We start from the raw sequence: 230,686 nt of genomic DNA, 5'->3' as shown, positions 1-230,686 counted from the left end.
GGCCAGGTCGTGATCTGCCCCGTGGCCAACCCCCCGGCCGTCTACGGCGGCAGGCTCAACATCTCCCCGCTGGACGGCGTGAACATCAACCGCGTCTTCCCCGGCGACAAGGACGGCGGCCCCACCGACCGGATGGCGGCCTGGCTGTTCGAGTACGTCATCGACGGCGCCGACGCCTACGTGGACCTGCACAGCGGCGGCATCGACCAGCATCTGCTCGACTTCGTCGGCTACCGCCTGACGGGCGACTCCGAGCTGGACGCGAAGAACAAGGGAATGGCCCACGCGGTCGGATACGAGCGCGTCATCTTCGGCACCAGCCCGGCCGGCGGCAACAGCCACGCCGCGGCGAACCGGCAGGGCATCCCCGCCATCCTCGTCGAGACCGGTGACCTCGGTGACCGGGACCCCGCCACCGTACGCAGGCTGCTCGACGGCCTGTACCGGCTGCTGCACCACCTCGATGTCATCGAGGCACCGCAGCACGTCGCCCCGGTGACCACACCCCCGCGCGAGTGGGCCTGGACGGGCGAGGTCGTCTCCCCGACCACCGGTCTGTGGTACCCGGACGCGATCACCGGTGACGAGGTGACCGAAGGACAGACCATCGGCCGCATCATCGACCCGGCCGACGGCACCGAGCACAAGATCGCCGCCACTGCCACAGGACAGATCATCTACGACATGAACGGGCTCACCGTTCGCCCCGGTACGGAACTCTCCGCCATCGCCGCCCCGAACGACTGACGGGCCGCCTACCCGCCCCCACCGATTTCCCTCCCCCCAACCCTCAATAAGCCGGTCCCACGCGCTACTTCCAGGAGATTTGTCATGAGTGATCCCATGATCGGCCGCAGAGCGCTCCTGCGTGGAGCAGGCGGCATTGCCGCCCTCGCGTCCCTCGCCGCCTGCGGTACCGGTACCAGTCGCAGCTCGTCCGCCGCCGGTGGCAAGGGTGGCGGCAAGACGGTGATCGTCCGCGACAGCGGCGGCGCCTTCGGCGCGGCCCTGCAGAAGGCGATCTACACGCCGTTCACGCAGGAGACCGGCATCCAGGTCAAGGTGCTGAACCTGGACGACGCCCCGCTGCTGGCCCAGATCAAGCAGGGCCGCCCGCAGTGCGACCTCATCAACAACTCGATGATGTCCCACGCCAAGTACGTGAAGCAGGACGCCCTGGAGGCGCTGGACCTGGACCGGGTCAAGAGCGTGAAGAGCGCGAAGATCCCCGAGAACCAGATCTCCGAGCACGCCGTCGGCAACAGCTTCTACGGTCAGTGCATCGGGTATCGCACGGATGCCTTCGGCGGGAAGAAGCCGGAGTCGTGGGCGGACTTCTGGGACACGAAGGCGTTCAAGGGCGGGCGTTCGATGGTCAGTCCGGACGGTGACCTGCCGGAGCTGGAGTTCGCGCTGCTGGCCGACGGCGTGCCGATGGATAAGCTGTACCCGCTCGATGTCGACCGTGCCTTCAAGGTGATGAGCCGGCTGCGGGGCGACATCAAGAAGTTCTGGGACAGCGGCCCGCTCCCGGGTGTGCTGCTGAGCCGCGAAGAAGTGACGATGTCCACCGTGTGGGACGGCCGGCTGGCCGATCTGCAGAAGCAGAACGTGCCGGTGGAGCGTCAACTGAACGGCATGCGCCGCCAGTTCCAGGGCTACGCGATTGCCAAGGGCGCCGCCAACGCGGACAACGCCTACCTGCTGATGGACTTCTCGCTGCGGGCCGAGAGCCAGGCCGCCCTGGCCAAGGCGTTCCCGTCGAACCCGTCCTCCCCGCTGGCCTACGAGAAGCTCAGCGAGGACGAGCGCAACGCCCTCGCGGGTGCGCCGAAGTACTACGACAAGGGCTTTGACGCCGACATCGAGTGGTGGCTGAAGAACGAAGCGGCCGTCACCCAGCGCTGGTTGGAGTGGGCTCGTGGCTGAACATGGTGTGGTTACTCCTACTGTCAAGACGGCCGACACCCCGTCGGCCACGACGACCGGCAAAGCACTGTCGGTGGTATCCCTGCGCAAGACCTACGGCGATGTGGTCGCCGTGGACGAGGCGTCCATGGAGATCGCGGCGGGGGAGTTCGTCACCTTCCTCGGCGCCTCGGGGTCGGGCAAGACCACGACCCTGATGATGATCGCCGGGTTCTGTGAACCGGACTCCGGCACCATCACCGTCGGGGATCGCGACGTCACGAAGCTCGCCCCGCAGAAACGCAACCTGGGTTTCGTCTTCCAGCAGTACCTGCTCTTCCCGCACATGACGGTCAGTGAGAACGTCGCCTTCCCGCTTACCCTGCGCGGGGTGGCGAAGGACGAGATCCGCCGTCGGGTGGGGGAGACGCTGGAGATCGCGGGCCTGTCCGGGTTCGGCGGGCGCAGGCCGCGTGAGCTGTCGGGTGGTCAGCAGCAGCGGGTCGCGTTGTGCCGGGCGCTGGTCTACCGCCCCCCGGTCATCCTCATGGACGAGCCGCTGGGCGCGCTGGACAAGAAGCTGCGTGACCAGCTGCAGGTGGAGATCAAGACCATCCAGCAGGAACTCGGCCTGACCGTCATCTATGTGACGCACGATCAGGAAGAAGCGCTGGTCATGTCGGACCGCATCGCGGTGATGCGCAACGGCCTGATCGAGCAGTTCGACACCCCACGGGAACTCTTCGAGCGGCCCAGGACCCCCTTTGTGGCGGACTTCCTGGGCGCGGCGAACTTCCTGCCCGGGCGTATCGAGCAGCACACCGACGAGCACACCCTGGTCCGCCTCGACGAGTCGGGCGGCCTGATCAAGGCGCGCCGCCACGAGCTGGCTTCCGGCGCCCAGGTGAAGGTCGCGGTGCAGCCGGGCCGGTTGCGGGCCTGTGCCCCGGACGACGGTTTCTGTACGGGCACGGTGGAGACCGCCACGTACGTGGGCACCCTGGTCCGGGCCGGCGTACGCATCGACGGCGGTGACGCACCGCTGCTGCGCCTGGAGGTACCGGCCGGCCGAGGCCCCGTCACCGGCGAACGGGTCGGCATCTCCGCCGACCCCGAGGACGTCAATCTCTTCCCCGTCGAACTGGGCGGGTGAGTCATGGCCGCCATCACCGCCACCGCTCCCGCGCGCCCGCGCAGGCTGCTGGCCTCGCGCCGCACAAGGGTCGGCATCCTGTACGCGCTGCCGGTCGTCGTCTATCTGCTGGTGCTGTTCGTCTACCCGATCCTCAGCACGCTGCTCCTCAGCGTGCAGGGCACCGACGGCGCACTCACCCTGCACTGGTACGTCGACGCACTCACCGGCGTGAACCTCTCGGTGCTGTTCACCACGCTGCGGATCTCCGCCGAGACCGCGCTGTTCAGCCTGGTCTTCGGCTTCGTCCTGGCCAACGCGATCTCCCGGCTCAAGCCCCTGTGGGCGGGCGTGGCCATGCTGATCGTGGTCGTCCCGCACTTCATCAGCGCCCTGGTGCGCACGTACGGCTGGATCATCATGCTCGGCGACAAGGGCCTGGTGAACGAGTCCCTGGCCGGCCTGTGGGTGCCGGGTGCGCCGTTCCAGCTGCTGTACAACGAGCTCGGTGTGGTCATCGGCACCACCTCGATGATGCTCCCGTACACCGTGCTGCTGCTGTACGGGGTGATGCGCGGGGTGGATCGACGGCTGCTGGCTGCCGCGTCCAGCATGGGCGCGGGACGCGTGACGATCTTCCGTCGCATCTACCTGCCGCTGGTCGCCCCCGGACTGGCCAGCGCCGGACTGCTCAGCTTCATCCTGTCGCTGGGCTACTACATCACTCCCGCCCTGATGGGCGGACCCAACCAGACGATGATCGCCACCCTGATCAACCAGCAGGTGATGAAGCAGAACCAGTGGAACGGGGCGGCCGCCCAGGGCGTGATCCTGCTGCTGATCACCTTCGCCGGACTGCTGCTGGTCAAGCTCGTGACCTCGCTCGGCGCCAGCCGCAGGAAGAGGAGCCTCTCATGATGGAGCTGCGCAGCACCCTGGCCGGGAAGATCATCCTGACCGCTGTCGCCACCGTGATCCTGCTGTTCCTGGCGCTGCCGATCGTGGTCATCCTGGTCACCTCCTTCAGCGACAATGCCTTCGCCGCCTTCCCGCCCGACACCTGGACGCTGAACTGGTACCAGGCGCTGTTCGCCGACGGCAGCAAATGGCCCGCCGCGCTCTCCCTGAGCGCCCTGATCGCCTGCCTGAGCACCGTCTTCTCGCTGATCATCGGGGTGACCGCGGCGACCGCGTTGGTCCGCAGCGAACTCCCGCTGCGCTCGGCGGTCTTCGCTCTGGTCCTCGGCCCGCTGGTCATCCCGCAGATCGTCACCGCACTGGGCCTGTTCCTGCTCTTCGAGCCGGCCGCGATGTTGGGCAGCCCGATCGCCATCGCACTCGGCCACACCGTGCTGGCCGCACCCATCGCGGTACTGATCCTGATCGCGACGCTGCGCGGCATCGACGAACGCCTGGAGGACGCCGCCGCCAGCATGGGAGCGGGCCGTCTCACGATCGCCCGGAAGATCACCTTCCCGCTGGCCGCCCCCGGAATGATCGCGGCGGCGATCTTCTCCTTCATCACCAGCTTCGACGAGTTCTACATCTCGCAGTTCCTCTCCTCCGTCGACACCGTCACCCTGCCGGTGCGGGTCTACAACTCCCTGACCTTCGACATCGACCCCAGCGTCACCGCGGTCAGCGCGCTCCTCACCGCCGGCGCGATCCTCGCCCTGGTGCTGGTGGCCATGGTGCGCTGGCTCGGTTCCGGACGGCAGGACTCCCTGCTGTCGGTCGAGAACACGGCAGGGATCGCCAACCCCGGAGGCGAGGCCGTATGACCACCGCCGCCCAGCGGCACCTGCTGCTGAACATGACCGCCAACGGATCGCTCGCAGCACCGGACAAGGAACTGTTCGTCGTACGCCACGGCGAGGGACCGTACGTCGACGACGCGGCCGGCAACCGCTATATCGACGGACTGTCCGGGCTGTACTGCTGCCAGATCGGTTACTCCTACGGCGAGGAGATCGCCGAGGCGGCCGAGAAGCAGCTGCGCGAACTGTGCTACAGCCCCCTGTGGTCGGAGTCCGCGCACCCCACGGCGCTCCAACTCGCCGAGCGGCTGGCCGCGTTGGCCCCCGACGGCATCGAGCACGTCTTCTTCAGCGGCGGCGGCGCCGAGGCCGTGGAGACCGCCTGGAAGATCGCCCGCAGGTATCACACCCTGCGCGGTGAGCCGGGCCGCATCAAGGCGATCGCCCGGCGCGGCGCCTACCACGGGCTGACGCTCGGGGCGCTGTCCTTCACGGACGACCCCGGCCTCACCGAGCCGTACGGGCCGCCCGCCGTGGAGACCCACTTCGTCGCCAACACCAACCGCGGCGCCCTCGAACAGCCGCTGGACGAGGCGGCGTTCACCGAGTACCTGCTCGCCGACGTCGAGGCCACGGTTCTCGCGGCGGGACCGGAGTCGGTCGGGATGCTCATCGCGGAACCGGTGCAGAACCGGGGCGGTTGCATCACCCCGCCCCAGGGCTACTGGCAGGGCCTGCGCCGACTGGCCGACCAGTACGGCTTCCTGCTGGTCGCCGACGAGGTGATCACCGCCTTCGGCCGGCTGGGGGAGTGGTTCGGCGGCGAGTGTTACGGCGCCCGCCCGGACATCGTCACCGTTGCCAAGGGCATCACCGCCGGCTACGCACCGATGGGCGCGACCCTGGTCGCGGGGACCGTCGCCGAGGTCATCAACCGCCCCGGCGAGGTCCTCAACCACGGCTACACCTTCAGCGGCCACCCGCTGAGCGCGGCCATTGCCCTGCGCACCCTGGACATCATGGAGCGCGACCGCGTCCTGGAGCACGTCCGCGGCCACCAGGGTCACCTGGCCCAACGCATGGCGTCCCTGGGCGAGTTGCCGATCGTCGGTGACGTACGCGGCGCCGGGTTCTTCTACGCCTGCGAACTCGTCGGAGACCTCGACGGCGGCGGTTTCAGCGACCGGGCCCGTACCGAGCTGATCGTCGACCTCGTCCCGCGCCGCCTGCGCGAGGCCGGCCTCCTGGCCCGCGTCTACAACCGCGCCGCCCCCCTGGTGCAGATCGCGCCCCCGCTGATCAGCGACCGCGCACTTCTGGACCGTATCGCCGACATCATCGCGGACACCCTCGCCGAGGCCTCCGCCCGCTTGTGACACCCACTTCTTGAGAGCTTCGAAAGGAACGACATGTACTCCATCGGTTCGCTGACCGTCGCCCCCGGCGAGCGCGCCCAGGGCCTCATCCCGGTCGGCACCAGCAGCTACGGCGTGGAACTCGGCATACCCCTGATCGTCATCAACGGCGCCCAGGACGGCCCGGTCCTCTGCGTGGATGCGGGCGTGCACGGCGACGAGTACGACGGCCAGGAAGCCATCCGGCGTGTCCTCGCCGAGCTCGACCCGGCCACCCTGCGCGGCACCGTCGTCGGCATCCCCTGCCTGAACACCCCGGCCTTCGAGGCGGCGGCCCGCACCAGCGGCCTGGACTACCTGAACCTCAACCGGATCTTCCCCGGCGACGCGGAGGGCTCGTACTCCCAGCGGCTGGCCGCCACCTTCGTCGAGAAGGTCGTCCCGGCCGTCGATGCCGTGGTCGACCTGCACACCGGCGGTGCCTACGGCGAGATCGCCCCGCTGGTCATCCTCCAGGGCGGATACGAGGACCTGGCCACCGACCTGGCGCTGGCGGCCGGGCACGAGCTGGTGTGGAAGGGCGGCAAGTGGGGCGGCACGGTCCGCCACCCCGTCCTCGCGGCGGGCAAGCCCGCCATCACCCTCGAGGTCGGCGGCGGCACCTACCGCGAGGCCAACGTCGAGGTGCACATGCACTCGATCCGCAACATCCTGCGCCAGCTCGGCATGATCGACGGCGCGGCGGAGCTGCGGGACACCTACACGACCGTCTCCGGCACCTTCGCCCGCTCCGCCTCCGGCGGCTTCTTCGTCGCTCGGGCCGAGCCTGGGGAGAACTGCAAGGAAGGCGACCTGATCGCCACCATCACCGACCACTACGGCAACACGCTGGAAGAGGTCACCGCCCCGCAGGACGGCATCGTGCTCTGGGTGCGGCGGATCCGCACGGTCCGTCCGGGCGACGAGGTCGTCATCTTCGGTGAGGTCCTCGGGGAGATCCAGCCATGAGCGGTGGCATGAGCGGTGATACGCAGTTGCTCCTCATCGACGGCAAGCCGGTGCCCGCCGACGACGGCCGCACCTTCACCGTCGTCGACCCGTCCGACGGGACGGCTCTCACCCAGGTGGCGCTGGCCGGCAAGGCGGACGTGGACCGGGCGGTAGCCGCGGCCAGGGCGGCCTTCGTGGCGCCCGAGTGGGCGCGGATGCGTGCCGCCGACCGGGGCCGGATCCTGTACCGGATCGCCGAGGCGATCCGGTATCAGGGGGAGCGGCTGGCGCGGCTGGAGAGCCAGGACGTCGGCAAGCCGCTGCGCCAGGCGAAGGCCGATGTCGAGGCCGCCGCCCGCTACTTCGAGTTCTACGCGGGCTTCGCCGACAAGCTCGGCGGTTCCACGATCCCGCTGGGCCCGGGGCTGCTTGACTACACCGTCCGCGAGCCGATCGGCGTCTCCGGGCAGATCATCCCGTTCAACTACCCGCTGCAGAACACCGCGAGGGGTTCCGCCCCCGCACTGGCCGCGGGCTGCACGGTGGTGCTCAAGCCCTCACCGGAGGCGCCGCTCACCCCGCTGGAGATCGGTCGCATCGCCCTCGAGTGCGGTCTCCCGGCGGGCGTACTGAACGTCGTCCCCGGCGACGGCGAGACGGGCGCGGCCCTGGCCGGCCACCCGGACATCAACCAGGTCACCTTCACCGGCTCGGTGCCCACCGGTATCAAGGTCGCCCAGGCGGCCGCCGCGAACGTGGTGCCTTCGGTCACGGAGCTGGGCGGCAAGTCGCCGGTCGTCGTCTTCGCGGACGCCGACTTCGACCTGGCGCTCGGCGCCATCGCGGCCTCGGTCTTCGGCAACGCAGGCCAGACCTGCTCGGCCGGTACGCGACTGCTGCTGCAGCGCGGTGCCGAGGAGTTCCTGGACAAGCTCGTCGAGTACGCGTCCTCCCTGCGCATCGGCCCGGGGCTCACCGACCCGGACATCGGCCCGCTGGTCGCGGCCCGGCAGCGCGACCGGGTGCTGGGCTATCTGGACCTGGCCCGCGAGGAGGGCGCCACGGCCCGGGCGGGCGGCGGTGCCCCCTCCGACAAGGCGCTCGCCGACGGCTACTACGTCGAGCCGACCGTCCTCACCGGCCTGACGAACCAGGCCCGTTGCGCCCAAGAGGAGATCTTCGGCCCCGTCATCACGGTCATCGAGTTCGACGACGCGGACGAGGCCCTGGACATCGCCAACGACAGCCCGTACGGCCTCTCCTCGTACGTCTGGACGCGCGACATCGACAAGGCGATGCGTCTCGCGGAGGGCATCCGGGCCGGCCAGGTCAACATCAACGCCACCGGCGTCGGCACCGGCGTCGAGCTCCCCTTCGGCGGCTACAAGCACAGCGGCTGGGGCCGGGAGAAGGGCCTGGAGGCGCTGGCGAGTTACACGCAGATCAAGAACGTCTGCATCGGATTCGGGAGCGGGTCATGAGGTACCGCACCCTCGGCGAACGCGGCCCGGCCGTCTCCGTCGTCGGTGTCGGCGGCAACAACTTCGGCTCCCGCCTCGACGAGCAGGGCACAACTGCCGTCGTACACGCGGCACTTGATGCCGGGATCACGCTCTTCGACACCGCCGACATGTACGGCGGATTCGGCGACCTGGGCGGGGCGCGCGGCGACGGCGAGCGGCTGCTGGGCGTCGCTCTCAAGGGTCACCGCGAGGACGTCATCCTGGCCACCAAATTCGGCATGGAGATGGACGAGGAGGCCGAACGGCACGGCCCGCGTGGCTCCCGCAGCTACGTCCGGTACGCCGTCGAGGCCTCGCTGCGCCGGCTCGAAACCGAGTGGATCGACCTGTACCAGTACCACGAACCGGACGGCGTCACGCCGCTGGACGAGACCGTCGAGGCCCTCGTGGAGCTGGTGGGCGAGGGCAAGATCCAGTACCTCGGCTGCTCCAACCTCCCAGCCGAGCAGCTCACCGACGCCTTCGTCTCCACCCAGGCCCGCTACCACCTGCTCGACCGCAGCGTGGAGCAGGACGTGATCCCCGCCTGCCTGCGCCACGGCATGGGTCTCCTGCCGTACTACCCGCTCGCGAACGGCCTGCTCAGCGGCAAGTATCGGCGCGGCGAGCAGCCCCCGCCCGGCAGCCGGCTGTCCTGGCGGCAGGGCTGGCTGACCGACGAGGCCCTCGACAAGGTCGAGGCGCTCACCGCGTACGGCGCCGAACGCGGCCTGACCCTCCTCCAGGTGGCCGTAGGTGCACTGGCCACCCTGCCCGCAGTCGGCTCCGTCATCTGCGGCGCCATGACCCCAGCACAGGTCACCGCCAACGCGGCGGCGGCCGACTGGATCCCCGACGCGGCCGACCTGGCCGCACTCGACGCGATCGTCACCCCCGGCGAGCAAGTCGTCTGACCTCCCCAACTCCCTTACTCCACCCGCGAATCGAGGCTGAACACCATGCGAGAGATCGTCACCTTCGACGCCTACGCCACCCTCATCAACTTCCAGCTCGGCCCCACGACCCTGAAGGTCCTCGAGGATCGGCTCGACCTGGACAACCTGGATGTCGACGAGTTCCTCGACGACTTCCGCGTCATGCGCTTCCAGGCCGTCCTCGAGGCCTACCGCCCGTACCACGAGGTCCTGCACTCCAGCCTGCGCAACGCCATGCGCCTGCACGGCCTGGAGTACCGCACCTCCGACGGCGACGCGCTCGTCGAGGCCGTGCCCACCTTCGGTCCCTTCCCGGAGGTCCCGGACGCGCTGCGTGCGCTGAAGAGCAAGTACGAGATCGCCATCATCTCCAACACCGACGACAACCTGATCGCGCGGAACGTGCAGAACATCGGCGTCGAGTTCGACTACGTCATCACCGCCCAGCAGGCCGGCGCGTACAAGCCGGACCGTCAGACCTTCGAGCACGCCTTCAAGACCATGGGCGTCGAGCCCTCCCAGGTCATCCACACCGCCCAGGGCTGGGAGTACGACCACATCCCGACCCGTGACCTCGGCCTGAAGCGCCGGGTGTGGATCAACCGCTACGGCCGACTGGGCAGCGCCGACTACCAGCCGTACGACGAGCTGCCCGACCTGTCGGGCCTGCCGGCGCTGCTCGGCTGCTGACCCACGGCGTAACGGCGACACAGGACCCAGAACACAGAGGACGCACGCCATGAAGCAGATCCCCTACTGGCTGGACACAGCCCCCGCCTTCCCCGACCGTTCCGGAAAGGACCTGCCCGACGAGGCGGACGTGGTGGTGATCGGCGGCGGCCTCACCGGGCTGTCCACCGCCTACCACACCGCACGCAAGGGCGCCCGGGTCGTCCTGGTCGAGAAGGACAAGGTGGGCTCGGGCGCCTCCGGGCGCAACGGCAGCATGTGCACCCAGGGCATCACCATCAGCCCCGGCGATGCGCGCAAGCGCTACGGCCAGGAGCGCGCACTCGAGCTTTACAACGCCTTCCGCGAGGCGGTCGACCTCGTCGAGGAGCTGACGCAGAAGGAGCAGATCGACTGCGACTTCAACCGCTCCGGGCGCCTCGGCCTGGTCTGCAAGCCCGGGCACTTCGAGGGCCTGCGCGCCAAGCAGCGCGACCTGGCCGACAACTTCGGCCACGAGACGGTCGTCCTGAGCAAGAGCGAACTGCGGGCCGAGCTAGGCTCGGACTACTACCACGGCGCCCTGCTCGACCCGCTCAGCGCGGGCCTGCACGTGGGCAAGTTCGTCGGCGGCCTCGCGGACGCCGCCGAGCGTGCCGGCGCCGAGATCCACGAGCGCAACGCCGCCACCGGCCTCACCCGCCTCCCTGACGGCGGCTTCCTGGTGGAGACCATGAACGGCACCATCCGTGCCAAGCAGGTCATGGCGGCGACGGACGCCTACACCGACAAGTCGATGCCGTGGTTCCGCAAGCGGCTGATCAACGTCGGCAGCTTCATCATCGTCACCGAGCCGCTGGGGGAGGCACGCGCCAAGGAGCTCATCCCGAACGGCCGCCTGATGGTCGCCCACAAGAATGTCGGCCACTACGTCCGCCTCACCCCGGACAACCGCCTCGCCTTCGGCGGCCGGGCCCGCTTCGCCCCCTCCAACCCGGCCTCCGACATCAAGAGCGGCGACATCCTCAAGCGGGAGATGACCGAGATCTTCCCGCAGCTGGCCGGGGTGCGGGTCGACTACGTGTGGGGCGGCATGGTCGGCATGTCCTGGGACCGCATCCCGCACGCGGGCGAGGTCAACGGCCTGTACTACTCCATGGGTTACTGCGGCCACGGCGTCCAGATGGCCACGTACATGGGCCGCGCGGTCGCCGAGATGATGGACGGCAAGCCGGAGGCCAACCCGCTGCGCGGCTTCGGCTTCCCGAAGGTGCCGGTCCCCTTCTACAACGGCACGCCCTGGTTCCTGCCGTTCGGCGGGGCCTATTACAAGGCGAAGGACAGGCTGCTCTGAGCCGACGCCGACGGTGGTGACACCACGGGGACATCTCCGCGATGTTGAGGGAAGTCCCCGTGGCGCCCGCCTGCCCGACGACTGACGAGGAACGTACGTACATGAGACTGCAGGGCGTCAACGCCGTGATCACCGGAGCATCGAGCGGGATCGGCCAGGCGGTCGCCTCCCACTTCCGCCGCGAGGGCGCCAACCTCTTGCTCACCGGACGGCGACCCGAGCTGCCCGAGACCCACCCGGACGATCTCTACCTCGCGGGAGACCTCAACGACGAGCCCTTCGTCTCCGAGCTCGCCGCTCGAGCGGCGGATCACCTGGGCAGAGTGGGAGTGGTCGTCCTCTGCCACGGACTCCAGCGGTCCAGCCCGCTCGAAGAGACAACGGCCGACGACGCACGCGACGTGCTCGACAGCAACCTCCTGAGCACGTTCCTGGTCATGAAGCACCTGATGCCGCTGGCGCCCGAGTCGGGTGCGTCGATGGTGTGCGTCAGCTCGCGCCTCGGCATGGTCGGAATGCCGAACCAGACCCTGTACTCCGCCGCGAAGGGAGGCCTCATCGCCCTCGCGCGCGGCGCAGCCATCGAATGGGCGCCCCGCAACATCCGCGTCAACGTGGTGGCCCCTGGCCTGACCATAACGCCGGTCATCGAGGCCTCGATCCAGCGACGCCCCGACCCCACCGCCTACCGACGCGAGAGAGAGGACTCCATCCCCCTCCGCCGGCTCGCCACCCCCGAAGAGATCGCCGACGCGGTTCTCTTCCTCGCCGGCCCGGAGTCGTCATACGTCACGGGGGCGGTGCTTCCGGTGGACGGGGGCTACACCGCGTTCTGACAGGCTGGCGATTATGAGGCCGTGTCGCCATCAACGGCCAGTTCTGCCCACCACGTCTCGATGGCTTCACTGAACTCCGCCGGTGCGTCGGATTGCCGCGAAGCAGGAAGTCCCAGTCCTCGGAGGCGAGATCGGACACGGCCAGCATCAGCACGTCGATGAACACCGCGGTGGCGCCATTGGACAGGTCCAGGTCGTGGCTACCGCCGGAGAAGATGTTGCTCACCGACCTATGATGCGATCCCGCCCTCCACCTGCTTGGAGAAGACGCATGACGGATGCGAGCACCGGCAAAGTGGTCGTGAACAGGGTGATGTCCCTCGATGGGTTCATCGCCGGTCCCGGCCACACGATGGACTGGGTCTTCGAGCACATGACGTCGGCGACGTTCCCGGAGGTCATGGCGGCCACGGGCGCCATGCTCATCGGCCGGAGCACGTACGAGGTCGGCAAGCGCATGTCCGACGAGAACCCCGACTACGACGGCGGGGCGCAGTTCGTCCTCACCCACCGCCCGCCCGACGAGCCGGACCCCAACGTCACCTTCCTCACCTGCGACATCGAGGAAGCCGTCGCCACGGCACGCCACGCCGCCGGCGACAAGAACCTGGAGATCCTCGGCGCCGACGTGGCCGCCCAGTGCCTGCAGCGCGGCCTCGTCGACGAGATCCTGGTGTACGTGCTGCCGGTGCTGCTCGGCGACGGCGTCCGCTTCGCTCCGCCGGGCCTCGACCGGATCGACCTGGAACCGTTCAGCAACGTCCAGTCGGGCGGGGTCACCATGCTGCGCTTCCACGTGCGCAAGTAGGCACGGTCGCAACTACTGGCCGGCTGTAGGGGCCGTCGAGGCGTCCGGTGCCACCCGCCTCAAGTACCGGATGCTGCCGGGGTCTTCCTCATGATCGGCGCGGGTAGTTGCACGGTGACGCGGAGCCCGCCGGCGGGGCGCGGGGTGAGGGTGAGTGTTCCGTCGTGGGCCTGGGTGATGGTTTTGACGATGGCCAGGCCCAGGCCGACGCCTGCGTGGTCGGTGTGTACGCGCTCCGTGCCGCGCTGGAACGGTTCGGTGAGTGTCGAGACTCGCTTCGGGGTGAGGTTCTCGCCGGTGTTCTCGACGGTGAGCAGCACAGTGGTGGGGTGGACAGTGGTGTTGACCCACACGGTGCCCTGTTCGGGCAGGTTGTGGACGATCGCGTTGTGTACGAGGTTCATGGTCAGCTGCAGCAGGAGCGCCGGCGATCCGATGGTGGGGGTGACGTCGCCGTACGTCTCGATGGTGACGCCGTGCTTCTCCGCCAGGGGGAGGAGCGTTTCGGTGGCTTCCTCCGCTATGAGGGACAGGTCGACCTGTTCTCGGGTGAAGGCGCGCTGGTTGGCGCGGCTGAGCAGGAGCAGTGCCTCGGTGAGGTCGATCGCTCGGGTGTTGACGGTGTGGAGGCGGTCGATGATTTCGCCCGTGTCCTGGTTCGGATCGGTACGGGCCACCTCGAGGAGGGTCTTCGAGATCGACAGCGGGGTGCGCAGCTCGTGAGAGGCGTTGGCCGCGAACCTCCGCTGTTCGGCGACGTGTGCTTCGAGCCGCGCGAGCATCATGTCGAAGGCGTCGGCGAGTTCGCGGAACTCGTCCTGGTGGCCCGGCAGCCGGATCCGGTGGGAGAGCGATCCGTCGGTGGCCCGGCGGGTGGCGTCCGTGATCCGGGTCAGGGGTGCGAGCATGCGGCCGGCGAGGATCCATCCCCCCAGGAGGCCGAAGACCAGGAGAAACGCCATTACTGCGACTGCCATGGGGGCGAAACCGCGCACGAATTCGGTGCCCGGAGTTGCTCTCCATGACCCCTCTGGGTTGGTTCGCAACCACCCCTTTCGCAGGAGAAACACTCCCATGGCAGCGATCAGCAGGAAGCCGGCGACCATGAGGAATCCGGCATAGCTGAGGGTGAGTTTGAGGCGGACGCTCAGCCCGGGCTGCCTATCCACGGTCCCCTCCCGGAGGTCCGGTGTCGATGCGGTAGCCGACCCCGGGCACGGTGGCGATGATCCAGGGTTCGCCGAGCCGCTTGCGCAGTGCCGAGACGGTGATGCGTACGGCGTTGGTGAACGGGTCGGCGTTCTCGTCCCACGCGCGTTCCAGGAGTTCCTCGGCGCTGACGACACCGCCTTCGGCGGCGACAAGGACTTCGAGTACGGCGAACTGCTTTCTGGTCAGCGCGACATAGCGGCCGTCCCGATACACCTCTCTGCGGAACGGATCCAGCCGCAGGCCCGCGATCTCCCGTACGGGAGGCCGGGTGTGCGCCCGCCTGCGGTCGAGTGCCCTGAGCCTGAGCACGAGTTCCTGCAGTTCGAACGGCTTCGTGAGGTAGTCGTCGGCGCCGAGTCCGAACCCGGAGGCCTTGTCGTCGAGACGGTCTGCCGCGGTGAGCATGAGGATCGGCATGCCGCTGCCGGAGGCGACGATGCGTTTGGCGATCTCGTCGCCCGAAGGGCCCGGGATATCGCGATCGAGGACGGCGATGTCGTAGTCGTTGATGCTCAGCAGTTCCAGAGCGGTGTCACCGTCACCGGCGATGTCGGCGGCGATCGCTTCCAGGCGCAGGCCATCGCGGACGGCTTCTGCCAAATAGGGTTCGTCCTCGACGATTAACACACGCATGCACTCGATGCTACGAGCCGCCACATATCGTCCGCGTATCAAAAACCGCATACGTGCCCGCAACGCCGCGCTGCCTTCACTGGCGGCATGACCCGAACTCCACCATCAGCACGAACCCCAACTCGCCGAATTCGCCGACTCCTTGTCGTCGACCTGATCGCGCTCATAGCAGTGATCATCGCGGTCCTCGGCTGCCAGGGGCAGGAGCCCGCGTCCACCTCGCCTTCCTCGTCACTCCCGGCGGCATCACCACCGAATCCGCGTCACGGTGAGCACGGAGGTGCGCTCGGAGAGGCTGACGGCGTCGTCCTCGACGACGTGACGGTCTTCGATGACGCGATTCCGGCCGTGGCCAAACTCGATCCCGATTTACGCAAGGCCCTCCATGAGGCCGCGACGGATGCCGCGGACGACGGAGTCGAGTTCTACGTCAATAGCGGCTGGCGTTCCCCGGAATACCAGAATCAGCTTCTTCGCGAGGCGATCTCCAAGTACGGATCCGAGGGCGAGGCCGCCCGATGGGTGGCCACCCCGGAGACGTCTCCTCATGTGTCCGGCGACGCCGTCGACATCGGGCGTTCCGATGCGACGGCATGGCTGTCCGAGCACGGCGCCGAGTACGGCCTGTGCCAGACCTACCGGAACGAACCCTGGCACTACGAACTGCGCACCGACGCGATCGACGGCGGTTGCCCGCCCATGTATGCCGACCCCACCGAGGACCCGAGGATGCAGCAGTGACCGGCAGCGAGCGACGACAGGCGATCGCGCAGGTGGACACGGCGGAGACAGGTCAGGCCAGCGCCCGCCGCCCTGATGTCGGCTCCGGTACGCGGCGTATGGGCGTCCGCCGGGAAGCAGGTGCCGTGAGCTGGCGCGCGAGCATCCGCCGGATGATCCGCATGTGCTCTCGGCCGGAGCCCTGGAAGCGCGGCCCCGTGCTCGCGGCGCTGGCGCTGCTACTCGGCCTGCTCATGCTGCTGTACCCGAAGATCCCGAACCGGATCGGAGGCCTCGGCAGCCTGGTGGAGACGTTCCTGCCATGGTTCGGCCTGGGCATCCCGATACTGCTGGCCGGGGCACTCTGGCGCCGCTCCGCCTCCGCAATGATCGCGCTGCTGCTGCCGGTCACGGTGTGGCTGAACCTCTTCGGCGGGCTGCTCGGCGACAAGTCCCAGCCGGGCAGCGATCTCACGGTGGCCAGCCACAACGTCGGCGCCGAAAATCCCGAACCGGCAGGCACCGCCCGCGAGTTGGCGGCCTCCGGCGCGGATGTGCTGGCCCTGGAGGAGATCACCGAGCAGGCCCGAGGCACGTACGAGAAGGAGCTGGCGAAGGCGTACCCGTACCACTCGGTGCTCGGCACGGTCGGACTGTGGAGCAAGCTGCCGCTGTCGGACACCCGGCCGGTCGACATCGAGCAGGACGCCGGGCCGCTGGGGGACACCAAGCCGGCCGAGGTCAAGCTGGCCTACAACCGGGCGCTGCGCACCACGGTGACCACCGACCACGGGCCGCTGGCCGTGTATGTGGCCCACCTGGGATCCGTACGCGTGACTCCCCGGACGGGCTTCTGGACGGACTCGCGGGACCGAAACGCGCAGGCGCTCGGCCAGGCCATCGCCGCCGAGCGGAACGAGCGGGTGGTGCTGCTCGGCGACCTGAACGGCACCGTGGACGACCGCGCGCTCGACGGCATCACCTCGCAGCTGCATTCGGTCCAGGAGGCGGCCGGTGACGGCTTCGGCTTCACCTGGCCGGCGTCCTTCCCGGTGGCGCGGATCGACCAGATCTTGGTCCGCGGCGTGGAGCCCGCGAGCTCGTGGGTACTGCCGGCCACCGGCAGCGACCACCGGCCGGTGGCGGCCGCAATCAGCTGGTGAACCTCGCGCAACCTCGCGATGGCAGCCCGCAACCGACCGCACCCGAGGGCCGCGGTTGCCGCGATGTTGCGCGAAGTCTTGACACGTTCTGTTCGACTGCGTAGATATGACACCGCAGTCATGACAGCGCAGTCATACGGCCGGTCAGCCGGACCGGCTGACCGGCACCGGGCCATGACTGGCTAGGATTTGAGCCGCCGAGCATCGGGAGACGCAATGACGCGAGTGGGAGGACGGGGCGGCAGCCCCGCCGCGCCGCGCAGCGTGGACGTGGCCCGGAGAGCGGGCGTCTCGCAGAAAACGGTGTCGCGGGTCTTCAACGGTGAGCGGTACGTGTCCGACGAGGTACGCCGGCGCGTGCTCGAAGCCGCCGAGGAACTCGGCTACCGGATGAACAACGCGGCCCGCGCACTGGCCTCGGGGCGCTCCCGCACCATCGGCGTGGTCACGCTGGGAACCGCCTTGTTCGGGCCCGCCTCGCTGCTCATCGGCGTCGAGCGGGCAGCCCGGGACGCGGGTTATGCGATCCGGGTGGTCAACACGCTGGAGGGCGAGCCGGGAGGCGTCGCCCAGGCCGTGGAGTCACTGCTCGAGCAGGGCGTGGACGGCATCGTCGTATCCGAACCGATCGACGAGGGGTTGGTTTCGCTCAGTGTCGAGGTGCCGGTGCTCGTCCTCGGTGCGCCCGCGGCGTTGGGCGGTTCGCGGACGGTGGCCGCGGGGGTCGGCGCCGAGTCGCTGGCCCGGGCGGCCACCGAACATCTGCTGGACCTGGGCCATGTGACGGTCCATCACCTGGCCGGTCCGCAGGGGTGGTTCGCCGCCCGGGACCGTCTCGAGGGCTGGCGGGCGGCGTTGTCGGCACGCGGCAGGGAACAGCCGCCCGTGATCGAGGGCGACTGGTCGGCCGAGTCCGGCTACACGGCGGGCCGCGAGTTCGCCTCCGCCGGAGACGTCACCGCGGTGTTCGCGGCCAACGACGACATGGCCATCGGTCTGATCCGCGCGCTGACGGAAGCCGGCCTGCGGGTGCCGGAGGACGTGAGCGTCGTCGGCTTCGACGACATCCCCATCGCTGCCTATGTCATCCCTCCGCTGACCACGATGCGCCAGCCCTTCGACGCCGTGGCGAACGACGGGATCCGGCTCCTGGTGCAGGCCATCGAGAAACCGGACGCGGAGCCGGCGCCGGCGCACGATCCGCCGGTCGAACTCGTCGTCCGCGCCTCGACCGCACCTCCGCCGACCCGCCCGCCGACCCGGAAGACCCCGGCACACGGGCGACGTACGACCTCAGACTCCGGCCCGAGCGACCCGGCACAGTTACCCGCGGCCGGGGACGGACCGCCCACCACCAGCTGATCCGCCCGCCCTCCCCAACCAACTGATACGCCCGCGCACCACCGACTGACCCCGCATACGTCGGCCCGGGCGGCACCCCGCCCACGGCCGGACGGCGAGGAGCCGCCCTCGCTGACCGCTCATCAAAAAGCCTCCACAACAGTGGACTTCCGCAGTACAGCACGACGCAGTACGGCACGTAGCGCGCACGCCAGCCGCATCAGCCCGCGCGACGCAGCCCCGACCATGGCGACCCCGATGCCCTGGTAGCGACGTACGGACGTACCGACGTACGCGCACACCCCACCACCCCCTTCCCACCCCATACGAAGCGCCCTCGCCAGGCGCTCCGTACCTCTGCCCATGCGCCTTGCCCTCTGCCCATTCGTCTGCCCTTCGGCGGGAGTTCACCATGCCCCGATCCATCGTTCCCACGTCCTCCATGAGCCGTCGGCGGTTCCTCGCCTCGACCGGTGCGGTGTCCCTCGGTGTCGCGCTCGCCGCGTGCAGCGGCGACGGCGACTCCGGCTCCTCCTCCGCCGAGCCCGTGAGCCAGGCCGAGATCGACAAGGCGATGAAGACGCCGACCGAGCTGACGTTCTGGACCTGGGTCCCGGAAATCCAGCAGGAGATCGCGCTCTTCGAGAAGAAGTACCCCGCGATCAAGGTCAAGGTCGTCAACGCCGGCCAGGGCGTGGCCCACTACACCAAGCTGCGTACCGCGCTGAAGGCCGGCAAGGGCGCACCGGACATGGTGCAGATCGAGTACCAGGCGATCCCCACCTTCACGATCACCAACAGCCTGCTGAACCTTGCCCCTTACGGCGCCACGGAACTCAAGGACCAGTTCGTCGACTGGACTTGGGGACAGGTCAGCGGACCCGGCGGAGAGGTCTGGGCGATACCCCAGGACACCGGACCCATGGGGATGCTCTACCGCAAGGACATCTTCGACAAGCACGGCATCCAAGTGCCCGAGACCTGGGAGGAATTCGCCGCCGCGGCTCGCAAGCTCCACAAGGCGGACCCGGACGTCTACCTGACCAACCTCGCGAGGAACGCACCCGCCGCCTGGCATGGCCTGTTGTGGCAGGCCGGCGGAAAGCCGTATGCGACCTCGGGCAAGAGCGATCTCTCCATCAGCGTCGACGACGCCGTCTCCAAGAAGCTCGGCGAGTACTGGGGCGGGCTCGCAAAGGAAGGCGTCATCAGCACCGACCCGGACTTCACCGACCCCTGGTACGCCGGGTTCAACAAGGGCAAGTACGCCACCTGGCTCACCGCGGCCTGGGGCCCGTCCTTCCTGTCCGGCTCGGCCAAGGTGACCTCGGGCAAGTGGCGGGCGGCGCCGCTGCCGCAGTGGGATGCCGCCAAGCCGGTCTCCGGCAACTGGGGCGGCTCCACGACCGCGGTCACCGCGGCCACCAAGAACAAGATCGCGGCGGCGCAGTTCGCGCAGTTCATCAACAGCGATCCGGTGAGCGCCAAGATGTTCGCCACCGAGCAGTTCTTCTTCCCGGCGACCAAGGCCGTGCTCGCGGACGCGAGTTTCACCGGGGCCGCGCCCGAGTTCTACGGCGGTCAGAAGGTCAACCAGATCTTCGCCGACATCAGCGAAACGGTCTCGCCCGAGTTCCAGTGGCCGCCGTTCTACGACCAGGCGGCGACCGACTGGACCGAGACCGTCGGCAAGTCCCTCGCGGATCAGTCGGACACCGTCGCCGCGCTGGGCACGTGGCAGTCCCGGCTCACCTCGTACGCCAAGAAGCAGGGCTTCACCGTCAAGGAGGCGTGAGGTGGCTGCCACGACCGCGGCCTACGCCAGGAAGTCGCGCCGAGCCGGACCGTCCCCGCGTCGCCGGTCCGTCTCGGCAGGCCCCCTGTTCGTAGCCCCGTTCCTGATCCTCTTCGTCCTGCTGTTCCTCGCCCCGCTCGGTTACGCCGCCTACCTGAGCCTCTTCCAGGAACAGCTCATCGGCGGCACGGTCTTCGTCGGTCTCGACAACTACGTCACCGCCCTCAAGGACCCTCAACTCCTGCACGGCGTCGGACGCGTGGCCCTGTTCTTCGTGATCCAGGTTCCGCTGATGCTGCTGCTGGCGCTGCTCTTCGCGCTCGCGCTGGACAGCGGCCTGCTGCGCCTGGCGCGCGTGATCCGGCTGGGCATCTTCGTGCCGTACGCGGTCCCGAGCGTCGTCGCCACCCTCATGTGGGGCTACCTCTACGGCCCGGACTTCGGCCCGTTCGCCCAGCTGAGCCGGAACCTGGACCTGCCCGCCCCGGCCTTCCTCAGCGAGGGCTGGATGCTGGGCAGCCTGGCGAACATCGTGACCTGGGAGTTCGTCGGCTACAACATGATCATCCTGTACGCGGCCCTGCGGACCATCCCGCACGACCTATACGAGGCTGCCGCCATGGACGGCGCCGGCGCCTGGCGCATCGCCTGGTCCATCAAGCTCCCCGCGCTACGGCCCGCGCTGCTCTTGACCCTGCTGTTCTCGGTGATCGGCAGCTTCCAGCTGTTCAACGAACCGAACCTGCTGATGAAGATCGCCCCCGACGTCATCAGCAGCTCCTACACCGCCAACCTCTACGCCTACTCCCTCGCCTTCACCGGCCAGCAGGTCAACTACGCGGCCACGGTGTCCTTCCTCCTCGGTCTGGTCATCGTCATCGCCTCCTACGCCGTGCTGCTCACCGCGAACCGAAGGAGGGACAAGTGACGACCACCATGCCGAAGGCGACGACCGCACCGGCCGGTCCAACAGCCCCCACCGCACCGAAGCGGCGCCAGTCCGCAGCCCCCCGCCGCAGCACCCCGCTGACGATCGCCATGCTGGCGGCCCTGGCGTACTTCCTCCTCCCGCTGTTCTGGCTCCTGGTCGCCTCGACCAAGAGCACCCAGGACCTGTTCGACAGCTTCGGCCTGTGGTTCTCCCGCGCCCCGCAACTGCTGGACAACATCAGCCACACCTTCACCCAGGACGACGGTGTCTTCGTCGACTGGCTGCTCAACACCGCCCTGTATGCCGTCGTCAGCGCGGTCGGCGCGGCGATGATCGCGGCCGCCGCCGGCTACGGCTTCGCCAAGTTCCGCTTCCGCGGCGACCGGGCCGCCTTCAACCTCGTACTCGGCGCGATCATGGTCCCGGCCACGGCACTGGCGATCCCGACCTATCTGCTGTTCGCCGAGGTCGGCCTGGTGAACACCCCTTGGGCGATCATCCTGCCCTCCCTCGTCAACCCTTTCGGTCTCTACCTCATGCGCGTCTACGCGGCCGACGCCATCCCGGACAGCCTGCTGGAGGCGGCGCGCATCGACGGGGCGGGGGAGGGGCGGATCTTCTTCCGGATCGCCCTCAGGCTGCTGGCCCCGGGCCTGGTGACCGTGCTGCTGTTCACGCTCGTGGCGACCTGGAACAACTACTTCCTGCCGCTGATCATGCTCAACGACCCGAATCTGTACCCGATCACGGTCGGTCTCTCCTCCTGGGCCGCCCAGGCGCAGAACGGCGGAGCCGGCGCCAGCAGCGACATGCTCCCGCTCGTCGTGACCGGCTCCCTGATCTCCATCGTGCCGCTCGTCATCGCCTTCCTCATGCTCCAGCGCTACTGGCAGAGCGGCCTGGCCACCGGCGGCGTCAAGCAGTAACTCCCCCTACTTTCCCGGAGGTTGCTACATGGCGGAACTGCCCGCCCGCGTCCTGTTCGGCGCCGCGTACTACCACGAGTACACGCCCGAGTACGACCCCGAACTGCGACCCGACGAACGGCTCAAGACCGACCTCGACCTGATGGCCGAGGCGAACTTCACCGTGATCCGGGTGGGCGAATCGGTCTGGTCGACCTGGGAGCCGGAGAACGGGCGCTTCGACCTCGACTGGCTCCAGCCGGTCCTCGACGGCGCCCACGAGCGCGGCATCTCCGTCATCATCGGCACGCCGACGTACGCGGTGCCGCCGTGGCTGGCCCGCCAATACCCGGAGATCACCGGCGAGTTCGCCACCGGGCAACGTCTCGGCTGGGGAGCCCGCCAGGAGGCGGACTTCACCCACCCCGCGTTCCGCTTCCACGCCGAGCGCATCATCCGCAAGATCGTCGCCCGGTACGCCGACCACCCGGCGGTCATCGGCTGGCAGGTCGACAACGAACCCGGCCTGCACCTCCTCCACAACCACGGCGTCTTCCAGCGCTTCGTCGACCACCTGCGCGCCAGGTACGGGGACGTCGAGACCCTCAACCGCGAGTGGGGTCTGGTGTATTGGTCCCACCGGCTGTCGACGTGGGCGGACCTGTGGACTCCGGACGGCAACGTCCAGCCTCAATACGACGTCGCGTGGCGGGAGTTCCAGGCACGGCAGGTCACCGAGTTCATCGGGTGGCAGGCCGACATCGTGCGCGAGTACGTCCGCTCCGGGCAGTTCGTCACCACCTGCATCTCGTACACACGCCAGGGAGTTGAGGACGAGGAGCTGTCCGCGCGGCTCGACATCGCCTCCGGCAACCCGTACTACGACATGCAGGACGGCCTGCTACTCCCGGATCCCACGCCCGATGACCACGAGCAGAAATGGAAAACCACCGGCGTCTGGTCGATGTACCAGACCGCGGACTGGATGTTCTCCTCCCGCCAGGAACCCTTCCTGGTCACCGAGACCAACGCCCAGTGCATCGGCACCCCGTGGGACAACCGCCCCGCCTACGACGGCCAGTGGCGGCAGGCCGCGTGGGCGCATGTGGCGCGCGGGGCGCGGATGATCGAGTACTGGCAGTGGCAGACACTGCGCTTCGGCGCCGAGACCTACTGGGGCGGCGTCCTGCCGCACAGCGGACAGCCCGGCCGCGCGTACGCCGAACTCGCCCGCCTGGGCGCCGAGTTCGAGGCGGCAGGCCCGCTCGTCGCCGGGCTCGAACCGGACGCCGACATCACGATGGTCTACTCGACGCCGAGCAAGTGGCTGATGCAGAAGCACCCGCCGCTCGCGACCGCCGACGGCGAGCCCGACCCCGCCGCGTACCACCGCATCTTCGACCCCTTCTACCGCGGCGCCTTCGAGGCCGGCCGCCAGGTGCGCATCGTGCACGCCCGGCAGCTGCACGACCCGCGCGGCGAACGGGCGAGCCTGGCGCCGGAGGAGGCCGCACGCCGTCACCCCGTGCTGGTCGTACCGGGGTTGTACATCGCCGCCGACGCCACCCTCGACTGGCTCGCGGCCTATGCCGACGCGGGCGGTCACCTGGTCCTCGGCCCACGCACCGGATACGCCGACCACGAGGCGCGGGCCCGGCACGAGGCGGCGCCCGGCCGCCTGACCGAGGCCGCGGGCGTCACGTACGACGAATTCAGCAACCTCGCGCGCGACCTCCCGGTCCGTCCGGCGCCCGGCAGCCCCCTGCGTCTGCCGCCGGAGGCGTCGGCGACCCGTTGGTCCGACGGCCTGACCGTCACCGACGCCGAGGTCCTGGCGGCGTACGACCACCCGCACTTCGGCCGCTGGCCCGCCATCACCACCCGCCGCCACGGCAGGGGACGTATCACCTACGTCGGTACGATCCCAGGCCGCGCCCTCGCCCGCGCGCTGGCGACCTGGCTGGCACCCTCCGCACGCCACGGCTGGCGGGACCTGCCGGAATCCGTCACCGCGACAACCGGTACGTCCTCCGACGGGCGCCGCGTCAACGTCGTCCACAACTGGAGCTGGGAGCCCGCCCGCGTCTCCGCCCCCGTGTCGCTGACCGACGTCCTGAACGGCACGTCCGTCCCAGCCGGCTCGGCGCTGGACCTCGGCGCCTGGGACGTACGAGTACTTGTTACGTCATCCAACTCCTGATCCTCCAACTCCCGATCCAACTCGACGGCACCACCATGATCATTTCCAATCCCCGAGGAGGGGCTGTGCAGAGAAGAAGACTTGGCAGAGCGACGGGAACGTTCGTCGCGGGTTCGGCGATGCTGGCGCTGACCATGAGCAGCGCGTACGCGTACAACCCGACGGGCGGGATCATCTACCAACTCGGCAATGAAGCCTGCCTGAAGGGCCGGGGCAACTGCGCGATCTACGTCAAGTCGGCGCAGTTGGAGAGCGGACGTCTCGTCGCGACGTTCGAGAAGGCCACCGTCGTAGAGGAGACGGGCAGCGCCGACGGCGAGACGATGCCGGTCTACAAGAGCGACGACTACGGAACGTCGTGGCAGCCACTGGCGGACGTCAAGGCTCCGGCGTACCTCTCCAAGGACCCCAAGTACGCGAAGTACAAGAGCAATTGGGCGAGCCCGTTCCTCTACACGCTTCCCCAGGACGTCGGCAAACTGAAGAAGGGCACGCTGCTCCTCGCGACCATCGTGACGGGCGACGACCACTACTACCTCGAGAACAAGGCCGCCGACCCGAACTGGGTGCCGTCCAACGACGGAGACCGCAGTGACATGGCGCTCGCCCTGTACTCCAGCACCGACGAAGGGGAGTCCTGGAAGGTCCTCAACGTCATCGCGACGGGGGGCTGGCAGGGCGGCAGCGCGGGCGCGATCGGCAAGAACGTCGCCAAGGCGAACGCGTACAAGCAGGTCGATCCCCTCTGGGAGCCGTACCTGATGGTCCACGGCGGCAAGCTCGTCTGCTACTACTCCGACGAGAACGACTACCTCGGCTACGACCCGGTCACCGGTGTGCCGAAGCTGGATCCGGACAACGACACCGCCCCGGACTCGCACGGCCAGATCCTCGTCCACAAGACCTGGAACGGCCGCAGCGCGGAGTGGAGCGAGCCCGTCCTCGATGTCGCGGGCCTGACGCAGGACATGGGCGGCGGCAAGACGCAGATCGGAGGCGGCCGGCCGGGCATGACGACGGTCGTCCCGACGACGGACGGCAAGTGGCTGCTCCCGTACGAGTATTGGGGCGGCGGAACCAACACCCGATACGTGATCGCCGACGACCCGCTGAAGTTCTACCGCGGCGCCACGGACAACCCCGTCACCTCCCTGCCGGTCGACACCGGTTCGCGTCGGCTCGCGGTGAACGGCAGCCCGGTCGTCATCAACCTCCCCGACGGGCGCCTGGTGTACAACGCGGCCGGCAGCGGCAACGTCTGGGTCAACGAGAGCGGACGCAGCGACGGCGTGTGGAAGGAGTACCAGACGAACGCGCCGGCCTCCTACAGCCGCACCCTGCAGTACGTCGAGGGCACCGGCCGTATCTCGATCCTCAACCACCAGGGCACCTCGACGATCCGGTACTCCGAGGTCGACCAAGGCCGTTCGGAGGGCGCCTACTACCAGCTGGTGAACCGGAAGACCGGGCAGGTCATAGGCACCGGTGGCAGGACCAACGACGCCAACATCGGCAACGGGGACGTTCCCGACGTACGCCTGGAGGACGCCGGCTCGGCGGCGAACAAGGACACGCAGTACTGGCATGTGGTTGCCGCGCCGCAGGGTGGCACGACGCTGCTGAACAAGTCGGGCGGCCGCATGGCGGGCATCTGGACCGGGAACGCGACGGTCGGCCAGAGGATCGGCCAGTGGGTCGACAACAGCCCGACAGGCGTCTGGAACCTCGTCAAGACCGACGACGGGTACTACAAGTTCCAGGCCGCCAAGAACACGAACGTCTACCTGACCGGCACATCCGCCGGCGCCCCGCTGACCCTGCAGAACGCGGTCGCGGACGGCTCGCAGGAGTGGCAGCTCGTCCAACAGGCCCCGGCCGCCGCGGACTTGACGAAGGACCGGCGCTCGAAGCGCCTGACGACGAGCACCGTCAGGGGGAACGCCACGGTGTCGCTGAACGCCGCCGCGTCGGATCCCGCGGGCACGGCCCTGCATGCGAACGAGACCGGCCGCGCGTATGCGTTCGCGGCGGACGGCAAGGTCACGGACCTCGGCGCGGTCTCCTTCGACGAGAGCCAGAAGGGCAGCGTGGCGCTTCCGGGGACTCTTGCCGCCGGTACGCAAGTCAAGATCGCCGTGGTGTTCGACGAGGGGCCGCTGATGTGGGACACGGCCAAGGTGCGGGGGAGTGCCTCCGGACGATGATCTGTCGGTGATCTGAAGGCCGTATGGATCAGCAGGGCTTTCACAGGGCTGAGGAGCGGGTTCGTCGCTCCTCAGCCCTGCGTGCTTGTTGTGACCTGCGGTTACCTGGTTCGGTACGCCCGCAGAAAGGTCCGTACTCCCTCGACGACGAGTGGCCGGACGCGGGGGTCCTCCGTGGCGTTCGCGGAACCGAGCCTGTCCAGCGCGACGCCGAAGGTCAGCGCGATGAACTGGTCGGCCGCCAGCCGGGGGTCGGGGACCTCGAGCAGTCCGGCCTCGGCGAGGGCGGCGAACCGCTCGGCGAGGGCCTCGTCGGGGGTGTCGGCCATGGAGTTGTAGCCCTGGTGCGGCAGGTTGCGGGATTCCGCCCGGACCAGTCGTTGCAGCGTCGCGTACTCCGTCGAGCCGAGCATGTCGGTCGCGATGCGCATCGAGAACGTGACCAGGGCGTCCTCGAGTTCGGTGTCCTCGGTGAGGTTGGTGACGGTGTCGTCCAGGGTGCGCCGGATCGTGGTGATCATTTGCTGGCCGACGGCGTCGACGACTGCTTGCAGCAGCGTCTGCTTGTCGCCGAAGTAGTCGTAGACCGTCCGCTTGGACACCTCGGCCCGGGCGGCGATCGCGTCGACGCTGGACCGGTCGAAGCCATCGGCGAGGAACAGTTCCCGGGCTGCCGTGAGGATGGCGGCCCGCTTCCGCGCGGACCCCTCACGCAGTGTCTTCGTGGTCGGCATGGGCTTATCCTAAGCGTTCTACACTGCACGGTGTAGTGTAGTACCGTCCATTGAGTACGAGGCCCACCGCGCCCCGCGTGAATAGCCGCTGTGTCCGCGCCGGGCCCGGCAAGGCGGCAGCGCTACGCGTACGGCCGGCCCCTTACTCGCCCGGCAATGACGGAAAGGACGTTCATGACCACGACCGCGACTCTGGCTCCCCCGGTCCGCATGGGGAAAGCCGCTGTCTGGGCTCTCGGCTTACTGGCAATCTCCACCGGTGCCCTGGAATCCGTGGTGGCGCCGACGCTCCCGCTCCTGCAACGCGAGCTGGATATCAGTCCATCCACAGGGGCGCTGCTCAACATCGTGCTCGCCATCACCGGTGTGCTCGTGACTCCGCTCGCAGGCAAGCTCGGCGACCGCTACGGCGGAAAACGAATCCTGATCAGGCTGATGGCGGTGGTCTCGGTCGGTGGCCTGGTGTCCGCGGTGGCGCCGAACCTGCCCGTGCTGCTGCTCGGCCAGGTACTGCAGGGGGCGATGATAGGCGCACTGCCCCTGTCGTTCATCGTGGTGCGCAAACACCTCCCCGCGGGAGAGTCCAAGGTGGCCATCGGGCTGGTCAGCGGGATGTTCGTGGGGGGCTCGATGGTGGGGCTTCTGGCGGCCGGGCCCGTGGCGGAAGCGCTCTCCCGACACTGGATGTTCGCGCTGCCGACGTTCGCGGTCATCGGGTTCACCCTGCTGGTGAACAGGCTGATGCCGTCTGATCCGCCGGGCCGTTCGGACGGTGCCGGGATCGACTGGCCGGGCATGCTGCTCTTGAGCGGGATACTGCTCACGCTCATGCTCGCGCTCGCGGTGGCGCCCGACGCCGGCTCGCAGCCTCTCGTGCTCGGCGCGCTCATCGTGCTTCTGGCCGCCTTGGTGACCGGATGGGTAGCCGTTGAGCGTCGTGCGGCCGCGCCGATGATCGATCTGCGCATGCTGGCACGGCCTGTGATCTGGAAGTCGTGTGTGCTGACGTTCGTGATCTGCCTCGGCACCGCGACGGGGGTCTTTCTCGTTCCGCAGCTGCTCGACGTGTCCGGCGACGGGTACGGTTTCGGGGCCAGCGCCACCGAGATCGGCTTCATCCTCCTGCCCGGCGCCGTGGTCGCGACGCTGGCCGGGCCGGCCGGTGGGTTCGGGGAGCAGCGCTTCGGCTCGCGTGCCGTGGTCGCTGCCGCGGTCGCCATCATGGCCACCGCCCTGTTCGCCCTGTCAGTCGCACACACCGAGGTCTGGCACATCGTCGTCGGCAAGGCGCTGATCGCGCTTGCGAACGGCCTGTGCGTTACGGCCATGGTGACCAGCATCGCGTCTTCCGTCGATGAGAGTGACACCGGCATCGCCACCAGCCTGATTCTGGTGACTCGCGTGTTGGGCTCCGCCATGGGCGGGATGCTCGGTGGCGTGCTCCTCACCTCGGGGACCCCTTCTGGGGCGGATGTCCCGGCCGAATCGGCCTTCGTCACGGGCTTCCTCATCGCCGGCGTCGTCGCGGTGCTGGCCCTGCCTGTCGTCCGCACCATGAGCAAAGGAGCCAAGGCATGACCCGCACCGATCAGTTGAGGGACATCCGTTCTACGCCCAGGCGCACGGTCCTGATATCCGGGGCCAGCGTCGCGGGACCCGCCCTCGCGTACTGGCTGAACCGCTACGGATTCGCCGTCACCGTGGTCGAGAAGGCGGGCACCCTTCGCGACGGCGGCTACCCCATCGACGTACGCGGCACCGCACTCGAGGTCGTCCGGAGGATGGGAATCCTCCCGCGACTGCAGGACGCGCACATCGACCTGCGCCGGCTGACCTTCCTCGACGGCGACGGCAGCGAGGTGGCCTCGGTCAACCCGCACACCGTCACCGGCGGTGTCACGGGACAGGACCTGGAGGTACGGCGCGGGGACCTGACCAGCGCTCTCTACACGGCGGTCCGCGACGACGTGGAGTTCCTGTTCAACGACTCCATCGACACCCTCGACCAGCAGTCCGGCCACGGGGTCGACGTCACCTTCCGCGGGGGCAGCAGCCGTACGTTCGACATGGTGATCGGAGCGGACGGACTGCACTCACGCACCCGGGAGTTGGTGTTCGGCCCCGAGGAACAGTTCCACCGCTACCTCGGCTACTGCTTCGCCGTATTCACCATGCGCAACACCTTCGGCCTCTCCCACGAGACCCTGATGTGGAACACCCCGGGCAGAGCCGCGGCCCTCTACGCCGTAGGGGACACCGACGAAGTACACGCCTTCCTCAACTTCGCCCACCCGCAACCGCCGTACGCCGCGTTCCGCAACCCAGAAGCCCAACGGGCCCTGGTCGCCACGGTCTTCGCTGACGCTGGATGGCAGGTCCCCGGCATGCTCGCCGCCCTGCGCGACGCGGACGACCTGTTCTTCGACGCGGTCAGCCAGATCCGCATGCCCCGCTGGTCCAGCGGCAGGGTCGCGCTCGTGGGCGACGCCGCGTACGCACCCTCGTTCCTCACCGGACAGGGCACCAGCCTCGCGCTCGTCGGCGCGTACATGCTCGCCGCTTCGCTGGCCGACCGTGACCACGCCGCAGGCTTCGCCGCCTACGAACACAGCACCCGCGAGTTCGTGACGATGAACCAGGGTTTGGTCGGCGAGGGTGGTGCCACACTCTTCCCCACCACCGCCCACGCCCTGGAACAGCGCAACGACATGCTGCGCAACCTCAGCACCATGCCTTCCGCGGAGGGCAGACCGGCCCACTCGGCGCTCACTCTGCCCGAGTTCATCCGGATTCCTCCGTGGACACCCCCGCCTTCAGGCGGGGCAGGAGACGGCGTCCTGCGGAGCAGGGCAGGGAAAGCCGATTCGCCTCCCGGGCGGATCGGCGTCCATCGCCAACTACCAGGCAGGAATCACAAGTTGATGTGATAGTTTGTGAGCCATGGCCACTCACGTGAAGCGGGCCTTCAAGTACCGCTTCTATCCGACCGATGCGCAGGCAGCCGAGCTGTCACGCACCTTCGGATGCGTGCGCAAGGTCTACAACATGGCCCTCGCCGCCCGTACCGAGGCGTGGGCGCGGCAGGAACGGGTCAACTACAACCAGACCTCGGCCCTGCTGACCGCGTGGAAGAAGACCGAGGAACTGGCCTACCTCAACGAGGTCTCCTCCGTGCCGCTGCAGCAGGCCTTGCGGCACCTGCAGGCCGCCTTCGCGAACTTCTTCGCCAAACGCGCCAAGTACCCGCGCTTCAAGGCGAAGAAGACCTCCCGGGCGAGCGCGGAGTACACCTCCTCCGCCTTCCGGTTCCGCGACGGCCAGCTGACACTGGCGAAGATGGCCGACCCGCTGGACATCGTCTGGTCCCGTTCCCTGCCCGAGGGGGCGACGCCGAGCACGGTGACGGTGAGCCGGGACAGCGCGGGACGCTGGTACGTTTCCCTGCTGTGCGAGGATCCGCGGGTCAAGCCGCTCGCGGCCACCGATACGGCGGTCGGCATCGACGTGGGCCTGGACCACCTGCTCACGCTGTCGACCGGGGAGAAGATCGCCAACCCGCGGCACGAGCGCCGCGACCGCGAGCGCCTGGCCAAGGCCCAGCGGGAGCTGTCCCGCAAGGCCAAGGGTGAGGGCGCCAACCGGCAAAAGGCCCGCCAGAAGGTCGCCAAGATCCACGCCCGGATCGCCGACCGCAGGCGGGATGTGCTGCACAAGCTGACCACTCGACTCGTGCGTGAAAACCAAACGCTCGTGATCGAGGATCTGACCGTACGCAACATGGTCAAGAACAGGAGCCTGGCCCGCGCCATCTCGGATGCCGCGTGGTCCCAGTTCCGCAGCATGCTGGAGTACAAGGCCGACTGGTACGGGCGGCAAGTGGTCGCGGTGGACCGCTTCTTTCCCTCCACCCGGCTGTGCTCGACCTGCGGCAGCCTCGCTGAGGCGATGCCGCTGCATGTCCGTACCTGGACGTGCGGCAGCTGCGGCACGACCCATGACCGGGACGTGAACGCCGCTGAGAACCTTCTGGCCGCCGGGCTGGCGGTGTCTGTCTGTGGAGCCGGTGTAAGACCTCAACGGAGAACTCCGGGCGGGCAGTCGGCGGTGAAGCAGAAAACCCCACGGCGCGAGCCGTAGGAATCCCCCTCGTCCACGAGAGGGAGGAAGTCAACGAGCCCACGTCCGTACCGACGATGAAGACGCGTTCGTGGCCGGGGTGCCGCAGCAGTTGGTGCAGGTCCTCGGCCACGTCTCGCTTGGTCCAGTGCCCTGCCGGGATGGCCGAGTCGCCGGAACCGCGCAGGTCCGGTGCGACGACCGTGAAGCCCCGCTCAGCGAGGAGCGGCATAACGGCCCGCCATTCGATCCAGGTGAACGGCCAGTTGTGCACGAGGACGACCACGGGACCGGCGCCGCCAATCACATGGCCCGAACCGGCGTGACCATGACCGAGTTTGCGGTCCTGCTCCTCTTGAGCGAGGCCCCCGACCGGCGCATGCGTATGTCCGCACTCGCTGCCGCGGCCGGTCTCACACCCTCCCGCATCACCCGCGTGGTCGATGGGCTGGCCCACCACGGCATGGTCCGCAAGGAACGTCACGACAACGATCGACGCGGCAACCACGCCGTCCTCACGGACACCGGTCTGCGCGCCATGCGCTCGGCCCAAGCCACCCACCTTGCCAGCGCACGGCGGCGCGTCCTCGACCACATCCCTGAGCACCTGGTGCCGGATCTAGCCCAGGCCCTTGCCGGGACCACCGAAGCCCTGTATCAGCCCTGAACTGCGGTGACATAAGCAAAGGCGAAGCGCGGGACTGCCTGGAGGATTGCGCGATCGCCAGTGCCGGCGATCGCGCGATCGGTTACAGGTGCGCAGCCAGGAACGGCCGGACCACGTCGGCCATCTCGTCGGGTACTTCCTCGGCGAGGTCGTGCCCGGCGTCGAAGACGTGGCCGGTGACGTCGTGGGCCATGAGTCGCATCTGGGACTCGTTGCGGTCGCCGATGAACGCCGAGCCGCCGAGCGCCAGCACCGGGATGTCGAGCTTCTTCTGCGCGGACTGCCGGTTCTGTTCGGCGTCTACGAGCATCGCCCGGTAGATCGCGAGCATGGCGCGGATACCGCCGGGCATGGAGTAGCAGCGCACGTATTCCTCGATCGCGTCGGGCGTGGCGCTGTCGGGACGGCTGCGCTCAAACTTGATCATGTAAGTGATCAGCTCACGCTCGTGCCCGGCGATCAGCATCTCGGGAACGTCCGGCTGGAAGTAGAAGCCCAGATGCCACAGATGCATGCCGCTGGAGACGTTCGCCGGGGTGAGGGCGGTGTGATCCTCGAAGCCGAAGCCGGGAAACAGGGCCTCGGCGAACACGAGGCCGCTGACGTTCTCGCGGTGGCGGGCGGCGAGCTGGTAGCCGATCACCGCTCCCCAGTCCTCGCCGATCACGGCATACGTCCCGTGCCCGAGATGGGTCATCAGTGCGGCGATGTCGTCGCTCATCGTCGCGGAGTCGTAGCCGTCCGCGGGGCGGGCGGAGTCGCCGAGACCGCGCAGGTCCGGCACGACGACGGTGTAATGGGGAGTCAGCTTCGGGGCGAGGTGGCGCCAGTGATAGCCGGTCTTGGGCACGCCGTGCAGCAGCACCACCGCGGGGCCGGACCCGGCCGTCCGGAAGTGCAGACTCGTTCCGTTGACGGGGGCGCGGCCGGTGCGGACGGGCGCTCCGTCATGGTCGTACATCATGTTCTTTCAGCCTTCCCTGTTCCATGTCCGTCGCGGTGCGGGTGTCATGCGGGTTCCGGCGCCTATTCTTGAGCGTTCGATACAGATTCTGGTCATGAAAAGGTCAGTCGAGGGCGGCCAGCGCGACCTCCACGAGGGGTTCGAGGGCCTTGAGGTCCGGCGTGATCTTCGAGGAGACCAGTAGGCCGTTGAGGAAGGTGACGAGGTAGGCGGCGAGCGTGTGCGGGTCGTGCCGCGCCGCGATCTCACCCCGCTCGCCCGCCACTCGCAGCACCTCGGCGAGGGCGTCCCGGCTGGCGTCCTGCATGTCCCGCACGATGCGCCGGACCGACGGGTCCTCCGGCAGGCGCTCGCAGGCGGCATTGACCGCCAGGCAGCCCCGGCCGCCCTGCTCGACGGCGATGCGCATCCGCTCGACCAGGAGCGTGCGGATCGCCGAGCGGGCATCAGCACCCTCCTTCAGGCTGCGCAGGGCAGCCGCCGCGAGGGTGGTGCGGTAGTGCTCCAGCGCGGCACGGTACAGGCCGTCCTTGTCGCCGAATGCCGCGTACAACGAGCCCTGCCCGATTCCCAGTTGGCGGGTCAGGTCTCGCACCGAGGTCGCCTCGTAGCCACGCGTCCAGAACAGCTCCATCGCGCGGCTCACCGCCGCCTCGGTGTCGAACTCCCGGGTCCTTGCCATGGCACCACCGTAGGGTATCTGGATCGTACGCTCAAGAAAGTGCTGCCCGGCGGGCGATACCCAGCGCCGCCGTGCGCACGGCTCACCTTCTCGCCCAGGGCGCCCGGGCGAACTGTTCGTGCAGCGGGAGCGGGGAGATCAGGCGGCAGAACGGGCCGTACACCTCCTTGCCGTGGGAGTCGGGGGCGCCGTACGAGGTGAGTTTGGCTGTCTCCAGGGGGGTGTGCGGGGCTTTGAGGTCGGTCCAGGGGCCGGGGACGAAGGCGGTGCGGCCGGCGCGGGGGCGTTTGGCGGTCTCGGTGAGGCCGGTTGCGGCGAGGGCGGACTGGGCGGCCTTGTGGCGGGCGGGGGACCAGGCGTTCCAGCGGCGGATGTTGCGGTCCGTGGGGTGGGCGAGGGTGAGGAGCTGGAGGTAGAGGGCGGCGGCGTCCTCGTCGAGGGCGAGGGTGGTGGCGACCTCGCTGACCAGGGCCGGGACGCTGAGGAGGGGGTTGGCTTCGTACGAGCCGGGCGGCACCGGGGTGGTGGCGGCGCGCTGGACCATGCGGGCCAGGCCGCCGTCCGGGGTGTAGAGCTGGGTCGCGTCGGGGGTGGAGGCTCGGAGGAAGACCTGGCCGTGGGGGAGGGTGACGACGAGGCTGCCGTTGTCGTACGCCGTCGGGAGCGTGTGGCCGCCCGGCTGGTAGGGCCTGCTGCGCAGGTGGAACGGGCCTTCGTACGGCTTGAAGTTCGGGTCCGTCGCCACGGACGCGGCGAGGTCTGGGCGGGGGGTCAGGGGGACCAGGTACGTCGGGGAGTCCAGGAGGGTGCGCAGGTCTTCGTACAGACCGGTGGCCCAGGCGACGGACGGGTCGCCCACGGGGCGTTCGGTGAGCGCCCAGGCCAGGGCCGTCGCCGGGACCACGTGCGGCAGGTCGCCGGAGCGGATCCAGGAGCCGGTCGTGCCGTCGGACTCGTCGTGGTGCAGGGCGAAGTGGCCTGAGACGCTGCCCTCGACCAGCGCGAACCCCTTGTCCTGGGCGGGGATCGCGGCGCCCGTCGCGAGGCGGTGGGCCCAGTCACCGGTGATGGCGAGGTCGGTCTCCAGGCCGTCGGCCAGGTCCTCGTCGACGTACGGGGTCTGCCCGACCAGGCCGTTCCAGGCATCCGCCATGCGCTCGGCGGCGGCGACCATGCCGTCCTCCGTCCACAGGCCGGGGAGCTCGGCGGGGTCGTCCGGCAGGCCTGCCGCGAGGACGGACAGGCGGCCGGAGGACCCGAGGCGGTAGCCGCCGTAGTCCCAGACCAGGCTCTTGCTCGCGTTGTACGGCGCCGACCGCAGCAGCTTCTCGTACTCCTTCCCAACACCGTAGGGCAGGCCGCCCAGCGCCAGGGCGGCGATGGCCCGCCGTACGCCCGTACGGCGGGAGAACGCCTCCAGCGCGGCGGGGGAGAGGGGCAAGGGGCCCTGGGCCGCGAGGAGTTCGAGCAGTTGGGCAAGACGGGCGGAGTCGTCGCGGGTGAGCGTGACGGTCCTGCACCCGGTGGCCTCGGAGGGTGCCGGGTCCGTGGCCCGCTGGACGAAGCGCTCCCCGGCGTCATCCCTGACACCCGGGTCGTCCGGCGGACCGGATGCGATCACCCATCCCTCCGCCCGGTGCGCTGCGAGCGCGGGCGCCGGTGCCTGCCCCGTGCGCCAACTGCTGCCATGCTCCGCGAAGGGCTGTTCGCGCCAGGTCTCCAACAGGGCCAGCAGACAGGCCCGTTCGGATTCGGCGGTCGTGGACATGAGCGCTCGCCATGCCACCGCGTCGATCCAGCCGAGCAGCACGGTCCAGTCGAGGGGCCGGGCCGGAGGCGCGAGACGGCGGGTCTCGTCGTCGATTTCGCCGCGCAGATGGCGGCCGTCGGCGGCCAGGGCGGTGAGCATGGCGGGCCGCGGCTGCGGCCTGGGTGCCTTGTAGTGCCCGGGTTCGTCCCGCAGCCCGCGCAGTGCGATGGTCAACTCCGTGTCCGGTACGGGGTCCTTCAGCGTGACCGCGGGTCCGGACCGCATGATGCTCACGCGCCGGGAGAGCTCCTCACGGCGGCGCCGCACGTCGGCGGCCAGGCGGACCGCCCGCAGCACGCCCTCACGGAGGTCAGAGTCCGTCAACTCCGGTATTAGCTCCGGCAGTACGTCGGTGAGGGCGGCCTGCGCGTCGAGGAGACTGCGTACGGTCTCGTCGTCGACCGCACGCAGCGCCGCCGAGGCCGCCGGGTCCCGGGGGACGAGGAAGTGCCAGTACGCGGGCGGGGGGAACGGCATGGGTCCGGCGGCGGCCGACGGCTTGTGCCACGGGTGCTTGGGGTCCGGGAAACTGCGGACCTCCCACAGCAGCGAACCGTCTTCGACTGCGACGCACCGGACGTTGATCTGCTCCGCCAGCACGCCGTCCTCGCCGCCCTCGGGCAGTCGCAGGATGCCCCACGGGTCCTGGCCCTGCCGGGAGACCCGGTAGGTCGCCTCGCGCCCGTCGATTCCCTCCAGGACGAAGCGGTCGGGTGCGTTGTTCCGGTACTTCGTACGGAACAGCACCCGGAAGCCGACCAGGGAACCGGCCTGTCCCAGCGGCGACTTGGGGGCGCCCGGCGGCATGGGGGCCAGGGAGAGGGTTTCCTTGAAGACCGCCGTGCCCGGGGGCAGGGTGCCCGTGCCGGGGAAGTCCGGCAGGGTGGTGTCCTCGGTGCGGGCGCCGGTGGCCGGGTCGAGGCGGGCCCAGCCGTCCCTGTACACGGCCGCGCTCCACACCCGCTTGCCGTCCGACATCTGCAGTTCGTGGCTGTCGATGCCCTCGCGGCCGCCGGGGCGCAGCACCCGCTCGCCGTCGTGCCGGCCGTCGCCGTCGGCGGTCTCGAACTGGAAACCGAGGGCACCGTCGATGGAGCCGCCGTACGGCACCATGCCGAGGACGTTCTCCGGCTCGAAGACCTCGTCGGGGGCCTCTGCCCAGAACGCGCGGTCACTGAAATAGCGTTGTGCGTCCGTCGTCCAGCCGACCAGGAACTTCCCGCCCACGTAGTGCACGGTGTGCAGGGTCGCGTCGTCCGGGATGCGGAAGGTGCAGGAGGCGCGGCGGCCGGCGTGGTCGACGGCGATGGCCCGGTCGTGGGAGTACAGCGTCAGCACGGGCCAGGTGCAGGTGACGGCCGTGATCTCGGCGAGGGGCAGCTCGGTGAGGGCGTCCTCCAGCGCGGGCCAGCTCAGCTCCTCCGGCAGCCCGGCCCGCAGGGCGCGCGTCAACGGGCCGGTCAGGTCGAGAGAGGCGAGGGCCTCCTCGATGCCGTCCAGCGCGGTGGCGGTGGGGCGGTCGAGGAGGGTGGCGAGCTCGTCGACCGCCTCGTGCGCAGCGCCGAGCCCGCCGCCGCGCAGCGCGTCGAGCAGGCTGTTGATCCGGGTCAGGACCTCGGCGGCGATGCCCTCGTTGCCCGGCAGCAGGGTGATCGCCGTACCGCCTCCACGTTGGCCCCAAAGCGGCCTGTGCAGGCTCTCGTGAACCGTGCCCTCCAAGCGGCGGCCGAACACCGGATGCGCGGCCACCGCCTTCAGATCGCGGCGCGAGTCGTCGCCCCAGAACCGCAGCAGGACCGTCTCGCCCGGGTCGTGCACCTCTATGCCCTCGGCCAGGCAGGCGTCCAGCAGATCCGCGTCGATATCGGTGTGACGGCGCCACTTGGTCTCGTGCAGCCGCACCGGCTCGCCCGCCGCGCGCAGGCGCGGGGCGAACAGCGCCAGCAGTTCGAACAGCTCGGGCGGCATGGGCTGACGGCAGATACCACCGTACGGAACCTGTTGGTACGCGTACTCCCGGGTGAACCGGCTCAGCCAGGCGGGCAGCCCGCCCTCCGGGGTGAGGCGCCCCGCCGCCACCGACTCGGCCGCTCCGCAGCGCAGCAGCAGACGCACCCAGGGGGCGCCGTCCGCCCGCGTCGGCGGGAACAGGTCCACCAACACCGCGTTCACCGCGTCACCCTGCGGATGCTCCGCCAGTACGACCGCCGCCGCGTCCAGCAGGGCACTAGGCACCGCCTTGCCGCGTGCCCCGCGCAGCGCCACGCCCAGCAGCCGGGTCTCCTCGCCCGTGCCCAGTCCCGCGGCTCGGGCGGAGGCACGGATCAGCTTGGCCAGGTCGGCGGGGAGGTCACCGGGGGAGGCCGCCCAAGCCTCCAGCAGCCGTACGAGCTCCTCGTGCGCCCGCTCCGGAGGCAGCGTTGCCGCCAGTCGGCGCTGCTGCGTCGTCAACTCCTTGGCGGGCAGCGCACCGGCCCGCGCAAACAGCAGCGCGTTCTCCCTGAGCCGATCCATGTCCACGGGCAGCGCATGGTCCTGCTCGGCCTTCCGCGCGAGGGCGTACGCACGGCTCGCCTGCTTGGGGAACGACAGGCTCATGCGGTGGGCGAGGGAGTCCCAGAACGGCGGCAGGTGCGCCGGGGGCAACCGCCGTGCCCGCCACGTCATGTCATCCAGAAACCGGCCCGGCTTCTCGTACGCCCGCATCAGGCCCGACTCGACCACCTCCATCAACTCGCGCGCGGCCGGCTCGGCGCCCGCGTCGTGGACGAGGACCCAGTCGACGTACGGCACAAGGGAGTTGGGCTTTGGAGGCAGCGTGACGGTCATACGGAAGATCCTGACACGCGCCACTGACAGTCGGGGGCGCCGCGACTTGGCACCGCCGCCGGACACCTCCGTACAGACGCCGTGGTCATTGCAGTGCCCGGCAGCCCAAGAGGCGGGCTGGGCCCAATGCCGTGACTCTCAACTTCAGCTGGACATACGGGCGTTCACCGATGCCCGTAGACTCATGGTGTGGCATTCATGAGCACCCCGCACTGCTGCTTCCTGTGATCGGAAGGCGTTGAGGGCGATGCCGGACGGCGTCGCCCTCCTTGGTGTGCCTGCTGTGTGAACCATGTTTCCGACGCTGCCAGTTACTTCCTGAGGCAGTGACGCTCTGAGCGCGCGTGCAGGCACGGTCTCTTCCCTACGCCCTTGCCAGGAGTGCCTCGTGCCCGTGTCGCTTCCCCCTGCCCTCGAACTGTCCCTCGACCTGCTGCGCTGCCCAACGTGCCGCACGCGCCGCCTCCACCCCGACCACGGCGCACTGCGCTGCCCGGTGGGCCACACCTTCGACATCGCCCGCCACGGCTACGCCGGCCTGCTGACGGGCACCCGCGCCATCAGTGGCGACGACGCGGCTATGGTCCGGGCCCGGGGCCGATTCTTGTCCACCGGCACCTACGCGCCCATCCGCCAAGTCGGGGCCCGCCTGGCGGCCGACGCCGTGGCTGAGCAGGCCACGGTTGTGGACGTGGGGTGCGGTACGGGCTACTACCTGGCCGGCGTACTCGACCAGTTGCCCGGCGCCCGTGGTCTGGGCCTGGACACATCGGTGCGGGCGCTGCGCTCGGCAGCCCGAGCCCATGAACGAGCCGCTGCAGTGGCCTGGGACGTCTTCCGTCCCTTCCCGCTGGCCGACGGGGTGGCCGATGTCGTGCTGGACGTGTTCGCCCCGCGCAACCCGGCCGAGTTCCACCGGGTGCTGCGCCCGACCGGCCGGTTGATCGTGATCCGTCCCACCGGGCGGCACTTGGCCGAGCTGCGCGGCCGGTTGCCTGCGATGGTCACGATCGACCCGGCCAAGGAACAGCGCCTGCACCGGACGCTGGCCCCTTTCTTCGAGGCCGCCGTCACCGAACAGGTGGAATACCCCGCGACCCTGACCAGGCTGGATGCCCTGGACCTGGTAGCGATGACGCCGAGTGCACACCACGTGAGCCGTGCAGACCTGAACGATGACGGCCTCCTGCCCGATCAGGTCACCGTCTCCGTGCTGGCCACCGCCTACCAGCCTCGGTGACCACGAGCGGGCGCATGCGCCTGCAGGCCGACGAGCAGTGAGCCTCCGCCAACTGCACCATTCCGGGCTGCTCTTGTCGGGCTCGCCCTGAGCGCCGATGCCAGTCAGCAGGTCCGTGGGGTGTCGCCGTTCTGATCGGCCGAGTGAAGCAGTTCGATGACACGTTCCTCGTACCGGACGCGGGCCGGGGAGAAGTCGTACGGCATCTTGCCGATGGCCTCCATCGCGCTCATCCTCGCCTCGCCTTCCTCCTCGTCGGCGTGCTCGTCCTCCTGGTCCAGGAGGACGTCGAGGGCCTCGTCCAGGCCGGATCCGTCGATGGTGGCTCCCAAGGCGGTCTCATGAGCACACCGCTGGGCAGCCAGGTCTTCGATGCGGGGGTCGTCGGGGGACATGGTGTCGTCCAAGGCCGCCTCGGCCTCGGCCAGGCGGTCTTCCTCGGCCCGCAGCTCGGGGTGGGTGGCCAGGACGATGAACCGGTTGGCCTGGATGGCGGCGCCCAGGGAGCCGAAGATACGCTCCGTGACCAGAAGGGTATCGAGATCGGCCGGGCGCAGGCCCCCGGGCGCCAGATCATGCAGGCGGCCACTGACCAGCGGTGAGAGCAGGCCCAGAGGGCTGCCCACCTCGCGGAGGCGGTGCACGGCGGCCCGCTGGGCTTCGATGGCGGCCGCCTTGGAGACAAGGGATTCCTCCAGCCGGGCCAGGGACTGCTCGATGCCGGTGGCGCCCTCAAAGCCGGCCCGGATGTCGTCCAGGGCGATACCCGCATCAGCCATCTTGCGGATCCACAGCAGGCGGATCATGTCGTCGTATCCGTAGCGGCGGCGGTCGTCGCTGCCGCGTTCCGGTTCGGCGAGGAGCCCGATGGCGTGGTAGTGGCGGATGGCGCGGGGTGTGGTCCCGGCGAACGCGGCGGCATCGCCGATTTTGACCCAGCGGGGAATCGCAGGAAGGGGCATGCGCGGCAACCTCTCAATGTCGTGCTCGCCTCAATGTCGTGCTAGCCGCCTACTGGACCACATGCCGCTACGGCACATGCAAACCCCGCTGCCGTAGGGCGCGCCCCGCGCTCCCGCACCATCAAGGGTCGTACGGATGGCGAGCGGGCCGGCCGTCGGCCTGGACGAGATGCCCCTCCCGCCGGCCGAGCGCATGCACAGGCACCAGGCCGGCTTGCCCCTGACCCGGATATCCGGACCGGGTCTCCGGAGGTTGCCGCTTCGTCTGGTCTGCGGCGCCGTCACTCCCGCGCTGTGCGCGGGAGCCAGCCGTTGACGCGGCGGTCGGTCCATTGGACGAGGCCGACGGCGGCGAGGGCCACCAGGACGACGGCGAGGAGTACGGCCAGGACGGTCTCGCTGTCGAAGCGGCCGCCTGCCTGGGTGAGGACGCGGCCGAGGCCGACGACGGCGATGAACATCTCGCCGTTGATCATTCCGGTGACCGCGCGGCCGATGCCGAGCCGGATGCCGGCCATGGCCAGCGGCAGGGCGGCGGGGACGACGACCTTGAGCAGGAGTTGCCGCTCGCTCGCCCCGTACAGGTGGGCCATCTCGGTGAGGTGCTCGGGGACCGCTCGTACGGCGGAGGCGGTGCTGATCACGATGATGAAGAGCGAGTACATGACCACGACGGCCACGATGGACGCCCTGCCCGGTCCGAACAGCGAGAAGAAGACCGGGGCGAACACCAGGGACGGAGCCGTCAGCAGTGCGTACATGTAGACGCCGAGGGCGGCGTCCACCGTGCGGTAACGACCCATCAGCACGCCGAGTGTCAGCCCCAGGACGAGGGAGATCGCGAACCCGAGGACGAGGTTGGTGAGGCTGGAGGCCAGGCTGCTGAGGATCAGCCCGTCCAGCGTCATCTCCCACAGCCGGGCGACGACGGCGCCGGCCGGCGGGAGGAAGGCGGCGTCGGCGGACCGCGCGACCACCTCCCAGACGATCGCCCCGGCCAGCAATCCGACCAGCGGCGGAGGCATCGCGACGCGCGCATTCCTTCGTACGCTCGTGTGGGCCGCGGGGGTTGTGGTGGTCATCCGGCCACCTCCTGGGTGGCCGCGGCGCGGGCGGCTGTGCGGTGGTCGGGGTGCATGGTGCGCAGGCTTTCCCAGAGCCGCGAGGTGATTGCGGTGAACTCGGGGGACTGCTCCAGGCCCCCGACGTCGGCAGAGCGGGGCCGTGGGATGTCGATGGGGACGATCTCGGCGATCCGGCCGGGGCGGGGGCTCATGAGGACCACCCGGTCCCCGAGAAGTACGGCCTCCTCCATGCTGTGGGTGATGAAGACGACCGTCAGCCGCCGGCGTTCCCAAATGGACAGCAACTCCTCCTGGAGGATGCGCCGGGTCTGCTCGTCGAGAGCGCCGAACGGCTCGTCCATCAGCAGGACGTTCGGCTCCACGGCCAGCGCTCGGGCCAGACCGACGCGCTGCTGCATGCCGCCGGACAGTTCGCCGGGCAGCCGCGATTCGAACCCGCCGAGTCCGACCAGCTCGATCAGCTCGCGGGCCTTCGCATGGCGGACCGCGCGGCTCTCTCCGCGGAGTTCGAGACCGAAGGCGACGTTGTCCAGCACCGTGGCCCAGGGCAGCAGTGCGAAGTTCTGGAAGACCATGGCCCGGTCGGGGCCTGGGCGGCGTACGGGTTCGCCGTCGACGACGATGTCGCCGTCGTCCCAGTCGATGAGTCCGGCGATCGCGCGCAGCAGGGTGGTCTTGCCGCATCCGCTCGGGCCCAGGACGGTGAGGAACTCGTTGTCCCCGACGGTGAGGTTGACGTCCTTGAGGGCGTGGACCTCGCTCCCCTCGCGCCCGGTGAAGGTCTTGGTGACGCCTCGGATCTCAATCACGTGTGCTCCTTGAGGAGTTCCTGGGGGCCGCCCACGGAGTGGCTTTGCGCTCGACCCAGCGGGCGGCGGTGATCAGCGCGAGGGCCTCGGCGAGAATGATGACGATGGTCGCGTACAACTTGGGCGCCTCGAACAGGGCGCGGTACTCGAGGATGAGGCCGCCGAACCCGACCGACACCATGAGCAGTTCGACGATGACCATGCCGGTGACGGCGCGGCCGAGTGCGAGCCGGACGCCGGTCATGATGGCGGGCAGGGCGCCGGGAATGAGGATGCGCCGCCAGATCTGAGCCTCTGACGCCCCGTAGGTACGGCTCATCTCGATGAGTGAGGCATCGATCTGCCGTATGCCGGCACGGGCGTTGACGATCACCATGACGATCGAGAAGAGAGTCACCAGGATCACCCGCGAGAGCAGCCCGAATCCCACCGACATCACGAGAAGTGGGATCACGGCGGCCATCGGCGTCACCAGCAGAATGCTGAGGTAGATGTCGGTGTAGCGCTCGACGGTGCGGAAGCGGCCCAGGAGCAGGCCGGCCGGTACGCCGAGTACGACGGCCGCGACGAAACCGAGGACCAGCGCCTGGTTGCTCAGCCAGAGCGCCTTCCACAACTCGGCCTCGCCGAGCAGTTGGACGGTCGCCACCGCCGTGTCGGAGAAGGGCGGGAGCAGGATGCCGCCCCAGTACCGCCCGTACACCTCCCAGGCGGTCGCGAACACGGCGAAGGTGAGCAGTTGGTAGAGGAGGGTGCCGTGAACTGCCTTCTGCAGCAGGCTGGTTGAGGGGCGGCGTGGCGTGGCGGAGACATCGGAAGCGGTCATGAGCCTTCTCCCCGTTTCTGCGCGACCGGTTCCTGCGCGGCCCGTTCCCTTGCGACAGGTTCCTTTGCGGCCGCCGCGCGGTCGATGAAGCTGAGGTCCGCCACGTCCGCGGCCGGCATGCGCTTGACGATTCCGGCATCCGAGAAGAAGTCGACCGTCCGCTGGACGCTCCGCGGAGTCAGCCCCGCGGCATCGAACAGCCCGGCCTCCACGTACCGCCGGCTGGTTTCCTTCGCCGTCGCGTCGTCGTAGGCGTCCGGCAGGTACTTCTTCAGCAGGGACACGAGATAGCCGGGGTCCGCGTTGATCTTCCGGTGCTCCGCCACGAGCGCGTCGATGAATGCCTGGCTGGGCTTGCGGTGTTCGCCGAGGTAGTCCTCGTTCGCGTACACGGTCTGCGGGTGCAGCCCGGGAAAGACCTCCTTGAAGTCCACCAGCCGGTGCAGTCCCTTGCCTCCGCCGGCCCGTTCCAGGGTGACGGCGTCGGTCACTTCGAGGGCGGTCGCGTCGATCTGGCCGGACAGCAGGGCCTGCGCGCGGGCGTCGGAGCCGCCGATGGTCAGGTATTCCGGTTCGGAACCGGCACGGCAGTCCTCGCTGACCCACTGCCGGACCATCGCCGTCGCGACGGAGCCCTCGCTGAAGATGCCGAAGGGGCGGCCGTCCAACTGGTCGCAGCTGTCGCGGTTCTGGGCGCCGTAGATCGCCCATTGGTTGCCGATGGCATCGGCGACGATCCGGATCGGCGCACCCTTGGACATCGCGATCAGCGCCGGGCTCGTCGCCTCCGCCGAGAACTGGTAGTCGCCGCGGACGAGGCCCTCGATGGCGAGTTCCGGCTCGGCGGCCTCCTCCACCTTGACGTCGAATCCCTGCTCACGGACTGCGTCGACGGCCGCGAGCAGGGGAACCGCGGCGATGTCCGGCTCGATCAGTGCCACGGTGAAGGAGTTGTCGCTGCCGCCACCGGAACATCCGGCCAGCAGCAGGGTGGCGGAAACGATGACGCCTAACGCCCTCAGGCGTTTCAGGCGGTACCGGGAAGCAGGCGTTTTCACTGAGCGACTCGACAAGGGGTCGCTCCTCTCTGCGAGATGCCGCCGAGGCCTTGTGTTGTCGCCGGGACGGCGTGCCATACTGGTTATGCAATCGATTGCGCTTACGTGTGCACAATCATGTGCGGGCCAGAACGAACCCGTCAACCCCGCGCCAAGAGAATCCGCCCGCCGACGACGAGAGAGGCAGCAACCGGTGACCGCATCAGAGGGCAAGGCATCCGGCCGCGCACGAGGCGCCAAACGCCGCCCGACCATGGCCGATGTGGCGCGCGAGGCGGGCGTGAACGCATCGACGGTGTCCCGCGCCATGGACGAGCGGCACCCCTTCTCACGTAGCGCCACGGCCGCCCGGATCAAGGAGGTCGCGCAGCGTATCGGGTACTCGCCCAATCCCGCGGCGGCCAGCCTGCGCCGACAGAGCACCCGCACGATCGGCGTGGTCGTCTCAAGGCTCTCGGACGGGGTGATGGCGATCCTGTACGAGGAGATCGCCGAAGCCTGCCGGGACCACGGGCTGCACGCCCTCGTCGCGATCACCCACGACGACCCGGCTGCCGAAGCCGTCCAGGGAAGGCTGCTCCTTGACCGGATGGTGGACGGGCTGGTGCTCGCCACGGCCCGGCTGGACGCGGAGAGCGATCTCGTACGCGAACTGGCGGCGCGGGACATCCCGTACGCCCTCGCACTGCGGACCGACGGCCGCGGCCCGGCCTCTGTCGGCGACGACAAGCTGGGCGGGTATCTGGCCGCCCGTCACCTGATCGACCTGGGGCACCGGCGGATCGCGCTGATCGCCGGCCCGCCTTACGCCTCCAACCCCGTCGGCAGGATGGAGGGTTACCGCACAGCCCTGCGGGAAGCGGGGATCGCGGTGGACGAACGCCTCGTCCGGCCCTCGGAGTTCTCCATGGAGAGCGGCGAACAGGTCGCTACCGAGCTGCTGTCCGCCATGCCCGCCGGTGAGCGCCCGACGGCCGTCATGACCGTCAACGACAACACCGCGGTCGGTGTGATGGCGGCCGCCAGACGGCTCGGGATCAGCATCCCCGGCGAGCTCTCGCTCGTCGGCTACAACGACACCCCGCTCGCCGCGCGCCTGCCGATTCCGTTGACCAGTGTCCGCGTACCGCTGCGCGAGATCGGACGCGGCGCGGTCGACATCCTGCTGCGGTCCATCGAGGGCAAGCCCACGGCGTCCGCTGTGTACGCGCCCACCCTCATCCCACGAGAGTCGTCGACCTCCGCCCGGTGAACGCCCGGCCGCCATCCACCACTTGGAGAGGAACAGCGTGCCCGAGATCCCCGAGACACTTGAGATACACGAGACTTTTGAGAAAGCCGAGACTCTTGAGAAATCCGAGACTCTCGAGAAAATCGACGCCTTCTGCCATGTGCTTCCCCGCGACTACGCCGAGCGCCTATTCGCGCTCGACGGCATCCCGGCCGTGGCCAACCTGCGGAAGCGCATCATGAACATCCCCGCGCTGGTCGACCTGGACGTGCGCTTCCGGCAGATGGACGAGTTCGCCGGCTATCGCCAGATCATCAATCTGGCGGCCCCGCCCGTGGAGGACTTCGGCAGCCCGGCCCTGTCCGCCGAGTACGCGCGCATCGGCAACGACGGCCTGGCCGCACTCGTCGCCGAACACCCCGACCGCTTCGTGGGCTTCTGTGCGGCCGTCGCCCTCAACGACGTCGACGCCGCCGTCGCGGAACTCGACCGCGCGGTCGGCGAGTTGGGGGCGATCGGCGTCCAGATTTACACCCACGTCAACGGCCACCCCCTGGACGAGCAGCGCTTCGAACCCTTCTGGGAACGCGCCGCCGAACTCGACCTCCTCGTCCAGGTCCACCCCTGCCGCAACTCCTCCTGGCCCGACTACCCCACCGAGGAACGCTCCCGGTACGAGATCTGGTGGACCTTCGGCTGGGAGTACGACCTGTCCGCCTTCATGGCCCGCATCGTCTTCGGCGGCGTACTCGAACGCCATCCCGGCCTCAAGCTCCTCATCCACCACGGCGGCAGCATGATCCCGCACTTCTCCGGCCGCGTCGGCCCCGGCTGGGACCAACTCGGCTCCCGCACCCCCGACCACCAGCGCGAGGACGTCACCGGCTATCCGCTCACCAAGCGCCCGCTGGACTACTTCAAGATGTTCTACGCCGACACCGCACTCTTCGGCGCCCCGCACGCCCTGCGTTGCGCCCTGGAGTTCTTCGGCCCGGACCGTGTGCTGTTCGGCTCCGACTCGCCGTACGACCCCGAGAAGGGCCCCGGGTACATCCGCTCGGGGATCGCCGACCTGGCGGCCATGGACCTCACCGAGGCGGAGCGCGCCGCCGTGTTTTCCGGCAACGTACGCAGACTGGCTGGCTCCAGGCTTCCTGCACCGGCCGCTGTCCGGTGAGCTGCCAGGTCAACTACGTGGCGCTTGCCGCAAGTTGGGCGGGTCGCTGACTGGAGGAGATCCGGCGCGAGAGCCCTCAGCCGCGTAGGCGGGCGTTGAGGCGGGCGGCCTGGCGTGTCAGGTGGGCGGTTTCGGCGAGGTTGGTTGCCTTGTGGGCCGCGTCGGCGTACAGGCGGGCCGCTGTGGTCAGGTCGCCGTCGCGTTCGTGGAGGTAGGCCGCTACCGCGGTGTGGCGGGGTAGGGAGGGGTCCAGGGTCGCGAGTGCGGCCAGGCCGGCGCGCGGGCCGTCGGCTTCGCCTACGGCGACCGCACGGTTGAGGCGTACGACCGGGTTGTCGGTCAGGCGGGCGAGCTCGTCGTACCACTCGACGATCTGGACCCAGTCGGTCTCCTCGGCGGTGGGCGCGTCCGCGTGGAGGGCGGCGATGGCGGCCTGGGCCTGGAACTCGCCCAGCCGGTCGCGGGCGAGGGCCGCCTGCAGGATCTCGACACCTTCGGCGATCAGCTTGGTGTCCCACTGGCCGCGGTCCTGTTCGGCGAGCGGTACGAGGCTGCCGTCGGGCGCGGTCCGGGCGGCGCGCCGGGCGTGGTGGATCAGCATGAGGGCGAGCAGCCCGGCTACCTCGGGGTGGTCGATCGCGGCGGCGAGCTGGCGGGTGAGCCGGATGGCCTCGGCGGCGAGGTCGACGTCGCCGGAGTAGCCCTCGTTGAAGACCAGGTAGAGGACGCGCAGCACGGTGGCGACGTCGCCGGGCTGGTCGAACCGTACGCCGGCCACGGTGCGCTTGGCCCGGCTGATGCGCTGCGCCATGGTCGCCTCGGGCACGAGGTAGGCCTGGGCGATCTGGCGGGTGGTGAGCCCGCCGACGGCGCGCAGCGTGAGCGCGACGGCGGATGAGGAGGTCAGGGAGGGGTGGGCGCAGAGGAAGTACAGCTGGAGGGTGTCGTCCGCGGCGGGTGCGGCGCCGGGCCCCGGTTCCTCGTCTACGACGTTCTCCCGCCGGCGGCGGGCGGTGTCCGCCCGCCTCGCGTCGAGGAACTTGCGCCAGGCCACGGTGACCAGCCAGCCCTTCGCATCCCGCGGAGGGTCGGTCGGCCACACGCGCACCGCCTCGAGAAGCGCGTCCTGTACGGCATCCTCGGCCGCCGCGAAGTCTGCTCCGCGGCGGACGAGGATGGCGAGCACACTCGGGGTGAGGCTCCTCAGCAGGGCCTCGTCCATCTCAGTGGTCACTCTCAGTGGCACTCCGTGATGGTGGGCGGCGCGGCCAGGAACGGGCGCAGCTCCAGCCACTCGTGGATCGGCTTCCCGCCCGCTCCGGGCGCGGCCGACAGTTCCCCGGCCAGCTCGACGGCGCGCTCGTAGCTGTCGACGTCGATCACCATCCAGCCGGCGATGAGGTCCTTGGTCTCGGCGAACGGTCCGTCGGTGACCGGCGGGCGCCCCTCACCGTCGTACCGGACCCACGTCCCCTCCGGGGCGAGTGCCTGACCGTCGACGAACTCGCCGCTCTTCTCCAGCCGCGCCGCGAAGTCGCCCATGTACTGGATGTGGGCCGAGATCTCCTCGGGCGTCCACTGCTCCATGGGCACGTCGTTGACTGCCGCCGGAGCGCCTTTGTAGTGCTTGAGCAGCAGGTACTTGGCCATGATGGTTCTCCTCAATGCTGTTACGACCCATTGTGGTCGCGTTCACAGCAGGGACGGAGCCGATCACGCGTTCTCGACATCGCCGTCCAAGTTTTTTCCGGCTCTTGTAGCGGAGCCTGGGGGAGAGCTCTGACCGGGGCGGCATCGCCCCGCGCGGAGTCACGAAGTGGCGATCACGACAGGGGTGCGTCCCTTGTCCTGCTCGGCAGCGTGAGCGAGGCCGAGGACGCGGTTCAGGAGACTTGGCCGCGCTGCGAGGCCACCACTCGCTTCCCCCACTCGGGCCGAGAACCGCTCCGGGATTGGCCCGTACCGGAACCCGGGCCAGGCCACGAGCCGGGACGTACGAGGAGTGTCGTGGCCGCCACTGCGGCCGTGACCAGGAACGCGGAGCGCAGTCCGTGGCTGTCCGCGAGGGCGCCGAGTGTGGCGGGGCCGGTGATGGTGCCCAGGCCCACGAAGACGATGGTCGCGGTGAAGCCGGTGGAGGGCCGCTCGGGGAAGATGTAGTAGCTCCAGACGGCGAGCAGCGCCGAACCGGCCATGAAGCACGGCCCGTACAGCACCGCGGAGGCGGCCACGGCGGGGAGCGATCCCGGGGCGAGGCCGAGCAGGGCGACGGCGACGGCGAGTCCGGTGAACAGCCAGACGTGCGTGCGGCGCAGACCGTAGCGGGTGATGACATGACCGGTCAGCGCGCCCGCCGTACCGGCCAGCCCCATCAGGGTCCAGAACAGCGGCGCGGTGGCCGAGCCGGAGCCGGTCTCGCCAGCGATCGCTTCGATGGCGTACGCCCAGTACACGGCGCCCACCAGCCCGTACGACACGGCCGTGAGGTAGAGGGGGATGGCGCGGCGGCGCAGGAACCAGCCTCGGCCAGGCCCGGATCCGGATCGGCCGCCCTGGCTCCGCTCGCGTGAGCCATAAGGCGCCGAGCGGTGCGAACCCCCGGGCAGCACCAGCGCGTTGTACACCGTGGCAGCCAGCGCCGCCACGGCGAAGACCAACCAGGCGTGTCGCCAGTGGGAGTGACGGAGGAACAAGGCGAACGGGCCCGCGACGACGACGCCGAAGGCGGTACCGGTGGCGATCACCGCCATGACGCGCTCGCGACGGCTGGGCGGGATCACGCGATCCACCACGTCGGAGTACGGGGCCCAGACCCAGCCGGAACTCATGCCCGCCAGCACCAAGCCCGTGGTCAAAGCGGCCGGATCGCGGGCAACCGTGACCAGACCCATGCCCACGGTCGCGCAGACCCCGCCCGTGATCACCATGGACCGCGGGCCGAACCGCGCGACCAGCGTGCCGACCAGAAGCAGGGCCACCACGAAGCCGACGTAGCTCGCGCTGCCGATCAGACCGACCGTCGCGACGGACAGGTTGAACTCCCGGCGGAACTCGGGGAGATAGAGGCCGTAGCCGTAGCGAGCGAAGCCGAATGTCACGCCGATGGCACTGAGTCCGGCGAGACCGACGTGCCACTCAGGGCGACGCATGATGCGTGTCATAGTCATGCTTCAAGCCTGTGACCTGGGACGACACTAAACCAGTGGCGGAAACGTCAGGAAGCACTAGATTTACGTCATGGGCAAGGAGACGCACGCCGTGAGCACTGGAAGGTCCGCCAAGAACTCAGGCAGGAGTGAGGTGCCCCAAGCGCCGATACGCGTCGTGGTCACGCTTCTGGAAGAGACCTCCCTGTTCGAACTCTCGGTGCCCTGCGCTGTGTTCGCCGAGGGCTACGAGCTGACGCTGTGCAGCACCACGCCGGGCGGCATCCAGCGGGCGCCCGGCGGGCTGCACCTGACCGCCGAGCGAGGCGTGGACGCGATGCGGGAGGCCGACCTCGTCGTCGTACCGGCATGCGTGATGGACAGCGCGTACGAGCCGCCCGAGGAACTGCTCGACGAGCTGCGCGCCGCCCACGCCCGGGGCGCGCGGGTGGCATCGCTGTGTTCCGGGGCGTTCGTGCTCGCCGCGGCCGGACTGCTGGACGGACGCGAGGCTGCCACGCACTGGATGTACGCGGACGAACTGCGCCGCCGCCACCCCCGCGTACGCGTCAACGAGCGAGCTCTGTACGTCGACGACGGCTCCATCCTCACCAGTGCGGGCACCGCGGCCGCCATCGATCTGTGCCTGCATATCGTGCGCCACGACTACGGCTCGGCGGCGGCGGCCGAGGTCGGCCGCCGTATGGTCGTCGCCCCGCACCGGGAGGGCGACCAGTCGCAGTACGCACCGGCTCGCGCGCCGCGCGTACAGCCATCGGAGCAGGGACTCGCCCCGGTCCTGGACTGGGCCCTGGACCGACTCCAACAGCCGCTGGCCATAGGGGAGTTGGCCGCACGCGCCGGGATGAGCACCCGTACCTTCGAGCGGTACTTCGCGCGTGAGGTCGGTACGACTCCGCTGCGCTGGCTCAACCAGCAGCGGCTGGCGCGCGCTCGGGAGCTGCTGGAGACCACCGACCTCCCGGTGGACACCGTCGCCCAACGCAGCGGCCTGGGCAGCGGCGACGGCCTCCGCCAGCACTTCCACCGCGCACTCGGCACCACTCCGGCCGCCTACCGCCGCACCTTCCGCATGCCACGCGGCTCGGCGACCTCCGCTGGGCCGACGTAGGTGTGCGTACGGGCGTACGCCGTGAGCTGGTTGGATCGCTCCGCGTGCCGCGGCCGGGACGGTCCGCGGACCTCGAGTCCGGCGAGGATGGCGATGAGGAACGGCCTCGGCGGATGCCCACAGAGGCCGAGCTGGCGGCGGGATGCCCTGCCCCTCGACGACGAGGTGGTGCTTGCTGCCCGGCCGTGCACGGTCGACTGGGCTGGGCCCGCTTTTGGGCCGCGCCGAGCAGCCCGTACATGGGAGGAGTCGATCACCGCCCGCGACCAGTCCAGCTTCCCCGCCGCCCGCAGCTTCTTCAGCAGCACCAGGTGCAGTTCGTCCCACACACCGGCCTCGTTCCATGCGGCCAGGCGCCGCCAGCACGTCATCCCCGACCCGAAGCCCAGCTCCTGCGGCAGGTACTCCCACTGGATACCGGTGTGCAGCACGAACAGGATTCCGCACAGCGCCTGCCGGTCCGGCACCCGCGGCCTGCCCTCGGCCAGCTTCGGCCCCGGCTCGGGCAGCAACGGCTCGATGAGCGACCACAGTTCATCCGACACGATCCACGGCCGCGCCTGACGTTTCCCCACGACCAGACCAACGATCACCCAGGTCGAAAGTCACATGATCAACAGCTTCTGTTAGGGCCTCTTAGAACTCCTAACAGAAGGGGTCTTCCTCCGATACGGGTGCCGTAGGGCCAGACGAACAGGAAGGAAGATCACTACTCTGCATAAGTGCTTTCCTACGACGAGTTGACTTCACCTGAGCGTGAGCTGTGGGACGCGTTCCCCGAGGGGCGGCGGGTGGACCTGCGTACGGGTACGCCGGAGGAGGACCGGGTCGCCGACGGCAGACGGTGGGGACCCGAGCGGACGGTGCGGGCGGCGGTGGTCGCCGCGTTGTTGCTGGGCGCGAACACTGGGCAACCGGGTGCGGTGGCGCGTCTGAGGCTCACCGGGGCACGGATCTCCGGACGCCTGGACCTGGCCGGCGCGCAGATCGCCCATGCCCTCTGGCTGGAGGCATGCTGGTTCGAGGAGGCAGTGAATCTCCTCGGCGCGTCGACCCAGACCCTCGTGTTCACGGACAGCCGGATACCCGGCATCGAGGCCGATTCGGCCCGCATCGAGGGCAACTTCTCCCTGCGGCACTCCGTGGTAGAGGGCGGCGCCCCCACACCCTTCAACCGCGTGAGCACCGCCCTGTCGCTCACCGACGCCCGGGTGAACGGCGGACTGCTCCTCAACGGGGCCGCGTTGGTCGCACCCGACGGGTGGGCCCTGTCGGCCGGTGGTCTGGCCATGGAAGGGGGCGTCTTCTGCCGAAACGGGTTCGTCGCATACGGGGAAGTCCGGCTGATGGGGGCGCAGTTACCGGGCACGCTGGTCATGCAGGGCGCCCGGCTGGAAGGACCCGGCCCACGCGGCGTGGCCCTCACCCTCGACAACGCCACGGCCTCGTCGCTCAAGTTCTCCGAGGGATTCACCGCGAACGGCACGGTACGGCTGCGCGGCACCCAGGTCATGGACAACGTGACCTTCGACGGAGCAGTCCTGAACGGCCCGCCCACCGACGACGGGAACGCCCCGGCCCTGATCGCCATGCACCTGCAAGCCGTCGACTTCGATCTCACCCTCGCCCGGCCCCCGTCCGGCACCCTCGACCTGCGGGGCGCCCAGGTGTCGTATCTCCACGAGAACGAGCACAGCTGGCCGGAGAGGGTGGAGCTCGACGGCTTCATTTACGGCTCCATCAAGACGGCGGACGCGAACGACGAGCGCTACGAGGCCGTGGGCGACCGGGAGTCCGTGGCCCGACGCGTGGCATGGATACGCAGCAGTCCGGGCTACAACCCACAACCGTACGAGCAGTTGGCGGCCTGGTACCGCAAGGCTGGGCACGACGATGATGCCCGCCGTGTCCTCCTCGCCAAGCAACGCCACCGGCGTCGCGCACTGTCCCCGGCAGCACGCGCATGGGGCCATCTCCTCGACGTGACCGGCGGCTACGGCTATCGGCCATGGCTGGCCGGCGTCTGGCTCCTGATACTGACCTTGTTGGGCGCCCTGGTCTTCGGTGCGCACTCTCCCACCCGCGTCAAACCGGGCGAAGGCGCCCCGTTCCAGCCCCTCGTCTACACACTCGACCTCTTGATCCCCATCGGTGGTCTGGGTCAGCGCACGGCCTGGTACTGGTCGAACGACAGCCTCCAGTGGCTGGCCTACCTGCTGATCGCCTTCGGCTGGGTGCTGACGACCGCCGTCATCGCGGGTGTCACCCGCACCCTGCAGAAAAACTAGCGGTCGACGCCGGGGCTCACGCTGCTGACCGGTCTAGCGAGTGGGAGGAGGGGACTGCGCGCCGGAAGTGCACGCTGCTTCCTGGGCAGCCATGACCTCATCGCCGTACTCGAAGGCCCATGCGCCGACAGCGCTGATGGGCGCCAGCAAGGTCCGGCCCAGAGCGGTGAGTTGGTACTCGACCCGTGATGCGTCGGAGTGTGCCTGCCGGACGACCAGTCCGTTGAACTGCAGCCGCCGCAGGGTCTCGGTGAGGACCTTGGAGCTGATACCCCCGATCCGCTCCCGTAGCTCGACCGGGCGCCTGGGGCCGTCGCGCAGCGCCCAGAGCACCACGGTGTTCCATGTGTTGGAGAACAGGTCGAAAGCGAGTCGGGCGCGGCAGTCGGCGAGGAAGGCGTCGGTCGTCACATACCAAATGGTGCCCGACAGCCCCCCTAGCGTCGGTGCGAACGGTCGAAGCAGGCACGGAGAGGGGACGCGTGATGAAAATCGGCGTACTGGGAACGGGCAATATGGCCGACGCGCTCGCCACCCACTGGGTGCGGGCCGGGCACGAGGTGATCATCGGGGGACGGGACGCCCACAAGGCGGAGCGGCTCGCGACACGCATCGGGGGCAGCGTGAAGCCCTCCAGTCTGCGCGCGGCGGCCGAGTCCGGTCAGGTGGTGTTGGCCGCGCTGCCCTTCGGGGCGGGAGCAGACGTGGCACGGGAACTGCACGCGGCCCTGGAGAGCAAGGTGCTGCTCGACTGCTCCAACCCGGTCGGGCCGGGCTTCCGGCTGCTGACGGAAGGAGGCCCTTCGGCCGCGCAGCGACTGGCCGCGGCGGCACCGGGAGCCCACGTGGTCAAGGCTTTCAACCTCTGCCACGAAGACGTGTGGCGCATGCGGCCGCCCGTCTTCGACGGGAGGCCTCTGGCCGTGCCGGTCTGCGGGGACGACGAGACCGCCCTCGCGCGCGTACGCGAGTTGGTGCATGACATGGGCTGTGAACCCGTGGCCGGCGGTGGTCTCGAACGTGCGGGACTCCTGGAAGCGACCGCCGCGCTGTTCATCGCGCTGTGGGTCGGCGAGCGGGCGGATGCCCAGGCAATCGCACCTCCGCTGGCATACGCGGCCGGACCGAGCCCTCAGGAAACGGAAGGCGGCACGGGGGCTTTCCGTCAGGGGTTCTAGTGCAGGGGTGGTTGGGGCATCTTGGTTGCCGCCGTGCTGGCAGTGCGGGCCCTGGTGTCGGCATGCGTCGAGGTAGACACGGGCAGACCCGGCTGTCGACGCACGCTGATCATCACAAAGGCGTTCCCCCTCGCGATCCCCGACACCAACGGCGGGCCCGGATCGACGCCGGCCCCGCCCAGCTTCCCGACTCGCAGGGGTGCCGTACCGGTCAGCGGGGCCAGAGTTGGAGCAGCCATTTCCGTCGTACGCCTCGACACGTACGAGGTCCTCAAAAGGCCCCCGCGCTGTACCGCACCAGCCGGTACGCCGAGATCCCCGTGTACGACGAGGACGCCCACACCAGTTACTGGTTCGAGAAGCCCCTGCCCCTGTCTTGCCTCCGCCGTGCCCCGCTGAGCCGTTGGGCCCTGGCGGCCACCACCGGCCCCTACCCCGCCAAGCGCGCCGCCTCCGCCTCCTTGGCCATCTGCACGGCCTGGAGGAGTGTGAGCCCGGGCGCCGCCTGGCGTAGTGCCTTGATCGCGTGTACGGAGTCGTACGAGCCCTTGATCTCGGCCCCGGCCAGCCGCTCCCGTACCCAACGGGCCCTCAGGTCTGCGTCGGAGGCTGCCGCGGCCTGTTCGATGAGGGTCGCTGCCCGTTCCAGGCCGGGCCGTTCCTCCGGCGAGGCCTCGTCGAGGGCCTGGCGCACGGTCGCGGCGATGACGTCGGCGTCGCGCAGGACGATGACGGGGTGGTCAGCTTGGCTGAGGCGTCCGAACATGGGCCCATCGTTGGCGCAAACGGCTTGCGGGTCAACGGAGTTGAGCAGTATCTGAGCAGGGAGACGCGGGCCCCGTAACAGGAACGTGCGGTTCCTGTGCTGAACTCTCCTGTCTGCTGTCGAAGTTGGGCACACGTGCCTGTGTCATGAGCGTTCCTGGGTGACAATGTTGCCGTGTCCACCTCAGCAGACCTGGAATTCGACGACGGTACGCCCGTGAGGTTCCTGCTCAGCGCCGCCCAGGGCGCCCCGGCGGCGGCCGAGCCGGACGGCGATCTTCCCGAAGGCATGGGGAAGGCCGTGCCCGTGGCCACGGGCGGCGGGGCCGTCGCGAGCTTCGCGGTCGGCACCCTGCGGCGGGCGCTCAGGCCGCTCGGCCCGCTGCTGCAGGAGGTCCACGACGCCGTCGTGGCCGCGCCGCAGCCGCCCTCCGAGATCAGCGTGACGTTCGGGGTCCAGGTCGGACAGGACCTCAAGTTCGGCATCGTCGGCGGCAACGGGCAGGCCCACCTCACCGTGACCGCAAGCTGGAATCCCACGGGCACCGGCAGTGGCGCGGCACCGGGCACGGAGTGACGCGTGGGCTGGTTCAGAGCGCTGGGGCCGGAGCCCGGTGGGCATGAAGACGCGGGCCCGTTCGTCGTGTCCATACGACGCACGCGGGACGGCAAGACGGCGGGAGGAGGGCTCGTACTGGCCGCCGACGCCATTGTGACCTGCGCTCATGTCGTCAACGATGCCCTGGGCAGGGCCCTGTTCGAGACCCGGACGCCCGGACCCGACGAGGTCTTCGTCGTACTCCGAGGCCCGCGGGGAACCGAACGCTTTCCCGCGCGTGTGGCGCACTGGATCGCGCCGCGTGCCAAGACCGGTGGCCCGGTGGGCGACGGCGAGGGTGAGTGGCACGGCGATCTCGCCGTGCTGCGGATCGACGCGCCGCCCGGCAGTACGTTCCCGCCGCCGCGCCGGATCGCGATGGCGGCCGAGCAGCGGGTGACCGTCTGGCACGGCAGCGGTCAGGGCGCCACCTTCGCCGATCTGACGGTCAAGTCCCTTGAGGGACCGGTCGGTTATCTCGACGGCGCGGCCACCGGAATGGCCGTCGGCCGCGGGTACAGCGGCGGACCGCTGTGGTGCCGGCAGCACAAGGCCGTCGTCGGGTTGATGACCGCGCACTTCATGCCGCCCCGCGACCCCGACACCGGAAAACTCCTGCCCTACAGTCCCCAGCACCTGGTCCGCCGCAGCTGGGGCATCCCCTGGCAGCGCGTCGAGGCTGAGTTGCGGCCCCTTGGCGTCCTCGACGCCGAGGAGCACGCGGCCGTCGACCCCGACGATCCGGCCTTCGTGCTGCTCACCGAGGCGATCGAGGACGCTTTGCCCTCAGCGGTCGGACGCGGCGACTGCGCCCGCAAGCTCGCCCGCGCCTGCGGTGTCGGACACGGCGGCGAGGTACTGCCGCCCACGGTCGAGGAGTTCGCGGCCTTCCTCCTCACCCACCCGCGCGCCCTGGCCGCCCTCGTCGAGATACTCCGCCGCGGCAACCCGGACGAGGCCGACCGCATGCTGGCCGCGGGCCGGCTCTCCCGCGCGCCCCGGCTGCTCTCCCCGCGGGAGTACACGCGGCTGCACCAGCAGCTGCGCGACATCGACCGGTCCGTACTGGGCCGGTTCGCCGAGGCGGTTCGCGCCGCCCTCCCGCTTGCCGCGGCCTTCCCCGGAGGCGAGACGCTCGACGCGCTGATCGACCACCTGGAGACGCTCCCCGGGGACGGCCGCTCGGACGACGGCGAACCCAGGGTCCCGGCGCTCCTGCGCGTCATGGAGTACGTGGCCGTGCTGTGCCCGCCACCGCAGAGCGCAGGCGTGAAGTTGTGGTCCGACAGCGTGGCCGTACGGCTCGGCATTCCCCGCTCGGCGCTCGCCGAGCGGCGCTCGGACGCCCAGGAGTGGGCGCGTGTGATGCGTACGCGCTCCGCGCGCGTGCGGGTCCTGGTGCAGGTCACCCGGGCGGAGCCGGGCCGCCACCGGCTGCGGATCTGGTGCGACGAGGGCGCCGGGCCACGGCAGGTGTCGACGGACACCTCAGTCTCGTACGCGGCATCCGAGGCGGCGCGCGAGCTCCTGCGCGTCCTGGAGACCCTCGACCCGGCGTCGCTGAACGAGCAACGGCCGCTCGTGGAGGTCCTCGTGGACCGCACCAGCCTGAACCTGCCCATCGACGAGTGGGAGGGCAGCGCCCCGGACGAGATCGTCCCCGGCGTGCTCGGGGTGGAGTTCCCGCTCGTCGTGCACTGCCCGGAACTCCTGCGCCGGCACGAGCGCTTCCTGCCCGACTGGCGCCGCCGGTGGAGCCGCCTCGACTCCGGGGCAACGCTGGTCTTCTCCGACGCGTCTTTGAGTACGAACGAGATCTATGCCGAACTCATGAGGAAGCTCGACGCGGTGCGCGTCTCCGTCGACGTGCCCGCGGGCCTCCGGGACGCCGTCGTACAGGTGTGTCTGGCGGTGGGTGTGCCGGTGGTGGTGTGGGACCGCGGACGGGACGCGGACTCGCACGTCGTGAAGCAGATGGCGGAGGTCGCCACCCGTGAACTGCCCGACGGGGTGCGCGCCTACCGGGCCAACACCATGCTGCACCCGCTGGAGTACCCCGGCCGCCCCGTCCTGGCCTGGGCCGACGCCGACCGTACCGTGCCCCGACTGCACCTGACCGAACCACAGGAGAGCGCATGACCCCCGCTCCTGAGGCCGACTGGCGCCTCTTCCGCGGTGACGGCACACCACGGGCCGTCACCCTCCCGTCGGCTCCGCCGTGGCGCCGCTTCACGCCCGCGCAGGCCGTCCGCCCCGAACTCCCGTACCTGATCGAGCCGCAGCACGCCGACGTCGTCAACGCCGCGCTGCATCTGCGCCGCCCGCTGCTCGTCACCGGACCGGCCGGCACCGGCAAATCGTCGCTCGCCAAGGCCGTCGCGCACGAGCTGAACCTGGGCGAGCTGCTGCGCTGGCCCGTCAACAGCCGCTCCACCGTGCGCGAGGCCCTCTACCAGTACGACGCGATCGGCCGGCTGCGCGAGACGACCCTCAGCCGGGACCGCGGCGAGCGCGAACCGTCCATCGGCACGTTCATCCGGCTGGGTCCGCTCGGCACGGCCCTGGTGCCGTCCGCCGTGCCGCGCGCCCTGCTCATCGACGAGATGGACAAGGGCGACGTCGACCTGCCCAACGACCTCCTCACCGTCTTCGAGGAAGGCGTCTTCGAGATCCCCGAACTCAGCCGGCTGCCCGAGGAGTTCGCCGACGTCGAGGTCCAGACCGCCGACCACCGCGGCACCGTCGGGGTGCACCAGGGGCGGATCCAGTGCGCGGAGTTCCCGGTCGTCGTCATCACCAGCAACGGCGAACGCGACTTCCCGCCCGCCTTTCTGCGCCGCTGCATCCGCCTCGACCTGCCCATTCCCGACGAGGAGCGGCTACGCGCCATCGTCGTCGCCCACCTCGGCGAGGAAGCGCTGCGCGAGGCCGACGACCTGCTCGAGGCGTTCCTGCGGCGCCGCGCCCCGGGCGAACTCGCCACCGACCAGCTGCTCAACGCGGTCTTTCTGCGCACCGGCGGGGTCGACCTCGACGCGGAAGGACTCCTCGACGCCGTGCTGCACCAGCTCACCGGTGCGATGTGAGCATGGCGCGCGGCGGTGAACGGCTCGCCGAGGCGTTACGGGTTCTGGGGGCGTGCGGCCAGGACCTGGACGCCGACCAGGTGCTCGACGTGCTCTGGCTCGCCCGCAGGCTGCCCGTCTCGGCGGCCGCACCGCTGCACCGGGGCCTGCGCACCGCACCGCCGCCGACGGCCCGGCCGCCCGAGCCCGAACCGGACGAACAGTCCCGGCAGGCGCCCGCACCGGAACCGGACGACCACGACTTGCCCGACCTCACCGCTCCGTCCCTCTACGCGGCGGCCCGCCAGGCACCCGCCCCCGAGGTACGGCTACGCCCGCCCGCCCAGGAGCCCCGCCCGGCGCTGCCCGTCCGCGTCCCCGAGGGCAAGGCGCTCGGCGACGAACTCGAACTCGGCCGCGCGCTACGGCCGTTGCGCCGCCGCCGGGCCAGCCGGCACCACCTGGAGATCGACGAGGAGCGCACGGCCGCGCAACTCGCCGAGAGCAGGCTGCCGGACGTCGTGCAGCGCCCCGTCCAGGAACGCTGGCTGCATCTGGTGCTGCTCGTCGACGACGGCCTGTCGATGCTGCTCTGGCACCGGCTCGGCGCCGAACTGCGCACGCTTCTCGAGCGCCTGGGCGCCTTCGCGACCACGCGCGTCCTCGGCCTCGACACCCGCACCGCGCACGAACCACGGCTGCACGCCCGCCCGTTCCAGCAGAACAGCACACACCTGCCGACCAGCACGGTCAACGACCCTTCGGGCCGCACCCTCGTCCTGGTCGTCAGCGACGGCATGGGCGCCGCCTGGCGGCACGGCACGATGCACGGCCTGCTGTCCGCGTGGGCCGCCCGCGGTCCCGTGGCGCTGCTGCACACCCTGCCACCGCAGATGTGGGAGGCGTCCGGTATCCACGCCGAGCGCTGGCAGGCCACGACCCGGCGCATCGGCGGCGCCAACACCTCCTGGGAGATCACCGACCGGGTGCTGCCGCCGGACCTCGCCGAGTTCGACGGCATCCCGGTACCGGTACTGGAACCCACCGCCGCCGCGCTGCGGGACTGGTCCCACCTGCTGGCCTCCCCGGGCACCACCGTGGAGCTGCCGCTGCTCGCCCTGCCCAGCCAGTACGCGGCCGTCACCTCCTCGCGCGACCTGCACAGCGCCCAGCACTTCCGGGACGCGGCCACCCCGGAGGCGTACCGGCTCGCGGCACATCTTGCGGCTGTGTCGCCGCTGTCCGTGCCGGTGATGCGCCTCGTGCAGTCCGCGGTGCCGTGGCCGGCGCGCACCTCGCATCTCGCGGAGGTGTTCCTCGGGGGCCTCATCAGGCCGTATCCGGCGCCCGTGCCGGGGCCGCTGCCCGCCAAGCACCTGGTCTTCGACTTCCCCGACGAGACCAAGTCGGTGCTCCTCGACGCGGTCCCGCAGTCCGAGCTCCTCAGGACGGGCCGCAGTATCGGGCGCCGCCTGGAAGAGCTCGCGGGCAACTCGCCCGACTTTCCCGCCTGGCTCGCCCACCCGGACGGTTCCGCCCAACTGCCGGGCTCACACCGCCCGTTCACCAACGTCGAACGGCGGCTGCTCACGCGTTTCGGGGTCTCCGTCGAAGGGACGCGCGGCCAGCCGCCGCTCGAGCGGGCCCGGACAGCCGTCGAGGCGGACGACTGGGCACCGCTCACCGACGACGATCCCAGGCGCCTGGGCCCGTACGACCTGCGCGGCCGGCGGCGCGGACGGCGGACGGTGGTGTACCGGGGCGTCGACCGGCGAGGTGTGGAGGCGGTGCTGCGGGTGCCGCGTCCCGATCTCCCCGCCGTCAACGCCCGGTTGATCACCGCGGAGGCCGAGGCGCTCACCCGGCTGAGCGGGCGGTACGCGCCCGCCCTGCTCCGTTCCCGGCTCAACAACGATCCGCCCTGGCTCGCGATGGCTCCGGTGGCCGACGAGGACGCTCCCGAAGCGCAGCCGCCACGCCTCGCGGACATCATCGGCAGGGCCTACCAGGACGGCGTCGCGCCCTTCGACAAGCTGGCCGGCCTGCTCGTCGCCTGGCATCTGGCGAGCGCGCTCAACCTCTGTCACCTCACAGGTCTCGTGCTCGGGGACTTCACCGCGGACAGCGTGTTCGTGCTGCGGCGCACGGTGGTTCTGGCCGACCTGTCGGACGCCGTGATCGACGGACGCTACCTCGGCACGGGGCCCGTCCCGACGGCTGAGGACAACGTGCGCTCCCTGGGCGAGCTCCTCCAGCTCATCAGCACCAAGCCCGGTTCGGTGATGCCGGGGCTCCCGGAGGGCATGCACCAGTGGCAGGGCGACACCTGGGAGCCGTTGCGGCTGCTCGTCCTGCGCTGCCTCGACCCGGATCCGGCTCGGCGCCCGTCGGCGGGCGAGGTCGCGGATGTCCTCGCCCGGTACATCGCCATGGCCCGCGCCTCGCGGGACGGCACCGAGCCCTTGGCCCCGGTCGAGAGCACGGGCGCCGCCACGCGAGCGCCGCTCGCCCTGCCGCCGGCCTCGGAACGAACCCGCCCGGGTGACCGCCCGCTGCGGCTGTCCCGGTTCGGCGCCGCCCGCCGGGAGGACGAGACCCGCCTGGCCCGGCTGCGCGTACCACTGCGCCAGAGCCGGCGCGTCACCCTCATCGGCGCCTATCACTACAGCGGACGCGCCACGACGACGATGGTCCTCGGCTCCCTGCTCGCCACCGTCCGCGGGGAACCCGTCCTCGCCCTGGACGGGGCAGCAGCCGAAGGCGCGCTGGACGCGTTCCTCACAGACCGCAACCCGGCCACCGTGCGCGACCTCGCGGCCCTGCCCCTCGACCTCCCGTACGACGACATCCGCGCCCGCACGACCCGCCTCCCGTCGGGCCTGGAGGTGGCCGCACACCGTCGGGGCCACCGCAGCCCCAACCCCGCCCACGGCCAGGAGTACGCGCGGGTGCTGACCCAGACCGCGCCGCACTACTCCGTCGTACTCACCGACTGGTCGCCGCTGGGTCTCAGCGGCGCGGCCGAGGTCGTCCTGAACCTCACGGACCGGCTGATCCTGTGCTGCGGCTCCGCCGACTGGTTCCTCGACGCCGCGGCGCACACGCTCGACGGCGTACGCGACACGGGGCACTGGCAACTCGCCGACAACGCGATCGTGGTGGTCGGCGAGATCGAGGGATCCGGGAGCCGGCCCCTGCCCCCGGACCTCGCACGCCACCTCGGCATCGACCCCGCCCGACTGGTCCGCGTGCCCTTCGATCTGTCGCTGCGCAGCCCGGGGTTCCGAGATCTCGGTCGACTGCGGGCGGCAACCACGCGGGCGTTCCTGGACTTGGCGGGCCTCGTCGTCGGGGACGGAACGCACTGATCCCCGGGTGGCTATGACGTCGTCAATCGGGTTCTGGCACAGATCTTGCGGCGCGGTCGCGGAAGATTACTGAAGCAGGATCAGCTTGCGGAGTAGTTCGAATCCGGCTTGTCCGTAGAGCCTTTTGATCCTTTTTGATGCGGTTCGCGGCGCCTTCCGTGTCGCCGGAACTCCGGGTGCTTCTGAGGTGAGCGGCCAGTTGCGTAGGGCGGCGTCGGCCATCTCCTGGAGTTCGTCGCGGGCGACGCCGCTCGCGGATATGAGTTTTGTGTCCGCACATCCGGCCAGGAAGGCGGTACCCGGCCGACCGGGTTCGCTCAGGCGGGCGAACCCGGCGGCCTCGATCGCCGGACGGCCGGTTCAGTCGAGCCAGCGGGCCTTGTCCCCGATACGGACATGGCCGGGTTTCTCGACCGCCGCGTACACGCCGAGGGCGTTGCCGAGCTCGCGGGCGACCCAGCGGAGCACGGCGCGGTCGTGCGGGACGGTCGGAGTCTCCTTGGTGATCATCACGCAGCGGTCGCAATGCTCGGTGAAGCGCAACCGCAGCGTGCCGATGGCCATCCGGCGGCCGATCCAATCGTGCTCGGGGTACCCGGTCGCGTGGTCGCCGGGCACGTCGTCGAGCACCAGGTTGGGCCGGAACCGGCTGGCGTCTATCGCACTGTCCGGCAGCGTCGAGCCGAGGCTGCGCAGTGCCGTCGTTGTCAGTACGTGGAGCGCGGTGTGAGGCCGGTGCGGCTGGTGCTCGACCAGCGTGACCTTGGCCTGTACAGCCGTACTGAGCCGGCTGGCAGCGTCAGGCGCATCGGAGCGGAACCGCCGGCCGTCCGGCAGGACCAGTTCGGCCACGCCCGGCCCGAGGGTGGCCGCCCGCAATCGCATGAGCGCCGGAACAGCACCGGCCCAGGTGACCTCTTCCCGCTCGTCGTGGATGGCGATGCCCCGGTCACCTTCGATTCCGAGCACACCGACCGTGGCGGCGGTCAGTCGCTCACCACCCACCGACTTCACCGGATACCGCCACAGTTGGTCGACCCGCATCCATCGCCCCCTTGTCAGGATGTCCTCGACAGCACGCCGACCTCGCAACCGAACCCGACCGCGAAGCGCCCGCCCGGTGTCGCCGTGAGTGCGTGCACGGGGAAAGGGAGCAGGTGGTCGGTACCGGCTGGGCGCCCTGCGGTGAGATCGCGGAACCGTACGGTGCGGTCGTCGCCGAAGGCCGCGACGAGCCGTCCGTCGGCCATCGCTGAGACCGCCAGTGTGTTGCCGGAGCCTGACTCGGCGGCCTGGGCGTCGTGGATCTGCTGCCCCGTGGACAGGTTCCACAGGCGTATCGTCCGGTCCCGGCCCCTGCTGATCGCGACGGGAGCTCCGTCCAGGGTGGCGGTGGCTACGGCGGTCACCCAGTCGGTGTGGCCGGTCAGGGGTTCGCCGAGCTGTCGGCCGGTGGCGAGGTCCCACAGTCGCACCGTCTTGTCCCAGCTGCCCGTCACTGCCACGGGCCGTCCGTCGAGAACCGCGGTGGCGACGGCGGTAATACGGCTGGAGTGGCCGGTGAGAGGCGCGCCCAGGGGCTGTCCGGTGGTGAGGCCCCAGACGCCCACGACGCGATCGCTGCCTGCGGTGAGGGCGACGGGCACGCCGTCCAGGGTCGCCGAGGCGATGGCTAGGACTCTGCCGTGGCCGCTGGGGATCGGACGGTGGACGGTTCGGCCGGTGGCGAGCTCCGTAATGTGCAGGGTGGCGTCGGGGGCGGCCGTGAGGACGACCGGGTGTCCGCCCACCACCGCCGTCGTCATGGTGGACACCTCTGCGCTCAGGGAGTCGGAGGCCTGCGAGCCGGTGGTCAGGTCCCAGGTGTGCACGGTGTGGTCGGCGCCCGCGGTGACGACCACGGGGACACCGTCGAGGACCGCTGTGGCGACCGCCAGGACGGGTTCGGTGTGTCCGGCACGCACTCGGCCCCCGTCCCTTTGGGCAGCGGTGAGGTCCCAGGTGCGCACCGTGTGGTCTTCCCCTGCGGTGACGGCTACGCGACGTCCGTCCACCACGGTGGTGGTGACGTCCCACACCTGGCCGGTGTGCCCGGTGAAGGGCTCACCCTCCTGTACGCCGGTGGCGAGATCCCAGACCCGTACGGTGCGGTCGCGGGATGTCGTGATCGCCAGGGTGCGCGTCCCGACCGGGGCGCTGTCGATGGCCCACACCCGATCGGTGTGACCGGTCAGCACACGGCCCGCGGGTGACGGGTCGAGCGTGACGGTGCCGTCCGGACCGGCGAAGAGGCAGACGGGCGTGTCCTCCAGCACCAGGCTCCGGGAAGCGGCCCTCACCCGGATTTCCCAGGGGGACTCCTCGGCGAGCAGGCCGTTCGTCCGGGCGGAGATCAGGCTCGACAGATCGACGAAGTCTCCCGTATCGCTATTGATCAACTCCTTGCCTGTGGCTGCTTCCAAGGGGATGCTGCGAATGCTCCGCGTACCGGCAGGGCCCATGGGGTCCATGGGGCTCGTCGGCAGGTCCCAGAAGCGCAGTGTGTGGTCCACGCCCACGGCGAGGGCGACTCTGCGCCCTTCCAGGGTCAGTGTCGGGGACGGGCCGTAGGGAACGAAATCGGGGGCGAGGTCGCCGACGAGTTCCGGTGGACCCTCGTAGTGGGTGTCGAGGACCACGACCCGGCCGTCGACGACCGTCAGGGTCGACACCGTGTCGGCGGCCTCCAGGTCTGACACCGCGTCGTCGTACTCGGCCTCCGGCACCAACTCCCGCAGGTCGGCTGCCAGAAGCACGTGTCGGTCCAGATCCCACACACGGCCCGCCTGGCCCTCCTCTTTGGTTACGGCGATGTCCCACTCTCCGAGTTGCAACGGTCCCTCGGCCGGCAGGCACTCGCCGACCTCGCGGCCGGTGGCCAGGTCCCACACCTGCGCGGGGTGGTCCGGCGGGCGCGTCACAACGACCTCGCGTCCGTCCAGCCTCCCTCTGTCCACCATCCAGGGGAACACCCCGAGCCGACTGCCGGTGGCCTGGTCCCACACACCCAGCGTCCGGTCCGCCGCGATGGCCAGCACCACCTGCCGGCCGTCCAGGACCAACCGCGTCAGCCCCAGGGCCAGTTCGCCCGCAGAACGCCCCGTCTCCGGATCCCACAGCCTCGCGGTCCCGTCAACGTGGCACGTGAGGATCAGAGGTTGCCCGTCGACCACCACCGTGGCCAGGGCCACCAACTCGGGCGACAACGACTCCATGGGGTCGGGAGGAGCTGCCGTCAGCGTATGCAGCCGTTCCCCCGTCGCCGGGTCCCAGACACACACCGTCGCGTCGCGGCTCGCCGAGACGACGACCGCGCGCCCGTCGACGACCGCCGTCGCCACTGCGACCACGGGGGCATCGTGACCGTTGAAGGAGCGGAGCAGCCGAGGGTCGGACGCGGAACCGCACGTCCAGTCCGCCCGCCAAGAGGCCGGCTCATGCGAGGAATTCACTTCCCGGGACACGTGATCAGATCGTTCCATCATGGCCCAAACCTATGGGGCCCCACTGACAGCGCCCCTCGGAGTGCGGCCCGCTCGGCATGATGTCGAAGGCACGCCCGCGTTGGCGTTCAGATCCTGCGCGGTCGCGTACTGCCTGGCGGTCACTCGCCTGCAGGCAGGGACGTGGGCTTGCGCAGCAGCCATTGTCCGAAGGTTCGCCGTGCGGGCCGTACTACGACGCGGCCGTGGGCCGTTGTGCCGACCAGCTCCACGCGCAGCGTGGTCGGCGTCTCGTGGTCTGGAGCCTGACGAACCTTGATCTTGCTGTGTACGAGGCTCAGGGCACCGGTATCGACCACGATGCCCGGCTTGGTGATCAGCGTCAGCTTCTTGCCGGCCGTGTTCATGTCGATCTGCAGGGTGTCCTGCGTGATCACTGCCTGAGTGAAGTCGAGAGTCACCGCACACCACGCAGTGGCCAGCTCCAGCCTCCGCGGCACAACCCAGCGCCCCACGCGTTTGATCGCACCGCTGTGGATCCCCTCGATCCGGAGTACGTCCTTGACCTCCGCTACGGCCGTGCCGGTCGAGGTGGACACGGTCGGCAGGTCAGCGGTCAGTGCGGTCAGCTCGGTGACGGTACGCGCCGACAGGGCAGCTTCCAGGCGCTCGTCCAACTCGTCCGCGGTCAGCAGGCCGTCCCCTGCCGCGATTCGCAGTACGTCCACCACCCGGTCCCGGTCCGCATGAGAGGCCCTCAGCTCGGGCGACGAATCGAGGCCGGAGTCTTTCCCGGTGGGCGAAATCTCTCCCGACATACTTCCGTCCTGGTCCTGTCGAACGTCCTGGTCCTGTGGAACGTCTCCGCGCGACGCAGGCAGCGGCGCGAGAAGAAGACTAACGCTATATCGCGACATGGGTCCCGGCTGGGTCCCATCACGCAGAGGCGATGGCCGGCGTCGAATCACGGCATGCGGCATCCATCATGCCGAGGCCGGTCTCGACGTACATGAGGGAGCGTCACATCTGGCGATATCAAGCGTCCCGGATGCGGGAGGCTGCCGGGGGAGCGGACCCTGAAAGGTCACCCCGGGGCCGCGCTGCGCCCGTGCCTCCTGGCCCGGCCCCCTGGCGTGCGCAGACCGCCTTCGGCTCCGCCGTAAGTCCACCAATCGAATCCGCCGTCGGGGTCCTCCAGAAAGGATTGGGTGCAGTGGCTGTCAGGGGCTCATGATTCGGGCATGGAGATTCCCGACCGACGGATCCAACTCTTCGCTGGTATGGGCAGTGGCGACCGGTTCAGCAGCCCTGCGACGGGGGACGAACGGCCCATGCTCATCGCGATGCTGGATGCCCAGCGCGCCACCCTGGAGCTCAAGTGCTCAGGTCTCGGGCCGGAGTTGGCGATGCGATCCGTGGCCCCGTCCTCGCTCTCGCTGCTCGGCCTGGTCCGGCATCTCGCTGACGTGGAGCGCCGCTGGTTCCGGGCCGTGCTTGCTGGGCACGACGTCGAGCTGCGCTTCTCCTCTACGGATGCTCCAGAGGGCGACTTCGACGGCGCGGCTCCTGCCCCTGAAGTCGTCGCCGCTTCCTGGGAGGCCTGGCAGGACGAGGTCGCATTCGCGCGCGCGTTCACCGCTGAGGCTCCTCACCTCGACATCCAGGGCCATGACACCTGGCGAGGAGCGGTTTCCCTCAGGTGGGTGCTCATCCACATGATCGAGGAGTACGCCCGCCACAACGGACACGCCGACCTGATCCGCGAGCGGATCGACAGAGCCGTCGGGGTGTGACCGAAGTTGTCACCGCCCGACCACGGCTGTCCGTACACATCCGTGAAGCTCACAACCCATCTGCTGCGAGCGGGAATTGAGGCTTCCCATGGGCTCGGTCGGGGACTCGTGCGACAACGCCCTCGCGGAGAATCTGTGGATGCTGATCAAGACGGGGTGCATCCGCGGCCGCGTTTTCGCTACCCGGGCGGCGTGACCATCACCGGCATTCAACTTGGCGAAGATCCCCTTGGGCTTCGGCACGGCCCTACCCAGGCTCTCATGGCGTGGTCGATCCCTAGATCGACACGTCACTGAATTAGCGCTCCCGAACGGTGTAGGTCAGGTGCGTCACCCTTGGGGAGGGCTCCGCGCGGACCGGCTCCAGCGCCAAGCGGCCCGCGTCCACGCCCTCAAACAGGCGGATCCCGGAGCCGAACAGCACGGGCGACAGCGCGATCGAGAACTCGTCGACCAGGCCCGCGTTCACGTACTCCAGGATCGTCGCGCCGCCGCCCGCGATGCGGACGTCGCGGTCGCCGGCGGCCTCGCGGGCCAGGTCGAGCGCGGTCTCGATGCCGTCGTTGACGAAGTGAAACGTGGTCCCGCCCGGCCGCTCCCAGGGGTCACGCTTCTCGTGCGTCACGACGAAGACCGGCGTGTGGAACGGCGCCTCCTCCGGCCACATCTGCTCGCCGGCGTCGAACATGCGCTTGCCCATCACGCTCGCGCCGGTGCGCTCGAACGTCTCCCGCACGATGTCGTTGTCGTGTCCCTCCTCGCCGCCCTCGCCCAGCTTCAGGTTCTCCCGGAAGAACCGCTGCGGGAAGATCCACTGCTGCAGTTCCATCCACTGCTGCCCCATCAAGTCCCCGAGGGACTCGGGTGCGATGAAACCGTCCAGCGACATCGACACGCTGAAGAACACCTTCCCGGCCATCAGCCCTTCGCCCCCTTCCGAACGATCTCGGTGACGTACGCAGCCAGGTTGCTCAGGGTCTGCCGGCCGCCCTCGATCGCGTGGTATTTCTCGACCGCCTCGTCGCGCAGTTGCTTGGTGGGGAACACCGTGCGCATCACGATCCGGGTCGCCGCATCGTAGGGCTCGAACGTCAGGACCGACTCGAAGGCGTTCGGGTCGTCGCGGGACTCACCGTGCAGCAGCGCGATCCGCTCCGGCGGGGCGATCCGCAGCCAGCGGATCCACTCGGAGTAGTCGGTCCCGTCCGGCCCGTGCAGCACGAAGTCCCACTCCCCGCCCTCGCGGAACTCGAAGGACCGCGTGGTGGTGGTGAACCCCTCCGGACCCCACCACCGCGACAGGTGCCGGACCTCGGTGAACGCCTCGAACACCAGCTCCCGTGGGGCGTCGATGACCCGGGAGATGACGATCTCGCGGTCGGCCGTCGCTGACTGCGTCGGCACTCCTCGTCCCGTCGCGCTCATCAGCTACTCCTCCTGGCTTGCCTGCTTGAGGTCCTGCACGTACGTGTCCAGCCGGTCGAAGCTCTCATTCCAGAACCGCTCGAAACCGCCGGTCCACTCGTGGACCGGCCGCAGCCCGTGGGCGTCCAGGCCGTAGAGGCGCTGCTTGCCCGCCCCGCGGACCCGCACCAACCCCACCTCCCGGAGCACCCGCAGGTGTTTGGACGCTCCCGGCTGGCTCATCCCCAGCTCCTGGGCCAGGTCGGTCACCGGCCGCTCACCCGCCCGCAGCAGTGCCAGGATGTCCCGGCGCTGCGGCTCGGCGATCGCGTTGAAGACGTCCGACGTCGTCGCTGCTCGTGCCATGGCAGCCATCGTATTCCTATATCGGCATACGTCAACGGTTGGAAATCGGGCGAGTCTCGTCGGATGACGATTGCAGGCCCCCCGGCCCCGCCCAGCTGTGGACGTGTGGTGAACCGCCCGTCAGGGCGCTTGTGCAGCCAGCCGCGGTCGGCGAGCTTGGTCATCTTCGCCCGCAGCGGCTCCAGCCTGCCGCGCACCGACGCGTCCAGCCCCAGCCGCTCGCCAACCGCCCTGACCTGCACCGGGCCGTCCGCCTCCCGCACGAACGGTCGCTGCTGCGGCGCTTCGGGGTCTCGGGCAGGCTCGCGGGCCAGAACGCCGTACGCAGTGAGTAACCGGTCGGACAACCGGCGAGCGCCATCGCCGTACGTACGGCGATGGCGCTCGCGTCCAGCACGTCGATCCTGGCCGGGGCCGGCGGCTGCCTCTTGAAGGACCGGCCGGGCACCGCGGGACCGTCGCTCTTCCGTGACGGACGTCAGACGGGTGTCAGGTGGCACAGCGGTCCGAGGCGGAGCCGACGAGGGGCGGCGGCCTCGGTGCCGGGTACGCCCTGGGCGCGGAGGGCGTCGATGTCGGGGCGATGCTGCCCGAAATCGCCGTGAACTTCGCGGAGTTGGCGCCCTTGGCCAGGTGCGCCGGCACGGACACGGTGCGGTAGGTGGTGGCCGAGCCGGTCGGCGGGAGGGCCACGACGTACGAGTCCTGGCCGCCCACCTGGATGGTGGCCTTGCGTGCCGCGGTGCCGCCCTTGGCGTAGGTGATGTCCATCAGCTTGGTCCCCGCCGCCGAGGCGGTGACGCCTGTGAACGTCGGGGTGGCGGCCATGCTGGCGTCCTCGTACGCCCACGAACGCCGTCAGTGCGCTCCGGCTGGGGGCGTTCCGACGCCGTCGGATGGCGCCGTGGTGCGGTGTGCTGTCATGGGTCAGGTCGCGGTCCACGGCGACGGCGAAGAAGGGCAGCTGCACGTCTCCCTCGACCGGGTCGCCGATGTCGAGGAAGACGGCCGAGGTGCTCGTCGGATGGGCACCGGTCGGCGATGCGAGGCCGCCGACCAGCAGGAATGCACGGCGCCATACGGTTCGGCCCGCTGGGCCGTTACTGGGGAGAGCCCTTTGAACTCGCTTTGTTCTCACGGAAGTTCACTGCATTCAAGGGGAAGAGGAACTTCCCAGGGGAGTACTGGGCGGCGGTCTCACGACGTTGGTGCTGTTGTCGGTGGGGGCGGCAAGTGATCTTCTCTATCACGGCCTTCGATCGGGGCGACATCACGCCATCGACTCCAGAATGCGGTCGAGTGTCCGGCGCCCCATTCTGCTCATCGTCGGATTGCTCTCGATGTAGTACCAGACAACACCCATCGCCTGTTCGAACGCCCATGCCTTGCCGCGCTCCCACTCGAGATCGTCACAGACCAGTGTTCGTCGGAGCACTTCCCGCGGGCCTGGCTGCAGCAGGTGCCAGGCACTGACCAGATCCAGGGCGGGGTCGGCCGGGCCGAAGCCGCCGGTGTCGAGTACGCCGCTGAGCCGGTCTCCCGCGACCAGTACATTGCCGGGAATCAAGTCACCATGGCTCATCACGTCGGCACCCGTGCGTGGCAACTCCCGAAAGTGGCTCCACACCTGGCGCAGTCGGGGCACGTCGAGCAGCCGCTTACTCTCCTCGAAGCACTTCGCCATCCAGTCGTCGTGGTGAGCGAGAACGCCGCCACGACCTTCGCCGCTGAAATGCCGCCCCCGCGTCTCGGCGTCCCGCAGGGCTGCGATGAAAGCCGCAAGGTCTTCGGCAAAGGCGTCCGACCCACTCGGGTCGGCATCAAAGGCGACCGTTCCCGGCAGCCATGTCTGGACCGACCACGGCATGGGGTAGCCCGCTCCAGGCTTTCCCAAGGCGACGGGTTCCGGGGCGGGGAACCGAGACACCTGTGCCAGCTCCGCGCTCGCTTGTGCTTCCTGTTCCAGAACCGCCAGCGCCTCGGCAGCATCGGCCAGACGCAGTGGGAAACGCGCAGAAAGGTCGTTCCCGATGCGGAAGATGGCGTGGACCGTCCCGGTCGACGACAGGAGTTGGATCGCCTTGCCGCTCCACTGAGGGAACTGTTCTTGGATCAAGGTCGCAACGATGTCGGTGGTCACGTCCACTTGGTCATCGTGCATGGTCAATCTCGCAGGCCCTTCCACTAGTCCAATTCGAAATGCCGGAAGCAGACCAGATCAACTGAGACGACAGCCAGTATTCATACGCCAGGGTCCACATCAACTGAGATTTGCGGCCACCCAGGTGTCTCAACCGTTCTGGTCGCTGATGGCGATGAGCCGACACCGGTGGGTGCCTGTCCGGAGGGCAGATTCTCGGCAGGCACCACGAAGCAACCTTCGTTCGCGGGGGGACTGCTCGATGGCTCTCGTGCCACCGCGGACAGCACCGTGTGTAGCCGGCCGTCCTCGCCGCCTTCGTCACCGGCCACGAATTCCCGCCTGGCGTCTGCGGAGATGATCAGCGGCCTCTCGATCCCGGCAGCCTGTACGAGAACGAGTGGTCCCCCTGGGTCACGTTCAAGATCCGAAACCGGTCCGTCGACAACGAGCCGCCCGAGCCCATCGCCACCCACGCGGCGCTCGGCGCGGCGACTTCGAGGGCGAGATCCCGCCATGTCCCAGTGGCCAGGCCGTCTCCTGCATGCCCATGCCACAAAAGGGAGGAGCAACCAGGGAAGAAACGACTTGGTTCTCCGGGCCCTTATGAGTGATCGATTTCTCTGTGCCGGCCGGCGGCGGTCGGGTGCCGGTTGCTATGTCTTCGGGGAATTTCCCTGCTCAGATGCTCACGACATGGTTACCGGTCAGGCGTAGCGGAGCGCCACCTCTCAGTCGCGTATTGGCCAGTACATGACTAACTAGGCTGACTTAGTGTCAGTTAGCGTCTTTCGCGCTGGATATCCCAGCAAATCAAGTTCAACAGGGGGGATTCTTCTCATGCATATGAGAGCCAAGGTCACAACGACGATCGCGGCAGGGATGCTGGCCGCCGCGGGCATGTCTGCGCCTGCTGCCGCGGCGACAACGCCCGCCGACCGGGAGGCCCGGGCAACGACGTCCGACGTGACCATCGCCAACACGTGGGTCTACACGTGGACCAGCGCGAACATCCGCAGCTGTGCGTCCACCCAGTGCAGCATCAACTACTCGGTCCCGGCCGACTACCGGCTCAGCGCCATTTGCTGGGCACCCGGCGAGCGGGTGAGCCAGCATGGCTACTCTCACAACAAGTGGGTCCTGCTCGGCTCGGGTACGAGCTGGATCTGGGGCGGCCTGCTGAAGGGGAGCGAGACGGGCAACGTACCCAACCGCTGCTGAACTTCGTTTGAGTGACGAGTGCTCGCGCCGCTCGGGAGCCGAACCAGCAGGCGCTGAATAGGCACTTGCCATCCCCGGAGTAACCGACTCGTCGCATCATGAAGGCCACCAGCTGCGTCCGCACCCGCCCGGGGCTCCGCTGGTGGCCATCTGCGTGCCACGCGCGAATTCTCAGCGTCTTGGGCACCGCGGGCAGTGACGCCCTCCCCGCCTTCCCCGCCCTCGTCATCGAGGACCACCAGCGCGCGCCTGCCCGCGGGCCGGTCACGGTACTGGCCGCCTCAGCCGGGCTCGCGCTCGCTGAGCGCCCAGACGGTCGCGCTTGAACGCGCGGCGGCGGTGCCGGCCTCTGCAGCCGGGACCTCCGAGAACGTCGGCATCTCCCGCCGCCGATCACGTCGCTGCTGGTGTACGGGCGGTCGTTACCTGCACCGGCGCACGACAGCGAGCAGACCCCGCCCAACTCCCGGATGGTTAATTCGGGGCCGTGTGTGGCGTCGGCCTTCAACACTGGAATCCCTGGCAGCCGCCCCGCGGACCATCGACGCGGACAGTGCAGCGGTCTTCGTGCAGGTCGTCGACTCATGCCTGGCAGACGCCCAGGACCAGCAGATGTGGAGAGACCTGATGGCGGCGATCCAGTACTTCTGGCGACATCCGCTCGCCGAGCAGGTACGCGAGGAAGGGCTGGCCCAGGAGAGGGCGGAGAGCGTTCTGCTCAATCTTCAGTGGCGCCGGATCGACGTACCGGATGCCGTCCGCGAGCGCGTTCTCTCCTCCACCGACATGGACGAACTCGGCACCTGGCTCGAACGCTCCTACCAGGTGAGCGACGCGTGGGAGCTGTTCGCCGAGGGTGCTTTGAGCCGTACGGCTTCTCGGCGAGGGGGCGAGTCAGCCCGCCCCCGTCCGCCACGGTTGCTCTGTCCGCCCCGTCAGTTGCGCGACCAGCCATACACAACCCGCAGACATCGTGTCACCGACCCACGGAACGCTCGGCAGCGACCAAGCCAAGTCACACCGCCGGGCTGGGCCCCATCCCCCGAGGGGCCCAGCCCAGCCGCGTTACCGGCCCTGCGCCCCGTACATCAGCCGCCGCAGCACCACCTCCACCGGCCCTCGACGCCCCGCCCGCTCGAGGGCGTACGCCCCCGCCACAGTGATCAGCCAGACGCCGACCGCGAAGAGCGCCATGGTCGCGCTGGTCAGGTGTTCGCCCAGCCCGAGGCCCCAGGCGGCCAGCACCGGGGCGAAGAGCAGCGAGTGCGCGAGGTAGCAGGACAGGGACCGCTTGCCGACCGCCGAGACCGCCACCGCGGCTGCTGACCCCCGTCGGGTCCTCCTGCTCGTCCACCAGTGCGCGAACAAGGCGACGGCGGCGACGTAGCCGAGTCCGGCGGCGTTGCCCGTGAGTTCCCGGAGCAGGAAGAGCGCTCCCGTTTCGCTCTGCGCGTCGTCCGGTACGTCGAGGGCCCCGACGTGGGCGAGCGCGGCGGGCAGTGCGCCGAGCCAGCCGACCGTGATGCCGATGACGGCTGTGCGGCGCAACAGGGTCCGATGGAGCCCGGGTTCCTCCAGGACGCGGCGGCGTGCCGCCCAGAAACCGAGCAGGAAGATGACGTAGCCACCGCCGACGAGCGTGAGCAGGCCGCCGGAGGTGACATACAGGCCGGTGGAGATGCGGGTGCCGGCCGCGTCGAGCCAGCTCTTCTCGTCCGCGGCGTACGCCACGTAGCCCGCATCCGCGTCGGCGGCGTTCCCGAGGGACCCCAACTCTCCCTGGAGCAGAGCCGATACGACCGGCTGCAGCGACACGAGGACCAGGTGGGCGGCACCGATCCAGATCCACCACTTCAGTGCGCGTTCGCTTCGACGCAGGAAGACGAGGCCGAGGACGAGGCTCAGCACTCCGTAGTAGCCGACGATGTCGCCCGCCATCAGCAGAGCGGAGTGTGTCAGGCCGATGACGATCAGCCAGAGACTGCGCCTGCGCAGGATCCGGACCGTGTCCCGCTCGGAGGTGCCTGCGGTCGTCTGCCGCAGATAGAGCTGCATCATCCCGTAGCCGAAGAGGAACGCGAAGAGCGGATAGATCCTCAGGTCCAGCACGGTGATCATGGTGAACTGCACCGCGTGGTCGAGCCACGAGCCGTCCACGGGCTGCCATCCCGAAGGTCCGCCCCGCGCCGCCCAGAGATGGAAGGCCGTGTTGGAAAGGACGATGAGCAACAACATGAATCCGCGCGCGAGGTCGGGTGCGAGCGCCCGCTCCTCGGCCCGTACGCCCCCGCGCCGCACCGGCTTCTCTTTGCTCGCGATTGTCATGGACCCAACGCTAAGGAGGTCCTGACACGTCCCGCTATCGGTCGGCGGTCGCGCGGCGGCCGACCAAGGGATGATGCAGGGGCGGAGGGCCGCGACCAAAGTTGGCAACTCCCGGGCGGGGCCCGCCTCGTGTCAGAACCGGTAGGTTCTCCGGCGTCACAGTTGTGCGATTACGGCGACGCGGAAGGGTCGGCGCCCTGATGACCAGGGCTGGAAGTACCCGTTGGTGGACCGTCAGCGACCTGCGGGCCGCGACGGACGCGCGCAGTACGCCGCCGAACTCAGCCGCCGCTCGAAGAGCGGATAGCGGAACCGAGCACCCGTTCGCCAGGTGCTCCTGGCGCATGGCTGCGAAGCGGTCGATGTCCTCCGGGCGGTCGGAAGACCCGTCAAACGGACAGCTGTGAAGGATGAGTCGGCAGATGGCGGTGTGCGCCGTCGTGTCTGATGTGTCAGGACGCGGGATCGACAGCAAGTGTCGCTTTCTGGTGGTGTCGCGCAGCAGAGCCGATATGCCGGCGTCGTGGTCGAAGTACTCCACATCGGTGTCGGACGGGATCAGTTCGGTTTCGCAGAAGACCCGCGTGGGCCCGTACACGCCCGCGCTGACCAGGATGTGGCGGCCGGGACCGGCGTGCGCGGCGGTGATCGCCGCCAGCCCGCTGCTGGTCGCGATACACGTCTCGGTGTTCGCGATCTGGGCCATTGGTTTTGTACGTGGGAGCTGACACCACTTGTTGTTCAGAGCGGGGAACGCCCGGTTTCGCCGGAGGGCGATGTCTCGGGTTCTGACAACACCCGGGGGCTTGCGGTGGAAGCATTGACGTGCTCTGCGGGATGGGGCAGCGATGGCGCCACCGAAATCCAAGGTCGACTTGTACGCGGCGATCCGCCGTGATGCCCGGGCAGGGATGTCGTACCGGGCCTTGATGCGTGAGTACGGAGTCGGATTCCGCACGGTGAAGGCCGCGTTGGAGTCGGTCTGGCCGGGCGCAGAGTGCAGCCGCAGGCTGACCCGTCCGAGCCTCAAAAACCGGCCAGAGACTGCGTTCACCGCTATCCGTGCCACGACCGAGTGCGCGTGCGCTGATCAGGCTAAGCCGGACGGGGGAGCGAGTTGAGGCCGTCGATCGCGATGTCGGTGGCCCTTTGAACGGCTTTGTAGGTCTGCTCCGGCCGGTTGCCCCGCTTTTGGCATGCGGCGACGACGACCTTGATCGCCCCGACCAGCGAGCCCACCGCCGCGGCGGCCTCGACGAGGTCCAGCTCGGGGCAAGCGAGGTGGAGCGCTTCGGTCAGCTGTAGCTGGATGTCGAACAGCAGGTGCAGTTCGCGCGCCTGAAGTGCCGGGACCGACGCGATCAGCCGGGTCCGAGCTGGGCCGACCTTCCGTGCCAACTCCGAGTCCGTGTCCGCGAAAACACTCTGGTCGATGACGCGCCGCAGCAGGTCGGCCACCGGTTCGCCGGGCTGCCGTTCCCCGATGATCTCGACCGCGCGCTCCAGCCGCGACCTGTCGTCGAAGAAGACGATGTCGTCTTTGCTGTCGAAGTAGCTGAAGAAGGTCCGTGTCGCGATGTCTGCGGTGGCCGCGATCTCCGCCACGGTTGTCTGGTCGTAACCCTTCTCGGCGAACAATCGCAGGGCGCCTTCGATGAGCGCTTGCCTCGTGCGCATCTTCTTCCGCTGGCGCAGCCCTGGGTCGCTGGTCACGACAGCACCTTACCGCATGCGATGTAATTTTGCATTCATTGACGTTTTGCATTGAGTGCTGCTTCATTGGGAGGTCCGTACCGACCGAGGAGCGGCCGATGGAGAGCACGTCCCCGGCAGTGGTCATGCCCACGGCCCGCCAGAACCCGTTCGATCCGCCAGAGGAGCTGCGCCGCCGGCAGGGGCTCGGCCCGATCCATCGGATGACCTACGTCGACGGTGGTCAGGGGTGGTTGGTGACCGGCTTCGCCGCAGCGCGGGCGATCCTGGCAGATCCCCGGTTCAGCGTCCGCCCTGACCACATGCGCTCACCGGTTGCCCAGCCGGCAAGCGTGCCCGTGCCGCCGGGGTCCTTCCTCCGCATGGACCCGCCCGAGCACGACCACTATCGGCGGTTGCTCACCGGTGACTTCACGGTGCGCCGGATAAAGCTCCTCGAACCGGAGATCGAGGCAATCGTCAATGACCAGTTGAACGCGATGGAGCTCGCCGGGGGCCCGGCCGACCTGTTCAAGGCATTCGCGCTGCCGGTCCCGTCACAAGTGATCGGCGAACTGCTCGGGGTGCCCTACTCCGACAGGCAGGGGTTCCAGCGGAACGCCGCCACGCTCTTGAACGTCGACCTCACACCGGAATGCCGGCAGGAGGCGGTCAGGGAGCTCATGGCATATCTACGGGACCTGCTGCGCCACAAGCGTTCCTGGCCAGAGGAAGATGTGCTCAGCGGGCTCGCTGCGCACGAGGGACTTACCGCGGACGAGAGGGCCGGACTGGCGCTCCTGCTCCTGACCGCCGGGCATGAGACGACGACGAACCTGCTCACGCTGGGCACTTTCGCTCTGCTGGCCAGCCCCGCACAGTTGGCCGAGGTCCGCAGCAAGGAGGAAGACGCCCCTACGGTGGTCGAGGAACTGCTGCGTTACCTCACGATCATCCATCACGTGGTCCGCGTCGCGCTTGAGGACATCCAGCTCCACGGCTGCCTGATCATGGCCGGCGAGTCCGTCACTGTCGCACTTTCCGCGGCGAACCGGGACGCTGACCATTTCGCCGACCCGGACGCGCTTGACCTCACCCGCTCCACGGCCGGACACCTCGCGTTCGGTCACGGCCTCCACCGGTGCCTCGGGCAGCGACTGGCCCGCGCCGAAGTGCGCATCGCCCTCCCCGCACTGCTTCGCCGCTTCCCGGCACTGCGTCTCACTGTCGCGCCCGAGGAAGTGCCCCTGCGGTCGGCCATGCCGGTCTACGGCGTGCGTGAACTTCCGGTCACCTGGTAGGCAGATCAAGGTCGAGAAGAACGACGTGTGCTCGGCGACTTGCAGCGCGACGTCTGCGAGTTTGAGCAATGCCCCTTCACTGCCGGCTCCCCACCGCCATCCGGCCCTTCAAGCACTGCCCGCATCACCGTCCCCAGGCACCTCCCCGACTAACGCGTCCAGCGGATACCCGCATCGGACCACGATCGTCTGGATCAAACTCACCCAGGCGCACGGCATGGATCAGGTGCGGCCTCCGGCGTTGTCACTTCTCATCGACATTTCCGACCCGAGTGATCGCTAAGTGCTTCCGGAAACCGCCGACAAATGTTGTCCGCTCCCACCTACGAAACCAGGCCATGGCGCGTTGCAGTTCGAACGTCGTCGAGGTGCCTGATCTGCCGTAGCGCGGACCGTCGAACACCAGCGCGTTCTGCGCCTGCTTGTAAGCGTCGAACGAGTCGAACACGGTCGTCGACGTACGCATCAGCGGAGGGCTCACTGAGTGTGCGGCGGCAGCGGCCTGCCGAGCGGCGTGAATCAGAAGTGTCTCCGTATCCATCAGGTGGTCCTTTGGTGATCAATGACATGGGAGTCGCAGAACTGACGCGGCATCGGATGCAGCCCCGTCCGTAGCCGCTCTCCGCCCGTTGACGTCACCCCGAGCCGGTCAGCGGAGGCCGGGCGGCTAGGCGGACGCGTGGGTGACGTCTGGGTCGTCGGCCTTCGGCTGCCGAGCAGCCCCCAGGTGCGGCGCGGTCGGCTCGGGCAGGTTACGGAAGAGCAGACAGCTCAGCAGGGGCATCAGGACGAGCGGCGCCAGGGCGGTCTGCAGGGACGTGGCGTCGGCGAGGCTGCCGATGACGGGGCTGGCCAGGCCGCCGATGCTGACGGTCAGGCCGAGGGTGATCCCGCTGGCGGTGCCGACCCGCGAGGGCAGGTAGTCCTGGCCGAGTGTGACCTGCAGCGAGAAGGGCACATACAGGCTGGCCGAGGTCAGCGCCAGGAACAGGTAGATGGCCGGGCCCGGCACCCACACGACGCCCGCGACGGCCGCGGCCGTGATCAGGTACGACCAGCGCGAGACCGTCACCCGGTCCCAGCGGCTCGCCAGGGATCCGCCCAGCACCGAGCCGATCGCGCTGCCGAGGTAGAGCACGGTCAGGGCCGCAGTGCCGGCGGCCGTGCTGCCATCCAGGCGCTGGCGGGCGTACAGCGAGATGAAGGTGCTCAGACCGACGAACGCGATCGACCGGAAGACCACGGCCAGTGACAGCTTCACGAAGGAGGCGATGTCGTCGCTTCCGGCCGGCACCGTCGTGCCGGGTCCGTCTGCCTGGCTCTGCTGCAGGGCGCGCACCACGGGCAGGCACAGCGCGGCGCCGACGAGGGCCGGCAGCACCAGAAGCGGCGTCCAGCGCAGTCCTCCGCTGGCCACCACGGCGGTGACCAGGAGTGGGGCCAGCGCGAAGCCGATATTGCCGCCGCTGGAGAACCAGCCCATGGCCCGGTGACTGCCCTGGCTGGCGATGCGGGCGACACGAGCGGATTCGGGGTGGTAGGCGGCCACGCCGACCCCGGAAATCGCGACGAACACGAGCGTGAGCGGGTACGAACCGCTCAGTCCGCTCAGCGCGACGCCGACACCGCCGAGCAGCGTGCTGACCGGCAGCAGCCAGGGCATGGCCCAGCGATCGGTGAGCGCACCGAACACAGGCTGCGCCACCGAGGACAGCAGCGAGGCGGCCAGCACGATGCCCGAGGCGACCGCGTAGGAGTAGGCGCGCTCCGCGATGAAGAACGGCACCAGGGCCGCCACGGCGCCCTGGTAGACGTCGACGCAGGCGTGCCCGACGGACAGCAGAGTGATCGATGTATTCCTTCGCACCCCACCATGGTTCGAGCCCGCCTTCGTGTCGCGCTTCCGATAAACTGCCGAATGATGACGAAAATCCGCCATGAGCCGATCGCTCCGACGCGCACCCAGCGGCTGGCCCCTGGCGGCGGAATCGACGCCCATCGGCATGACGACCACCAGATCGTTTACGCCGGTCGCGGCGTGCTGGCCGTCACGACCAGCTCGGGCTCCTGGGTCGCCCCCGGCACCCGTGCCATCTGGGTCCCGGCCGGCGTCGTCCATGCCCACCAGGCCCACGGCGAACTCGAACTGCATCTGATGGGAGTGCCCGCCACCGACAATCCGCTCGGTCTCGACGCACCGACCGTGCTGGCCGTCGGCCCCCTGCTGCGTGAACTGATCATCGCCTACACCCACACCCCCGACGACAACAGCCCGGAACGGACCCGGCTGCGCGCGGTACTGCTTGACCAGTTGCGAGCCTCCCCCCAGGAACCGCTGCACCTGCCCACACCGGCCACGCCCCTGCTGCGCACGCTGTGCGAGATCCTGCTGGCCAACCCGGCCGACCCCCGCACTCTTGCCGAGTTGGGCCGCCAGGTCGGCGCGAGCGACCGCACGCTGTCCCGACTCTTCCGCAGCGACCTCGGCATGACCTTCCCCCAGTGGCGCACCCAATTGCGGCTTCAGCGCGCGCTGGTCCTGCTGGCCGAGAGGGAACCGGTGACCGCGGTGGCACACCGCTGCGGCTGGTCCTCAGCCAGCGCGTTCATCGACGTTTTCCGGCGCACCTTCGGCCACACACCCGGCTCCCATCCGACAGGCTGACCGACGAGTCCGCCGACTCGCGGCATGACAGGGCGGCCCGCTAGGAGGCGCGGGGGCATGGGGTTCAGTCATCGTCCTCGGCATCTTTGACGGCGTCCGGATCCCAGAACGCTCGGACACTGTCACTGGTCGTCAGGAACGTCACCGTCGTGATGGTGGGCACCGAAGATGCTGGCGATCCCGGGAGCCTTTCCGCAGCCATGAATCACCGGGATTGCCAGTACTGCGGAAGCCCTGGAACGGTCGTCGAAGGTCGCAGTGGCCAAATACGCCTGGAGCGGATGCGAACGCCTCGGCCTGCTCCGCGTCCGCGACGACGTCATCGTCCTGTACCGGATGCGATGTTCACGAGTCAGGTGGTGTGTCGGAAACGAGGTTGTCGGGGTGTGAGTCGAGAGAGGTGAGCCCGACCGGCCGCCACACGCTCCTGGACCACACCGCCCTCGACGACTGCCGGACACCTGCACCGAGCGCGGCGTCTCCGTTCTCGGCGCCTCTCCGGGCTGCTCGCCACGGCGCGGCCTGCTCATAGAGCGCCTGTCGACTACGCGCCGCTTCACCGGACGTCCTGCGGCGAGCACATGGGATCGCCGACTGTGCAAGGGTCGATGCACTTTGGTGTAGTTCCTGGGGGATGATTTCCTGCGTGACGAAGGAAGCGGATGCCGGTGCGAGCGTTGAGGAAGCCCATACGTGGGACGCGCGGTTGGGCTGGGCGTTCGGGCTGATAGCCGACGATCCAGCCGAACGGGCTGCGGCGCTGGTCCGTCTTGCTGATGTCCAGGGGAACGTGCGGGATGCTCTTGGTCGGTTCAATGAGGTGTGGCGCTCGACGCTGCCGCTTGGAGGGCAGGAGCGATGGCGGGATCCGGCCTTCCTGCAGGCACATGATGCGTACCTCGAAGCCGGGAGGTATTCGCTGCCCGACGCGTTGTGGAACCGCCCGCCCGGGGACATCAGGACATGGCGGGGTCTGCCCTATGCGCTCCTCTTCCTGGAATGGGAGGCAAGGTATCCGCAGGAGTGGACCCGGCATGCCAAGAAGTGGGGCACGAAACAGAGCCTCATACGGGACGTGGCGGTCGCTGACCACTGCGAGACGGTCAGGACGAAGCTCACCGATCTGGTCGAGATCGTCGTTCAGAGGGCGTACCGCTGCAAGGACCGCGAGTACCTGCGCGTTGCTCGAGCCGTCGACAGTGAGGATCTGCGCGGCAGGCTTGAAACTGCCGCTCGGTCTGACAACCCATGGGCACGGCGGCATGCTGGCTATGTTCTTTGGCTCCTCGATCGCCCCGCGGTGCCCAACACGATCCACGTCTGGCAGAACTGGATTGCGGCCGAAGCCAGAGAGTGAGGTCTCCATCCGCCCCTTCCGCGAACGCGGGACGCCGAACATGTCGGCGATCTGCTGGACTGTCTTCTCCCGCTCGTCGTAGAGCCGTTGGGCGAGCGCGGCTTGGTCCGCGGTGAGCTTGGGTCGGCGCCAGCCGACCCTGCCGCGGGCCCGTGCGGAGGCGAGCCCGTCGCTGGTGTTCGCCACGATGAGTTCACGTTGGAGCTCCGCGAGCACGCCGAGCATCGCGCGGCTCTCCATGGTGGCGGTGTCGATGCCCTGCTCTATGACGTGCAGTTCGACGCCGCGCCCGCGCAGCTCGGCGCCGAGGGTCACCAGGTCGAGCACGGAGCGGGAGAGTCGGTCGAGCCGGGTGACCTTCAGCGTGTCGCCCTCGCGTAGCAGCTGCATGACGAGGTCGAGCTTCGGGCGGGACGCCTTCGTGCCGCTGGCGCCGTCGGATTGCGCTGCGGCCCATCCGATTCGCCGCGTCCTGCGCACCCTTACTGGACCGACGTTTTGAGGAGGGAACACGGCATGCCTTCAACCACACACACCGTTGTCCGTCGTGGTCGCCTGCGCCGGGCCGCCGCAGCGGCACTCTCTCTGGCCGCGCTCACCGTCGGCGCGGCCTGGGCACAGGCACCGGCCGCCGCGCAGATGCCCGCGCCGGGCTCAGGCGACGGCCGGGCCACCGCACCGAGCAGCCCGGTCCCCGGGTTCCTGTTGGACCACGGTCGCTACACCACCATCGAGGCGCCCGAAGCCGGTGTGCAGGTCTTCCCGACCGGCATCAACAACCGCGGGACGGTCGTGGGCGAGTACGTGCGAACCGACGTCCGCGAGTCTGGGCTGCTGCGGGACCCGGGCGGCCGGACCACCACCTTCAACCTCCCCGGCGCCCGCGGCACCGAAGCCAACCAGATCAACGACCGCGGCCAGATCGCCGGCACCTTCAGCCTGGACACCCCCATCGTCAACAACTCGGCCCGGCCGATCGGGTACGTGCTGGACCACGGCAAGGTCACCCGGTTCGAGTTCCCGGGCGCGCCCAGCACCAGTGTGTCCGCCGTCAACAACAGCGGCTTGCTGGTGGGCAGTTACACCGACGCGGACGGCCGGAGGCACGGCTTCCGGTGGCAGCGCGGCCACTTCACCACGCTCGACGTGCCCGGCGCGGCCAACACCGTTCCCCTTGGACAACAATGACCGCGGCCAGATCGTGGGCTGCACCTCCGATGCAGCTGGCACCGCGACCCGCGGCCTCCTGTGGGAGCGCGGCCGACTGACCACCATCCAGGCCCCGGGGTCCCGGTTCACGGATGCCTCCGGCATCAGCAACCGCGGCCAGATCGTGGGCAGCGCCTACGACGACCCCGACCTGACAGGGGCCCGCGGGTATCTGCTGGCCGACGGCGTTCAGGGACGATTCACCCCGATCACCGTCCCCGGCGCGCCCCGGGCGCTGGCCGCAGGCATCAACGACCGCGGCCAGATCGTCGGCCTCTACGAGAACCCCGCCGGAGCCCATCCGCAGGACGCGGCAGCTCACCCATGAACACCCCCGGCCCGTTCGGCTACACCAGCGGGTCCTGAAGGCGACGTGGAGGTGGACACGACGCGTACCGAGTCTCTGCTGTGCGCGCGACCCATCGCCGCCCACGTCAGCTGATCAGCGGCCTGTCTCGGCCGCCGCCATCTTCGCCGCCGCCAGCTTGATGGCCTCACGGACGCGGAAGTACGTCCCGCAGCGGCAGACGTTGTCGATCGCGTCGATATCGGCGTCGGTGGGGTTGCTGGTCCTCTTCAGCAGGGCGACGGCGGCCATGATCTGGCCGGGCTGGCAGTAACCGCACTGGGGGACGTCCTGCTCCAGCCAGGCCTTCTGGACAGGATGGAGACGCTCTCCGTCGGCGAGGCCCTCGATGGTCGTGACCTGGCGTCCGGCGGCCTCGGAGACAGGGACCACGCACGGGTTGACGGCTTCGCCGTCCAGATGGCTGGTGCAGGCCTTGCAGACGTCGATGCCGCAGCCGTACTTGGGCCCGCGGATGCCGAGCAGATCGCGCAGGACCCACAGCAGAGGCAGGTCGGCGGGGGCGTCGACGGTCACGGAGGTGCCGTTCACGGTGAAGGTGTGCTGGGGCATGCGGGCGCTCCTGCGCGGTGTGGGGCCGGGCCTGTGGTGGGGGCCTCAGCGCGGGAAGGGTTCGAAGTCGACGGGGAAGTGGACGGGGAAACTGCGAGGACGGGTGCCGGTGGCCCGGGCGTACGCGTTCGCGATGGCGCCGACCGCGGCCGGGACGCCCAGCTCACCCGCCCCGCCCGGTTCGCCGTGCGCGGGCATGACGATGACCTGCACGTCGGTCGGCGAATTCCGCTGCCGCGCATAGTGGAACTGCGAGTAACTCCCCTCCAGCGGCAGCCCTTTGTCGATGTGCAGTCCGGCGGTCAGCGTCGTGGAGATCGCGTCCGTCAGCCCGCCGAGCATCTGCGCCTCGAGGCCGCGCGGGTTGATCGGCCGCCCGACGTCCACGGCGATCACCGCTCTCGTCACGCGCGGGGCCTTGGGGTCCCGGGCGTCGATCTCGACCAGACAGGCCGTGCGCGACTTGTACTCGGCGTGGAAGCCGATGCCCTGGGCGAACCCGTCCGCCATCGCACGACCCCAGTCCCCGGCCGAGGCGGCCCGGTCCAGCACCGTCCGGTCTTGGTCGGTCTTGAGGAACCTGCGCCTGAACGCCACCGGGTCCTGCCCCAGTTCCGCCGCCAGCTCGTCGACGACGACCTCCTCCGCGCCGCGGGTGTTCGCCGAGTACACCGAGCGCCAGGACGCCGTCGGCATCCGCAGCGGGACCTCGGCGAGGGTCTGGCTCGTGAGCCCGAAGTCGTACGGCGAGTGGACCGTGGTGGAGAACAGCGTCTGGGCGAAGGCCTGGTTGCCGCCCGGCAGTTGCGCACCCGAAGCGGTGAGGATCTCCCCGAGCCCGTGCCGGAAGTCCGTCTCCACGGCCGCGACCCGGTGCCGGAAGCTGAGCACCTGGCCCGTGGAGCCGGTTGTGTAGGTGGCCCGGATCCGGTGGTGGCTGGCCGGGCGCATACGGCCGTGGCGCATGTCGTCGATGCGGGACCACATCAACCTGACGGGCCGTCCGCTCGCCTTGGACACCAGCGCCGCCTCCAGCGCCGCGTCGAAGAACAGCCGACGGCCGAACGACCCACCGCCCTGCACCACATGCACCGTGACCTTGTCCTGCGGCAGACCGACGGCGGCGGCGATGGTCTGCTGGGCGACGACGGGCGACTTCAGCCCGGCCCAGACGGTCGCCCGGTCGGACCGTACGTCGGCGATCGCGGAGTTCGTCTCCAGCGGTGCGTGACTGACGAACGCGAAGTCGAACTCGGCGTCCAGCCGCTTGGTGAGCAGCGGCGGCAGGACGAACGGCGGCGCTGCGGACCGTAACTCGGCGCGGATGTCGGTGTCGGAAAGGCCGTCGACCGTGCCGCCGTGCCAGGTGACGTCGAGCGCGTCCTTCGCGTCGAGTGCCTGGCCGAAGGTCTGGGCGACGACGGCGACACCCGTGGGGACGACGACCACTTCGACGACGCCCGGCATCGCACGTACGGCGGCCTCGTTCCTGACCGCATCCACCGTTCCGCCCAGAGCCGGCGGCCGGCGCACCATCGCCGGAAGCGCGCCCGGGACATCCAGGTCGAGCGTGTACCGCATCCGGCCGGTGACCATCGCGCGGCTGTCGATCCGCGAGGTCGGCGTCCCGACGAGCGCGTGCTCGGACTCGGGCTTGGGCTTGGGGGAGAGGCCGGGAACGGCGCCGCTCTCGCTCGCCGCCGCGGCCACGGACAGCGAGGCGTACGAGGCCGTACGACCGCCCGGCCCCTGGACGACGCCGTCGCGGGTGACCAGCCCGTCCACCGGCACCTCCCACCGTCTCGCCGCAGCCGCGACCATACGGGCCCGGGCCGCAGCCGCTGTCCGGCGGACCGGGTCGTAGAGCGACCGGATCGAGTTCGAGCTGCCGGTGAGCTGGTTGAACAGCAACTCGGGCCGTGCGTCGTCGAGTTGAACCGTGACGGCGGCAAGGGGTACGTCCATCTCCTCGGCCACCAGCATCGCGACGGCGGTCGTCAGGCCCTGGCCGACCTCCTCTCGTGGCAGCCGGAAGTGGACCGCGCCCTCCTCGTCCATGGTCAGCACCAGCAGATGAGCCGTGGGCAGACCGGCAAGGATCAACAGGTCCCCGAGGTCGGCCGCTTCGGCGAGCGAAGGAGGCGTCGGCGCGGTGGGATCGGCAGCCGCGGCTGTGGCGGGAGCGAGGCCGGTGGCCACGGTCAGGGTGGGGGCGGCGACCAGGTAAGTGAGGAGCGTACGTCGGCCCAGAGCGCCCTTCGGAGTCGGCTCGTCGGCACCGCCGGTGGTCTCCGCCATCGCGTGATCTCCCTTGATCTCCCTTGTCCGCGCGTAGCAGTCAGTTTGTTGTGAGCACGCAGACCCGGGCAACTCGGGAACCGTGAAGGGTTGGTCGCGGTCGTGCGACCGATCACCGTGCTCGGGGTGCGCCAAGCGAGTGTTACGGCTACTAAAACCTGTGGCCTCCCCGTGGACGAGCCTCATAGCTTGTGCGTTCGTGACTCATGATCCGAAGATGCCCCCGAACCGACACGACCTCGGCCGAGTGTTCAACGAGGTGCCGGAGCTCTACGACCGGGTCCGGCCGGGATACCCCGACGAGTTGTTCGCGGACCTTGGCGACATCACCGGCATGGACGAAGGGTCGTCGGTGCTGGAAGTGGGCTGCGGTACCGGTCAGGCGACGCGCTCGCTGGCAGCGCTCGGATGCTCAGTGACCGCCATCGAGCCGGGCGCAGAGATGGCCGCACTCGCTCGCCAGCGGATCGCCTCCTTCCGCAGCGTCGAAGTTGAGACGTCGACGTTTGAGGAGTGGGACGACCGCGGTCGACACTTCGATGTTCTTGTGGCTGCGTCGTCGTGGCACTGGGTCGACCCGTCGATTGGCTGGCAGCGAGCGCACGACGTGCTCCGTCCGGGAGGCTGGATGGCGCTGCTCGGCCACGTCGTTGTCCGCCTGCCGGGAGAGCCGGAGGTGTACGCCGAGACCGCCGATCTCCACGAGCGGTTCTGCCCCGGAAACCCCGGCTGGGGTCATCCACCGCTGGAGGACGACGTGCGAACCACCGACGAGGGCTGGGGCCTGGTCGAAGATCCCGGAGGATTGTTCGGCCCAACGATCGCGCGCTGGTATCCAACCGTTCAGTGGTTCAACGGGGACGGCTTTGCCGATCACCTTCGCTCACAGTCGCTCTATCGGAGGCTCGACCGCGACGTCCGTGAGCCCCTGCTCGACGCCCTAGCAGAGCGCATCCGCACGCGGATGGGTGACCGAGCATCACGCCGTTACCTGAGCGTCCTCCGTGTCGGACAGCGCGCCGAGTGAGCCCAGTGGTGAAGTACCTGCCGATTCAGCGGCAACGGACCCACCGCACTTTCATGCCTGCCTGCTGAAGACGCCGTGGGTTCCCAGTGAATGCACCTCAGTCACGCTGAACTCACGGCCGACGTGCCGTTAACGAACGGCGAACCAGGTGACATGTAGCTCAGCGTGACCTTTCAGCGCGAGGTGTCCGCCACGATGGAGCCTCTTACTGACAGCGGCATACTGCGCGGGCGGGGGCATATCGTTCCATGGCCGTCCCCGGCAGTTGATGCGGAGGGGCGACTGATCGCCGTGATCGGTACTCGCTCCCACGCGGGCCTTTGCCGTCGCCGACGCCCGCCCCTGACCTGCTGCGCGGACGCGTCACCTGACGCGGCTCCGCCACCGATGGAAGAACGTCTCCCCCGGCCCCGCACCGGTGGCTGTTGATCGCGTCGGCGATTTCGGGGCGGCGGGCGTTCAGCGTGACGGTGATGCCGGCGTCGGCCATCACCGTCGCCATGGTCGTGCCCCACGATCCGGCGGACAGCACGGCGACCTGGTTCATCCTGCTGTTTCTCCTTCAGTGGTGTCCGGCGAGCCTAGCGGGCGGCCGGCAGTGAAACTGCGGGTACGGATACCCCTTCAGTGACCGACGTGGACATACCCGGCCCACAGTGAGGGGCTGGCCGGATACCGGTCACGCAGGGCGCGTACGGCCCGGTGCAGGGCCTGGGCCGACAGTTCGGTGCGGGGTGGGGTGCTGCCGCCGTGGGTGAGGTCGGCGTAGGTCGCGCGGGTGATCTCCACCGAGGTGGTGTCGTTGACCGGCCAGAGGGTGCCGATGACGCGTCGGTATCCGGCGAGTTGGAAGGCCCCGGTGATGTGCAGTGCCTCGTCGGCGTTGTCCGGGTGCGTGTTGGAGGTGCTGCAGGCGGACAGGTAGGCGAGGTCCGCGTAGGGCAGTTCCATGGCGGAAAGCTGTTCCACGGTCAGCGGTCGGGTGAGGTGGTCGTGGAGCAGCAGCGTGCCGGCGGCGGGGTTCTCCCAGAAGGTGAGGCCGTGGCAGGAGAAATGGGCGACGGGGTAGGCGGGCAGCGCGCGGACGACGTTCTCGAACGTGGCCTGCGCGCCGGACAGGACCAGGGCGTTCGGCAGCAGTTCCGTGAGGGCCTCGGCCTCTGCCGCCGCGCCCGGCAGCGAGGGGGCGTTCTCGGCGTCGGGTACCGCCACGACCAGCGTGTCCAGGGTCGTACCGGTCGCCGGGGGACTGAACCGGCCGGCCAGGGCCCGTACGGTGGTTGTGTAGGAGGAGACGGCCCGGTCCATCACCGTCGCCTTCCCGCCGCTGTCGTGATGGCCGGCGGCATGGAGCGGGAAGTACGCCATCAGGCCGACGGGGCACCACCAGATGCGGGGCGGGGGCTGCGTATCGGAGGACGGGGCGGTGAGGCTCAGCGCGTCGAGCACGGGTGCGGTGACGCGGTCCCACAGCCAGCGCAGGATCTCGTCAAGGTCCCTCTGGGCGTCCCGACGGGTGAGCAGCGACGGGTCGTTCGGGGCGGCGAAGACGGCGCGAGTCAGGCGCAGGAGGTGAGCGATGACGTCGGCCTGGGTCAGGCGGGTCAACGGAACCGGTAGGACAGGCTGTTTGGCGTCCGCTCGCAGGATGAGTGCGTCGCAGCGGCGCTCGGTGATGTTCACGATCACTACGGGGCCCTGATCGGCGTGGCGGCGCAGCGCCTGGACGGAGGGCGCCCGCAGGAAGCCTGCCATGCCTTCGAGGCTCCGGATCCGGCTCATCAGGTTGTCCCAGTTCCCGTCGTTCCCTTCGCGGGCACGGGCGTTGAGGGCGGTGCGCAGCCGCAGGAGCTCGGCATGGAGCTGAGGTGACCGGTGCCGCAGCAGCCTGAGGTCACGGGCCTCCAGCGTCCGGCCGTGCAGGATTCCGCGCGACAACTCCAGGAGTTCCAGGGCCCGTTCCGGTCTGCCGAGCTCCAGTGCGGCGGCAGCGGCACCGTCCGGCAGTCCCTCGATCTGTCTGAGTTCGATGATGTTGCCCATGTAGGACAGCCAGTTCGGGGTGAGCTGCGGCAGCAGGGCAACTGCGGCTTCGTAGGCGGCGAGTGCGGCGTGCGGGTCGCCGAGGGCGGCCTCCATGGCGCCCAGGTGCTGGAAGTTCTTGATCCGTACATTGGGCGGTCCGGCGGCGGACGCGGCCTCGGCGAAGACATGTCTTGCCTGGCGCTGCAACGCGGCGGTGTCGCTGTCGTCGTGCCTGGCCAGGTCGCGCAGGGTGACGCCCAGTTGCCACAGGCGATCGCCACGTTCCCGGTGGTCGGGCGGTGTGGCAGCCGCCACGTGCTGGAACAGCCCCAGCGCCTCATGCAGTGCTACGGCGTCCGTGCCGCGTGCGTCCACGCTGGAGCGGTACAACAGGATCGTTGCCAGGGCGAATTGTGCCTCTGTTCGCCGGGGGCCTGGGTCGGGGGCGGCGGCCACGGCCGTGCGGGCGGTCAGTTCCGCGTCCCTGAGCGCGAGTTGGTCGTTGGTCATGGCGTGCAGGGAAGCCAGCGACTGAGTGAGGTCGATGAGAGTGTCGGCGTGCTCGTCGGCGGCCGACGGTGTCTCGATCGTCGCTCGCATCAGGTCGATGGCCCGGCGCATCAGGTCGGGGTCCCTGCGGTCCTGGGCGAGCAGCCTGACGGCCGATGCGAGACGTGTCCGACGCCTGTTGAACTCGGGATCGCGCCGTGGTGTGGCCGCAAGGCACTGTTCGCTCAAGTCGACCGCCTCGACCAGCAGTCGCGTGTCCGTCGTCGCGTCGTGCAGTGCCCTCAGAGCGCGTACGAGATCGAATTGCGCCCCGGCACGGTCGGAGGTGCTGCTGGCCTCGGACAGCGCCTCGCGCGCGAGGCCGACGGCTTCCTGGAGCGGTTCGACGTGTGCGGTGGCGCCCGCGAGATGCCGCAGCGAGGTGATCAGGGCCGTCCGGAACATGGGGCGGAGCCCGTCGCTGGGCGGGACGATGGCGTAGCCCTCGCGTGCCACCTGGACGGCCTCGACCGGTGCGTCCCGGTCTCTGCTCCGCTCGAAGTGCTCACCGAGCTGGACCACCAGATAGAATTGGTTCACCTGGCGCATGTTGTCGCCGTGCGGCGTCGCCGCCACGGCCTCGCGGAAGGCGAGCACTGACTCGGCCACGGGCTCGGGGGAGTCCGTGCCCTGTGCGACCGTGAACAGCCGCTGCCCCAGGCTGTTGAAGACCCGGCCGCGGTCGTAGTGGCCCGGCGGCACCAGCGGAACGCAGCGCTGCAGCAGGGCGATCGAGGCCGCGAGGTCCGCTTCCCGCGCCGTGCCGGTTCTGCGGTCGGCGCGGTCGGCGAGCAGTTCCGCGGCAGTGAGCAGCACTTCGAGATCGTACGGATCTTCGGCCGCCAGTTCGTGCAGCCCGGCCAGCACGTCGGATGGGTCGGTGCCTCGCCTCTCATGCACCTCGGCCATGAAGAGCAGTCTGCGGCGCTTCCACTTACTCATTGCTTCCTGGCTTCCTTCTGGTCCCCCGCGGCGTCCCGGCATCACACTGGCGCCACACCGCCGACCACCGTAGCGGGATGCGCCGGATACTGGGGCACCCGTAGAGTCACCAACTCCGGGATCATGCAACTGACATGACGATCGCGAAGGCAGGGAGCGCTCGGTGGACGAACTCGCGGAACGGCTCAGTCGCGTGTGCACACTCATGGGTGCGGGCGAGCTGGAGGAAGCGGCGCGTGAGGCGGGCGCGGCGGAACTCGTCGGGGCTGTTCTTGCGGCGCTGCGCGGAGACGAACCTGTGGCACGCTCCGTGCTGGAGCGTCGGCTGGACACCCTGGACGACCGGATGGCCGCGGCCGGCTTCGGCATCGTGACCAGGGCGGCGAAGGGCTTGCCGACTCTGCCGGGGAACAGCGCCGGCCATCCGGTGGTGCACCGGTGGACCTGTCCCGCCGCCCACTCCTGCGAGCGGTTGTCGAGTACGGAGTTGTACCCGGAGGCCCCCGTGTGCGCGATGACTGGCCGTCCCTTCGTCTATGGCCGGGCCCGGCTGTGACCACCTTTCTGGCCGCCCTCGCCGGCAAGGCCGCCGAGAAGTGGCTCGCCCTGCTCGTCCTGCCCGGGGTGGTCTACCTCGCCGGTGTGGCCGCCGCCGTCGTATTGGGACACGACCACGCCCTGGACCTGGCTGAGCTCCAGCCCGCCATCGACCGGTTGGCCGCCCACCCAGGAGCCTCCAACGCCGGTGCGATCCTCCTCGTGGCCGCCGGTGTGCTGGCGGCGGCCATGCTGGCCGGACTGTGCGCCAGAGCGTCTGCCGTCGTCGTGGAGCGCCTGTGGACCAGTCGGGGCGACCGGTGGCCCGCGCGCCTTCTCGTACGGCGCCGCGTCCACCGCTGGCGGCGGGCCGACGCGGCGTGCGAGGCGGCCGGGACCCGCGCCGAACTCGCCAGGGCCATCGAACGGCGCGAGGCTATCGCCCTCGTCCGCCCCCGGCGGCCCACCTGGATCGGCGACCGCCTCCACGCGGCCGACCAGCGGGTGTATGACGCCTACGGCCTGGAGCTCGGTGCCGCCTGGCCCCGGCTCTGGCTGACGGTGCCCGATGCGGTCCGGTCCGAACTCCTCTCCGCTCGTGAGGCCTACGGCGCCGCTTTCGGGCTCGCCGGATGGGCCGCGCTGTACCTGCTGCTTGGCGTCTGGTGGTGGCCGGCGCTGTCCGCCGCCGCGGTCGTCGCGGCCACGGCATGGATCCGGTGCCGTTCGGCGACGGCGGTGTTCGCCGATCTCGTCGAGGCCACCGTCGACCTGCACGCCATCACCTTGGCCCAGGAACTCGGCCTGACCGGCGAACGGCCCGCCCTCACCAGGGAGGTCGGCGACGCCATCACCACCACCCTGCGCAAGGATCCGCCGCCCGATCCACACCGTGATCCGCCGGGCGCCGTCTGATCGCGGCGCCCTGCCTCCCGACAGGTCGGCTGCCAGCAGATCGGCACACCGGCAGCGCCAAGTACTGGTACTCCAGGAACTCCTCGATCCCGACCCGCCCGCCCTCGCGGCCCAGCCCGGACTGCTTGACGCCACCGAACGGGGCCGCCGGGTGGGACAAAAGACCGGTGTTGAGGCCGACCAGGCCGACCTCCAGGCGTTCACCGACGCGCAGGGCGCGGGCGAGGCCCTCGGTGAAGACATAGCCGACGAGGCCCCAGGGGGTGTCATTGGCCCGGTGTGCGACCTCGTCCTCGTCGTCGAAGGTGACGATCGCGGCGACGGAGCCGAAGATCTCCGTGTCTATGAGGCGGCTGCCCGGGTCCACGTCGGTGAGTACGGTCGGCGGGTAGAAGCAGCCAGGGCCCTCCGGTGTGCTCCCGCCGACCAGCACCCGGGCGCCGCGCTCCACCGCGTCGGCGACCAGTTCCTCTCCGTCCGTGTGCCCGGACCGACGACGAGCGCCCCCATCCGCCGGGCCAGACGTTGCGCGAACTCCTCCGCCACCGGCCGGTGGACGAAGAACCGGTTCGCGGCGGTGCACGCCCCGCCCATGACTACGAAGAGTCACGCAGTCAGGTGAAGCAGAACGCAGCCGTGACGACCCTCGCCAGCCGCCGTACCCAGCGGACAACAACCACCTGAAGAGTGTTGGACATGTCCGCACCCGCATTGAGGGCACCTGCGTGTCCTTCGGCGACAAGGTCATCGGTACCAACCACGTGCTGCCCACGCGGGGCGCCGCCCGCTACACCGGTGGCCTGTGGGTCGGCAAGTACCTCAAGACGGTGACTTACCAGGAGGTCACAGACGCCGGTTCGCAGGCGCTGCTCGGCCGGTTGTGCGGCCGGGCCGCCCGGGTGGAGCTGTTCGAGGGACACGCCCGGTCCGGCGACGTACGGGCCGCCAAGGCGGCGGGAGACGAACTGCCCTGGGCGGTGCGGGCATGACCATCCTGCCCCTGCAGGGCCGTACGGCACTGGTCTCCGGCGGAGGGGGCCCGTTGGGCCGGGCCTTCTCCGTCGGCCTCGGCCGGGCCGGTGCCCGGGTGATCCTCGTCGGCCGCAACGAGCAGGCCCTCGCCGGAGCGGCTGCCCGCGTGGCCGAGGAAGGCGGCGCGACCCGCACCGCGATGTGCGACGTGTCGGACCCGGCGTCGGTCACGGCACTCACGGACACGCTCGCCGACGAGAACATCTCTGTCCTGGTCAAAATGCGGGCGTCGCGGGCCCGGTGAAGCCCCTCACCGACGTCGCACCCGACGAGTGGGACGGGGTCTTCGCCGTCAACTCCCTCTCGCCCGGCCCGGTGCGCAGCCCGCGCATGGACCGCAACTTCCGGCTGGAGGCGGAACTGACGGGCAGCACACCGGAAGAGGCCGAGCAGGCCTTCGCGTCCCGGGCGGCCCTGGGCAGGCTGGTGGAGGAGGACGAAGTGGCGAAAGCCCTGGTGGCGATGCTCGCCATGCCGGGCCTGTGCGGCGCGGACATCGACCTCTCGGCGGGCATGATCGCCCCGTCGTGACCCGGGGCTCCGGCCCCGCCGTACGTACGTGGATGGTCGTGGCGGTTGGCCCGCAGCCTCCTCGGCTTCTCTGGGCTGTCCGCCGCGATCAGAGTCGGCCGGCTGGCGGGCGCCAAAGGCACCCCTGTCTATGACCTGGACGAACTGTCCGCTGCCGCCCGTGAGGGCCAGTGGGCCATTCTCACCGGATGCCCCACCACCGGCACCGCCGCGTACAACGCGAGGGCGCTCGACGAGCGCCTCGGCTTGACCGGTTACTGGTGTTGCGGCGGCTGATCGTTCGCCAGGGCCCGCTTGACCGTGTTCTTCGAGATGCCCAGATGCCGGCCAGGTAAGAGGCTCGCCCTATCGCCGAAGAGGAAACCCGTCTTTGTAACAAGCGGACGAATTCGGCTTGACTGCACTGCTAAAGGAATACGGCAACGCGGTGCAATGCCCGGTCCGGTCGTGCGACGTGGACGACGGACACCCGGTTGTGCCGGTGCGCAGATTCACCGTTCCATTCTTTGAACCTATTTATCCGCTGCGGATGTTCCAGTCCCACGCCGGCCGCACCTCGCGGCCCTTTCTCGGAGGAATGCCGAAATGAACGCACCGATGCGCAGAATCGTCATGGGTACCGCCGCGGTTTCGCTGGCTCTTTCCGTGGCCGCCTGTGGGAAAGCGGGGGACGACGACTCCGGCAGTGACAGCACCGGCTCCTCCTCCGGCGGCAACTCCGTCGGCCTCCTGCTGCCGGACAGCGTCACTACGCGCTACGACAAGTTCGACAAGCCGTACTTCGAGGCCAAGGTCACGTCTCTCTGCCCGGACTGCACCGTCGAGTACGCGAACGCCGCCGGTGACCCCGCCAAGCAGGCTCAGCAGATCAGCAGCATGGTGACCAAGGGCGTCAAGGTCCTCGTGGTCGACCCGCAGGACTCCGCCGCGATCAAGTCCTCCATCCAGTCCGCGGTGGACAAGGGCATCAAGGTCATCGCCTACGACCGCTTGGCCCAGGGCCCGGTCTCGGCGTACGTCTCCTTCGACACCGTCAAGGTCGGCGAGCTCCAGGGCCGGGCCCTGCTCGACGCGCTCGGCTCCAAGGCGACCACGAAGTCCAAGGTCGTCATGATCAACGGTGACGACGCCGACCCGAACGCCGCCAAGTTCAAGGAAGGCGCCCACAACGCGCTCGACGGCAAGGTGGATGTCGCGTACGAGCAGTCCGGCCTGTGGAAGGACACCGTCGCCGCGCAGAAGATGTCCGCCGCGATCACCCGGCTCGGCGCGAAGAACATCGCGGGCGTCTACGCCGCCAACGACGGCATGGCGGGCGGCATCGCCAACACCCTCAAGGGCGCCGGCATCAGCGGCATCCCGCTGACCGGTCAGGACGCTGAGCTCGCCGCCATCCAGCGCATCCTCACCGGAACCCAGTCGGCCACCATCTACAAGGCCTTCAAGCCCGAGGCCGAGGCTGCCGCCCAGCTCGCGGTCAACCTGCTGCAGGGCAAGGACATCTCCTCCCTCGCCACCCAGACCGAGACCAGCGGCTCCGGCGACAAGGTCCCGTCCCGGCTGCTGACCCCGGTGTCGGTCACGGTGGACAACATCAAGGACACGGTCGTCAAGGACGGCCTGTACACGGTTGCCGACATCTGCACCGCCGACTACGCCGCCGCCTGCAAGAAGGCCGGCCTCGAATAGGCGACGCCGCCTCACCGGCCGGCGCTCGTCGTCGAGGGCACACGTCTTGCCCCTCATTCTTTTGTCATCCACCGCGCCCGCCCTGGCGTGCACGGTATTCCCGCCGGTCAGGCGGCGAAGGAGCTGGTTCACGTGTCCGCTACGCCCGTGCTGGCGTTGCGCGGAGTCTCCAAGCGATTCGGTGCGGTGCAGGCACTCACCGACGTCGAACTGGAGGTCCATGCCGGAGAAGTGGTCGCCCTGGTGGGCGACAACGGCGCAGGAAAGTCCACCCTGGTCAAGACGATCGCGGGTGTCCACCCCATCGACGACGGCGTCATCGAGTGGGAGGGCAAGCCAGTCGGCATCACCAGGCCGCACGACGCCCAGGGTCTCGGTGTCGCCACGGTCTACCAGGACCTCGCGCTCTGCGACAACCTCGATGTGGTCGGCAACCTCTACCTCGGCCGCGAACTGCTGCGCCGCGGAGCCATCGACGAGGTGTCGATGGAGAAGAACGCCCGAGAGCTGCTGTCCACGCTCTCCATCCGCATCCCGAGCGTACGCATCCCGATCGCGAGCCTCTCCGGCGGTCAGCGCCAGGTCGTCGCCATCGCCCGCGCGCTCATCGGCGACCCGAAGGTCGTCATCCTCGACGAGCCCACCGCCGCCCTCGGCGTCGAGCAGACCGCGCAGGTCCTCGACCTGGTCGAGCGGCTGCGCGAGCGGAACCTCGGAGTCATCCTCATCAGCCACAACATGGCCGACGTCAAGGCGGTCGCCGACACCGTCGCCGTCCTGCGCCTGGGCAAGAACAACGGCTCCTTCCCCGTGAAGGACACCAGCCACGAAGAGATCATCGCCGCGATCACGGGTGCCACGGACAACGCCGTGACCCGTCGTGCGGGGCGTCGCACCGCGGAGGCGGCACAGTGAGCAACACCTCGAAGACCCTCAACGACCACTCCGCGGCCGCAGCCGGCCCCGTATCGGGCGACGGGAACACCGTCGCGGCCGCCGACGATCCCACCGCCGCGCCGGTCGCCGTCGTCGACCCGCGCCTTCTGGTCCGTGAGGAGGGCCTCAAAGGCTACGTCACCGAGTTCAAGCGGAAGATCAAGGGCGGCGAGCTGGGCTCGCTGCCGGTGGTCATCGGCCTGATCGTCATCTGGGCGATCTTCCAGCTGCAGAACGACCGCTTCCTGAGCGCCGACAACCTGGCGAACATCAGCTATTACCTGTCGGCCACCGGCATGCTCGCCATCGGCCTGGTGTTCGTGCTGCTGCTCGGCGAGATCGACCTGTCCGTCGGCTCGGTCAGCGGTCTGGCGTCCACTCTGTTCGCGGTGTTCGTCGCCAACCAGGGGGTGAACGCCTGGCTCGCGCTCGCTCTCACGATCATTACGGGCATCCTGATCGGTGCGCTGCACGGCTGGTTCTTCGCCAGGATCGGCGTACCCGCCTTCGTCGTGACCCTGGCCGGCTTCCTCGGCTGGAACGGTCTGATGCTGTGGCTGCTGGGCGACAGCGGCACCATCAACATCCCGTCCGACTCCGGCCCGGTCCACCTGCTGGGTCAGAGTTCCTTCTTCATGGACCAGGCCATCATCGGCGCCTACCTGCTGGCCGGCCTCGGCGTCGTGCTGAGTCTCGTCGGCAACGTCAACGAGCAGCGCCGCCGCAAGGCCGCGAACGTTCCCTTCCGGCCCACCGGCGAGATCTTGCTGCGCGTCATCCTGCTGGCGCTCGTGTCCTTCGCCGCAGCGGCCGTGCTGAACGACGCCGCCGGCGTCTCCAACGCGCTGGTCGTCTTCCTGACCTGCCTGATCATCGTGGACTTCGTGTTGCGCCGTACCACCTACGGCCGGAAGGTGTTCGCGGTCGGCGGCGGGACGGAGGCGGCCCGCCGTGCGGGTATCAGCGTGCCGATGATCCGTATCTCCGTCTTCGCGATCGCCGGTGGTTTCGCCGCGGTCGGCGGCATGTTGTTCGCCGGCCAGACTGCCAGCGCCACGCTGTCCGCCGGTGGCGGCAACACCCTGATGCTGGCCATCGCCGCGGCGGTCATCGGCGGCACGTCGCTGTTCGGCGGTCGTGGCTCCGTCTGGTCCGCCCTGCTCGGCATGCTCGTCATCCAGTCGATCCAGACCGGTCTCGACCTGCTGAACATGAACACCTCGATCCAGTACATGATCACCGGCGGTGTTCTGCTGGGCGCGGTGGTCATCGACTCGGTCTCCCGCCGCAGCCAGAAGGCCGCAGGCCGAGCCTGACGCGCACCGGCCCTATGTCGTGCCGCCGCCTGCACCTGACCCAGGCGGCGGCATTCGCCATGTCCTGCCGGCTTGCTGCCTCCACCGAGGCCTGGGGGAGTCCAGTGTCCTGTACGGACTGGCCTGTACGGACCGGGAGCAGGGCTCAGGAGTGGTTGTGCGCGGTGATCTCTCGAGCGATCCGGTTGAACGTCACCGCGTCGGTGCTGCGCAGGGCGAAGGCATAGACGTCCACCGTCGGCGGGGGATTGATGGTCACCAGGTCGAGCGACGCGGGCAGGGCGTAGCCGGAGGGCACCAGGGTCGCTCCCAGGCCGGCGTCCACATAGGAAACGGCGGCATTCAGATGGGCTGCGGACGGATCGTCCGTGCGCGTGTCACCGATCGATTTCCGCAGTTCGGTCAAGACCGGAGCGTTCGACGGGCAGGTGACCCAATCCTGTGCGCCGAGGTTCCCGGCCGGCACAGGAGCCGTGGGGGAGGAGCCGTGGGGAACGGCCATCCCGAGTTCCAGTGAGCCGATGCGGTGCTTACGCTCCCGCCACGACGACGCGTGAAGAGGACCGACGCCGACGTCGATGCCCCCCGATCTGACTGCCTCGATGAGTGATTCCGCGTCGGCGAAGTTCACGACGCGAGCCGAAAGCTTCGGAGCGGACGTCCGCAGAGTTGCCACGGACTTCGCTAGCCACAGGGTGGGCGTCATCTCGTTCGCGCCGATGATGATGTCCTTGCGCGTGCTGGCCGCCGCCCGGACCGCCACCTCCCGCGCCCGCTGGACCGCCTGCATCGCCTGCTGGGCCTCGACGAGGAAGGCCCGCCCCGCGGGAGTGGTGGAGGTGCCCGTCGCCGTACGCTCGAACAGCACGACACCCAGGGAGCGTTCCAGGCTCGAGATCTGCTGGGACAGGGACGGCTGGGCGACATGCAGTGCTTTCGCGGCGGCGCAGATGGCCCCCGCTTCATCGACAGCGAGCGCGTACTCGATCTGCCGCAGGGTGACTGTCATAGGGCGATTCTAAGGGCCGCCTCATAGGTGTGCCCTATAGCCATTTCCTCTTAGGTAAGTGAGAAGTGGTCTTTGTTACCTCTCCGGTGAGCGTGTTTCGCTACTCGTATGACTCCCCAGATAAATGCCATCGGTGAGATCGACCGTCTCGCCGATACGCTGAGTGGCTTCGACATCGTCGACCTGAGCCACACGCTCGAAATCGGCATCCCCACTTTCCCGACGCATCCGAAGTACATCATCGCCGACTACGTGTCGATGGACGACGTCGCGGAATTCAAGCAGCTCATCATGTGCGACCACTCCGGTACGCACATCGACTCGCCCTCGCATTTCGTCCCTGATCCCGAGGACCCCCGGCGGATCTCCACCGCCGACCTGAGCGTGTCCCAGCTGATCGGCCGCGCCGTGGTGATGGCCTTCGGCCCGTTCGAGGCCACCAGCCACCACATCAGCCTGGAGGATGTGCAGGCCTGGGAGGAGGCGAACGAGCCGGTCCGTGAGGGCGACATCGTCATCATCAACACTGGCTGGGCCCGGCATTGGAAGCGCATCCCCGAGGGCTTCGACTACCTACGCGGCTGGCCGGGGTTGAGCGGTGAGGCCTCCGCCTACCTGCGCGGCAAGAACATCAAGGCCGTCGGTATCGACTGCATCAGCATCGACCCCGGTGACGTGTCGGGCGCCGGCCTGAAGGCGCACTACGAGTTCCTGCCCAACGGCGTCCTGGTCCTGGAGAACCTGACCAACCTCGACGGACTGCCCCCGGTGGTCCTGTTCGCCGCCCTGCCGCTGAAGATCGCAGGCGGCACCGGTTCTCCGGTCCGCGCAGTCGCTATCGTCGCCGAGGGAGACTCCCGTGTCTGACCACATCACGCTGCGGGATGTCGAGCTGCCCCCGCTGTCCGCGCTCGAGCCCGAGCCGGTCCTGTCGGGCGAGGTGTACGCGGGCCGGATCAGCCGCACGCGCGTGCGGATGCGCGAGCTGGGCCTTACTCACCTCATCGCCTACGCCGACCGGGAACACCCCGGCAACAGCCTCTACCTGACAGGTTTCGACCCCCGGTTCGAGGAAGCTCTGGTGGTGCTGGACCTGGACAACGCACCCTGGATCCTCGCCGGCAACGAGTCGGGCGCGATGATCCCCGGTCTGTCCGTCACCGCGACGGCCGTGCTGTGCCAGTCGCTCAGCTTGCCCGGGCAGGACCGCAGCATCCAGCAGCGCATCTCCGCGGCCCTGCGCCAGGTCGGCGTCGGCCCGGAATCCCGCGTAGGACTCGTCGGATGGCGGCAGATCACGGCCGGCGACTCCCCAGTCTCGCCGTACGCCTACGCCGTCCCGGCCTTCGTGATCGGCGAGATCCTCGACGTCACCCAGAACCTCACCGACGCCACGTCGATCCTCATGGGCATCGACGGCCTGCGCTCCCGCAACGAGGCCGACCAGATCGCGCTCAACGAGCACCGCGCCACCCGCGCCGCCGGCCACGCGTGGCGCGCACTCGAGGCCCTCAAGCCCGGACGCTCGGAATTGGCGACCGCCGAGCACATGGCCCTCAACGGTCTGCCCCTGACCGCGCACGTAATGCTGACCACCGGGTCCGGCAAGGTCGTGGGTCTGTGCAGCCCCAGCGACCGCGTGATCGGGCACGGAGACCTGCTGTCGACCGCGGTCGGGCTCCAGGGCGGACTGACCTCGCGCGCCGGATACGTACTGCGCGCCGACGAACTCGACCAGCGGCAGACCGACTTCGCGGCCGGCTACTTCGCCGCCATCGCCACCTGGTACCAGGGCCTCACCCTGGGGGCATCGACCGCCGAGATCGCCGAGCAGACCACGCGGGAGCTGGCGAAGTCGTCGATCCGCCCGCTGCTGAACCCCGGACACCTGCAGCACATCGACGAATGGCTCGACAGCCCCTTCGCCGCCGGATCCCACGGCACCGTCCACTCCGGCATGTCACTGCAAGCCGACATCATCCCCGTGGGATCCACACCGGACCTGGCCGCCAACTGCGAGGACGCCGTCGCGATCGCCGACGCCGACCTGCGCGCGGAACTCGCCGAGCGCTATCCGCAGATGTGGGCACGCGTCACCGCCCGCCGCACCTTCATGACGCACACCCTCGGCCTGCGGATCGCCGAAGAAGTCCTTCCCCTCTCGGACCGGCAGGCCGTGCTGCCGCCCGCGCTGCTCTCGCTCTCCTCGGTCCTGGTCGCCACCGCCTCCGCGGAGCAGCGAGCGCGTCCGGCGTAGCCAGAGAAACCCTGCCTCTCCCTGCGGCCGAAGGTGGTGACCCGCACGTCGCCGATGGGCAGAAGCCGGCCTGTCGCCGTGTGCCGGCTGAAGTCGGCACACGGCGACACCTGCCGCGCGCCCACCTGCTGCACACCAGCGATCCCATCGAGTCCGTGCCGAGAGTCGATGCGCCCGCTGGTGACGGTCAGTGGCCGCAGACGCCTTGGGCCCTGTCTGGATGGGCCGTCGTACGGAGCCCTTCTTGGCCAGTCTCCTCATCGCTGACACGTACGCGATGCGTTCCTGCACGCGGACCGGATACGGCTCCAGTCCGAATGCGGCTCCCGCCTCACGGCCTTCAGCCCCGTCAACGTCGAGACCGCCAAGAAATTGGACCGTCTGCATGCCCTCGCCGCCGCCGCACGCGCGCGCCGAACGGCCGCGATCACGCCGAGAGGAACGGCTCCGTCAAATGCGGCGTCGCCAGGTGCAGCGTGGTGGCGGTGTCGTGGCTGAGTATGCGTTCCCGGGAGTGCCTGGCCGCCTCGGGGTCGGTCTCGTGGGCGTAGGCGAGCTCGGGGTGGAGCAGTTGGAGCGCGTGCACCAGGAGGTCGCCGGTGACGAGCGCCAGCTCGCGCCCGTCGGCGACCAGCACGCTCTGGTGTCCGGGCGTGTGTCCGGGCGTGGCGACCGCGCGCCCAGTGCGCAGCGGCGTGTCCCCGTCGAGGAGCCGGAGCCGACCGGCGGCCGCGAGCGGGTCGGTGAGGGTCTCGCGAAGCTGCGGGTTGAGCGCGTCGAGGGCGTCGAACTCGGCCCGCTGGAGCAGATATTCGGCGTTCGGGAAAAAGGGGCGGCGGCCGCTGGTCGCGCCGCCGGCCGAAGCGTTGCCGTCCACCGCGCCGCCCGCTGATGGGACGGCCGCCTCGGTCACGACCGCCCACCCGACGTGGTCGGTGTGCAGATGCGTGAGTACCACGGTGTCGACTTCGGCCGGGTCGATGCCCGCGGCGGCGAGCGACTCGGGGAGCGCACCGGGCACGGGCGCCCACGAGGCGGCCGGGCTGTCCGCCGGACCGATCCCGGCGTCCACGACGGTGAGGCCCTTGTCACCGCGGATCGCGTACGCGCGGAACTGGAGCCGCCAGCGGCCCTCGGCGTCGACCGCGCCCGGGTCGTAGCGGTCGGCCTCGGCCCACTGTGCGGCCGTGGCCTCGGGGAAGGCCTCGACGCGCGGGGAGAAGAACGGGCCCTCGCCGTCGGCGAGGGCAATGATCTCGGTCGAGCCGATCCGGAGGCGAGGAACGCTGAGGGACATGGCCGCGATCCTGTCATGCCTTCCACACGGCTGATGGTTCGCCCAATGCCGTGATGATCTAGATGTGGAGGTCTCAGATGAACAGTGGCAAGTCCGGGGTCGTTGCTGCCTGTTGCGCGTGCCGGGCAGGCCGTCGGTTTGCCGGAGGCGGCTGAAACCTGATCCACACCGAAGCCCGGCCGCCACGGCATCCACCCGACCGTCCTACTCGACTTCGTCCAGGTCGCCGAGTACCGCTGGACGGCCGCGCACGCCTTCCATCCACCGGCATCCGCGAGGCCGAAAGCTGACGGCGGTTGCGGCTGGTGCCGATCTCGACCGCCGCGTACACGGCCGCTCCGGCTCCTGAGTGCCTGCTTTTGAAGGTGCGGTCTGAACGCGCAGGTCGCAGGACCGACTGTGAGAAGTGATCCAGTGCCGAGCCCGGGCCCCGACGGCGCGGCTGCTGTCAGCGGGTGTCGTAGCGGTGGCGTGCGGTTTCGATCTCGTCGTGGGGGTCGGTGACCCATCGGGCGAGGGCCAGGACAGTTTCGCGCAGGCTTTCCCCGAGCGGGGTCAGTCGCCACGGATGCCACGGTCAACGAGACGTGGTCCAGGGCCCAGGCCCGGGTAGCGATGGGTGACACCTGGCAGGGTGATGACGGCCGCCGAGTCGCCGCTGTTGTCGGCTGTCCGGTGGGTCGTCGGCCTGTGGCGTCAGGGTGTCCATGCGGCCCGTCTTGGTGTGAGGCTGCCGGAAGGGGAAGTCCCAGCCGTTCCCGGCGCGGGAGGTAGCGGCCGGTCCGCTTGCTGAAGACGATGCGTTCCATCTGCCCGCTTCATACCTGCGGTTACGGACGACGAACACCCGACTGCGTGTGCAGGTCCGGAAGGACATCGGCCGCGACTGCTTCCAGTACGCGCTCCGATCCTGCGAACACCCCTTCCCGGCGCGGCCACGGTGCCACGACGTCGGTGAAGCCCAGTTCACCGGCCCGTCCGAGGAACTCCCGGTAACACTCGACCGAGGACAGCGAGTACACCGGGGCAGCGTCAGTCTGTACGAAGCGCCGGACGTCGCGCCGCCCCTGTTCGCCGAGTGCCTCGTCGAAGCGGCGAGCCGCCTGGGCGATCGATTCCCACCACTGTTCGAGCGTCTCGCTCGGCGTGCCGGTCGTGATCCAGCCCTGTCCGAAACGTGCGGCAATCCTCATCGCCCTCGGCCCGTTGGCCGCGACGACGAACGGCATCCGGGGCCGCTGCACACAGCCCGGCGCGGAGTGAGCGTTCACCGCCGTGTAGAACTCTCCCTCCGAGGTGACCGTGTCCGACGTCAACAGTGCGTCGAGCAGCTCGACGAATTCGCGGAAGCGGGTACCTCGTCGCGCCACTCCGGGGCTGGGGCCGAAGACCGTCGTGTCGTAGTCGCCCGCGCCGGCGCCGCCTGCCCCGACACCGAGCGTGAACCGGCCATTCGACATGTCGTCCAGAGCGGTCAACTCCCGGACGAATGACACCGGATGCCGGAAGTTCGGCGAGGCGACGAGAGCACCGAGTTCGATCCTGGAGGTCGCCAGCGCGGCCGCGGTCAGGGTGGGCACCGTCCCGAACCAGGGCCCGTCCACGAGCGAAGACCAGCCGAGATGGTCGAACGTCCAGGCATGATCGAACCCGTACTCTTCCGCAGCGCGCCATTTGGGTTCGGCGTCGCGCCAACGATACTCGGGGAGGATGACGATTCCGGCTCGCACAGCTGCTGCTCTCCTTGGATTCGGCGGTACTCGGCCTGCCGCAGCGCGTCGCGGCAGGCCGGGTGTAGTGGTTGGCGACCCGGGGGCGCGGGGCGGTCCACGGGCTGGGCTCCCGGTCGACGGCCGCTGCGGGAGTCGTCGGGTGCCGTCGCTCTTCGTCGCCGTCGGAGCTTCCGCGCCACCGCACAGTGCTCAGTCGTGGGACTTGCACATGGGAGTAGGGGCTCGGCTCGTTGTTCTCGTCAGACGGATCAGCCAGACCGTGGCCATCAGGGAGGCGGCGGACAGTGCGGTGAGCAGCCAGGGAACGGCGTGGATTCCCGTCGCATCGATGCCTACGCCGAGCAGCGGCGGCGCCGCCACACCGCCGAGCATCGAGGCGGCGATGACCCAGGCACCTGCGTGTCTGGACTGTGGAAGGGCCCTGTTGAGCCAGGGCAGACCGGTGGGGAAGACGGGCGCGATGAACAACCCGACACCGGCGTACGCGAGGGGCGCCATTCCCTCGATGCGCGCCAGTAGCAGGCACACGGTCATGCCGACCGCGCATACGGTGAGGATGCGTTCCGGGGAGTACTTCAGCGTGATCGGGACGACGAGAAAGCGGCCCGCCGTCATCATCAGCCAGTACACGGAGGTTGCCGAGGCGGCCACGGTGGCGCTGTAGCCGACGGTCTCCAGGTGAGTGGGTTCCCAGCCGCCTACGCCCGTCTCGACGGCGACGTTGAGGACGTAGAGGGCGATGAAGCCGATCAGGATGGGGGACAGGCCCAGCTTCGCCGATGGTGCATCGGACGGGACGCCGGCCGCTTTCGTGCCGATGCCCTTTGTGGTCAGCGCGAGCGCCGCCGCCAGCACCGCGCACCCGGCGAACGCGTACGCGTAGTCGCCCGGCCCCAGCCACGCCACGACGGCCGGGCCGAGCACCGCTCCGATGCCGAAGTGTGCGTTGAGCACGTTCAGCATGGCGGTGGACCTCTCGCCGAAGCCGACCGCGAACAGTTGGTTGAGGCCGTAGTCGATGCCGCCCAAGCCGAGGCCGCCGAGGAAGGCCGCGGCGAGAGCGAGCGGCCAGTTGGGGGCGAGCGCGAAGCCCGCGCCGCCGGCCGCCATCAGACCGTAACTCGCGGTTATCAGCGTCCTGTTGCTGATCCGGGAGTGGATGGCGCTCAGGGCGAGGACGCCCGCGAGCCCGCCCGCGAAGTGCAGGCTCAGGCCCAGTCCGACGCCCGACGGGGCGAGGCCGTACTCCTCGCGCAGGCCGGGGACCGCCGGACCGTAGAGGGCCTGGAGCATGCCGATGAGGACGAATCCGACGCAGGCCGCGGCCGCGGCCGGACGGGTGAAGAGGCGGCCGGCCGCGGTCGGTACGACCGTGTCCGTGTCAGTCACGAGGTTCCGAGAACACGAACGAGAACTCGGCGGGTGCCGCCCGCAGTTGGTACTGCGGCAGCGCGCCCGGACCGCAGGACTGCGAGCCGATGCCCTGCTGGCCGTGGTCGAGGTTGACCCACACGGTGTCGCCGGGAGTGAGGTCCGTCAGGTGCTGGGCCGCGTCCAACTGCTCGTTGGTCCAGCGCCTGGCCGTGAGCCAGAATTCCGGGTCGCCCTCGATCCTCAGCCCGCCGAGCTCGGCCCAGCGGACGTCGGCCCGCGCCCCGTTCTCCTGGGGCCGCACGTACGGAGTCTGCAAGTCGTCGACGCTGTCGAGCCACTGGAGGAGCATCGACGCAGCACGGGTGTCCGGGTACGCCTCGCCCGGACCGCCGCCGAAATACAGGACGTCATCTGCGACGGCAGCCGACAGCCCGAACCGGATGCCGAGCCGTGGCAGTGGCACCGTCCAGTCGCCCTCGGGCGCTACGGACACGGTCAGCTTCAGCCGGGTGCCGTCGGAGGTCCACCGGTACACGGTGCGCAGGCCCACCTCCCAGGCGGCGGGCGCCACCCGGGTCCGTACGGTCAACGCGTCGTCGCTCAACTCGACGCCGTCCAGGCGGTGTTGCATGCGGTGCAGGCCGTACTTGCGCCACATCTGGGCCCAGCGGATGTCGTCCTGCCAGGAGGCGCCCTCGTCGTTGTCGGTCGGCGCACGCCACACGTCCAGGCGCAGCCCGGTCACGTCGACGCCGCCGATTGTCCGCAGCGCACCCGAGCGTGCGTCGAAGGAGGCAGGGCCGAGCGTGATCAGCCCGCCGCCGTGCACGGGACCCTCCGAGGCGGCGACAGTCACGGGTGTGCGCCGACCGACGGTCGCCTGCCCCCACGCCACCACATGGGCCTTCTTCGCCCAGGAGGTGTCCTCGGCGAGGAGCACGCGGACCGTCCACTGGACGTCGTCACCCTGTCCGTCGGGCGCCGGCGGGAGCTTGACTTCGGCCGACTCACCGGGCGCCAGGGGCGGAACGGTGAGCCTGCTCGCACCCGTGGGCATCCCGTCCACCTGGTGGCAGAACTCGAACTCCAGCGCTGACAGGTCGGCGAAGTCGTACGCGTTGGTGATCCGTACGGTGCCGTCCGCGCCGTCTCCTTCGATACGGACCGGCTCGATCACCTTCTTGAACTCGATGAGCCCCGGCGAGGGCTTGCGGTCGGGGAAGATCAGCCCGTCGCAGACGAAGTTGCCGTCGTGCAGTTCCTCCCCGAAGTCGCCGCCGTAGGCGTAGCCGAACCGGGCGTCCTTGATGCCGTGGTCGATCCACTCCCAGATGAAGCCGCCCTGGAGCCGGTCGTAGGTTTCGAAGATCTGCTGGTAGTCGGCGATGCCGCCGGGGCCGTTGCCCATGGCGTGGCCGTACTCGCACAGGATGAAGGGGAGCCCGCGTCGTTTGTGGGTGCCGCCGTCGAGGTCCTTGCCGATCTGCTCGACCTCGTCGTGGGAGGCGTACATGCGTGAATACATGTCCGTGTCACGGCAGTTGATGTCGCCCTCGTAGTGGATCAGGCGCGAGGTGTCCCGGCCGCGGATCCACTGGGCCATCGCGGTCAGGCCGCGCCCGGTGCCGGCCTCGTTGCCCAGCGACCAGATCACCACGGACGGGTGGTTCTTGTCCCGCTCGACCATCCGGGACGCCCGGTCGATCAGCGCCGGGGTCCAGCGGTCGTCGTCGACGGGGTTGTCGCGCCAGGCCTGCTCGACGAAGCCGTGGGTCTCCAGGTCGCACTCGTCGATGACCCACAGCCCGTACTCGTCGCACAGGTCGAGGAAGGCGGGGTGCGGGGGGTAGTGGGAGGTGCGGACGGCGTTGATGTTGTGCCGCTTCATCAGCAGCACGTCCTCGCGCATCGTCTCCAGGTCCAGGGCCCGGCCGCGCTCGGGGTGCCATTCGTGCCGGTTGACGCCCTTGAAGAGGATCGGTTTGCCGTTGACCTTGATCAGGCCGTCCTCGAGGACGACCGTGCGGAAGCCGATCCGCAGCGGGATCTTCTCGCCCTCGGTGGCCAGCACGCCGTCGTACAGCTTCGGCGTCTCCGCGGTCCACGCCTCGACCGGAACCGTCACCGTCTCACCCGTGGCGACATCGATGTCCAGCGCGGGCACGGTGACCCGGCCCTCGACATCCGAGTCGACCCGCAGGGTCCCCAGACCGCCCACGTGGTCGTAGGAGGCGTGCACGAAGAAGTCCAGCGCGCTGCCCGCCGGGCGGTGCAGCAGGGTGACGTCCCGGAAGATGCCCGGCAGCCACCACTGGTCCTGGTCCTCCAGGTACGAGCCCGCCGACCACTGATGGACACGGACCGCGAGCACGTTGCCGGCCGGCTTGAGCAGGTGGCCGACCGCGAACTCGTGCGGCAGCCTAGAGCCCTTGAACTCGCCGATGTCGGTGCCGTTCAGCCAGATGCGGGCGCAGGACTCCACCCCGTCGAAGCGCAGTACCGAGCCGCCCTCTGTCAGGGCGGGCCAGTCGTCGGGCAGGTCGAAGATGCGCAGGTGGTCACCGGTCGGGTTCTCGGTCGGCACGCGCGGCGGGTCGACCGGGAAGGGGTAGAGGTGGTTGGTGTAGATGGGCGAGCCGTGGCCTTGCAGGACCCAGTGACCGGGGACCCGCACCTCGGCCCAGTTGCCGGCGTCGTACCCGTCCGCCGCGAAGGAGTCGTCCTCGGCGTCGGCGGTGGCCGACAGCCGGAAGCGCCAACTCCCGTTCAGCGAAAGGGAGGCGGCATCGGAGGACGCGTACCAGGCGCGGGGCGGCAGGGCCCCGCTCCCGGGTGAGACGTCCTCGACGTAGTCGATGGCCGTGGTGGTGCGGAAAGACATCTGTCTCCTAAGTCAGCCCTTGATCCCGGTCTTCGTGACGCCGTGTGTTCAGTCGCTGCTGAACGTGAGCAGGAAAGCGGCTGCCGTTACCGTTAACGTGAGCGGTAACGGATACTGGTTCATCGGATCGGTCCTGTCAATGTCCCGGCACGCGGCCAGCGGTCGGCGGCGCGGCCAACCGCTGAACCTGATTGACTTGGGACGCAGGGCACCACAAGGACACGGGTGGGTAGACAGCGTGGCGGGACAAGGGGAAATGGAAGACCAGCGGGGACAGGACGTCCTCGGCGCGAGGACCGTCAAGCGCGTTACGCTCCGCGACGTGGCCGAGGTCGCGGGCGTGTCCCACCAGACCGTCTCCCGGGCGATCAACGGCAAGGGAGAGATCGACCCAGAGACCCAGCGCCGTGTGCTCGACGTCGCCCGGCAGCTGCGATACCGGCCCAGCCGGTACGCCAGGGGGCTGGTCCGCCAAGAGGTGGTGACCGTGGGGCTCATCGTCCCCGACGTGGTCAACCCGTTCTTCCCGGAGTTCATGGCAGGGGTGTTCGCGGCCGCCGACCAGCGGGCCTGGCAAGTGCTCGTCGCCAGCACCGAAAACACCCGGCCCCGGGAGCTGGCCCTGGTCCGTTCGCTCGGCCGACAGGTCGACGCGCTCGTCGGCTACCTCAGCCACTCCGATGCGCAACTCGAGCCGTACGTAGGTGCCGTGCCGCTGGTCATCGTCGATCGCGGCCTGGATTCATCGACCTATGCACTGGTCCAGGTCGACACCTCGGCCGGGATCAGGGCTGGGATGCAGCACCTCATCGACCGGGGCCACAGCCGGATCGGCATGATCGACTGCGCGCCGGTCTGCGACCCGCTGGTCCGGCACCGCACCTTCCTCGAAGTGGCCAACGAACACGCGCTGCCGATCGACGACAGCTGGAGAGTCGTAGGTGAGCAGTCCCTGGACGGAGGCGCCGCCGCGTTCGAGGCGCTGCACGCCGCGCACCCGGACCTCACCGCCGTGTTCGCCTTCAACGACCTCGTCGCGATCGGCGCGCTCCAGTCCGCCCGCCGGCTCGGTGTCCGAGTACCAGACGACTGCGCACTCGTCGGTTACGACGGGCTGAGCGTCACCGATCTGGTCGACCCGCCGCTGACGACCCTCCACCTCGACAAGCGGCGGCTGGGCGAACTGGCCGTCCACCAGGTCGACCAGCTCCTCGCCGGTGAACTGCCACCCCCCGCTCTCCTGACGCCGCGCCTGAACATCCGCGGCACGACATGACCCGCGCCGCGCGCCTCGGGCCGCCGGTCTCACCCCGAAGGGCCTTGGAGTATGGCGGAGTTGGAGACCGGCGTACCCACGTTTGGCGTGCCGTCGGCGTTACACGGCGGGCTGGGCCGTCGCGGCGGCAGCACCCTGGTTGACCAGCACTGACGACAACGCCAAGACGCGTCGCGCGGCTGACTTGTGCTCGGGGTACAGCATGACCACTCGTCGGTCGGCTTCATCCCGGGCACGGGGGAACTCGTGCGCAGCCATGCGTCGCCTCCTTGCGAGCTGGACGGGGTCGCACGCCTCGGTCGTGTTCCGGATTACACGCCGGGGGAGCGGTGGCGGCACCGTAGCCGCTCTGTTTCACCCCGGACAAGCGACGACGGGCGAAGAAGTTTCCGATAACACTTTCCCGCGAACAAAGCCGGATTGCATTTCGGGAAACAGATCCGTGAGGGGGCGGAAGCCGCCGTCAGCCGATGTCACCGCGACGCCAACTGGCCGCGCTCGCCTGCCATTTCACCAAGGAAACCCGGAGTGGCCTCCCACTCGACCCAGGGTGTCTATCGATGAGGTCTGCTCCAATTCCGCACCGGACCCAGAGGCGTCGACGCAATTCGCGCCGGCAATTGCTGACAGAACCATTGACGGCGCGTATTTCACCCTTCTAGCGTCTGACCGCTTCACCGAACGACGTTCGATATACCGGCCTGGGTGGTCTTTGGATTGCGACCACATAGCCCGGCCTTGCACACGCTTGGAGACACCGGATGAGAGCAACTCCCCTCCCGTCGCGCCGGCTGTTCCTCGGCATGGCCGCGGCCGTGCCGCTGTCCGTGACCGGCGCACTGGCCATCGGCAGCCAGTCCGCGAGCGCCGCGACGGGCTCCCCGTTCGTCATGGGCTACTTCACCGAGTCGCGGAACGGCCTTGGTACGGACTACGGCCTGCACCTTGCGGTCAGCACCGACGGGCTGCAGTGGATGCCGCTGAACCAGAACAACCCTGTCGTGACCCCGACCGGGGGCACGGGAGGTCTGCGCGACCCCTTCTTCCTGCCCAAGCGGGACGGCACCTTCGTCGTCATGGCGACCGACCTGAAGGGAACCAACTGGAACGCGCAGAGCCAGTACATCCACGTCTGGGACTCCGCCGACCTGCGCTCCTTCAACAACTACCGCCTGCTGAAACTGCACTCGATGGCCACCCATACGTGGGCGCCCGAAGCCTTCTGGGACGCCTCCCGCGGCCAGTACGCCATCATCTACTCGTCCGTCAACAGCAGCGGACACAACGTGATCATGGTGAACTACACCACCGACTTCAGGACGGTGACGTCACCGCAGGTCTTCTTCGACCCCGGCTACGACATCATCGACGGCACCATGGCCTTGGGCGTGGACGGCGTCAACTACCTGTACTTCAAGCGGAACAACGCCCTCTGGGGTGCGAAGTCCACCTCCCTCGATCCCGGCAGCTTCACCGTCTTCACCTCGGGCTTGGCGCCGCGAGGAGGCATCGAGGCCCCGATCCTCGCCAAGTCCGAGACTTCCGGCACCTGGTATCTGTGGGGCGACGCCAACGGGGTGTTCCCCGCCTGGCAGACCAGCGACCTTTCCACCGGTACGTGGACCGCCTCCGACCGGCGCGTCTACACCCAGCCGCTGAACTCCAAACACGCCACCATCCAGCCGATCTCCCAGACGGTGTACGACAACATGGTCGCCAAGTGGGGCAAGCCTGCCTGGAACCGGCTGAAGTCCTACAACATCCCGGACAGATACTGGCGGCACGCCGACTACATCGGCCGCATCGACCAGTACCCGTTCGACCCGTACACCGACTCGCAATGGAAGTTGGTGCCGGGGCTGGCCGACTCCTCCGCCGTGTCCTTCCAGTCCGTCAGCCACCCGACCCGCTACCTGCGGCACGCCTACTTCCAGCTGCGACTGGACGTCAACGACGGCACCGCGCGATTCGCCCAGGACGCCACCTTCCACAAGACCGCCGGGCTCGCCGACTCGTCCTGGTCGTCGTTCCGCTCGTACAACTACCCGGACCGCTACATCCGGCACTTCGAGCACCTGCTGCGCATCGACCGCATCTCCACCGCCACCGCCAGGGCCGACGCCACTTTCTCCGTCTGGTACTGAGGCGCACCACCGGGGCCCGCACCGGGAGAAGGGCACTGCTGGTCAGGTAGCGGGGCGTGGGCGCGTATCAATCGGAACCTAACTGGCCAGTTCCATTGACCGCCCCCTGGCCGAAACTCATCGTTCGAGCGCAGTTCGCAGTACCGCACATTGTTCGAAATGCCGCACTCACGGCCGTCGAAGGGGACAGCACGTGTTCCGCACCCATCACTGGTCCACCGTTGCCACGCACTGGCGAAGCCTCCGGCAGGAGAGGCGCAGGCCCGTGGTTCTCTCCCGGCTGGCGGCGATATTCGTCGCCGTCGGCCTGCTCCTCGCATCCCAGACCCTCGCCACACCCCAGCGGGCCACCGGCGCCGACCCGGGCTACCTGATGTGGCACTTCACCGCCGATTCTGCGAACGGTCAGAGGCTGCACCTCGCGCACAGTACGGACGGCCTGCGCTGGAACGACCTCAACGGCGGAGGCACGGTCCTGCGCTCCACCGTGGGCACGAAGGGCGTGCGCGACCCCGCACTGATCCGCTCGCCCGACGGGAGCAAGTACTGGATCGTCGCGACCGACCTGTGCATCCGCTGCGGCTCGACGTACACCAACGGCAGCCCCAGCCTCGTGGTGTGGGAGTCGACGGACCTGGTCACCTGGTCGCAGCCGCGGCTGATCAACGTCGCCGGCGCGATACCCGACGGCCGCAACGCCTGGGCGCCCGAGGCGATCTGGAACCCGGAGACCAAGGACTACGTCCTGTACTGGGCGACGAACGCCACGCTGAACGGCGTGCTGAAGTACCGCATCTACTACGCCCGCACCACGGACTTCCGCACCATCACCACCCCGAAGGTCTGGATCGATCCCCCCGGCGCCACGCCGGTCGTCGACACCCAGATGACCGAGGTGCCCGCCGGTACCGGTCCCTACCGCTACGTGCGGGTCTCCGGCGACGGCCAGAACTCGGTCGAGGGCAGCAACTCGATCCTGGGGACGTGGACCAACCTCGGCAACCTCTCCAGCATCGGCCTCACCGGCAATGTGGTCGAAGGCCCGGTCTGGATGAAGTTCAGAGACCGCAACGAGTGGGCCCTCTACATCGACCACAACAACTCCAGCGGCGTACGCGAATACATGCCGATCCTGACGACCAACCCGTTCAGCGTCAGCTCCTACCGGATCCAGGATTCGCGAAGCTACGACATGGGCGGCACCGCGAAGCGCCACGGCGCCATCATGACCCTCACGGCCGCCGAGGAGAGCCGCGTGCTCGCACGCTGGCCCAACACCCCGGTCAATCGGCTCCAGTCGTACAACGTCCAGGACCGGTACGTGCGCCACACCAACGGCGACGTGCGCATCGACGCAGGCGTCAGCCCCGTCGACGAATCCCAGTTCCGGCTGAGGCCAGGCCTGGCAGGCTCCGGCACCGTCTCCTTCGAGTCGGTGGACTTCCCCGGGTACTTCCTGCGCCACTCCAACTACGACTTCCGGCTGGCCTACAACGACGGCACCACCCAGTTCGCCGCGGACGCCACCTTCCGCAAGGTCGCCGGGCTCGCCGACGCAAGCTGGTCGTCGTTCCAGTCGTACAACCACCCCGACCGGTACATCCGCCACTACGCCTACCAGCTGCGCCTCGACCGGATCACCACGACGCTGGGACGCGGCGACGCCGCCTTCCGCGTGACGAACTGACCCAGCCGTCTCGCGGTAAATGCTCCACCGAGAGTCCCCTGCCGAGTCACTGCTCCGGTGACGAGTCAACGGCTCCGGCGACGGTACGCCCGCCGCCGGAGCCGTCCCCCGTTTCTTGGGGCGGTCATCCCAGCAGGCGCAAGGAGATCGTTTCGACGAACCGGAAGTCCTGCCCGAGTCCGGTGCGCAGGGCCCCGACCAGCAGGGCGACAAGTCCGACCAGCGTGTAGCACGACCACAGAAGTATCGGCAGCGGCTGGGTCTCCGGGTATGACGCCGAAAGCCCGAACACGGCCGACACCAGGCCTCCGCCGAACAGTGCAATGAGCACGGTGAAGCCGAAGTTCGCGGCGTGCGTGGCATGCGCGCGGGTCCACGGGTTGCGTGTCCGCGCCCGAATGACAAGGGGGACCAGCCAGATCACGAAGATGCCGACGAACGTGAAGCCCACCAGCGCCGCACCCAGATACGACCACACCGCTCCAGTCCGGCTTGCAGTCCGCTCGACCATGACGCCCACCTCCCTCTCAACAGGCCACCGTTCTACCGGCGTTGAGCCGGGAGGGGTCCCGACGAGCGGTACGAGACGTGCTGTTCGCCGACGACGGGGACCACTCCTCCGGACCCCGTAGAGAAAAGCTCGTGACCGACAGACCGACGTCTGGCTCGGGACCGGTCCCGAGGCGGCCTCCTACGCTGGGCCGGTGATTCGACGGTACTTCAAGGACCTCAGCCGCTTCGAAGTCGTAGTCGTGATGGTCGTTGTGTGCTTGGCGGTAGTGGGGATGGGGAGAGCGTTCTGGCCGGACTCCGACGGGGCCGGCAGCCCGGCTCCCAGCGCCACGGCAACGGTCAAGAAGCTGCCGGTTGTGGTGGATTCGGAAGAGCCGGCGCTCGTTGACATCGACTCCGAACGTTCGGAAATGGGCCTGCCGCCTGCGTCCGGTGACGCCCCGCTCACCGAGAGGGTGCTGGACGAGATTCAGGAGGAAACTCTCGTCATGGCGGGAATCCGTGCCAAGGTCAGTGCTGGATGTGAAGGCGGTGAGGTCACGCCGGTGGTTGGGCACAAAACGCTGTGCACGGTCACCTACCAGGGTGTGAAGCTGACATGGGACGTGTGGGTCGCGAACGTCGACGGCAGCGAGCTTGCCCAGATCATCAGGTACAACGTCTATCCCCCTGACTCGGGCGTGCTCCTGGCCAAGGCGGTCTATGGCCGGTTCTGGGACGAGCACCACAAGACCGCGAAGGAACTGCGCTGCGACCGGATCCCGCCTCTCAAGACGGTCACTCTCGGCGACGACACCGGATACGAGTGCCAGTACCTGGAGGCGGATGGTGATTCGCCCCGCTGGGTGAGGAAAAAGGTCATCCTCGAGACGGTCGGTCCCGTTTTCGGAGAGATCGAGGAGTAGTGAGACGCCCTCGGCGCCTCATGGGCGACGTCACGCGAAACGAACCGCAGCCCTTCAGTGCCACCACGACACCGGCGGCAGGGTGTCCTTGATGAAGGCACACGCGTCGCGAAAACCACCTGGCACGATCCCCTCAACGCCGAGTTGCTCCGTCGCCTCCGCCAGCTTCTCGAGAGCGATCTGTTTGCCCGCCGAGTCGATGCGCACCCAGACGTTGGCCGTGGCGTGAAAGTTCTCCTCGACGAAGAACAGCATGGTCGGGCCCGGTGCGGCCACCCACGCCTCGATCGCCTCGCGATGGGCCGGGTCCGCGGGGTCGAGCAGGGCCCGGCTTCTGAGTTGGTGGGAGTGCTGATGCGCGTCCGCTGTGGTGATCGTGGCCTGTCCGGCTCCGCCGATGCCGATGGTCCTCCCGTTGCCGTTGACGAACAGCACGTGCAGGTCGATGACGACGTAGGGGACCTCACCCTTCGTCCGGTACCAGTTCCACACGATCTTCCGTGGCTCGACGGCATAGGCCCAGTCCGCAAAGTCGGCGAAACCGATCTTGAAGAACAGTGCCGGCTTGACGACCTCACCGCACTGGACGAGCTCCAAATAGGGAACGTAGCGATCCCAGCCCTCGTACCGAGCCGACGCATGAGCTTTCGCGTACATGAGATCGGGCTGGTCCCACGCATCGAGGCGCCACTGCAGCGGGTGAGTCGTCCGTGGACGGGAAGTCGGCCCTGGCGCCGCAGGAGAGTGCGCTCGACGACGTCGAAACCAAGCCATCCTTCGACTGTAGGAGCCATCCGCCGGGACCGGTCCCGGCGGGAGTCGGGCCGCTGGTTAACCTCGCTGCAGGCTGTGGCCCTGGCTCGATCACTGCGGTGAACTCCCTTTGATCCACGGCACGTTGATCGGGCTGAAGGGAGAGCAGAGCACCTGCCCGGCGGCCGCGATCCCAATCCGGTGCGGCTGTGGTCCTCGCACAGCGGAATGACCGGCGCAGACGTCGACCTGCGCTGGCAGGCGTTCCTCCTCGCCGAGGACCTCCGCCGCCCCTGGGAACGGCCCGCCGAGCCGCGTCGGCTCACCCGCCCGGGGGCCGCCAGGGATTCGGCCAGCCTCTGCTCGCTTGGTGCGACGATCACCCTCGTGTCTTCGCTGCCCGCCATGGAGTGAGAGGACGAGAAGACGTGGATGTGTATGAAGCCGTGGACAGTCGCAGGGCTGTGCGGGCGTTCAGCGATGAGCCGATACCCAAAGAGGTACTCGAACGAGTGCTGGCTGCGGCGACGCGGGCTCCGTCGAGTGGGAACCTCCAGCCGTGGCACGTGTACGTCGTGAGCGGCGAGCCGTTGGCAGAGCTGAAGAGACGCGCGACGGCCAGGGCGCTGGCGGGAGACCCGGGTGATGAGCGGGAGTATCCGATGTACCCGGCCGAACTGGCTTCACCGTATCTGGACCGTTTTTCCGCCGCGGCCGCCCAGCGGTACAAAGCGCTGGGCATCGAGCGCGACGACCCCGACAGGCCCACGAAGATCGCCGCCTTGAACTCGGGGGCGTTCGGGGCGCCGGTCGTGCTGTTCTGCTACCTCGACCGGACGATGGGGCCCGGGCAGTGGGGCGACGCGGGGATGTACCTGCAGACCGTCATGCTGTTGCTGAGGGCGGAAGGGCTGCACAGCTGCCCCCAGGTGATGTGGACGATGCACCGCAAGACCGTCAGCCAGATGATCGGAGCCGATGACGGGCTCGTGCTGTTCTGCGGTGTCTCCGTGGGATACGAGAAGGAAGGCGTGCCACGGCTGCGTACCGGGCGGGCGGACATGCAACGGTCTTCGGCGTGACTGGTTGCCAGGCTGTTCGCCGGCCCGGGCATGGAGGGGGGTATTGGTGATGTCAGGGCGTAACGGGGAGGCTAGCGAGGTGCCGCGAGTACGTCCTGGAGTACGTTCTCGAGCGTGACGCGGGCCAGCTCGTGTCTCAGGGTCTCCTCGATGCCCTCGTAGATGCTCTGCATTGCCGGCTGGATGCCGTGACCCACCACGCATTCCTGGTCCGGGGTGGTGCGGTGCATTGCGAACAGCGGGCCGGGTTCCACTGCCTCGTACACGTCGAGCAGGGTCATCGACTCCAGCTCGCGTGCCAGCGACCAGCCCGCGCCCACGCCCCGCCGGGACTCCACGAGCCCGGCCCTGCGCAGCTCGCCGAGCAGCCGTCTGATCACCACGGGGTTGGTGTTCGCGCTGGTCGCGATCTGTTCGGAGGTGGCGACCTCATGGCCCTGGCGCTGGTAGAGGCCGATCCAGGCCAGCGCGTGGGCGGCGATGGTCAGCCTGCTGTTGGCGCTCATGGGCTCCTCCTCTCGGTGCAACGCTTCATGTTACGACAGCTCAGTCGTAACAATGAAGGTTGCAACAGGCTGTCGTAACAATTAACGTTGCGACTGCCAGGAAGGGTCAATCAACGAGGTGAGAAGAATGAGCAAGCCACTCACGGGCAAGGTCGCCCTGGTCACCGGGGGATCGCGCGGACTGGGAGCCGCGACCGTACGGCTGCTGGCCGAGCAGGGCGCCGACGTCGCCTTCACCTACGTCAGCTCCGAGAAGCAGGCGCAGGCCGTCGTCGACGAGGTGCACGGCAAGGGAGCCAAGGCCGTCGCCTTCAAGTCCGACCAGGCGGACACGAGCCGGGCACCGGCGCTGATCGACGACGTGGTCGCGCACTTCGGCGGCCTGGACATCCTCGTCAACAACGCGGCGATCCCCGCGGCCGGCACGGTGGACGACCCGGACGCCGACACCGCCGCACTGGACCGGATGCACGCCACCAACTACCTCGGCGTGATCGCCGTCATCCGGGCCGCCTCCCGAGTGCTGCGCGAGGGCGGCCGCATCATCACGGTGAGTTCCGGACTGGGCTCCCGGGTCGGCACCCCCGGCGTTGCCGACTACTCGGCGACCAAGTCCGGGATCGAGAGGTACACCATGGGCGCCGCACGCGACCTCGGGCCCCGGAACATCACGGCCAACGTCGTAGAGGCCGGACTGATGGAGGGCGGCATGCAAGCGCCGGACCCCGAGACCCTCAAGGTCCTGCTCAGCTCGCTGTCCCTGCAGCGCATGGGGCACCCCGACGAAATCGCCGCGGCGATCGCCTTCCTGGCGAGCCCCGCCGCGTCGTACGTCACGGGCGCGGTGCTGGACGCCCACGGCGGCTACAACGCCTGAACCCGAACCCCTGCCGCGCGCCCCGAAGGACATCGCGTCTTCGGGGCGCGCACCGCCAACGACCCGCGTGTGCGTGGACACGCCTCAAGAAGCCCGGATCGTGATCGTGTTACGAGCTCTACGTGTTGATCCTCGCAACAGACGGGTCGTCAGCTCGTGCCGTTCCCCGATGCGACCGGGTGTTGTTGTCGCTGACCGACAGGCGATGTCACCACCTACGCACACAGTCACCGCAGGCTGCGAGGCAGCGTCGCCAATCGTTCAATATTGCGTGCGAGTTGGCGCACTGTGCTGAGGCGGCGCCAGGCCGGTGCAGCGCCCCGGTCAGGTGCCGCCGGGCATGGCGGCCGGCGCTATGAATTCGACGGGCTCGCGCCGCGCCGGTTGCGTGGCGGAAATTCCTTCGTCTGTTGTCGGTCGTGGCTGGGAGGATCTCTGTCATGGAGACGGTCGATTCGAAGAGCGCGGTCCAGGCCCGTACCCGAGAGGATCTCGTGGCGCTCGTTGCTGCCGGAGCGCGGCCGAAGTGGCTGATGTTCTGGGGGCATCAGCCACAGCGGGATGGTTCGATCGGGCCGGGTGCGCTCAGCCAGTGGTGGCCTTCCCCGTTCACCGTGGATGGCGTGACGTATGCGAGCGCCGAGCATTGGATGATGGCGGGCAAGTCCCGCCTGTTCGGTGACGATGCGTCGCTTTCGGCGGTCCTCGCGGCGCGCTCTCCCGCCGAGGCCAAGAGTCTCGGGCGGCTGGTTCGGGGCTTCGACGAGGCGCGCTGGGGCGCCGCCCGCTTCGAGTTGGTGGTTGCGGGAAACGTCGCCAAGTTCGGACAGGATCCCGCTCTGCGTGCGTACTTGCTCGGCACGGGTAACCGGGTGCTGGTCGAGGCCAGCCCGCGCGACCGGGTGTGGGGCATCGGGCTCGGCGCGTCCGATGAGCGTGCCACCGATCCCTCCCGATGGCGTGGCCAGAACCTGCTCGGCTTCGCCCTGATGGAGGCGCGGGCACGCCTGGCTGCCGCTCGCTGCGATGAGTAGTCGATGTCCATGAGCGCTGGAAGCATCCGTGGCGGTGGCCAGGCGGAGTGCTGCGTCGCGATTGCCGCGATCATTTATGAGGGGTCGTTGACCCTGAAGGCCGCCGCGGCCGTGCGAGCCATCATCGGGCCCCGGTCACGGGAAACGCCGTGACCGGGGCCCCAGTTCAGCTACTGCGGAAGGTGCCGACTGCCGCTAGTTCCGGTACCGGAACACGATCCGGCCGCGCGTCAGGTCGTACGGCGGGAGCTCCACCAGTACCCGGTCTCCCAGCACGATCTTGATGTAGTTCTTGCGGATCTTCCCGCTGATGTGCGCGAGCACCTGGTGGCCGTTCTCGAGTTCCACGGTGAACATGGCGCTGCGCAGGCACTCGACGACCTTGCCCTCGATTTCGATGACGTTCTTGTTCTTCGTCATCGCACCAGCTCCAGGTTGCTGCTCATCGGTCGGGCGCCGATGCCCTCGAACAGCGCCGAGGCTGGTTGGTTGGACTCCTGGACTTCGGTCCAGGCCTCGGCGAACCCGGAGTGGTGCAGCGTCCCCAGCGCGTGGGCCAGCAGCGCCCGCGCGATGCCGCGGCGTTGCTCGCCGGCCCGTACCGCGACCAGCCCGATGCGCGGCCGGATCGCCGTCACCACCCGGATCAGACCCAGGTAGCGGTCCGGCGCCGCGGCCACCGCGTACTTCGACGGGTCGACGATGGTGTCGCCCTCGGCGTGGGGAATGACCTCCGCGGGCATCGACTGCCACCCGACGGTCGCCTCGACTTCGTTACGGATCGCGCGGTCCACCGCCCGCAGCAGACTCTCGTCCGCCTGACCGGCGGGAACGATCGTCACGCCCGAAGGCGGTCGGACTTCGCCGAGCCCTGTGACCTGCGGGTCGGTGGGCACGACGTACTCCCACTCGCGGCGCCGGATTGTGAAACCGGCCCGCCGCCAGCGCCCCGTCAGCTCGACGTCGGCTTCGTCGACCACCGTGTACAGCGGTGCCGGCAGTTCGGCCAGCATCGCCTCGGCGAGCCGGTCGAAGGTGGCGTCGTGCCAGGCGTCGATGCTGACGAACAAGCGTCCGTCGGGCCGGTGCGCCGCATAACCGCGGCCGACCACCAAGTCGTCATCCAGTGCGTGCCATTGCCTGTCCGCGACACGCGTGATCATCACCGCGTTCTCGCTCAGGCCAGATGTGAAAGGCTTTATGTCCATTGGCGTCTCCTCCAGGAGTGCCTCGATCTCAGGCGCTCCTGGCGACACCGAAGGTCAGCCGCCGGACCGTGACGGGTTGAGGGAGCACCCATGGGTAACTGTGTTCACGGGGCTCACCTCCCTACGTCGACTTCACGGTCCAACGCGAAAGTAGCAGCGGGGCGCCGCCTCGCTCCATTCCTTTTCCGTGAGCGCGTAACGCGATCATGATCCGGTCTTCTTGAGGCGTCTCCAGCAGAGGAGGCTGGAAGCCAACGAGAGGAAGGAGTCGTGGAGTTCGATACGTCGTTCCCAGCGGAGCGCGAGGCGCTTGTGAGGGCGGAGTTCAGATCCAGGTGTCGAGCCACATGCGGGTGTGCCAGCTGGGATACGGAATCGTCAGGCCCGTGTAGATCGGGAAGAAGTAGATGAAGTTCCAGGTGATGAGCAGCAGCGTGCCCGCAGCTACCGCGCCCCCTGTGCGGCGTATTTCATCCGCCCCCGGCGGACCCAGCAGGGCGCCCAGCATCATCGCCACGGCCAGGCACAGGTACGGCACGAAGACGACGGCGTAGAAGGAGAAGATCGTTCGGTCCTGGTACAGGAACCAGGGAAGATAGCCGGCACCCACCGCACACAGGACAGCGCCCGCGCGCCAGTCGCGGCGCAGCGCCCACCGGAAGAGCAGATACACCAGGGCGCAGCAGGCCGACCACCACAGCACCGGTGTGCCCAGGGCGAGGATCGTCTGCGAGCAGTCGGCCGTCGCGCGGCAACCGTCTTCCCCGGGTTTCGGCGACTCGTAGTGGAACAGCACGGGACGGCCGAGGACCAGCCAACTCCAGGGATTTGACTCGTACTTGTGCGGGGTGTGCAGTCCTACGTTGAACTGGTAGACGCTGTACTCGTAATGCCACAGGCTGCGTAGCGGGGCCGGGATCCATGACCAGGTGCCGCCGCGGCCGTCCGCCCAGTGCCGCCCGTAGCCGTCGTCGGACAGGAACCAGCCGGTCCACGTCGTCAGATACGTCACCACAGCGACCGGAACGAGGGACAGCACCGACCAGCCGAGGTCCTTGCGCAGCACCGCCCGGTACGGGTGGCGTGCCCCTGCGATACGGCGGGCGGCGACGTCCCACAGCAGGGTCAGGATGAGGAAGAAGGCCAGGAAATACAGGCCGTTCCATTTGGTGGAGGCCGCCAGTCCCAGGAAGACGCCGGCAGCGAGCCGCCATGGACGCACTCCCGTCCCGGTGCGGTCGCCGGTGTCCCGGTCCGGACGTACGTGACCGTCCTCAGCCACCGGTAAGGCTGCCGCGAGCCGGGCCCGCGCCCGGTCCCGGTCGATGAGCAGGCAGCCGAACGCCGCCAGGACGAAGAACATGACGACGAGGTCGAGCAGGGCGGTGCGGCTCATCACGTAGTGCAGACCGTCCACCGCCAGCAGCGCGCCGGCCAGGCAGCCCAGCACCGTCGAACGGAACAGGCGGCGGCCTATCCGGCACAGCATCAGCACCGACAGCGTGCCCAGGACCGCCGTCATGAAGCGCCAGCCGAACGGGTCGAGGCCGAACATCCCCTCGCCGACGGCGATCACCCACTTGCCCGTGGGCGGGTGCGCGAGGAAGGCCCCGGTGTCGGCGAGCGGGATCACCTGGGGGTCGGCCAGGATCTGCGGGTCGGCGATCTTACGGTCCGGCCAGGTGCCTTCGTAGCCGAGCCGCAGCAAGGACCAGGCGTCCTTGGCGTAGTAGGTCTCGTCGAAGACGAAGTCGTGCGGGCTGCCCAGACGCCAAAAGCGCGGCAGGCCGGCAAGGAGCGCCACCAGTAGCGGCCCGCCCCACCCCGCCCAGCGCGCCAGCCGGCCCGCCGCCACCGGGGACAGGCCGAGCCTGCGCCACAGCCGTGACCCGGGCTCGGGAAACGGCACCACCAGGCGGTCGCGCACGGACGTACGCGGCCGCTCGACGTACCCGAAGCGGCGCAGCCGCCGCTCCCAGGAAGTCGGCCGGCAAACCGCCGCCTTTCGCGGCACGTCGACAGACGCGGGCGCGTTCTCACGCATCACGTGGCCAGCTTTCAACTCGTCGAGCGTGGGACATGCGGGGGATCAGCTGCCCGGCGGTCGGCGGTCGGTGGTCGTCACGCCGGCCCAGACAGCCCCGCCCATCGGGACCGTGTACAGCTGGCCGAGGCGCTACCTGGTGGTTGAGGTTCGTGTCGGCATCGGGACCGTCTCGGGCGCCGAGGGGCGGTACGGCATCGGCGCCGGCCTGGTAGTTGACGTACAGGTCGGCATCGGCACCTCCTTGGCCGTGGAGGCGGGGCGGGCCGTCGACGGCATCGGCACCGGACCAGCAGCCGACGTGCAGGTCGGCACAGGCACCCCCTTGGCGGTGGAGGCCGGGTGGGCCGCCGACGACGTCGGGACCGACTCGGCAGAGGTGACAGGGCGGGGCTGAGGGCCGACAGGCCCGCCGCCCTGAGCGAAGGAGCTCGTCAGGACCACCAGTCCGACGCCAAGTCCGGCAACGGTCAGCACGGATCCCGTGGCCATCCAGGCCGCCCGGGCCCGCCGTCGGGCGCGAACGCCCGCTTGCAGCCGGTATCGGTGCCGCTCCTCATAGGGCGCGTCCTCTTGGCTGTCACGCATCATCCGCGCCAGCTCCTGCTCGAAGTGATCCATGGCTCCCTTCTTCACTCCACCGGCTCGACTGCCTCGGCCAGAAGCTGCCGCAACCGTGCAACGCCGCGTGCCGTCAGCGAACGGGCGGTACCCACCGGACACCCCAGCACCTCCGCGACGTGCCGCTCGGGCAGGTCCTGGTAGTAGCGCAGCACCACCGCGGCCCGCTGCCGCGCCGGCAACAACGCCAGCACGGCCTCCAACCGGGTCCGTTCATCCACGGCGGCGGTCTCATCCCCCACCTCGGGCGGATCGGGCAACTGGTCCACGGGGTGCTCGCCCCACCAGCGACGCCGAGCCGAGCGCGCCGCGGCACGGGCCAGGACCTTGCGCACATACGCCTCGGGCGCCTGCTCGCCCACCTTCGGCCAGGCAAACCACAGCTTGACCAGTGCCTCCTGCAGCAGATCTTCCGCCCGGTGCCGGTCTCCGCCGGTGAGCAGCCGCGCCAGATGAAGCAACGCCGACCACCGAGCCGCCACGAACCGGTCGAACTCGTCGGCCCGCAACTGCCCCATCAGCGTTGTCCCTTACCCCCGCACGCCCCTACACCTTCAATAAAGGCACTGGACCCTGCCCCGCTATGCACCCCCGGCATGTGGTCTGGGTCACACATGCCCACTCCGCCGGTGCCCACGACGCGACTTGCCCGCTCCTGGGGAGGACAAGTGGCGGCCACGGGTTGGAAGCGATCGCACAAAAGCGCTCTGCGTACCGCGGATTACGAGGTACGCAGAGCGCTCACCGAAAGCCGGAAGCCGGGAAAGGCGGGAAGCCGGGAAAGCCGGGAAGGCGACGCCTAGTCCCGCCCCCCCCCGGGTTCTCAGGCCGCCAGCTCCTTCCTGATGCGGTCCAGCATGAACGCCGAGGAATCGCGGGCCCGTTCCTCCCAGGCGAAGACACACGACGTGGCGACGCCGTCGAAATTCAGCTCGCGCAGGGTGCCGAAGAAGGTGTCCCAGTCGACCTCGCCCTGGCCGATGTCCAGGTGCTGGTGGATACGAGCCGGGGTGCCGGGCGGGTTGAGGATGTAGCGCAGGCCGCTGGAGCCCTTGTGGTTGAAGGAGTCCGCGATGTGTACGTGCTGCAGCTTGTCGCCCGCGTAACGCATCATCGCCGCGATGTCCGCACCTACCTCAGAGGGGCCGGACAGGTGGAAGGTGTGCGGGGCGCAGTAAAGGTAGTTCACCCAGGGCTTGTTGATCGCGCGGACCAGGTTGACCGCGGGAGTGTTCTCCTCGCAGAAGTCGTCCGGGTGGGCCTCCAGGTTCAGAGCGATGCCTTCGCGCTCGAACACCGGCAGCAGTTCCTCCAGCGAGCGCCAGAAGGCGGACTCGCTCTCGGCGGCGCGCTCCGGGCGACCGTTGAACTCCGAGTTCATCAGCGGACATTCGAGGTCCACGGTGATCTCGATCATCCGCTTCCAGTACCGTACGGCCGTCTGCCGCTCGGTCTCGTCGGGCGAGGACCACTTGTACAGCGGCAGCACCGACGACAGCTGGACGCCGTGCGTACGCAACGACTTCTTGAACGACGCGACGCGCTCGTCGTCCGCCCGCGGGTGCAGGAAGAACGGCATGAAGTCGTCGCGCGGGGACAACTCGATGTACTCATAGCCGAGTTCGGCAACCGTACGCACCATGTCGTCGATGGACAGGTGGCGGAACATGTAAGGGTCGAGCGCGATTTTCACGCGGAACCTCCGTAGAACGCGGGGCGGGGCTTCATGTCGGCGGAGACGACGGTGCCGTCGGACTCCAGGGAGCGGACGGCGGCGTCGGTGATGACGGTGGCGGCGTAGCCGTCCCAGGCGGACGGGCCGGTGGGCTCGGCGCCCGCCGCGACCGAGGCGATCCACTCGCGGAACTCGGTGTCGAAGGCCTCGGCGAAGCGGTCCTTCCAGTCCTGCATGACAGCTGTGGCGTGCCCGGCCGCCGCGGTGCGGACCCCCACGGCGGCCGGGTCGGGCAGCCGGACCAGGCCCTCCTCGCCGACGACCTCGCACTGGATGTCGTATCCGTACTGGCAGTTGACGAAGACCTCGAGGTCGATACGCACCCCGTGCACCGTCTCGAAGATCATGATCTGCGGGTCCTTGAGGTGCGCGAACCGCTTGCTCGTGGCGCGCGGCGTGACCACCTGGGCGGAGACGATCTCGTCGTCGAGCAGCCAGCGCAGTACGTCGATCTCGTGGACGGCGGTGTCCTGCGCCGCCATCGCGGAGTGGTAGGCGTCGGGCACCGTCGGGTTGCGGTGGGCGCAGTGCACCATCAGCGGGGCTCCGAGGGAACCGGCCGCGAGGACCTCCTTCATCTGGCGGTAGCCGGGATCGAAGCGGCGCATGAAGCCGACCTGGACCAGTCGGCTGCCATGCGCGCGCTCGGCCTCGACGATGCGCAGACAATCCTCGGCGGTCGTCGCGAGGGGCTTCTCGCAGAACACGGGCTTGCCGGCCGCGATCGCGTTCAGCACATGCTCGGCGTGGGTGGGGCCCCAGGAGGTGACGAGGACGGCGTCCACGTCGGGGGGGTTGATCAGCGCGGCGCCGTCCGGCAGCGCGGCGGCGCCGACGGTGGCGGCGACCTCGGCGGCGCGGGCGGCGTCCAGGTCGGTCACAGCGGTGACGGTGGCCCCGGTGACCACCTCGGTGAGGCGCCGGATGTGGTCCTGGCCGATCATTCCGGCGCCGATGACACCTACACGTACGGTCATGGCCGTATCCCTTCGAAGGGTTTACGGGGCCGGGGTGCAGGACCGGCCCACGGGGGAGGGGTCAGGAGTAGCGGGCCTTGAGTTCCGCTTCCAGCGTCTCGAGCGTGCGGCCCTTTGTCTCGGGGACGTAGAGCTTGACGAAGGCGAGCGAGAACAGGCCCGCCAGCACGAAGAGGAAGAAGGTGTTGGAGATCCCGATCCCGTCGACCAGCGACGGGAAGACCAGACCGATCACGAAGTTGGTCAGCCACAGCACCACGGCGGCGACACCCATCCCGAAGCCGCGCATCCGCATCGGGAAGATCTCCGACAGCATCAGCCAGGTGACCGGCGAGATGGCGCCCTGCTGGAAGGCCAGGAAGGTGACGGTCATGGCGAGCACGGCGTACGCCCGGCCGTCACCCGAAGGCAGTACCAGAGAGAAGACGCCGATCAGCAACAGAGCGGCGGTGGTGCCCATCTGACCGGCCATCAGCATCGGGCGGCGGGCCACACGGCCGAGCAGCCAGATGCCGACGAAGGTCGCCAGTACCGAGATCACACCGTTCGCGATGTTCGCGGTGAGCGCGCTGTCCGCGGCGAAACCGGCGTCGGTGAGGATCTGCGTGCCGTAGTACATGATCGTGTTCACGCCGGTGATCTGCTGCACGATCGCGATGCCGAAGCCGACGAACATCAGCTTGCGCACCCACGGCGTGCTCTTCATGTCCTGCCAGCCGCCGAGCTTCTCCTGCTCGTCCTTCACGGCCAGCGCGGACACCTCCGCCAGCTCGGCCTCGGCCCGCTGCTGGGACCGCACCTGCTTGAGGACGTCCAGGGCTTCGCCGAAGCGGCTCTGGGAGGCCAGCCAGCGCGGGCTCTCGGGCATGACCAGCATGCCGAACCAGAGCACGACGGCCGGGATGGTGGCGATCACCAGCATCCAGCGCCAGACGCCGCCGGACTCGCCGCCCACCTGCGCGATGATCGCGTTCGACGTGAAGGCGAGCAACTGCCCACTGACGATCATGAGTTCGTTACGGGTGACCAGCGCGCCGCGCCGCTCGGCGGGCGACACCTCCGCGAGATAGACCGGCACGGTCACCGACGCGCCGCCGACCGCGAGGCCGAGGACGAAGCGGGCCACGACCGTGATCGCTGTGTTCGGGGCGAGGGTGCAGCCGAGTGCGCCGATGAAGAACAGCACGGCGAGGATGAGGATGGCGCGGCGCCGGCCGCGCCCGTCCGACAGGCGGCCGCCGGTGACGGCGCCGAGCGCGGCACCGAGGAGGAGCGAGCTGGTGACCATGCCCTCTGTGAACGGGGTCAGGCCGAGGTCGTCGGTCATGTACGGCAGGGCGCCGTTGATGACGCCGGTGTCGTAACCGAAGAGCAGTCCGCCGAAGGTGGCGATGAGCGTGATGACCCGCAGCCGCCGTTTGACGGTGGGCGGGGCGTCGTCCGGGACGGCGGTGGCGGGTGCGGGGGTCTGGGTCGTGTCCTTACTGACGTCCATGGTCTCCCCTACTTGGCGTCGTTGGCTGGGCGCCGGGTACCCGCCAGTCCGCAGTCGGCCAGGTACTCCCGCGTGCTCACCGCGATGGGCAACGGCACCTCGGGAGCGCACGGGTACAGGTCCTGCTCGACGATCACGAACAACTCGGCGTCCAGCTCGGCGAGTTCGGCGACCACGTCGTCCGGCTTCGGCACCCCGGCCGGAGGCGACACGCACACCCCGCGCTTGACGGCCTCGCCGAACGAGAGGTTCTCGGCGGCCACTTGGGCGAGGACCTCCGGGTCCATCTGCTTGATGTGGACGTAGCCGACCCGCTCCCCGAACCGGCGGATCAGGTCGAGGTTGTCCCCGCCGCCGTAGGCCACGTGCCCGGTGTCCAGGCACAGGTTCGTGTAGCGGGAGTCGGACTCGTTCAGCAGCCGCTCGATCTCCGGCTGCGTCTGGATGTGGCTGTCCGCGTGCGGGTGGATGACGAGACGTACGTCGTACTCGTCGAGGAGGAGCTTGCCGAGCCGGTCGGCGGCCTTGCCGAAGCCCGCCCACTGTTCGGCGGTCAGCTCGGGCGACTCGGTGAAGCCGCCGGTCTTCTCGTCCCGGTACATGGGCGGGATGAAGACGAGGTGGTGGGCACCCGTGGCGGCGGTCAGCGCGGCCACCTGCCGGACATGGGCGAGCATGTCGTCCCAGGCCTCCGGGCGGTGCAGCGCGCCGAACGCGGTGCCGCCGGAGACCCTCAGGCCGCGTACGGCCAACTCCTCGGCCAGTATGGCTGGTTCGGTGGGGAGATAGCCGTACGGGCCCAGCTCCAGCCACTCGTAACCGGCCCCGGCCAGCTCGTCGAGGAAGCGGGTGTACGGGACTTGGTGCTCGTCCTCGGGAAACCAGACGCCCCACGAGTCGGGGGCCGAGCCGAGACACAGGTTGCCCACGACGGTGCGGAGGGGGGACGGCGTCGTTGCCATGCTGCACGTCCTTCGAAGAGAGGGAACAGGTGGGGTGGGGGAAGCCCCGGTGAGTGGCCAGCGGAAAAGCTCAACTGACGCGCTCTACTAGCGCGCGCTAGTGCGAGTACGATGACCCCTGTCCAAATGTCATGTCAATAGCTTGTTGCCGGGAGATTTCCGGGCTGCCCGTAAGGTGGGCGCGTCGAAGGGTAGGTCAACAGGTGAGCGGATCGGGCAAACAGCGGCCCACGATGGTGGACGTCGCCGAGAAGGCGGGCGTGTCCAGGGCGCTCGTCTCGATCATCTTCCGCGACCAGCCGGGGGCGAGCCAGGAGACCCGCGAGCGCGTCCTGCGCGTCGCCGACGAGATCGGCTACCGCCCCGACAACGCCGCGCGGCTGCTGGCCCGCGGCCGCAGCCGCACCCTGGGCGTGATGTTCACCGTCCACCAGACCTTCCAGGCCGACCTCGTCGAGGGCATCTACCCCGAGGCCGAGCGCCTCGGCTACGAAGTGCTGCTCTCCGCCACCAGCCAAGCCAGGAGCGAGGTGAAAGCCGTCGAGGCCCTGCTCAGCCATCGCTGCGAGGCAGTGATCCTGCTGGGCCCGGACATGGAAGCCGCGGACCTCGACGCCCTCGGCCACCGCACCGTCGCCGTCTCGGTCGGCCGCCGGGTGCCCCAGACCCGCGTCGACAGCGTGCACACCGCCGAGGGCAAGGGCGTACGGCAGGCCATGGACCACCTCGTCGAACTGGGGCACCGCCGGATCGTGCACATCGACGGCGGCCGGGGCCCCGGCTCGGCCGAGCGGCGCCGCGCCTACCGCGCCGCGATGCGCCGCCACGGTCTGCAGGCCGACCTGCGCGTGATCCCCGGCGACCACACCGAGGAATCCGGCATCGAGACCGGCCGCCTGCTGCTGGCGGAACGCGACCGCGGACAGCCGCTGCCCACGGCGGTCCTCGCCGGAAACGACCGCTGCGCCATGGGCCTGCTCATGGCACTGACACGGGCCGGTGTCGATGTCCCCGGTGACCTGTCCGTCGTCGGCTACGACGACAGCCACCTGTCCCACCTCATGCCGATCGGCCTGACCACCGTCCGCCAGGACTCGCTCCTGATGGCGGAGTACGCGGTCCGGTTCGCCGTGGAACGCCTGGAAGACGGGGAGTTGGAGCCGCGCGAAGCGGTCATCGACCCGAAACTGGTGGTCCGGGGAACGAGCGGGCCGGCCCCGGAGTAGGGGCCGGCCTTGAAGGCTCGGTGAGGCCGAAACGCGCCGGCCCGTTGAGCGGTGAGGGGATGGCTACTCGAGCACGCAGCATCCCCACTGCTGTGCAGCGGTACTTCAGGTCAGGCCGAACGTCGTCACCACGGCGCGGTGATCGCTGACCCATTCATTGTTCTGATGGTTGGGAACCGGCTGTGGAGTGCCACGGACCTCGGCCGTCGAGCTGACGGGCGTTGCCGAGCCGACGTAGTGCACGAAGTCGATGCGATCCTGCGGTTCGTCCTGCCCCGTGGAGCCGTTGTGCTTGGGGTACACCGGGGACCACGTGTCGCCCGTCATGGTTGCCGGAAGGGGGTTGACGACCCGGTACGAGTCGTTGAGACCGGCGTCGGAGACGGCCCGGGTGGCGGGCCAGTTGACGGAGCTGTAACCGCAGTTCTGGCTCGCGGCCTCGGGCACCCAGTCCAGATGGGACGGCGTGTTGAAGTCACCGGCCAGGAACACCGGCGCCCCGCCGCTCTTGGCCGCGTTGATCTCGGGGGCCGCCCTGGTGAGGATGTCGTTGATCTCCACAACCCGCCGGGAAGTGTTCCGTTCGATGTCCTCGATCTGTGTCGGCGTCATGCCCTCGTAGCACGCGTTGTAAGGCCCGTAGTGCTGATAGTCCAGGTGGATCGACCACACCACGGCTTCCTTGCCGGCACCCAGGTCGAGCCGGGCGCCGAGCCCGGAGTCGTCCAGCGCGAGCGGGAACGTCTGTGTGATCGCGTACCTGCTGATGATCGCCACGCTGGCGGGGCCTTGGTAGTAGTACCAGCCCAGGTTCCTTGCCAGATCCCTGGCGAAGTACCCCTGACTTTCCTGCAGGGCCAGCACGTCCGCGCCGCTGGAGGAGACGAAGTTGGTGGCCTTGGTGAGGCCCCCGGTCACCTGGGTGGCGGCGTGCCAGGTGTTGAACGAGGCCACCTTCAGCGTGGTGGCCGCGGCAGAGGGCACGATGCGGAACTTCAGTGGGCTGGCCACCCGGCTGTAGCCGTCGTTGTACAGGTAGTAGGCCACATAGTGGCCGGGGGGCAGGCCGGCGGTCGGGATCGAGATCTGGCCGGAGGAGCCAGGGGCGGAGAGCCACCTGGTCGCGGGCCCGACGTACTGGTCATTGACGGGGCCGTTGCCCGGATCGGAGTAGATTCCAATCCAGTTGAGCGTGCTGGGCCGACTCGTGCTGTACGTAACCGAGATCGGGTCACCCGCCGGGTAGTCGAGCTGGTCCAGGCTCATCGAACCGGTTGGTGTCCGTGCGGAGCTCGTGATGCGGAACTTCACCGGATTGGCCAGCCAGCTGTAGCCGTCGTTGTGCAGGTAGTAGGCCACGTAGCTGCCGACGCTGAGGCCGGAGGCCGGGATCGAGATCTGGCCGGAGGCGCCGGGGGCGTACTTCCACTTCTTCGATGCCCCGAGATACTGGCCATTGACCGGGCCGTTGCCGGGGTCGGCATAGATACCGACCCAGTTGGTGGAACTGGGCTGGCTCGTGCTGTAGTTGATCGTGATCTGCTGGGTCGTCCGATAGTCGAGCTGGTTCAAGCTCATCGTGCCGGAGGGTGCCGCGGAGGCCGGCAGCGGAGAAGCCATGCCCAGCAGCACGGCGATCGTGATGACCAATGCTCGTAGGCTCATCCGCATGCCGCGGCTTGGATAGTGACGTCTTGTTCTCATACGCGGCTCTCCCTCATGGCGACAAGGCCCTAACGGCCCGTCAGGCAACATAGCGACTCGCCAGCCGTTTTGGGCGATTCATACCTGGATGGACTAATGAGCCCTTTCAGGGAGTCCGCTGATCGGGTGACGCGGAGTCCGTCTGGTCATGCGACGGAGTGTGTGATCGTTGCGGTGTAGGTGCCTGTGAGGGCGGTGGCGGGTACCGCGACGACGAGGGTCGGGTTCCAGCTCGCGGTGTTGTTCCCGGTGCCGAGGGTCAGGGTGAAGGCGGTGCGGGGGGTGGTGAGGGTCTGGGCGTTGAGGGCGGTGGCCTGTCCTGGGATGAAGGTGCCTGTTCCGGTGGTGTTGGTGGCCAGTCCGGACCAGTAGGACACGGCTGACTTCGTGATGGTCTCGGCGGGCGTGCCGCCGCCGGTGGTGAAGTCCGTCGCTGAGACGGTGGCCGTCCAGGATCTGGTGATCCCGCTTCGGGTGTCGCTTACCTGCACGGTGCCGAGTTGGCCGCTGATCGTGCTTGAGGGTGCCCCGCTGCCCAGGTTCCGAGTGGAGGGCACGCTGATCGACAGTGAGTCAGCCGGTGGCTGCGAAGTGGTGTTGAGCAGCACCGACGCCGTGCCCGCGGTCCAGTTGGCGGTGGTCAGATCGGCGTCGCCGTCGCCGTTGAAGTCACCCGTCGCCACCCAGGCCGGGCCTGCGCCGGTGGTGTGGTCGACTTTCGCCCCGAAGGTGCCGTTCCCGTTCCCCATGAGGACCGACACGGTGTTCCCGAAGTAGTTGGCGACGGCCAGGTCGAGGTCATCGTCACCGTCGAGGTCGCCCACCGTCACCGTCTCCGCGCCGCGGCCGGCGGCGTAGTCGGTTTTCGTCGCGAAGGCGCCGTTGCCGTTGCCGAGCAACACCGACACACTGTTCCCGGTGTAGTTGGCGACGGCCAGATCGAGGGAACCGTTGCCGTTGAAGTCACCGACCGCCACCGACCACGGGGCCGCACCGGTCGGGTAGTCGGTTTTCGCCGCGAACGTGCCGTTCCCGTTCCCGAGCAGAATCGACACGGTATCGCTGAAGTAGTTGGTTGCGGCCAGGTCGAGGCGGCTGTCGCCGTTGAAGTCGCCCATCTCCACCCAGGACGTGGCATCACCGGTGGTGTACGCGACCCTCGCCGCGAAGGTGCCGTTTCCGTTCCCCAGCAACACCGACACGGTATCGCTGAAGTAGTTGGCGACGGCCAGGTCAAGGCGGTTGTCGCCGTTGAGGTCACCAATCGCCACCTTCTCCGCTCCGTCGCCGGCGGCGTAGTCGACTTTCGCGGCGAAGGTGCCGTTCCCGTTCCCCAGCAACACGGACACGCTGTCCCCGGTGTAGTTGGCCACGATCAGGTCCAGGGAGCCATTGCCGTTGACGTCGGCGACCTGCACCGAATACGGGTCGAGGCCCGTCGCGTAGTCGACCTTCGCTGCGAAGGTGCCGTTCCCGTTCCCCAGCAGCACCGAGACCGTGTCCGAGCCGTAGTTGGCGACGGCCAGATCCTTCCTGCCGTTCCCCCGGAAGTCACCCACTGCGACCGAATACGGATTGGTTCCCGTACCGAAGTCAGCCTTCGGCCCGAAGGTGGGAACCTGGACGACGGTGAGGGTGAAGCTCTGGGTGGCGTCGGGGCCGCTGGTGTTGTGGGCGGTGATGGTCAGGGGGTACGTGCCGGTGGCGGTGGGTGTGCCGGCCAGGGTGGCCGTGCTGTTGCCGTTGTCGGTGAAGGTGACTCCGGGCGGCAGTGTGCCGGTGCGTGTGAGGGTGACGGTGGGAGTGCCGGTCGCGGTGATGGTGAACGTGTTGGCCGTCCCCCGGCCGAACGTCGTGTTGTTCGCGCTGGTGATCGCCGGTGGCTGCGCAGTGGTGTTGAGCAGTACCGACGCCGTGCCCGCGGTCCAGTTGGCGGTGGTCATATCGGCGGCGCCGTCTCCGTTGAAGTCACCCAACGCCACCCAGGCCGGACCTCCACTGATGGCGTAGTCGGTTTTCGCTGCGAAGGTGCCGTTCCCGTTCCCCGTGAAGACTGACACCGTGCTCGCGAGGTAGTTGGCGACGACCAGGTCGAGGGAACCGTCGCCGTTGAGGTCGCCCACCGTCACCGTCTCCGCGCCGTCGCCGGCGGTGTAGTCGACCTTGGCCGCGAAAGTGCCGTTGCCGTTGCCGAGCAACACCGACAGGCTGTCCCCTGTGTAGTTGGCGACGGCCAGATCGAGGGTGCCGTTGCCGTTGAAGTCACTGATCGCCACCGACCATGGGGCCGTACCGGTCGGGTAGTCGGTTTTCGCCGCGAAGGTGCCGTTGCCGTTCCCGAGCCGAATGGACACCGTGTTCGCGAGGTAGCTGGTGGCGGCCAGGTCGAGGCGGCTGTCGCCGTTGAAGTCGCCCATCTCCACCCAGGACGTGCCGTCACCGGTGGCGTAGGCGACCCTCGCCGCGAAGCTGCCGTCTCCGTTCCCCAGCAACACCGAGACCGTGTCCGAGCCGTAGTTGGCGACGGCCAGGTCGGGACGTTTGTCGCCGTTGAGGTCACCCACGGCCACCTTTTCCGCTCCGTCGCCGGCGGCGTAGTCGGATTTCGCCGTGAAGGTGCCGTTCCCCCTACCCAGCAGCACCGACACGCTGTCCCCTGCGTAGTTGGCCACGACCAGGTCCAGGGTGCCGTTGCGGTTGACGTCGGCGACCTGTACCGAATACGGGTCGAGGCCCGTCGCGTAGTCGACCTTGGCCGCGAAGGTGCCGTTCCCGTTCCCCAGCAGCACCGAGACCGTGTCCGAGCCGTAGTTGGCGACGGCCAGATCCTTCCTGCCGTTCCCCCGGAAGTCACCCACTGCGACCGAATACGGATTGGTCCCCGCACCGAAGTCAGCCTTCGGCCCGAAGGACGGGGGCGCGGCCGCCGCGATACCGGGCGAGACGACCTGCAGCATCACCAACGCCAGCAAGACCGCCATGAGTCGCCCCGCTCCACGCCGCATTCTCGCCATGAGCGCACCATATGAGCGGGTGCGCCGGATACCGATCCGGAACATTGGCCGACAACTCTATTGGGGCAAAAACATACTCTTTACAGCTTGATAGTTTCCTGGCGCAGAATGGCTTTCTGTTGGCGGCCGAAACCGTCGTCGCGGCGGTGCTGCGCCGTCAGTCTCCGCGCCGCGCGAGTCGCCGCTTCTGTCGGAGGACGCCGACGACGGCCAGGATGGCCAGCAGAGCGCCGAGTCCCCAGGACAGCGTCGAGGGCCGCTGCATGAAGTCGGGGACGATCGACGCGCCTTGCATACCCGCGGTCGGGAACGTGACAGTGGCGGTGACGGTCTCCTGGACCCTGCCGCTGGTCAGAGACAGTCGCGCTTTCCAGGGACCGTTGGGCAGACGAGCGTCGTCCGGCTCAACGGTCACCGAGCCCGTATCACCGGGGGCCAGGGTCGTTCCCCGCGTCGCAGGAAACGGACCGGCACGCAGACCCGCCGGCCCTTCGGACAGCCACAGCTTGCCGGACATCTCCAAGGCTCGTTTCCCGGTGTTGCGCACCTGGGCAGTGATCCGCGGTTGGCCCCCGCGGGAGCGTGACGGGGTGAGCTTCTGGATCCGGAACGCCGAGGGTGGCTCACCACCAGGGCCGATATCCAGATAGATGCGGATGCCGACCCGGTTGATCAGCTTGACGCTGCCCCTCCCGGCGCTGGCGACCTCGGCCCACACAACGCCGTACCGCTCACCTTGCGAGGCCTTTCGTGGCACCCGGATGGTGACCCGCGCGGTCTTCTTGCTGTCGGGCGGAACCTCGAGCACCGGGTGGTCGACCGAGGCCCATTCCGTGAGTTCGTTCTGAGTCCGACCAGCCGCGAAGGTGAATGTCCGTTTCCTGATGGAAGCCGCGGCGGCGTAGAGGTCGATGCGCAGCGGCACCGCGGACTTGTTGCTGACCTCTACCCGCCGCTCGATGGTCGTGCCCGGATTGAGGTGATCGACGATGGAGGTATAGGCACGGGGATCGTCACGACGGATGACTGGCGCCTCCAGCAGTCGGAGACCGAACTGCGCTTCCCGCTCCTCCGATCTCTCGTCCTGCGTGCCCTGAGAAGCCATCGGCCGGGCATCGCTGCCGGCCGCGCCGTGAAACAGAGCGGCCAGCACAAAGACCAGGAGCAGCGGAATCGCTCGCCTACGTGGGAGTGACAGAATGGGTCACCGTCCCGCTGTAATCCGTGGCCGCCTGCGCTGTATTGGGGATGACGATCGACATCGTCGGGGTCCATGTGCTGGTGCTGTTCCCAGTCCCCGCAGCGTGACTCGCGATCGGGTTGTTCGCGCTCATGTCATCGGAGTTCTGACTGCTCGCCGTGCCGTTGTTGGTGGTGACGGTCCCGGGGACGTATCTCCCCGCGGAAGCCGGGATGGCGTTCACCCCCGCTGCCGTGAATGCGGTCGACTGGACCCTGCACGTCCACACAAGATCGCCCGCTCGGGCGTCGGTAACGGTCACGGTGCCAAGCGACGCGGGGGTCGTCGTGGTGCCCGGAGCACCGGCTCCGAGGTCGACGGGGCCGTTGGGCACGGAGATGAGGAGACCATCGCCCGTCACATCGAACGTCACCGCGGTGGTGCCGCAGCCATCAGCCGGCGGAACGCACGGGGCCGCTTGCGCTGGGGAGCCGGGAACCGCAACCAGCGCGAGGGTGACGCCTCCCGCGGCGAGCAGCGCGAGAGATCTGTATCTGAACCACACAGCAAGTCCTCCGTCTCCGTGGCCGCACCCACGAGTGGGCTCGGTCCGCACACGACCTGGACGACGCCCAGATGCACCGTAAGTAGCTTATTGATCACATGACGTCATGGCGCGCTGATGTAGTCCACGTGGAGGCAGGACCTGGGCTCATGTACGTACTGGCCAGGCCGCCGAGCGGGAAGCCGAGACTCAGCAGCCCGCACCGCTCCGGCCCAGGACCAGTGAGCGTCTCGTTGGAGTTCCCTCACGTCAGTCCCGGTGCCACCCCGTCCCCCGTAGGGCGGCGCTGGGACCGATTCGCTGCCCTTCAGCCCGGCCGCGGGGACGTCTGCGGCCATGGTCCGCAGGGGCCGGTGCGCCACGCCCGATCCGACCTGCTGTGGCCTCAAGGCAGGCCAAGGCCTGCGTCCCGGGCCAGGGCTACCGCTTCGGCGCGGGTACGGGCGCGGAGTTTGGCCAGGACGTCACTGACCCGGTTGCGTACCGTCTTTTCGGAGAGGGAGAGGTGGCGGGCGATGGAGGCGTTGTCCAGGCCGCGGGAGAGCAGGTCGAGGATCTGCCGTTCCCGGTCCGTGAGTTGAGGGAAGGGCAGCGTGTCTCGGGCCGCGTGCGGCGAGGCGAAATGGGCGAGCACCCGCTGGGCGATGCGGGGGCCGAAGATGGCCTCGCCGCGTGCGGCGCCCAGCAGGGCCCGGTGCACGTCCGCGCCGTCGGCCTCCTTCAGCAGATAGCCGCAGGCCCCCGCGCGCAGAGCTGCGAAGACCGAGTCGTCGTCCTCGTCCATGGTGAGGACGACGACCGCGACCTCGGGATGGACGGTGGTGATCCGGGCGGTCGCCTCGAGACCACCGACCCCAGGCATACGCAGATCCATGAGCACGATATGCGGCAGCAGCCGTGCGGTAGCGGCAATGGCTTCGGCCCCGTCGGCGGCCTCCCCGATGACGGAGACGCCGGGCAGGTCGCCGAGTACGGTCACCATCCCGGCCCGGAAGATGGGGTGGTCATCGACGACGAGGACGGTCACAGGCTGCGGCTGGCTCATCTCGCCCTCTCCTGTATCGGTATCCCTCAAGGGGCGCTCGCGGGGTTGGTCAGGCAGTGGCACGTGTCTCCTCCAGGGGAAGCGGCATGCTGGCCTGCACCGAGGTGCCGCCGCCCGGGGCCGGGGTGATCGCCAGTCGGCCACCGACCTCCGCCGCGCGTTCGCTCATACTGCGCAGGCCCACTCCTGCGCGGTGGCGGGGCGGGATGCCGCAGCCGTTGTCCTCGACGGTCAGAACGAGAAAACCGGCGGTGACGTGGGCGGTGAGGGTGAGGCGGCCCGATGCGCTGTGTTTGAGGGCGTTGCCCACTGCTTCGGCCGCGATCGCGTACGCCGCCACCTCGACGGAGGCGGGGAGTTCGGCGCAGGCGGCGGTGACCGAGCAGCGGCAGGTGGGAACGTCGTAGCCGGCGAGCAGTTCACGTAGCGCGCCTGCGAGGCCGAGCTGGTCGAGCACGGCGGGGCGCAGGCCGTTCACGACGGTGCGCAGATCACCGACTGTTGTGCGCAGCCGGTCCCGTGCCAGCCTGATGGCGTCCGCGAGCTGGGGGTCAGTGGTCCTGCGGGCCAGGGAGTCGAGCTGGTGGGCGGTGCCGGCGAGGGAGGGGCCGACGCCGTCGTGCAGGTCGGCGCGGAGCCGACGGCGTTCCTCCTCTCGGACGGCGACGATGTGGGCCCGGCTGCGGGCCACGTCCTCGACGAGCCCCGCCGCGTACGCGAGGGTCGCGGCCCGCGCCGCGACCTCCTCGGCCGCGGCCCGCTGCTGCGCGGTCCAGGGCTCGGCCGGACGCCGCCGCCCCAGGTGAAGTTCGCCGACACAGCGGCCGAGTGCCAGGCAGGGCACGGTCCGCCAGCCCGCACCGGGAACGGGTGTGCCGGAGGTCGCCGTCACGGCCGGTCCGGTGAATGCCGCGTACGGCAGGCGCAGGGCGCGGCGGAGCTCGTCGACCAGGAGTCGCATGGCCTCGGCCGGTTCCGAGGCGGGGGCGAGGTGGCGGCCGACGCGGGCCATCACCGCGTACGGATCGTGGCGGTGTCCGAACAGCAGCCGGTCCACGGCCGATTGGACCGCCCCGCGGCCGGCTGCCGCAAGGAGCGCGGCCGCGGCGATCGCGGCCGTGCCGCCGAGCGAACCGGGCGCGAGGGCGCCCGCGCCCGCGACGACGGCCAGGTAGACGCCGAGGACCAGTCCGCTCAGCAGGGTGAAGACGATGGCCCGGCCCAGTACCACCTCGACGTCGTAGAGGCGGTGGCGCAGCATCGCCACGGCGATACCCGCCGGCGGGCCGAGCAGAGCGGCCACCATCAGCAGGTCGGTCAGCAGCTGAGGGAGTTGCCCGGTGGTGAAGCCCACGCCGGTGAACGCGAGGGTCATCAGGAGGCCACCGAGCATCAGCCACTGCAGCTGGGAGCGCTCCACGCCGCGTGCCGCACGGGTGCGTAACACAATGAAGAAGCAGGCCGCGGCGGTGCCGGCGGACATGCATGTAGCGGAGGACACGTACATGACAGTGTGCAGCCACTCCGCGCCCCGTACACCCAGCGGGTTGGCCAGGGCGGGCACCGGGTCGGTGCCGCTCGGACGCAGCATCGCGGCGAGGGTGCCGGTCGTGGCGACGGTGATGACGGTCCACGCGAGCACCCGCCGCGGGCGGGTGCCGAGCCGTCCGTACGGGAAGAACAGCGGCACCAGAGGGATCGCAAAGAAGTAGCCCACGAACCCCCAGCAGCCCAGCCAGGCCCCGAACTGCCAGCCGGGCAGGGGGTGTTCAGCGACCAGCTGCGAATAGCCGGCGTAGTAGGTGAGCAGGTGGTACGGGCCGATCAGCGCGGGCGCCATCATCAGCCAGACCAGCCGATTGCGCGGCTGGACGCGGGCCACCGCCGCGCCGAGCAGTGGCCACACCGTGCCCAGCACCAGATCGCTCCAGAACAGCTTGCTGAGCTCGACCTGCCGGGACAGCACCGCGTGCGCCGGCACGGCGGCAACGCAGCTCGCGGCGCCGACTCCTGCGACGGCGTACGCGGCACGGCGCAGCGCGCGGTCCCGTCGGCTTCCTCGGTCCCCCCGACCCATGGGGACATGGTGGCGTACGGATATCCCGGGCGAAAGGGACTGGTGTCCCTGTTGCCCGGGACGCCGCCGCGCGGACAGTGCTGCTCAAGCGGTCACCTCCAGGGGAGTTGAGAGTCATGACAGCAGTGGATCCGGGAGCAACGGCCGGCGCGGTCCGGTCCGGCGGCGGCAACGGGCGGGCCAAGTGGCCGCTCTATGGGGTCGCGGCAGGACTGCTCGGTGTCGTTGCTACGTTCGTCGCCGATCCGCGGAGCGGCGTCGTAGAGACAGAACCCGTCGACCCGTCCATCCTGGACGAGCTCTCTCGCGGTACCGCCCACCTGGGCCTGGTGGCGGGGTTCATCACCGTCGCCCTCCTGCTCGTACTGGCAGCGGCCTGGCGGCGGCAGGTGGAACCGCGGGTGCCGGGCAGTACGGCGGCGCATGTGGTGAGCGGCGCGCTGACGGCCTCGGCGGCCGGGCTGACGTACGGGTACGGCTGGAAGGGAGCGCTGGCCATCTATCTGCCGGCGGGGATGAATGAAAAGTCCTTCGGCGACGACGGCCTGTTCGTGTACTTCATGCTCAATGACTTCGGGGGCTACATCGGCTGGCTGGGTGTGGTCGTGGCGGCCGGGGCGATCGCGTGGATGGCTCTGCGCGAACGCACGGTATCGCGCTGGATCGGCGTGCTGAGCCTGCTGCCGGTGCTGGCAGTGACGATCTTCGCGGGGGCAACCGGACTCCCCGGCTTCCAGGGCGTGGTCGGGCCGGTGTGGTTGCTGACCGCGTTCGCCGGACTCGCGGCGGGACGCAGCACGATCGTCCGCTGACCGTCCGTATGTGGGCCTGAGCCTGATCTGCTTCGACAGGTCGGTAGGACGGTTTCCTCTCGACGAGAAACGCGAAGGTTGTCCGGGCGCGGCCCACGACGACTCTCGTGTCTCGCTACGGCGAGGCCTACCGCCCCATGAACACCTCGGAGACCTGGGACATCAACCTCGATGCCCCCTTCAGCGACCACTCCCGCCTGCGCATTGAGGTGTGGGACAGGGACCTCGGCTGGTGGCTGGATCCGGACGACCTGCTGGGCGTGCACTTCGTCAACGGCGCCAAGGTCGGTGCCGGGCAGAAGACGACCGAGTTCAACGCCGACGGAGCCAGCTACACCCTCACCTACGAAGTCGTGGCCTGACCGCCCGCAGTTTGAACCCCGGCCCCTCCTACCGGAGCGGCATCAGCGCACATCGCGCTCTTCGTGGCCGGAGCGCATGCGGCCCTGCGCGCACTCGACCGCGGTCAGGGCATCTACATCAGCATGAGCTGGTTCGCTCCGGGCGTCTTCGTACCGACCTCGGTCTGAACCGACAACTCAAGCCTGCGGGATGGCCCACCCGGACCGTCCCGCAACGCTGTGCCAACCACCAATATCCGCGCAGCCCACCGCCCCCGCGCTCCACCCAGATTTCGACGGGCACCCCGACCTGGCGGCCATGGTGTGCTGCGGACTCAACCACCTTGAGCGCATGGGTGACAGATCGCCAGGAGAACGGATAACGGCAGCCGATCGCCGGAAGAGTAAGGGGTGTGAACCCGTGTGGGGACAGGGAGGTACGCATGTCCGCGTCCGACGGCATGATCGTGATCAATCGTCTACCCAGGCCGAACCGGAGCAACGAGGAGACCGGGGCCTACGAGGTCGCGCGATGACGCGGGATGCCGAGCAACCATTTACCCCGGAGCCGACCCGCTTCTACGACGGTGGCGTCGATGCTCATGACGGACATCAGGAAGTTCCGCCCGACTCTTCATGCCCTGCCCGGATCGAGCTGGTCAGGCTCACTGAGAACGGCCGCGAGCAATTCAAGATGCAGCGCCGCATCGCCTACGCCGACCGGCACCTCGGCGAGCTCCTGGTGCCCCGCTCGACCCGCACTTTCCGCAGCGATCTGACCTCGGTACCCGCGCTCTTCACCTGGCTCGTGCCAAAGACTGGGGAGCACCTTCCGGCGACGTTGCTGCACGACGGACTGATCCACTCACCAGGGAACCAGACGTACACCTCGACCGACGGCCGCGTCGTCCTGCGTGTGGAGGCCGACCGCGTACTGCGCGACGCGATGGCGGACGCCGGCACCGCGCTGATCCGGCGGTGGCTGGTCTGGTCGGCGGTGGCGACGGCGACGATGCTCGACGGCACCGGAACGGGCTGGTCGAAGACGCAAAAGCGGTACTACCGCGTGACCGCGGCCCTGACCGTCTTGCTGATCACCGTGCTCGGCATCTACGCGTCCTTCGACCTCTTCGATGCGGGCATCCCGAGGCTGCCCTGGATGGGCGACCGGCCGTGGTTCGTCGAACTCGTCGGCGGGCTGTCGGGCGCGGTCGTGATCCCGCTGGTGCTGGCGCTGGTGTTCTGGGGACGCTTCCGGATCGCCGGCGCCATCGTGGGGGTGAGCCTGGCCGTGCTGCTGTACGTCACGGTCGTGCTGCTCGCCCTCACCGCGCTCTACCAGGTGCTGGAGTGGCTCACCGCGAAGATGCCGAAGGTGGCACTCGCGCTGGCGGGCGTGGGGACGTCGGTGGTGCTGCTCGTATCCGCCGCGGTGCTCTTCCAGCGATGATGCGAGGACGCCTCTCCATTTCTCGAGCAGCGCGCAGCTTCCCTCACGCCGCGTGGTGACGACGTTCCAGATGGATCGGGCGGCCGTGTGCGTCGTCCTTCGAGGCCACTGCGCTGATGAGGTCACCACAGCAGCGTGAGCACGCGGCATACGCGCTTTCATCCGTCGTCGTTTCCGGTGTTCTCGCTTGGCAGGAAGGTCTGGCGTGCCCAAAGACCCAGCAGCACCATTCCGCCGACCAACAGCGGTACCGGGTCGCGGGCAAGAGGAGCCAACACATATCCCAGCGCCGTTATGGTGCAGACGGTCAGGGGAACGAACGCCGCCGCACCCTGTATCCCCACCCACAGGGCGGGCCGACCAGTGCCCAGGACGTTCACTCCGCCGTCCGCCCAAGGGCTGGCAGCGATCACCAGCAGTCCCGCGGTGCCGCAGGCGTCGGCCAACTGAGAAGGCATCACCTCGGCGGAATACGGGACGGCCGACCACAGCCGCACGGTGTCGCCGATCAGCGTGAGGGTCAGCCCGACGACCGCTACTCCCACAGTGGCCCGCTGATCGTCCCGCACGCGACACCACAAGGCGAACAGAAAGCCGAGGAACACGACTTCAGCGGCCCAAAGGACGCCGACCATCCCCTTCTCCAGCCTCCAACCGACACCAACCGCCCGCAGCAGTACCCATCCCGTCATGAACACGGAGCCGGCCGTGACGACCCCGTCCAGCACGCGCCGCAGCCACAAGTGCCGACCTGCACCGGAATCGGCCGCGACCACCAGACCGGCCATTCCCAGGCCTACCGCCACCGTCACTCCGGTGACCACCAGCGGACCGAGCAACGGTCGCGCATCCAGCGCCCACGCCGGAGGGTGGGCCGACAACACGGTAACCGCGGCCCGGTACACACCCCCGGCCGCGGCAGATCCCGCGAACAGCAGCAGACGCTTTCGCACACGCCCTATCGCCCCCCAAGCACGGAGCATCAGGGAGGCCGTCAACACCCAGCAGGCGACGGACGGCCCGAATGCCCTCATCTGCGCCGGCAGACTCTCGGCTGCCCACCAACCGGCGGCGGTCAGCGCTGTTGCGGCGAGACATGCCATGCCGACCGCGCGCCAGACCCCCGCTCGGCTCGAACGGCCTGAACGGGCCCGGGTCTTGAGTACGTCCGGTGATTTCCCCAACCCCAACATCAGGTGCGCCTTTCAACCGGCGCCCGCCCGCAGGACCTCCGCTATAGCCGCCGGATCCATTTGCAAACCGTAATGGACTCACCACCGGCACCGAACGAAAGCGTCGGGCGTTCACCCGTACTGCTGAATGTGGCATGACCTGTTCACGAAAGAAGCTGCCTTGGGCAATCAGATGCAGACGAGAGTCCGCAGGTCAGGCCCCTGGACCGGGATCTACTCGAACCCGGGCAACCGCTTCGTCAGCGACAAGTACCTGACCGCCGGAGGCGTGCAGAGTTTTCTGCCCAAGTCCTGATCTGCGTCAGGCCATCCGCATCCGGGTCGCGCGCCACCCCTGCGGCGCAAGACCCGGATCGTAGTGGACCACGCGAGAACGACGGTGCCCGCTGAAACTCGCCCAGCGTCAGGCCCTGCTGCGTCGCAGACCCGCGGTGCACAAGGGTCGGCGACGCCATGAGAACGGCCCCCGTCGTGTGGAGACCCGGGCCGATCCACCAGCTGCTCTCGTATAACGGAGGGCCGTCCGGGTGAATGTTCAACCGGCGGGGCCTATTGGAAATCCTCTCGGCCAAGTGGATCGACATACTGTGTGAATGCGGATGCAGCAGAAGATTCCCGCCTTGATTCACCAGACTTGGAAAGACGCCGATGTACCCGCCCAATGGAAGAAATGGGCTGATTCATGGCGCCTGCATCACCCCGGCTGGGGATACCGTTTGTGGACCGACTCCGACAATCGTGCATTCCTCCAGGAGCACTATCCATGGTTCCTGCCGGTCTACGACGGCTACGCGGAACCGATCATGCGGGCCGACGCGATTCGCTATTTCCTGCTCGACCATTTCGGCGGGCTCTACGTGGATCTGGACTTCGAGTGCCTGCGCCCGGTCGACGGAATCCTTGACGGGCACGAACTCGTCCTCGGCTGCGAGCCCCAGGCGCACACACGGTTGCTGCTGGCCCGCCAGCGCGGATTCGACCGAATCGTCGGCAACGCATTCATCGCGTCACGGCCAGGCCACCCCTTCTGGGCCCATGTGCACCACCAGTTGGTCGGCGCTCACAAGATGCCCGGCACCCTGGATGTCACCGGCCCCTTCTTCCTCACCAGGGCGATCGACAGCGCCCCGGAGTCTGCCTCGATCACGATCCTCGGCCCGGAGGTCCTGTACCCCGAGGTGAGCCCGTACGCGACGGAGCTGTTCGGCCCTCAGGAGGCCGACTACGAGCGCGCGTACGCCGTGCACCACTGGTCCGGCAGCTGGGTGCGCGACGCCCCCGAGGCTCCGCGGACGTCGGCGGCCAGACGGTTCCCGTTCTGGGCGAGCCAGGAGCTGCAACCGCTCGCCGACGGTCTGCTCAACCTGGACGCGCAACGCCGCCGCTGGACCTCGGGCGCGCCCGCGCCGACAGTGTCATGCCTGATGGTGACGAAGGACCGCTCGTCGACGGCCCGTCGCGCGATCACGTGCTTCCGTACGCAGACGTATCCCAGTCTGGAACTGGTCGTCGTGGAGGACGGCACGGATGACGCCCTCGAGCAGTACATTCGCGAGCTGGGCGACCCGAGGATTCGCCATCACCGGCTCCCCCCGGAGGGGCGGCCGTTGGGCGAACTGCGCAACGAAGCGGTGGACCGGGCCGCCGGGCCCTACGTATGCCAGTGGGACGACGACGACCTGTACGACCCGGAGCGGGTCGAGACACAGATGGCGGCGATTCTCTCGCTCGGCGCCGAGGCCTGCTTCCTCGCACGTGAACAGCTGTGGTGGCCCACTCGCCACAAGCTCGCGATCTCCTGCGCGCGCGTATGGGAGGGGTCGATGGTGTGCGCCAAGGACCGCCTCCCGCGCTACCCGGCGCTACGCCGGGGCGAGGACACCCCGGTGGCGGAAGAGGTGGTCCGCACCTGCCGGGTGGTGTCGGTCGACGCACCCGAGCTGTACACGTACGTGTGTCATGGCAGCAATACGTTCAACGAGGCCCATTTCGCGGAGCACTTCGACGTGGCGACCGAGATCTGGTCCGAACCCGGCGCATACGCCGAGCGGTTGCTCGCGATGGCGAACCGACTGCCGATCGGGCCGGAGGACATCGCCCACGCCGAGACCGGTCCAGCCATCCGAGCTTCCGAGCAAAGACCAGGGACGGCCCCCGAGCCCGCCCCGGGCCCGGCGAATGAGCGCCCCCTCGTGCTGGTGCTCACCCCGCTCAAGGACGCCGCCGCGTTCCTGCCGCGCTATCTGGAGAACCTTCGCGCCCTGGACTACCCGCGCGAGGCGATCTCACTGGGCCTGCTGGAGGGCGACAGCACGGACACGACGCCGGATCTGCTCCGACAGGTCCTGCCGCGCCTTGAGGCGGAGTACCGGCGAGTCACCCTCGTACACCGTGACTTCGGCCTCCAGTTGGCCGGCCCCCGTTGGGAGCCCGGCGTCCAGCGCCGGCGCCGATCGGTGCTGGCCAAGGTGCGCAACCATCTGCTCTCCCGAGCCCTCACCGACGAGGAGTGGGTGCTGTGGCTGGATGCGGATGTCACCGGCTACCCGGCCGACCTCGTCCAACGCCTGCTCGGAGCGCGCAAGGACATCGTCGTCCCGCACTGCGCCACGACGACCGGTGGATCCACATACGACCTCAACACCTTCGTCCTGCACCCCAGAGCCAGCACCCTCAACTGGTCCCAATGGCTGCGCGACGGCATCCTGCAGCCACCCAGGGGGTTCGGCCGGAGGTACCTCGACGAGTTGCGCGGGCAAGGGCTCGTCCGCGTCGACTCGGTCGGCGGCACCGCCCTGCTGGTACGCGCCGACCTCCACCGGGACGGCCTGATCTTCCCCTCCTTCCCGTACCAGCACCTCATCGAGACAGAGGGGCTGGCCGCGATGGCCCGGGACATGGGCACTGCCTGCTGGGCCCTGCCCGACCTGGAAGTGCTGCACCCGCACCACGCCACGGACCTGGCGGACGTCGGGGCCATGGCCCCGTCCTGACCGATCGGGGCCGGTACAGGCCGGGGGGCAGGGGTACCGGACCGCGGGTGTACTCACATGGAGTAATCGCTTTGGCACGATAAGTAATGAAATTCTACGGTGGTGCTGCTGCCCCTGCCGCGGACTTCACCAGCGGTAGAGGGCAACTCCCAGTCCCCGAAGGAAAGGCCCCACCGTGAAAGCCCGTGTCATGTCCTCCCTGGCCCTCCCTGCAGCACTGGCAACCGCCGGACTGCTCAACACCGCGGAGGCGGCCTACGCGACCGCCCTCGGTTCGGACACGCGGACAGCGTCGGCACCGTACGCGTACCAAGGACAGCCGATAGGCGGCGACGCCACTCTCACCTCCGCGGACGGACACCCCTGCACGCCGATCGGGAACGTCACCATCACGGACTACGGGTACTGCTGCACGCCCGTGGGCAACATGACCATCACCGACTACGGGTACTGCTGCACGCCGGTCGCCAACATCACCATCTGTGACTACGGGGACCATCAGGAGCACGGGCGCGGACACCACGACCACGACCACCGCGACTTCCATGGGCGTCAACTCAGCTCCAGCTAGTACGTGATCCGGCTGGTCTGCCGCGACGTGGCCCTTGAACAGGGCCGGGGGGGGGGCGTCGGCGCCCGACGTCGCGGAATCCTGCCGACCGTACCCCCGCCCCGGATCCCTCCATCCCGTTCCGTTCCGAAGCGAAAGACGGCGCATGCCCCACAGCTCCGACCCTGTGGTCTCGGTGGTCATCCCCTGCCACAACTACGCCCGTTATCTGCCCGAGGCAGTGTCCAGCGTCCTCGCCCAGACGTTCCGCGCCTGGGAACTCGTCATCGTCGACGACGGCAGCACCGACAACACCGTCGAGGTGGCCCAGGACCTGGTCGCCCGCCACCCCGACTCGTGCATCAGGCTGCTCCAACAGGCCAATGCCGGGGTCTCCGCCGCGCGCAATACCGGAATCGAGGCCAGTGCCGGTCGTTACATCCTTCCGCTGGACGCCGACGACGTGATCGCGCCCACGATGCTGGAGAAGACCGTCGAGGTACTGGACAGTGACCCCGACATCGCCATCGCCTCAACCGATGTGTTCACCTTCACCGACGACGACCTGCCCCCGCAGGCGATGCCCCTCCCCGCCTACAGCAGAGAACTGCTGCTCCAGCGACTGATCATGTTCTACTGCTCGCTGTACCGCCGCGAAGCGTGGCAGACCGTGGGCGGGTACGACGAGACCATGCGGGCGGGAGAGGACTGGGACTTCTGGATCGGCTGCGTCGAGCACGGATTCGATGCCCACCACATCCATGAGCCGCTGTTCGGAGCGCGCAACAAGGACACCGGACTGCACCTGGAGGCCGCCGAGAACGACCTGGCCATCCGGGCCCGGATCGTGGCCAACCACCCGGACTTGTTCAAGCCGATCACCCGTTGCTGGGCACACGCCGTACTCACCCAGGACGCGGAAGCCTGCCTGCGGGACGAGCACGTGCCTGACGACATCCTCACCCGGGCTGCCGAGATGGACCAGTTCCTCGCCGCGGTCATGGCCCTGCAGCGCACCACGCGGGTGCAGCACTACCACATCCGGCGACTGGAGAAGGCGCTGGCCGCTCAGAGCGGCATCGCCGGCCCGTCCGCACCGGAGAGAGCGCCCGCCCCGACGGCTTCCTCCGTGTGACGCGGTGAGCCGGGCCAGTTCCGGGCTGCCGCAGTCCCGGCGACACGTGGCGGAGCCGGGTCGAAGCGGTGGTGCTGGTGGTGTCGGAGTTACCAACGCCGCACCACACGCTGGCGGCCTGATCGGATTCCGGCTGGCACCCGACTGGCGACGATGTCTTGGGGCTGGCCGGGCGGTGGTAACGAGTTACCGGGCCGGAAGGTGCGCGCTAGGCAAGGAGCGGGCGAGGAAACCGCACGTTGGGGTGATCTCCTGTCGGATTGTCGCACGACCGACATCCGTGAGGCCATGATCTGCGGGTCGAGGTCGTCGGCGGACACGCTGTACCGAACACGGCAGCGCCGACGGCTCCATGTCTCTGTGGGGGTTTCCCAGTTGTACGCGAATGTCTTCAGCATGCCCGCACGCCCAGCCGCTCTCCTGAGCGTCTCGGCTGTGGCGCTTGGCGGCGCACTGGCCGTCGGCCCCGCCTATGCCGCACCCGCGCACGAAAGCTCCGGTTCCACCGGCAGGGCGACCGCCGTCGCGGCGCGCGCCGACCTCGGCGTCTCCGTGGAGGGCGTCGGCGACGTCCCGGTCAAGCAGGCGCTCGGCGACCTGAGCGCGCCCGGGGACGCGCACCAGACGCTGCTCACCGCCGAGGTGAACGGCGCGAACAAGGGGCAGCCCACAACCCTGGTCAAAGCCAAGATCGCGCATTCCAGCGTCAAAGCGGACGCGCACCGGTCGGTGGGCGACGTCAAGCTCGTCGGCGTACGGGCCTACGCACCCGGCCTGCCCGCCGACCCGCTGCTGACCGCCGACCTGCTGAAGGCCACGGCCTCCTGCGAGACAGGCAAGAAGCCGACTGCGAAGGCCACGCTGGCGGACAACGTGACCGTCCTCGGCAAGCCGGTGCCTGTGAACGGGCCCGGCGACCAGCACGTCGAGGTGCCCGGAGTCGGCACCGTCGACCTCGTCCTGGAGAACGCGACCACGACGGACAGCACCGGGGCCGCCACCGCGCTTCGACTCAAGTACACAGTGACTCCAGCCAAGTTGGGCGTGGTGAAGGCATCCGGAGAGATCGTGCTAGCCGAGGCCACCTGCGCGATGCCGGACGGCTCCGGCGCCGCCCATGACGGTTCGGACAGTGACGGTTTGAGCGGTCACGGGTCCGATGGTGACGGATCCGGCAGTGGCGTGGCCGAGGGCGGCTCGTCCGACGGCCAGTCCTCCGCCGAGTCCACCGGTTCGAACAGCGCCGAGGACGCCAAGAACGCCGACGCCGCGGGCAATCAGCCCAACACCCAGACCGGCGACGACGACTTGAGCCTTGCTGAGACCGGCGGCAACTCCGCCACACCCGTCATCGCCGGCGTGGGCGGGGCGCTCCTCCTCAGCGGCGCCGCGGCCGTATACCTGATGCGTCGCCGCCGCACTTCTCATAACAACTGACGCGGGACCGGTCGCGGGCGGCGCTCCCGCTCGCGACCGGGGCCGGACCTCGTCGAAGCCCATCGCGCCCGGAACCTGCAGCTGCGATGGGCTTCGGCCTGTGCCAGGAGCCACGAAGGAGGGCTCTACCTGCGCTAGACCTACCCGGCCTGCGGCCCTTTGGCCTCTGGGTGACCTCGAATACAGTGCTCGCCGCCTACGACAGTAACCAGGCATCCGCGCTGCTCGGCGAGGGCGGCGACGACCGACGCGAGTACGGTGTGACGGCGGCCAGTAGATACGAGTTGCGGCGGCAGCGGTGCCGGAGCGCTCGCCGTCGCCGCTGCACGTCCGCCGGAGTGTGTTCCGCTGCCGCGCACATCCAACCGCTCGGAAGCCGGCTATCGGCGCGGGAGCGATCGCGGCAGCCCGAACGATGGGAGCACACCGGTCTCGAAGTGGGTCATGGCGCAGATCCGGTCGCCGGTGAGGGTGAGGACGATGAGGCCGGTCCCGTGGCGGATGCCGGTAGGGGCGTGCAAGTAGGCCCCGAACGCCGGTTGACCGTTGGCTCGGGTCGGCACGAGGTCGAACCTTCGGCCCGCGCCGAAGATGCCGGCGCAGAAGCGGGCCACGACGTCTGGGCCCTCGTATTCGAAGGGCATCGGCGGCATCGACATGAATACGTCGTCGGTCAAAAGGGCCACCAGCGCGTCGACATCGGCGGACTCCCACGCGCGGACGAATTTCACCACGAGCGCGTCCTCGGCGGGTGAGTCGCAGGCGGGAGCCGGTTCACGCTCGGCGGTCGGCGGCTGCCGGCGCTGAAGGCCGGCGCGGGCACGTTTGAGGGCGCTTTTGACCGACTCGACGCTCGAGTCCAGCATGTCGGCCACCTCGGTCGCGGCGAATCCGAGGACGTCGCGCAGGATGAGCACGGCGAGCTGGCGAGGCGGCAGGACCTGCAGTGCGGTCACGAAGGCCAGAGAGATGGCTTCGGTCTGCTCGTAGCGGGCTTCCGGACCGAGCGGCATGCCGAGCGCACCCTCGAGGAGGGCGTCGGGGAACGGCTGCAGCCAGACGACCTCGCCGAGCCGGGTCGGCTCGGGCGGTTCAACATTGGGCACATCCCATTCCTTGGCCGGGCGTCGGCTCGCCGAGCGGCGCGCGTTGAGGCACCGCGTGGTGGCGATCCGGTAGAGCCAGGTGCGGATCGATGCGCGCCCCTGGAACCCTCCGATGCCTTGCCAGGCAGCCAGCAGCGTGTCCTGCAGGGCGTCCTCGGCGTCCTGGAAGGATCCGAGCATCCGGTAGCAGTGCACCTGCAACTCCCGGCAGTACGGCTCGGTCAGCTTCCGGAACGCCTCACCGTCCCCCGCCCGCGCCCTTGAGATCAGGTCGGCTGTCACCACACCCACCGTCACCTCACCTTCTTCCCACGCCGTGTCGCACTTCCATCCTGTATGGACACCGGCAGAGGGGCGAAGGGGGCGGCTGCGGGGTGCCCCCTTCCCCGACGTCGCGGTGTCTACATCATCGACGGCTCGGACGATCCGATCGCCGGCTGATGGCGAAAGGACAGCCCCGCGCAGATGAGTCTCAGCCGTCGGTCGTCACTCATGAGGTGGGCAGGTGTGATCACCCACTGCACAGAAAGGAACCAGAGAGATGATGCTGAGGGACAAGGTTGCGGTGATCTACGGAGCCGGAGGCGCAATCGGCAGTGCTGTCGCACGCGCCTTTGCGCGTGAGGGGGCCGAGGTTTTTCTCACCGGGCGCCTCCAAGCACCGGTCGAGGTGGTCGCCAAGGACATCGTTTCCGCCGACGGATCCGCCGAGGCGGCCGAGGTCGACGCGCTCGACGAGCAGGCGGTGGACAGGCATCTGCAGTCCGTGATCGACCAGGCGGGCCGCGTCGATATCTCGTTCAACGCGGTCGGCATCCCGAATGCGCAGATAGTGGGTGTCCCTCTGGCCGAACTGGACGCCGGGCAGTTCTCCCTGCCGATCACCGCCTACGTCACGTCGTACTTCCTGACGGCTCGCCTGGCCGCACGTCACATGATCCCGAACAGATCGGGGGTGATCATGACCGTCACCGCACTCCACTCGCGGACGGGCCTCCCATTGGTGGGAGGCTACGGTCCGGCGCAGGCCGCCAAGGAGGCACTCACTCGAGACCTGTCCGCCGAGCTCGCACCTCAGGGCATCCGCGTGGTCGGTCTGCGCCCACAGGGCATGCCGGAGACACGCACGATCAAGGAAGCCTTCGAGCCTCGCGCCAAGGCAACGGGCATGACCTGGGAACAGTGGCAGGAGTTGCTCGCCGGCAGGACCCACCCGCGACGGCTCATGACGCTTGCGGAGATGGCTGACGTTGCGGTCTTCATGGCATCCGACAAGGCGAGCGGGATGACGGGCACTACCGTCAATCTGACCATGGGCAGCCTGGACGACTAGCGGCCGGCTGGTCTCGGCCACAGGTGCCGAAGTTCTCACGCTCTGCGCGTCGACCACGGCCGCAGTCGGTTCGGGGCTGCGGCCGTGGGCTCAGCGGGTCTTGTACGTCACCAAAACATCCCAGAACACCAACTACCTAGGTCAGATGCCTTCTTCAGCCAGGGACCATGTCAACGGGTGCCCTTTTCGGCGAACTTGGCGATGGCGTCCACGTTCTCCTCGGTGACGAAGGCCGGACCGGTCAGGACCGGTGCGGTGCCGCCGCCGCTGAAGTTGCCGTTGTTCTCGTACAGCCAGAGGCCGTCCACCGCCAGGTAGCCCTGCAGGTACGGCTGCTGGTCGACGGCGAACTGGACGTCGCCCTCCTTGACGGCGTTCACCAGGTCCTTGTTGAGGTCGAAGGTGGCGACCTTGGCCTTGCTGCCCGCGTCCGCCACGGACTGGACGGCGGTCAGCGCGAACGGGGCGCCGAGTGTGACGACCTCGTCGATCGACGAATCCTGCTTGAGCTTGGCGGTGATCGTCGACTTCACGGACGGCATGTCGGCGCCGTTGACGTAGAGGTTCTCCGTCTTGCCCTCGAACGCCTTCTTCAAGCCCGCACAACGCGCTTCCAGGGCGACGTGGCCCTGCTCCTGAACCACGCAGAGTGCGTTCTTGGCGCCGATCTCGTTGAGGCGCTCGCCGAAGGCCTGGCCGGCGATGTTCTCGTCCTGCCCGAAGTACTCGAGCATGCCGAGCTCTTTCCAGTTGTCCAGGCCGGAGTTGAAGCCGACCACCGGGATGCCGGCCGCCTTGGCCTTGGCCACGACGTCCTTCATCGCGTCCGGCTTGGCCGCGGTGAGCGCGATGCCGTCGACCTTCTGGTCGATCGCGTTCTGCACCAGGTTGGCCTGGTCGGCGGCATTGGGGTTGCTGGAGTAGACGAGCTTGACGTTGTCCTTGGCCGCGGCCGCCTGGGCACCCTTGCGGATCAGATCCCAGAAGGTGTCGCCGGGAGCGGCGTGGGTGATCATGGCCACGGTCATCTGCGGGGTGCTCGCCTTGCCCGCCGCGGCCTCCGCGCCGCCTTCCTCCGACTCCTTGCCGCCGGAGCTGCTGGAGCAGCCGGCGGCGAGCAGGGTGCCGATGAGGACGGTGGCGGCGAGAGCCGCGGTTCGGTGGTGTCTGTGCATGTCCCTTGCACCTCACTGTGCGGTCGGGGAGTGGCTACGGGAATCGGGGAATGGGGGAGTGGATACGGGAAGCAGGGGCCTGCCTCGAAGCGCTTCAGGATCCCCGGACCGAAGTGCTTCAGGGGCTCCGGAGCGCAGCACGCCCGGCCCAGGACGTGGGTGTGTCGTGGGAGAGGGCTCGCGAGGCGGCGGAACCGTTGTCGGTTGTCCGTGGCGGTCGCATGGGTGCGACCACCTCGCCTTCCGTGACTAGAGCGCATCATTAGCGCGCTCTAGTGTTTGGTAACTATGGGGCTGGCCCCTGGTGCTGTCAACAGGTTTGTCCGGATGTCCCGACAGAGCTCAGCGGGAGAGATTTCCCGGCGGTCTTGAAGTTTCAATCACCTTCCGGGAGGCTTTGGTTTGAAATTGAAACACCCTTCGGAGCTCTCCCTCTCCCCGTCCCTGGAGTTGCCTTGTCCGTTACCCCTGAGGTTGTCGTCGCCCGCCGCGGACCGCTCGTCGTCGCCGGAGGTGTGCTCGCCGCGATCGTCGTGGCCTCGCTGGCCGACGCGGTGCTTGCCCTCCTCGCCCTGGCCGTGGGCGCGCCCGACAATTTCCAGCCGCTGATGCCGGGCTCGTACATCTTCCTGACAACGGTCGGGGTCGTGGCTGGGGCCATCGGTTGGGCCATCATCCGCAAGGTGTCGAAGGACCCCGAAGCGCTGATGCGATGGCTGGTGCCGACCGTCGTCGCGCTGTCCTTCGTGCCCGACTTCCTGCTCTTCGGTGAAGGCGGAGTGGCGGGCGTCGTGGCCTTGCTGCTGATGCACGTCGTGGTGGCGGTGGTCGCGGTGTTCGCGTACCGCAAGGTGATGCCCCTGTCGTAGAGCACTGTGGCAGAGCGCGCGAAAGGCGTCGGGCGGGCAGGGGTTGTGGTCCCCTGCCCGCCCAACTCATCCATGACTTACGCGACTTGCACGTGCCTGCCGTACGTTGCTGCTGTTCAGCTGTCCTGACGCAGGGCGTCCGAGATCGACTTGGCGCCGCCATGTGCGGTGAGGCCTCCGTCGACGGGGATCTCGGCACCGGTGATGAACGCGGAGTCGTCGGAGAGGAGGAAGGTGACGAGCGGGGTGATGTCGTCGACGGTGCCGGTGCGGCAGAGCGGCGTCTCGCGCAGGTTCGCCTCGCGGAACGCGGGTGCGGCGGAGGCCGTCATCGCCGTCTCGATGAAGCCCGGGTGGATGGTGTTCACGCGGATGCCGCGCGGCCCCAGTTCCATGGCGGCGGTCTTCGACAGGCCGCGCAGCGCCCATTTGCTGGCCGTGTACGCGACCGGATAGTGGGCGGTCAGCGCCGCCGTCGAACCGACGTTCACGATCGACGCGCCCGCGGGCATCAGCGGCACCAGGTGCTGGATGCCGAGGAGCGGGCCGGTGACATTGACCGCGTGGACCCGGGCCATGTCCTCGGGCCGTACCTCGTCGATACGGGCCCTCCACGTGACGCCCGCGTTGTTGACCAGGCCGTGCACCTGCCCGTACGACTCCTTGAGCTCGGCGGCGAGATCGGCCCAGTCCTGCTCGCTGGTGACGTCGAGGCGGCGGCAGCCGGGTGCTTCGGTCGCGTCGGTGGCGATCACCCGGGCGCCCTCGAGGGCCAGTGCCTCCGCCTCCGCGGCACCTTGGCCGCCGGCCGCACCGGTGACGACCACGACCTTGCCGAGCAGCCGCAGGGTACGGACGCCGGGCGTCATGGTCGCTCCCGGGGACGGCGCCGGGCGACCGGAACGGGCACTGGCTCCGGCCCGGTCACCACGGTGTTGGAGACGGAGCCGATGCCCTCGACGGTCAGCGTGACCGTATCGCCCGGCTTCAGCGGCGGCGGGTCCTGCCTGCCTCGTACGCCCCACAGCTCGGCGAGACAGCCGCCGTTGCCGCACGTGCCCGAGCCGAGCACGTCGCCGGGGCGGACGACCGTGCCCCGGGAGGCGTAGGCGACCATCTCCTCGAAGGTCCAGCTCATGTTGGACAGCAGGTCCTTGCCGACCACCTCGCCGTTGATCTCGGCCGTCAGCGCCAGCCGCAGGAAACCGTCCGAGTCGCGGTACTTCTCCAACTCGTCGGCGGTGACCAGGTACGGGCCCAGGGTGGTGGCCGTGTCCTTGCCCTTGCACGGGCCGAGGCTGACCTGCATCTCGCGGAACTGCAGGTCGCGAGCCGACCAGTCGTTGAAGACCGTGTAGCCGATGATGTGGTCGCGGGCCTGCTCGGGAGAAAGATCCCGCCCCTCCCGGCCGATGACGGCGGCGACCTCCAGCTCGAAGTCGAGGACTTCGCTGCCCGGCGGCACCGGGACGTCGTCGTGGGCGCCGATGACGGCGTACGGGTTGGTGAAGTAGAACGTCGGGGCGTCGTACCAGGCTTCGGGCGCCCCGCCGACGCCGTCCACGGACCGTCGTACGCCTTCCACGTGCTCCTCGAAGGTGACGAAGTCCCGCACGGTGGGCGGCTGAAGCGGTGGCAGCAGCCGTACCTCGGACACATGAGGGCCCGGCGGGACATCGAGCGTGGCGGCGCTGGCGCGCAGGAGCGCGTCGAGTCCGTCGCCGGAGCTGATCAGCTCCGTGAGCGAGTGCTCCCCGGGAACCGGGTGGAGGGTGCCGTCCTCCTCCACGACGGCGACCCGGCGCTGGTGTCGATGTTCATAGGTGGCGAAACGCATGCACGGCTCCAGGCTCGGACGGTTTTCGAAAGCGGTGGAAAGCGGGGGCGCGGCGAGAGAGTCAGGCGGTTGACAGGGCCAACAGGGCCACCGCGTCCTCGGGTTCCGAGGGGGGATCAGACCGGCGGGGCGACGAAGCAGCCGCGGTCGACGTCGTTGAAGGACTCTTTGGCGATCAGTTCGTTCATGGGGTTGGCGGTACCCCACTGGTCGGTGACCTCGGGCTGGGAGAAGTCGTAGACGTGGGGGTGCCAGGTGTCCTCGTCCAGCAGCTCCAGCTCCGTCGTGTACTCGACGGTGTTGCCGTGCGGGTCGAGGAAGTAGGTGAAGGTGTTGTCGCCCGCCATGTGTCGGCCAGGGCCCCAGATCTTCTTGAACCCGGCCCGGATCACGCGGCCGGAGCCGCGCATGTACTCGTCCAGGCCGCGCATCTCGAACGAGACGTGGTGCAGGGAGGTGTGCGGGCCCTTGGCGATGGCCATGGAGTGGTGCTGGTTGCTGATCCGCATGAAGTGCATGACGTCACCGACGTACGGCGAGCTCAGTGTGTCGGAGTGGCGGAAGCCGAGGTGGCGCTCGTACCACGCACGGGTCTTGTCGAGGTCCGGCGAGTTGAGGACGACGTGCGACAGCTTGACCGGGATGGCCTCCTTCTCCTCGATCTTGCGGTGCTGCCGTACATCCACATCGGTGGACACTTCGATGGGGCGGCCGTCGATGTCGAAGAAGCGGAAGCCGTAGCCGCCTCCAGGCGTGTCGATCTTGCCCGGCTGGGAGATCAACTGCACGCCACCCGCGAGGAGTTGTTCGGCGAGGGCGTCCACGTCCTCTGCGGAGCCGGCGCCGTACGAGACCAGGTCGAGGCGCTTCTCCTCGGCCTTGCGCAGCCGTATGACGTACTGTTCGGGGCTGCCCTCGGCGGCGAGGAAGGAGATCCCGGAGTCCTCGGCGACCTTGGTCAGGCCCCAGACGCCGGCGTAGAAGTCGAGCTGCTTGTCGTAGTCGGGCACGGCGAGGTCGACGTGCCGGAGATGGGTGAGCAGGCGCATGGTGTCAGTCCTTCCGGAGGAGGGCGGCGGCGTTGCCGCCTCGTACGGCGTGGAAGTCGGCGTCGGGCAGGCCCGCGGCGCGCAAGGCGCCCAGCGGGTCCTCGGTGCCCATGTCGAAGGGGAAGTCGGAGCCGAGCAGGACCCGGTTGGGGCCTGCGGCGCGTATCAACTCCCGCAGTACGTACGGGTCGTGGACGAGGGAGTCGAAGTACAGCCGCTTCAGATAGCTGCTCGGCGGGTGGGCGCAGTCCCGGGCGTCGGGGCGGGCCCGCCAGGCGTGGTCGGAGCGGCCGATGTGGGTGGGGAGGTAGCCGCCGCCGTGCGCCGCGATCAGCTTCAGGCCCGGATGGCGGTCCAGTACGCCGGAGAAGATCAGGTGGGAGAGGGCGACGGCGTTCTCGGTGGGCTGGCCGACCGTGTTGGACAGGTACCACTGGTCAAGGCGCTCGTCGAGCGTGCAGCCGAACGGGTGCAGGAACACGAGGGCACCGGTCTCCTCCGCGCGCGCCCAGAAGGGCGCGAGCCGTGGGTCGGAGAGTTCCAGCGCCCGTGTCCCGCCTGGCCCCGGCGCGTGCGAGGAGATCTCCACGCCCTTCAGTCCCTGGTCCAGGGCGTGGTCGAGCAGAGCGATCGCGAGGTGGGGGTGTTGGAGCGGGATCAGCCCGAGGCCGTGCAGCCGGTCGGGGGCCTTGGCGCAGTGCGCGGCGGTGCCCTCGTTGGCCAACCGGCATACTCGCTCGGCCAGTTGGGGCTCGGCCCAGTAGTGGTAGTGGGATGGAGAGGGGCTCACCAGCTGTATGTCCACGTCGGCCGCGTCCATGGCCGCCAGGCGCACGGCGACGTCCGTCAGCCTCGGCACGCGCGCGCCCACCATGGGACCGTTCACGGCGAGGGCCGCCGGCCCGTTGCGGCGGGCGTCGAGATCGCGGGCCGCGGCGAGGCCCGTGTGACCGGCGACGGTCTCCTCGACGTCCGGGAGCAGCAGGTGGGCGTGGACGTCGATCGTCGGAGCCGACGACGGGGGCCGGGTCACGGGAGTTCCTTCAGCGCGCTCAGGGTGCGGCCGATCAGCCCGGGTACGTCCGCGTCGCGCACCCCGTCGAGCAGCCACTGAGCGAGCTGGACGGAGGCGTCGACGACCATACGTACACGGGGCAGCCGTCTGGCGTGGTAGTCGGTGAGGAGCTTCTCGTCCCAGGAGTCCCGGCCGGTCAGTAGATCGGCGAGGACCTGGGCGTCCTCCAGAGCCATCGCGGCACCCTGGGCGAAGGTGGGCGGGCAGGCGTGGGCGGCGTCCCCGATGAGCACGACCCGGCCGCGATGCCACGGGCCCTCCACCAAATGCCGGTCGAACCACGTGTAGTTGACGGCCTTCGGGTCGGTGAACGCGGCGCGGAGCTCCTCCCACACGCCGCCGTAGCCCTCGCTGAGCGCCCGCATCTCGTCGGCGTACGCGTCCGGGTCCAGCGAGGCCCGGTCGCGGGCCGGCTCGACGAGGTACGTGTAGACCGTGTCCTCGCTGGTCGGGCAGTACCCGGCGATGAAACAGCGCCCGCCGTAGATCATCTCGGTGCGGCGGACACCGGCCGGGCGGGGCGCGGGGGCCCGCCAGATGCCCATGCCGTTGGGCTGGGGCTCATCGGTGATGCCGATCATGGAGCGGGTGGCGGAGTGCAGCCCGTCGGCGCCGACCACCAGGCCGTACCGCCGTCTCGTACCGTCCGAGAAGGTCACGTCCACACCCTCGCCGTCCTGCTGGAAGGCGGTGGCCGTGGTGCCCAGACGGACATCGGCGCCCGAGGCCCGCACCTGCTCGATGAGGAGCTGCTGGAGCCTGGGGCGCTGCATACCGATGTGGGCGGGCAAGTCGTCGCCGCCGGTACGGAGTTCGTCGTGGGCGTGCAGCACGGTGCCGTCGGGGGCGAGCACCGCGAGGCCGTCAGCGGCGTAACCGTCCTTCTCGATCCCTTCGAGGACTCCGACCTCGCGCAGTACGCGCAGAGCGTTGCCCTGAAGGGTGATTCCGGACCCGGCGGAGGCCTTCCAGTCGGGGCTCGACTCGACGAGGTCGACGGCGATCCCGGCCCGGCGCAGCAGGACGGTCAGGGCGTTTCCGGAGGTGCCTCCGCCTATGACCAGGACGATGGGGGCGCCCCCAGCCGGAGGCGGGGGGAGGGTGAAGCTGTCAGCCATGTCGGGGATACCTCCCGGGGTTGGGCCGCGCGGCTTCGGGCGGCCGGGGGTGGGGCTGTCGCCCGCCGAGCGCTCCGCTGAGAGTGCTGAGAGTGCGGTACGAAAGCTGCGGGCTGTCTGTGGCTGGTCGAGCAGTTCCCCGCGCCCCTTCGGGGCGCCGGATACCGCGCCGGACTTCGGCGGGTCCGCTCGATGCGGGCCCGGCGACGGCGCGGGCTACTTCACCGCCAGGGGATTGACCGGGGAGCCGACGGCGCCGGTGATGGGCAGGGGAGCGGCGGTGAGCCAGAACTCGTACACGCCGTCATCGGCGCAGTCCGCGGCGAGGGCGTCGAGGTCCCACATCTCGCCGATCAGCAGGCCCATGTTGGGGATGACGACCTGGTGCAGCGGCTGGAAGGCGTTGTCGAACTCGTTCGGCCGTACCTCGAACCCCCAGGTGTCGGTGGCGATCGCGGCGATCTCCGTACGGTGCAGCCAGCCTGCGGTGGTGAACGACAGGCCGGGCGCGGGGCCGCCCGCATAGTCGCCCCAGCCCTCCCGCCGGGCGCGGGCGAGGCGCCCGGTGCGTACGAGGACGATGTCGCCGCGGCCGACGGTCACGTCATGGGCCTCGGCGGTGGCAGTGAGGTGCTCCTCAGTGACAGCGAAGCCATCGGTCAACTCACCGCTTTCACCGACCACTTGGCCGACGTCCAGCAGTACGCCGCGACCGGCCACGTACGGAGCCATGTGCTCGATGCCCGTGACCAGGTCGCCCTCGGATGTGACCGTGGTCGAGGCGTCCCTCCCGTTCCACGCCTTGCCGTGGTCGAAGATGTGCCCGAGCCCGTCCCACTGCGTGGAGCACTGCAACGGCATCGCGATCACGTCGTCCGCGCCTCCGATACCGTGCGGGAAGCCCTGGTTGCCGAGGGCGGCGTCGGTGCCGGTGTCGAGCATGGTGTGCACCGGATTGGTCCGCCGGCGCCAGCCCTTCTGCGGTCCGTTCATGTCGAACCGCTGCGAGAGGGAGAAGCTCACGCCCCGGCGCACCAGCGCCGCGCTTTCACGCCGCTTGGCCTCGTCGAGGAAGTTGAGGGTGCCGAGCACGTCGTCCTCGCCCCAACGCCCCCAGTTCGAGTAGGACTTGGCGGCGTCGGCGATCGCGCCCTCCGGGTCGCGGCGGTCCAGGCTCACGACTTCTCCTCCACACAGCGGGTGCGCTGCACACCCAGCCCGGTGATCGAACCCTCCATGACGTCGCCGTCGCGCAGTAGCCGCCCCCAGTGGATGCCGTTACCGGCCGGGGACCCCGTCAACACCAGGTCGCCGGGCAGGAGTTGGGCCGACTGCGAGATGTACGACACCAGCCGCGCGACGCCGAAGAGCATGTCCTTGGTGGACTCGTCCTGCATGGTCTCGCCGTTCAGCTTCAGCGTGACCCGTAGGTCACCCGGGTCGGCGATGGACCCGGCGGGCACGATCCAGGGCCCGAGCGGGGTGAAGCCCGGGGCGTTCTTGCAGCGCAGCCAGTCGGTGCCGATGGCGGGCATGTCCCGGCGGAAGACGGTGGCGCGGTCGGTGAGGTCGTTGGCGATCGTGTAGCCGGCGACGTACTCCAGGGCCTCCTCGACCGGCACCTGGTGGGCGGGCTTGCCGATCACGGCCGCCAACTCCAGCTCCCAGTCCGGCTGTTCGGCCCAAGAAGGGAGGACGACATCGTCGTACGGACCGGTGATCGCGCTCGGCAGTCCGATGAAGACGTACGGCAGGTCTTCGGCCGCCCGCCGGTCCATGATCGCGGCGATCTCGGCGCGGGCCTCCTCGACGGTGCGCGGGTCGTCGCGGGAGCGGTGGGCGACCTCGAGGTCGATCACGTGCTGGCGGTAGTTGGCACCGGACTGGAAGATCTGACGGGGCTCCAGCGGGGCGTGCACACGCAGGCCGTCCAGCGGCCGCCAGTCGAGCGTGTCGTCGTCCGCCAGGGAGTGCAGGACGGGGAGGGACTGCTCCCACCGTTCCAGTACGGCTCGTATGCCGGACGGCGCCCAGTCCAGGGACCTGCTCAGGTCAATGACTCGGCCGTTGGCCAGGAGACCGGGGAACGGCACCCCGTCCGGAGCGGAGAACGTACCGAGTGCGAACGGGCCGGCAGGTTGCGCGAGCGTTGCCATCTAATTTCCTCCCTGCTGGGTTGCGGTCTACTGTGACCCCCATCGGCCAATCACGGAAATCAATCCTGTGGATGTGCCTAATCCATGCCGTGGATGGCTCTCAGTCGTATAGGCGGTGCCCGGTGAACCTGTCCCGACTCGACCTCAACCTGGTCCTCGCCCTGCGCGCGCTGCTCGAGGAGCGCAACGTCACCCGGGCCGGCGAGCGCGTCGGACTGAGCCAGCCCGCGATGAGCGCGGCGCTGTCCCGGCTGCGCCGCCACTTCGACGATGAACTGCTCGCCCGCACCGGCAACAGCTACGAGCTGACACCGCTCGGTGTGGCCCTACGGGACCGCAGCGCCACCGCGTGCGACCTGCTGGAGCGCGTCTTCTCCAGCCAGGCCGACTTCGAACCGGCCGTGGAGACCCGGGAGTTCACCCTGCTCGCCGCCGACTACGGCACGGCCGTCTTCGGCGCCGCGCTCGCCCGCGCCCTGCACCAGGAGGCACCCAGCATCCGGCTCACCTTCCAGCACCCGGCACCCTCCGTCGAGGAGAACACCGCCGCCCTGCTGAGCACCGTCGACGGACTGCTGATGCCGCACGGCGTCATCGCCGGCTTCCCCTACGTCGACCTCCACCAGGACCGCTGGCTGTGCATGGTCGCCGACGACCACCCCGAGGTCGGCGACGCACTCACTCTCGACCAACTGGCCCGCCTGCCTTGGGCCGTCTACCAGCGCCCGTACGACGCCCCGGCCGCCCGCCAGCTCAGCATGCTCGGCATCAGCCCCCGGGTGGAGGTCTCCGTGCAGACCTTCCAGCTGCTGCCTCACATGGTCGAGGGCACCCGCCGTATCGCGATGATCCAGGAACGCCTGGCCCGCAAGGCGGTCCGCTCCGCCGCCGTACGGGTCCTGCCCTGCCCCTTCGAGGCCGTACCGGTGCAGGAGGCGATGTGGTGGCACCCGCTGCACACCCAGGACGCGGCCCACATCTGGCTACGACAGAAGGCGACGGAGGTGGGCGCGACGCTGACGGGCTACGGTCCCGACGACGGATCGGCCCGCGCGTCGGGCTGAGCAAGGCCGGACAGGTTCCCCATGAAACCTGCCCGGCCTCGAATGCGCCGGCGCGCACGATCAGGGAGAAGACGTCCCTCCAGGGAGCGTCACGGACCCACGGTGGGTGGCCCATTCTCGGGCAGCGGCGGTGAGAGCCGCCCGATGCGGCAGGGGTCGCGTCCGCTCCCAGTCCTCCCACGCGGCATAAACCGTGCGCGCGAAGGCCGTGACGTCGTCCGCATCGGCCGTACGGTACGCGGGAACCTGCCGGGCGATCATCTCGGCATGCTCCGGGTCGTGGCCGGCCGAGATGAGCCGGGGAACCGTCAGGGCAGTGTCTGCCCACGAGGGGGCGGGGCAGGACAGCGCCCAGTCGAGGAGCAGCAGCTCCCCGACAGGGGTCACCAGCATGTTGTGCGGGGACATGTCCGTGTGGGCGAGTCCTCGGCCCTGCAGTCCGGGCGGCACGCCCTCGGGTAGGAAATCAGCCCACCGCGAGTGAAGCGGCTTCTTGAGGTTGGCCTCGGGCCACGGCGTCTCGGACATGACGGTGAGGGTGCGCACCAGGGGAGCGAGATCGTCGGACCCCGGAGCCAGGTCCGGGTGGCGGCCATCCACGTACTCGTACCCGCACAGCAGCCATCCGCCGGCGTCGACCTCCCACAGCACGCGAGGTGCGAGCGGCGCGCAGCGCGTGACCTGTGCCTCGTGGCGGTACACCCACGCCTGCGAGTCCTCCTGGCGCGTGCCCTTGACGAAGGCTCGACCCACTCGGGTATGGACGGTACAGGCCAGCCGGGACATGACGCCGTGCGGCGCGGTCTCCGCCATCGCGACCGGGCCCGTGAGTCGCTCCACGGCGGCCCGCGTCGCTGCCGGTAGATCGTGCCACTCGATGCGGTCCACCCGCGTACTCCAGAGTCGGTCGAGCAGAAGGCGGCCGACCCTCGGCCTGGCCACAGCGTGGCACAGGCCGAGGGCCAACACGGGGACTGTCAGAGGTGGTTGGGGCTGTCCAAGCAGTTCGCATGACACTGCGAGCACTCCGCGAGGTCCAGCTCGGGCCAGAACTCCATGTCGATCTCGTACCCGGCGAGAGTGATCGCATAGACGGTCCGGGCGCGCAGCGCCTTGCCTCCGCCGTGCTCCTCCTTGTCGAGGAATCCGGGCTGGTGGTGCAGGAACCTGCCGAACTTCCGCTCGCAGAACTCCTGATACGCCTTGGTGTGGAGCAGGAAGGCGTGCCAGAAATCGTCGACGAGCGGCGAGGGGCTGAGCGGACGGCCTGCGTAGTCGCACGCCGCGAGGAAGGCCAGCATCTGGCCGACGCCCCGGTCTGCCTTCTCCGCGGTGAGCTGCGGGAACTTGTCGCGCATGTTGGATACGAGGGTGGCTCGCATCTCCGAGCTGAGCAGCGTTCGCGCGTCCGTTGCGGGGCGTTCCTGGATCGTGGTCACGTGCTTGCCTCCATGGCTTGTGGATGGTTGCTTGCACTTGCTGACCGCCCCGCCCACCTTCAGCTTTGCTCCTACGTCGTGGGCGCTGCGGGCTTGGGGGCGGCGCGAGGAACGGCGCTACGTCCAGCGCCTCTTGTGGTACGGGTTCGAGTGCTCCGGGTAGCGCTGCTCGTGCCCGACGGGCTCGCAGCAGTGGAAGCCGTGGCGCGGCTCCTGGGCCCAGCAGTAGCCGGCCAGCCCTGGCGGGCCGGGCGGCATGTCCTGGATTCGGACGATGCCCGTCTTCGTCTGCTTCCGCGTCATGGTCGTTTCTCCTGTGTGTCCTGGTACGTGCGCCACAGAGACTCGGCCTTCTCGCACCGGTTCCATCCGTGCCCCAGGTGTCGCATCCGGCGGAGTGGTCGGAGTAGTCGCGGTACGCCTGCTGTGATCGCATGCGCGCGCCGTTGAGAGCGTGCGGGACGTGCCCGAAGGAACTGCCCGAGTCCTGCGGCAGCACTTCGCCGCCGCTCACTTCGGGTCCTCGGTGGCGGTCCGAAGGTTGCCGACCGCCACGAGCTGCGCCACCGCGGTCGGCGTGCACAGTTCGGCGGCCGAGGGCATCGCCACTGACCAGTACGAGGCCCACGCCTGGTGGTCCAGCCCCACAGCGTCCGGCCGCGGAACGCCCAGATACGTGTCGCGTCCCAGGCACTCCGCGCCCGGCTGCCGCCACCTGGCGGCCGTGCTGGCGGGCACCAGCGCGTAAAAGTGGCGCCCGCGACGGGCGCAGATGACGGGGCCGCCGTGGAGGGCCTCAGCGAGGAACGCGTCCACCGTCGCGGGATCCTCACTTCCGGCCGCGGCATGCACCAGGCGCGCGGGGATACGAACGGCGGAGAACAGGGTGCCGCAGCGAAGCAGAGCGAGCCCGTGCCTATGCCACTGCGCGCGGGCCTCGTCGTGGCTATCGGCTGCGGCGAGAAGCCAGTGGGCGGTCACCAATTCCCGCTCGGCTCTGGTGGTCACCACGGGCTCAGCCACAACGGGGCTCTGTGTATCGGTCACGGCACTGCCTGTCTCCGTGCAGTGAGGGGATTCCATGAAGTGATGCTGTCGGGCCAGGTCAGCGAGCGGGAGTGTGTGCAAGGGGTGCGCCGCATTGGCCAGTTCACACACTGTGTGATCGGGGTGTGGCTACGCTCCACACATCGAGTGATACGGAGTGCACACATGGAGCCGAACACCCTCCTCGACGCCCTCCTCGACGAGGCAGGCATGTCCCGAGTCGGGCTCGCTGCTCGCGTGAACGAGGCCGCCAGAGCCCGCGGCAAATCCGCGAGATACGACCACAGTTCGGTAATCCGCTGGTTAAAGGGCCAGCGCCCGCGCGGCATCGTGCCCGACCTGATCTGCGAAATCCTCGCCACGCGCATCGGCCGCCCGCTCACCCTCGAGGACATCGGCATGGGCAAGACCAACGCTCCGCAACCAGCTTCAACCCCGCTCGCCGGATTCATCGAACGCTCCACCGCCCTGTGGCGGGGAGATCTCCAGCGGCGGCCGGAGGTCCAGGCCCAACCGGTCATCACCGGACTGCCAGCAGTTGGCCCTGTGTGGGAGTGGGAGAACCCGCCCGACGACACCGACGTCTCCCGTGGCGGGACGCCACGAGTGGGCATGGCGGACGTGGACCTCCTGCGCAGCGCTCGCAGCCACTACGAGCAGATGTACCGGAAGGCCGGCGGGGTCACGACCCGCGGCCGGGTCCTCCAGTTCCTCACCACAGAGACGGCGCCGCTGCTGCGCGGTGCGTACACGGATTCCACCGGGCGTGAGCTCCATCGCGCGGTCGGCGGACTCGTCGCGGTCGCAGGGATCTGCTCGTACGACTCGGACGCCCAGGGCCTGGCTCAGCGCTACTTCCACCAGGCGCTACGCCTCGCGAAGGCCTCTGGCGACCGGGCTTTCGGCGGTTACGTGATCGCGCTCCTGGTCAACCAGGCGCTCTACATGCGCGAGTACCGGCAAGCCGTCGCCTTCGCCGAGGCCGGCCTACGCACGGCCGGTCACGCGATCTCGCCCGCGCTCGCCTGTGACCTGCACGCAATGCAGGCCAAGGCCTTCTCCCGCATGGGTGACCAGGACGGTGCGCACCGCGCGATGACGGCAGCCGAGACTGCGGCTGGGCAGATCCGGCGCGACGAGGAACCGGCGGAGACCGGCTACGTGCAGCCCGGCCTATTGGAGGCGAACCTCGCGGATGCGCTGATGCGGCTCGGGGACATGGCCCCCGCCACGACGTACGCCGTCGAGGCGGTCGCGACGCAGACGCATGAGCGGGGCCGTGTGCATCGGCTCGCCACACTCACAGACTGCCAGCTGCGCGCTGGTGACGCCGAGCAGGCCGCTGCTACTGCCACGGACGTACTGGAGAACATGCAGGGCATGGAGTCGCAGCGGCTGCGCGATCGGCTCCTCAAGCTGCGCAGCAGCATGGCTGGGATCCACAGCAGCGCGACGTCCGAGGTCGTCGAGCGGATCGACGACACCCTGCGCATCCCTCTGTAGTCGGTGTGCTGGGATGGGGCTGTACCCGACGAGAGGCCCGAGCATGTCTGTGTGGCGGAACCTCGGCGAGCGCACCGTGTACGAGAACCGGTGGGTCTCGGTGAACATGGCCGATGTGGAGCTGCCCGACGGCCGACACCTCGACCACACCGTGATCCGACTGCGCCCGGTCGCGGTGGCCACTGTCGTCAACGAGGCAAACGAAGTGATGCTGCTGTGGCGGCACCGGTTCATCACCGACGCGTGGGGGTGGGAGCTCCCATCAGGAGGCACTGGCGAGGGCGAGGACCCCGCCGTCGCGGCGGCGCGCGAATTCGAGGAGGAGACCGGTTGGCGTCCGGGGCCGATGCGGCTGCTCCTGGCTGTTGATCCGATGCCGGGGATCTCGACGAGCCATCATCGCGTGTACTGGTCGGACCAGGCACGGCACGTCGGTGAGCCGCGCGACAGTTTCGAGTCCGCGCGTCGTGAATGGGTGCCGCTGGAGAAGGTGCCCGAGCTGATCGGCCGGGGCGAAGTCAGGTCGGCGAATGCGGTCGCCGCGCTGCTGATGCTGCGCCACCTCCGCCTCGGCTGAAGCGGGGCATGACGAAGGCGCCCTCCCGCCCGGGTACGGCACGCCGAGGAGGACCCAGCTGGGTAGCCTGCCGAAGCGAACCCCCTGTCGAATGAGGTTCAGCATGGGCTCCGTGCTGTCAGGGGTGTGCGCTTACTGCTCCCGCTGCTCCGTGCGGTTGAGGCCGTGGGCGATCTCCTGGAGGATCTCCTGCTCCGGCTTCCCAGTCATGCGGGACAGCTGGGCCAGGAGCAGGGCGCACAGGGCTGTCGCGCCGTCAGCGACCTGATCGAGGTTCCCATCGGACGCGCGACGCTGGGCCATGTACTGCGTCATGAGGTCGTTGCCGGAGGTGTAGGCGGTCATGGCCTCGATGCCGAGGCGTACGCGGTCGTAATCGTTCGCTGCCATCGCGCCACCGTAGTAGCACCCACAGGATTCCCGCCGCTCCGGGAGGGGAGGTGCGGGCGCTGCGTCGAGTTGGTCCTGGCAGCGGCACAGATCATGGCGGTGTTCACCGCGGCCGACCATCCGCTGCGTGCGCGGCAGGTGTACGAGGCGATGGACGTGGCGGTCGCACCCAACAACATCAACAACGTCCGCCTCAAGCTCAAGCGGCTTGTCCCGCCGCAGCTGCTCGATTTGTTCGACGACATCGGGTGGGGTCTGGGTCGGTGAGGATCGCGGGACGCTTGGGCGGTCCTGCAGTCCAAGTTCGCCGTGCGTGTCGTACCGGTTCTTCCACTTGGACAGGCAGGCGCGGGAGACACCGGCCTCGGCGGCGATGTGCGCGATCGGACGGGTGCGGCAGCGCTCCACGAGCCTTCGGCGTCCTTCGATGTTCAAGGGGGCGTTCGCGTGTGTCACCGGAGCACCTCGGTGCTCCGGCCGGCCGTGATGGCGGTGAGGAGGGGGAACGCGATGAGCAGCGCGACCGCGACGAGGAGTCCGCTTGCCCAGAGCGGCCCGAGGTCCCCGGCTTCGGTGCTGAGGGTGGCCGCACCGATGACGGGGCCGACGGCGGCGCCCACGTTGAGCGCCGCGGTCGCATACGAGCCGGCCATGGTGGGGGCTTCCACGGCCTCATAGAGGACCCGTGTGATCAGGGTGCTACCCAGGGCGAACGACAGGGCGCCCTGCACGAACACGAGGATGAACAGGGCGGCCGGTTCGTTGGCCAGTACCGCCAGGGCCGGCCAGCCGATGAGCAGCAGCGGCCCGCCGAATGCGATGACCAGACCGGGACGCTGGTCGGACAGCCGGCCGGCGACGGTGACCCCGGCGAAGGAACCGGCGCCGAAAAGCACCAGAACGACAGAGATCCACAACTCGCCCAGCCCGGCGGTGTCGGTCACGACGGGGGCGAGGAAGGTGAAGCTGCCGAACGTGGCTGCGTTCACCAGCGCGCCGAGCAGCATCACCAAAATCAATGGCGGCCTTGTGAGCTGGGCGAGCTCCGCTTGCAAGGCTGGCCCGCCAGTCACCTCTTCCTTCACACGTCCCGCCGGGATTGCCTTCACGATGCCGAGAGCTGCAGGCAGGCAGAGAGCGGCGACGGCCCAGAAGGCGGCCCGCCAGCCGAGCAACGTGCCGAGTACCGACCCACCAGGGACACCGGCGATCGTGGCCACCGTCGTGCCTGACAGCAGCACGGCCAGCGCGCGTCCCTTCCTGTCGGGAGAGACCAGCGTGGCGGCAGCCGTCAGAGCGACGGCAAGGAACCCTGCGTTTGCGAGCGCGGCGACGACCCGGGTAGCGAACAGGACCGGGAAGCTCGTGGTGATGGCGCCCACGGCGTGAGCTGCCGCGAAAGCGAGGATGAATCCGAGAAGGATAGAGCGCCTGGGCCAGTTGCGGGCAAGCGCGGCCACAAGCGGGGCGCCGACGATCATGCCGACCGCGAAGGCCGAGGTGAGCGTGCCTGCTGTCCCGACTGTGACGCCGAGATCTGAGGCGATGTCCGGCAAGAGGCCGGCAAGCATGAACTCCGAGGTGCCCATGGCGAAGACCGCCATGGCAAGCAGATACAGCGGGAAAGGCATCGAGTGGCTCCGAGGTGAGGAGAAGCACGAGAAGGTCATCTCGTCACCGCGGCCAGCCCCTAGGGCACACCCGTCCCGCCGCAGAATGCGGCGCGACGACAGGGCTACGAGCTCAGTGGTTCAGGGGGCTGACGGCGTGACCGAAAGCCCCACCTTGTCTGACTCAGGACTCGACATGGCCCGCACGGTACCCGACTGACGCCCGTCGAAGCACCTTGGTTTTACCGGCATTGGCCTGTGTCAGCAACGTCATGTCCCGCAACAGCTAGACGAGAACGGGCGATGGTCCGGTCGGCACTGGGTGCCGTTGGCGGATGTGGGTAGATCTCCCTGGGCACCAGCTGGGCTGACGGTTTTCTACGGCCTGCTGTCAGCGCGGGGAGTGCCGTACCAGCGCCACTTGGTAAGGCGCGGCCGACCGGGAAGTTCCACGCGGCCGGTGGCCCAAAGGAGAGTTGGCCACCGGCCGGTATCGGTCGGGGCGTCGGGGAAGAGCCGGTCCAGCACCCGGCCGCATAGGTCTGCGGGCGGGGTCCAGCCCAGGCCCAGGCCCTCGGCGACGTCGTGGGTGTGCACCAGGGTCTCGACGATGCCCATCGCAGCGAAGCCTTCGGGGTCGGCAGGGCCGAAGACGTGATGTGCCCGCACCGTGGGTGGCGTCGTGCGGACGATTGCGGTCAGCAAGGCGCCGCTGGCATCCAGTACTTGCAGCGGACCTGCTGGGCCAGCCTCGCGGTCCGCGAAGACAGCATTCGCGGGGCCGCCCGGCCTCTTGCGGCTCCACGCGAACGGCACGTGGGTGTCCAGCGGCGGGTTCGCCGGGCCCAGTTGGACAGCGTAGGAGAACAGGTCGTCGGCCAGGTGCTCGACCGTCTCCCAACAGTCCCACTCCAGGGAACCGGCCTTGACACTCCAGTCCGGAGCGGTCGCCCCGCGCAGAGCGGCGAGCGCCAAACGGACGGCATGTTCGACATCGGCCGCGGTAACCGGGCCGTTCGGTGATCCCTGTACTCCAGCCATGACGGGACCGTATCAATGATCATCCGACCCCAGGGAACCCGTGTTCGAGTTGAAGGCGGCAAGAGCCAGGCCGTTTCCGGTGAGTCTTTCGCGGCTCCGCCCGGAGTGGAGCCAGATCAACTTCTTACGTTGTGGAGCCACTTCCGGTCCGTGCAGTGGAGCCCAAAGAAGTGCTTGCAAACAGCCAGGAGCCGTTCAAGTCAGTTCCCGGCCTCTCGATACTGGCGGGTTGGGATATTTGCCTCTGTCGGGGCTCCGGCTCCTTGGCCAAGACTTTGCCGAACGGCGCGGGGCACCGAGCGACCCGGGCGTCCGATCGCTCTCCGGGCTGCTCCGCGGTGCCGAGCGCCGACCGTCACCGAAGACGTCCATGACTCGTCCACAAGTCGTCCAGGAAGTGAGCTTTGGCATGCCCATGAAAGAAGTGTCCCCTGTCGAGCGGGCCAGCGGCCCGGGTCACAAACGCCGTTCCCGCTGGCTGACCAGGAAGTTCATGGTCCTCTTCCTCGCCGTTGCCACGCTGCTGGGTGGTGCCGCCGTGGTGGTCCCGCAGTTCCAGGAGAAGGCCAGCGCCATCGATGACGGCAACGACATCACCTGGGACATCAGTGGCGGCCAAAGGGCGTACGACGACATGATCCAAGCCGTACGCCAGCGGGCGACCGGCGGCAGGGTGCTGCGGGAAGGGGTGCTGCAGACCGACCCCAGTCTGGACACCTCTCCCAGGAACCTCTTCGCCATCGACCTGCGGGCCAGTGACCTGCCCGAGAGTTCGGACGGCAACAACGTCCGCCTGATCGTGCGGGCGCGGGACCTGTTCATCATCGGCTACCAGGTCAGGGATGGAAGGGGCAGCGCTTCGCCCATCTACTTCAAGGGCGACGACCCCGACCCCCACTCGGCGGTGCCTTCCGGCACCTTCGGCTTCACGGGCGGCTACGGGGACCTGGAGTCGCGTGGCGGCCAGGCGCGGGCCAACATGAGGCTCAATCAGCAGGTGGTGAACAATGCGTACGAGAACCTGCGGGGGAACGCCAACGTGAACACGGCAGCCCGGTCGATCATGGTGTTCGTCATGATGATCTCGGAAGGCGCGAGGTTCGAGCCGCTGCGCCAGGACTTCAGGGAGGCCTTCGGCTCCAACGGCGCAGGTGAGACAGTCGTCAACGTTGCCGACGCGCGGCTGATGAACCGCTGGAGCGATGCATCGCAGCAGTTCGCCGACAGCCTCAACAACGGGACACCCATCAACTTCGAGGTCGACGACCCCGCAACACCGAGTATCGACTTCGGCGCGAACACGCTGTCGTCGATGGCCGCGATCCTCGCCATCTGCCTTCTGCAGAACAGTCAGTGACGCGCGGGATCAGGATGCCGGCGGGAACGTCGGTGTGCGAGTCGACAGACGTGGAGATCCGCGCCCGACAACGTCCGCCTGAAGCTCAAGCGGCTGGTCGAGCGCGGGGCCATGGTCGAGACCGAGCCGGGGTTGTTCACCCAGCCCCGGCTATTACCTCGATCTATGGGACGGGGCCAGGGCATCGTCGTCGGGTGCCCGGCCCGCCGGCTCCGCGGACTCAGGCCGGCTGCTTCGGCAGCGGCCGGGGGTGCGCGGCGCCCGTGCGGCGCAGAGCGCCCCACAGCCCTGCCGCGACAACCGCGGCAGCCGCACCGAGCAGGCCCACCGCACCCGCGAGACCGCCGACCGCCGGCTCCAGGGCGAGCAGCACCAGTGGGCAGACGAACGCGCCGCCGAAGAAGGCCGACGTCCACAGCCCCGTACCGCGGCCGCGGTCCTCGAACGCCAGGCGGGACATGGCACTGGTGAGGAGGGCGGGCAGCAGCATGCCCGTGCCCAGACAGTTGACCACCGCCCCGACGACCAGCAGCGGGGCGCTGCCGGCGAGGAACATCACCCCGAAACCGGCGCCACAGACCGCGAAGACCGCAGGCAGCGCCACGTCCGGGGAGCGCTTCAGCCGGGCGAACACGAGCGCTCCGGCCACGGTGGCGGCACTCGCGATCGCCGTGGCCAGACCGATGACGCCGGGGTCCTCCACACCGAGGTCGTCGAGCAGGTACGCCATCTCGACCGGGACCGTGTAGAAGACCATCGCTCCGAAGAAGGTGAGGGCGCAGATCCCCGCCAGCGGCCGCCAGGGGAACGGACGACCGGTCATGGCCACGGCCGGGGCCTCGTAGGTGGCGGTCATGGCCACGGCCGGCGCCTCGTGGGTGGCCACGCGGGCCGCCGGGTTGGGCAGAACGGCGACCATCAGCGGGGCGATCACCAGGCTCACGGCGTAGATCCAGAAAGGCACGCGCCAGCCCGCCGAGCCGACGGCGCCGCCCACCACGAAGAAGGCGGTGGCCGACGCGGAGGTGCACACCGCCTGCAGCGCCAGGTACTTCACCCGCTGCCGACCGCTGTAGTAGTCGCCGATCAGGGTGGTGCAGCAGGTCATGATGGCCGCCTCGGCGACACCGACCAGGGCACGGCTGGCGATGATCGCGCCCAGCGAGTCCAGCCAAAGCGGCGCCGTTCCGAACACGGCGTACAGGACGGTCGCCACGACCAGCAGACGCTTACGCCCCAGCCGGTCCACGATCACCCCCGCGAACGGGGCCAGCAGTGCCAGCGACAGCGCCGGAACGGTCAGCGCGAGAGGCACCAATGCCTTCGCCCCCGGCGTCGAGGCGAAGTGCTCCTGCATCCTCGGCAGCACCGGGGCGATCAGCACCGCACCCAGGACCGGCAGACAACTGCCCGCCATCAGCAAGATCAGGCGCAGCAGATGCGCCGGACCCGAGGTGGCGACGGGCGACGGAGCGGTGTCGTCCACCGCGGCGGGGGACAGGGGCACGGAACCGGGCATGGCGACTCCAGGGGACTGTGTACGGGAGCGGGCATGCCGTCACAGGCGCCGACGACGACGCACGGCATGCCGCGGAACACCGGGGAAGTCCACACACCGGGCGCTGATCCGGACAGCGGTGTGCGGGTGGCACGACTATGGGCCGTACGTCACCCCGCCGCCATCCTCCGCGCGATCCGAATCCCGTATCCGCGTCATCCACGCCATGAATGGGGGATGTACGGGCTCAGGAACGTAGCTGCCCCTTGCTCCGCATAGCGGCCCGGACGCGTTCTTCTGCCAGGGTGCGCCCCGCGATATGCGGAGTGGTCGCGCGCCGCCCGGCTTCGTCGAGGACGGTGACGGCGTTGGCGCGCAGCCGCTTGGAGATCGTCTCGAAGATGGTGGGCGTCTCGGGCCGGAACCCGGAGTCGCGGGCGTCCATGGCGAAGGCGGCAGCCACGACGCCCCCGGCGTTGGCGACGAAGTCGGGCAGGACGGCGATCCCGCGCTCGGCGAGAACCGCCTGGGCCTGCGACGAAGTGGGGAGATTGGAGCCCTGCACCACCAACTTGGCCTTGATCTGGTGGGCGGCCTTCTCGTCGATGACGTCCTGGAGAGCGGCCGGTACGAGGACGTCGCAGTCGACGGTGAGTTCCTGACCGGGCTGGATGACAATGCCCTGCGGGTGCCGGGTGACGAAGTCGTCGCCGTACGCATCGTGGGCCGCCCGCAACGCGGGAACGTCCAACCCCGTGGGGCCGTGGTGGGCTCCCCGCGCGGTCGACACGGCGACGACGGTGGCACCGAGCTCGGCGAACCGTACGGCCGCGGCACGGCCCACCGCTCCGAACCCCTGAAGCGCCACGCGGGCGCCACTCAAAGGCAGTTGGAGGTGCCGGGCGGCGGCGTCCGCGGCTTCGGCGACTCCGAATCCGGTGACGCCGAGCTTGTCGTAGGCGACTCCGCCGAGGTGGTCCGGGGCGCCCACCGCCGCACCACGATCGCCGAGCTCGTCCTGGATGATGGCCGCGTCGTCCTCGGTCAGCCCCATGTCGAGGCCCATGATGTACTTGCGGGGCACCTCGTTGGAGAGCGCGCGGGCGACGGCGCGCAGGATCGCCTCCTTGTCGGGGGAGGCGGGGTCCGCGACGATGCCGGCCTTGGCCCCGCCGTAGAACAGGTCGACTCCGGCCCACTTCCAGGTCATGACGCGGGCCAGCCGGGCGATTTCCCCCACGGAGACGTTGGGGCTCATCCGCGTGCCCCCTTGCCGACACCACGGGCGGTGTTGTCGATGACCAGGACGCCCTTCATTCCCGTACGACGATGGGAGACGACGACGATCTTCTCGGGGCCCCAGTCGTCGACGAGGGAGAGTGCGTCAGTCACGTGCGGGTTCCTTGTCTGGTGGGAAATGGGTGCCGTGCCGGGTCAGGGCTGAAGAATCAGGTCTGTTCGCGAAGCGCCTGGGCGATCAGCTTGGCAAGATGCGTACCGCTACGTGCGGTCTGCTGGGCGATCTGCGTACGGCAGCTGAAGCCGTCCGCCAGGACGACCGTGTCCGGGGCGGCCGCCCGTACCGCCGGCAGCAGAACCTGCTCTCCGGCCGCCACGGAAACGTCGTAATGACCGCGTTCGAAACCGAAGTTGCCCGCCAGCCCGCAACAGCCGGAGTTCAGCACGGTGTTGTCGACGCCCATGGCCTCCAGCAGCACGCTGTCGGCACTGAAACCGCTGGTGGCGTGCTGGTGACAGTGGGTCTGGCTGATGGAGCCGACGTCGATTCGCGGCGGCTGCCACCCGGCCGTGTGGTGGAGGAGGAGTTCGGCGAGGGTGACCGTGGACTGGGAGAGGGCCCGCGCGTCGGGATCGCCGTCGAGGAGTTCGGGCAGATCGGTTCTGAGCGCCGCGGTGCAGCTCGGCTCCAGTCCTACGACTGGCACGCCGTCGCGGACCGCCGGGGCGAGCGCGCTGACGGTACGGCGGGCGATACGGCGGGCCATGCCCAGTTGCCCGGTGGTGATCCAGGTCAGCCCGCAGCACTGGGTGCCGTCCGGGACCTGCACCCGATATCCGGCGTGCTCCAGAACCGCCACACCGGCCTTGAGGACCTCGGGCGTGAAGTGGTTGTTGAAGGAATCCGCCCACAGCATGACGGGGCCACGGTGCCCGTCGCCCGCAGGAGCGCGCGTACGGAACCAGCTCAGAAAGGTCCGCTCGGCGAAGCGCGGCACCTCACGTTCGGCGGCGATACCACCCAACCGCTTGACGACCGGCGCGAGGCGAGACGCCGTCACCCCGTTGACGACCCGCGGCATACGAGCCGCCAGGCGGGACAGCAGAGGCAGCCAGCCCATGGAGTAGTGGGACGCGGGCCGCAGGCGTCGTCGGTAGTGGTGGTGCAGGAATTCGGACTTGTACGTGGCCATGTCGACCTCCACCGGACAGTTGACGCTGCACCCCTTGCACGACAAACACAGATCGAGCGCGTCGCGCACGTCGGCGGACCGCCAGCCGTCCGTGATGACCTCGCCCTGGGTCATCTCGTACAGCAGTCGGGCCCGCCCCCGGGTGGAGTCCTTCTCGTCGAGGGTGACGCGATAGCTGGGGCACATGACACCGCCGCGCGGGGTGGCGCTACGACACTTACCGACGCCGACACACCGACGAGTGGCCTTGGCGAAGTCACCGTTGTCGGCATGGAAGGGGAAGACAGTGGCCAGGGGGAGCGGGGTGCGGTGCGGGCTGACCCGGAGGTTGTCGTCGAGGGGCAGCGGTTCGACGATCATTCCGGGGTTCAGGCCGTTGTCGGGATCCCAGACGCCCTTGAACTGCTCGAACAGGGCGATGACTTCGGGCCCGTACATCAACGGCAGCAGCTCCGAGCGTGCCTGGCCGTCACCGTGTTCGCCCGAGAGGGAGCCGCCGTAGGCGGCAACGAGTTCGGCGGCCTCGGTGACGAACGCGCGGAAGACGGCGGTGCCGTGCTCGGTGGTGAAGTCGAAGTCGATACGCACGTGCAGGCAGCCCTCGCCGAAGTGCCCGTAGACGGCGCCGTGGAGGTCGTGGCGGTCGAGCAGTTCGGTGAACTTCCGTAGATAGGAGCCGAGTTGGGCGGGTGGTACGGCAGCGTCCTCCCAGCCGGGCCAGGCTTCCGCCCCGTCGGCGGTACGCGTGGCCAGACCGGCTCCGTCCTCCCGGATCCGCCACAGCTGCCGGGCCCGTACGGGATCGGTGACGACCTCATGACCGGTGAACCCGGCGGTCTGGCTAGCCGCTGCGGTGAACTCCTGGGCCAGCTTGGGCAGTTCGTCCTCCTGCCCGCCGAACTCGGCGAACAGCCACGCCTGCGCGCGCGGCAAGGTATCGATCGTCCTACGGGTCTCAGCGCGGGTCACGATGTCGGTCAGCGCCTGGTCGAGCCCTTCCAGCGCCAGCAGTTGGTGCTCGAGGAGGGCGGGCACGGCGTCGGCCGCAGCGCAGGCATCCCGGTAGCCGAGTACGACAAGTGCCCGAGCAGGAGGGGGAGTTACGAGGGGGACGGTCGCGGCGAGGATGACCGCGAGGGTGCCTTCGCTGCCGACCAGGGCCCGGGCGAGGTTGAATCGCCGCTCCGGCAGCAGGTGTTCGAGCGCGTAGCCCGAGACCTGCCGGGGGAAGCGGCCCAACTCGGTGCGCAGGGTGGCCAGGTTGCGCTCGGCCAGCCGGTGCAGGGACGCGATGAGTTCAGCGCGGTCGTCACCAGCGGCGACGGCTTCGCCAATCTCCTCCTGCGTCATCTCGCCGAGGCGCAGCACGGTCCCGCGGTAGGTGACGACTTCGAGTTCGAGTACGTTCTCCGCGGTGCGGCCCCAGGCGACCGAGTGCGAGCCGCACGCGTTGTTGCCGATCATGCCGCCGAGCGTGCAACGGCTATGCGTCGAGGGATCCGCGCCGAACAGCAAACCGTGTTCACCGGCGGCCCGTTGCAGCTCGTCCAGGACGATGCCGGGTTGCACCGTCGCCGTACGCGCGACGGGATCCACCGCGAGCAGGCGGTTGAAGTAACGTGAGAATTCCAGGACCACACCGGAACCGACGGCCTGCCCCGAAGCGCTGGTGCCCGCCCCGCGCGACGTGATCGGCACGCCCAGGCGGCGGCACACGGCGAGCGCGTTGAGCACATGCCGCCGCTCGCGGGGGAAGACCACGGCCAGCGGAATCCGGCGGTAGTTGGAGGCGTCGGCCGAGTACTGCGCCCGGCGCCCGGCATCCCCCTGCACCTCACCGCAGTCGCCCTTGGCAAGCGCCGCGGTGACGGCCGCCGAGTCGAGACGCCCCGGGCCCTGCACTGTCGCCGTCACTCCGGTAACTCCCTCACGCTCAGGTTGGCTCACGCTCTACTTCGCCCGCTCGCCCCCTCGTCACGATCTGCGTACACCTGCCCATCCTGCAAGGCCCAGCAGCACGAAGGTAATGACGCAGCAGGGAAAGCATTGCTTACGCTGACCGGGCAGTCGCCCCGGAGGCCGACAGGAGGAATCCGTTGCTCAAGCCACAGCACCTGCTCACACTGCGGACTGTCGTACGCACCGGCTCCTTCGTCATCGCGGCCCGCGACCTCGGCTACACCGCCTCCGCGATCTCGCAGCAGATCTCGGCGTTGGAGAAGGAGACAGGCCTCGTCCTCTTCGAGCGGGAGGCGCACGGCATCCGGGCCACCGCGGCCGCACACCGCCTGGTCGACCTCAGCGTCCCGGTACTGGCCGCCATGGACGACCTCGGCCACCAGGTACACGAACTCACCACCGGCGCCACCGGCCGGCTGAGGCTGGGCAGCTTCCCCACCGCCAGCGTCAGACTCGTACCGGCGGCCCTGTCGGCCCTGACCACGACGCACCCCCGAGCCCAGATCCAGCTCGAGGAGGGCGAGCCCGACCAACTCGTCGACGCGCTCAACGACGGCGACCTCGATGTGGCCCTGGTGTACGAGTACGGCCTCTGCCCCCGCCAGTGGCTGGACGGAATGGCCCGCCATCACCTCGTACGCGAGGACCTCGTCCTGCTCAGACCCCGCGGCAGCGGCCTGAGTTCACGCCTGGCCAGGCTGTCCCGAACCCGCTGGATCACCAGCAGAGAAGGAACAGCCGGTGCCCTTTCGCTCACCCGGCTGTGCGCGGCAGCCGGTTTCGAGGCCGCGGTCGCCTTCCGCAGCAACAACTACGACGTCGTACGGGAGTTGGTGTCCACCGGCCTCGGAGTGGCGATCGTGCCAGGCCTCGGCCACTCACCCGGCGACCCGTCCGGCGAAACGGTCGAGGCGACCCGTCTCGCCCAGCGCTCGGCCTTCCGCCGGGTGATGGCCCTGCACCGCAGCGAGAACAGCAATCCGCTGCTCGACACGATGGTCCGCTCGCTGCGAAGTGCCGTACCGGTGGGGGAGCCGTACGTACACCCGGCGCACGACGCACAGCCCGCGTAGGGCTCACGGGCGCGGCTTGCTTACAGATCCGTCACCACACTCACCCCCACCCTGGCCTCGACCAGGGCGAGGGTGGCGGCCGTGTCCGTCACCTCGTGCAGCACCTGCGGTTCGAAACCGGCCCGGCGGCAGGCGGTGAGCACAGCCCGGCCGTAGTAGCTGCCGATCGACGGAAGGATCCATCCCCGTTCCCTGGTGTCCGCGAGGGAGATCCTCCGCCGCCCCGGTATGGCTCCGGCGGGCACGGCGAGTGAGAAGCGCTCCCGGGACAACTCCGTCACCCGCAGGGACGGATCACGCGGGATCGGTACGTCGGGATAGTCCAGGCCCAGCGCCAGATCGACCGCTCCGCCGGCGACAGCGTCGTACACCTCGTCCACGTCCATGTCCCGGCTGCGCACGGTCACGCCCGGATGCCTCGCGCGCACCTGCTGCAGGGCCGGTGGCAGGATCTCGGCGGCGGCCGTCGCGCAGAGCCCGATCCGCAGCGTCCCGGAGACCTCGTTGCGGGTGCGCTTCAGCGCTTCGACCGCCTCGGCCTCCGTGGTGAGGATGCGCTCGGCGTGCAGGGCCAACGTCGCCCCGGCGTCGGTGAGTTCGACGCGACGTCCCACCCGCCGCAGCAGCTCCATGCCGGTGGCCTTCTCCAGCGCGGCGATCTGCTGCGAGACCCCGCCGGGGGTGTAGCCCAGGGCCTCCGCGACCGCGGTGATGGTGCCGCGCCGGGTCAGTTCCACCAGCGAACGCAGCTGTGCACTCGTCCAGTCCATTCAGGGATCGTAAAAGATCAGAAGCATTAACCGTTGATAGACGTCAACGGTTGGGTTGCTGCACGATGACGCACAGCACAGATGACAGATAGCTGCTCGGCACCCACCCCGTACTGACAAACCCCCGCCGCCCGCAGGACGGACCGATCCGTCCGCGTCCCCGTTCCCCGGGCGGCCCATGGATGGGAGCGTGGCCCGTTGTCCTCCTCCGCCTTCCGCACCGTTCCGACCTCTGCCGATGTGGTGATCATCGGGGGCGGCGTGATGGGTGCGAGCATCGCGTTCCACCTCGCCGAGGCCGGCGTGCACGACATCGTCGTCGTCGAACGCGACGACCTCGGCCGCGGCAGCTCGGGCAAGCCGATCGGCGGCATCCGCGCCCAGTTCTCCGACCCCCTCAACATCGAACTGGGCAACCGCAGCCTGCGCGCCTACCAGGAATTCCCCCACCGCCCCGACGCCGACATCAAGCTCGACACCGTCGGCTACCTCTTCCTCCTCACCAGTGAACAGCAGGCCGCCGCCTTCGAGACCAGCGTCGCCATCCAGAACAGCCTGGGCGTGCCGAGCCGCATGATCGGCCCCGACGAAGCGCAGAAGCTGTGCCCCTACATCAGCACCGATGGCCTCGTGGCCGCCGCCTACTCACCCGCCGACGGCCACTGCCGCCCCGGACTGGTCGTCAACGGATACGCGCAGGGCGCCGCCCGGGCAGGCGTCACCATCGCCACGCACACCGCGGTCACCGGCATCGACACCGTCGGAGACCAAGTCGTCGGCGTACGCACCGACCAGGGCCGCATCGCCTGCCGCACGGTCATCTGCGCGGCAGGCGCCTGGTCGGGACGCATCGGCGCCATGGCCGGCGTCCACCTCCCGATCCGGCCCGTACGACGGCAGCTGGCGTTCACCGAACCGCTCACGCCACCCGCGCCCCGCATCCCGTTCACCATCGACTTCTCCTCCTCGGCCTACTTCCACAACAGCGACGACGGCCTGCTGTTCGGCCTGGCCGACCCCGACGAGAAGGACGGCTTCGACACCACCTGGACCCCGGAATGGCTCGAGCTGTTCCGCACCGTCGCCCGCGACCGGGCCCCCGCACTGGCCGACATGAGAACCGTCGACGGCTGGGCAGGCCTGTACGAGATCACACCCGACCACAACGCACTGATCGGCCGCTCCGGCGAACTGCCCAACTTCCTTTACGCCGCCGGGTTTTCGGGCCACGGCTTCCTCCAGGCGCCCGCCGTCGGCGAGGTCGTACGCGACCTGTACCTGGAGCGCGAGCCGTTCACCGACATCTCCCCGCTCAGCGCCGACCGGTTCCGCCATGGCGCCGAGATCCGCCCCGAAGCCCACGTGGTGTGAACTCTGAGTGGTGTGAATTCCGATCGAAAGGCCCGGACCATGTCAACGATCAGTCAGTGGCAGCTGCGAGCCGCGTTCGCGGCGCGGCTGTCGCAGATGTACGGCCAGGAAGTCCCCGCCTACACCACGCTCGTGGACGTCTCCCGCGAGGTCAACGAGGACGTTCTGCGCGAACAGGGAGCCGACGCCGAACGCCTGGGCTCCATCAGCCGCGTGACCGCCGAACGACACGGCGCCATCAGGGTCGGAACGCCACAGGAACTGCAACAAGTGGCCCGTATCTTCGGTGCTTTGGGCATGTACCCCGTCGGCTTCTACGATCTGCGTGAGGCCGCTGCCAGCGCCGTACCCGTCATCTCCACCGCCTTCCGCCCGGTAGACGGCGAGGAGTTGGCACGTAACCCCTTCCGGGTGTTCACCTCCATGCTCACCCCGGCGGACCCTCGCTTCTTCGACGCCGACCTGCGCACCCGCCTGGAAGGCTTCCTCGCCCGCCGCGAACTGTTCCCGCCGGAGCTGCTCGCCCTGGCCGACCGCGCGGCGGCCGAGCGCGAACTGCCCGAGGAGGACGCCGAGCGCTTCCTCCAACTCGCGGTGCAGGCCTTCGAGTTGTCGCCCGAGCCGGTGGAAAAGGCCTGGTACGAGACGCTCGAGCGGATCTCGGCCGTCGCCGCGGACATCGGCGGCGTACGCAGCACCCACATCAACCACCTCACCCCACGCGTCCTCGACATCGACGACCTCTACCGCCGTATGACGGCCCGCGGCATCGAGATGATCGACACCATCCAGGGCCCACCGGCCTGGAAGGGCCCCGACGTCCTGCTACGCCAGACCTCCTTCCGCGCCCTCGCCGAACCGCGCGCGATGCGTACTCCCGACGGCACCGTCATCAGCGGCGCCCTCCGCGTCCGCTTTGGCGAGGTGGAAGCCCGCGGCATCGCACTCACCCGCGAGGGCCGCGCCCTCTACGACGAACTCCTCGGCCAGATCGACGAGCAGGTGTCCGCGAAGCCGGGCGAATCCCGCAGAGACATCGCTCGCGCGTTGTGGGAGCGCCACATGCCCGGCAGCGAACAGGAGCTGGCCGCCGAGGGATTGGCCTACTTCACCTACCAGCTCGCCGACGACCGCCCCCGTGACGGCAGCAAGCCGCCCACCGTCGTGAGTGAGTTGGTGCGGCAGGGCTGGGCGCACGCCGAACCCATCGTCTACGAGGACTTCCTGCCCCGCTCCGCCGCCGGCATCTTCCAGTCCAACCTGAGCAGCGAGGGCACCCGCAACAACGACCAAGAGGGCACCGCCTACGACGCCGCCTGGCTCTCCGGCGCCATCGAACGCGACGTACTGGACCCGTACGCCCTGTACGCCCAGCAGCAGAACGCCTCTCTGGCGCAGGTCAGCGAGCAGCTAGGCATTAACCCCTCTTCCTTCTGAACAGGAGCGTCATGACCAGCACCACCCTGCCCACCACGGACGACCTGCGCGCCCGCGCCCGTACGGCCCTGGACCACATCGGGGTCGCCGTCCCCGAGGGCAGCGACTTCCAGGCCCGTACGCCCATCACCGGCGAGAACCTCTTCGGCCTGACGGCCGCCACCGAAACCGACACCGAAGAAGCGATAGCGGCAACCCGTACGGCCTTCCTGACCTGGCGCACCACGCCGGCCCCGCGCCGCGGTGAACTCGTCAGCCGCCTCGGCGAGTTGCTGCGCGAGCACAAGAGCGACTTGGCCGACTTCGTCACCATCGAGGCGGGCAAGATCCGCTCCGAAGCACTCGGCGAGGTCCAGGAAATGATCGACATCTGCGACTTCGCGGTCGGCCTGTCCCGCCAGCTGTACGGTCGCACCATCGCCTCCGAACGCCCCGGCCACCGCCTCGCCGAGATCTGGCACCCCCTCGGCGTGGTCGGCGTCATCTCCGCCTCAACTTCCCCGCCGCCGTGTGGTCGTGGAACACCGCGGTGGCCCTGGTATGCGGCGACACAGTGATTCCTAATGCGGTCTGTCAAGTGGCGTGAGCAGTGGGCGGCATGAGTTCGTAGCGCCGTCCGTCGCGTAGGAGTGCCCAGAGGACGTTGACGCGGCGGCGGGCGAGAGCGAGGACGGCCTGGGTGTGGCGCTTGCCCTCGGCGCGTTTGCGGTCGTAGAACTGACGCGACTCATCGCAGTGTCGGATGCTGAACAACGCCAAGATGTAGAAGACGCGTTGGAGGCGGCGGTTGTATCGCTGCGGGCGCCGTAGGTTGCCGCTGATCTTGCCGGAGTCGCGGGGTACCGGGGCGACGCCGCCGAAGCCGACGAGGCGGTCGGCGGTGCCGAAGGCGGTCATGTCGCCGCCGGTGGCGGCCAGGAACTCGGCGCCGAGGATGATGCCCAGGCCGGGCAGGCTGGTGATCACGTCGAAGGCTTGGGGGTCGCGAAACCGGGCCTCGATCTTCTTGTCGAGCTCGGCGACCTGCTGGTTGAGGCCCAACACCTCGTTTGCCAGTGTGTGACCAGCTGGGCTGCCGGTTTCTTGCCGGGCAGGCTGGTGTGCTGCCGTTCCGCGGCCTGCACGGCAGTTTCGGCGAGCCGGTCGGGGCGGAGGACGTGGCGGTTGCGCAGCCAGGTCTCCAGCCGCTTGGCGCCGTTTCGCCGGATGGCGGCTGGGGTCTGGTAGCCGGTCAGCAGGGTGAGCGGGCCGGTGTTGGTCAGGTCCAACGCCCGTTCCAGGCCGGGGAAGACGCCGGTGAGCTGGGCTCGCAGGCGGTTGACCGTGCGGGTGCGGTCGGTGACCAGGTCCATGCGTCGGGCGGTGAGGATCTTGAGGTCGGTGACGGTGCCGTCGCCGGTGCGTAAGGGGTGCAGGTCGCGACGGACGCGGACCTGGTCGGCGATGACGGCGGCGTCCTTGGCGTCGTTCGCAGACCCGGATGCTTCGGTGGGTGCGGACCGCGGTCAGGTCGTGCGCGCGGCCGGGTAGAGCGGGCGAGATCCACAGCAGTCGTCCTGCTGGATCCGTTACCACCTGCACGTTCACCCCGTGGCGTCGGTGTTTTTCGGAGAAGTCGGCCCGGCTGTCGCCGACCCGGTCGCACTCCGCGAGGGTGCCGTCCAGCGGGACGGAGTCGGGGTCGGCTTCGGGCAGGGCCCGCAGGAGCCCGGGTGCCCGGTCGGCGAGCAAGTCGATGACGGCTGCCGTGTAGGCGTGGGCGGTGCCCACCGAGATACCGATGCCAGCCGCGAGCTGGGCGAGTGTGTCGTGCCGCCGCGGGTACACCAGACCGACCAGGGCATGCTGGTGCGGCGGGAGTTTGCAGCGGCGGTCACCCTCCCGGGTGACGAGGAGCATGGTGACCCACTCGACCAGGGCATGGGGCAGGTCGAGTGCGGCAGGATAGGGAACCAACAAGGCTCCTCAGCCGATGAGTTGAGACGTCGAACACCTCCCTCAACGGCATAGGAGCCTTGTCCGTTGCGGACGCCGACGCCGTCACTCGATCAGCGGCCACGCTGTCCGTCTTCCCGCAGTCGACCGGCGACGGGCCGGTGCCTCACCCCCTTTTTTCGCGCGGATGTGGGAGGCATCCACGCAGGCCCGCGACCAGTCCAACTCACCTGCCGCCTGCAGCTTCGCGAGCAGGAGGCGGTGCAGCGTCTCGAAGACGCCCGCCTCGTGCCACCGTGCGAGCCTGTGCCGGCAGGTCTGTCCGGAACCGGACCCGGCTGCCGCGGCAGCCGTTGCCAGCTGGTGTCCTTGTAGAGCAGGTACAATAGGCCCTGCAGGCACAGCCGGTCGTCCACCGGCTTCGGACCGGGCGCCTTTTCGGCCAGGGCGGTAGCAACGGCTCGATCAGTTCCCACAAGTCGTCGTCCACGATCCACGGCCGGTGCCCACACTCCAAGAACGGCGGAATCGGCCACACCGGTTACGCCCGACCCGCACACGTCAACAAGATCGTGTTACGAGCTCTTATTGATCAGAAACTCTGTTGCTGTGGTCGACGTCACTTCTCGCGGCAACGGGCAGTCTCCGTACGGTGATTGAGGCGGCTATCTCACTTGTCACCGGGACCCGGGCGTTCGGCATTCGAGCTTTTAACACAGGCTCCGAGTCCCGGTGGATTGCTCAGGCCTTGAGCATTGACACCACAGACTCGATGCGTAGAACCCATGCGTCTTCAGGAGGTTGCCCGTGGACATCTTTTCCGAGTCCAGGTCAATGACCCGGAGGTCTATGCTGGGATTGGTGGTTCTCCCGCTTCTAGCCGCGAAGTCCACCGGCCCATCCAAGAAGGGCACCGTGGATCCTGACGTTGTACATGTCGCCGAATATGCGACACCGCAATTGGCGGCGAACGCTGCAGCGAACAAGCGACTGGTGTTTCCGTCTGCTCAGACGTATTTCGTCGATGAGCTTCTGATTCCGGCCGGCTGCTATGTTGAGGGCAACGGTTCGATCCTGAAGACCGCGAATGCTTCCACAACGTACAGCAGTGATGACGCCATACTTCGCGTGGGCGGTAACGGCGTGACCGTTGACGGCGTGAAGTTTGACGGCAACATCAAGAACCAGGGCAGCATTTGGAATCAGCATCGTCACCAGGTTAGAGTGCAGGGCAATTACAGCAACATCCTGGTCAAGAACTGCGACTTCTACAACATCATCGGTGACGGCGTTTTCATTAATGTCGGATCCGGTGGAAACAACGGACATACCATTGAAGTCCGTGACTGTACGTTCACGGGAGCTAACGACAACCGCAACGGTGTCAGTATTACGTCTGGCACGAACGTTCACGTTCATCACAATACGTTCAAGAACATGGCCCGAGGTGACATGCCAGGGGCGATCGACGTTGAGCCGAACTCCGCATCGGAGATCGTCTCCGACATTTTGATCGAGTACAACACGATCACGCGTGACGCCCTTTCCGGCACGGGCGGCCGATACGGCATTCTGGCGGCAATGTTCAAGTGTGTCGGCACGAACATCGTCTTCCGCAACAACAATATCAGCGGCGCTGGACTCGGTGCTGGGTTCCTGGTTGTTGGCGACAATAGCGGGGCGTTTAACTCCAGTGAAATCACCATTACGGAGAACAGTATTCACGATGCCGGTGGCGCGGGAGTCGAGCTGGATTACCATATCAAGGTCGACATCACCAACAATCAGTTCACGAACCTGACTCCAGGGATCATGAACTATTTTGCCGTCCTCGGAAACACGTCGGGCAACACCTTCACCAAGGTCGCCACGCAGATTTCATAGACCCAGTCCGAGGTCAAGGCGTGTCCGCGTGGCGTCGGGTTTTCCGGGTGCTGGGAGAATGGGCCATGGAGCCAGCCGCAGCGCAATGGTCCGCCGAAGAAGCATCGAGCTCTTTCAGCGTGGCCGCTGATCGAGTGACGGCGTCGGCGTCCGCAACGGACAAGGCTCCTATGCCGTTGAGGGAGGTGTTCGACGTCTCAACTCATCGGCTGAGGAGCCTTGTTGGTTCCCTATCCTGCCGCACTCGACCTGCCCCATGCCCTGGTCGAGTGGGTCACCATGCTCCTCGTCACCCGGGAGGGTGACCGCCGCTGCAAACTCCCGCCGCACCAGCATGCCCTGGTCGGTCTGGTGTACCCGCGGCGGCACGACACACTCGCCCAGCTCGCGGCTGGCATCGGTATCTCGGTGGGCACCGCCCACGCCTACACGGCAGCCGTCATCGACTTGCTCGCCGACCGGGCACCCGGGCTCCTGCGGGCCCTGCCCGAAGCCGACCCCGACTCCGTCCCGCTGGACGGCACCCTCGCGGAGTGCGACCGGGTCGGCGACAGCCGGGCCGACTTCTCCGAAAAACACCGACGCCACGGGGTGAACGTGCAGGTGGTAACGGATCCAGCAGGACGACTGCTGTGGATCTCGCCCGCTCTACCCGGCCGCGCGCACGACCTGACCGCGGTCCGCACCCACCGAAGCATCCGGGTCTGCGAACGTCAGGGCATCCCCGTCCTCGCAGACCGCGCCTATACGGGAGCCGGCCCATGGGTGACAACATCCTTCAGACGCCCGCCAGGACGCGACCTCACCCCCCAGTAAACCGTCAACCGTGCGCTGTCGGCAGCACGGGCTCCGGTCGAGCGCGGCGTCGCACGGCTCAAGTCCTGGCGGATCTTCCGCAAGGCCCAGTGCAGCCCCCCGGCGACGTACACCGTCTGCTGCTCGGCGACCGCACCGTCGGCGAGAAGCTCGTGGACGACCCCCGGGTCGCGCTCGTCAGCGCCACCGGCTCCACCCGCATGGGCCGCGAGGTCGGCCCCCAGGTCGCGGCCCGTTTCGGCCGCAGCCTGCTGGAACTCGGCGGCAACAACGCCAGGATCGTCGCCCCATCCGCCGACCTGGACCTCGCCATCCAGGGCATAGTCTTCGCCGCGGCGGGCACGGCCGGCCAGCGCTGCACGACGCTGCGACGCCTGATCGTCCACCGGGACATCGCCGACACTGTCGTCGAGCGGCTGACCGCCGCGTACCAGAAGCTGCCGATCGGTGACCCGTTCGACGAGACGACGCTGGTCGGGCCACTCATCACGACGGCGGCGCTCGACGCCATGAACGATGCCCTGGCTCGAGTCCAGGCCCAGGGCGGCAAGATCCTTGGGGGCGGCAATCGGCGCCTGGTCGAGGCGGCGCCATCGGCCGCGTATACCGAGCCGGTTCTCGTCCGCGTCGACGAACAGACTGATGTCGTACGGGAGGAGACGTTTGCCCCGATCTTGTACGTGTTGACGTACGACACGCTTGACGAGGCGATCGCGCTCCACAACGACGTTCCCCAGGGACTGTCGTCCAGCATCTTCACGCGGGACCAGCAGGAGGCGGAGATCTTCCTGTCCGCGGCCGGTTCCGACTGCGGCATCGCGAACGTCAATATCGGCACCTCGGGAGCGGAGATCGGGGGCGCCTTCGGGGGCGAGAAGGACACTGGCGGGGGGCGCGAGTCGGGATCCGATGCGTGGAAGTCGTACATGCGGTCGGCGACGAACACGATCAACTACTCCACTGAGCTGGCGCTTGCGCAGGGGGTCAGCTTTCTCTGAGGGGGCCGGGGCAGGGCCGGTGGCGACGAGTCGCCGGTGGGCGGGACGCCCGCCCGCTGGCGACGGGAGAAGTGGTAAAAGCAGACATGACCAACTCGCATGTCCTTCTTCCCCGCCGCCGGAACGGTGCCCGATGACCGTCGGCATAGACACCCCGGACCGCCGCGGCCGCACCGAACTCGACCAGACCGGCCGCGACCTCACGGGCAACCCCCGCGTCAAGATCCGGGACGTCAAACTCCTGTCCAGCCACTGGTACATAGAACGCACCACAACCTTCGACTTCCAGCACGCCAACGGCACCTGGACCACCCAGGAACGCGAAACGCACGACCGCGGCAACGGCGCCACGATGCTCCTGTACGACGCCGAACGCGAAACCGTCCTGCTCACCCGCCAGTTCCGCTTCCCGGTCTACGTCAACGGCCACCCCGATGGCATGCTGATCGAAACCCCCGGCGGCCTGCTCGACGACGAGGACGAACACCCAGAACTCGCCGTACGCCGCGAGGTGGTGGAGGAAACGGGCCACACCATCGGCGACGTCCAACACGTCTTCGACGTCTACATGAGCCCCGGCTCGGTCACCGAACGCGTCAGCTTCTACGCCGCCGCCTACGGCCCCTCGACCCACACCCACGAAGGCGGCGGCCTGGACGAGGAAGGCGAGGACATCGAAATCCTCGAACTCCCCTTCCGCCGGGCCCTGGAGATGATCCGAACCGGCGAGATCGCCGACGCGAAGACCATCATGCTGCTCCAATGGGCGGCGCTGGAGGGCCCGTTCGCGAAGTGAGCGCGAGAGCACTTGACTTCAAGTGCGCTCCAAAGTGAAGACTCCTGCTCGAGCCGGACCCACCGGCCGAACGGGAGGAACACCATGAAGTACCGCACGATCGGCACCGACCCGGCCATCCGCCGCGAGGTAAGCGTGCTCGCGCTCGGCGCGATGCTCTTCGGCTCGCGAACGGACGAGAAGACCTCCTTCGCTCTCCTCGACCGCTACGTCGAGGCCGGCGGCACCTTCATCGACACATCCGACAACTACGCCTTCTGGGAGGACGGAGGCCAGGGCGGCCAGAGCGAGCAACTACTCGGCCGCTGGCGCCGCAGCCGCGGCATCGGCAACGAGATCGTCATCGCCACCAAACTCGGCGCCCGCCCCCTGGCCCCCGGCACCAGCTACACCGACAACCCCGAGGGCCTGTCGGCAAAGGTGATCCGCGAGTCCGCCGAACGCAGCCGCGAGCGCCTCGGCGTGGACAAGCTGGACCTGCTGTACGCCCACATCGACGACCCGACCGTGCCCCAGCAGGAGACCGTCGAGGGCTTCGCGGCCCTCGTCGCAGAGGGCACGGTCGGCCTCCTCGGCGTAAGCAACCAGGCAACCTGGCGCGTAGACCGCGTCCGCACCCTGGCCACCACGGCAGGCCTGCCCGGCTACGAGGTACTCCAATACGAGCACAGCTACCTGCGCCCCCGAACCGACATCCCCAGTGACCTGTTCCCCGACGGCACCCTCGGCGCGGTCGGCCCCGACATGCTCGGTTACCTGCGGGCCGAGCCGGGCCTGACCCTGGTCGCCTACTCACCCCTGCTGAAGGGCGCCTACGTCCACCCGGACCGGCTGCCGGCCGACTACGACCACCCCGGCACCCCTGCCCGCCTCGCCGCACTGCGCTACGTGGCCCGCGAGACCGGCGCGACCATCAACCAGGTGGTACTGGCCTGGCTGATCGGAGGCGAACTGCCGGTCATCCCGCTCGTCGGCGTCTCGTCGATGGCGCAGTTGGAGGAGAACCTGGCCGCCGTCGACCTGGAACTGACACCGGAACAGCGGGCCCGGCTGGACGCGGCGCACTAACGCACCACGCACACCAACTGGCCGCGGCGGCCGGGATCAGGGGCCGGCTGGCCTTCCACAACGAGGCGGTCGACATCGTCGTGGTTGGTGAGTCCCCGGAACGGCCTGCCGCAACGTTCAGCGAAATGCTGAGCCCGAGGCATCGACTTACCATTCCCGCGTGAAGCGCGTCCCCGGAAGCCTTGACGGCCTACTCCTGCGCGAAGCGGTCGAGCAGCGCGTCGAGCCCGGCGGCCAGGCCCTCCGGGCCGCCCTTCTCGGCGAGGGTGGTGGCGGCTTCTCGGAGCCTGGGAAGTTCCTGGGGCGGCATGCGGTGTAGGCCGAGGCGGAACGCCGGATCGGGTTCCTCGGGGCTGTCCACCATGGCCTGCAGTTCCACGGACACATAGCCCAGGACCCAGCCGGTGAAGGCCTGGAAGAGGACCGCAGTGCGGGTCGTTTCAAGCCCGGACTCTTGGAGCAGGGCGATGACGCGTTCGTGGTGACGCAGGGTCGCCAGGGGACGTCGGGCTAGCGGGACGGCCAGCATGCGCGTGGCGAGCAGCGGGACCACTTGGGGGTGGATCTGGCAGACGTCGTACGTCGCCCGCGCGATGCGGTGCAGTTCGCCCCGCGCCCCGAGAGCCGTGGCCGGGCCGCTGGCGAGGCGCTCTTCCAGTTCCAGGTACAGGGCCTCGACCAGGCCGTCCAGGAGGGCGTCCTTGCTCGACGCGTACCGGTAGAGCGCCATCGCCTCCACGCCGAGTTCGGCGCCCAGCCGACGCATGCTCAGCGCCGAAAGGCCCTCCCGGTCCACCAGCTCCAGGGCGCTGGCCAGTACACGTTCCCGGCTCAGTCGGCCGTAACGGCCTCGGTCGCTGGCACGGCGTGCCGGACTGGCCCCCGCTCCCTTGCCCCTTTCCCGCGCTTTCGCCTGCTCTTCGGCCATGCCACGCCTCCAGATGGTCGCCCGCCACGTCCCTCTTGTGTTGACTCTATACACTCGCGGAGGCAGACTGTACGTATACGTCGTAAATATACGCCATTGATGCGTATGGCGGCGTCTTCCCCTGAGTTAAGAAAAACCGGGAGCGAGAAATGACCGTCCACCGTCTGCGGCCCCGGCAGGAACCTGTTGAGTGCGCCCGGCCTGCCCTCAACGGCGTGCCCAATGCCGACGACCTCACTCCGGAGAGCACTGGGGGCGAGGACGTGCCCTTCGCCGTGACCTTGATCAGTCCGGAGGCCCAGAAGGCGGCACAGCGCGTGCTCGCTTCGGGCTGGGTGACCACCGGTCAAGAGACGGAGCTCTTCGAGAGGGAGTTCGCGGCTCACGTCGAGGCCGAGCATGCCATCGCGGTGAGTTCGTGCACGGCGGCGCTCGAACTGGCCCTGCGTGCCCTGCGGCTGCCGCCGGGCGGGACTGTGCTGGTCCCGGACGTGACCTTCTGCGGCGCGGCCCACGCGGTCCTGCACGCCGGACTGCGGCCAGTGCTGGTCGACATCGATCCGCGCACGGCGACACTGACTCCGGCCACCGTCGCCCGTGCGGTTCGATCCTGTGGACGCCCCCAGGCGATGATGGCCCTGCACTACGCCGGGGCACCGGCACCGGTGGCCGCGCTGGCGGAAGCCGCTCGTCTGTCTCTGACGCACGTCGTTGAGGACGCCGCCCACGCCCTAGGCACGTCTGTGGGTGACCGGCCCGTGGGAAGCCTGTCGAGAGCGACCTGCTTCAGCTTCTACGCCACCAAGAACCTGCCCATCGGCGAGGGCGGCATGGTGACCACGGAGGATCCCGAGCTCGCTGTGCGGCTCCGTCGCGCACGGCTCCACGGAATGTCGGCCGACGCCTGGCGACGCATGCTGCCGGGCGGACGCTGGCGGTACACCGTCGAGGACGCTGGCCTAAAGGCCAACATGACGGACGTGCAGTCAGGCATCGGGCGGGCCCAGCTCCGTCACCTTGACGACTGGCAGCGACGGCGGCACGCCCTGGCCGCACGGTACGAGGCTGCGCTAGCGGTCGTTCCCGGAATCAAGCCGCTGGACCTCCCCGGCCCAGGGAGGCACGCCCGTCACCTCCATGTGGTGAGGGTGCTGGAGGAGTACGGGATCAGCCGGGACGAACTGGTCGACGAACTGGCGGAGCGCGGCATCAGTACCTCAGTCCACTTCATCCCCCTGCACCACATGCCCTACTTTCAGCGCACCGCTGTCACACCGCTCGGTGGTCTGCCAGGAGCCGACGAGCTCTTCCCTCAATTGCTGTCCCTGCCCCTGTACCCGTCCCTCACGGAGCGGGATGTCGACCGGGTCTGCGAAGAGCTGGCCCGACTCATGCACCGACGGCGCACTCGATCACCCACCCATGGGAGCCGGGCGGCTCGGCCAAGACCAGCCGCGGCCCGTCCGCACCCGGAGAACCTCTGATGGTCGCGCGCCGCCAGTGGCACCAGTGGATGCCGAGGCAGTTTCTGGAGAAGGGCGGTCGACCACGCCGTCGGCTGCTGATTACTGCTGACATGCCTGTAGTCGCCGTGCTCGGGGCTGCCGGCGCTCGGTGCCGCCAGCCACTACGGCGGGCAGGTCCGCCGTATCCCCACCGCCTTCCCGGACGCCCCGCGGCCCGAGAAGCAGGACGACCCAGGTCGACCCGGGAACAGCGGCGGCACCACGTTCCTGCTCGCCGGTGTCGACAGCCGCTCCTCTTAACTGTCCTGATTCTCGATCGGGCCGGGTTGCGGACGCTGAGCCACTGGATCGAGACAGGACACCCACCAGGTACTGGGAAGTGAAAGTGAGGCAGACAAGTGTGTTATCGCCACCAAGGGATGCGAATCCGGGGCCTGTTGGCCACGCCGGACGAAATGGGGCGCAGCCGTTTGGCATTTGATGGCCCGGCGCGGAGCACCTTCCCCGATACGGGCGTTAGAGCCCTGACACGGCCGACTGTGCTCTTCACCCACCTGGTCCCGACACTCTGCACACCTGTCGGTGAGGGCGTCCTCGGCGGAGGAGTGGCCAGGGTCAAGCCCGGCGATCGACGTCGATGGGGTTGGGAGTCCTCGAGGAAATCCTTGCGGGCGGAGGGTGTTCCACTTCGACCGGAGGTTTCGTCGACGGCAGGAGTCGCCCAGGAAACGCTGCCCGGGGCCCCTTGGTGGGGGCAGTCACCGGAACCAGGAGGCGTGCGTGGAGCCCGCAGAAGGAGGCAATCAAAATGAGGACGCTTGTTACCGGCGGCGCCGGGTTCATAGGCTCGCACCTGGTCGACCATTTGCTCGCCCTCGGTCACGAAGCCGTGATACTCGACGACTTCAGTTCCGGATCAGGGGCGAACCTCGCTCCGGTGGCCGACGCCGTGACCACCGTACGAGGCTCGATTCTCGACGAGACCGCGGTGGAGGAAGCCACGAGCGGTTGCGACACTGTCTTCCACCTGGCCGGCGCGGTCGGTGTGCATGCCATCGTGAACCAGCCGCTCGAGTCGCTGCGCAAGAATCTGGTGGGCACTCAGACCGTGTTGGAGGCGGCCCGGCGCCATGGGACTCGCCTACTGTTCGTCTCGACCTCCGAGGTCTACGGCAAGAACTCCAAAGTCCTCCTCAATGAAGATGACGACCGTGTACTCGGCTCGCCCCTCAAGAGCCGCTGGTCGTACTCCGCAGCCAAGGGCCTCGACGAGCTGATGGCCTACTGCTACTGGCTCCAGCACGGTCTGCGGGCCGTCATGGTCCGGCCGTTCAATGTCGTAGGTCCTAGGCAGACCAGCCGCTACGGCATGGTCATCCCGACCCTCGTACAGCAGGCGCTGGCCGGTGAACCACTCACCATCCATGGCGACGGCGCTCAACGGCGCTGCTTCTGCGCGGTTGGAGACGTGGTCCCGGCCCTCGTGGCATTGGTGATGAACGAACGCGCGTATGGCCAGGCATTCAACCTCGGTGGCTCCGAGGAGGTGTGCATCAGGGAAGTCGCGGACCGTGTTCTACGGATCACCGGGTCGGACAGTCCAGTGGTCCATGTTCCGTACGAGCAGGCGTACAGGTCCGGTTTCGAGGAGGTGCCGCGCCGCGTTCCCGACACGACAAGGGCTCGCGAACTGATCGGATTCCGGCCGCGGACGAGCCTCGATGAAGTGATCTCGGCCGTGGTGGCCCACAAGCGTGGACGCGTCCGGGACACCGTGAACTACACAAGCGGGGGGTCCCGATGAGAGACGTTGCTGTGATCGGACTCGGCTACACCGGGCTGCCGCTGGCGCGTGAGGCAGCGGAGACCGGACTGAGCGTGGCCGGGTACGACGTGAACGACCGTGTGGTGGCGGGAATCAACGTGGGCCGGTCACATGTGGACGACGTGTCCGACGACGAGGTGCGAGCCATGCTCGCCGCCGGTTTCACCGCCAGCCAAGACCCGTCCGTGCTGGGCACTGCGCACGTCGTGGTGATCTGTGTGCCGACACCGCTCCACTCCGATGGCACCCCGGACCTCGCGCTGGTCCGTCGGGCGGCCGGGACGCTCGCCCGGTACGTCGGCCGCGGCATGCTCGTAGTGCTGGAGTCGACGACATACCCGGGCACGACCGACGAAGTGGTATGCCCACTCCTCGAACGTGCGACGGGACTGACCGCCGGTGTCGACTTCAATCTGGCTTTCTCGCCGGAGCGGATCGACCCCGGTAACAAGGGTTTCGGGCTGCGCAACACGCCCAAGGTGGTGGGCGGCCTCACCCCCGGCTGCGCCCAGGCCGCCGCCGCGTTCTACGGCAAGGTTTGCGACCGAGTGGTGGTGGCGAAAGGCACCCGCGAGGCGGAAATGGCCAAGCTGCTGGAGAACACCTATCGGAACGTCAACATTGCCCTGGTGAACGAACTCGCCATGATTGCTCACGAACTGGATGTCGACCTGTGGGACGCGATCGCTTGCGCGGCTACGAAGCCGTTCGGATTCCAGTCCTTCCGCCCCGGGCCGGGCGTCGGAGGGCACTGCATTCCGGTCGACCCGAACTATCTGATCCACCAGGCGCGCGCGGCGGGCTGTGCAGTGCGGCTGGTCGAACTGGCGCAGGAAATCAACGGCGCCATGCCCGAGTACGTGGTCCGACGCGCGAGTGACGTGCTAGGCGGCGCCGGAAGGGGCCTCGAAGGTGCCACAGTGCTGCTGGCCGGAGTCGCGTACAAAGCGGATGTGTCCGACGTGCGAGAGACACCGGCGCGCTCGATCGTGCGGCATCTGCGGGCCGAGTCGGCGCAGGTCGTGTACCACGACCCGTATGTGGACCGGTTCGCCGTGGACGGTGTGCTGGTGCGGAGGGTGGCGGACGCCGTTTCGGCCGCCCGGGCAGCCGATCTGACCATTGTGCTCCAGGACCACACGGCCTTCGACCTCGACGCCGTCGTGACCGCCTCGCCACTCACGCTGGACGCTCGGGGCTGCACCCGCTCGGGCGCCGAGTTGCTGTAGTCCCACTGCATCTCCCAGGCCAGTCCTATGCAAGGGCTGTCTCGACCTCGAACGGACATACCAGCGCATTCAGGGTTGCAGCGTAAATATACGCATCCCGTATTCGCTCTGGACGTGATGCCGTGGATTGTCAAGCATCACCTGACGAAGGGAACCCCTCATGGGCGCCACCGCGCACCTTCATCGAGAAACTCCACAGTCCCTGACTCCTGTGCACATCACGGTGCCGCGCCGGGCGCTGGACGTTGCCGTGGCCCTGTCCTTGGTGTTGCTGCTGTCACCTCTGCTGTTCTCCCTGGCTGTACTCGTGCGCGTCTCGAGTGGCAGGCCGACCATCTTCCGGCAGCAACGCATGGGGGAGGGTGAACGCGAGTTCACACTGTACAAGTTCCGCACTATGCGGCCCGATGCCACTGGTCCCTGCCTCACCAGTGGCTCCGACCCGCGAGTGACTGGGATTGGGCGGTTGCTCAGGCGCTACGCCCTGGACGAACTGCCGCAATTGTTCAACGTCCTGCGTGGCGACATGACGCTGGTCGGTCCGCGCCCCGAGCCCATCGACGTGGCACACCGCTATCCGCTGAAGTACCGCTGGCTGTTCCGCCACCGCCCTGGGCTCACAGGGCCGTGTCAGCTCCATTCGCGCGAACAGGCGGCGTCGCTCGACGCCAGGCAGGATCCGGAGGATTACTACCTCACGGTCCTGCTCCCGTCCCGGGCCGCCATGGACGCGGAACTCTTGGCGGACGTAACTCTGGCCACCGTGGTGCGCTATATGGCTCGGACCGTGTGGTACCTCCTGTCCGCGGTCTGGGAAGGTCGTGATGTCCGTGGGCAGCGTAAACACACAGGTGAGCGTGGAGGCGGAGATGCCGAACAGCCGGTGTACGCCGACCATGGATGAAGAGAAGCCCCGGTCGCTGCGGCGGGAGCATGCGCGAGGAAGCCTGGCCCCTGGCGCCCGACGAGGGGAAGTGACGGACGCTCATGCACCTCCGACGCCCCGCATGCTGTGCGTCGGCCATGCCCGGTGAGCTGGACGACACGGTCAGGAACGGTGGTTCGGCCGGTGGCGAGGAAAGGTCTGTGAGGCTCTCCTCAGGAATGACCTTCAATACCATCGCGCAGGCCGCTCCAATGGTCACCTATCTGGCGCTCACGCCGTACCTGATAGGTCATTTGGGAGTCGACAGGTTCGGTGTCTGGTCACTGATCACGATCTTCGTGTTCGCGCTTTCCGTGCTGGACGGCGGGGTTGGCGCCTCGCTGGCGCGCTTCTATGCCTTCTATGGCGCCAAGAACGATCGGGAGGGTACAGGACGGTTGATCATCGGCTCGCTGACGGTGTTCCTCATACTCGGTATCCTCGTCACCACTGCCTCGCTGGTGTGTGCCCCCACGGTCGTCGCCGCTCTAAGCATCCCCGAGGGACTCAGCGCAGAGACCCAGCAGCTGCTGCTGTTGCTGGGACCTTTGGTCACCTTGGCCCTGGCCTCGAACTCCGCCACTGCCCTATTGCAGGCACACGCCCGATTCCGCGGTCTGGCGGCCGTCAGCGCGGGGTCGTGTGCGGCGTACGCGGTCGGCGTGATGTTGTTGATCGACCGGGGAGGGGATCTGCCGCTGCTCGCACTGCTCGCCGCTGGAAGATACATGCTCCTCCTGTTCGGCGGTTTGTGCCTGGAGATCCGGCACATCCGCATTCGGCGACCGCTGCTGCCGGACGCGACCACACGCCGTGACTTCGGGGGCTACGCCCTGCGCATGCAACTATCCGGCATCACCGTCTTCGTGAACCTTCAGATCGACGCTCTGGTGATCGCCGCCATGCTGCCGGTTCGCTACGTCGGGATCTATGCCGTCGGCGCACAGGTGGCGGATGCACTGCGCAATCTACCGATGTATGCCTTTCCGCCGATGCTGACTCGGATGACGCGTGTATACGCCAAACATGGACTCACGGGCGCGGCCCGGGAATTCCACGCCCTGCAGTCCCGCTGGCTGCCGTCGGTCCTTACCTACGGCGTCGTCACGACCGTCGCGGTCGGAATAGCGGTTCAGGTGTGGCTTGGCACTGGATTTGCCCTGAGCGGAGCAGTCGCCGCCATCTTGACGGCCGGGTACGTGACACACGTGACGCTGACGGGGATGCGGACCTGTTTCGTGCGGGCCATCGGTCGGCCCGGTTACGAAACGCGTTACTCCTGGTGCGTGACGGCGGTGAACCTTGCCCTAACAGTGCCGTTGGCCATGCTGTTCGGCGTCGTCGGAGTGGTGCTGGCGACTGCGATCAGCCACATGGCGGGCTCTGTGTACTTCGTCGTCCTGTGCCGGAGGCTGGCGGGACTGCGCGAGCGGCCGTTGCCGAGGCGCTGGCTTCCCGCGACGATGCTGGGTGCGGCCCTGGCCGGCCTTGGGGATCTCTTGATATTGCGGCTCGGGTGGCACGGAGTGCCTGCCTTGCTGTTGGCGGGACTGCCCATACTGGTCGGCCTCGCCGTCGCATCGGCGTTGGTCTTGCGTGACCTCACGCAGAGCATGCACACACTCCAAGCACCAGAGACAGATGTGCCAGCAGCTCGACGGATACGCAAATAGTTATTGAGCCAGAACGGTCGAGTTGCCTGCTCGTTGACAGGGTGTGATCGAGGTTGAGGACACGCGTCGGCTGTCGCCCGTCGCGCGGGAGGTGGTGCGGCCGCGCTGGAGTCAGGCGCGGTGCGTACCTCGCGGTATGCGGCCGAGGCGCTCGGCGTCAGCGAGCGCTCGGTGAGCAGCTGGTGTCGGGCCTACTGCGGCGGTGGGCGGGAGGCTTTGGCGGTACGGCGGAGTGGGCGGCCAGGACCGCACGAGCTGATCAGGGACGAGAAGTGGGGCACGCTGTTCCAGGCGATGGCGGACTACAGCCCCGAGGAGCTGGTGATTGGTGGGCCGCTGTGGACACGGGCCGTGGTGCGGGAAATGATCCGCATGGTCACCGGGTTGGTGATGACCGAGCGCGGAGTGGGCAAGTGGCTGCGTCGGCACGGCTTCACGCCGCGCAGCGTCGGTAGCGCTTCGCGCGGAGTGCTGTGATTTCACCGTCTTCACCGGCCGCTTCACCGCGAAGGTGTTCACAGGCTTCCTGGACCGGCTCGCCCGTCAGGCCGGCGAAGGTCCACGTGATCGCCGGCTGGCACCCCGTTCACCGCAGCAAGGCCGTCATGGGCTTCCTGCCTTGGTCCCCTCCTGGCGCCGCCATATCGACCTACTGCGGGTTCCGTTCCTTACACGGAGGAGGAAGCGTTTGCGCAGGCGCGACTTCAACACGCCCTCGCGGCGTCGGCGACGATCGTCACGTCCGGCAGCTGGTGGGCAGTCATGGACGTGCGGATCGACGGCAGCATCGTCTTGGTCGCCACTTACAGCATTCGGCCATTTTGCATTGAAGCGCATGTGGGCTTCCTCCCGCCCGGGATGCCTATCTGGCGCACGGCGGTGATACTGGTCGTAATCGGTCCCCGAGGAGCGCGTATGGCCTTGGCGCACTGGCCAGCTTCAGTGAGTTCCTGATATGCCCGTGGTGTCGGTCTGCTCGTCGACCATGCGCCCCTGTTGCATCTCACGTGCGTTCCCCGTGGTGGGGCGATGGCTGCTGCTCATCGATCGGAATCTGAGAGTATCGGCCCTTCGCGCTCCGAGAGCCGTTGGTACCCGGCGTCCCATTGTCCGGGACCAATGAAACCCAGGCGCTCCTGATGAAGAGCGTACCATCGAGTCGGCGGAGGATCGGCATGGCAGCCAGGACTTCCCGGATCACGTCTGCGACAGCAGGGAATACGCGAGACGCAGACCGACGCCCTCGAATCGCTCTCATGTTGGCACTTTTCGCCGCTGCCATGCCGCTACGCATTCCGATGGATAATCCGGTCTTTCATTCGATATCCATACTGGACATCATCTTGTGCTTTGCCGCAGTGACTCTCGCGCTTGATTGTGCACTTCACCCGCTGAACATCGGATACCGGCCGCTGTTCACACTGCTCTGCGTCCCCTTGCTTGTTTGCGGGATCTCAGTGGCATGGTCGCAGGACAGGTTCGCCACCCTGCGCGCCACGACCGTGTACGCCGAAGGTATCATCGCCTATCTCTTCGTTTTGCGGGAACTGGGCGGTGCCTCACCGACTCGCGTCATTGTATACGTCAAACGTTATAGTTATCTACTCATAATTCCAGCAGTTCTATTGCTGCTGCATGTGCCCGGATTCGCTCCGCAAGAGCCGGATCTCCCGCGCACGTCAGGCGACTACCTCTCTTATTACAGCCGACTCTCGCATCCTGTACTGGGCAGATCGAACAACCTCGCTACCGTTTTGGCCTTCTTCGTTCCTCTCCTTTTCTACTGGGGACACGCACGCCATGACAGGCGATTCATGCGCGCGGGATGGATAACACTTGTTGCTGTGGTCTGTACCATGTCGCGGGGCGTCATCTTCGCGCTCCTTGCCGTAGCGCTGATCGCTGCACTTTCGAGCCTTATTCGCAGCCGCTGGATAGACAGTCGAACGGTGGGTAAAATAGCAGCCGGCGTCGCGGTGGTCACTACTGCAATTGTATTTTTCCAGCGATTCAATCCATCTGCGCGCAAATTCATCAGCGAAAGATTCAGTGAATCCAATATTACTATCCGTTCCGATCTCGCCCGTAAGGCACTCGGCGAGATCGCTGCCCGGCCTCTCCTTGGCTACGGTGGCGGCGTTGCGCCCGACAGGGATCGCCGTCTGCCGATAGATGTCCACAACACGTACCTCCAGCAGATGGTCTACTTCGGCCTGCTCCTGGGGCTGGTAGTGTCGCTGGTGTTGATAGGAACAGCGATCTTCTTCTTCTCTCGCTGGCGCATCGGGACGATCAATCGCGTCATCGGCTTCTCTCTGATGGCCCAAATGCTGATCTTCCTCACTGAGTCCAGTTTTGAGGGGACGGTGCTACGGGTGATCTTTTATATGTCGATCGGGTTGGCCGCAGCTCTGGCCCGTGCATGCGAGGGAGAGAGGCGGGGCGAGGGTGTGTCCGCTCCGGTGCCTCGGCATAGTGGCCTGACGCCTGGTCCGTGATGATCTGTCAGCTGGGTGGGTGGTCTGGGAACGTGACAGGCGCGAGCTTCCAAGATCATGGAATTCTCGACGGCACATGGTCCGAGTGGAAGAGCATGCCATGCCCGAGAAGATTCCGGGCCTGCTGAAGCGACTGGGTGCCCGACCCACGAGATCCGCGCGGCGTGCGGCACGCTCTGGTCGTCGTACTCAAGCTGACCGCGTGTGCGGTTCTGGCCGGAGCAGCCTCCCTGCTGGCGGTTGGCAAGTGGATCGCTGACGCCCCGTCGGCCGTCCTGGAACACCTCGGAATGCGCGACGTGACGCTCGCCAAGGACCGCACTGCGGCACAACGCCCGCGACGGCTGCCGACCGCTCGCCCTCCTCGGGCTCACATGATCACGAACCGGACACCATGCGACCTACGCCGAAGCCCTGGGAAGACCGGTTCTTCAATTTCCGGCTGCCCCTCGAATTGAACATCCTCGCTGCCGAGTTGGCGAATTCGGATGGCCGTCGTGCCTTTCACGCGGGACGCCGATGAAGAGTTTGGTCCGAGCGGCACGCAAGAAGAGGTGAACGCCTCTGCGCATGCTCAGGGTTCGCCCTTGCGAGCGTACGAGGACGCGCGGTGATCGCCGTCCGAATCAGGGATATCGACGGGCCTACCGCGCGGTGCGGCTTCATGTGTGCTGTCCGCGGAGGTCTGTATGCGCTCCCGCGGAGCAGGCCAGACCTGTCGACGACCGCGTCGACGGGTTACGTCATTGAGAACAACGCCCAGAACGGTGACTCCTACCGCGCGGAGAGTCTGCACGGATGTGTCAAGCTCGTCGCCGCGGGTGACCTTGGTCTGGGCCACGATCACGGCCTGCCCCGTCACACGGGCCAGGGCAACCCCGTCAGTCCGTGTCAGAACAGGGGGTGAGGCAAAGATCACGACATCTGCTCGCCGTTCCAGTTCCGCGCAGAGCGGATCGAGGCTGCGCTCCCGAAGCGGCGTGACGGACCTCTGGTCCTGCAGTCCTCCAGCCAGCACTCGAAGCGGTAGATCCTCGTGCCACTCCTGGAGAGCAGCGTCTAGAGACGCTCGGTTGGCCAACACGTCCCTCAGGCCGATTTCCTGCGAGAGCTCCATCGACTGGGCGAGGCGCATGTCGAGTGGATCAGCATCGACCAGGATCACCGAGTACCCGTCTTGAGCCAGGGCGATCGCAATGCCCGCTGCAGTGGCAGCGGAGTTCTCGCTGCCCCGAATGCCTGTGATCACGTAGGCGTGACGCTGAATGCCGGAAGAAACGCTAGAGCGCAGGTTGACTGCCACCGTGCGATAGGCCTCGACAACGGACGGAGGGCGCTGGGTATCCTGCAGCAATGCCTTCCCCCGTGTTGCTTTGTCCCGGGGGACGACGGCGAGGACAGGGATATCCGAAGTCTCGACCACGTCTCGAGCGTCATGTATCCGCGGGTCCATGATCGCGCGGCCCACTGACCACGCCGCACCTAGGACAAGACCCACGATCAAGCCCACAACGATGTCCAGACTCTTGTGCGGGGGCACCAACTGCCCTGACGATGCGGCTTGCGGGAGCACACCCACCTTGACGTCAGACCGGTCGCCCGCGGTATCGGATGAAGTATCAGCAGCGTCCGCACTGGCCAGAACCTTGGTGAACGTGGGCCCGATAGCATCCGCGATCACCTTGGCCCTCTGCGGCGACCTGTCCTCGACCGTCACCTTGACGACTGCGGTGCCCCTCGGGTGGGAGGCCTTGATTTCCGACCTGAGTTTTTCGACCGAATAGGGAAGGCGTAGTTCGTCAATAAGCGTTCGGAGCACCGGCTCGCTCGTCAATAGGACCGAGTAGGACTGAGTCAGTTCCTCTGCGAGCAGCGCTCCCTGATATGACTGGCTCAAGTCGGCCCTGGGGCTGGCGGCCGTCACGAGTATGTCGGTCTTCGCCGCGTACAAGGGATTCTTTACCCAGGCTACCGCGGTGCCTCCCAGCGTGCCCAAGATGGCGAGCAGCAGGATGGCGACCCATCGTCTGCGCAACAGCCGGAGATACGATCCGAGGTCCATCTCGCTCCCTTCGCCAAGCATTGCCGGGCGGATTGACACCCCACTGACATCGTCACCGAATGGGGCGCCTGGCACCACCGCAAGGGGACCTGGTCACTTGCGGTGTGGAGTCTCGTCGTGTGTACGACAAATGGCATGGCCGGTGACCAGCAGGGGGCAGGTCGGTAGCTGTGGCGCGCGGTCCAAGGCCATCAGGGTCATGGTGCGTCCCCTTCTGAGCGCGAGTACTCGGCATGCCTTCGGGTTGCCCTTGCCTGGCTGCTTGTGCAAACTGGGGTATACATCGTAAATATACATATACATCGCTCTATGGCTGGCTGTCTGCTTCGGAGGTGCACTCATGAACGGTTGGACCGACTGCTGTGCCGTCACCCCCTACGGCCGGGGCGGCGGCTCTGCGCGGGTCCGGGTGTTCGAGTGGCTGGACCGTTCGGAAGTGGGCTTCGCGGTCAGCAGTTATCTCTCGCTTCATGACGCGCAGCCGTCGAAGTTGCTGCGGAGTCCGGCAGCCGTGGTCAGAGCGGAACTCCGCCTCCGGGAGCTCGCCGCTGGGCGCTGGCGGCGCATGATCCTGCACCGTGAGGCGTCACCGCTGAGTCGTGGTGAGGCGGAGCGACAGCTCCTCGCAGGCTCTGAGTTCTCGGTGTACGACTTCGACGACGCACTGCAATGGGACTTCGGTGCCGGAGGCCTGCTGCGGCGGCTGGCTCCCAAGGCGGGCAAGACGTGTGTGGCGGTGAACAATGCCGACCGGGTCATCGCAGGTAATTCGGTGCTTGCCGACTGGGCGTCGCGGCGCCATCGCGATGTCATGGTGATACCGAGCTGTGTCGCGCCGGAAGAGTATGTGCCAAAGCCGGCATACGCGCTGCACGACCCTCCCCGGCTCGGCTGGATCGGGTCGCCTGGCAACGAGCCGTACCTAGCGCAGATCGGCGAGGCGATCCGTGAGATTCACCGCCGAACTGGTGCCCGGCTCACCCTTATCGGAGCGCCGCGTCCCACGCTCGGAGGCATGGAGAGGATCATCGACCGCGTTGAATGGACTCCGGAGCGCGAGAAGTCGGCGCTGGCGGGGCTCGACATTGGCATCATGCCCGTGCCGGACACGCCTTACGGCCGTGGTAAGTGCGGCTACAAACTCCTTCAGTACGGAGCGGCGGGCCTTCCCGCTGTCGCCAGTCCGGTCGGTGTGAATGCGGAGATGCTCTCCTTGTTCGGCATGCCCGCGGCCCGGAGCACGGCCGACTGGACGGATGCGATCCTCGGCTTGCTGGAGTCCGCGACAAAGGATCGTGAGCGACTCGGTCGACGTGCCCGCGAGATCACTCGTCAGCGGTACTCCTACGAGGCGTGGCAGCCTCACTGGGAGGCCGCCCTTGAACTGGGGTCGGTGCCGGGGTGATGTCTGTGCGACGTCTAGGAAACCGTCGCCCACAGGCGCCCGGGTGGGAGGTGATACCTGTGGGCAGCGAGCGCTCGAAGCTCGTCGACGTGGTGATCGTCAACTGGAACACTGGGGTCTACCTCCGTGATTGCCTCCGCTCGATCGCCGAAGCAGACTGCACGGTTCTGCCCGTGGGGAATGTCGTCGTCGTGGACAACGCTTCCAGCGACGACTCCGCCAGCGACCTTGAAACGCCCGGCCTCCGGGTTCATGTGGTCCGGAACGCCGTGAACCGGGGCTTCGCCGTAGCCTGCAACCAGGGAGCTCGGCTCTGCGAATCCGACTACCTGCTCTTCCTCAATCCGGACACGAGGCTGTTCCCCGATTCGTTGCGGAGTGTCGGCGAATTCCTCCGGACGGAGACTTCCAGAGGAGTCGGGATCTGCGGAGCCCGGATGGTAGACGAGCGGGGTCGTCCGCAGATCTCCTGTTCGCGATTTCCCACGCTGCGGCTTTTCCTCGGGCAGATGACCGGGCTCGACCGAGTCCTGCCTGCTCTCTTCCACCCCCCTCATCTCCGCCCCGAGGAGTTGTCCCGGTCTGGGCCGGTCGACCAGGTCATCGGCGCGTTCAATCTGATGCGTCGCTCGCTGTTCAGAGACCTGGGAGGATTCGACGAGCGCTACTTTCTCTACTTCGAAGACGTGGACCTCGCGCTACGGGCGCATCGGCAGGGGTGGCCTTCGTACTTCCTGAGTGACGTACGCGTCTTTCATGCCGGCAACGTGAGTAGTTCCCAGGTCAAAGGGCAGCGGCTGCACCACTGGCTGTGCAGCCGCTGTGAATTCGCATTCCGGCACATGCCCCGATGGGAAGCCCGGCTGATCGTCGTTCTGTCCCTCTCGGCCGAGTTGGCCGCACGCCTCACCTGGGCAGCGTTGCGTCGGAGCCGATCAGATTTCAAGGACACCGCCGCGGGCTACAAGCAATTCCTGCAATGGCTCGTTCAGCGGCGGGCCACCAGAAGAACGGAGAGAGGCTGAAGTCCATGCGAGATTTCGTCACACATGTGCCAGGCGCGGACGGCGACGCGACTGCCGACTGGCCCGCCGCTCACGCACACGTCGTGCAGCCGCGGGCACTGCCGACGTATCCGGCTCCATCCCGGATCAAGGTGTTGCATGTCATCACCCGGTTCTGGGCCGGTGCTGGACACTCCACGTTGATGTCGGCCGAGGGTATGGATCCGGAACGGTACGAGGTATGGGTTGCGGGTGTACCCGGCGGTTACCTGTGGGACCAGGCACGAGCATCAGGAGTGCGTGCAGTCGAGATTCCGGGCTTCCGGGAAGTGATCACCCCGCAGGACGCGCTGGTTCTGTGGCGGTTGGTTCGCCTTATCCGACGCGAGCGCTTCACCATCGTGCACACGCACTCGGGCAAAGGAGGGTTCCTGGGGAGGCTGGCCGCTTGGCTCTGCCGAACGCCAGTGGTCGTGCACTCCTACCACGGTCTCAGCTTCCACCCGTTCATGCCCCGCTTGCGGTATCGGGTATACCACGCCTTGGAGCGCGTTACCCGGAGTTTCACCGACACGTTCCTCGCCGAGTCACCGCTTCTCGCACGAGAGATCATTGAGCACCGACTGGCCCCGCCAGGCGCCGTCGAAGTGGTGCCGACTGCGGTGGACCTGGAGAGCATTCCCCCTGATTTCGACCCGGCTGCCCGGGAAGCGCTGGGTGTCTCCAGTCGAACTGACCTTGTCGGTACGGTCGGACGGATCGACTCACAGAAGGCCCCACTGGACTTCGTACGGATGGCGGCCGCGGTCCACGCCGCGCATCCGAACACGGAATTCATGATGGTGGGCGATGGTCCGCTCGCGGACGCCGTCCGGCAACTGGCGGCTCAACTCGGAGTCGAGGTGCGCATCACCGGCTGGCGGCCCGATGCCGCCCAACTGGTCGCGGGCCTCGATATTTTCGCCATCACGTCGTTGTACGAAGGGCTGGGTCGTGCGCTCACGGAGGCGCTCGCCGCGGCTCGCCCCGTCGTCGCGACGGCGGTCAACGGTGTACCCGATCTCGTGGAGCACGGTGCCACCGGGCTCCTCGGGCCGCCGAGAGATCCCGACGGCATGGCCGAGGCGGTCGGTTGGCTGCTCGACCATCCGAATGAAGCCGCAGAAATGGGACGACAGGGGCGCTCGCATGTGCGAACGGTCTTCGGTCCGGAGACCATGTGCGCCGCCATCGACGCCTGTTACCGCCGGATGCTGAGCCTCCGTGCCATGCAGCCGCCAGCGGCGAGCGCCGCCAGCGAGTCCCACGGACGTGAGTCCTGGCCTCGAAGGGGGCGAATATGATGAAAGCACTCGTCCTTTGCGGCGGCGCCGGCACCCGGCTACGCCCCATTACCCACACCTCGGCCAAGCAACTCGTACCGGTCGCCAACAAGCCGGTGCTCTTCTACGGTCTGGAGGCCATCGCCGCCGCCGGGGTCACCGAGACCGGCATCGTCGTCGGTGACACCGAGCCGGAGATCCGGCGGGCCGTCGGGGACGGCTCCCGGTTCGGCCTTGACGTGACCTATCTGCCGCAGGAGGCGCCTCTCGGGCTTGCCCACGCCGTGCTGATCGCCGGCGACTTCCTCGGGGACGACGACTTCGTCATGTACCTCGGCGACAACTTCATCGTCGGCGGTATCTCCGGCGTCGTCGACGACTTCCGGCGGGAGCGGCCCGACGCCCGAATCCTTCTGACCCGGGTTTCCGAGCCCACAGCCTTCGGCATCGCCGAACTCGACGCGGCAGGGCGGGTGATGGGGCTCGAGGAGAAGCCGCAGCTGCCCAGGAGCGATCTGGCACTCGTCGGCGTCTATCTCTTCTCTCCGGCCGTGCATGAGGCAGTGCGTGCCGTACGGCCGTCCCGGCGTGGCGAGTTGGAGATCACGGACGCCCTGCAGTGGCTGATCGAGAACGGCCGGGACGTGCGCTCCACGACCATCTCCGGTTACTGGAAGGACACCGGGAACGTCACCGACATGCTGGAGGTGAACCGGTCCGTCCTGGAGACGCTCGAACCGCGCATCGACGGCAGCGTCGAGACGAGCGAGATCATCGGGCGGGTCAGGATCGACGATGGCGCCAAGGTGTTCGGCAGCCGGATCGTGGGGCCGGCCGTCGTCGGGGCGGGCACGGTGATCGCCGACTCCTACGTCGGGCCGTTCACCTCGATCGGCGAGGACTGCCGCATCGAGGAGAGCGAGATCGAGTACTCGATCGTGCTGGGGCAGGCGTCCATCGTCGGCATGAGCCGGATCGAGGTCTCGCTGATCGGCCACCACGTCGAAGCGACGCCCGCGCCCCGTACCCCTGCCGTGCACCGGCTCGTGCTTGGCGACCACAGCAAAGTGCAGATCCCGTCATGATCACGACGCGCATCCTGGTCACCGGCGGGGCCGGGTTCATCGGCTCGCACTACGTCCGTAGGCTGCTGGGCCCGGCCGGCCCGCCGGACGTGGCGATCACGGTGCTCGACAAGCTCACCTACGCAGGCAATCCCGCCAATCTGTACGAGGTCCACGACGCGGAACGTTTTGGCTTCGTGCACGGCGACATCTGCGACGCGCAGCTCGTCGGCAAGCTTGTCTCCCAGCACGATCAAGTCGTGCACTTCGCCGCCGAGTCGCACGTCGACCGGTCCATCCTCGGCTCGGAGGCCTTCGTACGAACGAACGTGGCGGGCACCCAGAGCCTGCTGGACGCGGCCCTGCGGCACCGGCTGCGGACCTTCGTGCACATCTCGACCGACGAAGTCTACGGGTCGATCCGGTCCGGCTCCTGGCCGGAGACCGACCCACTGCGGCCCAACTCGCCCTATGCCGCCTCCAAGGCCAGCGCGGACCTGATGGCGCTGGCCCACCACCGCACCCACGGCCTGGACGTCCGGGTGACCCGGTGCTCCAACAACTATGGACCCCACCAGTTCCCCGAGAAGGTCATCCCCCTGTTCATCACCCACCTGTTGGACGGCAGACAGGTGCCGCTCTACGGTGACGGTCTAAACGTCCGCGACTGGATCCACGTCGACGACCACGTCCGGGGCATCGAGCTCGTCCGTACCGGCGGCCGCCCCGGCGAGGTCTACAACATCGGCGGCGGCAACGAACTGTCCAATCGGGAACTGACCGGCCTGCTCCTGCGTGAGTGCGGCGCCGGGTGGGACATGGTCACGTTTGTCGAGGACCGTAAGGGCCACGATCGCCGCTACTCGGTCGACTTCACGAAGATCCGTACGGAGCTCGGCTACGCACCGCGGAAGGGACTGGCCACAGGGCTCGCAGAGACTGTCGACTGGTATCGCACGCACCGCTCCTGGTGGGAGCCGCTATGCCGACAGGCCGAAAGGATGGCGTCATGACCTGCGAGTGGTTCGTCACAGGAGCGGACGGCATGCTGGGCCGGGAACTCGCCTTTCGCCTGAAGGCCCGCGAGGTGGACACCGTCGCCGTGGGCCACCGCCGGCTGGACATCACCGACGGCGACGCGGTGCACGCGGCCCTGAACCAGTATCGACCCGCGGTTGTGGCGAACTGCGCCGCGTGGACGGACGTGGACGCCGCGGAGTCCCATGAGGCGGAAGCTCTCGCGGTGAACGGTCACGGCCCGGCTCGGCTCGCGGAGTCCTGCCGAGCCCACGGCACGGTCCTGCTCCACGTCTCCACCGACTACGTCTTCCCCGGTGACGGCGACACGCCCTACAAAGAGACGGACACCCCGGCCCCGCGCACCGCCTACGGGCGGACGAAGCTCGCAGGTGAGCGGGCCGTTCTGGCGACGCTTCCCGACACCGGCCACGTGATCCGTACGGCTTGGCTGTACGGGGCGCGCGGGAACAACTTCGTCCGGTCCATGATCAGAATGGAGGCGGCCCAGGACGTCCTTCACGTCGTCGACGATCAGCACGGGCAGCCCTCCTGGACCGGCGATGTCGCCGACCGGCTGCTCCTGGTTGGGGACGCGGCGCGGGCGGGTACCGCGCCGCCCGGCGTGTACCACGCGACCAACAGCGGCCAGGCGACCTGGAATCGCCTTGCGTGTGAGGTGTTCCGGTTGCTGGGTGCGGACCCGGAGCGAGTGCGCCCTGCCTCCAGTGCCGCCCTGCGGCGTCCCGCGATCCGTCCCGCATACAGCGTGCTCGGCCATGGCCGCTGGCCGGACGTAGGGCTGCCGACGCTGCGCCACTGGTGCTATGCCCTGGTCGAGGCGTTCCCCGAGCTTCGGGCCGCCGAACGCAGGCGGTGGGCACGGCACGCCGCGTAGTCGGGCAGCAGCCCACTGCGCCCGGCCTCGACGAGCGTGGGCGCGGTGGCGTCCTTGTCGGATATCAGCGGGGGCTGGTCCACGGGCCAGTCGATGCCGAGCGACGCGTCCAGCGGATGGATGCCGTGCTCGCGCTGCGGAGCGTACCCCTCGGAGCAGAGGTAGACGACGGTGCTGTCGGCGGTGAGCGCCATGAAGGCGTGACCGAGGCCTTCGGAGAGGAAGACACAGCGGTGACTGTCGTCGTCGAGCCCTACCGCGTCCCACTGTCCGAAGGTGGGCGAGCCGGTGCGAATGTCGGCCACGACATCGAGGACGGCACCGCGGACGCACGTCACGTACTTGGCCTGACCCGGTGGCACGTCGGCGAAGTGAATGCCGCGCACGACACCGCGCCGGGACACGGAGCAGTTGGCCTGCGCGAGCCGGAGCTCCGCACCCACGGACTCCTGGAAGGCATCGCCATCGAACCACTCGAGAAAGGAGCCACGGCGATCGGCGAACACCTGGGGCTCGTGAACCCACGCTCCCTCGATTCTCAGTGGCCTCATACCGATCACTTCCACGAGGGGGGATGAAAGGGAGCTGCGCAGAAACTCCCCACCAGGATCGCCGTATTCTGGAAGAGCGGCAATGCGTACGACGGCTTAATTCCGATCATGAATATCCCCATCGAGGATTACGCCCTCCATCAGTGACCTCACAACCGCCGCCATGGTCGGTGGGAATGGGTCCATCTGGCTGTGCCTGCCCCGATCGATTCGCGGACCGCCTGGCCGTGCTGCCGGGGGGACTGAGGACCACGGATTCTGGCGGGTCTCTCCCCTCGCCAGGCTCCTTGTGCGCGCCGGGCGTACTGCCTGGACATACGCGAGCTGCTGGAACCGCCAGGCGTCGCGGCACATGTCGGCGAGGTCCCGGATGGGGCGCCAGCCCCAGGCGCGGGCCACGGCGGTCGCGTAGGCGACGAGTTCGGCCACGTCGCCAGGCGGCGGGCCTCGAGCTCGTACGGAATGGGTCTGACGCATGCCTGGGAGAACGCGACGACGTTGAGGACGGAGCTGCCCTTGCCGACGCCCAGGTTGTATACACGTATGGCAGTCCGTCGGCGAGGTGGTCGAGCGCAACGCGGTGGGTGTCAAGGGCTGTAGGGGCACAGGCGGAACGTTCTGGTCAGAGTGGGGGCACAGTGCGCTCAGCTGGACTGGCCCGCAGCAGACGCAGGGCGGTGATCCGGCCGATCTAAGCAAGGTTCACGTCGACGGTGGTGAGGGGCGGGCGGCTGGCCAGGGCCATGGTGTCCCAGTTGTCGTAGCCGGCGAGGCGATGTCCCCAGGGACCGCGATCCCCCGCTCGCGCAGCCCATCCACCACGCCCCTGGACGGCCGGGTCGTTGCCATAGAAGAAGGCGTGTCGGGCTCCGCGCGCAGGACCGCGGCGGCTCGGCAGCCCCATGCCCGGCCAAGCGGCCCACCGGGCCGTGCGGACGCTCATGCGGCCGTGACGTCCAGGGCAGAAGCCGGAGCCGGAGTCCAGCCGAAATCGCCGGCCAGTCGGCCGAGAATCCGGTCGGAGGCATGACCGTCCCCGAAGGGACTCGGCGCGTCTACCATACGCCCGTACAGGTCTGGATCGTTGAGCAGCGAGGTGACCGCCGTGTGCACCGAGCGCGGGTCGGTACCGACAAGCTGAGCGGCACCCGCCTGGACCGCTTCGAGGCGTTCGGTCGTGTCCCGCAGTACCAGAATCGGCTTGTTGAAGCTGGGCGCCTCTTCCGGGACTCGGGCGGAGTCGGTGAGTACGAGTTCGCAGGAGGCCAGGGTGGAGATGAAGTCGAAGTAGTCCAGCGGTTCAGTCAGGGTGATCCGCGGATGACCCTTCAGGGCAGGAAGGAGTGCGCCGCGAACCGTGGGACTCTTGTGAACCGGCACCAGCACTTCGACATCCTGCCGCTCCGCAACTCGCAGCAGTGCGGCAGCGATCGCCCGCATAGTCGCCCCGTGGTTCTGCCGCCGGTGCAGGGTCATCAGCACGCCTCGCCGGTCGCTGCAGAAAGCCGATCGCCCTTCCCCCACGTGACGGGCCCACAAGAGATTGTCGATGGCCGTGCTGCCGGTCACCATAACCCGCGGGGCCGGAACGGACTCGGCGGTCAGTGCTGCTGCAGCACGTGCCGTGGGTGCGAAATGCCACTTTGTCATCGGGGTTACCAGTCGCTGGTTCAGCTCCTGGGGGAAGGAGTCGCCCCGGACGCCGCGGCGCAGTCCCGCTTCTACATGGGCCACCGGAATTTGTTCGCGGAAGGCCGCGAGGGTCCCGCACAGCGTGCTGCTCGTTTCGCCCGGCACCATGACGAGATCGGGCCGCTCTTCGCGGATCACCTCACCCAGTCCGTTGGTCAGACAGGCGGTGAGCGCAGATGGTTGCTGGCGCTCCCGCATCACGGCAAGGTCATGGGTCGCGGTGAGCCGGAGCCTTCGCAGCATTTGTTCGAGCAGCTCCCGGTGTTGGCCAGTGCTGATCAGGACGGGCGAGAACAGCCGCGAGTTCTCCATGGCTCTGATGACCGGTGCCATCTTGATGGCTTCCGGCATGGTGCCGAGGACGACCGCCACGTGCAGCGCGTGGTCAGGCGCGCCGCTGGATTCTGCGGCCTTCGCATGTGAGGAGCCTGTTGTCAGCATGTGATCACGGCATTAGGGATATGTCGCACAGAGGCGTGTCTAGGTGAGAGGGCTCAGCGGGTCATGCAGCGGTCTCGGCGTCGGCCGGGGCCCGGAGAGGAGCCGGGTTGAGGCTGCTCGGAGACGCCTTTGCGCCCAATGTATCGTACGTTTACAGTGCATACGTACATTTTATCCTGTTTGGGTACTCCGTCAAGAAGTGGAATCGGGAAGCTGGCGGACGGTCGCGACGGGTCCTGGTGTGGAGGGCGGGACATCCTGTCGTCCGGCATCGAGGATTGGTCACTCCCTCATCGGCATCTGTGATCCCTGGACTCCATGCCTTCTCTGGCGGAAGAGCCCTCGTTTGACCGTGCCACGCCATCCGGACAAAGTGGTAGATATGGTGCAATGGTTCCAAGGTCGTGCACGTTCCTTCCAGCGCATCGCTCAGCGCGTTCCGCGGAGGCGACCGCCACCCTCCGGCGGAAGGCGGCTCACGGCCAGGAGAGGCGCGGCGGGGCCAGCCGCAGCACCCACCCCGGAGCCAACCAAAACACGTGGCCCGGGAACTGCCCCAGCAACGGAGCCGGCCACAACACGTACCTGGAAGTCACCAGCGACAACACCCGCGCCGGAGCTGCCGGCAGACGGTCGGCGCCACCTCCGTCTGATGGTCGGGTACGTCCTCTGCGTAATCCCCCCCACAGTCGTCTACCTCACCGTTCCCTCCCGCCACACCACAAGCTGGGCCCTAATCGGCCTCGGCTCAGTAGCCGCAATCCTCGTCGGCGTCCACCGCAACCGCCCCACCCACCGCTGGCCCTGGCTCCTCCTCGCCGCCGCCAACCTCGCCTTCACCGCCGGAGACACCACCTACAACATCCTCGAAGCCGCCTTCAACGAGGAGAACCCCTTCCCCTCCTTGGCAGACGTCTTCTACCTCGCCACCTATCCGCTGTTCGCCGCCGGGATCTTCGGCATCATTCACTTCCGCTTCCCGGCCCGTGACCGCGCCGGACTGCTGGACGCGCTGATCCTCACCTCAGGCCTCGCGCTTCTCTCCTGGGTGCACCTGATCAACCCCATCGCACAAGCCGAAGGGCAGACCTGGCTCCAACGCGCAATCTCGGTGGCGTACCCGCTCGGCGATGTGCTGATCCTGGCCATGCTCGTCGGACTGCTCACCCTCGGTGGCATCCGTGAACGCTCGGTGCAACTGCTGACGGTCGGGACGATCGGCATCCTCGTGTCCGATGTGCTGTACGGAGTACTCCAGTTGCAGGGCACCTGGCAGGTCGGTACCCCCATGGACCTGGGCTGGGTGGTCTTCTTCACCGCCTGGGGGCTGGCGGCTCTGCACCCGTCCATGGTGCGGCTGACCGAGCCGATGGCCCAGCCGCGGCCCGGTATCGCCAAGTGGCGGCTCGCCGCCCTCGCCTGTGCCTCGCTGATCGCGCCCGCCATGCTGCTGGCGCAGTCCCTGCGTGGGCATGCCCGTGATGTCCCGGTCACCGCGGTCTTCTCCGGAGTGATGTTCTTGTTCGTGCTGGCCCGGCTGTGGGGGCTGGTCGACGAGCACCGGAAGGCTGTCGCCCGCGAGCGGAGTCTGCGTGTGGCGGCGGTGTCATTGGTCGCGGCCGTCAGCCCGGAGGAAGTCGCCAGCGCCGTCAGGGTGGCGGCAGCCACCCTCTTCGGACGTGGACAGGAGGCCGCCCACGCCGCTGTGCTGCTGGTCTTCGACAAAGACCGGTCCTCGCTGCTTCCCGTGGGCACTGTGGACACGCCGGAATCCCGCTCCACCTGGTCCCTTAATGGCGGCCGTCCCGGGGAGAGCCCTTCCGAGCTGCTGTCCCGGGGCACCCGGCTGATCCACGACGTCGGCGATCTCGGTCCCGACGTCGCCGACGCCCTCGCGCCGTTCCCCGCGGCACTCCTGTGCCCACTGCGACTCGAGGCCTCCGCCGCGCCGGAGCCGTTGATCGGCGCGCTGCTGCTGGCGGGCCCCGTGAAGCGGCTCCAGGAGCTGTCGAGCCCGGTGGAGTCGCTGGCCGCGCAGGCCGCGCTGGCGCTGGCCCGTGTAGGGCTCAACGAGGAGATCAACCGGCGTAAGAGCGAGGCGTACTTCCGTACGCTTGTGCACAACACCTCCGACGTCATCCTGATCGTCGACGACGACAACACCGTCCGGTACGCCAGTCCTTCGGCGTACGAGATGTTCGGGCGTGACCTGCACGCGAGTACCCCGCTGGCGCAGCTGGTGGCCCCGCGGGACCACGAGCGTGCCCTGCACATACTGGAGCGTGCCCGGGGCGGGGACAGCCTGGACGGCGGCGTGGACATCCGCGACGACTGGCAGGTCGTACGGGGGGAGGACGGACGCCTGGATGTCGAGGTTCGGTGCCGGAACCTGCGTCAGGAGGAGACCGTGCACGGTGTCGTCCTCACCCTGCGGGACGTGACCGAGCAGCGCCAGCTCGAGCGGGAGCTCGTCCACCGGGCCTTCCATGACTCACTGACCGGACTGCCCAACCGGGTCCTGCTGCTGGAGCGCATCGAACGTGCCCTGCTGCGTGGCCGCCGGGACGCCGGCCTCAGCTGCGTGCTCTTCGTGGACCTCGACGACTTCAAGGTCGTCAACGACATGATGGGCCACTCGGTCGGCGACGAACTGCTGGTCGCCGTGGCACAGCGGCTGACCGCCGCGCTGCGGCTCAGCGACACCGCGGCCCGGCTGGGGGGCGATGAGTTCGCCATCCTCATGGAGGGGGCAAGGGATCCGGCCGACGCCGAGGCGCTTGCCGAGCAGATCGTAGGGGCCCTGGGCCGCCCGTTCCGGCTCGTCAGCGGATCCACCAGTGTCTCCGCCTGCGTCGGTGTGGCGATCGCGCACCCCGGCGACGAGGCCGAGGAACTCCTCGGCCACGCCGACCTCGCCCTGTACGCGGCCAAGACCGCGGGCAAGCGGCAGTGGCAGCGCTACCGTCCCGACCTGCACACCGGCATGGCCGAACGCCATGAACTGCGGGCCTCCCTGGCCGGCGCGATCACCAAGCATTCCTTCGCCATGCGCTATCAGCCGATCGTGGAGATCGTCACCGGCAATGTCGTCGGATTCGAGGCGCTGATCCGCTGGCCGCACAGCAGACGGGGACTGGTGCCGCCGGACCAGTTCATCAACCTGGCCGAGGAGACCGGGCAGATCATGCCGCTCGGCGCCTGGGTGCTGGAGCGCGCCGCCACCGACGTCGCGCGCTGGCAGCAGCTGCGGCCAAGGCCCGAACCCCTCCGTCTCAACGTCAATGTGTCGGCCCGTCAGTTCCGGGACACCCGATTCGTGGACGAGGTGCGCCAGGTCCTCGACCGCTCGGGTCTGGCCCCGGGATCGCTGGTTCTGGAACTCACCGAGTCGGTGCTCGTACGGCGCGACGAACAGATCCGGGCCGCCATGAGCACCTTGAAGGAACTCGGGGTCTCCCTCGCCATCGACGACTTCGGCACCGGCTTCTCCTCGCTCAGCTATCTGCGCGAGTTCCCCATCGACGTACTCAAGGTGGACAAGTCCTTCATCGACGACATCGTCACGGACGGCCAGCAGGTCGCCCTGGTCGAGGGCATCGTGCGGATCGCCGACGTACTCGGTCTTCAGGTGGTCGCCGAGGGCATCGAGAACGACGGGCAGCGCGATCTGCTCGAGGCTATGGGCTGCCGCTACGGACAGGGCTATCTGTTCGCCCGGCCGATGGCGGCGGCCGAGGCACAGCGGTTCCTGATGGTGAACCAGGAACGGCAGTTCACCGGACGGCAGTCCCCGACCGTGCCGCGCGACAGCCGACGCCCTTCCCTGCCCGCTGCCGCGGCCCGTCGGACGCAGCGCTGGGACGAACTCGCGCGGCTGCGCAGAGACAGCCGGATGTGCGACGCGGTGATCGACGAGGTGCGCGGCCGGCGCATCCGCAGCGGCGACCACTGGCTGACCGACTTCGCCTCCTGCAACTACCTGGGCTTCGACCTCGACCCCGAGATCATGGACGCCATCGAGCCGCACATCCGCCGCTGGGGCACCCACCCCAGCTGGTCCCGGCTGATCGGCAACCCCCGCCTGTATCCGCAGATCGAGGCACGGCTGGCCGATCTGCTGGGCGCCCCCGACGCGCTTCTCCTTCCGACGATCACCCTGATCCACGCGTCGGTGATCCCGGTGCTCGCGGCCGGCCGGCGCGGCGGTGGCCATGTCTTCGTCGAGGCGCGGGCCCACCGCACCATGTACGACGGCTGCATGGTGGCCCAGGAACAGGGGGCGACGGTACGTCGCTTCCACGCGGACCGGCCCGACGAACTGACCCGGCTGCTGCGCGCGGCCCCCGTCGGCGCCCCAAGGCTGGTCTGCGTCGACGGAGTCAACAGCATGACCGGCAATCTCCCCGATCTCCCGCGGCTGCTCCGCGTCTGCCGCCGCGAGGGCGCGCTGCTCTACGTCGACGACGCCCACGGCTTCGGGGTGATCGGGGAACGCGGCGCCGCCGAGACCTCCCCGTACGGCATGCGCGGCAATTGCGTCATACGGCACTTCGGGGAGTCGTACGACGACATCGTCCTGGTCGGCGGCTTCTCCAAGGCGTACTCGTCCCTGCTGGCCTTCGTCACCGCGCCGCCTGCCCTCAAGGCGCACCTGAAGGTCGCCGCCGGCCCCTACCTCTACTCCGGGCCCTCCCCGACCGCCTCGCTCGCCACCGCGCTCGCGGGTCTTGACGTCAACGAGCGCCGGGGAGACGCCATCCGGGCCGATCTGTACCGCAAAACCGCGCGGGTCCTGGACCATGCACGCGGCCTGGGTCTGGCCACCCCGAACACCGACGGACTGCCCATCATCGAGATCCCGCTCGGCGAGGAGGCCGACCTCACGGCCGTCGGTGAGTATCTGTGGGACAACGGCGTCTACGTCACGCTCGCCGCCTATCCGCTGGTGCCGCGCGACCAGGCCGGCTTCCGGATCCAGATCACCGCGCGGAACACCGATGACGAGATCGACCGCCTCAACGACGTACTGACCTCGGTGGCCGAGCGGTTCCCCGTGAAGCGGACCGCCGCGGCAGGGGGGCCGCCATGGCCGTGAGGGCCCACGGACGCGTGACACCCGGCGCACCCACGTATCGGCGCAACGCGGATGCCGACTGGGACCGCTGGCCCGTGGACGCCTACCTCGACGAGAACTACCGCAGGATCCATCCCTCCGACGCGGCGGTCATCCGGCATCACGCAGGCCTGTACCGGACGCTGGCGCCGGGAAGCCTCGCCCGCTCCCTGGAGTGCGGAGCCGGACCCAACCTCTACCCCCTGATGCAGGCAGCCGCGGCCAGCCGCCGTATCGACGCCGTCGAGCCCGGAGCGAGCAACATCGCCTATCTCACGCGGCAGTTGCGCGACGGCCCTGACCCGCACTGGGCGGCCTTTTACGCCCTCTGCTGGCACCTCGACCCTGCCCTGCCCGCCAGGCTCTCCGACGCCCTGACCCGGGTACGGGTCGTGCCGGGCAGCGCCCGCACCCTGCCGGACGGCGCCTACGACCTGGCGTCGATGAACTTCGTGGCCGAAAGCGTCACGGAGGATCTGGGCGAATTCGCCGCCCTGTGCCGTGCGTTCATCCGCTCCGTCCACTCGGGCGGCCTGCTCGTCGCCGCCTTCATGGAGAACATGCCCAGCTATCGCATCGCCTCCGGTACGCGCTGGCCGGCCTGCCCGGTGGGCGCGGACATCGTCCACGACGTCTTCGCCCCGTACACAGAGGAACTGCGCATCACGCGCGTACGCAAGGACCCCACGCTTCCCGACTACGGGGACACGGGGATGGTGCTGCTGCGTGCCGTGCGGCGTGAGGCCGCCTGAACGGGGCGGGAGCAGGTCGCGACGAACGCTGTCAGCGCGATCCCGTCGGCTCGGCGAGGCGGCCCGCGGGCAAGGTGGCGGTGGGCATCGGGAGCGTGTCGTGCGGGGAGCGGCGGAGGTGCCGTATGTACTGCTCTCGGGATATGAGAACGCAACCCAGGTCGCGGATGTGCGGGCTGTCCCGCTGCGCGTCCAGCAACTCGCCGCCGGCCTGTGCGAAGCGCGCCGCGAGGTCGGCCACCGCGACCTTGGAGGCACCGGGACGGTGGAAGAACATCGAGTCCATGCTGAAGACCGATCCGACCTGGATGCCGAAGACCCCGCCGATGAGATCGCCGTCCTCGCCGTCCTCCCACACCTCGACGCTGTGCGCAGGACCCAGTTCGCGCAGGCGCACCAGGCTCTCGATCAGCTCGTCGGTGAGCCACAGGGGGACGCGGTCGGCCCTGCATGCGCGGACCACCGCCTCGAACCGCCGGTCCAGGCTGGTCGACCACGACAGCCGGTTGCGCAGCCGCCGGGCGAAGCTACGACTGAGGTGGGGGGCCGAGACGGGCAGAACAGGCCTGGGGTCGGGCGACCACCAAGAGACGGCGTAGGGATCGGCCGATTCCTCGCCCAGGAGCGGGATGCGGCCTTCCTGGACCTGATCGGCGAAGACCACCTCGTTGAGGGCGAGGGTGTACTCGTCCGATGCCGGGAGCGGATAGACCCCGGCGCGGTACGCCGCCAGGAGGCCCTCGGGACTGAGGTCGACGCCGAAGGCCACCGGACCGTCGGGCGCCCCTTTGAGCACGTCCAGCGCCTCCCAGCAAGGACATCGGCTCACCACCGTGCCACTCCCTGCTCTTGGCTCTTGACCGGCCGGGCGTCGTCGGCCTGTTGGAGAAAGTCGATGTAACGGTCCATCATCTCCGCGTCCACCGGCGGAATGTCGATCCCGGCGTCCACCAGCGCCCGTTCCGCGTTGTCGCGGGTGAACTCTGTGAAAACGCCCTGGAAGTACATCTCGCTCACAGTGATGTCCGCGCGGGCGCACCGGTCGACGAAGAGAGGGACGAACGGGGTGATCGCGTCGGTGGGATGCCCGGCCGCGTACTTCACCAGAGCCGCGATCCATTCGGCGTAGGGGATTTCCTGGACCGGGTGACCCCGTCGGCGCAGCCGCTCGGCGAGTGAACTCAGCAGCGTGGGACGGGGGTTGGTGAGGTGGTAGACCTCGCCGCGAGCGGGATGGCGGGTGGAGATGTATCCGATGGCGCGGGCGAGTTGGTCGGCCGGCAGGAAGTCCAGTGGCAGCGGGACGTCGGGGCACAGCCCGGTCCGCGCGATGAAATCGAAGAGGGCGGCCAGCTCGCTGCTGGTGTTCATCACGCCGGTTCCGCTGCGGCCCGTGATGTCCATCAGGCGGTAGATGGCGACCGGCAGGCCCGCGTCGGACGCCTTCTGCAGCAGAGCCTCGGCCACCCACTTGGTCTCCACGTAACCCACCGACAGATACTCGGGGAAGCGCAGCGGCGTTTCCTCCGTCACCTCGCGTGCACCGGCCGGCCCGAATCCGGCGAGCACCGCCATGCTGGAGGTGAAGTGGACGGGGACGGCCCGGCGGGCGGCGAGGCGGAGGATCTCGTATGTTCCGTCGACGTTGGACGCGCGCAAGTCGTGGTACGGGTAGATGAAGTTGACCTGGCCTCCGAAGTGGTAGACGGCGTCGATGGTCGATCCCAGCTCCTCGAACCGGATGGGGGACAGCCCCAGTTCGGGCTTGCCCAGGTCGCCGACGACCGGCTGGACACGCTCGCTGGACAGATCGCTGAGGACGTACCGCTGGTGGCTCGCGCGGAGCCGCTCCATGCCGTGCTGCTCGTCGGAGGCCCTGACCAGGCAGAGGATCCGTCCCGTCGTCCTGCGCAGCAGTTCGTCGATCATGTACGCGCCGCAGAACCCCGTCGCCCCGGTGAGGAGGACGTCGCCGGGGTACCGGGGGTCCGGAGCCGGCGCGTCACGGCTCACTGCCGGAACGCGCCGGTCGGTCTCGGCGGCGAAGTCGACACTCCCGCCGTCCGGATGGGCCAGCGTGCCGGCCCGAGCCTGGCGCACGGACTCGGCGAACGCCGCGAGCGTCGGATACCGCAGCAGTGAACGGGTCAGGTCGCGGATCTGTGTGACGCCGATGCCGAACACGACGCGGGTCCGGGCGAGCATCTCCATGGCCAGCAGCGAGTTGCCGCCCAGCTCGAAGAAGTCGTCGTGCGGACGAACGTAGTCCACATCCAGGATCTGGCCCCACAACTGGGCCATCCCCTGGGGCACCGGACGGTCGTCGGCGCCGGCCGTCGGCGCGGCGGTCACGGTTTCCGGAACGGCCCTGCGGTCGAGCTTTCCACCGGGCGTGACAGGCAGCCGCTCCACCGCGTGGAAGGCCGCCGGGATCATGTGGCCCGGCAGGACCTCTGCGAGTGCCGACCGCAGCCGTGCGCTCAGCACCGCCTCACCGCCGGCCGGTGGCGAGGCCGGCGTGAAGTACGCGACGAGGTCCCGGTCGCCACTGGCGCGCGTCCGGGCCACCACCATCGCCTGGCCGATCTCCGGAAGGGCGACGAGGGCGGCCTCGACTTCGGCCGGGTCGACACGGAACCCGCGGATCTTCATCTGGTCGTCGACCCGGCCCAGGACCTCCAGGTTGCCGTCGTAGCGCCGACGGCCCAGATCCCCGGTGCGATACATCCGGTCCCCAGGCGCCGAGCCGTGCGGGTCGGGCAGGAACTGCTGTGCGGTCAGGGCGGGTTGTCGCCAGATACCGCGTGCCAGCCCCGGGCCGCCGATGTAGATCTCGCCGCGCCCGCCGGGCGGAACCTGGCGGAGTTCGGCGTCGAGTACGTGGACGTGAATGCCCTTCAGGGGCCTGCCGATCGGGGCGACGGCGGTGTCCGGCGCGGCGAGCACTTCCTCGTTCAGGTCGCAGAGCGTGGAGGTGATGGTGGTCTCGGTGAGCCCGTAGGCGTTGACGAGCCGCGCGCCGGGGATCCGGTGCAGAATGGCGCGGCAGTCCTTCGCGGTGATGATCTCGCCGCCGACGATGACGAGCCTCAGAGATGCGAGGCTCGCGGTGCGGTCCTGGACGGACACGATCCGATGCCAGTAGGCGGGGGTCAGGTCGGCGACAGTGATCCCGTGCTCCGGGAGATGGTGCAGCAGGTCGGTGGGTGCCCACGAGTGTGTTCCCGCGAGGACGAGTGTCGCGCCGCTGATCAGGGTGGCGAAGATCTGCTCCAGCGAGGTGTCGAAGCCGAGCGCCGCGGCGTGCAGCACCCGGTCGCCGGGCGTCAGTTCGTATGCCCGGGCAACCGCGGTGAGGGAGTGTGCCAGTGACCTGTGGCTGATCATCACCCCCTTGGGTGGTCCGGTGGATCCGGAGGTGTAGATCACGTAGGCGAGGTCGTCCGGCCGGGGGCCGGGTGCCGGCAGTGCCGACTGGGGGTCCTGCGGCGGCGTCTGCGGGGCCGGTTGCCCGGCGTGGACGATCCGCGCCTCGCACTCGGCGAACATCGGGGCGTGCTCGCGGCTCGAGACGATCAGGCGTGAACCGATCTCCGCGACCAATCCGGCTATCCGTTGCCGTGGAGTCGCCGGGTCGAGGGGAAGGAACGCCCCACCGGAGCTCAGTACCGCCAGCAGCGCGACGACCAGCTCGGGCACGCGGTCGAGGCACACGGTGACCACGGACTCCGCGCCGACGCCCGACTCCCGCAGCTCGTGTGCAAGCCGGTCGGCGCGGCCGGTCAGGTCGGCGTAGCTGAGCCGGCCCTCGTCCGAGATCACCGCGAGAGCGGACGGCTCACGCCGTGCCCGCTCCCGGACCAGCTCGGGCACGGTGCTCGGCCCGGCTTCCGGGGGCCGCCGCTCGGCGCGGGCGCTCGCGGGCCGCATGTCGGTCCACAGGCGGTCGACCAGGCTCCCGCACGACGCGGCGGACTCCGGTCCGCCGATCCGATGCCACCCGGCCGGAATCCGGCGATCGGCAGGCCAGATCGCGTACTGCTCCTCATCGTTGCGCAGTATTACGCACAGCGCAGCCGACTCTGCCGACGGGTGGTCACGTTCCGTCACCTTGGGTCTCCTGCCTCGCGCGGCGTTCTGCGGAGCACGACCTGCGCGGTTCGCGGGAGAGGGGCCGCCGCCATCACCCATTCCCTTCCGAGGGCGTCGCGGGCAATCCGGCCAGGCGGCCGAGCGGTGGCGCGAGGACGAGGTGCTCCGCCTCCTCGGCGCTGACCGGCTCGGCGAAGAGATACCCCTGGCCGAGTCGGCAGCCCATGGAGATCAGCGATTCCTGCTGCCTCACGTCCTCCACTCCTTCGGCGATCACGGTGAGGCCGAGCGTGTCGGCGAGATGCGTGATGCCTTCGACCAGGGCGTACTGCTCGGGCGAGCGCCCGAGTTGGTCGATGAACGACTTGTCGATCTTGAGTATCGAGATCGGGAACTCACGCAGATAGCTCAGCGACGAGTAACCCGTTCCAAAATCGTCAATCGCGAAGCGGACCCCGAGGTCGGTGAGCGAACTCATCTCGGCCAGGATGCGCTCGTCGTTGTACATCAGCACACTCTCGGTCAGTTCCAGTACAAGAGACGACGGTTCGATGCCGGAGAGTTGCAGGGCGCGCCGGACCACGTTGGGGAAATCTTCGTCCCGGAACTGACGCGGCGACACGTTCACGCTGACGTAAGGTGCGCTGCGGTCGGCCGTCCCGAGGCGCAGCACGGACTCCTCCCACTGGACAGCCTCGGCCGCGGCCTGATCAAGCACCCAGGCCCCGAGCGGGACGATCTGCCCGCTCTCCTCGGCCAGCGTGATGAACTGCTCCGGCAGCACCATGCCGCGCGTGGAGTGGGGCCAGCGAACGAGCGCCTCGAAGCCGGCGATCCGCCCGCTGGTCAGCTCCACGATGGGCTGGTAGAGCACCATGAACGACGTCTCGATCGACGAACTGTCCAGCCCCTCCTGCAACTTGGCACGCTCGGCCATGCCGCTCTGCAGCTCCGGGTGGTAGTGGCGCCACTGGCGCTTGCCCGCCGTCTTCGCCGCGTACAGGGCGAGATCGGCGTGTGTCAGCAGTTCAACCGAGTCGATGCTGTCCTCCGTCGTCGCGACGCCGACACTGGCGTATGTGCTCACCGGCCCCACACTGAGCCGGAACGGCTCGGCGAACACGGTCATCACGTGTTCGGTGAAGCGCTCCACACCCGCCGTCGAGACGGAACCCTCCACCAGGAGGGCGAACTCGTCGCCGCCGATGCGTGCGGCGGTGTCGGAGGCACGGACGGTGGTCTGCAGCCGGAGTGACAGCGCAACCAGGAGTTCGTCGCCCACACCGTGGCCGTGTATGTCGTTGACGACCTTGAAGTCGTCTATGTCGACGAAGAGCACGCCGACCACCGTGCCCTCGCGCTGAGCCTGCACAAGGGCGTGGTTGATCCGCTCCTGGAAGAGTACGCGGTTGGCCAGGCCCGTGAGCGAGTCGTGGAACGCCTGGTGGGTGAGTTCGCGTTCGAGCTTGCGCTGTTCGGTCACGTCCCGCAGGGTGAGCACCACCCCGCCCACGGTGGCCTCGTCGCGCAGGTCGCTCCACCTCACCTCGACCTCGATGGTCGCCCGGTCGGTGCGGACCATGCGCCAGTGCTCGCGCCTGGTCTGGTACTCGCCGTTCCGTATCCGGCCGAGCGTCTCGACGACCGCGCGGCTGTCCTGCGGCGGCACCAGATCGACGAGTTGGGCGCCCTCCAGGTTCGGAACGCCCAGCACTTGGTCGGCGGAGGGGCTGGCGTAACGGACCCGGTCGTCGTCGTCGAGGATCAGGATGACGTCGGAGGCGTTCTGCACCAGTGTGCGGAAGTACATCTCGCTGTTGCGCCGGTTGACTTCCTCGGCGAGGGCGACCCTCGCCACGGCAAGTGCCGTCTGCGCGGCGAGAGTCGCCAGCGTGTCGCGGAACACGAGGAGGTCGTGCTCGTTCCCGGCCACGATCAGTGCCCCGATGAGCGAATCGCCAGAGGGATGATCCTGCGAGGTGAGCGGGCAGACCAGCGCGTATCCGGGGCGGGGCGGCTCTTCGTCCGGGCCCGTGAGGCGGGCGGCAAGATCGGGCCCGACACCGTCGAGGGCCACCAGGCGGTTCTCGCCGGACGCGATCAGTCCCCGTACAGCTGCGGTCACCGGCGCGGACAGCGGCCCGCGTTCGCCGCCGTGCTCCCCGTTCACCCAGAGCGTGTTGTCCGGGACGGTGAGCAGCGCGGAATGCGGTGGGCCGTGCGGCACCAGCTCTGTCACCGCGGAGTGCACGGCGGCGGCCACATCCCGCGTGTCGCCCGCTCCGCCCAGCGACGACACCGCGTTGCGCAGCACCTTCTCCCGGCCGACCGCCCGCCGTTGGGTCGCCACCACGCCCGCCAGACGGTAGAGCACAAGGAGGAAGAGCACGGCGGAGAACACTCCGATGACACCGACGTTGGCACTCTCGCCGCGTACCGCCTGCGTCAGGAGGATGGTCGGCGCGATCAACGACGCCAGGATGAGCAGGCTCAACCGGCCCGTGCCGGCCTCCGGGCGCCATGCCACCGGCTGGGTCAGCGATCGCATGGTCGGATCGAGCGCGGCGGCCGCCCAGGCGCCGTACAGGACGGCCCAGCCGAGATCGACCGCGGTACCCGTGCGCCAGGTCCCGTTCAGTTGAATCAGGCCGTACGCCACGTCGGCGGTGAGCAGACCGACAGTGCCCACCGTGAGCAGCATGAGCGAGCGGCTCTTGCCGCCACGGCCGGCGAGCAGGCGCAGCAGCATCGCCAGTACGAGGATGTCGCCGAGCGGATAGGCGATGGAGAACGCCTTCTGCACCCAGGTGAGACCCTCGAGGCGGGCATACGGATCGATGAGGAAGAGCCACGACAGCAGCGCCAGACCGACCGTCAGCGTCAGCGCGTCGACGAGGCTCGCGCGGTCACGCCACCCCGTGCGCCAGTGCACGAAGCCCAGCAGCCCGGCCGCATAGAGCGGATATGCCGCGAGATAGAAGCCGTCCGCGATCGACGGGAACGGGACTTCCTCGTTGAGCACCTGGATGAGGATGATCTGGGTCGCCTGGCCCGCGGCGAAGGCGAAGTTTCCCGCGGCGAGCAACAGCCAGGGGAGACGATGCTCGGGGCGGTTGAGGAAAATACCCAGGATAATACCGCTGACGCCGATCGCTCCAATGGCGACGAAGATCAGCCGCTGGTCCGGAAATATATAGTAAAAGGCCGTCAGCATGACGATGCATGCGCTGACAGCAGACATCGCGGCCTGGCTTCGCAGTCGCGCGTTCATCCCAACTAACCTCCTGGGAAGGCAACTTGCCGGGCGGACCGAGCTGGGCGAACGGCACCGAGCGACGGCGAACAAGCCCGTAGGATCGGGCTGACAAAGGAGAATTCTGCGGGGCCCGGACTCGGTCCCGGTCGCCTGTGAAAAAGATCATCGCTATACGCGGTCGCCGTAATAAACGGTCGCCAGTATGCGGGCTCCTTCTCGCCGAGACATCGACGGGTCTTCCATCAAGCTAACTCGGCTCGTCATTTCTCGCATGTGCACGGCGAGATAGCGCGTGGCGTAGCGGGATACGGCGCCATAGGTGAAAGTGGAGTACAAGGAGGCCGCAGTAACCGGACCGGATCCGCCCTGTCACGATCGGCTCCTGACGGAGCGTGAAATCCATGCTCTCCGATTACCGCCGGATCTTCTCTCCTGCAGGCAGTGTGCTCTTCTCCACCGCAGGCTTCGTTTCACGCCTACCGCAGTCGATGATCGGCGTCGGCATCGTCACCATGCTGTCGCAGCTGGGCAGAGAGTACTGGCTCGCCGGCTCGATCTCCGCCGCGCAGACCCTCGCCGCCGCGGCGATCGGACCGCAGATCTCCCGGCTGGTCGACCGTCACGGCCAGCGCCGCGTCGTCCTCCCAACGACGGCCGTGACGGTCGCCGCCATCTGCGCGCTGCTGCTGTGCACCCGGCACGCCGCCCCGGACTGGACGCTGTACGTCTCGGCGGCGGCAGCGGGCTGCATGCCCAGCATGGGCGCGCTCGTCAGATCCCGCTGGTCGGAGCTCCACCGGGAGTCACCGCGGCTGCTGCACACCGCGTACGCGCTGGAGTCGGTACTCGACGAGGTGGTCTACGTCATCGGCCCGATCCTGGCGATCACGCTGTCGACCGGGGGCAGCGCCGAGGCCGGACCGTTGACGGCCGCGGTCCTCCTCGCCGTCGGCGTCCTGCTGTTCGCCGCCCAGAGGCGAACGGAACCGCCGGTGCGCCCCATGCCGCAACGCGCCGGGGGCTGGGCGCTACGCATCCCGGGACTCGGCCTGCTGGTGCTGACGGTGACATCGGTGGGCGCGTCCTTCGGTTCGGTGGAAGTCGTGACCGTGGCGTTCACCGAAGCCCACTATGACAAGGCGCTGTCCGGAGTGCTGCTGGGCGTTTACGCGTTCGGCTCGGGCCTGGCGGGCGCGGTCTTCGGCGCGATCAGGCCGCGGGGGGCGATCACGCGGAGTTTGCTGGTCAGCGTCTGGGTGATGGCGGTGACCGTGGTGCCGCTGTTGTTCGTGTCGGGTCTTGCGGCACTGGCGGGGATGCTCTTCGTGGCGGGCATGGCCATCGCGCCGATCCTGATCACCACGATGGGGCTGGTGGGCCGTCTGGCGCCGGCCTCCCGGCTCACCGAGAGCATCACCTGGATCGTCTCCGGCCTCTCCGTCGGGGTGGCGCTGGGCTACGCCACCTCCGGGTGGGTGGTCGACACGGCCGGGGCCTCGGCGGGCTACCAGGTGTCGTGCGCGGCGGCCCTGCTCGCCGCCTCGACGATCTCCCTCGCCCTGCCACGGCTGACCCGCGCCGAGGCGCAGTGACCCGAAGCTCACGAGCAGCGGATTCAGTCCCGTGAGCCGGAATCGACGCTCAAACCTCGTGAGGAACGTTTCCACAGGTCAGGAACGTTCCGCGACTGCTGCTGCGGGCCGTACGACGGGAGTCCGGCGGCTAGGGCCCGGGGCCCCGGCTCACGCCAGAAGGTTCCGATACAGCGCCGCATACCCCGACCTGAACCGTGCCGGACCGAAGCGTTCCTCGACCGTGGCGCGGCCGCGTTCCGCCAGCTTCTCCCACCACCAGGGGCGGTCCAGGAGCTGGAGCAGTAGATGGCCGGCGCGGTGGGGGACGGGGGCGCGCAGGACGGCGTCCTTCAGCGCAGAGAACTGGGGGAGGTCGCTCATGATGACGGGGCGTCCGGTCGCGAGGGCTTTGAGGACGGTGAAGGGGACGTCCGGGCGGCCGCCGAGGGCCTGCGGGAGATGCAGCACGATGTCCGAGACGGCCAGCAGCCGGGGCAGGTCCTCGACGCTGCCGAGCACCTCGCTGGCGTGCAGACCCTCCTGGGCCGCCCGCGAGCGCAGCGCCTGCTCCAAGCGACCGACGTGCTGTCCGGGGCGCCCCTGGACGGCGAGGATCAGCTGGAAACGGGCTCCCGCGCGAGCGGCGACCGCCGCCGCGCCGATGGCCTCGTACGCACCGCCGCCCGGGTCGTGATGGCCCGTGGCCAGGACGATCGGCGGATCCCTGACCGACCGGGGCCGCAACTGCCACTCCGCCGGCTCGATCATGGGGCCTATGACCGGTACCTTGCCGAAACCCGCCGCGCCCAGCGCCCGCGCCGTCACCTCGGACAGCGCCACGGTGGGGCCGAGCGGCCGGGACCGCGCGAGCAGGCCCGGGTCCCAGACGCCGGGGACGGTGTGCAGGACCGGCCGCCCGTGGAGCAGCGGGAGCCAGAGGCGGGAGAACGCGGGGAAGCCCGGACTGATCGACAGCACGGCGTGCACGAGATCGGCCCGCCGCGCCAACCGGGCGCCGACCGCCGCCACTTGGAGCCGTTCCGGCAGGCCGGGAGCGCCGTTCCGCGACACCTTCGGCACCGAGCGGCCACGCCAGGCGGCGGCCGGCTCCCGCCCGCGCCGGAACCAGAAGTGGTCCACCTCCGGCATGGCCTGGGCGAGGCTCAGCGCCAGCTCGGCCTCTTCGCCGTCCCCGGCGTCGAGGGGGCCGCTGGTGAGGAGCAGTACGCGAGGTCTGCGCGGGTCAGCTGCCATGACAGCCTCCCGCGGATGATGCCTCCTGCTCGCCCGCTCCGTCTCCGGCGTCGCTGCTTCGGCGACGGCCGACCGTGCGGGAGGAGACCGTACGCGCACGCCGGGCTCGCCTGGCGGTCCGGGCCCGGCACGGCGCCGACCGGCGCATAGGGGCGCGGACGACGCGATCCGAGGCGCGGCGCAACGGGTGGACACCGCAGGGAGAACCGGAGTGCCGCGAGCCGAACGAGGCAGGACGGTCCGTCGCACGCCGTAGCGGGTGCGAGACCACACGTGCCGTAGGCCGGCTCGCCCATCGGGACATCGGTACGTCCTGCCGAAGGAACTGAATGCCCTACTATCCCACCTTTAACACGGCACCAGAACCCCGTCAAACGCACAAGTTCCCTTTCAAGATTTCCCCTTCTGCCCTCCCGTGTCTCGTCTCCTAGAATTCTTGTCATGGCAGGGCGAATCGAGGACTACGCCCTCATCGGGGACCTGGAGACGGCCGCTCTGGTCGGCAAGGACGGGGCGATCGACTGGATGTGCCTGCCGCGATTCGATTCCCCCGCCTGTTTCGCCGCACTGCTCGGCGGCGAGGACAACGGCCGGTGGCGGATCGCCCCGGCCGAAGCCGCCTCGCGACGGTGCGACCACCGGGCCTACCGGGGCGACACGCTGATCCTGGACACGGTATGGAAGGCGGCGGACGGGGCCGTGCGCGTGACCGACTTCATGCCGCCTCGCCAGGGAGTTCCCCGTCTCGTACGCCTGGTGGAAGGACTCGCGGGCCAGGTCGAGATGCGCGGGGAACTGCGGCTGCGGTTCCTCAACGGACAGGTGGTGCCCTGGACCCGGGGCGTCGACCCGCACACGGTGACCGCGGTCGCCGGGCCAGACGCCGTCCTCGTGCGATGCGACGCAATTCCGAAATCCGACAACGACGAAGCGTGTTTCTCCCTGAGCAATTCCTGTATTCACTCGCGGTTCACGCTCTCGGCCGGACAGCGAAGGGCATTCGTCCTCGACTGGAGTCCCTCTCACATGCCGCCGAATCCGCGCGGGGATACCATCGAACTCCTCGCGGGGACACAGGAATTCTGGCAGCAGTGGACGGCGAAGTGCACCTATCAAGGCCCTTGGCGGGACACGGTGCTGCGATCCCTCATCACACTCAAAGCACTGATCTACGCACCCACCGGAGGAATGGTGGCCGCCGTCACCACCTCACTGCCCGAATGCCTCGGCGGAGAACGCAATTGGGACTACCGCTTCTGCTGGCTCCGTGACTCCACCTTCACGCTGTCCTGCCTCCTGCGCACCGGCTACCGCGACGAAGCCGTCGCCTGGCGGAACTGGCTGGTCCGCGCCGTGGCCGGCCAACCCGACGACCTCCAGCCGCTGTACGGGGTGTCGGGCCAGCGGAGGCTGCCCGAGAAACCGGCCGGCTGGCTCGACGGATACGAGGGCTCCCGCCCCGTACGCTTCGGCAACGCGGCCGCCGATCAACTCCAACTCGACGTCTACGGCGAGGTGCTCAACACCATCTACTCCGCGGTGCGCGCGGGCATACCCATCGACCACCACATGTGGAGCGTCGTCGCCTCACTCATGGACCACCTCGAGCGGCACTGGCGAGAACCCGACGTGGGACTGTGGGAAGTACGCGGCCCGCCACGGCACTTCGTGCACTCCCGGATCATGTCGTGGGTCGCCGCGGACCGGGCGCTGCGGATGGCGCGGATCGCGGGACTGCGCAGTTCGGCGGAGCGCTGGCGGGGGATGCGCCAAGCCATCCACGACGAGGTGTGCCGCGAGGGCTGGGACGCCGAACAGCACAGCTTCGTGCAGGCGTACGGCTCCCGCGACATCGACGCGTCCGCACTGCTGCTGCCCAAGCTCGGCTTCCTGCCCCCGGACGACCCCCGGGTCCACGGCACCCTGTCGGCCGTGGCCCGCACGCTCGGTGACCACGGCTACCTGCACCGCTACACCGACGGCGGCCGTGAAGGCGCCTTCCTCGTCTGCTCCTTGTGGTTCGCCGACGCCCTCCGGGCGACCGGCCGCCGCGAGGAGGCGGACGCCGTGTTCGAGCGCGTACTGGACGCCCGTAACGACGTCGGCCTGCTCTCGGAGGAGTGGGACCCGGTCGCCCACCGCCAACTCGGCAACACCCCCCATTCGTTCAGCCACGTCGGCCTCGTCAACACGGCCTTCGCCCTGCACGGCACGCGCAGCGAGGCGCGGCGCCGACAGGTGTAAGGGCTCGGGGTATCGGGCCGGCGGTCAGCCGCGCACGTGCAGCCCGAAACCCGTGCGGCCCGTCGGCTCCAGTCCCTCCTTCAGGTGCAGCGAGGGGATCTCGTAGTCCCCGAAGTTCTGCCGCCGGAACGCGATCGGCTCGGTCGACTCCAGGGTGAGCAGGCGCTGCTCCCACCCCTTGGCGACATCCGCGTAGTCCTCGCCGGTCATCCGGTCGGTGCCGTACAGCACGAACGGCGGCAGCACCTCGATGCCCGGGTAGTAGAGGATGCCGTGGTGGACCGGGAACAGCAGATCGTCGATGGGGCCGTTGATCCCGCGAGCGGCGTAATGCGACTCCGGGCCGCCGGCGGTCACCGACAGCAGAGCCTTCCTGCCCGCGAGGGTGCCTTCGCCGAAGCGCTCGCCGTACCTGATGTCGCTGTGTTCGCCGACGCCGTACGCGAAGTGGTAGGTGAACACCCGGTCCACCCAGCCTTTGAGGATCGCGGGCATCGTGTACCACCACAGCGGGAACTGGAAGATGATCGTGTCGGCCCACAGCAGCTTCTCCTGCTCGGCGAGGACGTCCGGGGTGAGCGTCCCGGCGTCGAAGGCCCGGCCCGAGTCCAAGGCGACCTTCAGCGGACTTGAGGCGTCGGGGCCGTAGTCCGCGGCGTCCACGACCGCCTTCCAGTTCATCGCGTACAGATCGCTCACCCGTACCTCGTGCCCGGCGGTCTGCAATGTGGACACCGCGAGGTCCTTCAGCGAGCTGTTGAGCGACTTCGGCTCCGGGTGGGCGTAGACGATCAGCGTCTTCACGGGAACTCCTTGGGATCGGTGCCTTCGATCCTGGGCGCCGCGGCGCCCGGCGTTCAGGGGCGCCTCTTCCATCGGACGGGACTTCCTGGTAACGGCAGGGCCACCTTCACAGGCTCCGCCGAGGCCATACTGGGGGCATGGACGATCTTGCGGGCTTCTTGCGGACCCGGCGTTCCCGGGTCGACCCCGCGGCGGTCGGCATCCCGACCGACAGCCGCCGCCGGGTCGAAGGGCTGCGCCGCGAAGAGGTCGCGCACCTGTCCGGAGTCAGCGTCGACTACTACGTACGCCTGGAGCAGGGCCGGGCGACCCAGCCCTCCGAGCAGGTCCTCGACGCGCTCGCCCGCGTCCTCGGCCTCGACGAGACCGAACGCGGGCACCTCCACCGGCTCGCCCGGCAGCGCCGCCGCCGCGCGAAGGCGCCGGGCGGGCGGGTCCGGCCAGAGCTGCTGCGCGTCCTCGACCTGGTCGCCGACGCACCCGCGCTGATCATGGACCACCGCCTGGACGTGCTCGCCGGGAACCGCCTCGCCGGGCTCCTCTACGGTCGGGCGATGCCGGGCCTGAACACCGCCCGGCACATCTTCCTCGAGGAGGCCGAGCGCGGCCTTTACGCGGACTGGGAGAAATGCACCCTCGACGTGGTCGGGCACCTGCGCCTGGCCGCCGGCAAATACCCTGAAGACCCCCGCCTGGCCTCGCTCATCGGCGAGTTGGCGATGGGCAGCGAGCGTTTCCGCCGCCTCTGGGCCCGCGCGGACGTGCGCGCCCGCACACATGGGCGCAAGGCGTACCGACACCCCCTGGTCGGCCTGCTGGAACTGCACCAGGAGAACTTCGCACTACCAGATGATTCGGGCATGGAGCTGGTGGTGCTGTCCGCGCCCCCCGGCAGCTCCGCTGAGGACGGGCTGCGCCTGCTCGCGGGCCTGGGCGCGGACAACGATGACGCGCATCCCACGCTGAACGCT

The 230,686-nt window shown here is 68.7% G+C and carries 187 protein-coding genes and 16 pseudogenes (2 of these 203 running past the window's edge); 109 read left to right on the top strand and 94 right to left on the bottom strand.

Features of this window, described 5'->3' with window-relative positions; all coding sequences use genetic code 11:
- The 13 genes from ACQEVY_RS06055 to ACQEVY_RS05995 form a co-directional block, all read left to right on the top strand.
- Positions 1-747: the 3' portion of a succinylglutamate desuccinylase/aspartoacylase family protein gene (locus ACQEVY_RS06055; RefSeq protein WP_432945570.1), read on the top strand. Its footprint begins 225 nt before the window's first position; 747 of the gene's 972 nt are visible here — the last part of the coding sequence; its start codon lies off the left edge, out of view; it ends in the stop codon at positions 745-747.
- Positions 748-831: 84 nt separating this feature from the next.
- On the top strand, positions 832-1,929 hold the full coding sequence (locus tag ACQEVY_RS06050) for an ABC transporter substrate-binding protein (protein WP_432945568.1): 1,098 nt from the start codon (positions 832-834) through the stop codon (positions 1,927-1,929).
- Positions 1,922-3,061 carry an ABC transporter ATP-binding protein gene (locus tag ACQEVY_RS06045; RefSeq protein WP_432945566.1) on the top strand — a complete coding sequence of 380 codons (1,140 nt, stop codon included), beginning with the start codon at positions 1,922-1,924 and terminating at the stop codon, positions 3,059-3,061. Before ACQEVY_RS06050 ends, ACQEVY_RS06045 begins: the two co-directional genes overlap by 8 nt.
- A gap of 3 nt (positions 3,062-3,064) precedes the next feature.
- Positions 3,065-3,958: an ABC transporter permease gene (locus ACQEVY_RS06040; RefSeq protein WP_432945564.1), complete on the top strand. Its 894-nt coding sequence runs from the start codon at positions 3,065-3,067 to the stop codon at positions 3,956-3,958.
- Positions 3,955-4,821, top strand: coding sequence for an ABC transporter permease (locus tag ACQEVY_RS06035; RefSeq protein ID WP_432945562.1), 867 nt, complete (start codon positions 3,955-3,957; stop codon positions 4,819-4,821). Before ACQEVY_RS06040 ends, ACQEVY_RS06035 begins: the two co-directional genes overlap by 4 nt.
- Complete coding sequence (locus ACQEVY_RS06030) at positions 4,818-6,173, top strand: aminotransferase class III-fold pyridoxal phosphate-dependent enzyme (RefSeq protein WP_432945560.1); 1,356 nt, start codon at positions 4,818-4,820, stop codon at positions 6,171-6,173. The genes ACQEVY_RS06035 and ACQEVY_RS06030 overlap by 4 nt, the downstream gene beginning before the upstream one ends.
- Before the next feature lie 33 nt (positions 6,174-6,206).
- Positions 6,207-7,160: a succinylglutamate desuccinylase/aspartoacylase family protein gene (locus tag ACQEVY_RS06025; RefSeq protein WP_432945558.1), complete on the top strand. Its 954-nt coding sequence runs from the start codon at positions 6,207-6,209 to the stop codon at positions 7,158-7,160.
- Positions 7,157-8,623, top strand: coding sequence for an aldehyde dehydrogenase family protein (locus ACQEVY_RS06020; protein WP_432945556.1), 1,467 nt, complete (start codon positions 7,157-7,159; stop codon positions 8,621-8,623). The genes ACQEVY_RS06025 and ACQEVY_RS06020 overlap by 4 nt, the downstream gene beginning before the upstream one ends.
- Positions 8,620-9,558, top strand: coding sequence for an aldo/keto reductase (locus tag ACQEVY_RS06015; protein WP_432945554.1), 939 nt, complete (start codon positions 8,620-8,622; stop codon positions 9,556-9,558). The genes ACQEVY_RS06020 and ACQEVY_RS06015 overlap by 4 nt, the downstream gene beginning before the upstream one ends.
- Positions 9,559-9,603: 45 nt before the next feature.
- Entirely contained in the window at positions 9,604-10,269 is a 666-nt protein-coding gene (locus ACQEVY_RS06010) for a haloacid dehalogenase type II (RefSeq protein ID WP_432945552.1), read from the top strand.
- Positions 10,270-10,318: 49 nt separating this feature from the next.
- Complete coding sequence (locus ACQEVY_RS06005; RefSeq protein WP_432945550.1) at positions 10,319-11,602, top strand: NAD(P)/FAD-dependent oxidoreductase; 1,284 nt, start codon at positions 10,319-10,321, stop codon at positions 11,600-11,602.
- A gap of 101 nt (positions 11,603-11,703) precedes the next feature.
- A complete protein-coding gene (locus ACQEVY_RS06000) occupies positions 11,704-12,438 on the top strand; it encodes an SDR family NAD(P)-dependent oxidoreductase (RefSeq protein ID WP_432945548.1) in 735 nt (244 codons plus the stop codon).
- 271 nt (positions 12,439-12,709) lie between these two features.
- Positions 12,710-13,246, top strand: coding sequence for a dihydrofolate reductase family protein (locus tag ACQEVY_RS05995; RefSeq protein WP_432945546.1), 537 nt, complete (start codon positions 12,710-12,712; stop codon positions 13,244-13,246).
- A gap of 59 nt (positions 13,247-13,305) precedes the next feature.
- On the opposite strand, the gene ACQEVY_RS05990 is transcribed toward ACQEVY_RS05995, so the two are convergent.
- Both ACQEVY_RS05990 and ACQEVY_RS05985 read right to left on the bottom strand, forming a co-directional pair.
- Positions 13,306-14,415: a sensor histidine kinase gene (locus ACQEVY_RS05990; RefSeq protein ID WP_432945544.1), complete on the bottom strand. Its 1,110-nt coding sequence runs from the start codon at positions 14,413-14,415 to the stop codon at positions 13,306-13,308.
- Complete coding sequence (locus ACQEVY_RS05985) at positions 14,408-15,091, bottom strand: response regulator transcription factor (RefSeq protein WP_432945542.1); 684 nt, start codon at positions 15,089-15,091, stop codon at positions 14,408-14,410. The genes ACQEVY_RS05990 and ACQEVY_RS05985 overlap by 8 nt, the downstream gene beginning before the upstream one ends.
- Before the next feature lie 87 nt (positions 15,092-15,178).
- Between ACQEVY_RS05985 and ACQEVY_RS05980 the strand changes: the two genes are divergently transcribed.
- The 8 genes and pseudogenes from ACQEVY_RS05980 to ACQEVY_RS05945 form a co-directional block, all read left to right on the top strand.
- Positions 15,179-15,832, top strand: a complete 654-nt coding sequence (locus tag ACQEVY_RS05980) for a M15 family metallopeptidase (RefSeq protein WP_432945540.1) — start codon at positions 15,179-15,181, stop codon at positions 15,830-15,832.
- A 152-nt stretch (positions 15,833-15,984) separates the two neighbouring features.
- Positions 15,985-16,974, top strand: a complete 990-nt coding sequence (locus ACQEVY_RS05975; protein ID WP_432955086.1) for an endonuclease/exonuclease/phosphatase family protein — start codon at positions 15,985-15,987, stop codon at positions 16,972-16,974.
- Positions 16,975-17,190: 216 nt separating this feature from the next.
- Positions 17,191-18,336 carry a LacI family DNA-binding transcriptional regulator gene (locus ACQEVY_RS05970; RefSeq protein WP_432945538.1) on the top strand — a complete coding sequence of 382 codons (1,146 nt, stop codon included), beginning with the start codon at positions 17,191-17,193 and terminating at the stop codon, positions 18,334-18,336.
- A 391-nt stretch (positions 18,337-18,727) separates the two neighbouring features.
- Positions 18,728-20,110, top strand: a complete 1,383-nt coding sequence (locus ACQEVY_RS05965) for an ABC transporter substrate-binding protein (protein WP_432945536.1) — start codon at positions 18,728-18,730, stop codon at positions 20,108-20,110.
- Between the two features lies 1 nt (position 20,111).
- Positions 20,112-21,038, top strand: coding sequence for a carbohydrate ABC transporter permease (locus ACQEVY_RS05960; protein ID WP_432945534.1), 927 nt, complete (start codon positions 20,112-20,114; stop codon positions 21,036-21,038).
- A complete protein-coding gene (locus ACQEVY_RS05955; RefSeq protein WP_432945531.1) occupies positions 21,035-21,967 on the top strand; it encodes a carbohydrate ABC transporter permease in 933 nt (310 codons plus the stop codon). The genes ACQEVY_RS05960 and ACQEVY_RS05955 overlap by 4 nt, the downstream gene beginning before the upstream one ends.
- Before the next feature lie 28 nt (positions 21,968-21,995).
- Positions 21,996-24,146, top strand: a complete 2,151-nt coding sequence (locus ACQEVY_RS05950; RefSeq protein ID WP_432945529.1) for a beta-galactosidase — start codon at positions 21,996-21,998, stop codon at positions 24,144-24,146.
- A gap of 119 nt (positions 24,147-24,265) precedes the next feature.
- A pseudogene (locus ACQEVY_RS05945) lies at positions 24,266-26,011 on the top strand (RICIN domain-containing protein); the annotation flags it as partial.
- Between the two features lie 440 nt (positions 26,012-26,451).
- Here ACQEVY_RS05945 and ACQEVY_RS05940 read toward each other — a convergent pair.
- Positions 26,452-27,084 carry a TetR/AcrR family transcriptional regulator gene (locus tag ACQEVY_RS05940; protein ID WP_432945527.1) on the bottom strand — a complete coding sequence of 211 codons (633 nt, stop codon included), beginning with the start codon at positions 27,082-27,084 and terminating at the stop codon, positions 26,452-26,454.
- A 174-nt stretch (positions 27,085-27,258) separates the two neighbouring features.
- On the opposite strand from ACQEVY_RS05940, the gene ACQEVY_RS05935 reads away from it, so the two are divergent.
- The 3 genes and pseudogenes from ACQEVY_RS05935 to ACQEVY_RS05925 form a co-directional block, all read left to right on the top strand.
- A complete protein-coding gene (locus tag ACQEVY_RS05935; RefSeq protein WP_432945524.1) occupies positions 27,259-28,662 on the top strand; it encodes an MFS transporter in 1,404 nt (467 codons plus the stop codon).
- Complete coding sequence (locus ACQEVY_RS05930) at positions 28,659-30,011, top strand: FAD-dependent monooxygenase (RefSeq protein WP_432945522.1); 1,353 nt, start codon at positions 28,659-28,661, stop codon at positions 30,009-30,011. The genes ACQEVY_RS05935 and ACQEVY_RS05930 overlap by 4 nt, the downstream gene beginning before the upstream one ends.
- 13 nt (positions 30,012-30,024) lie before the next feature.
- Positions 30,025-31,104: pseudogene (locus ACQEVY_RS05925) on the top strand (RNA-guided endonuclease InsQ/TnpB family protein); the annotation flags it as partial.
- Here ACQEVY_RS05925 and ACQEVY_RS05920 read toward each other — a convergent pair.
- Positions 31,061-31,486, bottom strand: a pseudogene (locus ACQEVY_RS05920) (alpha/beta fold hydrolase); the annotation flags it as partial. The pseudogenes ACQEVY_RS05925 and ACQEVY_RS05920 overlap by 44 nt on opposite strands.
- A 42-nt stretch (positions 31,487-31,528) precedes the next feature.
- On the opposite strand from ACQEVY_RS05920, the gene ACQEVY_RS05915 reads away from it, so the two are divergent.
- The gene (locus tag ACQEVY_RS05915) at positions 31,529-31,867 is read left to right on the top strand and encodes a MarR family winged helix-turn-helix transcriptional regulator (protein ID WP_432945520.1); all 339 of its coding nucleotides are present in this window, start codon (positions 31,529-31,531) and stop codon (positions 31,865-31,867) included.
- Positions 31,868-31,949: 82 nt separating this feature from the next.
- Here ACQEVY_RS05915 and ACQEVY_RS05910 read toward each other — a convergent pair whose 3' ends face one another.
- The 3 genes from ACQEVY_RS05910 to ACQEVY_RS05900 form a co-directional block, all read right to left on the bottom strand.
- On the bottom strand, positions 31,950-32,831 hold the full coding sequence (locus ACQEVY_RS05910) for an alpha/beta fold hydrolase (RefSeq protein ID WP_432945518.1): 882 nt from the start codon (positions 32,829-32,831) through the stop codon (positions 31,950-31,952).
- A gap of 103 nt (positions 32,832-32,934) precedes the next feature.
- On the bottom strand, positions 32,935-33,513 hold the full coding sequence (locus ACQEVY_RS05905; RefSeq protein WP_432945516.1) for a TetR/AcrR family transcriptional regulator: 579 nt from the start codon (positions 33,511-33,513) through the stop codon (positions 32,935-32,937).
- A gap of 82 nt (positions 33,514-33,595) precedes the next feature.
- Positions 33,596-38,152, bottom strand: coding sequence for a hypothetical protein (locus ACQEVY_RS05900; protein WP_432945514.1), 4,557 nt, complete (start codon positions 38,150-38,152; stop codon positions 33,596-33,598).
- A 388-nt stretch (positions 38,153-38,540) separates the two neighbouring features.
- On the opposite strand from ACQEVY_RS05900, the gene ACQEVY_RS05895 reads away from it, so the two are divergent.
- Complete coding sequence (locus tag ACQEVY_RS05895; RefSeq protein WP_432945512.1) at positions 38,541-39,392, top strand: methyltransferase domain-containing protein; 852 nt, start codon at positions 38,541-38,543, stop codon at positions 39,390-39,392.
- Between the two features lie 104 nt (positions 39,393-39,496).
- Here the strand turns inward: ACQEVY_RS05895 and ACQEVY_RS05890 are convergent, their stop codons facing one another.
- The 5 genes from ACQEVY_RS05890 to ACQEVY_RS05870 form a co-directional block, all read right to left on the bottom strand.
- On the bottom strand, positions 39,497-40,354 hold the full coding sequence (locus ACQEVY_RS05890) for a MerR family transcriptional regulator (protein WP_432945510.1): 858 nt from the start codon (positions 40,352-40,354) through the stop codon (positions 39,497-39,499).
- A 281-nt stretch (positions 40,355-40,635) separates the two neighbouring features.
- Positions 40,636-41,436, bottom strand: coding sequence for an ABC transporter permease (locus ACQEVY_RS05885; protein WP_432945508.1), 801 nt, complete (start codon positions 41,434-41,436; stop codon positions 40,636-40,638).
- The gene (locus tag ACQEVY_RS05880; RefSeq protein WP_432945506.1) at positions 41,433-42,248 is read right to left on the bottom strand and encodes an ABC transporter ATP-binding protein; all 816 of its coding nucleotides are present in this window, start codon (positions 42,246-42,248) and stop codon (positions 41,433-41,435) included. Before ACQEVY_RS05880 ends, ACQEVY_RS05885 begins: the two co-directional genes overlap by 4 nt.
- Positions 42,241-43,074, bottom strand: a complete 834-nt coding sequence (locus ACQEVY_RS05875; protein ID WP_432945504.1) for an ABC transporter permease — start codon at positions 43,072-43,074, stop codon at positions 42,241-42,243. Before ACQEVY_RS05875 ends, ACQEVY_RS05880 begins: the two co-directional genes overlap by 8 nt.
- Positions 43,071-44,132: an ABC transporter substrate-binding protein gene (locus ACQEVY_RS05870; protein WP_432945502.1), complete on the bottom strand. Its 1,062-nt coding sequence runs from the start codon at positions 44,130-44,132 to the stop codon at positions 43,071-43,073. The genes ACQEVY_RS05875 and ACQEVY_RS05870 overlap by 4 nt, the downstream gene beginning before the upstream one ends.
- A 193-nt stretch (positions 44,133-44,325) precedes the next feature.
- Between ACQEVY_RS05870 and ACQEVY_RS05865 the strand changes: the two genes are divergently transcribed.
- Both ACQEVY_RS05865 and ACQEVY_RS05860 read left to right on the top strand, forming a co-directional pair.
- Positions 44,326-45,384, top strand: a complete 1,059-nt coding sequence (locus ACQEVY_RS05865; RefSeq protein ID WP_432945500.1) for a LacI family DNA-binding transcriptional regulator — start codon at positions 44,326-44,328, stop codon at positions 45,382-45,384.
- 37 nt (positions 45,385-45,421) lie between these two features.
- Complete coding sequence (locus ACQEVY_RS05860) at positions 45,422-46,540, top strand: amidohydrolase family protein (protein ID WP_432945498.1); 1,119 nt, start codon at positions 45,422-45,424, stop codon at positions 46,538-46,540.
- Between the two features lie 76 nt (positions 46,541-46,616).
- Here ACQEVY_RS05860 and ACQEVY_RS05855 read toward each other — a convergent pair whose 3' ends face one another.
- From ACQEVY_RS05855 to ACQEVY_RS05845, 3 genes are all read right to left on the bottom strand, one after another.
- Positions 46,617-47,762 carry an RNA polymerase sigma factor gene (locus ACQEVY_RS05855; RefSeq protein ID WP_432955084.1) on the bottom strand — a complete coding sequence of 382 codons (1,146 nt, stop codon included), beginning with the start codon at positions 47,760-47,762 and terminating at the stop codon, positions 46,617-46,619.
- Between the two features lie 14 nt (positions 47,763-47,776).
- The gene (locus ACQEVY_RS05850; protein ID WP_432945496.1) at positions 47,777-48,190 is read right to left on the bottom strand and encodes a YciI family protein; all 414 of its coding nucleotides are present in this window, start codon (positions 48,188-48,190) and stop codon (positions 47,777-47,779) included.
- A gap of 233 nt (positions 48,191-48,423) precedes the next feature.
- On the bottom strand, positions 48,424-49,707 hold the full coding sequence (locus ACQEVY_RS05845; RefSeq protein WP_432945494.1) for an MFS transporter: 1,284 nt from the start codon (positions 49,705-49,707) through the stop codon (positions 48,424-48,426).
- Between the two features lie 133 nt (positions 49,708-49,840).
- Here ACQEVY_RS05845 and ACQEVY_RS05840 point away from each other — a divergent pair, with 133 nt between their 5' ends.
- The gene (locus ACQEVY_RS05840; RefSeq protein ID WP_432955082.1) at positions 49,841-50,818 is read left to right on the top strand and encodes a GlxA family transcriptional regulator; all 978 of its coding nucleotides are present in this window, start codon (positions 49,841-49,843) and stop codon (positions 50,816-50,818) included.
- Between the two features lie 138 nt (positions 50,819-50,956).
- Here the strand turns inward: ACQEVY_RS05840 and ACQEVY_RS05835 are convergent.
- A pseudogene (locus ACQEVY_RS05835) lies at positions 50,957-51,393 on the bottom strand (IS5 family transposase); the annotation flags it as partial.
- 147 nt (positions 51,394-51,540) lie between these two features.
- On the opposite strand from ACQEVY_RS05835, the gene ACQEVY_RS05830 reads away from it, so the two are divergent.
- Positions 51,541-53,106, top strand: a complete 1,566-nt coding sequence (locus ACQEVY_RS05830) for an oxidoreductase (protein WP_432945492.1) — start codon at positions 51,541-51,543, stop codon at positions 53,104-53,106.
- Between the two features lie 33 nt (positions 53,107-53,139).
- Here ACQEVY_RS05830 and ACQEVY_RS05825 read toward each other — a convergent pair whose 3' ends face one another.
- Positions 53,140-53,517, bottom strand: a complete 378-nt coding sequence (locus ACQEVY_RS05825) for a winged helix-turn-helix transcriptional regulator (RefSeq protein WP_432945490.1) — start codon at positions 53,515-53,517, stop codon at positions 53,140-53,142.
- 74 nt (positions 53,518-53,591) lie between these two features.
- Here ACQEVY_RS05825 and ACQEVY_RS05820 point away from each other — a divergent pair, with 74 nt between their 5' ends.
- Positions 53,592-54,284: an NADPH-dependent F420 reductase gene (locus tag ACQEVY_RS05820; protein ID WP_432945488.1), complete on the top strand. Its 693-nt coding sequence runs from the start codon at positions 53,592-53,594 to the stop codon at positions 54,282-54,284.
- Between the two features lie 430 nt (positions 54,285-54,714).
- Here the strand turns inward: ACQEVY_RS05820 and ACQEVY_RS05815 are convergent, their stop codons facing one another.
- Positions 54,715-55,050 carry a hypothetical protein gene (locus ACQEVY_RS05815; RefSeq protein WP_432945486.1) on the bottom strand — a complete coding sequence of 112 codons (336 nt, stop codon included), beginning with the start codon at positions 55,048-55,050 and terminating at the stop codon, positions 54,715-54,717.
- 174 nt (positions 55,051-55,224) lie between these two features.
- Here ACQEVY_RS05815 and ACQEVY_RS05810 point away from each other — a divergent pair, with 174 nt between their 5' ends.
- Genes ACQEVY_RS05810 through ACQEVY_RS05795 form a run of 4 tightly spaced genes read left to right on the top strand, consistent with a single transcriptional unit; the run spans position 55,225 to position 62,080 of the window.
- Positions 55,225-55,626 (top strand): CU044_2847 family protein, encoded by a 402-nt coding sequence (locus ACQEVY_RS05810; RefSeq protein WP_432945484.1) that lies wholly within the window; start codon positions 55,225-55,227, stop codon positions 55,624-55,626.
- A gap of 3 nt (positions 55,627-55,629) precedes the next feature.
- A complete protein-coding gene (locus tag ACQEVY_RS05805; RefSeq protein ID WP_432945482.1) occupies positions 55,630-57,786 on the top strand; it encodes a trypsin-like peptidase domain-containing protein in 2,157 nt (718 codons plus the stop codon).
- The gene (locus tag ACQEVY_RS05800) at positions 57,783-58,733 is read left to right on the top strand and encodes an AAA family ATPase (RefSeq protein ID WP_432945480.1); all 951 of its coding nucleotides are present in this window, start codon (positions 57,783-57,785) and stop codon (positions 58,731-58,733) included. Before ACQEVY_RS05805 ends, ACQEVY_RS05800 begins: the two co-directional genes overlap by 4 nt.
- A gap of 2 nt (positions 58,734-58,735) precedes the next feature.
- Positions 58,736-62,080: an SAV_2336 N-terminal domain-related protein gene (locus tag ACQEVY_RS05795; protein WP_432945478.1), complete on the top strand. Its 3,345-nt coding sequence runs from the start codon at positions 58,736-58,738 to the stop codon at positions 62,078-62,080.
- 360 nt (positions 62,081-62,440) lie between these two features.
- On the opposite strand, the gene ACQEVY_RS05790 is transcribed toward ACQEVY_RS05795, so the two are convergent.
- The 3 genes from ACQEVY_RS05790 to ACQEVY_RS05780 form a co-directional block, all read right to left on the bottom strand.
- A complete protein-coding gene (locus tag ACQEVY_RS05790; protein WP_432945476.1) occupies positions 62,441-63,124 on the bottom strand; it encodes an MOSC domain-containing protein in 684 nt (227 codons plus the stop codon).
- A 14-nt stretch (positions 63,125-63,138) separates the two neighbouring features.
- Entirely contained in the window at positions 63,139-65,601 is a 2,463-nt protein-coding gene (locus ACQEVY_RS05785; RefSeq protein WP_432955080.1) for a WD40 repeat domain-containing protein, read from the bottom strand.
- Positions 65,602-65,723: 122 nt separating this feature from the next.
- On the bottom strand, positions 65,724-66,380 hold the full coding sequence (locus ACQEVY_RS05780) for a DUF1707 SHOCT-like domain-containing protein (protein ID WP_432945474.1): 657 nt from the start codon (positions 66,378-66,380) through the stop codon (positions 65,724-65,726).
- A 423-nt stretch (positions 66,381-66,803) separates the two neighbouring features.
- Between ACQEVY_RS05780 and ACQEVY_RS05775 the strand changes: the two genes are divergently transcribed.
- The gene (locus tag ACQEVY_RS05775) at positions 66,804-67,355 is read left to right on the top strand and encodes a DinB family protein (protein WP_432945472.1); all 552 of its coding nucleotides are present in this window, start codon (positions 66,804-66,806) and stop codon (positions 67,353-67,355) included.
- Positions 67,356-67,653: 298 nt separating this feature from the next.
- Here the strand turns inward: ACQEVY_RS05775 and ACQEVY_RS05770 are convergent, their stop codons facing one another.
- The 5 genes from ACQEVY_RS05770 to ACQEVY_RS05750 all read right to left on the bottom strand — a co-directional run bounded on the left by ACQEVY_RS05770 (position 67,654) and on the right by ACQEVY_RS05750 (position 71,286).
- A complete protein-coding gene (locus ACQEVY_RS05770) occupies positions 67,654-68,274 on the bottom strand; it encodes a dihydrofolate reductase family protein (protein WP_432945470.1) in 621 nt (206 codons plus the stop codon).
- The gene (locus ACQEVY_RS05765; RefSeq protein WP_432945468.1) at positions 68,274-68,780 is read right to left on the bottom strand and encodes an SRPBCC family protein; all 507 of its coding nucleotides are present in this window, start codon (positions 68,778-68,780) and stop codon (positions 68,274-68,276) included. The genes ACQEVY_RS05770 and ACQEVY_RS05765 overlap by 1 nt, the downstream gene beginning before the upstream one ends.
- Positions 68,781-68,783: 3 nt before the next feature.
- Positions 68,784-69,125, bottom strand: a complete 342-nt coding sequence (locus tag ACQEVY_RS05760; protein ID WP_432945466.1) for an ArsR/SmtB family transcription factor — start codon at positions 69,123-69,125, stop codon at positions 68,784-68,786.
- Positions 69,126-69,614: 489 nt separating this feature from the next.
- The gene (locus ACQEVY_RS05755) at positions 69,615-69,953 is read right to left on the bottom strand and encodes a hypothetical protein (RefSeq protein WP_432945464.1); all 339 of its coding nucleotides are present in this window, start codon (positions 69,951-69,953) and stop codon (positions 69,615-69,617) included.
- Positions 69,954-70,395: 442 nt separating this feature from the next.
- Entirely contained in the window at positions 70,396-71,286 is an 891-nt protein-coding gene (locus ACQEVY_RS05750) for an aminoglycoside phosphotransferase family protein (RefSeq protein ID WP_432955079.1), read from the bottom strand.
- 819 nt (positions 71,287-72,105) lie between these two features.
- On the opposite strand from ACQEVY_RS05750, the gene ACQEVY_RS05745 reads away from it, so the two are divergent.
- A complete protein-coding gene (locus tag ACQEVY_RS05745; RefSeq protein WP_432945462.1) occupies positions 72,106-72,486 on the top strand; it encodes a hypothetical protein in 381 nt (126 codons plus the stop codon).
- 1,065 nt (positions 72,487-73,551) lie between these two features.
- On the opposite strand, the gene ACQEVY_RS05740 is transcribed toward ACQEVY_RS05745, so the two are convergent.
- The 3 genes from ACQEVY_RS05740 to ACQEVY_RS05730 all read right to left on the bottom strand — a co-directional run bounded on the left by ACQEVY_RS05740 (position 73,552) and on the right by ACQEVY_RS05730 (position 76,524).
- Positions 73,552-74,811: a DUF418 domain-containing protein gene (locus tag ACQEVY_RS05740; RefSeq protein ID WP_432945460.1), complete on the bottom strand. Its 1,260-nt coding sequence runs from the start codon at positions 74,809-74,811 to the stop codon at positions 73,552-73,554.
- A 34-nt stretch (positions 74,812-74,845) separates the two neighbouring features.
- On the bottom strand, positions 74,846-75,517 hold the full coding sequence (locus ACQEVY_RS05735; RefSeq protein ID WP_432945458.1) for a PLP-dependent transferase: 672 nt from the start codon (positions 75,515-75,517) through the stop codon (positions 74,846-74,848).
- Between the two features lie 389 nt (positions 75,518-75,906).
- Positions 75,907-76,524 carry a TetR/AcrR family transcriptional regulator gene (locus ACQEVY_RS05730; protein WP_029181127.1) on the bottom strand — a complete coding sequence of 206 codons (618 nt, stop codon included), beginning with the start codon at positions 76,522-76,524 and terminating at the stop codon, positions 75,907-75,909.
- Positions 76,525-76,622: 98 nt separating this feature from the next.
- Between ACQEVY_RS05730 and ACQEVY_RS05725 the strand changes: the two genes are divergently transcribed.
- On the top strand, positions 76,623-77,804 hold the full coding sequence (locus tag ACQEVY_RS05725) for a cytochrome P450 (RefSeq protein ID WP_432945455.1): 1,182 nt from the start codon (positions 76,623-76,625) through the stop codon (positions 77,802-77,804).
- Between the two features lie 244 nt (positions 77,805-78,048).
- On the opposite strand, the gene ACQEVY_RS05720 is transcribed toward ACQEVY_RS05725, so the two are convergent.
- Both ACQEVY_RS05720 and ACQEVY_RS05715 read right to left on the bottom strand, forming a co-directional pair.
- On the bottom strand, positions 78,049-78,345 hold the full coding sequence (locus ACQEVY_RS05720; RefSeq protein WP_432945453.1) for a PLP-dependent transferase: 297 nt from the start codon (positions 78,343-78,345) through the stop codon (positions 78,049-78,051).
- Positions 78,346-78,471: 126 nt separating this feature from the next.
- Positions 78,472-79,671: an MFS transporter gene (locus ACQEVY_RS05715; protein WP_432945451.1), complete on the bottom strand. Its 1,200-nt coding sequence runs from the start codon at positions 79,669-79,671 to the stop codon at positions 78,472-78,474.
- 54 nt (positions 79,672-79,725) lie between these two features.
- Between ACQEVY_RS05715 and ACQEVY_RS05710 the strand changes: the two genes are divergently transcribed.
- The 3 genes and pseudogenes from ACQEVY_RS05710 to ACQEVY_RS05700 all read left to right on the top strand — a co-directional run bounded on the left by ACQEVY_RS05710 (position 79,726) and on the right by ACQEVY_RS05700 (position 81,826).
- A complete protein-coding gene (locus tag ACQEVY_RS05710; protein WP_432955077.1) occupies positions 79,726-80,469 on the top strand; it encodes an AraC family transcriptional regulator in 744 nt (247 codons plus the stop codon).
- A 228-nt stretch (positions 80,470-80,697) separates the two neighbouring features.
- Positions 80,698-80,811, top strand: a pseudogene (locus tag ACQEVY_RS05705) (Ku protein); the annotation flags it as partial.
- 304 nt (positions 80,812-81,115) lie between these two features.
- Positions 81,116-81,826 carry a hypothetical protein gene (locus ACQEVY_RS05700; RefSeq protein ID WP_432945449.1) on the top strand — a complete coding sequence of 237 codons (711 nt, stop codon included), beginning with the start codon at positions 81,116-81,118 and terminating at the stop codon, positions 81,824-81,826.
- Between the two features lie 198 nt (positions 81,827-82,024).
- Here the strand turns inward: ACQEVY_RS05700 and ACQEVY_RS05695 are convergent.
- Positions 82,025-82,216, bottom strand: a pseudogene (locus ACQEVY_RS05695) (recombinase family protein); the annotation flags it as partial.
- 126 nt (positions 82,217-82,342) lie between these two features.
- On the opposite strand from ACQEVY_RS05695, the gene ACQEVY_RS05690 reads away from it, so the two are divergent.
- Both ACQEVY_RS05690 and ACQEVY_RS05685 read left to right on the top strand, forming a co-directional pair.
- A complete protein-coding gene (locus ACQEVY_RS05690; RefSeq protein ID WP_432945447.1) occupies positions 82,343-83,014 on the top strand; it encodes a hypothetical protein in 672 nt (223 codons plus the stop codon).
- The gene (locus tag ACQEVY_RS05685; RefSeq protein ID WP_432945445.1) at positions 83,001-83,363 is read left to right on the top strand and encodes a hypothetical protein; all 363 of its coding nucleotides are present in this window, start codon (positions 83,001-83,003) and stop codon (positions 83,361-83,363) included. Before ACQEVY_RS05690 ends, ACQEVY_RS05685 begins: the two co-directional genes overlap by 14 nt.
- Positions 83,364-83,477: 114 nt before the next feature.
- On the opposite strand, the gene ACQEVY_RS05680 is transcribed toward ACQEVY_RS05685, so the two are convergent.
- Both ACQEVY_RS05680 and ACQEVY_RS05675 read right to left on the bottom strand, forming a co-directional pair.
- Positions 83,478-83,954 carry a (2Fe-2S)-binding protein gene (locus ACQEVY_RS05680; RefSeq protein WP_432945443.1) on the bottom strand — a complete coding sequence of 159 codons (477 nt, stop codon included), beginning with the start codon at positions 83,952-83,954 and terminating at the stop codon, positions 83,478-83,480.
- A 45-nt stretch (positions 83,955-83,999) separates the two neighbouring features.
- Positions 84,000-86,252 carry a molybdopterin cofactor-binding domain-containing protein gene (locus ACQEVY_RS05675; protein WP_432945441.1) on the bottom strand — a complete coding sequence of 751 codons (2,253 nt, stop codon included), beginning with the start codon at positions 86,250-86,252 and terminating at the stop codon, positions 84,000-84,002.
- A 199-nt stretch (positions 86,253-86,451) separates the two neighbouring features.
- On the opposite strand from ACQEVY_RS05675, the gene ACQEVY_RS05670 reads away from it, so the two are divergent.
- On the top strand, positions 86,452-87,279 hold the full coding sequence (locus ACQEVY_RS05670; RefSeq protein WP_432945439.1) for a class I SAM-dependent methyltransferase: 828 nt from the start codon (positions 86,452-86,454) through the stop codon (positions 87,277-87,279).
- A gap of 205 nt (positions 87,280-87,484) precedes the next feature.
- On the opposite strand, the gene ACQEVY_RS05665 is transcribed toward ACQEVY_RS05670, so the two are convergent.
- The gene (locus ACQEVY_RS05665) at positions 87,485-87,769 is read right to left on the bottom strand and encodes a hypothetical protein (RefSeq protein WP_432955075.1); all 285 of its coding nucleotides are present in this window, start codon (positions 87,767-87,769) and stop codon (positions 87,485-87,487) included.
- Here ACQEVY_RS05665 and ACQEVY_RS05660 point away from each other — a divergent pair.
- Positions 87,705-87,881 (top strand): hypothetical protein, encoded by a 177-nt coding sequence (locus ACQEVY_RS05660; RefSeq protein ID WP_432955662.1) that lies wholly within the window; start codon positions 87,705-87,707, stop codon positions 87,879-87,881. The two genes, ACQEVY_RS05665 and ACQEVY_RS05660, sit on opposite strands and share 65 nt — an antisense overlap.
- A 22-nt stretch (positions 87,882-87,903) precedes the next feature.
- Here ACQEVY_RS05660 and ACQEVY_RS05655 read toward each other — a convergent pair whose 3' ends face one another.
- On the bottom strand, positions 87,904-90,795 hold the full coding sequence (locus tag ACQEVY_RS05655) for a CHAT domain-containing protein (RefSeq protein WP_432945437.1): 2,892 nt from the start codon (positions 90,793-90,795) through the stop codon (positions 87,904-87,906).
- A 163-nt stretch (positions 90,796-90,958) separates the two neighbouring features.
- On the opposite strand from ACQEVY_RS05655, the gene ACQEVY_RS05650 reads away from it, so the two are divergent.
- Complete coding sequence (locus tag ACQEVY_RS05650) at positions 90,959-91,351, top strand: hypothetical protein (protein ID WP_432945435.1); 393 nt, start codon at positions 90,959-90,961, stop codon at positions 91,349-91,351.
- Positions 91,348-92,247, top strand: a complete 900-nt coding sequence (locus ACQEVY_RS05645; RefSeq protein ID WP_432945433.1) for a hypothetical protein — start codon at positions 91,348-91,350, stop codon at positions 92,245-92,247. The genes ACQEVY_RS05650 and ACQEVY_RS05645 overlap by 4 nt, the downstream gene beginning before the upstream one ends.
- A gap of 46 nt (positions 92,248-92,293) precedes the next feature.
- Here ACQEVY_RS05645 and ACQEVY_RS05640 read toward each other — a convergent pair.
- A pseudogene (locus ACQEVY_RS05640) lies at positions 92,294-92,841 on the bottom strand (aldehyde dehydrogenase family protein); the annotation flags it as partial.
- Between the two features lie 131 nt (positions 92,842-92,972).
- On the opposite strand from ACQEVY_RS05640, the gene ACQEVY_RS05635 reads away from it, so the two are divergent.
- The 7 genes from ACQEVY_RS05635 (at position 92,973) to ACQEVY_RS05605 (ending at position 97,751) form a co-directional block, all read left to right on the top strand.
- Complete coding sequence (locus ACQEVY_RS05635; protein WP_432945431.1) at positions 92,973-93,236, top strand: histidinol dehydrogenase; 264 nt, start codon at positions 92,973-92,975, stop codon at positions 93,234-93,236.
- Positions 93,233-93,523 (top strand): SDR family NAD(P)-dependent oxidoreductase, encoded by a 291-nt coding sequence (locus ACQEVY_RS05630; protein WP_432945429.1) that lies wholly within the window; start codon positions 93,233-93,235, stop codon positions 93,521-93,523. The genes ACQEVY_RS05635 and ACQEVY_RS05630 overlap by 4 nt, the downstream gene beginning before the upstream one ends.
- A complete protein-coding gene (locus tag ACQEVY_RS05625; RefSeq protein WP_432945427.1) occupies positions 93,520-93,810 on the top strand; it encodes a hypothetical protein in 291 nt (96 codons plus the stop codon). The genes ACQEVY_RS05630 and ACQEVY_RS05625 overlap by 4 nt, the downstream gene beginning before the upstream one ends.
- Positions 93,811-93,855: 45 nt before the next feature.
- Positions 93,856-94,086: a hypothetical protein gene (locus ACQEVY_RS05620; protein WP_432945425.1), complete on the top strand. Its 231-nt coding sequence runs from the start codon at positions 93,856-93,858 to the stop codon at positions 94,084-94,086.
- A 309-nt stretch (positions 94,087-94,395) separates the two neighbouring features.
- Positions 94,396-95,499 carry a sugar ABC transporter substrate-binding protein gene (locus ACQEVY_RS05615; protein WP_432945423.1) on the top strand — a complete coding sequence of 368 codons (1,104 nt, stop codon included), beginning with the start codon at positions 94,396-94,398 and terminating at the stop codon, positions 95,497-95,499.
- 123 nt (positions 95,500-95,622) lie between these two features.
- Positions 95,623-96,414, top strand: coding sequence for an ATP-binding cassette domain-containing protein (locus ACQEVY_RS05610; RefSeq protein ID WP_432955073.1), 792 nt, complete (start codon positions 95,623-95,625; stop codon positions 96,412-96,414).
- Positions 96,411-97,751 (top strand): sugar ABC transporter permease, encoded by a 1,341-nt coding sequence (locus tag ACQEVY_RS05605; protein WP_432945421.1) that lies wholly within the window; start codon positions 96,411-96,413, stop codon positions 97,749-97,751. Before ACQEVY_RS05610 ends, ACQEVY_RS05605 begins: the two co-directional genes overlap by 4 nt.
- A 145-nt stretch (positions 97,752-97,896) precedes the next feature.
- Here ACQEVY_RS05605 and ACQEVY_RS05600 read toward each other — a convergent pair whose 3' ends face one another.
- The gene (locus ACQEVY_RS05600; protein WP_432945419.1) at positions 97,897-98,760 is read right to left on the bottom strand and encodes a LysR family transcriptional regulator; all 864 of its coding nucleotides are present in this window, start codon (positions 98,758-98,760) and stop codon (positions 97,897-97,899) included.
- 108 nt (positions 98,761-98,868) lie between these two features.
- Here ACQEVY_RS05600 and ACQEVY_RS05595 point away from each other — a divergent pair, with 108 nt between their 5' ends.
- Both ACQEVY_RS05595 and ACQEVY_RS05590 read left to right on the top strand, forming a co-directional pair.
- Positions 98,869-99,627, top strand: a complete 759-nt coding sequence (locus ACQEVY_RS05595) for a cyclase family protein (protein ID WP_432945417.1) — start codon at positions 98,869-98,871, stop codon at positions 99,625-99,627.
- Positions 99,620-101,017, top strand: coding sequence for a hypothetical protein (locus ACQEVY_RS05590; protein WP_432945415.1), 1,398 nt, complete (start codon positions 99,620-99,622; stop codon positions 101,015-101,017). The genes ACQEVY_RS05595 and ACQEVY_RS05590 overlap by 8 nt, the downstream gene beginning before the upstream one ends.
- A 427-nt stretch (positions 101,018-101,444) precedes the next feature.
- On the opposite strand, the gene ACQEVY_RS05585 is transcribed toward ACQEVY_RS05590, so the two are convergent.
- The 4 genes from ACQEVY_RS05585 to ACQEVY_RS05570 form a co-directional block, all read right to left on the bottom strand.
- Positions 101,445-102,314 (bottom strand): MBL fold metallo-hydrolase, encoded by an 870-nt coding sequence (locus ACQEVY_RS05585; protein ID WP_432945413.1) that lies wholly within the window; start codon positions 102,312-102,314, stop codon positions 101,445-101,447.
- A gap of 830 nt (positions 102,315-103,144) precedes the next feature.
- Positions 103,145-104,044 carry an LLM class flavin-dependent oxidoreductase gene (locus ACQEVY_RS05580; RefSeq protein ID WP_432945411.1) on the bottom strand — a complete coding sequence of 300 codons (900 nt, stop codon included), beginning with the start codon at positions 104,042-104,044 and terminating at the stop codon, positions 103,145-103,147.
- A gap of 192 nt (positions 104,045-104,236) precedes the next feature.
- The gene (locus ACQEVY_RS05575) at positions 104,237-105,436 is read right to left on the bottom strand and encodes an MFS transporter (protein WP_432945409.1); all 1,200 of its coding nucleotides are present in this window, start codon (positions 105,434-105,436) and stop codon (positions 104,237-104,239) included.
- The gene (locus tag ACQEVY_RS05570; RefSeq protein WP_432945407.1) at positions 105,429-108,302 is read right to left on the bottom strand and encodes a glycoside hydrolase family 2 TIM barrel-domain containing protein; all 2,874 of its coding nucleotides are present in this window, start codon (positions 108,300-108,302) and stop codon (positions 105,429-105,431) included. The genes ACQEVY_RS05575 and ACQEVY_RS05570 overlap by 8 nt, the downstream gene beginning before the upstream one ends.
- Positions 108,303-108,558: 256 nt before the next feature.
- Here ACQEVY_RS05570 and ACQEVY_RS05565 point away from each other — a divergent pair, with 256 nt between their 5' ends.
- The gene (locus ACQEVY_RS05565; protein ID WP_432945405.1) at positions 108,559-109,578 is read left to right on the top strand and encodes a LacI family DNA-binding transcriptional regulator; all 1,020 of its coding nucleotides are present in this window, start codon (positions 108,559-108,561) and stop codon (positions 109,576-109,578) included.
- Between the two features lie 99 nt (positions 109,579-109,677).
- Here ACQEVY_RS05565 and ACQEVY_RS05560 read toward each other — a convergent pair whose 3' ends face one another.
- Positions 109,678-109,836, bottom strand: a complete 159-nt coding sequence (locus tag ACQEVY_RS05560; protein WP_432945403.1) for a hypothetical protein — start codon at positions 109,834-109,836, stop codon at positions 109,678-109,680.
- Positions 109,837-110,339: 503 nt separating this feature from the next.
- Between ACQEVY_RS05560 and ACQEVY_RS05555 the strand changes: the two genes are divergently transcribed.
- Positions 110,340-111,722: a glycoside hydrolase family 43 protein gene (locus ACQEVY_RS05555; protein ID WP_432945401.1), complete on the top strand. Its 1,383-nt coding sequence runs from the start codon at positions 110,340-110,342 to the stop codon at positions 111,720-111,722.
- A 265-nt stretch (positions 111,723-111,987) separates the two neighbouring features.
- Complete coding sequence (locus tag ACQEVY_RS05550; protein ID WP_432955071.1) at positions 111,988-113,409, top strand: glycoside hydrolase family 43 protein; 1,422 nt, start codon at positions 111,988-111,990, stop codon at positions 113,407-113,409.
- 124 nt (positions 113,410-113,533) lie between these two features.
- On the opposite strand, the gene ACQEVY_RS05545 is transcribed toward ACQEVY_RS05550, so the two are convergent.
- The gene (locus ACQEVY_RS05545) at positions 113,534-113,920 is read right to left on the bottom strand and encodes a DUF4870 domain-containing protein (RefSeq protein ID WP_432945399.1); all 387 of its coding nucleotides are present in this window, start codon (positions 113,918-113,920) and stop codon (positions 113,534-113,536) included.
- A gap of 193 nt (positions 113,921-114,113) precedes the next feature.
- On the opposite strand from ACQEVY_RS05545, the gene ACQEVY_RS05540 reads away from it, so the two are divergent.
- Positions 114,114-114,827, top strand: a complete 714-nt coding sequence (locus ACQEVY_RS05540) for a hypothetical protein (protein WP_432945397.1) — start codon at positions 114,114-114,116, stop codon at positions 114,825-114,827.
- Positions 114,828-114,881: 54 nt separating this feature from the next.
- Here ACQEVY_RS05540 and ACQEVY_RS05535 read toward each other — a convergent pair whose 3' ends face one another.
- On the bottom strand, positions 114,882-115,424 hold the full coding sequence (locus ACQEVY_RS05535; protein ID WP_432945395.1) for a hypothetical protein: 543 nt from the start codon (positions 115,422-115,424) through the stop codon (positions 114,882-114,884).
- Between the two features lie 259 nt (positions 115,425-115,683).
- Between ACQEVY_RS05535 and ACQEVY_RS05530 the strand changes: the two are divergent.
- Together ACQEVY_RS05530 and ACQEVY_RS05525 are read left to right on the top strand one after the other, a co-directional pair.
- Positions 115,684-115,907 (top strand): annotated as a pseudogene (locus tag ACQEVY_RS05530) (NF041680 family putative transposase); the annotation flags it as partial.
- A 101-nt stretch (positions 115,908-116,008) separates the two neighbouring features.
- On the top strand, positions 116,009-116,662 hold the full coding sequence (locus ACQEVY_RS05525; protein ID WP_432945393.1) for a nitroreductase: 654 nt from the start codon (positions 116,009-116,011) through the stop codon (positions 116,660-116,662).
- A 71-nt stretch (positions 116,663-116,733) separates the two neighbouring features.
- On the opposite strand, the gene ACQEVY_RS05520 is transcribed toward ACQEVY_RS05525, so the two are convergent.
- Complete coding sequence (locus tag ACQEVY_RS05520; protein ID WP_432945391.1) at positions 116,734-117,168, bottom strand: Rrf2 family transcriptional regulator; 435 nt, start codon at positions 117,166-117,168, stop codon at positions 116,734-116,736.
- Positions 117,169-117,295: 127 nt separating this feature from the next.
- Between ACQEVY_RS05520 and ACQEVY_RS05515 the strand changes: the two genes are divergently transcribed.
- Positions 117,296-118,045, top strand: a complete 750-nt coding sequence (locus ACQEVY_RS05515) for an SDR family NAD(P)-dependent oxidoreductase (protein WP_432945389.1) — start codon at positions 117,296-117,298, stop codon at positions 118,043-118,045.
- A 440-nt stretch (positions 118,046-118,485) separates the two neighbouring features.
- Entirely contained in the window at positions 118,486-119,079 is a 594-nt protein-coding gene (locus ACQEVY_RS05510; RefSeq protein WP_432945387.1) for an NADAR family protein, read from the top strand.
- A gap of 195 nt (positions 119,080-119,274) precedes the next feature.
- Here the strand turns inward: ACQEVY_RS05510 and infA are convergent, their stop codons facing one another.
- The 3 genes from infA to ACQEVY_RS05495 all read right to left on the bottom strand — a co-directional run bounded on the left by infA (position 119,275) and on the right by ACQEVY_RS05495 (position 122,331).
- Positions 119,275-119,499: a translation initiation factor IF-1 gene (gene infA / locus ACQEVY_RS05505; protein WP_432945385.1), complete on the bottom strand. Its 225-nt coding sequence runs from the start codon at positions 119,497-119,499 to the stop codon at positions 119,275-119,277.
- Positions 119,496-120,287, bottom strand: coding sequence for a GNAT family N-acetyltransferase (locus ACQEVY_RS05500; protein ID WP_432945383.1), 792 nt, complete (start codon positions 120,285-120,287; stop codon positions 119,496-119,498). Before ACQEVY_RS05500 ends, infA begins: the two co-directional genes overlap by 4 nt.
- A gap of 325 nt (positions 120,288-120,612) precedes the next feature.
- On the bottom strand, positions 120,613-122,331 hold the full coding sequence (locus ACQEVY_RS05495; protein ID WP_432955069.1) for a dolichyl-phosphate-mannose--protein mannosyltransferase: 1,719 nt from the start codon (positions 122,329-122,331) through the stop codon (positions 120,613-120,615).
- A gap of 139 nt (positions 122,332-122,470) precedes the next feature.
- On the opposite strand from ACQEVY_RS05495, the gene ACQEVY_RS05490 reads away from it, so the two are divergent.
- Entirely contained in the window at positions 122,471-122,728 is a 258-nt protein-coding gene (locus ACQEVY_RS05490) for a hypothetical protein (RefSeq protein ID WP_432945381.1), read from the top strand.
- Positions 122,729-122,963: 235 nt separating this feature from the next.
- Here ACQEVY_RS05490 and ACQEVY_RS05485 read toward each other — a convergent pair whose 3' ends face one another.
- The 5 genes from ACQEVY_RS05485 to ACQEVY_RS05465 all read right to left on the bottom strand — a co-directional run bounded on the left by ACQEVY_RS05485 (position 122,964) and on the right by ACQEVY_RS05465 (position 128,121).
- A complete protein-coding gene (locus ACQEVY_RS05485; RefSeq protein ID WP_432945379.1) occupies positions 122,964-123,470 on the bottom strand; it encodes a SigE family RNA polymerase sigma factor in 507 nt (168 codons plus the stop codon).
- Between the two features lie 305 nt (positions 123,471-123,775).
- The gene (locus ACQEVY_RS05480; protein WP_432945377.1) at positions 123,776-124,645 is read right to left on the bottom strand and encodes a sugar phosphate isomerase/epimerase family protein; all 870 of its coding nucleotides are present in this window, start codon (positions 124,643-124,645) and stop codon (positions 123,776-123,778) included.
- Positions 124,642-125,664 carry a Gfo/Idh/MocA family oxidoreductase gene (locus ACQEVY_RS05475; protein WP_432945375.1) on the bottom strand — a complete coding sequence of 341 codons (1,023 nt, stop codon included), beginning with the start codon at positions 125,662-125,664 and terminating at the stop codon, positions 124,642-124,644. The genes ACQEVY_RS05480 and ACQEVY_RS05475 overlap by 4 nt, the downstream gene beginning before the upstream one ends.
- A gap of 61 nt (positions 125,665-125,725) precedes the next feature.
- Positions 125,726-127,159 (bottom strand): sugar porter family MFS transporter, encoded by a 1,434-nt coding sequence (locus ACQEVY_RS05470; RefSeq protein ID WP_432945373.1) that lies wholly within the window; start codon positions 127,157-127,159, stop codon positions 125,726-125,728.
- Between the two features lie 8 nt (positions 127,160-127,167).
- Positions 127,168-128,121 (bottom strand): TIM barrel protein, encoded by a 954-nt coding sequence (locus ACQEVY_RS05465; protein ID WP_432945371.1) that lies wholly within the window; start codon positions 128,119-128,121, stop codon positions 127,168-127,170.
- A 233-nt stretch (positions 128,122-128,354) separates the two neighbouring features.
- On the opposite strand from ACQEVY_RS05465, the gene ACQEVY_RS05460 reads away from it, so the two are divergent.
- Entirely contained in the window at positions 128,355-129,347 is a 993-nt protein-coding gene (locus tag ACQEVY_RS05460; protein ID WP_432955068.1) for a LacI family DNA-binding transcriptional regulator, read from the top strand.
- A gap of 105 nt (positions 129,348-129,452) precedes the next feature.
- Here ACQEVY_RS05460 and ACQEVY_RS05455 read toward each other — a convergent pair whose 3' ends face one another.
- From ACQEVY_RS05455 to ACQEVY_RS05435, 5 genes are all read right to left on the bottom strand, one after another.
- Positions 129,453-131,051 (bottom strand): endonuclease/exonuclease/phosphatase family protein, encoded by a 1,599-nt coding sequence (locus ACQEVY_RS05455; protein WP_432945369.1) that lies wholly within the window; start codon positions 131,049-131,051, stop codon positions 129,453-129,455.
- Between the two features lie 146 nt (positions 131,052-131,197).
- Positions 131,198-134,032: a beta strand repeat-containing protein gene (locus tag ACQEVY_RS05450; protein ID WP_432945367.1), complete on the bottom strand. Its 2,835-nt coding sequence runs from the start codon at positions 134,030-134,032 to the stop codon at positions 131,198-131,200.
- A 190-nt stretch (positions 134,033-134,222) separates the two neighbouring features.
- Complete coding sequence (locus ACQEVY_RS05445; protein WP_432945365.1) at positions 134,223-135,170, bottom strand: COG1470 family protein; 948 nt, start codon at positions 135,168-135,170, stop codon at positions 134,223-134,225.
- 1,025 nt (positions 135,171-136,195) lie between these two features.
- The gene (locus tag ACQEVY_RS05440; protein ID WP_432945363.1) at positions 136,196-136,855 is read right to left on the bottom strand and encodes a response regulator; all 660 of its coding nucleotides are present in this window, start codon (positions 136,853-136,855) and stop codon (positions 136,196-136,198) included.
- Between the two features lie 49 nt (positions 136,856-136,904).
- Entirely contained in the window at positions 136,905-138,932 is a 2,028-nt protein-coding gene (locus tag ACQEVY_RS05435; RefSeq protein WP_432945361.1) for a sensor histidine kinase, read from the bottom strand.
- Between the two features lie 116 nt (positions 138,933-139,048).
- Here ACQEVY_RS05435 and ACQEVY_RS05430 point away from each other — a divergent pair, with 116 nt between their 5' ends.
- The 3 genes from ACQEVY_RS05430 to ACQEVY_RS05420 all read left to right on the top strand — a co-directional run bounded on the left by ACQEVY_RS05430 (position 139,049) and on the right by ACQEVY_RS05420 (position 141,535).
- On the top strand, positions 139,049-139,744 hold the full coding sequence (locus ACQEVY_RS05430) for a hypothetical protein (RefSeq protein ID WP_432945359.1): 696 nt from the start codon (positions 139,049-139,051) through the stop codon (positions 139,742-139,744).
- A 107-nt stretch (positions 139,745-139,851) separates the two neighbouring features.
- Entirely contained in the window at positions 139,852-140,106 is a 255-nt protein-coding gene (locus ACQEVY_RS05425) for a hypothetical protein (protein ID WP_432945357.1), read from the top strand.
- 673 nt (positions 140,107-140,779) lie between these two features.
- Positions 140,780-141,535, top strand: coding sequence for a DUF1353 domain-containing protein (locus tag ACQEVY_RS05420; RefSeq protein WP_432945355.1), 756 nt, complete (start codon positions 140,780-140,782; stop codon positions 141,533-141,535).
- 158 nt (positions 141,536-141,693) lie between these two features.
- Here the strand turns inward: ACQEVY_RS05420 and ACQEVY_RS05415 are convergent, their stop codons facing one another.
- The gene (locus ACQEVY_RS05415) at positions 141,694-142,323 is read right to left on the bottom strand and encodes a hypothetical protein (protein ID WP_432945353.1); all 630 of its coding nucleotides are present in this window, start codon (positions 142,321-142,323) and stop codon (positions 141,694-141,696) included.
- 565 nt (positions 142,324-142,888) lie between these two features.
- Here ACQEVY_RS05415 and ACQEVY_RS05410 point away from each other — a divergent pair.
- The 5 genes from ACQEVY_RS05410 to ACQEVY_RS05390 all read left to right on the top strand — a co-directional run bounded on the left by ACQEVY_RS05410 (position 142,889) and on the right by ACQEVY_RS05390 (position 148,843).
- Positions 142,889-143,023 (top strand): hypothetical protein, encoded by a 135-nt coding sequence (locus ACQEVY_RS05410; protein ID WP_432945351.1) that lies wholly within the window; start codon positions 142,889-142,891, stop codon positions 143,021-143,023.
- Between the two features lie 298 nt (positions 143,024-143,321).
- Positions 143,322-145,721 carry a glycosyltransferase gene (locus ACQEVY_RS05405; RefSeq protein WP_432945349.1) on the top strand — a complete coding sequence of 800 codons (2,400 nt, stop codon included), beginning with the start codon at positions 143,322-143,324 and terminating at the stop codon, positions 145,719-145,721.
- A 175-nt stretch (positions 145,722-145,896) separates the two neighbouring features.
- The gene (locus ACQEVY_RS05400) at positions 145,897-146,292 is read left to right on the top strand and encodes a hypothetical protein (protein WP_432945347.1); all 396 of its coding nucleotides are present in this window, start codon (positions 145,897-145,899) and stop codon (positions 146,290-146,292) included.
- Between the two features lie 145 nt (positions 146,293-146,437).
- Entirely contained in the window at positions 146,438-147,406 is a 969-nt protein-coding gene (locus ACQEVY_RS05395) for a glycosyltransferase family 2 protein (RefSeq protein ID WP_432945345.1), read from the top strand.
- Between the two features lie 396 nt (positions 147,407-147,802).
- Positions 147,803-148,843 carry an SCO1860 family LAETG-anchored protein gene (locus ACQEVY_RS05390; RefSeq protein ID WP_432945343.1) on the top strand — a complete coding sequence of 347 codons (1,041 nt, stop codon included), beginning with the start codon at positions 147,803-147,805 and terminating at the stop codon, positions 148,841-148,843.
- A gap of 380 nt (positions 148,844-149,223) precedes the next feature.
- Here ACQEVY_RS05390 and ACQEVY_RS05385 read toward each other — a convergent pair whose 3' ends face one another.
- A complete protein-coding gene (locus ACQEVY_RS05385) occupies positions 149,224-150,240 on the bottom strand; it encodes a sigma-70 family RNA polymerase sigma factor (protein WP_432945341.1) in 1,017 nt (338 codons plus the stop codon).
- A 250-nt stretch (positions 150,241-150,490) separates the two neighbouring features.
- Between ACQEVY_RS05385 and ACQEVY_RS05380 the strand changes: the two genes are divergently transcribed.
- Positions 150,491-151,282, top strand: a complete 792-nt coding sequence (locus ACQEVY_RS05380) for an SDR family NAD(P)-dependent oxidoreductase (protein ID WP_432945339.1) — start codon at positions 150,491-150,493, stop codon at positions 151,280-151,282.
- Between the two features lie 170 nt (positions 151,283-151,452).
- Here the strand turns inward: ACQEVY_RS05380 and ACQEVY_RS05375 are convergent, their stop codons facing one another.
- Entirely contained in the window at positions 151,453-152,457 is a 1,005-nt protein-coding gene (locus ACQEVY_RS05375) for a sugar ABC transporter substrate-binding protein (RefSeq protein ID WP_432945337.1), read from the bottom strand.
- A gap of 455 nt (positions 152,458-152,912) precedes the next feature.
- Between ACQEVY_RS05375 and ACQEVY_RS05370 the strand changes: the two genes are divergently transcribed.
- Positions 152,913-153,326, top strand: coding sequence for a DUF6069 family protein (locus ACQEVY_RS05370; RefSeq protein ID WP_432945334.1), 414 nt, complete (start codon positions 152,913-152,915; stop codon positions 153,324-153,326).
- Between the two features lie 116 nt (positions 153,327-153,442).
- On the opposite strand, the gene ACQEVY_RS05365 is transcribed toward ACQEVY_RS05370, so the two are convergent.
- The 7 genes from ACQEVY_RS05365 to ACQEVY_RS05335 all read right to left on the bottom strand — a co-directional run bounded on the left by ACQEVY_RS05365 (position 153,443) and on the right by ACQEVY_RS05335 (position 160,561).
- Positions 153,443-154,195, bottom strand: a complete 753-nt coding sequence (locus ACQEVY_RS05365; RefSeq protein WP_432945332.1) for an SDR family oxidoreductase — start codon at positions 154,193-154,195, stop codon at positions 153,443-153,445.
- Entirely contained in the window at positions 154,192-155,163 is a 972-nt protein-coding gene (locus ACQEVY_RS05360) for a fumarylacetoacetate hydrolase family protein (protein ID WP_432945330.1), read from the bottom strand. The genes ACQEVY_RS05365 and ACQEVY_RS05360 overlap by 4 nt, the downstream gene beginning before the upstream one ends.
- Positions 155,164-155,279: 116 nt before the next feature.
- A complete protein-coding gene (locus ACQEVY_RS05355; protein ID WP_432945328.1) occupies positions 155,280-156,212 on the bottom strand; it encodes a VOC family protein in 933 nt (310 codons plus the stop codon).
- Positions 156,213-156,216: 4 nt separating this feature from the next.
- Complete coding sequence (locus ACQEVY_RS05350; protein WP_432945326.1) at positions 156,217-157,245, bottom strand: amidohydrolase family protein; 1,029 nt, start codon at positions 157,243-157,245, stop codon at positions 156,217-156,219.
- Positions 157,242-158,405 carry an FAD-dependent oxidoreductase gene (locus ACQEVY_RS05345; RefSeq protein WP_432945324.1) on the bottom strand — a complete coding sequence of 388 codons (1,164 nt, stop codon included), beginning with the start codon at positions 158,403-158,405 and terminating at the stop codon, positions 157,242-157,244. The genes ACQEVY_RS05350 and ACQEVY_RS05345 overlap by 4 nt, the downstream gene beginning before the upstream one ends.
- A gap of 216 nt (positions 158,406-158,621) precedes the next feature.
- On the bottom strand, positions 158,622-159,584 hold the full coding sequence (locus tag ACQEVY_RS05340) for a cyclase family protein (protein ID WP_432945322.1): 963 nt from the start codon (positions 159,582-159,584) through the stop codon (positions 158,622-158,624).
- Positions 159,581-160,561 (bottom strand): fumarylacetoacetate hydrolase family protein, encoded by a 981-nt coding sequence (locus ACQEVY_RS05335; protein WP_432945319.1) that lies wholly within the window; start codon positions 160,559-160,561, stop codon positions 159,581-159,583. Before ACQEVY_RS05335 ends, ACQEVY_RS05340 begins: the two co-directional genes overlap by 4 nt.
- Before the next feature lie 122 nt (positions 160,562-160,683).
- Between ACQEVY_RS05335 and ACQEVY_RS05330 the strand changes: the two genes are divergently transcribed.
- Complete coding sequence (locus ACQEVY_RS05330; protein WP_432945317.1) at positions 160,684-161,625, top strand: LysR family transcriptional regulator; 942 nt, start codon at positions 160,684-160,686, stop codon at positions 161,623-161,625.
- A gap of 60 nt (positions 161,626-161,685) precedes the next feature.
- Here ACQEVY_RS05330 and ACQEVY_RS05325 read toward each other — a convergent pair whose 3' ends face one another.
- The 4 genes from ACQEVY_RS05325 to ACQEVY_RS05310 all read right to left on the bottom strand — a co-directional run bounded on the left by ACQEVY_RS05325 (position 161,686) and on the right by ACQEVY_RS05310 (position 164,075).
- Positions 161,686-162,513, bottom strand: a complete 828-nt coding sequence (locus ACQEVY_RS05325; RefSeq protein ID WP_432945315.1) for a hypothetical protein — start codon at positions 162,511-162,513, stop codon at positions 161,686-161,688.
- 89 nt (positions 162,514-162,602) lie between these two features.
- Positions 162,603-163,064 carry a glycine-rich domain-containing protein gene (locus ACQEVY_RS05320; protein WP_432945313.1) on the bottom strand — a complete coding sequence of 154 codons (462 nt, stop codon included), beginning with the start codon at positions 163,062-163,064 and terminating at the stop codon, positions 162,603-162,605.
- A gap of 117 nt (positions 163,065-163,181) precedes the next feature.
- Positions 163,182-163,367 carry a hypothetical protein gene (locus tag ACQEVY_RS05315; RefSeq protein WP_432945311.1) on the bottom strand — a complete coding sequence of 62 codons (186 nt, stop codon included), beginning with the start codon at positions 163,365-163,367 and terminating at the stop codon, positions 163,182-163,184.
- Positions 163,368-163,574: 207 nt separating this feature from the next.
- Positions 163,575-164,075, bottom strand: a complete 501-nt coding sequence (locus ACQEVY_RS05310) for a hypothetical protein (RefSeq protein ID WP_432945309.1) — start codon at positions 164,073-164,075, stop codon at positions 163,575-163,577.
- A 201-nt stretch (positions 164,076-164,276) separates the two neighbouring features.
- On the opposite strand from ACQEVY_RS05310, the gene ACQEVY_RS05305 reads away from it, so the two are divergent.
- Both ACQEVY_RS05305 and ACQEVY_RS05300 read left to right on the top strand, forming a co-directional pair.
- The gene (locus ACQEVY_RS05305; RefSeq protein ID WP_432945307.1) at positions 164,277-165,614 is read left to right on the top strand and encodes a transcriptional regulator; all 1,338 of its coding nucleotides are present in this window, start codon (positions 164,277-164,279) and stop codon (positions 165,612-165,614) included.
- Between the two features lie 43 nt (positions 165,615-165,657).
- Positions 165,658-166,191 (top strand): NUDIX hydrolase, encoded by a 534-nt coding sequence (locus tag ACQEVY_RS05300; protein ID WP_432945305.1) that lies wholly within the window; start codon positions 165,658-165,660, stop codon positions 166,189-166,191.
- A 132-nt stretch (positions 166,192-166,323) separates the two neighbouring features.
- Here ACQEVY_RS05300 and ACQEVY_RS05295 read toward each other — a convergent pair whose 3' ends face one another.
- Positions 166,324-166,581, bottom strand: a complete 258-nt coding sequence (locus ACQEVY_RS05295; protein ID WP_432955066.1) for a hypothetical protein — start codon at positions 166,579-166,581, stop codon at positions 166,324-166,326.
- A gap of 93 nt (positions 166,582-166,674) precedes the next feature.
- On the opposite strand from ACQEVY_RS05295, the gene ACQEVY_RS05290 reads away from it, so the two are divergent.
- Complete coding sequence (locus ACQEVY_RS05290) at positions 166,675-166,848, top strand: hypothetical protein (RefSeq protein WP_432955065.1); 174 nt, start codon at positions 166,675-166,677, stop codon at positions 166,846-166,848.
- On the opposite strand, the pseudogene ACQEVY_RS05285 reads toward ACQEVY_RS05290, so the two are convergent.
- From ACQEVY_RS05285 to ACQEVY_RS05275, 3 genes and pseudogenes are all read right to left on the bottom strand, one after another.
- Positions 166,795-167,037, bottom strand: a pseudogene (locus ACQEVY_RS05285) (helix-turn-helix domain-containing protein); the annotation flags it as partial. The gene ACQEVY_RS05290 and the pseudogene ACQEVY_RS05285 sit on opposite strands and share 54 nt — an antisense overlap.
- The gene (locus tag ACQEVY_RS05280) at positions 167,034-168,212 is read right to left on the bottom strand and encodes a Cmx/CmrA family chloramphenicol efflux MFS transporter (RefSeq protein WP_432945303.1); all 1,179 of its coding nucleotides are present in this window, start codon (positions 168,210-168,212) and stop codon (positions 167,034-167,036) included. The gene ACQEVY_RS05280 and the pseudogene ACQEVY_RS05285, both read right to left, overlap by 4 nt.
- A 357-nt stretch (positions 168,213-168,569) precedes the next feature.
- Complete coding sequence (locus tag ACQEVY_RS05275; RefSeq protein ID WP_432945301.1) at positions 168,570-169,232, bottom strand: maleylpyruvate isomerase N-terminal domain-containing protein; 663 nt, start codon at positions 169,230-169,232, stop codon at positions 168,570-168,572.
- A 409-nt stretch (positions 169,233-169,641) separates the two neighbouring features.
- On the opposite strand from ACQEVY_RS05275, the gene ACQEVY_RS05270 reads away from it, so the two are divergent.
- Positions 169,642-170,589 (top strand): ribosome-inactivating family protein, encoded by a 948-nt coding sequence (locus ACQEVY_RS05270; RefSeq protein ID WP_432945298.1) that lies wholly within the window; start codon positions 169,642-169,644, stop codon positions 170,587-170,589.
- A 220-nt stretch (positions 170,590-170,809) separates the two neighbouring features.
- Here the strand turns inward: ACQEVY_RS05270 and ACQEVY_RS05265 are convergent, their stop codons facing one another.
- From ACQEVY_RS05265 to ACQEVY_RS05255, 3 genes and pseudogenes are all read right to left on the bottom strand, one after another.
- Positions 170,810-172,108 (bottom strand): MFS transporter, encoded by a 1,299-nt coding sequence (locus tag ACQEVY_RS05265; protein ID WP_432945296.1) that lies wholly within the window; start codon positions 172,106-172,108, stop codon positions 170,810-170,812.
- Between the two features lie 226 nt (positions 172,109-172,334).
- Positions 172,335-173,479, bottom strand: a pseudogene (locus ACQEVY_RS05260) (Glu/Leu/Phe/Val family dehydrogenase).
- Between the two features lie 56 nt (positions 173,480-173,535).
- A complete protein-coding gene (locus tag ACQEVY_RS05255; RefSeq protein WP_432945294.1) occupies positions 173,536-176,433 on the bottom strand; it encodes an FAD-binding and (Fe-S)-binding domain-containing protein in 2,898 nt (965 codons plus the stop codon).
- Positions 176,434-176,615: 182 nt separating this feature from the next.
- Here ACQEVY_RS05255 and ACQEVY_RS05250 point away from each other — a divergent pair, with 182 nt between their 5' ends.
- Positions 176,616-177,551 carry a LysR family transcriptional regulator gene (locus ACQEVY_RS05250; protein WP_432945292.1) on the top strand — a complete coding sequence of 312 codons (936 nt, stop codon included), beginning with the start codon at positions 176,616-176,618 and terminating at the stop codon, positions 177,549-177,551.
- Between the two features lie 20 nt (positions 177,552-177,571).
- On the opposite strand, the gene ACQEVY_RS05245 is transcribed toward ACQEVY_RS05250, so the two are convergent.
- Positions 177,572-178,321 (bottom strand): LysR family transcriptional regulator, encoded by a 750-nt coding sequence (locus ACQEVY_RS05245; protein WP_432945290.1) that lies wholly within the window; start codon positions 178,319-178,321, stop codon positions 177,572-177,574.
- 198 nt (positions 178,322-178,519) lie between these two features.
- Between ACQEVY_RS05245 and ACQEVY_RS05240 the strand changes: the two genes are divergently transcribed.
- From ACQEVY_RS05240 to ACQEVY_RS05230, 3 genes and pseudogenes are all read left to right on the top strand, one after another.
- Entirely contained in the window at positions 178,520-179,692 is a 1,173-nt protein-coding gene (locus tag ACQEVY_RS05240; protein WP_432945288.1) for an NAD(P)/FAD-dependent oxidoreductase, read from the top strand.
- A 39-nt stretch (positions 179,693-179,731) separates the two neighbouring features.
- Entirely contained in the window at positions 179,732-181,129 is a 1,398-nt protein-coding gene (gene hglS / locus ACQEVY_RS05235) for a 2-oxoadipate dioxygenase/decarboxylase (protein WP_432945286.1), read from the top strand.
- 11 nt (positions 181,130-181,140) lie between these two features.
- Positions 181,141-181,688, top strand: a pseudogene (locus tag ACQEVY_RS05230) (aldehyde dehydrogenase family protein); the annotation flags it as partial.
- A gap of 14 nt (positions 181,689-181,702) precedes the next feature.
- Here ACQEVY_RS05230 and ACQEVY_RS05225 read toward each other — a convergent pair.
- A pseudogene (locus tag ACQEVY_RS05225) lies at positions 181,703-182,595 on the bottom strand (IS110 family transposase); the annotation flags it as partial.
- Positions 182,591-183,085 (bottom strand): annotated as a pseudogene (locus ACQEVY_RS05220) (transposase family protein); the annotation flags it as partial. The pseudogenes ACQEVY_RS05225 and ACQEVY_RS05220, both read right to left, overlap by 5 nt.
- A 786-nt stretch (positions 183,086-183,871) precedes the next feature.
- On the opposite strand from ACQEVY_RS05220, the gene ACQEVY_RS05215 reads away from it, so the two are divergent.
- The 5 genes and pseudogenes from ACQEVY_RS05215 to ACQEVY_RS05195 all read left to right on the top strand — a co-directional run bounded on the left by ACQEVY_RS05215 (position 183,872) and on the right by ACQEVY_RS05195 (position 188,626).
- Positions 183,872-184,948 (top strand): right-handed parallel beta-helix repeat-containing protein, encoded by a 1,077-nt coding sequence (locus ACQEVY_RS05215; protein WP_432945284.1) that lies wholly within the window; start codon positions 183,872-183,874, stop codon positions 184,946-184,948.
- 222 nt (positions 184,949-185,170) lie between these two features.
- Positions 185,171-185,863: pseudogene (locus ACQEVY_RS05210) on the top strand (transposase family protein); the annotation flags it as partial.
- Positions 185,854-186,762 (top strand): annotated as a pseudogene (locus tag ACQEVY_RS05205) (aldehyde dehydrogenase family protein); the annotation flags it as partial. The pseudogenes ACQEVY_RS05210 and ACQEVY_RS05205, both read left to right, overlap by 10 nt.
- Before the next feature lie 133 nt (positions 186,763-186,895).
- Positions 186,896-187,558, top strand: coding sequence for an NUDIX domain-containing protein (locus ACQEVY_RS05200; protein WP_432945282.1), 663 nt, complete (start codon positions 186,896-186,898; stop codon positions 187,556-187,558).
- A gap of 84 nt (positions 187,559-187,642) precedes the next feature.
- Positions 187,643-188,626, top strand: coding sequence for an aldo/keto reductase (locus ACQEVY_RS05195; protein ID WP_432945280.1), 984 nt, complete (start codon positions 187,643-187,645; stop codon positions 188,624-188,626).
- A 190-nt stretch (positions 188,627-188,816) separates the two neighbouring features.
- Here ACQEVY_RS05195 and ACQEVY_RS05190 read toward each other — a convergent pair whose 3' ends face one another.
- Positions 188,817-189,554, bottom strand: coding sequence for a TetR/AcrR family transcriptional regulator (locus ACQEVY_RS05190; RefSeq protein ID WP_432945278.1), 738 nt, complete (start codon positions 189,552-189,554; stop codon positions 188,817-188,819).
- A 149-nt stretch (positions 189,555-189,703) separates the two neighbouring features.
- On the opposite strand from ACQEVY_RS05190, the gene ACQEVY_RS05185 reads away from it, so the two are divergent.
- From ACQEVY_RS05185 to ACQEVY_RS05150, 8 genes are all read left to right on the top strand, one after another.
- On the top strand, positions 189,704-191,038 hold the full coding sequence (locus ACQEVY_RS05185; protein WP_432945276.1) for a DegT/DnrJ/EryC1/StrS family aminotransferase: 1,335 nt from the start codon (positions 189,704-189,706) through the stop codon (positions 191,036-191,038).
- A gap of 790 nt (positions 191,039-191,828) precedes the next feature.
- The gene (locus ACQEVY_RS05180; RefSeq protein WP_432945273.1) at positions 191,829-192,824 is read left to right on the top strand and encodes an NAD-dependent epimerase/dehydratase family protein; all 996 of its coding nucleotides are present in this window, start codon (positions 191,829-191,831) and stop codon (positions 192,822-192,824) included.
- The gene (locus ACQEVY_RS05175) at positions 192,821-194,074 is read left to right on the top strand and encodes a nucleotide sugar dehydrogenase (protein WP_432945271.1); all 1,254 of its coding nucleotides are present in this window, start codon (positions 192,821-192,823) and stop codon (positions 194,072-194,074) included. Before ACQEVY_RS05180 ends, ACQEVY_RS05175 begins: the two co-directional genes overlap by 4 nt.
- 160 nt (positions 194,075-194,234) lie before the next feature.
- Entirely contained in the window at positions 194,235-194,978 is a 744-nt protein-coding gene (locus ACQEVY_RS05170; protein WP_432945269.1) for a sugar transferase, read from the top strand.
- Positions 194,979-195,178: 200 nt separating this feature from the next.
- Positions 195,179-196,672 (top strand): polysaccharide biosynthesis C-terminal domain-containing protein, encoded by a 1,494-nt coding sequence (locus tag ACQEVY_RS05165; RefSeq protein WP_432945267.1) that lies wholly within the window; start codon positions 195,179-195,181, stop codon positions 196,670-196,672.
- Positions 196,673-196,792: 120 nt separating this feature from the next.
- Complete coding sequence (locus ACQEVY_RS05160) at positions 196,793-197,149, top strand: winged helix-turn-helix domain-containing protein (protein ID WP_432945265.1); 357 nt, start codon at positions 196,793-196,795, stop codon at positions 197,147-197,149.
- A 779-nt stretch (positions 197,150-197,928) separates the two neighbouring features.
- Positions 197,929-199,170, top strand: a complete 1,242-nt coding sequence (locus ACQEVY_RS05155) for an O-antigen ligase family protein (protein ID WP_432945263.1) — start codon at positions 197,929-197,931, stop codon at positions 199,168-199,170.
- A 137-nt stretch (positions 199,171-199,307) separates the two neighbouring features.
- Positions 199,308-199,628, top strand: a complete 321-nt coding sequence (locus ACQEVY_RS05150; RefSeq protein WP_432945261.1) for a transposase family protein — start codon at positions 199,308-199,310, stop codon at positions 199,626-199,628.
- A 116-nt stretch (positions 199,629-199,744) separates the two neighbouring features.
- Here the strand turns inward: ACQEVY_RS05150 and ACQEVY_RS05145 are convergent, their stop codons facing one another.
- Entirely contained in the window at positions 199,745-201,232 is a 1,488-nt protein-coding gene (locus ACQEVY_RS05145) for a Wzz/FepE/Etk N-terminal domain-containing protein (protein WP_432945259.1), read from the bottom strand.
- Positions 201,233-201,668: 436 nt separating this feature from the next.
- Between ACQEVY_RS05145 and ACQEVY_RS05140 the strand changes: the two genes are divergently transcribed.
- Genes ACQEVY_RS05140 through rfbD form a run of 6 tightly spaced genes read left to right on the top strand, consistent with a single transcriptional unit; the run spans position 201,669 to position 207,942 of the window.
- Complete coding sequence (locus tag ACQEVY_RS05140) at positions 201,669-202,637, top strand: glycosyltransferase family 4 protein (protein WP_432945257.1); 969 nt, start codon at positions 201,669-201,671, stop codon at positions 202,635-202,637.
- Between the two features lie 59 nt (positions 202,638-202,696).
- Positions 202,697-203,662 (top strand): glycosyltransferase family 2 protein, encoded by a 966-nt coding sequence (locus ACQEVY_RS05135; RefSeq protein WP_432945255.1) that lies wholly within the window; start codon positions 202,697-202,699, stop codon positions 203,660-203,662.
- A complete protein-coding gene (locus ACQEVY_RS05130; RefSeq protein ID WP_432945253.1) occupies positions 203,617-204,984 on the top strand; it encodes a glycosyltransferase family 4 protein in 1,368 nt (455 codons plus the stop codon). The genes ACQEVY_RS05135 and ACQEVY_RS05130 overlap by 46 nt, the downstream gene beginning before the upstream one ends.
- Positions 204,984-206,048, top strand: a complete 1,065-nt coding sequence (locus ACQEVY_RS05125) for a glucose-1-phosphate thymidylyltransferase (RefSeq protein WP_432955063.1) — start codon at positions 204,984-204,986, stop codon at positions 206,046-206,048. Before ACQEVY_RS05130 ends, ACQEVY_RS05125 begins: the two co-directional genes overlap by 1 nt.
- Complete coding sequence (gene rfbB, locus ACQEVY_RS05120) at positions 206,045-207,040, top strand: dTDP-glucose 4,6-dehydratase (protein WP_432945251.1); 996 nt, start codon at positions 206,045-206,047, stop codon at positions 207,038-207,040. Before ACQEVY_RS05125 ends, rfbB begins: the two co-directional genes overlap by 4 nt.
- Positions 207,037-207,942 carry a dTDP-4-dehydrorhamnose reductase gene (gene rfbD, locus ACQEVY_RS05115; RefSeq protein WP_432945249.1) on the top strand — a complete coding sequence of 302 codons (906 nt, stop codon included), beginning with the start codon at positions 207,037-207,039 and terminating at the stop codon, positions 207,940-207,942. The genes rfbB and rfbD overlap by 4 nt, the downstream gene beginning before the upstream one ends.
- Here the strand turns inward: rfbD and rfbC are convergent.
- From rfbC to wecB, 4 genes and pseudogenes are all read right to left on the bottom strand, one after another.
- Entirely contained in the window at positions 207,870-208,493 is a 624-nt protein-coding gene (rfbC, locus tag ACQEVY_RS05110; protein ID WP_432945247.1) for a dTDP-4-dehydrorhamnose 3,5-epimerase, read from the bottom strand. The two genes, rfbD and rfbC, sit on opposite strands and share 73 nt — an antisense overlap.
- Before the next feature lie 321 nt (positions 208,494-208,814).
- Positions 208,815-209,082: pseudogene (locus ACQEVY_RS05105) on the bottom strand (UDP-glucose 4-epimerase GalE); the annotation flags it as partial.
- A 102-nt stretch (positions 209,083-209,184) separates the two neighbouring features.
- Positions 209,185-209,436 (bottom strand): hypothetical protein, encoded by a 252-nt coding sequence (locus ACQEVY_RS05100; RefSeq protein WP_432945245.1) that lies wholly within the window; start codon positions 209,434-209,436, stop codon positions 209,185-209,187.
- Positions 209,433-210,557: a non-hydrolyzing UDP-N-acetylglucosamine 2-epimerase gene (gene wecB / locus ACQEVY_RS05095; RefSeq protein ID WP_432945243.1), complete on the bottom strand. Its 1,125-nt coding sequence runs from the start codon at positions 210,555-210,557 to the stop codon at positions 209,433-209,435. Before wecB ends, ACQEVY_RS05100 begins: the two co-directional genes overlap by 4 nt.
- Positions 210,558-211,278: 721 nt before the next feature.
- Between wecB and ACQEVY_RS05090 the strand changes: the two genes are divergently transcribed.
- Together ACQEVY_RS05090 and ACQEVY_RS05085 are read left to right on the top strand one after the other, a co-directional pair.
- Positions 211,279-215,721, top strand: a complete 4,443-nt coding sequence (locus ACQEVY_RS05090) for an aminotransferase class I/II-fold pyridoxal phosphate-dependent enzyme (protein ID WP_432945241.1) — start codon at positions 211,279-211,281, stop codon at positions 215,719-215,721.
- Positions 215,712-216,491, top strand: a complete 780-nt coding sequence (locus tag ACQEVY_RS05085; protein WP_432945239.1) for a class I SAM-dependent methyltransferase — start codon at positions 215,712-215,714, stop codon at positions 216,489-216,491. The genes ACQEVY_RS05090 and ACQEVY_RS05085 overlap by 10 nt, the downstream gene beginning before the upstream one ends.
- A 31-nt stretch (positions 216,492-216,522) precedes the next feature.
- On the opposite strand, the gene ACQEVY_RS05080 is transcribed toward ACQEVY_RS05085, so the two are convergent.
- The 3 genes from ACQEVY_RS05080 to ACQEVY_RS05070 all read right to left on the bottom strand — a co-directional run bounded on the left by ACQEVY_RS05080 (position 216,523) and on the right by ACQEVY_RS05070 (position 223,854).
- Complete coding sequence (locus ACQEVY_RS05080) at positions 216,523-217,320, bottom strand: leucyl/phenylalanyl-tRNA--protein transferase (RefSeq protein WP_432945237.1); 798 nt, start codon at positions 217,318-217,320, stop codon at positions 216,523-216,525.
- Positions 217,317-220,601, bottom strand: a complete 3,285-nt coding sequence (locus ACQEVY_RS05075; protein ID WP_432945235.1) for an amino acid adenylation domain-containing protein — start codon at positions 220,599-220,601, stop codon at positions 217,317-217,319. Before ACQEVY_RS05075 ends, ACQEVY_RS05080 begins: the two co-directional genes overlap by 4 nt.
- 73 nt (positions 220,602-220,674) lie before the next feature.
- Positions 220,675-223,854 (bottom strand): putative bifunctional diguanylate cyclase/phosphodiesterase, encoded by a 3,180-nt coding sequence (locus tag ACQEVY_RS05070; protein WP_432945233.1) that lies wholly within the window; start codon positions 223,852-223,854, stop codon positions 220,675-220,677.
- Positions 223,855-224,240: 386 nt separating this feature from the next.
- On the opposite strand from ACQEVY_RS05070, the gene ACQEVY_RS05065 reads away from it, so the two are divergent.
- Positions 224,241-225,431: an MFS transporter gene (locus tag ACQEVY_RS05065; protein WP_432945231.1), complete on the top strand. Its 1,191-nt coding sequence runs from the start codon at positions 224,241-224,243 to the stop codon at positions 225,429-225,431.
- A 150-nt stretch (positions 225,432-225,581) separates the two neighbouring features.
- Here the strand turns inward: ACQEVY_RS05065 and ACQEVY_RS05060 are convergent, their stop codons facing one another.
- Positions 225,582-226,667, bottom strand: coding sequence for a glycosyltransferase (locus ACQEVY_RS05060; protein WP_432945229.1), 1,086 nt, complete (start codon positions 226,665-226,667; stop codon positions 225,582-225,584).
- A 441-nt stretch (positions 226,668-227,108) separates the two neighbouring features.
- Here ACQEVY_RS05060 and ACQEVY_RS05055 point away from each other — a divergent pair, with 441 nt between their 5' ends.
- Positions 227,109-228,911 (top strand): glycoside hydrolase family 15 protein, encoded by a 1,803-nt coding sequence (locus tag ACQEVY_RS05055; RefSeq protein WP_432945227.1) that lies wholly within the window; start codon positions 227,109-227,111, stop codon positions 228,909-228,911.
- Between the two features lie 24 nt (positions 228,912-228,935).
- On the opposite strand, the gene ACQEVY_RS05050 is transcribed toward ACQEVY_RS05055, so the two are convergent.
- Positions 228,936-229,715 (bottom strand): NAD(P)H-dependent oxidoreductase, encoded by a 780-nt coding sequence (locus tag ACQEVY_RS05050; RefSeq protein WP_432945225.1) that lies wholly within the window; start codon positions 229,713-229,715, stop codon positions 228,936-228,938.
- Between the two features lie 137 nt (positions 229,716-229,852).
- On the opposite strand from ACQEVY_RS05050, the gene ACQEVY_RS05045 reads away from it, so the two are divergent.
- On the top strand, positions 229,853-230,686 hold the 5' portion of the coding sequence (locus tag ACQEVY_RS05045; protein WP_432945223.1) for a helix-turn-helix transcriptional regulator. The gene runs 15 nt beyond the window's last position; 834 of the gene's 849 nt are visible here — the first part of the coding sequence; it begins with the start codon at positions 229,853-229,855; the stop codon falls past the right edge of the window.

This window comes from Streptomyces sp. CA-288835, assembly GCF_050936385.1.
GTDB lineage: Bacteria > Actinomycetota > Actinomycetes > Streptomycetales > Streptomycetaceae > Streptomyces.
This window is presented reverse-complemented; position numbering and strand designations above follow the sequence as displayed.

What these genes read in the sequence shown, in the direction of transcription:
- rfbB (WP_432945251.1), top strand. Translation starts at nt 206,045, where the DNA reads ATGATCACGACGCGCATCCTGGTCACCGGCGGGGCCGGGTTCATCGGC.
- ACQEVY_RS05940 (WP_432945527.1), bottom strand. Translation starts at nt 27,084, where the DNA reads ATGCCGACCACGAAGACACTGCGTGAGGGGTCCGCGCGGAAGCGGGCC.
- ACQEVY_RS05885 (WP_432945508.1), bottom strand. Translation starts at nt 41,436, where the DNA reads ATGACCACCACAACCCCCGCGGCCCACACGAGCGTACGAAGGAATGCG.
- ACQEVY_RS05665 (WP_432955075.1), bottom strand. Translation starts at nt 87,769, where the DNA reads ATGGCCGACGCCGGCATCACCGTCACGCTGAACGCCCGCCGCCCCGAA.
- ACQEVY_RS05520 (WP_432945391.1), bottom strand. Translation starts at nt 117,168, where the DNA reads ATGAGCGCCAACAGCAGGCTGACCATCGCCGCCCACGCGCTGGCCTGG.
- ACQEVY_RS05515 (WP_432945389.1), top strand. Translation starts at nt 117,296, where the DNA reads ATGAGCAAGCCACTCACGGGCAAGGTCGCCCTGGTCACCGGGGGATCG.
- ACQEVY_RS06010 (WP_432945552.1), top strand. Translation starts at nt 9,604, where the DNA reads ATGCGAGAGATCGTCACCTTCGACGCCTACGCCACCCTCATCAACTTC.
- infA (WP_432945385.1), bottom strand. Translation starts at nt 119,499, where the DNA reads ATGACGAAGAACAAGAACGTCATCGAAATCGAGGGCAAGGTCGTCGAG.
- ACQEVY_RS05345 (WP_432945324.1), bottom strand. Translation starts at nt 158,405, where the DNA reads ATGGCTGACAGCTTCACCCTCCCCCCGCCTCCGGCTGGGGGCGCCCCC.
- ACQEVY_RS05905 (WP_432945516.1), bottom strand. Translation starts at nt 33,513, where the DNA reads ATGGCAAGGACCCGGGAGTTCGACACCGAGGCGGCGGTGAGCCGCGCG.
- ACQEVY_RS05435 (WP_432945361.1), bottom strand. Translation starts at nt 138,932, where the DNA reads ATGGGTCGGGGGGACCGAGGAAGCCGACGGGACCGCGCGCTGCGCCGT.
- ACQEVY_RS05950 (WP_432945529.1), top strand. Translation starts at nt 21,996, where the DNA reads ATGGCGGAACTGCCCGCCCGCGTCCTGTTCGGCGCCGCGTACTACCAC.
- ACQEVY_RS05450 (WP_432945367.1), bottom strand. Translation starts at nt 134,032, where the DNA reads ATGGCGGTCTTGCTGGCGTTGGTGATGCTGCAGGTCGTCTCGCCCGGT.
- ACQEVY_RS05545 (WP_432945399.1), bottom strand. Translation starts at nt 113,920, where the DNA reads ATGGTCGAGCGGACTGCAAGCCGGACTGGAGCGGTGTGGTCGTATCTG.
- ACQEVY_RS05475 (WP_432945375.1), bottom strand. Translation starts at nt 125,664, where the DNA reads ATGACCGTACGTGTAGGTGTCATCGGCGCCGGAATGATCGGCCAGGAC.
- ACQEVY_RS05375 (WP_432945337.1), bottom strand. Translation starts at nt 152,457, where the DNA reads ATGCACAGACACCACCGAACCGCGGCTCTCGCCGCCACCGTCCTCATC.
- ACQEVY_RS05270 (WP_432945298.1), top strand. Translation starts at nt 169,642, where the DNA reads ATGCCCATGAAAGAAGTGTCCCCTGTCGAGCGGGCCAGCGGCCCGGGT.
- ACQEVY_RS05365 (WP_432945332.1), bottom strand. Translation starts at nt 154,195, where the DNA reads ATGACGCCCGGCGTCCGTACCCTGCGGCTGCTCGGCAAGGTCGTGGTC.
- ACQEVY_RS05770 (WP_432945470.1), bottom strand. Translation starts at nt 68,274, where the DNA reads ATGGCCGGGAAGGTGTTCTTCAGCGTGTCGATGTCGCTGGACGGTTTC.
- ACQEVY_RS05765 (WP_432945468.1), bottom strand. Translation starts at nt 68,780, where the DNA reads ATGAGCGCGACGGGACGAGGAGTGCCGACGCAGTCAGCGACGGCCGAC.
- ACQEVY_RS05980 (WP_432945540.1), top strand. Translation starts at nt 15,179, where the DNA reads ATGACCCGAACTCCACCATCAGCACGAACCCCAACTCGCCGAATTCGC.
- ACQEVY_RS05380 (WP_432945339.1), top strand. Translation starts at nt 150,491, where the DNA reads ATGATGCTGAGGGACAAGGTTGCGGTGATCTACGGAGCCGGAGGCGCA.
- ACQEVY_RS05455 (WP_432945369.1), bottom strand. Translation starts at nt 131,051, where the DNA reads ATGAGAACAAGACGTCACTATCCAAGCCGCGGCATGCGGATGAGCCTA.
- ACQEVY_RS05060 (WP_432945229.1), bottom strand. Translation starts at nt 226,667, where the DNA reads ATGGCAGCTGACCCGCGCAGACCTCGCGTACTGCTCCTCACCAGCGGC.
- ACQEVY_RS05875 (WP_432945504.1), bottom strand. Translation starts at nt 43,074, where the DNA reads ATGACCGCTTCCGATGTCTCCGCCACGCCACGCCGCCCCTCAACCAGC.
- ACQEVY_RS05565 (WP_432945405.1), top strand. Translation starts at nt 108,559, where the DNA reads ATGGAAGACCAGCGGGGACAGGACGTCCTCGGCGCGAGGACCGTCAAG.
- ACQEVY_RS05175 (WP_432945271.1), top strand. Translation starts at nt 192,821, where the DNA reads ATGAGAGACGTTGCTGTGATCGGACTCGGCTACACCGGGCTGCCGCTG.
- ACQEVY_RS05335 (WP_432945319.1), bottom strand. Translation starts at nt 160,561, where the DNA reads ATGGCAACGCTCGCGCAACCTGCCGGCCCGTTCGCACTCGGTACGTTC.
- ACQEVY_RS05300 (WP_432945305.1), top strand. Translation starts at nt 165,658, where the DNA reads ATGTCTGTGTGGCGGAACCTCGGCGAGCGCACCGTGTACGAGAACCGG.
- ACQEVY_RS05745 (WP_432945462.1), top strand. Translation starts at nt 72,106, where the DNA reads ATGCATATGAGAGCCAAGGTCACAACGACGATCGCGGCAGGGATGCTG.
- ACQEVY_RS06020 (WP_432945556.1), top strand. Translation starts at nt 7,157, where the DNA reads ATGAGCGGTGGCATGAGCGGTGATACGCAGTTGCTCCTCATCGACGGC.
- ACQEVY_RS05070 (WP_432945233.1), bottom strand. Translation starts at nt 223,854, where the DNA reads ATGAACGCGCGACTGCGAAGCCAGGCCGCGATGTCTGCTGTCAGCGCA.
- ACQEVY_RS05145 (WP_432945259.1), bottom strand. Translation starts at nt 201,232, where the DNA reads ATGGACCTCGGATCGTATCTCCGGCTGTTGCGCAGACGATGGGTCGCC.
- ACQEVY_RS05415 (WP_432945353.1), bottom strand. Translation starts at nt 142,323, where the DNA reads ATGGCCGGTCTGGTGGTCGCGGCCGATTCCGGTGCAGGTCGGCACTTG.
- ACQEVY_RS05690 (WP_432945447.1), top strand. Translation starts at nt 82,343, where the DNA reads ATGCCTTCAACCACACACACCGTTGTCCGTCGTGGTCGCCTGCGCCGG.
- ACQEVY_RS05655 (WP_432945437.1), bottom strand. Translation starts at nt 90,795, where the DNA reads ATGAGTAAGTGGAAGCGCCGCAGACTGCTCTTCATGGCCGAGGTGCAT.
- ACQEVY_RS05170 (WP_432945269.1), top strand. Translation starts at nt 194,235, where the DNA reads ATGGGCGCCACCGCGCACCTTCATCGAGAAACTCCACAGTCCCTGACT.
- ACQEVY_RS05180 (WP_432945273.1), top strand. Translation starts at nt 191,829, where the DNA reads ATGAGGACGCTTGTTACCGGCGGCGCCGGGTTCATAGGCTCGCACCTG.
- ACQEVY_RS05560 (WP_432945403.1), bottom strand. Translation starts at nt 109,836, where the DNA reads ATGGCTGCGCACGAGTTCCCCCGTGCCCGGGATGAAGCCGACCGACGA.
- ACQEVY_RS05750 (WP_432955079.1), bottom strand. Translation starts at nt 71,286, where the DNA reads ATGCACGATGACCAAGTGGACGTGACCACCGACATCGTTGCGACCTTG.
- ACQEVY_RS05395 (WP_432945345.1), top strand. Translation starts at nt 146,438, where the DNA reads ATGCCCCACAGCTCCGACCCTGTGGTCTCGGTGGTCATCCCCTGCCAC.
- ACQEVY_RS05930 (WP_432945522.1), top strand. Translation starts at nt 28,659, where the DNA reads ATGACCCGCACCGATCAGTTGAGGGACATCCGTTCTACGCCCAGGCGC.
- ACQEVY_RS05585 (WP_432945413.1), bottom strand. Translation starts at nt 102,314, where the DNA reads ATGTCCCTCAGCGTTCCTCGCCTCCGGATCGGCTCGACCGAGATCATT.
- ACQEVY_RS05725 (WP_432945455.1), top strand. Translation starts at nt 76,623, where the DNA reads ATGGAGAGCACGTCCCCGGCAGTGGTCATGCCCACGGCCCGCCAGAAC.
- ACQEVY_RS05470 (WP_432945373.1), bottom strand. Translation starts at nt 127,159, where the DNA reads ATGGACGTCAGTAAGGACACGACCCAGACCCCCGCACCCGCCACCGCC.
- ACQEVY_RS05390 (WP_432945343.1), top strand. Translation starts at nt 147,803, where the DNA reads ATGCCCGCACGCCCAGCCGCTCTCCTGAGCGTCTCGGCTGTGGCGCTT.
- ACQEVY_RS05195 (WP_432945280.1), top strand. Translation starts at nt 187,643, where the DNA reads ATGAAGTACCGCACGATCGGCACCGACCCGGCCATCCGCCGCGAGGTA.
- ACQEVY_RS05740 (WP_432945460.1), bottom strand. Translation starts at nt 74,811, where the DNA reads ATGACAATCGCGAGCAAAGAGAAGCCGGTGCGGCGCGGGGGCGTACGG.
- ACQEVY_RS05630 (WP_432945429.1), top strand. Translation starts at nt 93,233, where the DNA reads ATGACCATCCTGCCCCTGCAGGGCCGTACGGCACTGGTCTCCGGCGGA.
- ACQEVY_RS05305 (WP_432945307.1), top strand. Translation starts at nt 164,277, where the DNA reads ATGGAGCCGAACACCCTCCTCGACGCCCTCCTCGACGAGGCAGGCATG.
- ACQEVY_RS05785 (WP_432955080.1), bottom strand. Translation starts at nt 65,601, where the DNA reads ATGGAACGATCTGATCACGTGTCCCGGGAAGTGAATTCCTCGCATGAG.
- ACQEVY_RS06040 (WP_432945564.1), top strand. Translation starts at nt 3,065, where the DNA reads ATGGCCGCCATCACCGCCACCGCTCCCGCGCGCCCGCGCAGGCTGCTG.
- ACQEVY_RS05185 (WP_432945276.1), top strand. Translation starts at nt 189,704, where the DNA reads ATGACCGTCCACCGTCTGCGGCCCCGGCAGGAACCTGTTGAGTGCGCC.
- ACQEVY_RS05460 (WP_432955068.1), top strand. Translation starts at nt 128,355, where the DNA reads ATGGTGGACGTCGCCGAGAAGGCGGGCGTGTCCAGGGCGCTCGTCTCG.
- ACQEVY_RS05815 (WP_432945486.1), bottom strand. Translation starts at nt 55,050, where the DNA reads ATGTTCGGACGCCTCAGCCAAGCTGACCACCCCGTCATCGTCCTGCGC.
- ACQEVY_RS05280 (WP_432945303.1), bottom strand. Translation starts at nt 168,212, where the DNA reads ATGCCTTTCCCGCTGTATCTGCTTGCCATGGCGGTCTTCGCCATGGGC.
- ACQEVY_RS05065 (WP_432945231.1), top strand. Translation starts at nt 224,241, where the DNA reads ATGCTCTCCGATTACCGCCGGATCTTCTCTCCTGCAGGCAGTGTGCTC.
- ACQEVY_RS05155 (WP_432945263.1), top strand. Translation starts at nt 197,929, where the DNA reads ATGTTGGCACTTTTCGCCGCTGCCATGCCGCTACGCATTCCGATGGAT.
- ACQEVY_RS06035 (WP_432945562.1), top strand. Translation starts at nt 3,955, where the DNA reads ATGATGGAGCTGCGCAGCACCCTGGCCGGGAAGATCATCCTGACCGCT.
- ACQEVY_RS05315 (WP_432945311.1), bottom strand. Translation starts at nt 163,367, where the DNA reads ATGACGCGGAAGCAGACGAAGACGGGCATCGTCCGAATCCAGGACATG.
- ACQEVY_RS05965 (WP_432945536.1), top strand. Translation starts at nt 18,728, where the DNA reads ATGCCCCGATCCATCGTTCCCACGTCCTCCATGAGCCGTCGGCGGTTC.
- ACQEVY_RS05290 (WP_432955065.1), top strand. Translation starts at nt 166,675, where the DNA reads ATGGCGGTGTTCACCGCGGCCGACCATCCGCTGCGTGCGCGGCAGGTG.
- ACQEVY_RS05780 (WP_432945474.1), bottom strand. Translation starts at nt 66,380, where the DNA reads ATGTCGGGAGAGATTTCGCCCACCGGGAAAGACTCCGGCCTCGATTCG.
- ACQEVY_RS05600 (WP_432945419.1), bottom strand. Translation starts at nt 98,760, where the DNA reads ATGACAGTCACCCTGCGGCAGATCGAGTACGCGCTCGCTGTCGATGAA.
- ACQEVY_RS05430 (WP_432945359.1), top strand. Translation starts at nt 139,049, where the DNA reads ATGACAGCAGTGGATCCGGGAGCAACGGCCGGCGCGGTCCGGTCCGGC.
- ACQEVY_RS05935 (WP_432945524.1), top strand. Translation starts at nt 27,259, where the DNA reads ATGACCACGACCGCGACTCTGGCTCCCCCGGTCCGCATGGGGAAAGCC.
- ACQEVY_RS05900 (WP_432945514.1), bottom strand. Translation starts at nt 38,152, where the DNA reads ATGACCGTCACGCTGCCTCCAAAGCCCAACTCCCTTGTGCCGTACGTC.
- ACQEVY_RS05975 (WP_432955086.1), top strand. Translation starts at nt 15,985, where the DNA reads ATGATCCGCATGTGCTCTCGGCCGGAGCCCTGGAAGCGCGGCCCCGTG.
- ACQEVY_RS06030 (WP_432945560.1), top strand. Translation starts at nt 4,818, where the DNA reads ATGACCACCGCCGCCCAGCGGCACCTGCTGCTGAACATGACCGCCAAC.
- ACQEVY_RS05360 (WP_432945330.1), bottom strand. Translation starts at nt 155,163, where the DNA reads ATGCGTTTCGCCACCTATGAACATCGACACCAGCGCCGGGTCGCCGTC.
- ACQEVY_RS05775 (WP_432945472.1), top strand. Translation starts at nt 66,804, where the DNA reads ATGGAGATTCCCGACCGACGGATCCAACTCTTCGCTGGTATGGGCAGT.
- ACQEVY_RS05790 (WP_432945476.1), bottom strand. Translation starts at nt 63,124, where the DNA reads ATGCGGGTCGACCAACTGTGGCGGTATCCGGTGAAGTCGGTGGGTGGT.
- ACQEVY_RS05090 (WP_432945241.1), top strand. Translation starts at nt 211,279, where the DNA reads ATGGTCGGGTACGTCCTCTGCGTAATCCCCCCCACAGTCGTCTACCTC.
- ACQEVY_RS05760 (WP_432945466.1), bottom strand. Translation starts at nt 69,125, where the DNA reads ATGGCACGAGCAGCGACGACGTCGGACGTCTTCAACGCGATCGCCGAG.
- ACQEVY_RS05200 (WP_432945282.1), top strand. Translation starts at nt 186,896, where the DNA reads ATGACCGTCGGCATAGACACCCCGGACCGCCGCGGCCGCACCGAACTC.
- ACQEVY_RS05485 (WP_432945379.1), bottom strand. Translation starts at nt 123,470, where the DNA reads ATGGGGCAGTTGCGGGCCGACGAGTTCGACCGGTTCGTGGCGGCTCGG.
- ACQEVY_RS05085 (WP_432945239.1), top strand. Translation starts at nt 215,712, where the DNA reads ATGGCCGTGAGGGCCCACGGACGCGTGACACCCGGCGCACCCACGTAT.
- ACQEVY_RS05130 (WP_432945253.1), top strand. Translation starts at nt 203,617, where the DNA reads ATGGCTCGTTCAGCGGCGGGCCACCAGAAGAACGGAGAGAGGCTGAAG.
- ACQEVY_RS05795 (WP_432945478.1), top strand. Translation starts at nt 58,736, where the DNA reads ATGGCGCGCGGCGGTGAACGGCTCGCCGAGGCGTTACGGGTTCTGGGG.
- ACQEVY_RS05995 (WP_432945546.1), top strand. Translation starts at nt 12,710, where the DNA reads ATGACGGATGCGAGCACCGGCAAAGTGGTCGTGAACAGGGTGATGTCC.
- ACQEVY_RS05910 (WP_432945518.1), bottom strand. Translation starts at nt 32,831, where the DNA reads ATGATGTACGACCATGACGGAGCGCCCGTCCGCACCGGCCGCGCCCCC.
- ACQEVY_RS05495 (WP_432955069.1), bottom strand. Translation starts at nt 122,331, where the DNA reads ATGCGTGAGAACGCGCCCGCGTCTGTCGACGTGCCGCGAAAGGCGGCG.
- ACQEVY_RS05100 (WP_432945245.1), bottom strand. Translation starts at nt 209,436, where the DNA reads ATGAGCGTCCGCACGGCCCGGTGGGCCGCTTGGCCGGGCATGGGGCTG.
- ACQEVY_RS05555 (WP_432945401.1), top strand. Translation starts at nt 110,340, where the DNA reads ATGAGAGCAACTCCCCTCCCGTCGCGCCGGCTGTTCCTCGGCATGGCC.
- ACQEVY_RS05915 (WP_432945520.1), top strand. Translation starts at nt 31,529, where the DNA reads ATGACCGAGTTTGCGGTCCTGCTCCTCTTGAGCGAGGCCCCCGACCGG.
- ACQEVY_RS05595 (WP_432945417.1), top strand. Translation starts at nt 98,869, where the DNA reads ATGACTCCCCAGATAAATGCCATCGGTGAGATCGACCGTCTCGCCGAT.
- ACQEVY_RS05675 (WP_432945441.1), bottom strand. Translation starts at nt 86,252, where the DNA reads ATGGCGGAGACCACCGGCGGTGCCGACGAGCCGACTCCGAAGGGCGCT.
- ACQEVY_RS06000 (WP_432945548.1), top strand. Translation starts at nt 11,704, where the DNA reads ATGAGACTGCAGGGCGTCAACGCCGTGATCACCGGAGCATCGAGCGGG.
- ACQEVY_RS05245 (WP_432945290.1), bottom strand. Translation starts at nt 178,321, where the DNA reads ATGGACTGGACGAGTGCACAGCTGCGTTCGCTGGTGGAACTGACCCGG.
- ACQEVY_RS05125 (WP_432955063.1), top strand. Translation starts at nt 204,984, where the DNA reads ATGAAAGCACTCGTCCTTTGCGGCGGCGCCGGCACCCGGCTACGCCCC.
- ACQEVY_RS05755 (WP_432945464.1), bottom strand. Translation starts at nt 69,953, where the DNA reads ATGGCCGCCACCCCGACGTTCACAGGCGTCACCGCCTCGGCGGCGGGG.
- ACQEVY_RS05985 (WP_432945542.1), bottom strand. Translation starts at nt 15,091, where the DNA reads ATGCGTGTGTTAATCGTCGAGGACGAACCCTATTTGGCAGAAGCCGTC.
- rfbD (WP_432945249.1), top strand. Translation starts at nt 207,037, where the DNA reads ATGACCTGCGAGTGGTTCGTCACAGGAGCGGACGGCATGCTGGGCCGG.
- ACQEVY_RS06005 (WP_432945550.1), top strand. Translation starts at nt 10,319, where the DNA reads ATGAAGCAGATCCCCTACTGGCTGGACACAGCCCCCGCCTTCCCCGAC.
- ACQEVY_RS05510 (WP_432945387.1), top strand. Translation starts at nt 118,486, where the DNA reads ATGGAGACGGTCGATTCGAAGAGCGCGGTCCAGGCCCGTACCCGAGAG.
- ACQEVY_RS05055 (WP_432945227.1), top strand. Translation starts at nt 227,109, where the DNA reads ATGGCAGGGCGAATCGAGGACTACGCCCTCATCGGGGACCTGGAGACG.
- ACQEVY_RS05615 (WP_432945423.1), top strand. Translation starts at nt 94,396, where the DNA reads ATGAACGCACCGATGCGCAGAATCGTCATGGGTACCGCCGCGGTTTCG.
- ACQEVY_RS05710 (WP_432955077.1), top strand. Translation starts at nt 79,726, where the DNA reads ATGACGAAAATCCGCCATGAGCCGATCGCTCCGACGCGCACCCAGCGG.
- hglS (WP_432945286.1), top strand. Translation starts at nt 179,732, where the DNA reads ATGTCAACGATCAGTCAGTGGCAGCTGCGAGCCGCGTTCGCGGCGCGG.
- ACQEVY_RS06025 (WP_432945558.1), top strand. Translation starts at nt 6,207, where the DNA reads ATGTACTCCATCGGTTCGCTGACCGTCGCCCCCGGCGAGCGCGCCCAG.
- ACQEVY_RS05500 (WP_432945383.1), bottom strand. Translation starts at nt 120,287, where the DNA reads ATGGACATAAAGCCTTTCACATCTGGCCTGAGCGAGAACGCGGTGATG.
- ACQEVY_RS05440 (WP_432945363.1), bottom strand. Translation starts at nt 136,855, where the DNA reads ATGAGCCAGCCGCAGCCTGTGACCGTCCTCGTCGTCGATGACCACCCC.
- ACQEVY_RS05800 (WP_432945480.1), top strand. Translation starts at nt 57,783, where the DNA reads ATGACCCCCGCTCCTGAGGCCGACTGGCGCCTCTTCCGCGGTGACGGC.
- ACQEVY_RS05970 (WP_432945538.1), top strand. Translation starts at nt 17,191, where the DNA reads ATGACGCGAGTGGGAGGACGGGGCGGCAGCCCCGCCGCGCCGCGCAGC.
- ACQEVY_RS05405 (WP_432945349.1), top strand. Translation starts at nt 143,322, where the DNA reads ATGCGGATGCAGCAGAAGATTCCCGCCTTGATTCACCAGACTTGGAAA.
- ACQEVY_RS05820 (WP_432945488.1), top strand. Translation starts at nt 53,592, where the DNA reads ATGAAAATCGGCGTACTGGGAACGGGCAATATGGCCGACGCGCTCGCC.
- ACQEVY_RS05165 (WP_432945267.1), top strand. Translation starts at nt 195,179, where the DNA reads ATGACCTTCAATACCATCGCGCAGGCCGCTCCAATGGTCACCTATCTG.
- ACQEVY_RS05845 (WP_432945494.1), bottom strand. Translation starts at nt 49,707, where the DNA reads ATGACTATGACACGCATCATGCGTCGCCCTGAGTGGCACGTCGGTCTC.
- ACQEVY_RS05465 (WP_432945371.1), bottom strand. Translation starts at nt 128,121, where the DNA reads ATGGCAACGACGCCGTCCCCCCTCCGCACCGTCGTGGGCAACCTGTGT.
- ACQEVY_RS05850 (WP_432945496.1), bottom strand. Translation starts at nt 48,190, where the DNA reads ATGGCCAAGTACCTGCTGCTCAAGCACTACAAAGGCGCTCCGGCGGCA.
- ACQEVY_RS05420 (WP_432945355.1), top strand. Translation starts at nt 140,780, where the DNA reads ATGCAGCGCCGCATCGCCTACGCCGACCGGCACCTCGGCGAGCTCCTG.
- ACQEVY_RS06015 (WP_432945554.1), top strand. Translation starts at nt 8,620, where the DNA reads ATGAGGTACCGCACCCTCGGCGAACGCGGCCCGGCCGTCTCCGTCGTC.
- ACQEVY_RS05355 (WP_432945328.1), bottom strand. Translation starts at nt 156,212, where the DNA reads ATGCGCCTGCTCACCCATCTCCGGCACGTCGACCTCGCCGTGCCCGAC.
- ACQEVY_RS06050 (WP_432945568.1), top strand. Translation starts at nt 832, where the DNA reads ATGAGTGATCCCATGATCGGCCGCAGAGCGCTCCTGCGTGGAGCAGGC.
- ACQEVY_RS05570 (WP_432945407.1), bottom strand. Translation starts at nt 108,302, where the DNA reads ATGTCTTTCCGCACCACCACGGCCATCGACTACGTCGAGGACGTCTCA.
- ACQEVY_RS05735 (WP_432945458.1), bottom strand. Translation starts at nt 75,517, where the DNA reads ATGGCCCAGATCGCGAACACCGAGACGTGTATCGCGACCAGCAGCGGG.
- ACQEVY_RS05445 (WP_432945365.1), bottom strand. Translation starts at nt 135,170, where the DNA reads ATGGCTTCTCAGGGCACGCAGGACGAGAGATCGGAGGAGCGGGAAGCG.
- ACQEVY_RS05275 (WP_432945301.1), bottom strand. Translation starts at nt 169,232, where the DNA reads ATGGCTGGAGTACAGGGATCACCGAACGGCCCGGTTACCGCGGCCGAT.
- ACQEVY_RS05890 (WP_432945510.1), bottom strand. Translation starts at nt 40,354, where the DNA reads ATGCCCCTTCCTGCGATTCCCCGCTGGGTCAAAATCGGCGATGCCGCC.
- rfbC (WP_432945247.1), bottom strand. Translation starts at nt 208,493, where the DNA reads ATGAGGCCACTGAGAATCGAGGGAGCGTGGGTTCACGAGCCCCAGGTG.
- ACQEVY_RS05855 (WP_432955084.1), bottom strand. Translation starts at nt 47,762, where the DNA reads ATGGACGAGGCCCTGCTGAGGAGCCTCACCCCGAGTGTGCTCGCCATC.
- ACQEVY_RS05680 (WP_432945443.1), bottom strand. Translation starts at nt 83,954, where the DNA reads ATGCCCCAGCACACCTTCACCGTGAACGGCACCTCCGTGACCGTCGAC.
- ACQEVY_RS05190 (WP_432945278.1), bottom strand. Translation starts at nt 189,554, where the DNA reads ATGGCCGAAGAGCAGGCGAAAGCGCGGGAAAGGGGCAAGGGAGCGGGG.
- ACQEVY_RS05265 (WP_432945296.1), bottom strand. Translation starts at nt 172,108, where the DNA reads ATGCCCGGTTCCGTGCCCCTGTCCCCCGCCGCGGTGGACGACACCGCT.
- ACQEVY_RS05295 (WP_432955066.1), bottom strand. Translation starts at nt 166,581, where the DNA reads ATGGCAGCGAACGATTACGACCGCGTACGCCTCGGCATCGAGGCCATG.
- ACQEVY_RS05720 (WP_432945453.1), bottom strand. Translation starts at nt 78,345, where the DNA reads ATGGATACGGAGACACTTCTGATTCACGCCGCTCGGCAGGCCGCTGCC.